Source organism: Caballeronia fortuita (assembly GCF_001544835.2).
In the GTDB taxonomy this organism is placed as follows: Bacteria; Pseudomonadota; Gammaproteobacteria; order Burkholderiales; family Burkholderiaceae; genus Caballeronia; species Caballeronia fortuita.
The window spans coordinates 684,288-910,049 of the sequence record NZ_FCNX02000001.1; the positions used below are offsets into that span (position 1 = coordinate 684,288).

Consider the following 225,762-nt stretch of genomic DNA (forward strand, 5'->3'; position numbering starts at 1 on the left):
ACAACAAGCAGGCGCAGTTCCTCTGGGCCATCTTCCGCGACGTGTTCCATTACATCGCGGTGCATCTCGAATCGATCGCCGATAACGCCCGCGATGTCGATCTGGCGATCCGCTGGGGCTTCGGCTGGAACCAAGGGCCGTTCGAAAGCTGGCAGTCCGCGGGCTGGCAGCAGATCGCGAAGTGGGTGCAGGAAGATATCGACGCAGGCCGCGCGCTTTCGAAGGCGCCGCTGCCCGCGTGGGTGCTCGACGGTCCGGTCGCCGAAAAGAACGGCGTGCACACGGACGAAGGTTCGTGGTCGCCTTCCGCGCGCCGCTTCGAGCCGCGCTCGACGCTGCCCGTGTACCAGAAGCAGGTGTTCCGCGCGCCGCTCGTCGGCGAAACGGGCGCCGATCCGAAGACCTACGGCAAGACGCTCTTCGAAACCGAGAACGTGCGCGCGTGGCTGGACGACGATCAGGGCGATGTGGTCATCGTCTCGTTCAAGACGAAGATGAACACGATCGGCCCGGGCGTCATCGACGGTCTCACGCAAGCGATCGAACTCGCGGAAAAGGAAAGCTACGCGGGCGTCGTGATCTGGCAGCCGACTTCGCTGCAACTCGGCGCACCCGGCGGCCCGTTCTCCGCAGGCGCGAATCTCGAAGAAGCCATGCCCGCGTTCATGATGGGCGGCGCGAAAGGCATCGAGCCGTTCGTGAAGAAGTTCCAGCAAGGCATGCTGCGCGTGAAGTACGCGAACGTGCCGGTCGTGTCCGCGGTGTCGGGCATCGCGCTCGGGGGCGGGTGCGAGCTGCTGTTGCAGTCGGCGAAACGCGTCGCGCATGTCGAGAGTTATATCGGTCTCGTCGAAGTGGGCGTCGGTCTGGTGCCGGCGGGCGGCGGCCTGAAGGAAGCGGCGTTGCGCGCGGCGGAAGCGGCTGCCGCCGTCAACGCGACAAGCGATCTGCTCAAGTTCCTGCAGAAGCCGTTCGAGAACGCGGCGATGGCGAAAGTATCGTCGTCCGCGTTCGATGCCCGCGCGATGGGCTATCTAAAGCCGTCCGACACGATCGTCTTCAACGTGCACGAACTGCTCGACATCGCGAAGAAGGAAGCGCGCGCATTGAGCGCATCGGGATATCGTCCGCCGTTGCGCGTGAAGCAGGTGCCGGTCGCGGGCCGCTCGGCAATCTCGACGATCAAGGCGTCGCTCGTCAACATGCGCGACGGGCGCTTTATCAGCGATCACGATTTCCTGATCGCGAGCCGTATCGCGGAAGCGGTGTGCGGCGGCGATGTCGAAGCGGGCAGTCTCGTCGACGAAGAATGGCTGCTGGCGCTGGAGCGCCGCGCGTTCGTCGACCTGCTCGGCACGCAAAAGACGCAAGAGCGAATCATGGGCATGTTGCAGACCGGCAAGCCGGTGCGTAACTAAGCGGAGCTTCTTCAAAGATGAGCAAACAACTTCAAGACGCATACATCGTCGCCGCGAGCCGCACGCCGATCGGCAAGGCGCCGCGCGGCGTGTTCAAGAACACGCGCCCGGACGAACTGCTGGTCCACGCGATCAGGTCGGCGGTCGCGCAAGTGCCGGGGCTCGATACGAGCGTAATCGAAGACGCCATCGTCGGCTGCGCGATTCCGGAAGCCGAGCAAGGCCTCAACGTCGCGCGCATGGGCGCATTGCTCGCGGGACTGCCGAACACGGTCGGCGGCGTGACGGTCAACCGCTTCTGCGCATCGGGACTGACGGCGCTCGCGATGGCGGCGGACCGCATCCGCGTCGGTGAAGCCGATGCGATGATCGCGGGCGGCTGCGAATCGATGAGCATGGTGCCGATGATGGGCAACAAGCCGTCGCTGTCGCCGCATATTTTCGATCGCAACGAAGACGTCGGCATCGCGTACGGCATGGGTCTGACGGCGGAGCGCGTCGCGGAGCGCTGGAAGGTGAGCCGCGAGGCACAGGACGCGTTCGCGGCGGAGTCGCATCGCAAGGCATTGGCCGCGCAGCAAGCGGGCGAATTCGCCGATGAGATCGCGGCCTACACGCTCAACGAACGCTTCCCCGACCTCGCATCGGGCGAAGTGCGCGTGAACGCGCGCGAGATCGCGCTCGACGAAGGTCCGCGCGAAGGCACATCGGTGGAAGGGCTCGCGAAGCTGCGTCCCGTGTTCGCGAACAAGGGCTCGGTGACGGCGGGCAACAGCTCGCAGACATCGGACGGCGCGGGCGCGCTGATCGTCGTGTCGGAAAAGATGCTCAAGCAGTTCAACCTGACGCCGCTCGCGCGTTTCGTGAGCTTCGCGGTGCGCGGCGTGCCGCCGGAAATCATGGGCATCGGGCCGAAGGAAGCGATTCCCGCCGCGCTGAAGGCGGCGGGTCTCAAGCAGGACGACATCGACTGGATCGAGCTGAACGAAGCGTTCGCGGCGCAGGCGCTCGCGGTGATCGGCGATCTCGGGCTCGATACGTCGAAGGTCAATCCGCTCGGCGGCGCGATCGCGCTTGGCCATCCGCTCGGCGCGACGGGCGCGATCCGCGCGTCGACGGTCGTGCACGGACTGCGCCGCCGCAACCTGAAGTACGGCATGGTGACGATGTGCGTCGGCACCGGCATGGGCGCGGCGGGCATCATCGAGCGGCTTTGACCGTATCGGACCAGGATACCGGCACAAGGAGACAGTGCATGGAGATTCAGATCGAACGCGCGGACGGCGTGCTGAGCATCGTGCTCAATCGTCCGGAGAAGAAGAACGCGATCACCGCGGCGATGTATCAGGAAATCGCCGACGGCCTCTACGAAGCCGAGATGGACCCGACGGTGCGCGCCGTGCTGATCCGCGCCATCGGCACCACGTTCTCGGCAGGCAACGATCTCGACGACTTCCTGAACGATCCGCCGAAGGGACCGGACGCGCCCGTCTTCCAGTTCCTGCGGCGCCTGAGCGGCTTTCCGAAGCCGATCGTCGCGGCGGTCGGCGGTACGGCGGTCGGCATCGGCACGACGATGCTCCTGCATTGCGACATCGTCTACGCGAGCCCGAGCGCCAGGTTCTCGCTGCCGTTCTCGCAACTCGGCTTGTGTCCGGAAGCGGCGTCGAGTCTGCTGTTGCCGCGCACGGCCGGTTATCAACGCGCGGCGGAAAAGCTCTTGCTGGGCGAAGCGTTCGATGTGAACGAAGCGATCGGCATGGGCTTCGTGAACGGCGCGATCGATGCCGCCGAACTCGACGCCTACGCGTTCGACAAGGCGAAGCGCCTCGCGATGCTGCCGGCGTCGTCGCTGCGCGTGACCAAGTCGCTGATGAAGGGTGCGCACGCGCATGAAGTGAGCGCACGCATGGAAGACGAGGCTGCGCATTTCGCGCGGATGCTCGTTGCGCCCGAAGCGCGCGAGGCGTTTCAGGCGTTCTTCGAGAAGCGCAAGCCGGATTTCAGCCAGTTCGAATAAAGCGGCTATTCGACGTCGTATTCGACGAAGCTGTTTTCGCGCGCGAAGCTGACGAGCCGCAGGCCCGCCTGCTTCGCGATCGCGATGGCGAGCGACGTCGGCGCGGAGATCGTCGCGACCATCGGCACGCCGACGCGCGCCGACTTGCGCACGAGTTCATAGCTCGCGCGGCTCGACAGGAACACGAAGCCTTGCGTCGTATCTTCGCGACGCAGAATCAACTGGCCGATGAGCTTGTCGAGGGCGTTATGCCGCCCGACATCCTCGAACGCATAACGCACGGCGCCGGTTTCATCGCACCATGCGGCGGCGTGCAGGCCGCCCGTGCGCTTCGTCAACTGCTGATGCGCGGGCAGTTCGCGCGCGGCGCGCTCGATCGCATCGGGTGCGAGGCGCGCGAGAAAGCCGGTGTCCGGCACGCGCTCCGGCTGAAGATCGAGCAATTCGATGCTTTCGATGCCGCACACGCCGCATCCGGTGCGCCCCGCGAGCGCGCGCCGCTTGTCCTTCAGCGACACGAACGCCTGCTGCACGACTTGCAGATGCACTTCGGCATGCGGCACGACGGCGCCGTCGTCGCGGAAAAACACTTCGATGTCGTGGATGTCGCTGCCGCGCCCGACGATGCCTTCCGTCAGCGAGAAGCCCACCGCGAACGCTTCGAGATCGCGCGGCGTGCACATCATGACCGCGTGCGAGATGCCGTTGTACACGAGCGCGACGGGCCATTCCTGACCCACGTCGTCGGCGGCGATCGAAGTCTCGCCCTTGCGATGCCGGCGCACCTGGCGCTCGACGAAGCCGGGTTGATCGTCGGTTTCGAGTTGTTCCACTTCAATGCTCCCAAGCCCGCACTTCGAGTAAAGTCGGGTATGTGACTTGCTGCCTACCGTTGCTGTTCGCACGCATCGCGCCGCGAACAGCTCTAGATTGCAATGGTTCCAGCCAGTTCTAAGGCCCTACAATAACTTAAGCAGGCGATGCGCGTCGCGCACGTCCGCTCAATCCAACGAGGCTTCGCCATGGGACTTTACGACGCCGCCCGTCTCTTCGGATTCGAAGTCGAATCCTCTGACAATCTGCGCTTCATTCCGCTTGCCGTGCGCTTCAATCTCGACCGTTTCGGCCTGCGCATCACACTCGACCAGTGGCAGCAGCTTCCTTACGAAGACCGCGCGCTGCTCGCCCGTTTTCCGATCGAGGAAGAGGCGGGGCTCGAGAAAAACTTCGACCTCGCGCTCGAAGAGATGATGAAGACGCACGCCAATGCCGCACCCGAACCGATCGAACGCGACCCGGATCCGGTCTGGATGCACGCCGATGCCGTGCCCGAAACCGTGATCCGGCAAAGCAGCCTGTCCGGCGTCAGCGCGCCGAGTCTCGATCGCTGGGGAAAGCTCGATCGCTTCCAGCGCTATGCGCTCGCGAAACTCTCGCGCAACACCGACAAGGTCAATCACGACTTCCTGCCCGCGATGAAAGAGTTCGGTCTCGCGGAGTAGGCCGGAAGCGCGCAAACGTTATGCGCGCGCTTTGATCGGATTATTTGCGTCCAAGCCCTAAATGTAGGGCGAGCGGTGCCGTTATCTGGCGTTATCCATTAATCGGGCGTGGCGCGCTTTGCCGCGCCGCGCATTGCTTTCGATGTGCGCGCATCAAGGGATAAGCCAGCCGCTCATGACTCGACTCCTCTCCAGAGGCCTGCTCGTCAACATCGCCGTCGTACTGGCCGCGCTTGGCGCGAATGCGTTCGTCGCCTGCGAGCGGATCGGCGGGCTGCGCGAGAGCGACGCGCGCACGCTGCGCTCGATGAGCCTGTTGCGCGATCTCGCCGCCTGGCGCGGCACGCTCGGCGAATCGCTCACGCAACTGAGCCGGTTCGAAGCGACCGGCATCGCCGAAACCGACGCAGGCCATCAGGCGCGCGAGGCCCATCTCGACGCGCTCGAAAGCGGCCTGCGCGCGCAGATCGCGATGGAGCCCGGCGCGGCAGGCGCCTTCGATGCGCTCGCGGTCCGCGCCGCCGTCATGCGCCGCGACGCCAATGCCGCGTTCGAGCGCGCAAAGCACGCCGCGCCCGGCGCATCCCGCGCGTGGGCAGACATCGCGTTCGTCACGCTCGGCGAAGATCAGCAAGCCGTCGATGAAGAACTGTCGGTCGTGCGCGCGCGCATCGACGACGCGACGATCATCGCGCTCGATCACTCGGCGCAGGCATCGAGCGGCGCGATGCTGCTGCTCGTCTTCACGATGATCGCGGGCAGCGCCGTGCTGATCTGGCTGTTCGCGAGCCACGAGCGTCAATCGCGCGAAAAGCTCGGCGCCGTGCGCGCGCGACAACGCAGCAACGAGCGCTTTCGCGGCATGTTCGAGGCGCATCCGGTGCCGATGTGGATCGTCGATCGGGAAACGATGCGCTTCGTCGCCGTGAATCAGGCCGCGATCGGGCACTTCGGCTTCAACGAGCCGGAGTTCATGAACATGACGCTGCGCGATCTGCATCACGCCGACGACTTCGACAGCTTCGCCGCGCGGCTCGCGCGCAGCGGCGAAGGCGGCGAGCCGGGCCAGGGTTCGGCGGGCGTGTGGCGCTATCGCTGCAAGGACGGATCGATCGTCGGCGCGGACGTGTCGCATCACTCGCTCAGCTATTCGAACCGGCCGGGCATCTTCATGCTGGCGAACGACGTGACCGACCGCATCCACGCGGAAGCCGAGGCGCGGCGCTCGAACGAGATGCTAGAAGCGGTCATCGACAACATTCCGCAGCGCGTCTTCTGGAAGGATCGCGAACTGCGCTATCTGGGCTGCAACAACGCGTTCGCGCGCGACGCGGGCCTCGCGTACAACGAGCAGGTCATCGGCAAGACGGATTTCGATCTGCCGTGGAGCGCGCTCGCGGAGATCGTGCGCGCCGACGACGAAGATGTCATCGTGACGACCGTGCCGAAGATGCACCACGAGCGCGACATCGTGGTGGGCGACCAGTTGCGCACCATCGTCTCCAGCAAGCTGCCGCTGCTCGACGGCGAAGGGCAGACGATCGGCGTGCTCGGTTCATATCACGACGTCACCAATCAGAAGCGCGCCGAACTCGCGCTGCGCCTGCAAAGCCGCGCGCTCGACGCGAGCGTCAATGCGATTCTGATCACCGGCGTCGCCGATGGTGCGAACGTGATCGAATATGCGAATCCGGCGTTCAAGCGCATCACGGGCTACGACCCGAGCGAAGTCATCGGCCAGGACTGCCGCTTCCTGCACGGACCGGACGGCGAGCAGGAAGGGCTCACGTCGATCCGCCGCGCGCTCGCCGCGAACATGGAGGCGAGCGTCGTGGTGCGCAACTATCGCAAGGACGGCGCGCTTTTCTGGAACCAGCTTTTCGTCGCGCCGGTGCCGAATGCGCAGGGCATGACGACGCATCACATCGGCATCATCAACGACGTGACCGATCTGATGCGCTATCAGGAAGAGCTCGAATATCAGGCGAACTACGACACGCTCACGCGCCTGCCGAACCGCAATCTGTTGAAGGACCGCCTGCAGCACGCGATCGAAACGGCGCGGCGGCGCGAGACGAAGATCGCGGTCGTGTTCATGGATCTCGACGGCTTCAAGAACGTCAACGACAGCCTCGGCCACAGCGTCGGCGATCGTCTGCTCGCGGTGATCGCGGAGCGGCTCGCGCGCTCGGCGCGTTCGAGCGATACGGTCGCGCGTCATGGCGGCGACGAGTTCGTCGTCGTGCTGCCGGATATCCACGACGAAGCAGGATTGATCGTGTGGATGGAGCGCACGCGCGCGGCGATCTCCGAACCGGTGTGGCTCGACGATACCGAGTTGTACGTCGGCTGCAGCATGGGCGCGAGCCTCTATCCGCAAGACGGCGACGACGCTGAAACGGTGATGAAGAAGGCCGATCTCGCGATGTACCGCGCGAAGGACATGGGCCGCAACAACTATCAGTTCTTTCAGCCGGAGATGAACGCGAGCGTCGGCGCGCGCATGAATCTCGAGCGGCGCTTGCGGCGTGCGCTGCGCGACGGCGAGTTCCTGCTGCACTATCAGCCACAAGTGGATATGACGACGCGCCATATCGTCGGCATCGAGGCGCTCGTGCGCTGGCTCGATCCCGAGCAAGGGCTCGTGCCGCCGGCGTCGTTCATTCCGGTGGCCGAAGAGAGCGGGCTGATCGGGCCGTTGTCCGAATGGGTGCTGCGCGAAGCGTGCCGGCAGAACAAGGCGTGGCAGGATGCGGGACTGCCGCCGGCGCGCGTGTCGGTGAATCTGTCGGCGCGGCATTTCCAGCAGCGCGACATCGCCCGGCTCGTGACGTCCGTGCTCGAAGAGACGGGCCTCGCGCCGCGCTATCTCGAACTCGAACTCACCGAAAGCGCGATCATGCGCAACGCCGAGGAAGCGATCACGATGCTCTCGGAGCTATCGGCGCTCGGCATCGGCATCGCGATCGACGACTTCGGCACCGGCTATTCGAGCCTCTCGTATCTGAAGCGCTTCCCGGTGCATCGGCTGAAGATCGATCGATCGTTCGTCGCGGATATCGGCGAGTCGAGCGACGACGAAACCATCACGTCGGCGATCATCGCGCTCGCGCATTCGCTGGAGTTGCAGGTGATCGCGGAGGGCGTCGAAACGCATGCGCAGCATGACTTCCTGCGCGAGCGCGATTGCGACGAAATGCAGGGCTATCTGTTCTCGCGCCCGATGCCGCACGAGGCGATTCCCGGCCTTTTGCAGCGGGGCGTGCTGCCCCACTGATCGCCGTATCGGTCGGTCAGTCGATCACCGGCAGCACGCGCGGGCGGCGGTCGCGGTCGGTCGCGACGTAGGTGAGCGTCGCTTCCGTGACCTTGACGACTTCTTCGGCGAGGCTCATGCGCTGCGCCCAGACTTCGACGGCCACGGTGACGGACGTGTTGCCCGTCTTGACGATGTCCGCATAGAAGCTCAACAGGTCGCCGACGAACACCGGATGCTTGAACAGGAACGAATTCACCGCGACGGTCGCGACGCGGCCGTTCGCGCGGCGGCTTGCCGGAATGGAGCCGGCGATGTCGACCTGCGCCATGATCCATCCGCCGAAAACGTCGCCGTGGACGTTGGCGTCGGCAGGCTGCGGCACGACGCGCAGCGCGACGTGCTTTTCGGGAAGACTGGAATGCTCGGTCATGGAAGGCGGTCCGGTTTGCAAGGCGGAAGGCTGGCGCGCGTGAGCGTCCCCTTGAACCTTCTGCGACAATGCATATTTATGGATGAGCCCGTTAGCGCGCGACGCCGCGCCGGGCCTTGCAGCAAATTGTACGGGAAAGCATTCGCATCGACGTGCGCCCGTGCCGCCGATAAAAACACGCCCCACGCCGCGCGCGAACCCCTGCGCGCGACGCGCTCGAACGATACGAACTCATGCGCCGCTTCCCGAACGCAGAGCCCGGGCCAGCGCAGCAAGGCCCGCGCAACGACTGGCAGACGATCCGCTCGCTGCTGCCTTATCTCACCACGTACAAATGGCGCGTCGCGTTCGCGCTGACGTGTCTCATCGGTGCGAAGGTCGCGAACCTCGGCGTGCCGATCGTGATGAAACGCATCGTCGACGGACTCGCTTCCGTGCAGCATCTCACCGCGCTCGGACGCGCGAACGATGCGCCGGGCGTCGTGCTGATCGGCGGCATCGGGCTGCTCGTGATCGCGTATGCGGCCGTGCGGCTTTCGACATCGCTCTTCACCGAACTGCGCGAACTGCTCTTTGCGAAGGTCACGGAAAGCGCCGTGCGGCAACTCGCGCTGCAAGTGTTCCGGCATCTGCATTCGCTGTCGCTGCGCTTTCATCTGGAGCGGCAGACGGGCGGCATGTCGCGCGATATCGAACGCGGCACGCGCGGCATCCAGCAACTCGTGTCGTATTCTCTCTACAGCATTCTGCCGACGCTCGTCGAAGTCGGTCTCGTGCTGGCGTTCTTCGTGACGAAGTACGAGGCGTATTACGCGATCGTCACGTTCGTCGCGCTCGTCACGTATATCGTGTTCACGGTGAAGGTGACCGAGTGGCGCACGCATTTCCGCCGCACGATGAACGAGCTCGATTCGAAGGCGAACTCGCGCGCGATCGATTCGCTGCTCAACTACGAGACCGTGAAGTACTTCGGCAACGAGGAATGGGAGACGCGCCGTTACGACGAGAATCTGAAGCGTTATCGGGCGGCCGCGATCAAGTCGCAGCGTTCCCTGTCGATGCTGAATTTCGGGCAGCAGACCATCATCGGTCTCGGGCTCGTGTTCATTCTGTGGCGCGCGACGCAGGGCGTGATGGCCGGACATCTCACGCTAGGCGATCTCGTGCTCATCAACACGTTCATGCTGCAGTTGTATATCCCGCTGAATTTTCTGGGCGTCGTGTATCGGGAGCTCAAGCAGGCGCTGACCGACATGGACCGCATGTTCACGCTGCTCGGCGCGGGCCGCGAAGTGCCCGACGCGCCGAATGCGCAGGCGCTCGCCGTGCGCGGCGGCGAAGTGCGCTTCGAGAACGTGCGCTTCGCCTACGAGAAGGCGCGGCCGATCCTGCACGACGTCGATTTCACGATTCCCGCAGGCACGACGACGGCGGTGGTCGGACACAGCGGCTCGGGCAAATCGACGCTCGGCCGTCTGCTCTTTCGCTTTTACGATGTCGATCGTGCGCAGGGCGGCAGCATTCGTATCGACGGACAGGACATCCGCGACGTCACGCAGGATTCGCTGCGCGCGGCGATCGGCATCGTGCCGCAGGACACCGTGCTGTTCAACGATTCGATCTACTACAACATCGCGTATGGGCGTCCTTCGGCGAGCCGCGAGGAAGTGATCGCGGCGGCGCGCGCGGCGCATATCCACGAGTTCATCGAGGCGTTGCCGGCGGGGTATGAGACGGCCGTCGGCGAGCGTGGATTGAAGCTGTCGGGCGGGGAGAAGCAGCGCGTCGCGATCGCGCGCACGCTGCTGAAGAATCCGCCGATCCTGATCTTCGACGAAGCGACGTCCGCGCTCGATTCGAAATCCGAGCGCGCCATTCAGCGCGAACTCGATTCGATCGCGCGCGAGCGGACGACGCTGATCATCGCGCATCGGCTGTCGACGGTCGTCCACGCGCAGCAGATCATCGTGATGGATCACGGGCGCATCGTCGAGCGCGGCACGCACGCGGAACTGGTGCGCGCGGGCGGGCTGTTCGCGCAGATGTGGGCGTTGCAGCAGCAGCGGGCGGAGGAGGCGACGTTGGATCAGCGGGATACGGCGGGGGCCTACGAGAGATAATTCCGAAAGTGTAGTGGCTTGCGAGGTTTCGAGTTTGGTCGCGAGGCCGAACTCGAAATCGACTTGCTATACTCCCGCCTAATTTAATTAGATAACCTATTCAATTGTGATTCGAGGGAGTATCTGCATTGCAGGATTCGGCCTTGGACCACAATAACTTCGTCGAGGAATGCATGGGAAGTTTCAGCATCTTTTATTGGCTGCTTGTCGTCTTGATCGCAATTGTTACGATCTATCCCTACGTACGAATCATTCAACGAACAGGGCACTCGGGATGGTGGATTCTGGCGGGACTTGTGCCTCTGTTGAACCTCGCAATGCTTTGGGCCTTCGCCTTTGTGCGCTGGCCAGCGATCGACGACCGCCGGCCATAACCAAAAGCCTCACTCCATAGCATGCGCGCCGCCGATCGCGACGCCGTCATGCCCTTGCAAAGCCGTCGACGACCACTGCAGCCACTGGCCGCGCAGCACGAACAGCGCGCCGAACGCGCACGTCGCGAGTACGCCGAAGGTCGCGAAGCCCATCTGATAGCTGCCGGTGCTTTCCTTCGCGATGCCCATGATCACCGGCAGATAGAACCCGCCGATACCGCCCGCCGCGCCCACGATCCCCGACAGCAATCCCGTCTTCCCCTTCCAGCGATGCGGCACGAGCTGGAACGTCGAGCCGTTGCCGAGACCGAACGCGATATACAGGCCGATCAGAATCGCGAGGCCGCCCGCGACCGGCGGCATCCAGATCGCGAACGCGAAATCGCCGGCGGCGATCACCGCGAGCAAGACGAGCAGCGCGCGCACGCCGGTCACGCGATCGGCAACATAGCCGCCGAACGGCCGCACGATCGCGCCGAGAAACGCGAGCAGCGACATGAAGAGACCGGCTTCGAGCTTCGGCATCTGATAGAGCGACGTGAGCAACAGCGTCACATACGACGACATGCCGACGAATCCGCCGAACGTGATGCTGTAGATCAGCATGATGACCCACGTATCGCGTTCGCCGAGCACCGAGCGATAGCGCTTCGGCAAAACCGCGATCGCGACGAGCGCGCCGATCACCGGCAGAAGCAGCACGCCCGCCTTGCCGCCGCCGAACACGCCCGCGCTCACCGCGAGGACGAGCACGATCAGGCTCACGAGCGTCACCGCGAAGCTCGACAGTGCGCGCGTCGTGCTGCCGGTTTTCTGGCCGGCATCGGATGCCCACGCGAACAGCGCGACGCCCGTGATCGCGAGCAAGGGCAGCGCGGCGGCGGTCGACATCTGCCAGCCGAACGCATCGGCGAGATGCGGGAACAGGAAGCCGTCGAGCACTGCGCCGATGTTGCCCGCCGCCGCAAGACCGAGCACGAGACCCTGGACCTTCGGCGGATAGTTGCTGCCGGCCATCGGCAGCGCGACGGCGAAGCTCGCCCCGCCCATGCCGAGGAACACGCCGAGCACGAGCAGCGACGCATATGACGGCACGCCGGGCATGAGCGGCAGCACGATCGACGGAATCGACGAGAGCACGACGCCCATCAGCGCGACGCGCCGTCCGTCGGTCGATTGATAGAGGTTGCCGAGCGTCACGCGCAGAATGGCCGCGGCCAGCACCGGCACCGCGACGAGAAAGCCCTGTTGCGCGGCGGACATCGTCACGTCGCGGCCGATGAACGGCGCGAGCGGACCATAGAGCACCCAGACGGTGAAACCCGTATCGAAGTAAAGGAAGCAGGCAACGAGCGAGCGCCAGTTGCCGCTCTTGAGCGATGCGATCAGATTGGACATTGCGGGTTCCGTGTAGACGCGTGCGCCCGGATGAGCCACGCGACGGCCCCGAAATTTGCAAGCACCATGCCAATCGAATGCATCTTTAATCGATGCATCGCGCAACGCGAGCGTGGGCGGGGGGCCCGGGCGTGCTTGCCGTTTCATGTCGTCGAACGTGCGGGCACCGCGCCCGTGCGCAGCCGCATGGGAATGGTGCGGCGCGCCTTCGCGCGGTTCATGCGCCCGCTAGAATGCGTTCTTCGCTCGACAAGCGCCGCGCGCGCCGGACAAACGCATGGAACTGAAATGGCTGGAAGACTTCGTGTCGCTCGCGGAGACGCGCAGCTTCAGTCGCTCCGCTGAACTGCGGCATATCACGCAACCCGCGTTCTCGCGGCGCATCCAGGCGCTCGAAGCGTGGCTCGGGACGGAACTCATCGACCGGTCGGTGTATCCGACGCGCCTCACGCAAGCCGGCAACGTCTTCTACGAACAAGCGCTCGCGATGCTCTCGCAGTTCCACGAAGCGCGCACGCTCTTGCGCGGGCAGGGCGGCGTGCCGTCCGCGACCATCGAATTCGCTGTCCCGCACACGCTCTCGCTCACGTATTTTCCGCGCTGGCTCGAACATATCGAGGCGCGGCTCGGACGCATCCGCACGCGGCTGCGCGCGCTCAATGTGCACGATGCGGTGCTGTCGCTCGTCGAAGGCGGCGTCGATCTCGTGATGGGCTATCACCATCCGAGTCATCCGGTCGCGCTCGATCCCGCGCGATACGACATGCTCACGCTCGGCGCGGAACCGATCAGCCCGTTCTCCGCCGTCACCAAGGGCGGACGCGCCCGCTTCACGCTACCCGCGACGGCCGAAGCGCCCGTGCCCTATCTGTCGTACACGCCGAATGCGTATCTCGGGCGCATGACGGAAGTCATCATCGCGACGGCGCCCGCGCGGCTCTATCTCGACAAGGTCTATGAAACCGACATGGCCGAAGGACTCAAGGCGATGGCGCTCGCGGGTCACGGCGTCGCGTTCCTGCCGCACAGCGCGGTCGAGGATGCCGTCGACGAAGGGCGGCTCTTACGGCTCGATCGCGGCACGCGCGGCACGCCCGCCGGCCAGTTCACGCTGACGATGGAAATCCGCCTCTATCGCGACAAGCTCGCGTCGCAAGGCGAGGATCCGCGACAGGCGCTGATGCGCTCGCTATGGGACGCGGTCGGCGAGGAACTGCTGAAGGCATCGGCGGAGAAGTCCGCCACATAGAGCTCGGCGGCGTTATGCAAGATTTGCATGATGGGATAAGGAAACGGCATTGGATTTGGAAACGGCGTTTTTCGACAATGTCCGCATTCCTTCACCGCTGGAGCATCAATGTCTGCCTCGAAGCAACCTGTGCAAGCGCCGGACGCAAAACACGCCATCCCGTCGTATCTCCACGCCGATGATCTCGGTCCCTGGGGAAACTATCTGCAGCAGGTCGATCGCGTCGCACCGTATCTCGGTTCGCTCTCCCGTTGGCTCGAAACCCTCAAGCGCCCAAAGCGCATTCTTGTCGTCGATTGCCCGATCGAACTCGATAACGGCACCGTCGCGCACTTCGAAGGCTATCGCGTGCAGCACAACACGTCGCGCGGCCCCGGCAAGGGCGGCGTGCGTTATCACCAGGACGTGACGCTTTCCGAGGTCATGGCGCTGTCCGCGTGGATGTCGGTGAAAAACGCGGCCGTGAACGTGCCGTACGGCGGCGCGAAGGGCGGCATCCGCGTCGATCCGCGCACGCTCTCGCGCGGCGAACTCGAGCGCGTGACGCGTCGTTATACGAGCGAAATCGGCATCATCATCGGGCCGAACACGGACATTCCCGCGCCGGACGTGAACACGAACGAGCAGATCATGGCGTGGATGATGGACACCTACTCCATGAACCAGGGCCAGACGGCGACGGGCGTCGTGACCGGCAAGCCGATCTCGCTCGGCGGCTCGCTCGGCCGCAAGGAGGCGACGGGGCGCGGCGTGTTCGTCACCGGCACGGAAGCGGCGCGGCGCATCGGCGTGGAGATCGAAGGCGCGCGCATCGCGGTGCAGGGCTTCGGCAACGTCGGCGGCATCGCGGCCAAGCTGTTCCAGGAAGCAGGCGCGAAGGTCATCGCCGTGCAGGATCACACCGGCACGATCCATAACTCGAAGGGTATCGACACCGTCGCATTGCTCGATCACGTCGCGAAGAACGGCGGCGTGGGCGGCTTCGCGGGCGCGGACCCCGTGCAGGCCGACGAATTCTGGATGATCGAAAGCGACATCCTGATTCCGGCCGCGCTGGAAAACCAGATCACGGAGAAGAACGCGGCGAAGATCCGCACGAAGATCGTCGTCGAAGGCGCGAACGGCCCGACGACGACCGCAGCCGACGACATCCTGAACGACAAGGGCATCCTCGTGATTCCCGACGTGATCGCGAATGCGGGTGGCGTGACCGTGTCGTACTTCGAGTGGGTGCAGGACTTCTCCAGCTTCTTCTGGACCGAGGACGAAATCAACCAGCGTCTCGAGCGCGTGATGCGCGAAGCATTCGCCGGCGTGTGGCAGGTCGCGAGCGAGCACAAGGTATCGGTGCGCACGGCGGCGTTCATCGTCGCGTGTACGCGGATTCTTCAGGCGCGCGAGATGCGCGGACTGTATCCCTGATCGAACGGCGCGGCGGACGAGCGCCCCATGAAAATCGCGGGCGGCATTTCCTCGGAATGCCGCCCGCATTTGCATGAAAACTACAAGTCGGCGGACTCGCTGTATTCGGTCAAGCATCCGCCCGGAAACGCCAGTAATATGCGCGGTCGCACCGGGTTGCACCCATGCGGCGACGGCGTCTCAGAAATAAGACGGTCGTGGGTTAACAATCATTCTTTCAGAATAATTACCCTGCTAAACTTGCCCCGGTTTTTCGCCACAGGAGATCGAACACATGAAGGTTAAAAAGGCTGCGCTGCTCGTCGCCGCGCTCGGGTTTCTCGCCACCGGCGCTTACGCTCAGGACGCCGGCACGCTGAAGAAGATCAAGGACACGGGCGTGATCTCGCTGGGGCATCGCGAATCGTCCATTCCGTTTTCCTACTATGACGACAAGCAGAACGTCGTCGGCTACTCGCATGAGTTCGCGCTGAAGGTCGTCGAGGCGGTGAAGCAGAAGCTGAACGTGCCCGACCTGAAGGTGAAGCTCACGCCGGTCACGTCGCAGAACCGTATTCCGCTCGTGCAGAACGGCACCGTCGACCTCGAATGCGGCTCGACCACGAACAACGCCGAGCGTCAGCAGCAAGTCGCCTTCTCGAACACGATCTTCGTGATCGGCACGCGCCTCATGACCAAGAAGGATTCGGGCGTGAAGGACTGGGCCGACCTGAAGGGCAAGACGGTGGTCACGACCGCCGGCACGACGTCTGAGCGCCTGCTTCGCAAGATGAATCAGGAAAAGAACATGGGCATGAACATCATCAGCGCGAAGGATCACGGCGAGTCGTTCCTGACGCTGTCGACCGGCCGCGCGGTCGCGTTCATGATGGACGACGCACTGCTCGCCGGCGAGCGCGCCAAGTCGAACAACCCGAACGATTTCGTGATCGTCGGCGCGCCGCAGTCGCATGAAGCGTACGGCTGCATGATGCGCAAGAACGACCCCGAGTTCAAGAAGGTGGTGGACGACGCGATCGCCAAGGTCGAGACGTCGGGCGATGCCGACAAGATCTACAAGAAGTGGTTCGAAAGCCCGATCCCGCCGAAGGGTTTGAACCTCAACTTCCCGGAAAGTGATGACATCAAGGCTCTCTACAAGAGCCCGAATGACAAGGCAATCGACTAACCGGTTCGAGTCTCGAACGAACGAAACGGAAGGAGCTTGCTTCTTCCGTTTCTTTTTGGAGTGAGTCCATGTCTTATCACTGGAACTGGGGCATCCTGCTGAGTCCGGTTTCGACCGGCGAGCCCACGACCTATCTCGGCTGGCTGATATCCGGCTTCTGGGTGACGATCACCGTGTCGCTCGCGGCCTGGGTCATCGCGCTCGTGGTCGGCTCGTTGTTCGGCATCTTGCGCACGGTCCCGAATCGCACGCTGGCGGGCATCGGCACCGTCTATGTCGCAATCTTCCGCAATATTCCGCTGATCGTGCAGTTCTTCGTCTGGTATCTCGTGATACCGGAATTGCTGCCGCCGTCCATCGGCAACTGGTTCAAGCAACTGCCGCCCACCGCGCAGTTCTTTTCATCGTCGATCATCTGTCTCGGGCTGTTCACCGGCGCGCGCGTGTGCGAACAGGTGCGCTCGGGCATCAACGCCTTGCCGCGCGGACAGCGCAACGCGGGTCTCGCGATGGGCTTCACGCAATGGCAGACGTATCGTTACGTGCTGATGCCGGTTGCGTACCGCATCATCGTGCCGCCGCTCACGTCCGAGTTCCTCAACGTGTTCAAGAACTCGGCGGTCGCGTCGACCATCGGTCTGCTCGATCTTTCCGCTCAGGCGCGTCAGCTCGTCGATTACACGGCGCAGACGTATGAATCGTTCATCGCGGTGACGATCGCCTACATGCTCATCAACCTCGTCGTGATGTTGTTGATGCGCTGGGTCGAAGCGAAAACCCGGCTGCCCGGCTACATCGGAGGCAAGTAATGCATCAGTTCAACTGGAGTGGCGTGCTCGCGTCGTGGCCCACGCTCATGACGGGCGCGAAGATCACGCTGCAGATCACCTTGCTCGCGATCGTGGTCGGCATCATCTGGGGCACCATTCTCGCGCTGTTCCGCCTGTCGGGCGTGAAGCCGCTGCAATGGTTCGCGAGCGCGTACGTCACGCTGTTCCGCTCGATTCCGCTCGTGATGGTGCTGCTGTGGTTCTTCCTGATCGTGCCGCAATTGCTACAGAACGTGCTCGGTTTGTCCGCCGACATCGACATCCGGCTCGCCTCGGCGATGGTCGCGTTCTCGCTCTTCGAAGCCGCGTACTATTCGGAAATCATCCGCGCCGGCATTCAGGCCGTGCCGCGCGGCCAGGTGAACGCGGCGTTCGCGCTCGGCATGACCTACGGCCAGGCGATGAAGCTCGTCGTGCTCCCGCAGGCGTTTCGCGCGATGGTGCCACTTCTGCTCACGCAGGCGATCGTCCTGTTTCAGGATACGTCGCTCGTCTACGTCATCAGTCTCGCGGACTTCTTCCGCACGGCAACGAATATCGGCGACCGTGACGGCACGACCGTCGAAATGGTCCTGTTCGCGGGCGCGTGCTATTTCGTGATTTGCGTGGTGGCGTCGGCGCTCGTCAAAAGTCTTCAGAAAAAGGTCGCAAGATGATCTCTATCAAGAATGTTTCGAAGTGGTACGGGCAGTTTCAGGTGTTGACGGACTGCACGACCGAAGTGAAGAAGGGCGAGGTCGTCGTGGTGTGCGGCCCGTCGGGTTCGGGCAAATCGACGCTCATCAAGACCGTGAACGGCCTCGAGCCGTTCCAGAAGGGCGAGATCTCGATCAACGGCCAGTCGCTGACGGACAAGAAAACGAATCTGTCGAAGCTGCGCTCGAAGGTCGGCATGGTGTTTCAGCACTTCGAGCTCTTTCCGCATCTGACGATTACGCAGAATCTGACGCTCGCGCAGATCAAGGTGCTCGGCCGTTCGAGCGACGAAGCCACGCAAAAGGGTTTGAAGCTGCTCGATCGCGTCGGCCTGCGCGCGCACGCGGACAAGTTTCCGGGCCAGTTGTCGGGCGGTCAGCAGCAGCGCGTGGCGATTGCCCGCGCGCTGTCCATGGACCCGATCGCGATGCTCTTCGACGAGCCGACGTCCGCGCTCGATCCCGAGATGATCAACGAAGTGCTCGACGTGATGGTCGAACTCGCGCAGGAAGGCATGACCATGATGTGCGTGACGCACGAAATGGGCTTCGCGAAGAAGGTGGCGAACCGCGTGATCTTCATGGACCGCGGGTTGATCGTCGAGGACGATCAGAAGGAAGCGTTCTTCGCGAATCCGAAGTCGGATCGCGCGAAGGATTTTCTGGCGAAGATCCTTCACTGAGTTTCGGCTCGGCAAAGCAAAACGGCGCTTCGAAAGAAGCGCCGTTTTTTATTCGATCCCGAGTTCCGATTCCACCGCCGCCGTCGTGCGAATCTCGTCGACTCTCAGCGCCGACCCGACGCACGCCTTCGCGAGCGGCTCGGCCGCTTTTTTCGCCACTTCCTCCGGCACCGGAATATTCGTCGTGCGGGAAAGATCGCCGCACTGGAACATCGCGAGATCGCCGGGCGCGAAGCGCGTCCAGATTTCGTTGTCCGTGAGCGGCGACGTGGCGATCACGGCGACGCGGTCTTCCGGCGTCGTGTACTTCGCGAAATCGATCGACATGTCCGCGTCGATCAGATGCGCCGTCGAGAACGGCCAGCTGCGCACCAGATAGTACAAATGCGTCGAGCAGTGCGAGAAGAGCGCCTGCCCATTCGACATCAGGAAGTTGAACACGCCGTATTGCGTGATGTCGCGCGTGAGTTCGGCGAGCGCGTCGAAGAGTTCGTCCAGCGGCGGCTGCGCGCACGGAAATGCGCGCCGCAGACCTTGCAGCAGCGCGCAGAACGCGAGCTCGCTGTCCGTCGTGCCGACCGGCTGATACACGCCGGTCAGCTCGGGCGCGTGACCTTTCAGATCGCCGTTGTGCGCGAAGATCCAATGCCGGCCCCACAACTCGCGCATGAACGGATGGCAGTTTTCGAGCAGGATATGCCCCTGCGTGGCCTTGCGGATATGCGCGATCGTGTTCTTCGACTTGATCGGGTAGCGCTTCACCATGTCCGCGAGCGGCGAGCTGGCGGACGACTGATGATCGATGAAAAGCCGGCAGGCCTTGTCCTCGAAGAACGCGATGCCCCAGCCGTCGGCATGATGATCCGTGACACCGCCGCGCGCCGCGAAACCGGTGAACGAGAACGTCACGTCGGTCGGTTCGGCGCAATTCATTCCGAGAAGTTGGCACATGATGCTGAGGCGGTCGGCTTTGGGCCTGTTGTTACAATACGTCCGACAAGCATATCACCGAGGTCGAGCCGAAAAAAACGCGCAAACGCTCGCCGATGCGCGCGTTGTGGAATTTCCACGGCGATTTTTTCCTGTCCTTGCGTGGACTTGCGCCATCCCAACGTTCCCGCCATCACGCCATGTCCGCTACCTCAACTTCGCCCAATTCGCTCACGATCGCGCGTCCCGACGACTGGCATCTGCACGTGCGCGACGGCGCGACGCTCGCGGCCGTGCTGCCGCACACCGCGCGCCAGTTCGGCCGCGCGATCATCATGCCGAACCTGAAGCCGCCGGTGACGACGACGGACATGGCCGCGGCGTACCGCGAGCGCATTCTGGCCGCGCTGCCGAAAGAGGGCGCGGGCGCGCGTTTCGAGCCGCTGATGACGCTCTATCTCACCGACAACACGCCGCCCGACGAAATCCGCCGCGCGAAGGAAAGCGGCTTCGTGCACGGCGTGAAGCTGTATCCGGCGGGCGCGACGACCAATTCCGACGCGGGCGTGACCGATCTGCTCGGCAAATGCGCAAAAACGCTCGAAGCGATGCAGGAAGCCGGCATGCCCTTGCTGACGCACGGCGAAGTGACCGATAGCGACATCGACGTATTCGATCGCGAGAAAGTGTTCATCGACCGCGTGATGACGCCGCTGCGCCGCGATTTTCCCGCGCTGAAGGTCGTGTTCGAGCACATCACGACGAAGGACGCGGCGGAGTACGTGCGCGACGCGGACGGCGCGATCGGCGCGACGATCACCGCGCATCATCTGCTGTACAACCGCAACATCATGCTGGTCGGCGGGATGCGGCCGCATTATTACTGCCTGCCGGTGCTAAAGCGTGAGACGCATCGCGTGGCGCTGGTCGAGGCGGCGACCTCGGGCAATCCGCGCTTTTTCCTCGGCACGGACAGCGCGCCGCATCCGAAAGGGCTGAAGGAACACGCGTGCGGCTGCGCGGGCTGCTACACGGCGCTGCACGCGCTCGAACTCTATGCGGAAAGCTTCGACAAGGCCGGCGCGCTCGACAAGCTCGAAGGCTTCGCGAGCTTCCACGGCGCGGACTTCTACGGCCTGCCGCGCAGCAAGGACGCGGTGACGATCGAGCGCGGCGCGTGGACGCTGCCCGCCGAATTCACCGCCGGCGATTCGACCATCGTCCCGCTGCGCGGCGGCGAGTCGATCGGCTGGCGTTTCGCGGACGCGCAGTAAGCACGCGACGTGAGCGCGGGTTTCGCGGATATCGACTGGGCGCGGCCGTGGCTCGCGTCCATCGAGGCGCGCGGCAGGCGCTGGCAGACGGCGGCGCTCGCAGGCCACGGCGATTATCTTGCAAGTCTGAACGAAGACGCGGCGGCGGCCGGGCATGTCACCGGGCGCGGCAAGCGGCTCGCGTTCATCGCGCAGGACGAACTGCCGGCGGGCGCGTCTTACGAAGGTCACATCGCGCAGACCGGCCGCGTGCCGACGCGCCACAACCTCCACGATTTCTTCAACGCCGCGATGTGGTTCGCGTATCCGCGTATCAAGGCGGCGCTCAACGCGCGTCAGGCCGGGCAGATCGATGCGCTCGGCATCGGGCCGACGCGCGGCGGCGTGCGCGACGCGCTCACGCTTTTCGATGAGAACGCGGTGTTCTTCGCATGCGCCGACGCATCGCTTGGAGACGCGCTGCGCGGCTTCTGCTGGCGCACGCTGTTCATCGACGAACGCGCGGCATGGGGCACGCGCTGCGAGGCGCGCGTCTTCGGGCACGCGCTGCTGGAAAAGCTCGTCGCACCGTACAAGGCGTGCACCGGGCACGCGTGGATCGTCGATGTTCCCGCCCGCTATTTCGCTCTCGACGATGTCGCCCGCCGCGCGGTGCTCGATGAGATCGTCTCGGAGCGAATCCGTGGAGAACCGCTCGAGAGCCGCGCGTTCGCGCCGTTGCCCGTTCTGGGCGTGCCGGGTTGGTGGGACGCGAACGCATCGCCGGATTTCTACGACGATGCTTCTGTGTTTCGACCGGGCCGCCGCGCGCGGGGATGCTAAAATCGTTGCTTACAAAGCAGGCCAGGCAATCGCGGCCTCGACGGCTTCGGCCGGAGAGGGCGAGGAAAGTCCGGACTCCACAGGGCAGGGTGATGGCTAACGGCCATCCGTGGCGACACGCGGAACAGGGCAACAGAAAGCAAACCGCCGATGGCTCCGGGCGAAAGTCCGGAGATCAGGTAAGGGTGAAACGGTGCGGTAAGAGCGCACCGCGGACGTCGCGAGACGTTCCGGCACGGTAACCTCCACCCGGAGCAATTCCAAATAGGCAGGCGCGCATCTTCGAGATGCAGGACGGTGCCCCCGTTCGTCTGCGGGTAGGAAGCTTGAACGCGTCAGCAATGGCGCGTCTAGAGGAATGATTGCCACGCGCGTTTGCCTTCGGGCGGCGCGTGCACAGAATCCGGCTTATCGGCCTGCTTTGTCGTTATTCAAAGGAAAAGAGCCGGCGTCTTGCGACGTCGGCTCTTTTTTTTGCGTCCCATGAAGCTCAGGCTTCGACGATCTCGAACGAATGCGTGAGCTCCGCCGTCTTCGCCAGCATGATCGACGCCGAGCAATATTTGTCGTGCGACAGGTTGATCGCGCGCTCGACCGTCGCCGGATTCAGGTTCCTGCCCGTCACCGTGAAGTGGAAGTGGATCTTCGTGAAGACTTTCGGGTCTTCGCTCGCGCGGTCGGCCTTCAGCGTCACCGAGCAGCCCTCGATTTCCTGACGGCTCTTCTTCAGGATCATCACGACGTCGTACGCGGTGCAGCCGCCCGTGCCGAGCAGCACCATTTCCATCGGGCGCGGTGCGAGATTGCGGCCGCCGCCTTCCGGCGCGCCGTCCATGTTGACGAGATGGCCGCTTCCCGTTTCAGCCGCGAAGGCCATGCCGTCTTGTCCCATCCAGCTAACTTTGCATTCCATGCTCAGGCTCCAGCTGCTCAGCGCGTCGTTATACGGAAGCTATATTGTAGCGGCTCGACGATTTTCCATCGGCGGCTGCTTACGAGCATCCACCAGTTGACGCGATCAGAATCGGCGCGACGCTGCCGGCAATTGCGCGGTGAACTTGAGTCGAGGATGGATTCTAATCCTCTTTCTGCCTTGAAAATGCGCGGCCGAATTGACTAACCTATTGTTTATAAAGAAAAATACGGGCTTGTCCGAACGCAATCAAAATTTCAAATAGTGAAATGCGCTTTCACGATGCAAATCTTCTTGCTTTGCAGCATGCTCATACCTATACTCGTTTCTGTCTCCTCCACCTCCTCCTTTGGTGGATTAAGCCCGAGCCGAGCTGCTCGGGCTTTTTTTCGTCCTGACGTCACCCCGACGCATTTCTTTGACGTCAACGCCAATTTCCCTTTATAATTCAAAGTTCTCTTCGCCACACGCCCGCGGAGAGAGGCTTGTGAGAGCCTGCACGCGCCCGGTTTCGGCCTGAGCGCACTCATATAAGCAGGGCCGAACAAGACACAGTTCAAGGGCAGATCAATTTTTTGGATCGATCATGAAGACGTTTTCCGCAAAAGCCGAAGAGGTGACGCGCGAATGGTACGTGATTGACGCGACGGATAAGGTTCTCGGCCGTGTCGCCAGCGAAGTGGCACGCCGTCTTCGCGGCAAGCACAAGCCTGAATTCACTCCGCACGTCGACACCGGTGATTTCATCATCGTCGTCAATGCCGGCAAGCTGAAGGTCACCGGCAACAAGACCACGGACAAGAAGTACTATCGTCACTCGGGCTATCCGGGCGGCATTTACGAAACGACGTTCGGCAAGATGCAAGAGCGTTTCCCGGGCCGCGCGCTCGAGAAGGCTGTCAAGGGCATGCTTCCGAAGGGTCCGCTCGGCTACGCGATGATCAAGAAGCTGAAGGTCTACGCCGAAGCAACGCATCCGCATACGGCTCAACAGCCTAAAGCGCTCGAGATCTAAGGGGAGCCCACATGATCGGTAACTGGAACTACGGTACGGGCCGCCGCAAGAGCGCCGTCGCTCGTGTCTTCATCAAGTCGGGCAAGGGCGAAATCATCGTCAATGGCAAGCCCATCGCTGACTACTTCTCGCGTGAAACGTCGCTGATGATCGTGCGCCAGCCGCTCGAACTCACGAACCACGCCACCACGTTCGACATCAAGGTCAACGTGAACGGCGGCGGCGAGACGGGTCAAGCGGGCGCGGTTCGCCACGGCATCACCCGCGCGCTGATGGACTACGACGCAACGCTCAAGTCGCAACTGTCCAACGCAGGCTTCGTCACCCGCGACGCGCGTGAAGTGGAACGTAAGAAGGTCGGTTTCCACAAGGCACGCCGCCGCAAGCAGTTCTCGAAGCGTTAAGCGCTTTTCGCCAGCCACGTTCCGGCGAAGCTGCCAAAGCCGCCCGCACTATGGTGCAGGCGGCTTTTTTCGTTTTGGCGCGCCTGGGCTGATGCATGTCGAATTTTCATATAGCCCATTGATTCCATGGACATTCGGCACGATATTGAGATCAGCCCTACAATAGCGGTTAGAAGCTTAATTGGAGAATTCGAATGAGCGCTGTCAGCGACACCCCCACGACCGAAATGCCGATGCCGTTCGTCTTCACCGACGCGGCTGCGGACAAGGTCAAGCAACTGATCGACGAAGAAGGCAATCCGGACCTGAAGCTGCGCGTATTCGTGCAAGGCGGCGGGTGCTCGGGCTTCCAGTACGGCTTCACGTTCGATGAAGAAGTCAACGAAGACGACACCGTAATGGACAAGGCGGGCGTGCAGTTGCTCATCGACTCTATGAGCTATCAGTATCTCGTCGGCGCGGAAATCGACTATAAGGACGATATCAACGGCGCCCAGTTCGTCATCAAGAACCCGAACGCCACCACGACTTGCGGTTGCGGTTCATCGTTCTCGGTCTGAGCGCGCGTTTCTGGCGTTAGAGAACGGAGCCCGAGCGGCTCCGTTTTTCGTTAACGCGGATAAATTGCGCCGAGCACGCGCCCGCCCGCCGCGCCGGTCACGGCGGGAAGATTGCCGGGATCGCGGGCGACACAGCGCATCGCGAGCCATGCGAAGGCGAGTGCCTCCACTTGTTGCGGCGGCACGCCGAGCGCCTCGGTCGTCATCACGGGAACGCTCGCGACGCCGCTGTCTTCGAGTGCCTGCTGGAGCATCTTCATCAGCACGGGATTGCGCGCGCCGCCGCCGCATACGTAGACCGCGCGCGTGTCGGGCGCGTGACGCGCGATCTCGCGCGCGACGGTCGTCGCGGTGAGGGCGGTGAGCGTGGCCTGGACATCCGCGGGAGCGAGATTCGCGAACGCGGCGAGTTTCGCGTCCATCCAGACCGGATTGAAGAGGTCGCGGCCCGTGCTCTTCGGCGGCGCCTGATCGAAGAACGGTTCGTCGAGCAATGCGCTCAAAAGCGGCTGATCGATCCGGCCCCGCGCCGCGAACTGGCCACCATCGTCGTAGGCGCGCTGCGTGTGACGCAAAGCCCATTCGTCGATCAGCGCGTTGGCCGGGCCGCAATCGAAGCCGCGCACGTCGCCGCTCGCCGCGAGAATCGTGATGTTGCTGATGCCGCCCAGATTGCACACGACGCGCGTCTCGTTCCTGTCGCCGAACACCGTCGCGTGAAACGCCGGCACGAGCGGCGCGCCCTGGCCGCCCGCGGCGACATCGCGGCTGCGAAAATCGGCGACGACATCGATATTCGTCATCTCCGCGAGCAGCGCGGGATTGTTGATCTGGCGCGTGTAACCCTTTTCCGGCCGATGCCGCACCGTCTGCCCATGCACGCCGATCGCGCGCACCTTCGCTGCCGAATAGCCGCTCATGCTCTGGAGTTCGTGACAGCAGACCGCGTAGCGCGTTGCGAGCGCGTTCGCCGCGAGCGCCTCGCGCTCGAGTTCGTTGTCGCCGGGCGATTGCAGTTCGAAGAGCGCATCGCGCAAGCCTTTCGAAAAGGAGACGTGCGCCTCGCCGAGCACGACGGGCGGCTTGCCCGCCGCGAACTGCACCGCGACGCCATCGACGCCGTCCATGCTGGTTCCGGACATCAAGCCGAAGTACACGCCGTCCGCCTTGCCGGTTTCGATTGCTTCGGCTTTCTTTCCCACGCTGCTCTCCTCGTCGATGCCGTTTGCCGATTAGCGGCGATTATCCGCGTTACGGGTCGAATCGTTAAGATGAGTTCATCAGTTCGGCGCGCCGAATGCCGCGCAAAACGGCGCAATCGGACACGAAACGGCGCGAACGGCCGCGTCATCGCGTAAAATCCGGAGCCTGAACAATCAATTGCGCGCGATTTCGTCATTTTCCGCGCGCCGCCTTCTTGACACGGCATCCGCGCCAGCCGCGCGACCGCATCGCCCGTCATCGAACCCTTTTGACTCCGAAGCCGCAAGCATGACCACTGATTCCAACGCGTCCAGCTTTCCGATCACCGACGACGTGAAAAGCGCGCTCGCCATCGCCAAACGCGGCTGCGACGAACTGCTGATCGAAGACGAATTTGCGCAAAAGCTCGCGCGCAGCGCCGCAACGGGCAAGCCGTTGCGCATCAAGCTCGGTCTCGATCCGACCGCGCCCGACATCCATATCGGCCATACGGTCGTGCTCAACAAGATGCGCCAGTTGCAGGATCTCGGTCATCAGGTGATTTTTCTGATCGGCGATTTCACGTCGTTGATCGGCGATCCGTCCGGCCGCAACGCGACGCGCCCGCCGCTCACGCGCGAGCAGATCGAGATGAACGCGAAGACGTATTTCGAGCAGGCGGCGCTCGTGCTGGATCGCGAAAAGACCGAGATCCGCTACAACAGCGAATGGTCGATGCCGCTTGGCGCCGACGGCATGATCAAGCTCGCGTCGCGTTACACGGTCGCGCGCATTCTGGAGCGCGAGGACTTCACGAAACGCTTCCAGGGCGGCGTGCCCATTTCGATCCACGAATTCCTCTATCCGCTGATGCAGGGCTATGACTCCGTCGCGCTGAACGCGGACCTCGAACTCGGCGGCACGGATCAGAAGTTCAACCTGCTCGTCGGACGCGAATTGCAGAAGCAGTACGGACAGGAACAGCAGTGCATTCTGACGATGCCGCTGCTCGAAGGGCTGGACGGCGTCGAGAAGATGTCGAAGTCGAAGCATAACTACGTCGGCATCAGCGAGAAGCCGACCGAGATGTTCGGCAAGCTGATGAGCATTTCCGACGTGCTGATGTGGCGTTACTTCGAACTGCTGTCGTTCCGTCCGATGAGCGAGATCGAAGGCTACAAGCGCGAGGCCGAAGGCGGCCGCAATCCGCGCGACTTCAAGGTGATGCTGGCGCAGGAAATCGTCGCGCGCTTTCATTCTCCCGCGGACGCCGAGCGCGCGCTCGACGACTTCAATCATCGCGCGAAGGGCGGCGTGCCGGACGACATTCCGACGGTGACGCTCGCGGGTGCGCCAGTCGCGATCGGTCAGTTGCTGAAGCAGGCGGGCCTCGTGCCGTCGACGAGCGAAGCGCTGCGCAACATCGAGCAGGGCGGTGTGAAGATCGACGGCGCGACGGTCTCCGACAAGGGGCTGAAGGTCGAGGCGGGCGAGTTCGTCGTGCAGGTGGGCAAGCGCCGTTTCGCGCGCGTCACGCTGACCGCATAACCCGATGATCGCGCTCATTCAGCGTGTGAAGCGCGCCGATGTCCGCGTGGGCGAGCGCGTAACCGGCGCGATCGGCGCGGGCCTGCTCGCGCTCGTCTGCGCCGAACGCGGCGACAACGAAGCCGCGGCCGACAAGTTGCTCGCGAAGGTGCTCGGCTATCGCGTCTTCAGCGATGCAGCGGGCAAGATGAATCTGTCGGTGCAGAGCGTCGGCGGCGGGTTGCTGCTCGTCTCGCAATTCACGCTCGCCGCCGACACGAACAGCGGTCTGCGCCCGAGCTTTACGCCCGCCGCGCCGCCGGACGAAGGCAAAAGGCTCTTCGATTACTTCGTGACCCGGGCGCGCGCGCAACATCCCGTCGTCGAAACGGGCGAATTCGGCGCGGAAATGCAGGTCTCGCTCGTGAACGACGGGCCGGTCACCTTCTGGCTTCAGGTACGTCCATGACGACTCAGGTTCTTTTCATCCGGCACGGCGAAACCGACTGGAACCGCATCAAGCGCATTCAGGGGCATATCGACATTCCGTTGTCCGAGCATGGCTTGCTGCAGGCCGAACAGCTCGGGCAGCGTCTTGCGCGCGACGGGCGCATCGATGCCGTCTATTCGAGCGATCTGCAGCGTGCCCGACAGACAGCGCGTCCTTTCGCGGATGCCCTCGGGCTCGACGTGCGCTTGTCGGACCGATTGCGCGAGCGTTTCTACGGCGCGTTCCAAGGCCACGACAGCGACGAAATCAACGACAAGTTTCCCGCCGAATACGTCGAATGGCAGACGCGCGATCCCGGCTTCGCGCCACCCGGCGACGGCGAATCGCAGCGCGTGTTCTATCACCGTGTCCTGCACGCGATGGAGCCGATCGTCGCGGCGCACGCGGGCGGGCGCATCGCGGTCGTCGCGCATGGCGGCGTGCTCGATTGCATTTACCGGTTCGCGATGAAGCTGCCGTTGCAGGAGCCGCGCGCCTGGCCGCTGCTCAATTGCAGCGTCAACACCGTGAATTATGCCGATGGCGGCGCGACGGTCGTCTCGTGGGGAGACGTCACGCATCTGTCGACCGATACCGACGACGACAATCTGCGCAAGCGCGCCTAGCCGTTGTTCGCATCCCAGATATCGCGGATCGGCCCGCCGTCCGGCGCGGCGATGCCGAAGTGCCGGTATGTGAGCATCGTCGCGACGCGTCCGCGCGGCGTGCGCTGCAGGAAGCCCTGCTGAATCAGATAGGGCTCGAGTACGTCTTCGATCGTATCGCGCTCTTCGCCGATGGCCGCCGCGAGGTTGTCCACGCCGACCGGCCCGCCGTCGAACTTGTGCAGAATCGCTTCGAGCAGCTTGCGGTCCATCAGATCGAAGCCGACGGGATCGACGTCGAGCATCTTCAGGGCTTTATCGGCGACGTCAGCCGTGATCATGCCGTCCGCTTTCACTTCAGCGTAGTCGCGCACGCGGCGCAGCAGGCGGTTCGCGATACGCGGCGTGCCGCGCGAGCGCTTCGCGATCTCCAGCGCGCCCTCGTTCACGATGTCCGCCTTCAATAGCGACGCCGATCGCGCCACGATGCGCGCGAGTTCGCTCGCGTTATAAAACTCCAGCCGCGACACGATACCGAAGCGATCGCGCAGCGGATTGGTCAGCATGCCCGCGCGCGTGGTTGCGCCGACGAGCGTGAACGGCTGAAGATCCAGCTTTACGCTGCGCGCGGCCGGCCCTTCGCCGATCATGATGTCGATCTGATAATCCTCGAGCGCCGGATACAGGATTTCCTCGACGACCGGCGAAAGCCGGTGAATCTCGTCGATGAACAGCACGTCGTTCGCTTCGAGATTGGTGAGCAGCGCGGCGAGATCGCCCGCGCGCTCCAGCACCGGCCCCGATGTCTGCCGCAGATTCACGCCCATCTCTCGCGCGATGATATGCGCGAGCGTCGTCTTGCCGAGACCCGGCGGTCCGAAGAGCAGAACGTGATCGAGCGCTTCGGAACGGCGCTTCGCCGCCTCGATGAAAATTTCAAGCTGGCCGCGCGCCTTTTCCTGCCCGATGTATTCGTCGAGCTTGTGCGGACGCAGCGCGCGCTCGAACGCTTCCTCGTTCGGCGAAACGGGCGTAGCCGAAATGACGCGTTCGGCGGCGAGTTTGTCGGTTTCGATCATTTTTCGATTGTACAGCGAGGTTTCTCGCGGCGAACCCGGCCGAACGGCCTAAGCCAAATCACCCCTTCGACAGCGCCTTCAGCGCGAGCTTGATACCCTCGGACACGCCCGTTCCCGCCGGCACGTTCTTGACCGCGGCGAGCGCTTCCTTCTCCGAGTAGCCGAGCGCGAGCAGCGCGTTGAGAATGTCGGACACGTGATCCGACTGCGAAACCGTGCCCGCGATCGCGCCGAGATCCGCGCCGAGTTTGCCTTTCAGTTCGAGCAGCAGGCGCTCCGCCGTCTTCTTGCCGATGCCCGGCACGCGCGTGAGCCGCGCCGCGTCCTGCGTCGTCACGGTCTGCGAGAGTTCGTGCACGCTCATGCCCGACAACACCGCGAGCGCCATGCGCGCGCCGATGCCGCTGATCTTCAGCAACTCGCGGAACGTCGAACGCTCCTGCGCGGTGAGAAAGCCGTAGAGCAGATGCGCGTCCTCGCGCACGATCAACTGCGTGAGCAGCACGACCTTTTCGCCCGCGTTCGGCAGGTTGTAGAACGTGCTCATCGGCACGTCGATTTCGTAGCCGACGCCGTTGCAATCGACGAGCAAATGCGGCGGATTTTTTTCCAGCAGAACGCCGGCGATGCGACCGATCATGTTTGATTATTCGTAGAGAAATTAGCCGATGAGACGGCCACGCCGCACGCGCAAGCCCTTCTTCGCAAGCCCCGGCGCGATGCCGCCCAGCGCCGCGAGACCGGTGCCGCCATGCGCATGACAGATCGCCATGCCGAGCGCGTCGGCGGCGTCGGTGCCCGGCACGCCGGAGAGCGAGAGCAGGCGCACGACCATCTGCTGCATCTGTTCCTTGGTCGCGCGTCCGTAACCGACGACGGCCTGCTTCAATTGGAGCGCGGTGTATTCGGCAACCGGCACGCCGCTCGCGACGAGCCCGCAAATGGCCGCGCCGCGCGCCTGCCCGAGCAAGAGCGTCGATTGCGGATTCACGTTGACGAAGACCTTTTCGATCGCCGCCTGATCCGGATTGTGCTGCGCGATGAGTGTCGAGATGCCGCTAAAAATGGTGTTGAGGCGCGAAGGCAGATCCGCATCGGCCGTCTTGATGACGCCGCTCGTCACGTAGTTGAGCGTGTGCCCCGTCTTGTCGATGATGCCGAAGCCCGTCACGCGCAGGCCGGGGTCGATGCCAAGGATTCTCATTCGTTCGCGTTTCGCGGCTCGTTGAAACCAAAAAGGCCTGTTCGCGCCGTTCGAAAGCGCAAACAGGCCAATCTTAAATGAAGCAGGCGGAATTAATGACGGAAATGACGCGTGCCGGTGACGATCATGGCGACATTGTGCTCGTCGGCGGCGGCGATCACTTCGTCGTCGCGCATGGAGCCGCCAGGCTGAATCACGCAGGTCGCGCCCGCGTTCACGACGACGTCGAGGCCGTCGCGGAACGGGAAGAACGCATCGGACGCCACGGCCGAGCCGTTCAGCGTCAGACCGGCGTTCTGCGCCTTGATGCCCGCGATGCGCGCCGAATCCACGCGGCTCATCTGGCCCGCGCCGACGCCCATCGTCATGCCGTTCGCGCAAAACACGATGGCGTTCGACTTCACGAACTTCGCCACGCGCCACGCGAACATCAGATCGTCCATTTCCTTCGGCGTCGGATGACGCTTCGTCACGACGCGCAGTTCGTGCGGCTGCACGTTCTTCGCATCGAGCGATTGCACCAGCAACCCGCCGCCGACGCGCTTCAGGTCGAACACGTTATGACCGTCGCCGAGGGCGATCTGCAAGAGACGCACGTTCTGCTTCGCCGCGAACACCGCGCGCGCCGCCTCGCTGAACGAAGGCGCAATCAGCACTTCGACGAACTGCTTCGCCACCGCCTGCGCCGCCGCTTCGTCGACTTCACGATTGAACGCGATAATGCCGCCGAACGCGGAAGTCGGGTCCGTCTGGAACGCCTTCGAGTAGGCTTCGAGCGCAGTCGCGCCGAGCGCCACGCCGCACGGATTCGCGTGCTTGATGATGACGCACGCGGGCGCATCGAACGTCTTCACGCATTCCCACGCCGCGTCCGAATCGGCGATGTTGTTGTACGACAGCTCCTTGCCCTGCAACTGCTCGTAGTTCGCGAGCGCGCCGGCCGGCACGCTCAGATCGCGATAGAACGCCGCGCTCTGATGCGGATTCTCGCCGTAGCGCAGATCCTGCACCTTTTCGAACGCGACGTTGAAGGTCGCCGGATAGGCATTGCGGCTTGCGTGCTGCAACTCTTCGGTGAGGCTCGTCAGATAGTTCGTGATCGCGCCGTCGTACTGCGCGGTGTGCGCGAAGACTTTCGTGGCGAGACGGAAGTTCGTCTTGTAGCCGACGTTGTTGCCGTTCGCGCGCATCTCGTCGAGCACGGCGGCGTAATCGGCCGGATCGACGATGACCGTCACGTCGCGATGATTCTTCGCCGCCGAACGCAGCATTGTCGGGCCGCCGATGTCGATGTTCTCGATCGCGTCTTCCAGCGAGCACTCTTCCTTCGCGACCGTCTGCACGAACGGATACAGATTCACGACCAGCAAGTCGATGGTAGGAATGTCGTGTTTCTCGAGCGCGGCCATGTGCTCGGGCAGGTCGCGGCGCGCGAGAATGCCGCCGTGAACTTTTGGGTGCAGCGTCTTCACGCGTCCGTCGAGCATCTCCGGAAAGCCGGTGTAGTCGGCGACCTCGGTCACGGGCAGGCCCGCGTCGGCGAGCAGTTTCGCCGTGCCGCCGGTCGAGAGGAGCTTGACGCCGAGTGCCGACAGGGATTTCGCGAAATCGACGATGCCGGATTTATCGGAAACGGAGAGGAGCGCTTGCTTGATCATGATGAACACTGAAACCGAAAAGGGAAACCAGGCCGGACCAAGGCGCGCGCCTTGAGTCCGATGAATCAAATCAATCCGTGCTGCTGCAGCTTCTTGCGTAAGGTGTTGCGGTTGATGCCGAGATACTCGGCCGCGAGCGATTGGTTTCCGCCCGCCTGCTCGAGCACCACTTCGAGCATCGGTTTTTCCACGCACGAAATCACCATGTCATACACGTCGTGCGGGTTGGAGCCGTCCAGGTCCTGAAAATAGTTGTCGAGGCTCTGGCGGACGCATTGTTCGATGTTATGTCTGCTCATGCGGCAATCAGTCGGTCTGTCGTGTTGTTGTTCCCGCCGCACGATTCTTCCCCGTCCGCGTCTTCGGCGTCACCGGCCTCGTCCACATAGACGAGACGGTCCGACAACGCCTTTTGCGCGTCAAAGAATTCGTTGACAGCGAGCAATTGTTCTTTGGTCGTGTCCAGCGTATTCATCCGGTGCCGGAAGGTGTTGGCGCCGGAAAGGCCGCGAGTGTACCAGCCGATATGCTTGCGCGCAGTCCGAACGCCCGTGAATTCCCCATAAAAGGCGTAGTGATCTTCGAGATGCTCGTTCATCACTTGCTGGATTTCGTCGATGCGCGGCGGCGGCATGCGCTCGCCCGTCTGCAGAAAGTATTCGATCTCGCGAAAGAGCCACGGACGGCCCTGCGCCGCGCGGCCGATCATGATGGCGTCGGCGCCGGTCGCGACGAGCACGTCGCGCGCTTTTTCGGGCGTTGTGATGTCGCCGTTCGCGACAACCGGAATTCTCACCGATGCCTTCACCGCCGCGATGGTTTCGTACTCCGCGTCGCCCTTGTAGAGATCGGCGCGCGTGCGGCCGTGGACGGTGAGCATCGAGATGCCCGCTTCCTGCGCGATCTTCGCGATGGTGAGCGCGTTCTTGTTCTCGCGATTCCACCCCGTGCGAATCTTGAGTGTGACGGGCACCGCGTCCGGCCCCACGCCGACCGCCTGCACGACGGCCTCGACGATGCGCGCGACCAGCGGCTCGTTCTGCAGTAGCGCCGAGCCCGCGGCGACGTTGCAGACCTTCTTCGCCGGGCAGCCCATGTTGATGTCGATGATCTGTGCGCCGTTCGCGACGTTGTGGCGCGCGGCTTCGGCGAGCATCTGCGGATCGGCGCCGGCGATCTGCACCGAGATCGGCTCGACCTCGCCCGCGTGGTTGGCGCGGCGCATGGTCTTCTCGCTCTTCCACAACTGCGCGTTCGACGCGACCATCTCCGACACCGCGTAGCCCGCGCCCATGCGCTTGCAGAGCTGCCGGAACGGGCGATCGGTGACGCCAGCCATCGGAGCGACGAACAGGTTATTGCGCAGGACGTGTGAACCGATTGTGGGCATGAAGGCTAAACGATCCGCGCTGTCGATCTCGGCATGAGCCGTGTCAGGCGGATGCAACGTTGCTGAAGGGGAAACGCGTATTTTAACGCGAACAGCGTGCTGAAATTAAGAGCAATCGCTTGCAAGTCATTAAATCTTCTATGAAAGAGCAGGCGTTCATAGAGGATAAGTTCATGTACTTGGCGCAGACGATTGCCCCGGTTTGCGGTTTTAGCGACGCTGGCCGAACATCATCTGGCGCGCGAGGGCGGTTTTTACCGGCGGAAGGAATTCGAGCGCGGTAAGAGCAAGCCCGCGCATCGCCGCGAACGGCGCGGAATCGACGGTGAAGATGCGCGCGAGCGTGTCGGTGGCGCCGATCGTCAGACGGCGGTCGAGCGCGCGGCGCTGCGCGAAACGGGCGAGTGCCAGCGGGCGCGGGCCGTCGGCAGACAGCGCGTCGGTGAGTGCGAGGGCATCGCGCAGGCCGAGATTCAGGCCCTGACCCGCGACGGGATGCAGCGTCTGCGCCGCATTGCCGATCGCGACGGTGCGCCGGTCGACGAGCACATCGAGCGCGGTCAGCCCGAGCGGGAACGCGGCGCGGGATGCGATTCGCGTGAAACTGCCCATGCGCGTGCCGAACGCGGCGCCGAGTTCGGCGAGGAATGTGGAGTCGTCGAGCTGCATGCGGCGCGCGGCTTCGTCGGGCGAGCAGCACCAGACGAGCGAATAGTCCGCATGGCGCTGACCGCCGCACGGCAAGAGCGCGATCGGCCCTTCTTGTGTGAAGCGCTCCCACGCGACGTTCGCGCGCGGATCGGACACGCTCACCGTGCCGACGATGGCCGTCTGCCCGTAATCGCGCGCGCGGCGGTCGTCGGATGGCGCGCTTTTCTGATACAGGCCGCCTTCCGCGTTGACGAGCACCTTGACGCGGATCGTGCGCTCGCCGCTCGCGGATTGCAGCGGCAGGGTGACGCCGTCGTTGTCCTGCAGGGGCGGGAGCGCGGACGTGTCGGTGAGCCAGTCGACGTTCGTCGCGCGAACGGTATCTGCGAGCGCGCCGACGAGCGATCCGTAGCGCACCACATAGCCCAGTTCCGGTAGCGCGTGCTCGTCGTGCTCGATCAGCGTGCGGCCGAAATGCCCGCGCTGCGACACATGGATGCGGCGGATCGGCGTGGCGTCGCCGGGAAAGCCGAGCGGCTGAAGCATCACGCGGCTGCCGTGCGAGAGCGCGAGCGCGCGCGGATCGTTTGCGGCGGCTTCGGGCGTGCGCGCATCGATCAGCGCGATGGAAAGCCGCGACGTCGCGCTGCGCCGCGCGAGCCAGCCGGCGAGCGCAAGTCCGACCGGCCCCGCGCCCACGATGGCGATGTCGTAATCGAAATGCGGCTCGATGCCGTGAACGTCGCTCATGATCGGTCTGCGTTTGATTCGCGCATCAGCGCTTCGATTTCGTCGGCTGCGACGGGCACTTCGCGCGTAAGCAGCTCGCAGCCGCTTTGCGTGACGATCGCGTCGTCCTCGATGCGGATGCCGATGTTCCAATATTTTTCCGGCACGTCTTCGGCAGCGCGCACGTAAAGCCCCGGTTCGATGGTAAGCGCCATGCCGGGAACGAGCGTGCGCCAGGGCCGCGCGCCTTGCTCGTCGAGCGGACCGTCGGCTTCGCGATACTCGCCCGCGTCGTGCACATCCATGCCGATCCAGTGCCCCGTGCGATGCATGTAGAAACGCGCGTAGGCGCGTTGCGCGAGGACGTCGTCGACGCTGCCGAATTTGGCTTTATCGAGGATGCGGGTATCCAGCAAACCTTGCGACAACACTTTGAGCGCAGCCTGATGCGGCACGTCGAAGGTGACGCCGGCGCGCGTCGCGTCGACGGCAGCGGTTTGCGCGGCGAGCACGATGTCATACAACTCGCGCTGCGATGACGTGAAACGGCCGCTTGCGGGGAAGGTGCGCGTGATGTCGGACGCGTAGCCGTCGAGTTCGCAGGCGGCGTCGATGAGAATCAGGTCGCCGTCGCGCGCGATCGTATTGCCGGCCGGATAGTGCAGCACGCACGCATTCGCGCCCGCCGCGACGATCGATCCATACGCCGGGGCTTGCGCCCCATGCCGGCGGAATGTGTAGAGCAACTCGGCTTCGATCTCATATTCGCGCATGCCGGGGCGGCATGCGCGCATCGCGCGACGGTGCGCCTCGGCTGAAATCGATGCGGCGCGGCGCATGATCGCGATTTCATGCGGGTCTTTGACGAGGCGCATTTCGTCGAGAACCGGCAGCAGATTCTCCGCTTTCGCGGGGGCGCGCACGCCGCTGCGGCTTTGCGCGCGCACGGCGGCGAGCCAGGCGCGCACTTGGGCGTCGAGGTCGGCGGAGGTGCCGAGCGCGTAATGCAGCGCAGGCTTGTCGGCGATCAGGCGCGGCATTTCCTCGTCGAGCGTATCGACGGGAAACGCGTCGTCGAAACCGAAGGCGTCGCGTGCGGCCTCGGGGCCGAAGCGGAAGCCTTCCCACGTTTCACGCTCGACGTTCTTGTCGCGGCAGAAAAGGATCGACGCGGGTTCGCCGGGCGGCGCGCTCGCGTCCAGCACGAGCGTTGCCTCGGGTTCGGTGAAGCCCGTCAGATAGTAGAAGTAGCTGTCGTGACGGAATGGATAGTCCGTGTCGCGGTTGCGCATGACTTCCGGCGCGGTCGGCACGATGGCGACGCCGCCGCCTCGCGCACGCAGCGCGGCGAGCACGCGCTCGCGACGCGCGCGGTAGACATCGACGGCGATGGGGCTGGCGAGTTCGGTTGGTGAGTTCATGCGCCGATTGTAGCGCCGGCTTCACGATGCCGGCACTCGGCCATTCGGCATAGGCCAGAACGACGGCGAGACGCGTGATTTTGCCTATGCCATTCGGCCTAATGGCGCGGTGCGTGACCGCGCCGCATACTCATTCGCCAGAAGGACGGTTGCGCACGCTGCCCGCAATCAGATCAAAGCGGAACAGGCGGCATTCGAGCGCGCCGTTGAAGAGCGGCGTTTTCGTCGATTCGCGCAGGCGCAGCAGGCCCGGCAACTTGCGGTCGGAAGTGAGCACGTAGGCGCGCCATCCGGGAAAGCGTTGTTTGAGCGCGTTGCCGAAGGAGACGAAGAACTCGGTGTCGGCAGGATCGGGCTGCGCGCGCGCGAAGGTGTCGTCGTCTTCGCGGCGGGAGCGCGGCGTGTCGCGAATCTCGCCGCGCGGGCCGCGTCCACGCACTTCGATACGCTCGCCATACGGCGGGTTGGCGATCAGGATGCCGGGAGCGTCGGTGGGCGGGACCATGTTGCGGGCGTCGACCTGTTTCAGCGAAAGGTCGGTGATGCCCGCGCGGCTCAGGTTCGCGCGCGCTTTTTCGAGCATGTCGCCGGAGATGTCGCTGCCAAAGATGCTCAGTTCGGCCTGCGACGCGCGCGCGGCGCGGCGTTGTTCGAGCGCGGCCGTCTTGAGCTTTTGCCACATGCCCGGATGGAAAGGCTTCAGCTTTTCGAAGCCGAAGCGCCGGTCGTTGCCTGGCGCGATGTTGAGCGCGGTTTGCGCCGCTTCGGCGAGGAAGGTGCCGCTGCCGCACATCGGATCGAAGAGCGGCGTGCCGGGTGTCCAGCCGGTGAGTCGCAGAATGCCTGCGGCGAGATTTTCACGCAGCGGCGCGGCGCCCTTGTCGAGACGCCAGCCGCGTTTGAACAGCGGTTCGCCCGATGTATCGAGATAAAGCGTGCACTCGTTCAGCGTAAGGAATGCGAACACGCGGACGTCGGGCTGTGCGGTATCGATGCTCGGGCGCGCGCCGGCCACGTCGCGCAGGCGGTCGCAGACGGCGTCCTTCACGCGCAGCGTCGTGAATTCGAGGCTTTTCACCGGCGATTTGATCGCGGTGAGGTCGACGCGCATCGTCTGGCTGGGCGTGAACCATTGCTCCCATCGCTGGCGATGCGTGAGTTCGTAGATGTCTTGCTCGTTGCGATACGGGCCTTGCGCGACTTTCAGCAGCACGCGGCTCGCGATGCGCGAGTGCAGATTCGCCGCCATGCCCGCGACCCAGCCGCCCCGGAAGTGGACGCCGCCGGGCACTTGTGCGCCGACGACGAGCGATCCGCCGCCGGAAAGGGGAGCGTCGGCCACGTGCCGTTCTCCGATTTCGGCCAACTCGGCGGCAAGCGGTGCTTCGAGACCGCGCGGGCAGGGGACGAACCAGTCGAAGAGGGGGGAGGCCATGTGGTGCTTTTTCGGACGAGTAAAGGCGGTATTGTACGCGGGACACTGACGGAGCCTCACTGTCGTGTGTGACCAGCTTGCATGAGCAACCGACACTTAGTGACACTTTCCGCCAAGCGCACGAGTTACTCTTGACCTTGATCCCACATTAATCAAACATCGAGCAAGCACATGCAGATGCAACGACAGGGGAAGATTGGCGCGGATGTGCAGATCGACTCAATCTATGACGTATTGGCCAAGTGTGACCTACGGCCTCGGGAAAGAGATTCGAAATATTCCGTGGTTCTCGTGCTAATTCCAGCGATGATTATTTTCCTGATCTTGATAACAGCGCTGATATGCAAATCGATCCACAATAGCGTCTGGTTTCGCGCAATTGCGCTAATAGCAATTGCCAGCGCGATGATCGCTTATTGCGCAGGAATGCTACGCCAGTACGCATTGTCAAAACGTCGCAAGAACACTGGCGAGGAACTAAGGATTCACGCAGAGCATGATGTTTCGAACGTCGCAAGGCTCGCATACTTCTCGCGAGGGGAGTTGGAGGATGCGCAGGCAGCGATTCGATTAACAATTGTGAAGTCCAGCGGCATATCGGATTTCTCGATTTTTAGCGGCCTTATTGCGGCGATTTCGGTTTTCTCGACCGCCCTGCTGGACTCGCTCAAACCGGAAGGTCCGTATTTGTCTTATGTCGTGATCGTCATAATTTCGGCGGTACTGAGTTCTCTTGCCATGTGGGTGTCAGCAAGTAGATCTTCTTTGCGAGCACATTACTATCTCTCCCTTCTTGAACTCGCATTGAATCGTTTCCAAAAACGCTAGAAATAGGCGATGTAGGCGGAGCATCTGCTTGCTCCGCCTACGCCCGCTCGTTCTACTCCACCGCCTTCATCATCTCCTCGACCACCTTCTTCGCGTCCCCAAAAACCATCATCGTCTTGTCCATATAGAACAGTTCGTTATCGAGTCCGGCATACCCCGCCGCCATCGACCGTTTGTTCACGATGATCGTCCTTGCCTTATACGCTTCGAGAATCGGCATTCCCGCGATCGGAGATTTCGGATCGGTCTTCGCAGCCGGATTCACCACGTCGTTCGCGCCGAGCACGAGCACCACATCCGTCTGGCCGAACTCGCTGTTGATATCCTCCATCTCCTGAACCATCTCGTAGGGCACTTCCGCTTCCGCCAGCAGCACGTTCATATGCCCCGGCATGCGCCCCGCGACGGGATGAATCGCGTACCGCACGTCGATGCCTTTCTCGACGAGCTTGTCCGTCAGTTCCTTCAACGCATGCTGCGCGCGCGCGACCGCAAGCCCGTAACCCGGCACGATCACCACGCTTTCGGCGTTGCCGAGCATGAACGCGGCGTCATCGGCGGAACCGGATTTGACGGGACGCTGCTCCGCCGATCCACCCGCCGTCGCGCCGCCCGCCTCGCCGCCGAAGCCGCCGAGAATCACGTTGAAGAACGAGCGGTTCATCGCGCGGCACATGATGTACGAGAGAATCGCGCCCGACGATCCCACGAGCGAGCCGGCGATGATCAGCATCGGATTGTTCAGCGAGAAGCCGATGCCCGCCGCCGCCCAGCCCGAGTACGAGTTCAGCATCGACACGACCACCGGCATGTCCGCGCCGCCGATCGGGATGATGATGAGCACGCCCAGCGCGAACGCGATGATCGTCATGATGATGAACGGCAGCCACGATTCGGTGAGCATGAAGATCACGCCGAAGCCGATCATCGCGATGGCGAGCAGCAGGTTGATCAGATGCTGTCCCGAGTACACGACCGGCGCGCCCTGAAAGAGCCGGAACTTGTACTTGCCCGAGAGCTTGCCGAACGCGATGACGGAGCCCGAAAACGTGATCGCCCCGACGAACGTGCCGATGAACAACTCGACACGATTGCCATACGGAATCGGCTCGCCAAGCGGCGCGAGTCCGAACGCCGCCGGCTCCGCAACCACGCCGTACGCAATGCACACAGCCGCGAGACCGATCAGCGAGTGCATCGCCGCGACGAGCTCGGGCATCTTCGTCATCTCGACTTTCGCCGCGATATACGCGCCCGCGCCGCCGCCCACGATCAGCGCGACGAACAGCAGCGACAGCCCGAGCGCGAGATTCGCTTCGAGAAACGCGGCCTGCTTCACGATCAGCGCGAGCGTGGTGAGAATGGCGATCGCCATGCCCGCCATGCCGAACGTATTGCCGATGCGCGCGGTCTTCGGATTCGACAAGCCCTTCAGCGCCTGAATGAAGCACACCGAAGCGACGAGATAAAGGAGAGTAACGACGTTCATGCTCATTTACGCGCCCTCCTTGCTCGTGATCTTCTTGGGCTCTTTCTTCTTGAACATCTCCAGCATTCGCCGCGTGACGAGAAAGCCGCCGAACACGTTCACCGCCGCGAGCAGCACCGCGAGCGTGCCGAAGAACTTGCCCGCCGCGCCGACCGTCAGGCCGACAGCCAGCATCGCGCCGACAATCACGATCGCCGATATCGCGTTGGTCACGGCCATCAGCGGCGTATGCAGCGCGGGCGTGACGTTCCACACGACGTGATAGCCGACGTAAATGGCCAGCACGAAGATGATGAGGTTGATCACCGTGTGATTGATGACATCCATGTGCGTCTCCGTGTTCAGGCCGTGGCGCGGGCGAGTTGTCCATCGCGGCACTGGAGCGTGGCCGCGACGATATCGTCCGCGAGATCGATGTTGAGCGTGCCTTCCTTCGTGATGATGAGCTTCAGGAAGTCGAGCAGATTGCGAGCGTAGAGCGCGGAGGCATCGGCACCGACCATCGACGCGAGATTCGTATGGCCGACGATATGCACGCCGTGCTTCATCACTACCGTGTCGACTTCGGTGAGCGGACAATTGCCGCCTTTCCTGCCCTCGAATTCGGGACCGCGCCCGGCGGCGAGGTCGACGATCACGGAGCCTGGCTTCATGTGCTTCACCGTTTCGACGGAGATCAGCGTCGGCGCGGGACGGCCCGGGATCAGCGCGGTCGAGATGACGATGTCCGCCGCCTTCGCACGTTCGTGCACCTGCGCCGATTGCCGCGCGAGCCAGCTTGCCGGCATCGGGCGCGCGTACCCGCCGACGCCGACCGCGGCCTCGCGCTCCTCGTCGGTTTCGAACGGCACGTCGACGAACTTCGCCCCGAGCGATTCGATCTGCTCCTTCACCGCCGGCCGCACATCCGACGCTTCGACGACCGCGCCGAGACGCTTGGCCGTCGCAATCGCCTGAAGTCCCGCGACGCCCGCGCCGAGCACGAGCACGCGCGCGGCTTTCACGGTGCCGGCGGCGGTCATCAGCATCGGCATGAAGCGCTGGTAATACTGGCAGGCCATCAGAACGGCCTTGTATCCGGCGATGTTCGCCTGCGACGAAAGCACGTCGAGGCTTTGCGCGCGCGTCGTGCGCGGCGCGGCTTCGAGCGCGAACGCCGTGACGCCGGCGGCGGCGAGCCGCGCGGTGTTCTCGGTATTGAACGGATCCAGCATGCCGATGAGTACGGCGCCGGGTTTCATTAGCGCCAGTTCCTCGGCGGAAGGCGACTGGACCTTGAGGACGATCTCGGCGGAAAAGGCCGTCGCGGCATCGACGAGATCGGCGCCCGCTTGCGCGAACGCATCGTCGATATAACTTGCCGGCAAGCCCGCGCCGCTCTGCACCGAAACTCGATGTCCTTGCGTCACGAGCTTTTTGACCGTTTCGGGCGTGGCGGCGACGCGCGCCTCATTCGCCCGCGTTTCAGCAGGCACTCCAATATGCATCTTTTGATCCTCCTGTCTTGATTGCCTCCTTCACCCGGGCAAGGTTTAGGAAGGCTTAAGGCTGAGTTTTTTATTTCAAATGCTGGAATGGACGGCTATCGCAACTGTAACCGAAGAATGCGCGCGCAAGAATCCGATCCGGCACCGGTTATGCATCAAGCGCCGTCAGCGCTTTCCCTTAGGACATCCGCGCGGGATCGTCGCCGGGACGGTAAAATACTCGCCATGAAATCAGATACTTGGGCCCCCCATGTGACGGTGGCGGCGATCGTCGAGCGCGACGGGCGCTTTCTCGTCATCGAAGAGCACACGTCGGCAGGGCTGCGAATCAACCAACCGGCCGGTCATCTCGAAGCGGGCGAAACCCTCGTCGAAGCGGTCATCCGCGAGACGCTCGAGGAAACGGCGCATCGCTTCGAGCCGGCAGCGCTCGTCGGCGCCTATATGACGCACTTCGCGCGGCCGGGGCGCGACGTCACGTATCTGCGCTTCACGTTTTGCGGCAAGTCGACGGGAGAAGAGTCCGGGCGTTCGCTCGACGAAGGCATCGTGCGCGCGATGTGGCTCACCGCCGACGAACTGCGCGCGTGCGCCGACCGTCACCGGACGCCGCTCGTGATGAAGTGTGTCGACGATTACTTAAGCGGGCGGCGCGTGCCGCTCGATTTCATTCATACGCATTCGGTCGCGCCGGTGGTGCGGGCGTGATACTCCTATGAGCAAGCAGAAAGTGGTGGTGGGCATGTCGGGCGGCGTCGATTCGTCGGTGACGGCATGGCTTCTGAAGGAACAGGGCTACGACGTCGTCGGCCTCTTCATGAAGAACTGGGAAGACGACGACGACGGTGAATACTGCTCGACGCGCCAGGACTGGATCGACGTGGTGTCGGTCGCTGATCTGATCGGCATCGACGTGGAAGCCGTGAACTTCGCCGCCGAATACAAGGACCGCGTGTTCGCGGAGTTCCTGCGCGAGTATTCGGCGGGCCGCACGCCCAATCCGGACGTGCTCTGCAACGCCGAAATCAAGTTCAAGGCGTTCCTCGATCACGCGATGTCGCTCGGCGCGGAAACCATCGCGACGGGCCATTACGCGCGCGTGCGCGAACGCAACGGCCTGTTCGAGCTTCTCAAGGCCACCGATTCGACCAAGGATCAGTCGTACTTCCTGCATCGGCTGAATCAGGCGCAATTGTCGAAGACTCTTTTCCCGCTCGGCGAAATCCCGAAAACGAAAGTGCGCGAGATCGCCGCGCAGATCGGCCTGCCGAACGCGAAGAAGAAGGATTCGACCGGCATCTGCTTCATCGGCGAACGGCCGTTCCGCGAATTCCTGAACCGCTATCTGCCGACCAAGCCCGGTCCGATGAAGACGCCGGACGGCAAGACGGTCGGCGAGCATATCGGGCTCGCGTTCTATACGTTCGGGCAGCGCAAGGGCATCGGCATCGGCGGCGCAAAGGATGGCAGCGGCGAGCCGTGGTTCGTCGCGGGCAAGGACATGACGACGAACACGCTCTATGTCGTGCAAGGCCACGATCATCCGTGGCTTCTGTCGCCGACGCTCGTCGCCGGCAACACGAGCTGGGTCGCCGGTTTTGCGCCGGAAGAGGGCGCGGCGTGCGGCGCGAAGACGCGCTATCGGCAGCAGGATGCCGCGTGCCGTTTTGCGCGCGACGACGACGGCCGTTTCGCGCTGCATTTCGACGACGCGCAGTGGGCCGTGACGCCGGGCCAATCCGCCGTGCTATATCAGGGCGATGTGTGTCTCGGCGGCGGCATCATCGAGCATGCGGGCGCTGGACAGGAGTCGCTGCAAACGCTCGCGCTTTCCGCCGCGCGTTAAACATCGCGAGTAACGTCCTTCGACGACGAGCCCCGGTATCAACCGGGGCTTTTTTCTCAATGGGTCCGATAAAAGCTTTTTTGATACAAGCGCTTGACCGTCTATCTAGTGGTAGATAAATTACGCACATCAGACGCAGGGATAATTTCGCCAATGGATAAAAACACCGTACGCGAGGCGCTGCTGAACCATGCGCAGACGCTTCTGATGACGCGCGGCTACAACGGATTCAGCTACCGCGACCTGTCCGATCTGGTCGGCGTGAAGACTTCCAGCATCCATTACTACTTTCCGACGAAGGAAGATCTCGCGCTGGAAGCGGTGAACGCGTACAGCGCGGACGTGATGTCATCGATCTATGCGATCGACAGCTCCGCTCCCGCCGACAAGAAACTCGACCGCTATGCGAAGCTGTTCGGGCGGATCGTCGGTGGCGGCAATCAGATTTGCCTGTGCGGGATGCTCGCGTCGGATCTCGAATCGCTGCCGGAGAAGGTGCGGCACGCGGTGCAGTCGTTCTACAAGGCCAACGAGAACTGGCTCGCGAAAGTGCTTGCCGAGGGCGAAACGCAAGACACGCTCGATGCGGGCGGCAAACCTGAGGCTGCCGCCCGAACTTTGTATGCGGCGTTTCAGGGAAGTTTGCTTGCCTGTCGATTGTTTCAGACGCGGGCCCGGCTGGACGAAGTCGCGGACGCGTTCAGGCGGTAGACAAGGCTGTGGATAACCCTGTGAAAAACGCGTGGATTAGCGTTTAAATGTCTATCGTTGAGTAGATAGATTTTGGCGGCGAAAAGCAGTTTTGGCCCCTGCGCCCCGCGCGTACCTTTTTGAGTCGCCATTCTTCCGAGAAAATCGGGCAAAAGATTCTCGCAATGTAGACGGAACACAGCAGGCGAAGCCGTCTATCTACCTAGTAGTAGATGGAATTTGAAAACGCGCCGCCGCCCTTGAGGACGGCGGTGATATCGATCAGACCGGCGCTGTATCGATGAAAGACTGGCGTTGCGAGATGCGCGCGTAGTACTTGTCGAGATTGGGATGCGCGTCACGCCAGTTCAGTTCGGGCATGCGGAAATCGAGATAGCCGAGCGCGCAGCCGCACGCGATATCGGCCAGCGTGAAGCGGTTCGCCGAACACCATTGCTTCGAGCCGATTCCGCGCGCCATTGCGCGCAGGCCGTCGTCGACCTTATGCCGCTGGCGCGTTACCCACTGTTCGCTCCGATGCGCCTCCTCACGCAGCACGCCTTCGAGACGGATCAGCACGGCGGCGTCGAGCATGCCGTCGGCCAGCGCTTCCCAGCAACGGACTTCGGTGCGCTCGCGGCGTTCCTGCGGCAGCAGCTTGCCGACGGGCGTAAGCGTGTCCACGTACTCGCAGATGACGCGCGAATCGAACACCGCTTCGCCGTCGTCCAGGATGAGGCACGGCACCTTGCCGAGCGGGTTGTAGTCGTGAATCTTCGAATCGGATGCCCAGACGTTCTCGAGCACCAGTTCGCAGTCGATCTTCTTTTCCGCCATGACGATCCGCACCTTGCGGACGAATGGACTGGGGTGCGAACCGATCAGTTTCATCATCTAATTTTCACGGTTGATTCGAAATGCGGGCGTCGACGATCTTAACCGCGCGCGCACGAACCATCGGCAAATTAGAGATAGCAGCATTCGACAATGTCGCCTGCCGACAACATGAGATGCGCCCGTCGCAACACCGGGCGGCTAGCTCACTGCGCGTTGGCAGTGGTTGCGGCGTGCGTCGACGGACACGGCAGAACCGGCGCGGCAGCCGGCTTCGTGCTCGCGCCGCCTTTGCCCTTCGTCGATGTAGACGGCGCGGCGGCGTTCGTTGTCGGCAAGGAACCGAGGCTGCGCACGCCGGTCGAGATGGCGGAGGCGAGTTCGTCGACCGCCTTGCGATGACCATCGACGAGCGCGTCGTAGCCCGCATCGACGCGTTGCTGCGCGATCGTGCGGCACGTGAGTACGGTATCAGATCCGGCGGCGCGCACGCTCCAGACCGCGTCGATCACGGCTTGCGAGCCCGGCCACGATTCGAAGCGCTGCACGTTCACCTTGACGCGATACACCGGCACCGACTCGGGATGCGGCGTGCCGTAGACGTCGATCGCGCCAAGCTGTTGCGTGAGATCGGCGGACAGCGCGCGCCGCACTTCATCGCCGGGCAGAGACGCCCAGCGTTCCTCTTCGAGCACGCGCACCTGCGCCGGACTCGTCTGCACGACCAACTGATTCTTCGCGACCTGCTGCGGCATGTCGATAGGCGCGAGCTCGATATAAAACGATGCGGGCGCCGACGGCACCGCGCGCGCCTCGCCACCGCCGCCGCCGCCGCCGCTGCCGCCGAGCGTGTAAAAGCGGCTCGTCGGCGAAGCGCAGGCGGCGAGCATCGCGGCCGCGCCCAAGGTCAAGATCAACGAGCCGAACTTCATGGTTTGTCTCCCGATTTTCCGCGCAGGAGCGATTCCGGATGGCGTTCCAGATAGTCCGCGAGCGAGTTGAGCGATTGCAGCGTGCGCGTGAGTTCCTGCAGTGCCTGATGCACGTCCGATTGCAGCGGCGAGTCCGACTGCAGCGTCGACTGCGCCTGGCCAAAGGTCTTCTTCGCCTGCGTGAGCGTGTCGCGCATTTCCGGCAGGACTTCCTTGTCCATCTTGTCGAAGAGCGCGTTCGCGTTCTTGAGCGAGCCGTTCAGGTTCGTGCCGATCTCGTCGAACGGAATCTTGTCGACCTTGCGCGCGATGTCGGCGATCTGCAATTGCAGTTCGTCGAGCGTGTTCGGCACGGTCGGCAGTTCGATCGGATCGTTGCTCGCGTTCACCTGCGCGGCCGGCGCCTTCGGGAAGAAGTCGAGCGCGACATACAACTGGCTCGTCAGCAGGTTGCCGGTGCGCAACTGGCCGCGCAGTCCGCGCTTGACGAGCAGTTGCAGCATGTCCTGGCTCGCCGTCGAACCTTGCTCGGGCAGCGCCTGTTTCGCGCGTCTGCCGAGGCGGTCCGGATAGAGATCGATCGTGACCGGCATCATGAACGAATGCGACTTCTGATCGTATTGCACGCCGATGCCCGTCACCTGACCGAGCACGATGCCGCGGAAATCGACCGGCGCGCCGACCGACAAGCCACGCAGCGACTGATTGAAGTTCATCACGACATGCACGGCCTGACCGTCGGGATCGCGCATTGCGTCGGCCTGATCGCCGGCGAGGCGGAAGGTCGCGTTGTTCTGCGCCTGCGGACCGGCTTGCTGATTCTGCGGCGTCTGGAACGCGATGCCGCCGAGCACGACCGTCGCGAGCGATTGTGTGTTGAGCGTGAAGCCGCTCGAATCGAGCCGCAGATCGACGCCGCTCGCATGCCACCAGCGCGAATTGGTGCCGACGTACTGATCGTAAGGCGCGGTCACGAACACCTGGAGCGTGACGCCGGTGCCGTCCTTGTCGAGCGAGAACGCGACGACCTGGCCGACCTGCACGCGCCGGTAATACACCGGGGAGCCGATATCCAGCGAGCCGAGCGATTCGCCGTGCAGCGTGAACGTATGGCCCTTCTGGTCGCCGGTGACGGCGGGCGGCGTTTCCAGGCCGATGAAGTTCGTCTGGTCATCGGTCGACTTGCCGGCATCGACGCCGATATACGCGCCCGAGAGCAATGTCGACAGGCCAGTCACGCCGCTTGCCGCGACGCGCGGGCGCACGACCCAGAAGCGCGTGTCCTTCACGGCGAAATCGGTGGCTTCCTTCGTGAGCTGAACATCGACGAGCACGCGCGCATGATCCTTCGACAACGTGATGGTCTTAACCGTGCCGATATCGACATCCTTGAACTTCACTTTGGTCTTGCCGGGCTCGAGACCTTCCGCCGAGACAAAGCTGATGGTCACGGTCGGGCCGCGGCTCGACACCGTCTTCACGACGAGAATCACGCCGATCAGCGCCGCCACGAGCGGAATGACCCACACGAGCGAGGGCAGCCAGCGGCTGCGCGGTTCGATCACGGGCTCAGGCAGGTTCGGCGGCAGGCCGCCGCCGTTGCCGTTCGGACCTTGGGCACTAGTCATGTTTCTTTCCTGACGGTTCGATGTTGTCCCACATGAGGCGCGGGTCAAATTGCATGGATGCGATCATCGTCAGCACGACGACCGACGCAAACGCGAGCGCGCCCGGCCCCGGCGTGATGACGGCGAGCGACTTGAAGCGCACGAGCGCGATGGTGAGCGTGATGACGAAAACATCGAGCATCGACCAGCGGCCGATGCCCTCGACGATGCGAAAGAGCGTCGTGCGCTGGCGCGGCTGCCAGCTCGAGCGCCGCTGCACGCTGATGGTGAGAAAGCCGAGCGTCACGAGCTTGAGCATCGGCACGAGAATGCTGGCGACGAAAATGACGATCGCAAGCGGATAGTCGCCGTCGTTCCAGAAGAGCGCGACGCCGCTCATGATGGTGTCGTCCTCGGAACCGAGAATCGACGACGTATGCATGATCGGAAACAGGTTCGCCGGAATGTAGAGAATGGCCGCGCTGATGAGCAGCGCCCACGTCCGCGCGATGCTGTCCGGATGACGCCTGTGCACGATCGCATTGCAACGCGTGCAGCGCTGCTTCTCGATGGTGTGCGCGAGCGGCTGCACGAGCCCGCACGCATGACAAGAAACGACATTCGCGCGCGATGCCGTGACGAAGTGCGTTTCGCGCGCTGCTTCGCCGGTATTCGGATCGATGGAGTCACTCACGATTTCTGCCTCGCGCCGGTTGCGATGCGTTTCGATTCGCGCGGACCGAGCCGGCTGGCGATATCCCACAGCGCACGCGGATCGAAGCTCACGACGACCGCGAACATCAGTGTCAGCGCGCCGAACGCGAAGAGCGCGGCTTCGGGAATCACCCGCGCGATGCTCACCATCTTCACGAGCGTAACGAGCACGCCAAGCATGAAGACTTCGATCATGCCCCACGGCCGCACGAACTGAATGCCGCGCAGCAGCGCGTTGAAGCCCGGCGGCACGTAGCCCGAACGCAGCGGCAGCAGTACGTAGAGCAGTGCGAGCAGTTCGCACAACGGAAACAGGATGGTCGAGCAGAAGACGAGCACCGCCATGATTTCCATCCGCTCGCTCCACAGCGCGACGATTGCGCCGATGAGCGTGGTCTCCGACGTGAGCCCATTAGCGTCCAGCTCGACGATCGGAAAGCCCTGCGCGATCACGAACGTGACGAGCGCGGCGAGCGTCATTGCGCAGATCTTGTCGAGATTCGACGAGATGCTTTTGTAAAGCAGCGATCCGCAGCGCGGACATTTCGCCGATGTGTGCTGAGGCAGCGCACGTTTATGGAAGAGCGCGTCGCATTCGTGACACGCGATGAGGTCATCCGGTTCGTTCGCGTTCATGGTCGAGGCCCGAGGCTTGTCGAGCGTATTGGTCGGGCGCCGCGAGGACCGGCTCCGACGGAGCTTAGCAAACAGCGGGCCAGCGAATTTGGTAGCAGCATGGTATCAAATGGCGAGTCTGCGGCGGATCAGGCAGGATGCTTCTTTACGCGCGGAATGAAATCGCGGGCCCGCTCGTTAATACTTCAATGCCGGAATCCGTCGCGGTCCACGCCGCTTCTTCGCGCCTTCATCGACCGTTGCACGCGTGAAATAGTTCGTTGCATTCGCGGCACGCAAGGCATCGGCAACGCAGCCGAAAAGCCCGCAAAGCCTTGCCGGGACTGGGTTTGCCAACTCGGTGCGAGCCATTTTGCGCACGCTGGCAATTCGTTATCGTTGAGGTAGCATGGCGGCCTTGAATCCTCGTCGTCGATGAGCGGCGGGCCGGCACTATCGAACATGGGTGGAAACAGTATGGAAAGCACCGCAAGCATCGCGGCGACGACGCCGGCGCAACGTTACAGCGCCACCGCGATCGGCCTGCACTGGCTGATCGCATTGTTGATCGTGTGCGGCTTCTGGCTCGGCTGGATCATGACCGACATTCCAGGCTTCACGCCGACGAAGCTCAAATACTTCTCGTGGCACAAGTGGATCGGCGTGACGGTGTTCGCGCTCGCGCTCCTGCGCGTTATCTGGCGCGCCACGCATCGGGCGCCGCCGATGCCCGAAGGCATGCCGCGCTGGCAGCAGGGCGCGGCCCATCTCACGCACTTCCTGCTTTATGCGCTGATGCTCGTAATTCCCGTGTCGGGATATCTCTACAGTTCGGCGGCGGGCATTCAGGTGGTGTATCTCGGCGTGCTGCCGCTGCCGACGATCATCGGCCCGGACAAGGCGTTGAAGGCGACGCTGCGTATCGTGCATGTCGCGTTGAACTATACGTTGCTGGTCTTCGTCGCGATGCACGTGCTCGCTGCGCTCAAGCATCATTTCGTCGATCGCGACGGCCTGCTCGGCCGCATGCTGCCGTTTCTCAAGTAAGTGCGCTGTATTGTTTCCTCGCCGTTGGCAGGACGTTTCCCGGCGGCTGATTGTTATCGCGTTCTTATGATTTCCAATACCGGTTTGTTCGATCGAACCGTTTGAATAGGGCACACATGAAAGTGAAACTCAATCGTTGGATGCTGGCCGGGGCGGCTTCGCTCCCGTTCGTCGCGCTCGCGCATGCGCAGGTGGACATGAGCAAGAGCACGGTGACTGCCACCTCGAAGCAAATGAACGTGCCCACCGACGGCAAGTTCAACAAGTTCAGCGCGCAGATCGCATTCGATCCGGCCAAGCCGACGGCGGGCACGGCGAACATCACCATCGACACCGGCAGCTACGATCTCGGCGACGACGACTACAACAAGCAGGTGCGCGGTGCGGAATGGTTCGATGCGGCCAAGTATCCGAACGCGACGTTCGTTTCCAGCGCGATCGCGCCAGCGGGCGGCAACAAGTACAACGTGACCGGCAAGATCACGATCAAGGGCAAATCGCAGACGGTCACGGTTCCGGTTACGGTGACGCAGCAGGGCGCGACGGAAACCTTCGACGGCGCGCTGCCGATCAAGCGCACTCAGTTCGATGTCGGAATGGGAGAATGGAAGGATACGTCCATCGTCGCCGACGACGTCGTCATCAAGTTTCACATCGTCGCCGCGAAGAAGTGAGCGGCGCTTTTGTCACACGACGCATTTTCAGCGTAATGGATTACTTTGGTTAGTCAGGAGAAGAACTTGAAAAAGCTTTCGATCATTGCAGCGGGCACGCTCGCGCTCGGCATGTCCTTCGGCGCATTCGCCGCCGACACGTACACGCTCGACCCGAATCACACCTATCCGAGCTTCGAGGCCGACCACTTCGGCGGCGTGTCGACGTGGCGCGGCAAGTTCAACAAGAGCAGCGGCGACGTTACGCTCGATCGCGCGGCGAAGACGGGCACGGTCAACGTGACGATCGACATCGCTTCGGTCAACACGGGCAATGCAAAGCTGGACGAGCATCTGCAGAAAGCCGAGTTCTTCGACGTCGCGAAGTATCCGACGGCCGAGTACAAGGGCACGTCGATCAAGTTCAACGGCGACACGCCGAGCGAAGTGGTCGGCACGTTGACGATGCACGGCGTCACGAAGCCGCTCAATCTGAAGATCGACAGCTTCAAGTGCTTCGTGAACCCGATGATGAAGAAGGAAGTGTGCGGCGTCGAAGCGACGGCGACCTTCGATCGCGGCGACTTCGGCATGGATTACGGCAAGTCGTATGGTTTCAGCCTGAAGACGGTGCTGCATATTCAGGCTGAGGGCGTGAAGCAGTAAGTCCCGACGCCTCGAAAGCAAAGCGGCCGGTCTGTGAAGACCGGCCGCTTTTTTACGCCCTTACGAAATGCGCGACGCTCAGACCTGCGCGCCCGCATTGGGATCGTTCGGATCGTACTTGTCCTTCTTGTCCTTCACGAGATCTTCACGCTTCACGCCGAACCACATCGCGAGCGCCGCTGCGACGAACACCGACGAATAGATACCGAACAGAATACCGACGGTCAGCGCCAGCGCGAAGTAATGCAGCGTCGGGCCGCCGAAGAAGAACATCGACAGCACCATCATTTCCGTACAACCGTGCGTGATGATGGTTCGCGACATGGTGCTCGTGATTGCGTGATCGATCACTTCCATCACCGTCATCTTGCGCTGCTTGCGGAAGGTTTCGCGGATACGGTCGAAGATGACCACCGACTCGTTCACCGAATAGCCGAGCACCGCGAGAATCGCCGCCAGCACCGACAGCGAGAACTCCCACTGAAAGAACGCGAAGAAGCCGAGAATGATCACCACGTCGTGCAAGTTCGCGATGATGCCCGCCACCGCGTACTTCCATTCGAAGCGGAACGACAGATAAATCACGATGCCAATCACCACGCACGCGAGCGCGAGCAGGCCGTTCGTCACGAGTTCCTTGCCGACCTGCGGACCGACGAACTCGACGCGCTGCAGCTTCACGTCGGCGCTGTCGGCCTTGAGCGCGGTCATCACCTGATCGCTCTGCTGCGCCGACGTCAAACCTTGCTTGAGCGGCAGGCGAATCAGCACGTCCTGCGACGTGCCGAAGTTCTGCACCTGCGCATCAGCATAACCGAGTCTGGCCATCGACGCGCGCACCGGTTCGAGCTGCGCGGCCTGCGGATACTGCACCTCGACGACCGTGCCGCCGGTGAACTCCACCGACAGATGCAGCCCGCGATGCACGAGGAAAAATACGGCCACGAGAAACGTCACGAGCGAAATCACGTTGAAGATCAACGCGCGCTCCATGAACGGCAAATCGCGGCGAATGCGGAAGAATTCCATTGTCTATCTCTCCGGACTCAGCGGATTCAGCGGGACTCGCCCGGTTTCTGTTGATCGATGCCCGGGCCCGAACGACGGCGCACCGTCGGCTTGCCCGTGCGCGCCTGCGCCTGAGGCGCGGTGCGCGGCGCGGCGACAGCGGTCTTCGTCTTGCCCTTCGCCGTCTTCACGATCTCGTCGACGGGCGATTCGTCGCCGCGTTGCGCCGCGAGATAGGCGGCCGCTGCAGCTTCGGCGCTCGCGCCATCCGGACGCCACACCTGGCCGATCGCGAGCGACTTCAGCTTCTTCTTGCCGCCGTACCACAGGTTCACGAGGCCGCGCGAGAAGAACACCGCCGAAAACATCGACGTCAAGATGCCGATACAGTGCACCACCGCGAAGCCGCGCACCGGGCCCGAACCGAACGCGAGCAGCGCGAGGCCGGCAATCAGCGTCGTGACGTTCGAGTCGAGAATCGTCGCCCAGGCGTGCTTGAAGCCTTCCTGAATCGCGGTCTGCGGCGGCGCGCCGTTACGCAGTTCCTCGCGGATACGTTCGTTGATGAGCACGTTCGCGTCGATCGCCATACCGAGCGCGAGCGCGATAGCCGCGATACCCGGCAAGGTCAGCGTCGCCTGAAGCAGCGAAAGCACGGCGACCAGCAGCAGCAGGTTCACCGACAGCGCCAGCATGGAGAACACGCCGAACAGCAGGTAGTACGCGATCATGAAGACGGCGATCGCGGCGAAACCGTAGGTCACCGAATCGAAGCCCTTCTTGATGTTGTCCGCGCCGAGACTCGGGCCGACCGTGCGTTCCTCGATGATGTCCATCGGCGCGGCGAGCGAACCGGCGCGCAAAAGCAGCGCGAGATCGGTTGCGGCTTGCGGCGTCGGCTGGCCGGTGATCGAGAAGCGGTCGCCGAGTTCGGACTGGATGGTCGCGACCGTCAGCACTTCGCCCTTGCCCTTCTCGAACAGCACCATCGCCATCGGCTTGCCGATGTTGTCGCGCGACACGGCCGAAACCGCGCGTCCGCCAGCCGAATCGAGACGGATGTTGACCGACGGGCGCTGATGCTCGTCGAAGCCCGCCGACGCGTCGATGATGCGGTCGCCGGTGAAGATCACCTGCTTGCGCAGCAGCACGAGGCGGTCGCCTTGCTTGAACGCTTCGTCGCCGGGCGGCACTGCGTCGTTCGGGCCGATATACGTGTTGACCGGATCCGCGAGACGCGCTTCGAGCGTCGCCGTGCGGCCGATGATGTCCTTCGCCTTCGCCGTATCCTGCACGCCCGGCAATTCGACGACGATGCGATCCGAGCCCTGTTGCTGGATCACCGGCTCCGCGACGCCGAGTTCGTTCACGCGGTTATGCAGCGTGGTGATGTTCTGCTTGAGCGCGCTGTCCTCGACCGTCTTATGCGCAGCCGCCGAGAACGTGCCGACGACCTGGAAGCCGTCGGCGCCCTGACGCGTCGTCCATTGCAGCTCGGACACGCCGGTTTGCAGCAGCGTGCGCGCGTTGTCGGCGCCGGCCTGATCGGAGAAATTCACGACGACCGACTGCCCGACGCGGTTCACGCCGCCATCGCGGATATTGCGATCGCGCAGATAGGTGCGCGCGTCGGCGGCGTCGGAGTCGAGCTTCTTGTTGAGCGCGCCGGCCATGTCGACCTGCAGCAGGAAGTGCACGCCGCCGCGCAAGTCGAGACCGAGGTACATCGGCAACGCATGCAGGGCCGTCAGCCAGCGCGGCGAGGCGCTCTGCAGGTTCAGCGCGACGATGTAATGCGGATCGCTCGGGTCGGTGTTCAGCGTCTTCGAAAGCAGATCCTTCGCGTGCAACTGCGTGTCGGTGTCTTTCAGGCGCACGCGGATGTTCGCGTTCAGTTGCGAATTGTCGAACGTGACTTCGTCGGCCTTGATGTTGCTCGCGGCGAGCGCGGCTTCGACGTTCGCAAGCGTCGCGGAATCGAGCTTGACGGTCGCCTTGCCGCTCGACACCTGCACTGCGGGCGCTTCGCCGAAGAAGTTGGGGAGCGTGTACACGAGGCCGATGACGAGCGCCACCAGCATCACGACATACTTCCAGAGGGGATAACGATTCATGGGAGTGGCCGACCGGAAAGTTGGCTTCGGAGGAGAGGGCGTCCGGCGTTATGCGCTGCGAGCCGGTCGGGAAGACTCGGACGGCTCGGTGAGCGAGGCCGCGCCGGACGCGGTGGAACGAGTGGCCTTACAGCGACTTGATGGTGCCCTTCGGGAGAATGGTCGTCACGGCCGCCTTCTGGATCGTGATTTCCGTGCCTTCGGCGATTTCCACGCCCACGTAGGCGTCCGTCACCTTCGTGATCTTGCCGACGATGCCGCCGTTCGTCACCACTTCATCGCCCTTGGCCATGGCGGCGAGCATGTTGCGATGCTCCTTCTGACGCTTCATTTGCGGACGGATCATGATGAAGTACAGCACCGCGAACATCAGGATCAGCGGCAGGAAGCTCATCAGGCTCGATTCCGCGCCACCCGCGGTTGCGCCTTGTGCAAAGGCATTGGAAATGAACGACACGTTGGTCTCTCCGTTAAAACGTCACAAATACGTTCGAAAAACTCGAATAGAAATTAGCCCGCTATTCTACCACTCGCCCATGCCGCGAGACTCCGGGAATGCGCTTTGTCATCAAGCCGTTACGGTGCGGATTTGCGGACTCGCACGGCATTTCGCGAAGCGGTAGAAAGGCGATTGTAATGCGGGATCGGCGGTTCCGATTGCGGATTCAATCGACGCCGCGCGCGCGATTCTCCGCAAAGGTCTTGCGGAACGCTTCGAACGTGTGATTTTCGATCGATTCGCGCACTTCGCCGATCAGTTGCAGGTAGTAATGCAGGTTGTGGATCGTGTTCAACTGCGCGCCGAGAATCTCGCCCACGCGATGCAGATGATGCAGATAGCCGCGCGTGAAATTCCGGCAGGTATAGCAGGCGCAGGATTCGTCGAGCGGCTTCATCGAATTCTTGTGCGTCGCGTTCTTGATCTTGAGATCGCCGAAGCGCGTGAAGAGCCAGCCGTTGCGCGCGTTGCGCGTGGGCATCACGCAATCGAACATGTCGACGCCCGCCGCGACGCCCGCGACGAGATCTTCGGGCGTCCCGACGCCCATCAGGTAATGCGGCTTGTCGGCGGGCAGCTTCGGGCCAATGTGATTCAACACACGCATCATGTCTTCCTTCGGCTCGCCGACCGACAATCCGCCGATCGCGAAACCGTGAAAGCCGATGTCCGAAAGGCCCGCGAGCGATTCGTCGCGCAGGTCTTCGAACATGCCGCCCTGCACGATGCCGAACAGCGCGTTCGGATTGCCGAGCTTGTTGAACTCGTCGATGGAGCGCTTCGCCCAGCGCATCGACATGCGCATGGAATCGGCGGCGTCCTTGTGCGAGGTCGGAATGCCGTTGGTCGAATAGGGCGTGCATTCGTCGAACTGCATGACGATGTCGGAGTTCAGCACCTTCTGGATCTGCATCGACACTTCGGGCGACAGGAAGAGCTTGTCGCCATTGATCGGCGACGCGAACGTGACGCCTTCTTCGGTGATCTTGCGCAGTTCTCCGAGTGAAAACACTTGAAAGCCGCCGGAGTCGGTAAGGATCGGCCGGTTCCAGCCCATGAACTTATGCAGGCCGCCGTGAGCACCGATGACTTCGAGACCCGGCCGCAGCCACAAATGAAACGTGTTGCCGAGGATGATCTGCGCGCGAATTTCTTCGAGTTCGCGCGGCTGGATCGCCTTGACGGTGCCGTAGGTGCCGACCGGCATGAAGATCGGCGTTTCGACGACGCCGTGATTGAGCGTGAGGCGGCCGCGGCGCGCCTGGCCGTCGGTCGTCAGCAGTTCGAACTTGAGGCCGTTGTCGGGCGGCGTGTGATTCTCGGTCATGTAGATTCCTGTGCTACCGGAAAACAGTCCGGCGCGTAGGGTTGAAAAATGTCATGCGCGCGTGAGGAGCATCGCGTCGCCATAACTGAAGAAGCGGTATTTCTGCTCGATCGCGTGGCGATATGCGTCGCGGATCGTTTCCATGCCGGCGAATGCGGAGACCAGCATCATCAACGTCGACTTCGGCAAGTGGAAATTCGTCACGAGCCGGTCGACGACGCGGAATTCGTAGCCCGGCGTGATGAAGATATCGGTTTCGGCCTGCGTCGCAGAAAGCGGGCGATTCGCTTGCGCGGCATCGCGCGCGGCGGCTTCGAGCGCGCGCATCGACGTCGTGCCGACCGCGATCACCTTGTTGCCGCGCGCCTTCACCGCCGCAATGCGATCGACGAGCGATTGCGGCAGGTCGTACCACTCGCTGTGCATCTTGTGCTCGGCGATATTCTCGACGCGCACCGGCTGAAACGTGCCCGCGCCGACGTGCAGCGTCAGCGTCGCGCGCTCGATGCCGCGTTTTTCGAGTTCGGCGAAGAGCGCATCGTCGAAATGCAGGCCGGCGGTCGGCGCGGCGACCGCGCCCGGATTTGCCGCATAGACCGTCTGATAGCGCGTTTCGTCGTAAGCGTCGGCGTCATGCTCGATGTACGGCGGCAGCGGCAAGCGCCCGTATTGCTCGATGAGCGTCAGGCACTCCGCCGGAAAGTGCAGCGTGTAGAACGGTTCGACACGTTCGCCCACGGTCACGTCGAACGCGTCCGCGAGACGGATCGTCGTGCCTTCGGCCGGGCTCTTGCTCGCGCGGATCTGAGCGAGCGCCGTGGTCGCGCCGGTCAGTCGCTCGACGAGCACTTCGACGCGTCCGCCGCTGGCCTTCTGGCCTAGGAAGCGCGCCTTCAGGACTTTGGTATCGTTGAAGACCAGGAGATCGCCGGCATCGAGCAGACCCGGCAGCTCGGAGAAACGCCGGTCGACGAGCTTGCCGCCGGACACGTCGAGCAGACGGCTCGCGCTGCGCTCGGCGAGCGCGCTCTGCGCGATCAGCTCGGGCGGCAGATTAAAATCGAAATCGGAAAGCGTGAACATGGCTTGAACGTAGCGCGAACAGGACGCGAAGAAACCGCATTCGCGCCGAACAAACCTCATATTGTACTTGCGAAGAGAGCCGATGCCCTTGTCCGACCGCCGCGTAACCGCCTCGACCGATCCGCTGGCCCTGGAGGAAAGCGACGCGCCGCGCGCCGCCGCGCCGTCGAAGAAGAAGGCGAAGGCGGACGAGAAGCCGAAAACCGTCGTCAAGACGGCGGACAAGCTCGCCAGGCTCGGCCTCAAATCCGACATCGATCTCGTGCTTCATCTGCCGATGCGCTACGAGGACGAAACATCGCTCACGCCCATCGGCGAGATGATTCCGGGCGATGTCGCGCAGACCGAAGGCGTCGTGTTCGACAACGAGATCGCATACCGGCCGCGCCGCCAGTTGCTCGTCAAAATTCACGATGACGCCGGCGACGAACTCACGCTGCGCTTTCTCAACTTCTACGGCTCGCAGGTCAAGCAGATGGCGATCGGCGTGCGGCTGCGCGTGCGCGGCGACGTGCGCGGCGGCTTCTTCGGGCTGGAGATGGTGCATCCGGCGGTGCGCCCCGTCGATGACGGCACGCCGCTGCCGCAGGCGCTGACGCCGGTGTATCCGTCGACGGCGGGAATCTCGCAGGCCTATCTGCGCAAGGCGATCGACAACGCGATCACGCGCGTCGATCTGCCGGAACTGCTGCCGGCGCCTGTCGCCAAGGCGCATTTGCAGCCTCTGAATGTGCCCGGTCTGCTCGATGCCGTGAAGACGCTGCATCATCCGCACGCCGATTCCGACGAAACCGCGCTCATCGACGGCACGCATCCGGCGTGGACGCGCATCAAGTTCGAGGAATTGCTCGCGCAGCAGTTGTCACTCAAGCGTGCGCACGAAGAGCGCCGCACGCGCGCCGCGCCCGCGATGCCGCGCCGCCTGCCCGACGACGACGCGTCGCTCGTCGTGCGTCTCCTGCGCGCGCTGCCGTTCGCGCTGACCGGCGCGCAGCAGCGCGTGGTCGCGGAAATCGCCGGAGAACTGACGCTCGCGCATCCGATGCAGCGTCTTTTGCAAGGCGATGTCGGCAGCGGCAAGACAATCGTCGCTGCGCTCGCGGCGGCGCAGGCCATCGACGCGGGTTATCAGGCCGCGCTCATGGCGCCGACCGAAATTCTCGCGGAACAGCACGCGCGCAAGCTGCGCGGCTGGCTGGAGCCGCTCGGCGTCACCGTCGCGTGGCTCGCGGGCAGTCTCAAGGCAAAGGAAAAACGCGCGGCGCTCGAAGCGGCGGCGCTCGGCACGGCGAAGCTCGTCATCGGCACGCACGCGATCATTCAGGACGCGGTGGAGTTCGCGCGCCTCGGCCTCGTGATCGTCGATGAACAACATCGCTTCGGCGTCGCGCAGCGGCTCGCGTTGCGCGCGAAGGCGCTGAATGCGGCGGACGGACGCGCCGACTTCCAGCCGCATCAATTGATGATGTCCGCGACGCCGATCCCGCGCACGCTCGCGATGACCTATTACGCCGACCTCGATGTCTCGACCATCGACGAACTGCCGCCCGGCCGCACGCCGATTCTCACCAAAGTCGTGTCGGACGGCAGGCGCGACGAGATCATCGGCCGCGTGCGCGAGGCGGCGCTCACCGGAAGGCAGGTGTACTGGGTGTGTCCGCTGATCGAGGAAAGCGAGACGCTGCAGCTACAGACCGCCGTCGAAACATACGAAACGCTCGTCGCCGCGCTGCCGGAACTGCGGGTGGGGCTGGTTCACGGTCGGCTCGCGCCCGCCGAAAAAGCCGCCGTGATGGACGCGTTTTCGCGCAACGAAGTGCAACTGCTCGTCGCGACGACGGTGATCGAAGTCGGCGTGGACGTGCCGAATGCGTCGCTGATGGTGATCGAGCATGCGGAGCGGTTCGGTCTCGCGCAACTGCATCAGTTGCGCGGCCGCGTGGGGCGCGGCAGCGCGGCGTCGGTGTGCGTGCTGATGTACGCGAATCCGCTGTCGCAGACGGCGCGCGCGCGCCTTTCGACGATGCGCGAAACCACCGATGGCTTCGAGATCGCGCGCCGCGACCTCGAAATCCGCGGCCCGGGCGAATTTCTGGGCGCGCGGCAATCCGGCGAAGCGATGCTGCGCTTCGCCAGTCTTGAAAATGACGGCTGGCTGATCGAGCCCGCGCGCGCCGCCGCCGATCAGATGCTCGCGCAATTCCCCGACGCCGTCACACGCCATCTCGCGCGCTGGCTCGGCGCGCGCGAGCACTATTTGAAGGCGTGACTGAACTCGCGCAAGTCATCTCGGTCCCTATTTAGCGGAGTAAACCGGCGAATCGGCAAAAGTTGTCGAACGGCGGTTGCCGGGTGTATAACTCAAACCTATCGAATCAATGTATTTCATTGGCCTCCAATGACCCTCACTGAACTGAAGTACATCGTCGCGGTTGCGCGCGAACGGCATTTCGGCCGCGCCGCCGAGGCGTGCTTCGTCAGCCAGCCGACGCTCTCGGTGGCAATCAAGAAACTCGAAGACGAACTCAACGTGCAGATCTTCGAGCGCGGGACGAGCGAAGTCAGCGTGACGCCGATCGGCGAGCAGATCGTGACGCAGGCGCAGCGCGTGCTCGAACAGACACTCGCCATCAAGGAAATCGCCAAGCAGGGCAAGGATCCGCTCGTCGGCCCGTTGCGGCTGGGCGTGATCTATACGATCGGGCCGTATCTGCTGCCGACTCTCGTCAAGCAGATGATCAAGTCGGTCCCGCAGATGCCGCTGATGCTCCAGGAGAACTACACCCTCAAGCTGATCGAACTGCTCAAGCAGGGCGAAATCGATGTCGCGATCATGGCGCTGCCGTTTCCCGAAACCGGTCTGATGGTGCGCGCGCTGTATGACGAGCCGTTCGTCGTTGCGATGCCGTCGGGTCACGCGTGGGAAAACCGTCCGAAGATCGATCCGGACGATCTCAAGCAGGAAACCATGCTGCTGCTCGGCAGCGGCCATTGCTTCCGCGATCACGTGCTCGGCGTGTGCCCCGAACTCATGCGCTTTTCGCAGAACGCGGACGGCATCCAGAAGACGTTCGAAGGCTCGTCGCTGGAGACGATTCGCCATATGGTCGCAAGCGGTGTCGGCATTACGGTGCTGCCGCGCATGTCGGTGAGCGAAGTGAAGCCGCACGCGGCGGGCATCGATTCGGGCTTGCTGAGCTATGTTCCGTTCGACGAACCCGTGCCCGACCGCCGCGTGGTGCTTGCGTGGCGCAAGAGCTTTACGCGCATGCCGGCGATCGACGCGATCTCGGATGCCATTGCGCAATGCGATCTGCCGGGCGTGAAGAAGCTCGATATGCCCGTCGCCGTCAACTAAGCACACGCAGTCCACGCAAACGCCGCACTCCTCCGATGGAGTGCGGCGTTTTCATTTCGGCGGCGCCGCGCCTATCGTATAGATAAAATTAATCGAATTAGATATATCGATAGTTTGAGTTACGATCTCTCTCACAGTCTTGCCAAGAGAGGAATCCATGACCGCCGCGACCATCTTCGACCGCTACGGAAACATCAGCGACATCGTGCTCGCGTTCCTCGCCGATTCGCCCGCGTCGCTTAAGCGCGCCACCATCATCCAACGCAAACGCACAAACAGGAGCATCACGATGACGACCCAACGACTCACGACCGCCGCGGGCGCACCCGTCGGGGACAACCAGAATTCGCAGACCGCCGGCCCGCGCGGTCCGGTTACCTTGCAGGACTTCTGGCTGGTCGAGAAACTCGCGCACTTCGATCGCGAAGTGATTCCCGAGCGGCGCGTCCACGCAAAAGGCTCCGGCGCGTTCGGCACGTTCCGCGTGACGCACGATATCTCGCGCTACACCAAGGCGAAGCTGTTCGCGGACATCGGCAAGGAAACGCCGATCTTCATGCGCTTTTCGACGGTCGCGGGCGAGCGCGGCGCCGCCGATGCCGAGCGCGACGTACGCGGCTTCTCGATCAAGTTCTACACGGAAGAAGGCAATTGGGACGTGGTCGGCAACAACACGCCGGTGTTCTTCATCCGCGATCCGCTCAAGTTTCCCGACTTCATCCACACGCAGAAGCGCGATCCGTACACGAATCTGCGCAGCAACGTCGCGGCTTGGGATTTCTGGTCGCGTCATCCGGAATCGCTGCATCAGGTGACGATTCTCATGAGCGACCGCGGCATTCCGAAGAATTACCGTCAGATGCACGGCTTCGGTTCGCACACGTTCTCCTTCGTCAACAAGGACGGCGAGCGCTTCTACGTGAAGTTCCACTTCAAGTCACAGCAGCCGCTCGACAACTATACGGACGCGGAAGCCGCCGCCGTGATCGCGGGCGATCGCGAGAGTGCGCAGCGCGATCTCGTCGACAACATCGATAACGGCAACTTTCCGCGCTGGAATTTCCGCATTCAGGTGATGACGGAAGAAGAGGCAGCGAAGTCGAAGATGAATCCGTTCGACATCACGAAGGTGTGGCCGCACAAGGACTATCCGCTGATCGACGTCGGCGTGATCGAGTTGAATCGCAACGCGCAGAACTACTTCGCGGACGTGGAGCAGGCCGCGTTCACGCCGGCGAACGTGGTGCCGGGCATCGGCTTCTCGCCCGATCGGCTGTTGCAGGGGCGTCTGTTCTCTTACGGCGATACGCAGCGTTACCGGCTTGGCATCAACCATCACCAGATTCCAGTGAATGCGCCGCGCGCGGCCGTGGCCAACGTGTTTCATCGCGATGGCGCGATGCGCACCGACGGCAATCTCGGCGGCCGCGTCAACTACGAGCCGAACCGCTGGGGCGAATTCGCGCAGGATGCGAGCGCGAACGAGCCGCCGCTCGCGGGCGGCACGGTGTACCGCTACGACCATCGCGAAGACGACGATTACTACAGCCAGCCCGCGGCGCTCTTCAGGCTGTTCGATGACGCGCAGCGCGAGCGCTTCTTCGGCAACATCGCGCGGCACATTCACGGCGTGCCGAACGATATCGTCGCGCGGCAGATCGAGCATTTCCGTCGCATCGATCCGGCTTACGCGCAAGGCGTGATCGACGCGCTCGCGACGCTCGGCCAGATCGTCGACGAGGAAAACGCCGCTGCCGTCTGACGGCATCGATTCGAAACACAGGAGAAAGCATCATGTCCGAAGCGTTGATTCACATTGCGCAGGCCGTCGACCGGATCGAAGCGACGAGCGTGCAGGCATCGCGCGGCGTGCGCGTCGCGATTGCGTTCGGCATCGTCGCGGCGGGGTATGGACTCGTTGTCGCGGGCGGTGTCGTGGGCGCGTGAAAGCGTCGCTGTGCCACGAATCGTTCCCCGTTTCTACGCTAAACTGTCGAACGCTCGAAACGCCGCGCCGCGCAAGCCGCGCGCGGCGTTCGCACTGCTCGAATCACTCTCACGGAGTCAACATGGCGAAGAAAGGCATTGCACCTGCCGTCAACATCGGCATCAGCGACAAAGACCGCAAGAAGATCGCCGACGGGCTGTCCCGGCTGCTGGCCGACACCTACACGCTGTATCTGAAGACCCACAACTTCCACTGGAACGTGACGGGTCCGATGTTCAACACGCTGCATCTGATGTTCGAGACGCAGTACACCGAACTCGCGCTCGCCGTCGACTCGATCGCCGAACGCATCCGCGCGCTGGGCGTGCACGCGCCGGGCAGCTACAAGGAGTTCGCGAAGCTGTCGTCGATTCCGGAAGCGGACGGGGTGCCGGCCGCGGAAGACATGATCCGCCAGCTGGTGGAAGGTCAGGAAGCCGTGGTGCGTACCGCGCGCGAAATCTTCCCGGCGACGGAGGCCGCCAACGACGAGCCGACCGCCGATCTGCTCACGCAACGCATGCAGACGCACGAGAAGACCGCGTGGATGCTGCGCGCGATGCTCGCGTAAAGCGCGCTGCTTCGAAGCGACGAAACCCCGCTCTCATGCGGGGTTTTTGTTTTTCGGGCTGTTCTAAAATAGCTTGTCGTGAATTTTCGCTGCCAGGTCCGTCATGCTCGCCCGTCTTCCGCTCTACATGCGCCTCGTGCGCCTCGACAAGCCCATCGGCAGCCTTCTGCTCTTGTGGCCGACGCTCAATGCGCTGTGGATCGCGTCCGATGGCCGGCCATCGCCGATGCTGCTCGTCATCTTCACGCTCGGCACCATCCTCATGCGCTCGGCGGGCTGCGCGATCAACGACTACGCCGACCGCGACTTCGATCGTCATGTGAAGCGCACGGCGGAGCGGCCGATCACGTCGGGCAAGATCAAGGCTTGGGAAGCGGTGGCGCTTGCGGCGGCGCTCTCGCTCGTCGCGTTCCTGCTGATTCTTCCGCTCAACACGCTCACAAAGGAGTTGTCGGTGTTCGCGCTCTTCGTGGCGGGCTCGTATCCGTTCACGAAGCGCTTCTTCGCGATTCCGCAGGCATACCTCGGCATCGCGTTCGGCTTCGGCATTCCGATGGCCTTCGCCGCCGTGCAGAACCACGTGCCGATGCTCGCGTGGATCATGCTCGCGGCGAACGTATTCTGGTCGGTCGCGTACGACACCGAATACGCGATGGTCGATCGCGACGACGACATCAAGATAGGCATTCGCACGTCCGCGCTGACCTTCGGCCGATACGACGTGCTCGCGGTGATGCTCTGCTATGCGGCGATCCTCGCGATTTACATCGGCATCGGCATTGCGCTCGGCTTCGGCTGGCTCTACTGGCTCGGGTGGATCGCGGCGGCGGGCTGCGCGGTGTATCACTATGGGCTGATTCGCAATCGTGAACGCATGGCGTGCTTTGCCGCGTTCAAGCACAACAACTGGCTGGGCGGCATGCTATTCGCGGGCATCGCGCTGCATTACGCACTGGCCGGCTGATCCTCGTTGCAAGAACGTGCCCCATGACTCTCGCCGGTCCGCGAAACAGTGTGAGAACGAAAAATTTGTTCACAGCGCGGCATCGGGGCTCTATCTTTGATAAGTTCGTGAGTTAGGCAATCGCTTAATCGTTCGGGAATGCAGACAATATGGCATCCCGAATAGGCGGCGATTCATTTACGGACATCTCGTTTTCTATATCGACGGGCAGGACACCGCCGCGCGCACGCACGGCGGCGTTCGCTCGCCTGTTTCATTTTCTGTGGGTCAGTCATGGGTTTTCTTAAGCGTTTCGATCTGGCCGGACTCGTTGCCGGATATGGCATCACGCATCTCGTCGAAACGGGCTATGGACGAGGCGACGGTTGTCGCGCAGCGTTGGACGCCGGTTTCACGAAAGCGCTGTCGTGCGAGATCTTCGAGCCGCTTTTCGCCGCCGCTGAACAGAGCGAACGCCTTCATGTGACGCATGCGGACAGTCTCGCCTTCCTAGGCTCCCAAGTGGTGACTGACGCACTGGCAGGACGGCGCTGCCTCGTTTTCCTCGACGCGCATTATCCCGGCGCGGATTTCGGCGGACAGAGCTACCGGAGTGAGGAGCACACCGAGACCGTGCGGCTGCCGTTGCTGGCCGAACTCGAGCGTCTGCGCGGGCGTGCGGACGACGCACTCATCGTGCTGGACGATGTTCGCATCTACCGGCGCGATTTTCGGACGAGCGGCGGAGCACTTCCTGAATCCGTCGAAGACGGCTTCGAGCAGGAAGCGGCGTTTCTGGCCTTGCTCGCGTCGTTCGACTCGACACACACGCTGCACTGGCATGGCGAAGACACGGGCTACGCGGTGCTGTGGCCGCGGGCGTGGGGCGAGTACGCACTCAGGAAGTGGTTGCTGCCCGGCGATCAGACGCGGCCGTTGCTGCTCACGCTGGGCGTTCCAGGCACGACGTGCATATCGCTCAATCGCCGTTTGCTCGATGCCCGCTTCAGCAATCGCTGGCTCGTGGGCAACGGGCTCGATGTCGGCGGCGGCAACGACAGCATCGCGCTGTACCGGTCGCTGTTTCCGCGCATCGGCAGCGTGACGGTCTACGAGTGGGAGCAGGGCGACGCGCAGTATCTCGACAACGTGCAGGACGACAGCTTCGACTTCGTCTACTCCGGGCACTGCCTCGAACACATAATGGACCCGCGCGTCGCGCTGCGTCACTGGTTGCGCGTGCTGAAGCCGGGCGGGCATCTCGTCATCACCGTGCCGGACGAGGACATGTACGAGCAGGGTGTGTGGCCGTCGACGTTCAACGACGATCACAAACATACGTTCACGTTGTGCAAGCGCCAGAATTGGTCGCCCGTTTCGATCAACGTGCTGGATCTGCTGCGCGAATTCGACAGCGAAGTCAGCGTGAAGAAGGTCGAACTGCTGGATCACAGCTTCCTGCAGGGCATGGAACGCTACGACCAGACGCGGACCGCATTCGGGGAATGCGGCATCGAGTTCGTCGTGCAGAAACTTTGAGCGAGCGCGGCGCCCTCACGCGCCGCCCAGCTCGTCTCCCATCTCCTTCGCGCGCGCTTGTGCTGCAAGCGCGCCACGCACGATCGCGTCCTTCACGCCGTCTTCATCGAACGATGCGAGCGCCGCCGCCGTCGTGCCGCCCTTCGATGTCACGCGCTCGCGCAGCACGCTCGCAGGTTCCCCCGATTGCGCCGCGAGTTGCGCCGCGCCGGTGAAGGTCGCGACCGCGAGCGCGCGTCCCTGGCTCTCGTCCATGCCGAGGCGGCGCGCCGCTTCCTGCATCGCTTCGATGAAATAGAACACGTATGCCGGACCGCTGCCGGAAATGGCGGTGACGGCGTCGAGCTTCGATTCGTCGTCGAACCAGACGGCCGTGCCGACCGCTTCCAGCACTTGCGATGCGAGCGCCTTCGCCGCATCGGTCACGCCGGGCAGGGCGGCGAGGCCGGTCACGCCCATGCCGATCAGCGCGGGCGTATTCGGCATCGTGCGCACGATCTGCGCGTAGCCACCGAGCCAGCGCGAGAGATCGGCCGCGCGGATGCCAGCCGCGATGCTGATGATCGTCTGCTTCGACAGATGCGGCGCGAGCGCTTCGCCGACGCTCTTCAGCACTTGCGGCTTCACCGCGAGCACGATCGCATCGTAGCCGGCGAGCGTTGCGTCGACCGCCGCGCCCGTCGCGATGCCGAATTGCTTCGCGGTGCGCGCGCGCGCTTCGTCGTTGATATCGACGGCATAGATGTCAGCGGGCGCCGCGCCGCGCTTGATGAGACCGCCGATGAGCGCCGCGGCCATGTTGCCGCCGCCGATGAATGCAATTTTCATGATGGATGGTGAGTTCAGGTGGTGTAAGTACGCGCGCCGAAAATCGCAGTGCCGATTCGCACCATCGTCGCGCCTTCGAGCACGGCGGCTTCGAGATCGGCGGACATGCCCATCGAGAGCGTGTCGAGATCGAGGCCGTCCGCGCGCAGCGTGTTCATCAGTTCGCGCAGACGCGCGTGCGGTTGGCGTTGTTCGTCGAGTGTTCCGGCAGGTTCGGGAATCGCCATCAAACCGCGCAGTCGAAGTCCGGGCAGCGCGGCAATCGCATGCGCGAGCGCGGCGCATTCTTCCGGTTCGACGCCGCTCTTCGATGCCTCGCCGCTCACGTTCACCTGCACGCAGACGTTCAGCGCAGGCGCGCCCGGCGGACGTTGCGCGCTCAGGCGTTCGGCGATTTTCAGGCGGTCGATCGAATGCACCCAGTCGAAGTGTTCCGCGACGACCTTCGTCTTGTTCGATTGCAGCGGCCCGATGAAATGCCATTCGATTTCGCCGCGCAGATCCGCGAGATCGGCGATCTTCGCGACGCCTTCCTGCACGTAGTTCTCACCGAACGCGCGCTGGCCGGCGTCGAAGGCGGCGCGCACGTCGTTCGCGGGAAAGGTCTTCGACACGGCGAGCAGCGTGACGGACGACGCATCGCGCGACGCGTCGTGCGCCGCTTTCGCGATGCGTTGCCGGACTTCTTCGAGATGTTGTGCGATGGACATGCTTGAGGATCGAGGCGGTCGAGCCGCTCATTATACGAAGCGGCCTTATCCGTACAGCAGATGCTCCAGAAGTTGAATCCAGTGCGTGACGGGCGTCGACGTGCCGCTTTGCAGATGCGCGATACAGCCGACATTCGCCGACACGATCATTTGCGGTTCGAGCTTCTCCAGCCGATCGAGCTTCTGGTTACGCAATGTGTACGAGAGCTTCGGTTGCAGCACCGAATACGTGCCGGCCGAGCCGCAGCATAAATGGCTGTCGGCGGGCAGGCGCACTTCGAGTCCGAGCGCGCTCAGCAAATGCTCGACGCGTCCGCGAATCTGCTGTCCGTGCTGCAACGTGCAAGGCGGATGAAACGCCACCGTGTGCACGCTGCGACGGCGCGCGAGCGCGACGAGTTCCTCTTCGTACATCGGCAGGATTTCGGCGAGATCGCGCGTCAGATCGACGATCTTCTGGGCCTTCTCGGAGTACGCCGGATCGTTGCGCAGCAGATGCGCGTATTCCTTCACCGTCGCGCCGCAGCCCGACGCGTTCATCACGATCGCCTCGATGCCGCTTTCGACATACGGCCACCATGCGTCGATGTTGTTGCGCACGTCGTCGAGCGCATCGTCGTTATAACCGAGATGCAGGCGGATCGCGCCGCAGCAGCCCGCGCCCGGCGCCGTGACGATCTCGATGCCGAGCGCGTCGAACACGCGCGCCGTCGCCGTGTTTACGTTGGGCATCATCGCGGGCTGCACGCATCCGGCGAGCATCAGCATCTTGCGTTCGTGCTTGTTGGTCGGTGCGGCGAGCGGGCGCTCGGGCAGCGGAATCTTCGCGCGCAGCTTGCGCGGGAGAATGCCGCGAAACTGCTGGCCGAGCTTCATCGCGGGCGTGAAGAGCGTGCTGTTCGGCAGGAAGCTCGCGAGCAGACGCCGTTGCAGACGCTGGCGCACCGGCCGCTCGACTTTTTCTTCGACGACCTTGCGCCCGATCTCGACGAGCTTGCCGTATTGCACGCCCGACGGACACGTGCTTTCGCAGTTGCGGCACGTGAGGCACCGGTCCAGATGCAGTTGCGTGCTGCGCGTGACCGGCGCGCCTTCGAACATCTGCTTCATCAGATAGATGCGACCGCGCGGCCCGTCGAGCTCGTCGCCGAGCAGTTGATAGGTCGGGCAGGTCGCCGTGCAGAAGCCGCAATGCACGCACTTGCGCAGGATGGAGTCGGCTTCGTCGCCGTCTGCGGTGCCGCGAATGAAATCGGCGAGATTGGTTTGCATCGATGCGCCTAAAAGTCTGGATACAAACGCGCGCGATTGAAGATGCGCGCCGGATCGAACGCAACTTTCAATCCACGATGAATCTTCATGAGCGGCGCGGGCAGCGGCGTGAAGACGCCCGCATTGCGATCGTAGGCGGAGCCGGCGCGGAAGATCGTCGCGTGGCCGCCCGCCTGCTTCGCGCTGATGCGCACGGTTTGCGGATCGGTGTCGGTGATCCACCAGCGCTGCGCGCCGCCCCATTCCATCAATTGCGCGCCCGGCAGATGCAGCGGCTCGGCGATCGACGGCAGCGCGAGCCGCCACAGCGCCGAACGCGGCTCGATCACGGCGAAGAACGGATCGGTCTGCTCGCGCATGCCGATCCAGAAGCGGTCGGCTTCGACGGCATCGACGACTTCGCCGCCGAGCGTGTTGCGCGCGGTCTTCACGGCGGCCTCCGCGCCCGCGAGACGCAGCGCGAGCGTGCCGTCGCGCCATGCGCTGCCGCAGATCGGCAGCGGATGGCCGCCCCATTCGTTGAGCTTGCGCACGCCGTCTGTTGCGTGCATGTCGAACTTCAGCGTGGCTTCGGCGACGGGGCGCGGCAGCACCTTGATCGACAGTTCCAGGATCAGCCCGAGCGTGCCGAGCGATCCGGCGAGCAGGCGCGACACGTCATAGCCCGCGACGTTCTTCACCACTTGCCCGCCGAAGTGCAGCACCTGTCCGTGCCCGTTCATGATGACCGCGCCGAGCACGAAATCGCGCGGCGCGCCGGTCCACGCGCGGCGCGGGCCGGCGAGTCCCGCGGCGATGCAGCCGCCGAGCGTCGCGTTGCGCCCGAAATGCGGCGGCTCGAACGGCAGCATCTGATTGTGCTCGCGCAGCGCGGCTTCGATTTCGGCGAGCGGCGTGCCGCTTTTCGCGGTGATGACGAGCTCCGCCGGATCGTAGGCGATGATGCCGCGCCAGGCGCGCGTGTCGAGAATCTCTCCCTGGAGCGTCTGACCGTACCAGTCCTTGGTGCCGCCGCCGCGAATGCGCAGCAGCGCACCGGTTTCGGTGGCCCGGGCGATCCTCTCCGACCAGCCGGCGACGATGTCGTCCTGTTCCATGGATGTTCCGCTCTCGAATTCTGGTTTTCTATGGCAGTCCGGTCGATTGTACCGGCCGCTTAACCGCGCCACACGCGGGGAAACGTGGATAGCGGAACGCGTTCCCTTGGCTAGAAGCGCGGCAATTCCGGATGCGGCAAGAGCCCGCCGCGCACGTGCATCTTCCCGTACTCGGCGCAGCGCGCGCGTGTCGGAATGCCCTTGTCGGGATTGAGCAGGCCCGGCGGATCGAATGCGTGCTTCACGGCGAAGAACGCGTCGCGCTCTTCCGGCGAGAACTGCACGCACATCGAATTGATTTTTTCGATGCCCACGCCGTGTTCGCCCGTCACCGTGCCGCCCAGTTCGACGCAGCATTCGAGGATGTCGCAGCCGAACGCTTCGGCGCGATGCCATTCGTCGAGATCGTTGCCGTTGAAGAGAATCAGCGGATGCATGTTGCCGTCGCCGGCATGGAACACGTTGATGCAGCGCAGCGCATACTTCTTCTCCATTTCTTCGATGCGCGCGAGCAGCGGCCCGATCGCGCGGCGCGGCACCGTGCCGTCCATGCAGTAGTAGTCCGGCGAGATGCGGCCCGCCGCCGGGAACGCGTTCTTGCGGCCCGACCAGAACTTGAGCCGCTCGGCTTCCGATCGCGAAATCTGGATGCGCGATGCGCCATGCTCCCGCAGCACCGCCGTCATGCGGACGATTTCCTCGGCGACTTCGTCATGCGTGCCGTCGGATTCGCAGAGCAGGATCGCGGCGGCGTCGAGATCGTAGCCCGCGTTGACGAATTCCTCGACGGCGCGCGTCGCGGGCTTGTCCATCATTTCGAGGCCGGCCGGGATGATGCCCGCCGCGACGATCGCCGCCACCGCGTTGCCGCCTTTCACGACATCGTCGAAGCTCGCCATGATGACCTGCGCCGTCTGCGGCTTCGGAATGAGCTTGACGATGATCTCGGTGACGATCGCGAACATGCCTTCGCTGCCGATCAGCACCGCGAGCAGATCGAGGCCGGGCGCGTCGGGGCCGAGCGAGCCGAATTCGACGACATCGCCGTCCATCGTCACCGCGCGCACGCGCAGCACGTTATGAACCGTGAGTCCGTATTTCAGACAATGCACGCCGCCCGAGTTCTCCGAAACGTTGCCGCCGATCGTGCATGCGATCTGCGACGACGGATCCGGCGCGTAGTACAAACCGTAAGGCGCGGCGGCCTCCGATATCGCGAGGTTGCGCACGCCCGGCTGCACGGTCGCGGTGCGCGCGTAAGGATCGACTTCGACGATCTTCCGAAAGCGCGCGAGCGACAGCACGATGCCGTGGCGAATCGGCATGGCGCCGCCGGAGAGGCCGGTGCCCGCGCCGCGCGGCACGATCGGCACGGCGAGGCGCGCGCAGATCTGCACGACGCGCTGCACCTGCGCTTCGGTTTCCGGCAACGCGACCGCGAGCGGCAGACGCCGATACGCGGCGAGACCGTCGCACTCGTAGGCGGCGGTGTCTTCGTCCCGAAAAAGCAGGCAGTGCGTCGGCAGCACGGCCATCAGCGCCTGCACGACATCACGCTGACGCGCGGCGAGTTGGTCCTCGCTCAGTTCGGGCGCGTCTTCGTGCGGCAGATTGGGTGATATCTGCTCGGGTTTGAGCTCGTCGGGTGCGTTCACGTCTCCTCCTTTTTCGATGCCTGCGCTGTCGGCGCGCTTATGTCATGTGTGCATCTTGCGCGACTTCGTCAGCCTTCGAAAGCGAAGATTTTCCCCGGGTTCATCAGATTCTTCGGATCGAGCGCCTGCTTGATCGCGCGCATCGTATCGACGGCGTCCGCGCCGTGTTCATCGACGAGAAAGCCCATCTTGTGCAGCCCAACGCCGTGCTCGCCCGTGCACGTGCCGCCCATCTTGAGCGCGCGTCCGACAATCAGCCGGTTGGTGCGCTCGGCTTCTTCCAGCTCTTCGGGCTTGGCCGGATCGAGCAACATCGCGACGTGGAAGTTGCCGTCGCCCACATGGCCGACGATCGGGCTCGGCAAGTACGAGCCTTGCAAGTCCTTTTCGGTTTCCTCGACGCATTCGGCGAGGCGCGAGATCGGCACGCAGACATCGGTCGTGACGGCGCGGCAGCCGGGCTTCAGTTGCAGCATCGCGAAGTAGGCGGAGTGGCGCGCGTTCCAGAGACGGCTGCGGTCTTCGGGGCGCGTCGCCCATTCGAAGTCTTCGCCCTTGTTCTCCGCAACGATGTCCTGCACGGTCTGCGCCTGTTCCGCGACGCCGGATTCGGTGCCGTGAAACTCGAAGAACAGCATCGGCGATTCGCGCAGCGTCAGGTTCGAATGTTTGTTGATGGCGCGCACGGCGAGTTTGTCGACGAATTCGACGCGCGCGATCGGCACGCCCATCTGGATCGTTTCGATGACGGCGCGCACGGCGTCGCCCATCGACGGAAACGCGCACACGGCCGCCGAAATCGCTTCGGGCTGCGGATAGAGGCGCACGGTAATTTCAGTGATGACGCCGAGCGTGCCTTCGGAGCCGACGAAAAGGCGCGTGAGGTCGTAACCCGCCGACGATTTGCGTGCCCGCGTGCCCGTCTTGATGATGCGGCCATCGGCGAGGACGACGGTGAGCGCGAGGACGTTTTCGCGCATCGAACCGTAGCGCACGGCGTTGGTGCCGGAGGCGCGCGTCGCGGACATGCCGCCGATGCTCGCGTCCGCGCCGGGATCGATCGGGAAGAAGAGGCCGGTGTCCTTGAGCGCTTCGTTCAGTTGCTTGCGCGAGATGCCGGGCTGCACGGTGACTGTGAGGTCTTCGGCGTTGATCGAGACGACCTGATTCATCTCCGACAAGTCGATGGAGACGCCGCCTTGCACCGCGAGCAGATGCCCTTCGAGCGACGAGCCGTTGCCGTAGGGAATGATCGGCACGTCGTGTTCTGCGCAGAGTTTGACGATGGTCTGGACTTCGTCGGTGCTGCGCGCGAAGACGACGGCGTCGGGCAGTTGCGGATCGAACGGTGATTCGTCGCGGCCGTGGTGTTCGCGCACGGCTTGCGCGGTGGAGACGCGGTCGGCGAATTGCTGCTTCAGTGCATCGAGAAGCGCGGCGGGGAAGGGGCGTTTCTGGAGCGCCTGATGTTCGGTGGGGTGATTCACGAATTGTCTCCGGGCGGGGCGGCTTTGGCGTCTGTCTGGGCGCGGGATGTTTATCTCATTTTACGCCGTTGAGGCACTGGCCGGCGCGGCGGGCTTTTGCGCAGAGGCGCGTGCCTATAATGGGCCGGTTTTGTCTGCTGACCAGGGAGTCGATGATGGGCCACCGCTTGAGCAAGATCGCCACACGCACCGGCGATGATGGAACGACGGGTCTGGGCGACGGAAGCCGCGTTTCGAAGGACGATGCGAGGATCGCCGCGATCGGGGATGTGGATGAGTTGAATTCGTGCATCGGCGTTTTGCTTTGTGAGGCGATGCCGAGCGATGTTCGGGATGCGCTTACTCGGATTCAGAACGATTTGTTCGATCTTGGCGGGGAATTGTCGATTCCGGGGCATTCGATGATTCAGGAATCGCATCTTGCGCAACTTGATGCGTGGCTGGAAGAGTACAACGCTACTTTGCCGCCGTTGACGGAGTTTATTTTGCCGGGCGGATCGAGAGCGGCGGCATTGGCGCATGTCGCGCGCACTGTCTGTAGGAGAGCGGAGCGGGCGATTGTGGCGCTCGGGCGTGTCGAGCCTGCCGGAGTTAATGAAGCGCCGCGCAGGTATGTAAATCGGTTGTCGGATTTGATGTTTGTGTGGGCGCGCGTGTTGAATCGGGCGGATGGTGGGGTTGACGTACTATGGGGCGGTCCTTCGCAGCCTGAATAACCCGGACGGGAGCTTCGGTAATAATTGACGAATATTATTGCGCAGACAATTGTTGAAAAAACGCCAAAACAAAATTCGAGATTCGCGAGTTTGCACACTTCAAGAAAAATATGCGACGTTGTAGGCGGCGCGAATGATTGCATCATAATTACTCGTATATTACGAAGATTTTATTGAATGCGGTGTGAAAGGACGGGACGTGCACAATATATTTCTTTAGCGGCGGATAGGGCCGCGCCACATAAGGCGCGGGACGAATTTGATGATGTCGTCAGTCACCGGCAGAAACGCTGCGAAAAGCCGCCTGAGCGGCTTTGTATCGTTAGTTTCCGCTGCGCCGCGTTACGCGTCGTTGTTTTACAGCCTCCGCCAGCCCTTCCAGCAGCCCCACGCTCTCCTCCCACCCGATACAAGCATCGGTGATGCTCTGCCCATACGTCAGTTCACAACCTTCCTTCAAATCCTGCCTCCCAGCAACAAGATGCGACTCCACCATCACGCCCACGATCCGCTCATCCCCCGCAGCAAGCTGCTTGCCGATATCCTCACAAACCGGAATCTGATTCTCATGCTTCTTCGAGCTATTAGCATGACTGGCATCGATCATCAACCGCGCAGCTAAACCCGCCTTGCCGATATCCGAGCAAGCCGCATCGACACTAGCGGCATCATAATTCGGCGCTTTACCTCCGCGCAAAATGATATGGCAATCTTCATTGCCGGCAGTAGAAACAATCGCCGAATGCCCGCCCTTCGTGACAGAAAGAAAATGATGCGGTTGTGAAGCGGCTTTGATGGCATCGACGGCGATCTTCACATTACCATCCGTGCCATTCTTGAACCCCACAGGACACGATAACCCGGAAGCCAATTCTCGATGCACCTGCGATTCGGTCGTACGCGCCCCAATCGCCCCCCAGGAAATCAGATCGGCGATGTACTGCGGACTAATCATATCGAGGTACTCGGTCCCCGCCGGCAGCCCGAGCTCATTGATATGCATGAGCAACTCGCGCGCAGCGCGTAACCCGTCATTGATCTTGAAGCTGTTATCCATATACGGATCGTTGATGAGCCCCTTCCATCCAACCGTCGTGCGCGGCTTCTCGAAGTACACGCGCATTACGATCTCGAGTTCGCCAGCAAAGCGACGACGCTGCTCGATCAACCTTCCCGCATACTCCATCGCCGCGCGAGGATCATGAATAGAGCAGGGCCCGATGATGACGATCAACCGGTCATCCATCCCGTGAAGAATGCGATGCATCGACTGCCGCGCGTTGTAGATCAGCTCCGAAACCGGCTCGGCGCAAGGAAACTCGCGGATCAGATGCGCGGGCGGCGTCAGCTCTTTCAATTCACGGATGCGAACGTCATCGGTATTGTGCGGGGGCATTTCGGTTCTCCTGCTGCGCGTGCTATTCGAACTAAAGAAGGCGAAAAAAAAACCGCCAGACTCGCTGGCGGTTTTCTCGGGAATTCGGTTTGTTCAACCTGTGTACGACTCACCCTCTCGATCCGCCAGCGGTCTGAGATGCCAAAAGAAATAAAAATAAAACTTGGCGGACATGATGGTTCGAAGGCGTGTCAAAAAGTTGTGACTGCTTTTATAACCTCAAACGTACGGCGCTGACAACCCCGCGACTACGAGAACGCGGACAATCCGCATCGGACCTTGCGGCGACACCGCAAAAACACGCATCCGATGCGGAAAATCCGCATAGATCACACCGTCCCGCCGACCGTCATCTTCTCGATGCGCAACGTCGGCTGACCGACGCCCACCGGCACGCTCTGGCCTTCCTTGCCGCACACGCCGACGCCGCTATCGAGCGACATATCGTTGCCGATCATCGTCACGTACTTGAGCGACTCCGGCCCGCTGCCGATCAGCGTCGCGCCTTTCACCGGATACGTGATCTTGCCGTTCTCGATCATGTACGCCTCGGACGCCGAGAACACGAACTTGCCGTTGGTGATATCGACCTGACCGCCGCCGAAATTCACCGCGTACAAGCCGTTTTTCACCGACGCGAGAATCTCCTGCGGATCCTTGTCGCCGTTGAGCATGTACGTGTTCGTCATGCGCGGCATCGGCAGCGCGGCGTACGATTCGCGGCGCGCATTGCCCGTCACGGGCATCTTCATCAGGCGCGCGTTCAACGAATCCTGAATGTAGCCCTTGAGAATGCCGTCTTCGATCAGCGTCGTGCACTGCGTCGGATTGCCTTCGTCGTCGATGTTGAGCGAGCCGCGCCGGTTCGGCAGCGTGCCGTCATCGACGACCGTGACGCCTTTCGCCGCGACCTGCTCGCCGATCATCCCCGCGAACGCCGACGATCCCTTGCGGTTGAAATCGCCTTCCAGCCCGTGCCCGACCGCCTCGTGCAGCAACACGCCCGGCCAGCCCGGCCCGAGCACGACGGTCATCGCGCCGGCCGGAGCGGGGCGCGCTTCGAGATTGACGAGCGCGGCATGCACGGCATCGTCGACGTACTTCTGCAGGATCGCATCCGTGAAATAGCCGTAGTCGTAACGTCCGCCGCCGCCGCCGGTGCCGATCTCGCGCCGGCCGTTCTGCTCGGCGATCACCGTGACCGACACGCGCACGAGCGGGCGCACATCCGCCGCGAGCGCGCCATCGCTGCGCGCGACGAGCACGACGTCGTATTCGCCGGCCATGCCCGCCATCACCTGCGTGATGCGCGGATCCTTGGCGCGCGCCATCTGCTCGACGCGTTCCAGCAGCTTCACCTTCGCCGTCGCATCGAGCGAATGGAGCGGATCGGCGGCGAGGTACAGATCGCGGCCCGACACGCCCGTGAGCGAGCTCGCCGGCTTGACCTTGTGCTTGCCGCCGCCCGCCTTTGCGATCGCGCGCGTCGCGAGTGCGGCTTGGCGGATGGATTCGGGCGAAAGGTCATCGGAATAGGCGAACGCCGTGCGCTCGCCGGACACGGCGCGCACGCCGACGCCCTGATCGATGCTGAAACTGCCCGATTTGACGATGCCTTCTTCGAGGCTCCACGCTTCGCTGCGCGTGGACTGGAAATAGAGATCCGCGTAATCGACGCGATGCGTGAAGATTTCCGCGAGCGTGCGGGTGATCAACCCTTCGTCGAGGCCGTAGGGCGTCAGCAAAACGTCCTTCGCCGTGACCAGGTTGCGAATGCCGGGTTCGATGATGTTCATGCGGTGCCTATTGCGTGTTCTGTGACGTTCGATGATATTTCAGACGATTTGCAGCCCAAATGTGCAGCCTATTCTAAGGGCTCATTGCGTCAGGTCATGTGCGGGGAAAAACCCGCGTCTTCAAGTTGCGTTTCATCCGATCACGCGATGCCGGTACGCCGGCAAGCTCTGCCGCACGGAGGCGATGCGCTGCGCATCGATGCCGCCCGCCACGACGCCCATGCCCTCATCGTTCACCGCGACGATCTCGCCCCACGGATCGATTAGCATGCTGTGGCCCCACGTGCGCCGTCCGTTCTCGTGCTTGCCGCCTTGCGCCGCCGCCAGCACGTAGCACTGATTTTCGACGGCGCGCGCCTTGAGCAAGGTTTTCCAGTGCGCGTTGCCGGTCGTGTACGTGAACGCGGACGGCACGACCATCAGCGCGCAATCGCCGAGCTTTCGATACAACTCGGGAAAGCGCAGGTCATAGCACACCGACAATCCCACGCGCCCGAACGGCGCGTCGAAGGTCCGCACTTCGGCGCCGGGGCAGATGGTGCGCGCTTCGTCGAACGATTCTTCGCCCTTCTCGAAATTGAACAGATGAATCTTGTCGTAACGCGCGACCTGCTTGCCGGCCGGATCGAAGACGAGCGTGGTGTTGAGCACACGGTTCGGTTCCGGCGATTGCAAAGGCAGCGTCCCGCCGATGATCCACACGCGATGTTCGCGCGCCGCATCGGACAAAAATTGCTGGATGGGGCCGTCGCCTAGCGTTTCGCGGATCGAGAGCTTGTCGGTGTCCTTGAAGCCCATGAAGCAGAAATATTCGGGCAGGAGCATCAGTTGCGCGCCGCCGCGCGCGGCCTCGGCGATGAGCCTTCCAGCGTCCGCGAGATTGCGCTCGCGATCCGGCGTGCTGACCATCTGCAGCGCGGCGACCTGAAACGGCGCCGCGCTTTCGCTCGATCTTTCGCTCATGTCTTGAGTGCGCTGTCGAAAAAGGGGAGAAAACAGCGCCGCCGAACGCCCGTTTTCAGCGGGCAGCGGCCGGAGCCACGGCGGCGGCGGGTGTTTCGATCTTACCCTGATCGCCCTTGAGACGCTGGACGACAGGTTTGCTCCACGAACCCGTGATCGAATAGTCGATCGCGAACGCCTTCTGGATCGATGCCGACAGCGCGATATCCGCGGCGAGCACGCCCAGGCCGAGCAGCGGATTGATCACCGCCGCGCCGATCGCCGCCGCGCCCGCGCCGACCGTCGGGATCACTTTGACGCGCAGATCCTGCGTCTGCTTCGGCATATCGACGATGCCGCGCATCTGCACGCGCGCGGGCGACGTGACCATCAGGAAATCGTCCGTGCGGCTGATGCCGTCGACGATCTTCGCATTGCCCGTGATCTTCTCGAACGGCAGCCCCTTGCCGACGACATCCTCGAAATGCAGCGTCAGCAGGTTCGCGAGACTGCGCAGGCTGAAGATGCCAAGCCACTTCGCCGCGCCCGGCGCGCGCAGGATTTGCCCGTGACGCAGATCGACGGCGACGTTGCCATCGAGCGTGTTCACGTCGAGGGTCGCCGGGCTGCCGTTCCAGCCCGCGTGTCCGGCGATCGTGCCGTTGCCCGCGTTGACCACGTGCGGCGCGCCGAAGCGGTCGGTCAACTGGCCGATGTTCTTCACATCGACCTTGAAGTCGACCGACGTGCGGCGGGCAGCGGCGTCGTCCGTAATGCCCGGCGGCGTGCCCGGCAACGTGCGCCACGTCGCGTTCGCGGTGAGTGTCGCGTCGGGGTTTGCGAGTTCGAGCTTGTCGAGCGTCCAGATCGGCTCGTCGGCGACTACTTCGTTGTGCGCGTCGACTTCGAGCCGTCCGAGACCGTGTCCGCGAAACACAAGTTCGTTCACGATGAGATCGATCGTCGGCATGTTGCGCGGCGGTTTGCGGACCATCGGAGCGGTGGATTCGCCGCCCGTCTTCTCCGGAATCACGACCTTCGCGAAGCGCGCCTGCAATGCGCCGGGGCTGTCGCGGGTTGCGCCCGGCGTCCACGCGACATCGCCGGAAAGCTGATCCGACGCGATGTTCGCCTGCCACTTGCGTCCCGACTCGTTCGCGCGAATCTCGACGTTTTCCCAGCGCCGGTCGAGCAGCTTGAGTGTCGTGAAGTGGATGTCGGCGCGCGTCGGGATGAACTGTCGGACGTTCTCGCTCATCGGCGGGCGCGGGGCGTCGGCGGCGACTGCGGCGGCGGCGGACGGCTCGGGCGTGGCGGCGGCGATGTCGGCGAGCGTCTTGCGCCAGGCGTCGGCGTCGAGTTCGTTGAGATTGGCGGCGGCGCTCACGCCGTCGGCCGGCAAATCCGCCGGCTTGTTCACGCCGATCGCACCGCGCACGACTTTGAGGCGCGCGCGCATGTTCATCGGTTCGGCGGCGTTCTGCGGATCGATCTTCACCTGAGCACGGCCGATCTGCTGAAACACGTAATGCGCCGCGACCGGCCCGAAACTCAGCTTCGCGTCGTGCAGATCCGGCGCGCCGGCCGAAGGCGCGAACGTGAACGAGAAGGGCATCGGCGTGCCTTGCGCCTTGCCGAACGGCGCCGGCAGGTCGATCCCGAGTCCCGTCAGGTCCGAGCTTGCCTGCACGTTCGGCAGCGCGTTCTTCACGCCGCGCACGTGCAGCTCGTAAGGCGCCGTGCCGTCGATGCGCTTCATGAACGCCGCGACCTGCGGCGTGATGCGCCGGTTCAGGCGCGTGGCGGCGTCCGCGCCGATGCGCCCGTTCACGTCGACCGCATAGCTGCCGTCGGCTTGCACGCCGCCTTTCGCGCGTACGTCGCCGCCGAGAAGCTGCGCGGAAAGTCCGTCGAGCGTGACGGTTTTCGCGGCGAAGTCGGCGCGGCCGCGCAGATGCGTGAGCGGCGGCAGATTGCTGTACGCGACTTCGTTGTCCGCGAAGGTGATCGAGCCTTTGTACTCGGGCTTGAGCGGCGGCTGCGGCGGGGGCGGGCGGTAACGCGGGATGCCGAGCGTGAGCGCGAGATCGGCGTTGCCCTTCGCATCGATCTTGCGCGTCGCGTGCTTCGCCATCAGGCCGAGCGAGCTGTCGTCGACGTATTGCAGCATGTCGGCGAGGGGGCCGCGCGCCTTTCCGTCGATCCACAGCTTCGTCTCGCGATTGCCCGTATCGTCGATGCGTCCGACGACCTTCGACACCTTCACGCCGCGGTAATGCCCTTTGTCGACATCGAAGCCCAGCTTGTTCTGCGCGAGGGTGAACGTGCCGTCGATGCCCTCGAACGCCGGCCAGAAGTTCGGCAGGCCGTTGGCCATCTTGCGCGGCGGGAAAGGCGTCGGATCGAACTTGCCGCCGGTGAACGGCGCCTCGATGCGGAAGATGCCCGCGTCGGGAAACTTCGCGTAGGGGAAGCGCGTGAGATCCCCGTGCACTTCGATCGTCCCGTTTCTCGCGACGCCCGCCTGCAGCGCGTGGCCGAGATAGACGCGCACGCGCTCGTTGAGACTCGTCGGCAGATAGCGCACGAGGCTCGTCACCTTCAGATGCGCGACCTTCGCCTTCAGATCGAGATTGCCGCGCCCGTGGCCCTGATTCCAGTAATCGGCGGTGACTTCGCCTTCGGCATCGGCGTTCTTCACGCGCAAGGTGTCGAGATGGATCGTGAACGCGCGGCGCAATTCGCCAGGCGCGATCGCATCGGCGACGTTCCAGCGCGCATTGCCCTTGAGCGAATCGAAGGTGAGACGCGGATCGTCGAACGCGCCCGGAATGATGACGGCCACGTTCTTCGTGTCGATGACGATGTTGCCTTCCTTCTCGTTCGCATCGACGCGCCCCCACAGATTCTCGACGCCCGGAATGCCCGCGCGCGGATGATTGTTGATCGTGAGACCGGGCGGCGGCTCCTGCGCCTGCACGCTCAGACCTTCGAGGTCGCCCTTGAACGCGTAACGCACGAGCGGCGCGTCGCCTTTCTTGCGCTGTGCCTGCGCTTCTTCCTCGGTCTTCGGCGCGGCGCGCTCGGTGAAGATCGTGTAGTTCGACACCTGGCCGCGCGGATTGAAGCGCACGAGTTCGTTCAGCACTTTCGCGGGCACCGGCAGCGCGCGCGCGAATTCCGCGAGGATGCCGATATCGACCGTATCGCCGGTAAGCCGCACGAGTTGTCCCTTGCCGACGCCCGGCGGGCGATACGTGGCCGTCAGCGAGCGCGACACGAGCAGGCGCGCGACCGGCGTGCCGTCGTCGAGCGGCGTCTGGCCGAGTTCCGCGTGCAGGTCGCTCAGGTCGAGCGTGTATTCCGTGTCTTGGCGCTCGACGCTCCAGCCGAAACGCGCGATCGGCAGATCGAGACGCGGCTGTGTCGCGCGCACGCGCAGCGCGACGTTCGCGCCGGTCAGCTCGCCGGTCGCGTTCTGCAACTGACCGCCCGCGAAGTTCAACCAGATCTGATTGTTGATGCGGCCGGTGTACAACTGAAACGGCAGCTTGACGTAGCGCGCGAGCATCGGCAGGTCGACGGGGCCGGTCGACAGATAGAGGCGGCCGGTCCAGTTCGCGGGCGCGCCCATCGCGGAGAACGGCTGATGACGGAAGTCCGCGCGGAAGTCGAGCGGGCCGTGCAGCACGTCGCCGTCGGCGGGCGCCTTGAGCGCGAGCCGATGACGCGTGCCGTCGTTGATGATCGCGAGATGCAGGCGCTTGAACGCAATCTCGGGCGCGGCGCGTTGCGCGTCGCGCCAGCGCAGCGTGCCGTCGCGCAGAAGAATGTTGTCCTGACCGAGCAGCCAGGTCGTGAACGCGTTCGAGCCGGTGCGATGCGCGGGAATCGGCACGCCCGCGACCGAGAGCGCGCCGTCGGCATTACGCGCGACGATGACGTCGGGACCGTCGACGGTCAGGTCCGCGAGCTTGGGCCGCAGATGCAGCAGCGACGCCCAAGCGATGCTCGCGCTCGCGTGCGGCACGGCGAGGCCGGGCGAACCGTCGGCGGCATCGATGCGCAGGTTGTCGATATCGAGCGTGGGCGACAGCCCGGACCATCGCGCCGAAATCCTGCCGATGCGCAATTGCGCGTGAATCTGCGATGAGACGAGTTGCTCGATGCGCGGCCGGAACGAATCGACCTGCGGCATGACGATGTAGCGCAGGCCCACGTAAATGCCGGCCACCAGAAAATACGCGATGGCCGCAATGACGAGAACGACTTTGAAGACGCGTGACAGCACGCGCTCGGCGTTGCCGCTGGGCCTGGCTTGTCCAACTTCGGTCGGGTCGACGGATCGTCTGCTGTCGGACATGCTGCTGCTGTTCGGCGATATGGTAGTTTTGCGTGTTTGACGCTGAAATGTAACACGGGCATTGCGGCGGCGGCCGCTGCCTGCGCACTCGTGGAAGCTCGCGAAAGCCGCGCCCGGCAAGACTCGCGGCGCGGCTTTCGGCGCAATGTCTTTCCGGAAGCAATGAGCGAACCCAACCATTCATGACCGACGCCACTCTTCTCAGTTCCGATTATTCCAACTATGCGGCGCGCGCGTACGCGGCGCGTCCCGAACTGGCCTCAGGCGTCGCGCAGTGGGCGCGCTCGCGCATCACGCGCGAGTGGATCGAAGCACGGCTCGATGCGCTTTGCGCGCCGTGCGCCGAAAGCGGCGTGCTCGACGAAGCCGCGCTCAAGACCGCGCTGCGGCGTCTGCGCACCGAGGTGTTCTGCACGGTGATGGAGCGCGATCTCGCGGGCGCGGCCGATGTCGCTGAAGTCACCGGCGCGATGACCGATCTCGCAGAAGTCACCGTGCAGCGCGCGCTCGCGGTCCTGTCGGCGGATCTCGAGGCGCTCTTCGGCGAGCCGCGCGGGCCGGAAGGCGAGCGGCTGACGCTCGGCGTCGTCGGCATGGGCAAGCTCGGCGGGCGTGAGCTGAACGCATCGTCGGATATCGATCTGATCTTCGTGTATGAAGAAGACGGCGAGACGTCGGGCGGCACGCGCTCGGCGCTCACGACGCAGGAATTCTTCACACGGCTCGGCAAGCGGCTGATCGGCGCGCTCGCGGAAATCACGCAGGACGGCTACGTGTTTCGCGTCGACATGCGGCTGCGCCCCAACGGCGATTCCGGCCCGCTCGTGTGCAGTCTCGGCATGCTCGAAGAGTATTTCTACGTGCAGGGCCGCGAGTGGGAGCGCTACGCGTGGATCAAGGGGCGGCTCGTTTCGGAGACGCACAGCGATTCGGCGAAGCGCCTCGCGAAGCAGCTCGAAGCCATCGCGACGCCGTTCATCTACCGGCGCTATCTCGATTACGGCGTGATCGCCGCGATCCGCTCGCTGCATCAGCAGATCCGGCAGGAAGCACGGCGGCGCGCGTCGATGCGTCCCGACAAGGCCGACGACATCAAACTCGGACGCGGCGGCATCCGCGAGATCGAGTTCAGCGCGCAAGTGTTCCAGTTGATCCGAGGCGGTCAGGCGGCGGATTTCCGCATTCGTCCGACGCTCGCCGTGCTCGAACGCGCCGCCGCACACGGCCTGCTCGCGCCCAATGTGTGCGAGGCGCTTTCCGCGGCGTATCTGTTCCTGCGCACGGTCGAGCATCGGCTGCAATATCGCAACGATGCCCAGACGCACGCGATGCCCGTCGCCGACGACGAGCGCGCGCTGCTCGCGAAGTCGCTCGGTTTCGCTGACTACGCCGCGCTGATGGACAAGCTCGACGCGCATCGCGAGTTCGTCGAGCAGCAGTTCGACGCGATTTTCGCCGACAAGGTGAACGGGCAGGGCGGCTGCGGCGTCGCGGACGATTCGGCAGCGTCGTGGATCTGGAGCAGCGCGCTCGCCGACGATTCCGCACGGGAAGAACTCTTCGCGCGTCTCGCGGAACTCGGCTTCGCGGACCCCGCGCCGGTGCTTTCGCGGCTGACGGGCGTATGGAATTCGGCGCGCTATGCGGGCTTGCCGTCGCAGAGCCGCGAGCGTTTCGACATCGTCGCGCAGCGGGCGCTCGACGCGGTCCAGTCCGTCGATGCGCCGCGCCGCGCCGATACCATCGTGCGTCTTTTCGATCTGCTCGAAGCCATTGGCAAGCGCGGCGCCTATCTCGCGCTGCTGACCGAATATCCGGCGGCGTTGGACCGCGTGCTGTCGGTGCTGTCGGGATCGCGCTGGGCGGCGGGCTACCTGATCCGCCATCCGCAATTGCTGGATGAATTGCTCGATGACGAAGCCATCGCCAGTCCGTTCGACTGGGCCGCGTTCAAGCACTCGCTGATCGCGCGGCTCGACGCGGCCGAAGACGCCGAACATCAGATGGACCTGCTGCGTCACGCGCATCAGGCCGAAGTGTTCCGCATTTTGCTGATCGATCTCGCCGGCCATCTGAGCGTCGAGCACGTGAGCGACCGTCTGTCCGAACTCGCCGACGCCGTGCTCGACGTGACCATCCAGACCGTGTGGAAGCAGTTTCCGAAGCGGCATTGCGAGACGCCGCGCTTCGCAGTCATCGCGTACGGGAAGCTCGGCGGCAAGGAGCTGGGTTACGCGTCGGACCTCGATCTCATCTTTCTGTATGACGATCCCGACGACGCCGCCTCCGACATCTACGCGATGTTCACGCGCCGCCTCATCACCTGGCTCACGTCGGCGACAGGCGCGGGCACCTTGTTCGATGTCGACCTGCGCTTGCGTCCGAACGGCGAGTCGGGCCTGCTCGTGACGGACCTCGCGTCGTTTCGCCGTTATCAGATCCGCGAAGGCGATGCCGCGAACACGGCGTGGGTCTGGGAGCATCAGGCGCTTTCGCGTGCGCGTTACAGCGCGGGCGATGCCCACATCGGCGCGCAGTTCGAGCAGATTCGCGCCGACGTGCTCGTCATGGAACGCGACGCCGCCGCGCTCGCGCGCGAAATCGCGTCGATGCGTCAGCGCGTCGCCGACGGGCATCCGAATCGCAGCGATCTCTTCGACCTGAAGCACGATCGCGGCGGCATGGTCGATATCGAGTTCATCGTGCAGTACTGGGTGCTGCTGCACGCGCGCGAGCATCGCGAGTTCTTGCGCAACGCGGGCAATATCACGCTGCTGAAGATCGCGGCGAGAAGCGGGTTGATCGCCGAAGAAGAGGCCGATGCGATCGGCGCGGCGTACCGGCATTACCGCAAGCTGCAGCACACGCTGCGGCTCGACGGCATGGAAAAGGCGCGCGTCGATCCGGCCACGGTGCAAGCCGAACGCGACGCGGTGACAGCGTTGTGGGAGCGGGTGTTCGCAGTGGCGTCCGGCGCTTGAGGATCAGGCCGCCAGCATTTCCTTCGCGTGCTTGCGCGTGGTCGCGGTAATTTCGATGCCGCCGAGCATGCGCGCGACCTCTTCCACACGCTTCGAACGATCGAGCTGCGTGACGGTGCTGACAGTGCCGCCAGCATCGTCGGACGATTTCGCCACCTGGAAGTGTTGATCGCCGCGCGCGGCAACTTGCGGCAAGTGCGTGACGCACAACACCTGACGGTCGCGCCCGAGCTGATGCAACAGCCGCCCGACCACTTCCGCGACGCCGCCGCCGATGCCGGTGTCCACTTCGTCGAAGATCAGCGTGGGCGTCGGGCTCGCTGTGCTCGCGATCACGGCGAGCGCGAGGCTGATGCGCGCCAGTTCGCCGCCCGACGCGACTTTCGCGAGCGGCCGCAGCGCGACGCCCGCGTGACCCGCGACGCGGAATTCGATCTGCTCCAGCCCGTTCGCGCCGCCTTCCGCGAGCGGCACGAGCGCGACTTCGAAGCTGCCGCCCGCCATCGACAATTCCTGCATGCCTTCGGTGACCGCTTTCGACAGATTTTTCGCGGCCTTCGCGCGCGCCTTCGACAACGCTTTGGCCTGCGCGAGATAGTCGCTCTTTGCCTTTTCGGCGGCAGCGTTGAGCGCGTCGAGATCGGCGGCGGCGTCGAGATCGGCGAGCTGACGGCGGCGCGCTTCGTGTTCCTCGGGCAGCGTTTCGGGCTGAAGGCGGAACTTGCGCGCGGTCGAATGCAATTGATCCATGCGCCGTTCGACCTGCGCGAGCCGGTCCGGATCGAGCTCCAGCCGCTGCGCGTAATGCGACAGCGAGTACGACGCTTCCTGCAACTGAATCTCGGCCGGCTCGAGCGACGCGAGCACGTCGTTCAATGCGGGATCGATATCGGCGAGGCTGCGCACCTTCGAGATGATGGCGCCGAGCTGCGAGATCATCGCTTCGTCGGATTCGGAGAGCGCGCCGAGCGCACCCTGCACGCCGTCGATGAGACTCGCGGAATGCGACAGCCGATGGTGCTCCGCGCTCACTTCTTCCCATTCGCCGGGCTGCGGCGCGAGCTTGTCGAATTCGCTCAGTTGCCATGCGAGACGCTCGCGTTCCAGTTGCAGTTCGCGGTCGCGGCTTTGCGCGGTCTCGACGGCCTGCTGCGCGTCGCGCATCGCACGCCACAGGCGATTCACCGTGGCGGCGGTATCGAGCAGTTGAGCGTGCGTGTCGAAGAGTTCGCGTTGTGCGTCCGGGCGCATCAGCAACTGATGCGCGTGCTGGCCGTGAATGTCGACGAGCATTTCGCCCACTTCGCGCAATTGCGCGAGCGTCGCGGGCGTGCCGTTGATGAACGCGCGCGAGCGGCCGTTCGAATCGATGACCCGGCGCAGCATGACCGAGTCGGTGTCCTGCGTGAGCGCGTGTTCCTCGAGCCATTGCACGACGAGCGGATGCGTCGAGAATTCGGCGGTGATGTCCGCGCGTGCCTGCGCCGCACGCACGACGTTCGCGTCGCCGCGCGCGCCGAGCGTGAGCGCAAGGGCGTCGATCAGGATCGACTTGCCCGCTCCGGTTTCACCCGAAAAGACCGTGAAGCCTGGATCGAAATCGATATCCAGCGTGGCGACGATGACGAAATCTCGAATCGAAAGATGACGGAGCATGGACGCTTCGGGAAGGAAGTTCTGGCGGATCAGAGAGCGGACGAATCCTGCGACGGATGTTCGTTCCAGTGCAGCTTCTTGCGCAGCGTGGCATACGTGCTGTAGCCGACCGGATGCAGCACCGGCACCGTGTGCTTCGAACGCCGCACTTCGATTGCGTCGTTCAGTTCGACAGCGGTGAACGACTGCATGTCGAAGTTCACGTTGACGTCGCGCCCGCCGATGATCTGAATGGTCACCTTCGAATCGTCGGGCAGCACGATAGGCCGGTTCGACAGCGAATGCGGCGCGATCGGCACGAGCACGAAGCCCTGAAGCTGCGGATGAAGGATCGGCCCCGCCGACGACAGCGCATACGCGGTCGAGCCGGTCGGCGTTGCGACGATCAGTCCGTCCGAACGTTGGTTGTACATGAAGTGGCCGTCCACCGACACGCGCAGTTCCGCCATGCCGGAGAAGCCGCTGCGATTCACCACGACGTCGTTGAACGCGAGCGCGTGGTAGATCGGCTTGTCGTTACGCACGATGCGCGCTTCGAGCAGGCTGCGCTCCTCGCGCTCGAACTGGCCGGCGAGCATTTGCGGGACGATTTCCTGCATCGCCTTGAGCGGGATGTCGGTGATGAAGCCGAGCCGGCCGTGATTCACGCCGATGAGCGGCGTCTTGTACGGCGCGAGTTGCCGGCCGATGCCGAGCATGGTGCCGTCGCCGCCGAGCACGATCGCGACGTCCGCGCGCGCGCCCATCTCCGCGATGGAAAGCGCGGGAAATTCCGTCACGCCGACGTCTTTCGCGGTGCCCGCCTCGAACACGACCTCGAAGCCCTGTTCTGCGAGCAGACCGGCGAGCGATCTCAGCGGCGCCTCGATGCCCGGCGTGTTGGTGCGCCCGACGAGGGCAACGGTCTTGAATTGGCCAATTTCCATGCCGGCATTACACCATAGTCAGAGAGCGAAAAGAACCGTGGACGAAGGCCGCCGGGCGTGCCCGCCGTTTCTCGCTAGAATGGAGCGAACGTTGAACGAGAGACCGCACGGCGCGGCTCGCCGCCATCCGACACGTTGAGCTAAAATTTCCCCATGCTAGACCCACGTGCACAAACCCTCCTCAAAACGCTGATCGAGCGCTACATCGCCGAAGGTCAGCCGGTCGGTTCGCGCACGTTGTCGCGTCATTCCGGCCTCGAACTGAGCCCCGCGACGATCCGCAACGTGATGTCGGATCTCGAGGAGCTGGGGCTCGTCGCGAGTCCGCATACGTCGGCGGGACGCATTCCCACGCCGCGCGGCTACCGGCTCTTCGTCGACACGATGCTGACTGTAGAAGCGCCGCAAGACGAGGCCATGACCACCGCGGTCAAGACCCGACTGCAGGGCGAGGAGCCGCAGAAGATCGTCGCGGCGGCGGCGAGCGTGCTGTCCAATCTGTCTTCGTTCGCGGGCGTCGTGCTCACTCCGCGGCGAAGCCACATGTTCAAGCAGATCGAGTTCATGCGGCTGTCGGACAAGCGCATTCTGCTCATCATCGTGACGCCCGAAGGCGACGTGCAGAACCGCATGATGGCCACGCAGCGCGACTATTCGCCTTCGCAACTCGTAGAAGCCTCCAATTACATCAACGCGCATTTCGCGGGCCTGTCCTTCGACGAAGTACGCCGCCGGCTGCGCGAGGAAATCGACCAGTTGCGCGGCGACATGACCGCGCTCATGCAGGCGGCCGTGGTCGCGAGCACCGCCGAGACGGACCCCACTGACACCGTGCTGATTTCCGGCGAACGCAACCTGCTCGAAGTGGCGGACCTCTCGTCCGACATGGCGCGGCTGCGCAAGCTTTTCGATTTGTTCGACCAAAAGACGAGCCTCCTGCAATTGCTGGATGTGTCGAGTCACGCGCAAGGCGTGCAGATCTTCATTGGCGGCGAGAGCAATCTCGTGCCGATCGAGGAAATGAGCGTCGTGACGGCGCCGTACGAAGTGAACGGGAAGATCGTCGGCACGCTCGGCGTGATCGGCCCGACGCGCATGGCGTACAACCGTGTCATTCCGATCGTCGATATCACCGCGCGGCTGCTGTCGATGTCGCTCAGTCATCAATGACGCCATCCTGACGCGGCACGCAAGGCGGCGCCACTAGGCCATTCGGCCGATGATGCGCGTTTGCGCCCGCCGCTATAATGGGTTTCAACTTTCACAGCCGCTTCCCTTATGCGTTTCGACCTCGAGTTGCCCTCGCAGCCCAGCGCTTCGCATCGCGTCGCGGTGCTGCTGATCAATCTCGGCACGCCGGACGCACCCACGCCTCGGGCGGTGCGCAAGTATCTGGCGCAGTTTCTGTCCGATCCGCGCGTCGTCGAAATACCTTCGTTTCTGTGGCAGTTCATTCTGCGCGGGCTGATTCTGCCGCTGCGCGGGCGCGCGTCGGCGAAGAAGTACGCGCAGGTGTGGATGCCGGAAGGCTCGCCGCTGCGCGTGCACACGGAAAAGCAGGTGGAAGGCTTGCGGCGGCTGTTTGCGGCGAACGACTATCACGTGATCGTCGACTACGCGATGCGCTACGGCACGCCGGGCATCGGCGCGATGCTCAATCAACTGAAGCTCGAGGGCGCCGACCGCATTCTTTTGCTGCCGATGTATCCGCAGTATTCGTCGTCCACGACGGCGACCGCTTTCGACGACGCCTTCACCGCGCTCAAACGCGTGCGCAACCAGCCGGAAATCCGCACGATCCGCCATTACGCCGATCATCCCGCGTATATCGGCGCGCTTGCGGAGCAGGTGCGCGACTATTGGCGGCATCACGGCCAGCCGGATTTCGCGGCGGGCGACAAGCTCGTGCTGAGTTTCCACGGCGTGCCGAAGCGCACGATGGACCTGGGCGACCCGTATCACGACCAGTGCCAGTTAACCGGTTCACTGCTCATGTCGGCGCTAGGGCTCACGCCGGTCGAGTGCCGCGTGACCTTCCAGTCGCGCTTTGGCCGCGCGGAATGGCTTCAGCCGTACACCGCGCCGACCGTCGCGGAACTGGGCGCGGGCGGCGTATCGCGCGTGGATGTGTTCTGTCCCGGCTTTACGGCGGATTGCCTGGAGACGATCGAGGAGATCGGCATCGAGGTCCGCGACGAATTCCTGAAGGCGGGCGGCAAGCAGTTTCACCGGATCGCGTGTCTGAATTCGTCGCCCGTGTGGATCAAGGCGCTCGGCGAAATCGCCGCGCAGCATCTGCAGGGCTGGCCGGTGCAGACCGTGCAGCCGCTCTCCGCGGTGGCCTGAGCACGGCTTTTTCAGGCATTCATCGATGAACTACAACATTTCGACGGACCCCGACGCGCGTTCGCGCATCGATAAGTGGCTTTGGGCGGCGCGCTTCTTCAAGACGCGTTCGCTCGCGAGCGATGCGGTGGAAAAGGGCCGCGTGAAGATCGGCGGGGCGAACGTGAAGCCGTCGAAAGACGTGCGCGTCGGCGATATCGTGGAGATCGACATCGAGCGGCTCGTCTGGCAGGTCGAAGTGCTAGGGATATGCGACGTGCGCGGCCCGGCGACGGTCGCGCAGACGCTCTATGCCGAAACCGGCGAAGGCCGTGCGAAACGCATGGCCGAATCCGAACGACGCAAGAATTTCCGCGAGCCCGCAGCGGAACTGCAGGGCAGGCCGACGAAGCGCGACCGGCGCACTATCGACAAATTTTCTCGTTCGGATTGAAGTAGCTTTCGATGGTCGCGTGGACGCCGCCGTACTCCGTGGTACGGTCGGTCACGACGCCGGACATGCAGATGGTGGTCGTTCCCGCGACGAGTACCAGGGCGACCACCGCGATAGCAAAGGTCAGTTTCATGGTACCCCCGGAAAACGGGTTGTCCGGTCAGTAGACGGCCGGTTCAGGAAACGGGCAAGGGCTGAAAGCGGTTCGAAGCATTTCGTAGGATTAGGGTAAACGTGCTTCCTGAAGTGCTTTTTCGAAGTGTAGGCGACTCAGGGGTTTCCCTCAATCTTAAAATCGCGCGGCGCGGCCTGTTGTGTACTGTCGGCCATATTCGCGCCATCGGTTGCCGAAATCTGGCCGAAAAAATCGGCTCGGAGGCTTGAAAACGCCTCTGACGCCCCAATTTCCGCCGCTAGTGCGAAAAACGCAGCCGGACTGAAGTGTCTGGCCGCTTTCGCAGCCGATTCAACTTACAGCAATACATTCAGCGACATGGAAAACACGCAAGAGAATCCAGCGAGCCAGAACCCGACGCCCGCCGAAGATAACGCGCGCCAGTCCGCAGACACGGTCAACGCGGCCGCTCAGGCGCCTCAAGGCGCTCCCGCCGATGCGCCCGCCGCACAACAGGCCGCGCCGAACGAGGCAGAAGCCGCGCTTGCCGAAGCGCAGGCCACCATCGCCACTCTGAAAGAAGAATTCCTGCGCGCCAAGGCCGAAACGGAAAACGTGCGCCGCCGCAGTCAGGAAGACGTCGCGAAGGCGCACAAGTTCGCCATCGAGAATTTTGCCGAGAACCTGCTGCCCGTGCTCGATAGCCTCGAAGCCGCGCTCGCCGATCAGTCCTCGGATCTGACCAAAGTGCGCGAGGGCGTCGAACTGACGCTGCGCCAACTGACCGGCGCGCTCGAAAAGGGCCGCGTGATCGCGGTGAATCCGGTCGGAGAAAAATTCGATCCGCATCGCCATCAGGCCATCTCGATGGTCCCGGCCGAGCAGGATCCGAACACCGTCGTCAGCGTGCTGCAAAAAGGTTACGTGATCGCCGACCGCGTGCTGCGCCCGGCGCTCGTGACCGTCGCCGCGCCGAAGTGACGCGTTTCACCGCTCGCGTACGCGGGGCGCAAGAAAAGTTATAGACCGCATCGCTTGCAGGGTCTTGAAATTGAAACTGGCGCTCTCATCTTGCGTACAGGTATGAATTTTGGGCGTTCGGCCCGGCAAATTGGCCACCGCGACGCCACTGCGATCAAAGCTAGGAGAGTATAAAAAATGGGCAAAATCATCGGTATCGACCTCGGCACCACGAACTCGTGCGTGGCGCTGATGGAAGGCAATCAGGTCAAGGTCATCGAGAACTCGGAAGGCGCGCGCACCACGCCGTCGATCATCGCGTACATGGATGACAACGAGATCCTCGTCGGCGCGCCTGCCAAGCGCCAGTCGGTCACCAATCCGAAGAACACGCTGTACGCGGTCAAGCGCCTGATCGGCCGCCGCTTCGACGAAAAGGAAGTGCAGAAGGACATCAACCTGATGCCCTACAAGATCGTCAAGCACGACAACGGCGACGCATGGGTGGAAGCGCACGGCAAGAATCTCGCGCCGTCGCAAGTCTCGGCCGAAGTGCTGCGCAAGATGAAGAAGACCGCTGAAGATTACCTCGGCGAGCCGGTGACGGAAGCCGTCATCACGGTTCCCGCGTACTTCAACGACAGCCAGCGTCAGGCAACGAAAGACGCCGGCCGCATCGCCGGTCTGGAAGTGAAGCGCATCATCAACGAGCCGACGGCGGCCGCGCTCGCGTTCGGTCTCGACAAGGCCGAAAAGGGCGACCGCAAGATCGCCGTGTTCGACCTGGGCGGCGGCACGTTCGACATCTCGATCATCGAAATCGCGGACGTCGACGGCGAAATGCAGTTCGAAGTGCTGTCGACCAACGGCGACACGTTCCTGGGCGGTGAAGACTTCGACCAGCGCATCATCGATTACATCATCGGCGAATTCAAGAAGGAGCAGGGCGTCGACCTCTCGAAGGACGTGCTCGCGCTGCAACGCCTGAAGGAAGCCGCTGAAAAGGCGAAGATCGAACTGTCGTCGACGGCTCAGACCGACATCAACCTGCCGTACATCACGGCTGACGCCTCGGGTCCGAAGCACTTGAACCTCAAGTTCACGCGTGCCAAGCTCGAAGCGCTCGTCGAAGAGCTGATCGAGCGCACGATCGAACCGTGCCGCATCGCGATCAAGGACGCGGGCGTGAAGGTCGGCGAAATCGACGACGTGATTCTCGTCGGCGGCATGACGCGTATGCCGAAGGTGCAGGAGAAGGTGAAGGAGTTCTTCGGCAAGGATCCGCGCCGTGACGTGAACCCGGACGAAGCCGTGGCCGTGGGCGCCGCGATTCAAGGCCAGGTCTTGTCGGGCGACCGCAAGGACGTTCTGCTGCTCGACGTGACGCCTCTGTCGCTCGGCATCGAGACGCTCGGCGGCGTGATGACGAAGATGATCAACAAGAACACGACGATCCCGACGAAGCACTCGCAAGTGTATTCGACGGCCGATGACAACCAGGGCGCCGTGACGATCAAGGTGTTCCAGGGCGAGCGTGAAATGGCCGTGGGCAACAAGTTGCTCGGCGAGTTCAACCTCGAAGGCATTCCGCCCGCACCGCGCGGCACGCCGCAGATCGAAGTGACCTTCGACATCGACGCGAACGGCATTCTGCACGTCGGCGCGAAGGACAAGGCGACTGGCAAGGAAAACAAGATCACCATCAAGGCGAATTCGGGTCTGACGGACGCGGAGATCGACAAGATGGTGAAGGACGCCGAAGCCAACGCCGAGGAAGATCACAAGCTGCGCGAGTTGGCCGACGCACGCAACCAGGGCGACGCGCTGGTGCACAGCACGAAGAAGGCGCTGGGCGAGTACGGCGACAAGGTCGACGCTTCGGAAAAGGAAAAGATCGAAGCGGCGCTGAAGGACCTCGAAGACGCGCTGAAGAGCAGCGCGAGCGACAAGGCGACGATCGAAGCGAAGGTCGAAGCGCTGGCGCAAGCCTCGCAAAAGCTCGGCGAGAAGATGTACGCCGACATGCAGGCGCAGCAAGGCGCGGCTAACGCGGCTGCCGGTGCGGCGGGCGCGGGCGCTTCGGCGGATGCGGGCGCGAGCCAGCAGCACGACGATGTCGTCGACGCCGACTTCAAGGAAGTGAAGAAGGACTGATGCCGGACCGGGCGCGTGAGTGGCGACATTCACGCGCCTTTTCGGTGGTGTCACCGGGACGCGTTGGCGTCTGACGTGGAACGCGCCTGGCGAGCCTTTTCGGCTCTCCGGGCACGTTGTTTTTAGAGGCGCGTTGCATCAGGCGAGGCGCAAAAAGTTTTACGCGCGGGTGACAATCGATACCCGCAGCATCTGACAGGAACCGTCGCGCTCAAGCGCGGCGGCATCGAACCGACATGGCGAAACGGGATTACTACGACGTTCTGGGCGTCGCGAAAAACGCGAGCGACGACGAGATCAAGAAGGCGTATCGCAAGCTCGCGATGAAGTATCACCCTGACCGCAATCCGGACAACAAGAAGGCCGAAGAGAGTTTCAAGGAGGCGAAGGAAGCCTACGAAATGCTCTCCGACCAGCAGAAGCGCGCCGCGTACGACCAGTACGGCCACGCGGGCGTCGATCCGAACATGGCGGGCGCGGGCGCGCAAGGTTTCGGCGGTTTCGCCGATGCCTTCGGCGACATCTTCGGCGACATCTTCGGACAGGCGGCGGGCGCCGGCGGCGCGCGCGGCCGCAGCGGACCGCAGGTGTACCGCGGCGCTGATCTGCGCTACAGCATGGAGATCACGCTGGAGCAGGCGGCGCACGGCTACGACACGCAAATCCGCGTACCGAGCTGGGTGAACTGCAACGTGTGTCACGGCTCGGGCGCGAAGCCCGGCACGAAGCCCGAAACCTGCCCGACCTGTCACGGTCAGGGTCAGGTGCGTATGTCGCAGGGATTTTTCAGCATCCAGCAGACGTGCCCGAAGTGTCACGGGAGCGGCAGCTACATCCCCGATCCGTGCGCGAACTGCCACGGCGCGGGCAAGGTGAAGGAAACGAAGACGCTGGAAGTGAAGATCCCGGCCGGCATCGACGACGGCATGCGTATCCGCTCGGCGGGCAACGGCGAGCCGGGCATCAACGGCGGGCCGGCGGGCGACTTGTACGTGGAAATCCACATCAAGCAGCATTCGGTGTTCGAGCGCGACGGCGACGACCTGCATTGCCAGATGCCGATTCCGTTCACCACGGCGGCATTGGGCGGCGAGATCGAAGTGCCCACGCTCGCGGGCCGCGCGAGCTTCACGGTGCCCGAAGGCACGCAGTCGGGCAAGACGTTCCGGTTGCGCGGCAAGGGCATCAAGGGCTTGCGTTCCAGCATCGCCGGAGATTTGTACGTGCACGTGCAGGTCGAAACGCCGGTCAAGCTCACCGACCAGCAGCGCGATCTGCTCAAGCAGTTCGAAAAGTCGCTCGAGCAGGGCGGCGCGCGGCATAGTCCGCAAAGCAAAAGCTGGTTCGACCGGGTGAAGAGCTTTTTCGACTGATGCGACTGATGCAGTCGAGCGCGTGGTACGTCGTGCGGGCATGACGATGAAAACCGAAGAGCGCGGCGCGGTATTCGCGCTGCTCGACGATTGCGATGCGACCGCCGAAAGGCGGTCGAGTCGTTTGTACGCGGACTTCGCGCACGAACGCGTGTGCGTGGACGCGCGCGAGCTCGATGCCGTCTGCGCCGGCATCGAGCGCGATCTGCATAGCGGTCTGCACGCGCTCGTCGTCGCAGATTACGAGTTCGGGCGCAACCTCCAGTTCGGCCACATCGGACGCGGCGACGATCACGCTTTTCGCGTGCTGATGTTCCGCTCGTGCACGCGGCTGTCGCGCGACGAAGCAAGCGCCTGGCTCGCCGATGACGAAACGGCGGGCGTCGCGGGCATCGAACCGAGCGTCACGCGCGACGAATTCGACCGGGCCATCGCGACGATTCAGGAAGCGTTGAAGGCGGGCGAGTCGTATCAGATCAACTACACGTATCGGCTGAACTTCGATGTATTCGGCGCGCCGCTCGCGCTGTACCGTCGATTGCGGGAACGGCAGGCCGTGCATTACGGCGCGTTCATTGCGATGCCGGATGGCAGGTCGGTCGTGTCGTGCTCTCCGGAATTGTTCGTCGAGAAGCGTGGCGATCTGTTGCGCGCGCGGCCGATGAAAGGCACCGCGCCCCGCGACGCCGATCCCGAGTCGTTGCGCCTCGACCCGAAGAACCGCGCCGAGAACGTGATGATCGTCGACTTGTTGCGCAACGACATGTCGCGCGTGGCGGTCACGGGTTCGGTGAACGTGCCCGCGCTGTTTTCGGTCGAGCCGTATGCGTCGGTTTGGCAGATGACGTCGACCATCGAGGCGCGCGTCGTTCCCGGCACGCCGTTCGCGGACATCGTGCGCGCGCTCTTTCCGTGCGGCTCGATCACCGGCGCGCCGAAGTACCGGACGATGCAGCTCATCGACGAAATCGAGACCACGCCGCGCGGCCTCTATACCGGCGCGATCGGCTGGCTCGATGCGAGCGGCGACTTCTGCATGTCGGTGGCGATTCGCACGCTCGTCATCGATGCGGCCGCGCGGCGCGGCGTGCTCGGCATCGGCGCGGGTATCGTGCTCGATAGCGTCGCCGCCGACGAATACGAGGAATGTCTGTTGAAAGCGCGTTTTCTGACGGGCGCGGACCCGGGCCTGGAACTCTTCGAGACGACGTACGCAACGCGCGATAACGGCATTCGGCATTACGCGCGTCACGTCGCGCGGCTGAAGGGCAGTGCCGCGTATCTCGGTTTCCTGTTCGACGAAGCATCCTTGAGCGAACGAGTCGCGGAACATGTCGCGGGCTTCGAACGCGAGAAGCCGTATCGGATGCGTGTCGCGCTGGACAAGGGTGGGCGCATCGCGATCACGAGCGCGCCGCTTGCGCCGTTGGCATCGGATACGGTGGACGTCATGCTGGCACCGGACCGAGGATTCGCGCCGCAGATTTCCGCCGATCCGCTTCTCAGGCACAAGACGACGCGCCGCGCCGACTACGACCGCGCGTGGAAAACCGCCGAAGCCGAAGGCGCATTCGATATGTTGTTCGTGAACGAACGCGGAGAGTTGACTGAGGGCGGCCGTTCCAGCGTCTTCGTGAAGCTCGATGGCGAATGGTTCACGCCGCCCATCGACGCCGGCGTGCTGCCCGGCGTGATGCGCGCGGTGTTGATCGACGAACTCGGCGCGCGTGAACGCACGCTCACGCCGAATGACCTCGATCACGCGCAGGACTTGCTCATCAGCAACGCGCTGCGCGGCGCGGTCAAGGCGCGCCTCAAGCGTTAAGCCGCAATCACCACTCGGCCACGCTGCCATCCGCGTGACGCCACACCGGATTGCGCCACCGATGGCCGATCTTCGCCATCTCGCGCACCTTCTCCTCGTTCACTTCGATACCCAGGCCCGGTCCTTGAGGGATCGACACCATGCCGTCGTCGTACTTGAAGACTTCCGGGTTCTTGATGTAATCGAGCAGGTCGTTGCCCTTGTTGTAGTGAATGCCCAGGCTCTGTTCCTGGATGAACGCGTTGTAGCTCACGGCATCGATCTGCAGGCAGGTGGCGAGCGCGATCGGACCGAGCGGGCAATGCAGCGCGAGCGCGACATCGTAGGCTTCGGCCATCGTCGCGATCTTGCGGCATTCGGTGAGGCCGCCCGCATGCGATGCGTCCGGCTGAATGATATCGACGTAACCGCCCGCGAGAATGTGCTTGAAGTCCCAGCGCGAGTAGAGCCGTTCTCCGAGTGCGATCGGCGTGCTCGTCTGGTTGACGATATCGCGCAGCGCCTCGACGTTCTCCGACAGCACCGGCTCTTCGATGAACATCAGCTTGAACGGATCGAGTTCCTTCGCGAGCACTTTCGCCATCGGCTTGTGCACGCGTCCGTGAAAGTCGACGCCGATGCCCACGTTCGGCCCGACCGCCTCGCGCACCGCGCGCACGTTGTCGATCACGCCTTGCACCTTGTCGAAGGTATCGATGATCTGCAGCTCTTCCGAGCCGTTCATCTTCACCGCCTTGAACCCGCGTTCGACCACGGCGCGCGCGTTGTTCGCGACATCGCTCGGCCGGTCGCCGCCGATCCACGAATACACCTTGATCTTGTCGCGGACCTGGCCGCCGAGCAGCGCGTGCACCGGCACGCCGTGATGCTTGCCGAGAATGTCCCACAACGCCTGGTCGACGCCCGCGATCGCGCTCATGCCGATAGGACCGCCGCGGTAGAAGCCGGCTCGGTACATGACCTGCCACAAGTCTTCGATATGACGCGGGTCCTTGCCGACGAGATAGTCGGCGAGCTCGTCGACAGCGGCGGCGACGGTATGCGCGCGGCCCTCGACGACCGGCTCGCCCCAACCGGTGATGCCCTCGTCGGTTTCGATTTTGAGGAAGCACCAGCGCGGCGGAACGACGAACGTTTCGAGTTTCGTGATTTTCATTGAGCGTCTCCTGAAGGGTTTTATATAGTAGCAAAAAGCGGCTCTTTAGACATATTAATAGTATTATTCAAGCGCACGCAGCGTTGCGAATTTTCAGACAAATCGCCGATAATCCTGCTCGCAAACTGAAGGAGACCGATCATTCACCGCGATCTGCATGGCCGCGTGACACACGAACTGGGCATGGCGATTCTGCGCGGCGACTTCGCGCCCGGTTCGCCGTTACCGCGCGAGGCGGAACTGATGGAGCGCTTCGGTGTGAGCCGAACGGTGCTGCGCGAGGCGTTGCGCACGCTGACGTCGAAAGGGCTGATCGAGTCGCGTCCGAAAGTCGGCACGCGCGTGCGCGCTCAGGTTGCGTGGAATCTGCTCGACGCGGACATGCTCGACTGGTACTCGCGCGTCGCGCCGCCGCTGCAATTCGCGCTCAAGCTCCAGGAAATGCGCGAAATGATCGAGCCGTACGCCGCCGCGCTCGCCGCCGACAACCATGAGGACAGCACGCGCGAGCGTCTCACGCGCGCGCATCAGGCGATGGCGAACGCGCAAAACGTCGACGAGTGGGTGCGCGCCGATCTCGATTTCCATCTGAGCGTGCTCGCCGCGTGCAGCAACGAATTGCTGATTCCGCTCGGCGCGCTGATCGAACGCACGCTCGAAGGCCAGTTGCGCCTGAACGCGAAACGCGCCGACGTGTACAACGCGTCGCTCGCGGAACATACGGCGGTTTTCGAGGCGATCGTCGCGCGCGATCCGAACGGTGCGCGCCGCGCGATGGCGGGTTTGCTCGGCGTCACGCGCGGGCGGATCGAAGGTTAAAGCGCGTTCAGCGGAATCTTCAGGTACGTCGTGCCATTGCCCGCCGCATCCGGAAACTGCCCCGCGCGGATGTTCACCTGAATCGCAGGCAGGATGAGCGTCGGCATGCCGAGGGTGGCGTCGCGCGCTTCGCGCATCGCAACGAATTCGTCCTCGCTCTTGCCGCCTACGTGAATGTTCTTCTCACGCTGCTCGCGCACGGTGCTCTGCCATTGCGGGCCGCGCGTCTCGGGCGGATAGTCGTGGCACACGAAAAGCCGCGTGCCGGGATCGAGCGCGAGCAGGCGCTGAATCGATCGATACATCGCGCGGGCGTCGCCGCCCGGGAAATCGCAGCGCGCGGTCCCGAGGTCCGGCATGAAGAGCGTGTCGCCGACGAATACCGCATCGCCGATCCGGTACGCCATGTCGGCAGGCGTGTGGCCCGGCACGAAGAGCGCGCCCGCTTCGAGTCCGCCGATCATGAAGCGCTCGCCGTCCGCGAAGAGATGATCGAACTGAGAGCCGTCGAGCCGGAACTCCGGTTCTAGATCGAAGATTTTCTTGAACACGCCCTGCACCGCGCGTATGGATTCGCCGATGCCGATCTTCCCGCCGAGCGTGCGCTTCAGATACGGCGCCGCCGAAAGATGGTCAGCGTGCGCGTGCGTTTCCAGAATCCATTCGATGCGAAGCCGCTGTTCACGCACGAACGCGATGACCGCATCGGCGGATTTCGTCGACGTGCGCGCGGCATTCGGATCGTAGTCGAGCACCGGATCGACGATCGCGGCAGCCGAGCCCGGCGCCTCGTAGATCACATACGTCATCGTGCCGGTGTTGATGTCGAAGAAGGGCTGAACGATCGGTTGCACGTTGATTCCCCCGGTTGACGTTCGATTGTGCTCGCGTCGCCCGTTCGAGTTGGGCGCGTTCGTCGGATTATCGATAAAGTGTAGCTCTTTGCGCCGGCCCCGAAAGCGCCGGCCGTCACCTCAACGAAAGCTCGATCAAGAGGTTCGAATGCCGCACGTCCCGACTTCGCTCGCGTCGTCCTGGGGCGCGTGGGCCGTCTTCGTCAGCGTCCTCGCGACGCAACTCGGCGTGCCGGTCCCCGCCGCGCCGATGCTCATTCTCGCCGGCACGCTCGTCGCCGCGGGCAGCGTGCCGTTCTGGCAGATGCTCGTGGCGGCCGTGCTCGCCGTGCTCATCGCCGATTCCCTGTGGTTCACCGCGGGCCGTCTCTACGGCCGCAGCTTTCTCAATTCGCTCGTGCGCTTCTCGCTGTCGATCGATACGACGTTGCGCACCGCGCGCCGCTGGTTCGAGCGTTTCGGCGTGCCGCTGCTCGCGCTATCGAAGTTCGTGCCGGGGCTCGGGCTCGTCTCCGCGCCGCTGCTCGGCACGACGCAGATCGACGTGCGCGTCTTCGTGTTGTGGGACGTGATTGGCGCGACGGCGTGGGCGAGCTTCTGGATGCTCGGCGGCGCGGCGCTGCAGGATCAGATCGCGCGGCTCATCGTGCTGGTGCGTGCCAACGGCACGACGGTCATCGACGTGCTCGTCATTATCGCGATCGGCTTCGCGCTGTATCGGTGGATCCGGCGCGAGCAGTTCCGGCAATGGCTCGCGAAGTACCACATCACGCCCATGCAACTCGACGCGATGATGCACTCCGACACGCCGCCCGTCATCTACGACGCGCGCCCGGCCGACATTCGCCGTCGCGAGCCGTATCGCATCGCGGGTGCGATCGCGCTCGATCTCGATTCGCCGGATCGCGTCGATCAGTTGTATGCGGAGCACGAAGTCGTCGTGTATTGCGTGTGCCCGAACGAGGCGACGGCGAAGACCATCGCGCGGCAGTTGCGGGCGAAGGGCTTTCGAAACGTGCGGCCGTTGAAGGGCGGTCTCGATGCATGGGAGAAGCACGGCTATCCGACCGAGCCGATTCCGCCGGAGCATCTGCGCGCGCCTGCCGATCGTGACCACATCGATCACGACATGGACGACATGGTCACCATTCGCGCGACCGCGCCGGAATGATCTACCGCCGGCGCGCCGGCCGGTTCACGAGCGCGATGCCGGCGAGCACCATCGCGGCGGCGGCCATGAAGCGCGCAGTGAAGTGCTCGCCGAGCAGCAGCACGCCGAAGGTGACGCCGAAGATCGGCGTGAGGAACGAGAACACCGAAAGCCGCGACGCCATGTAGCGCGTGAGCAGCCAGAACCACGTCAGATAGCTGATGAACGCGACGACGATCGCCTGATACGCGAGACTCGCGATCGCGAGCGGCGATACCGCTTCGACATGCGTCTGCCCGATGCCCGCCGCGAGCGCGAGCAATAGCACCGCCGACACCGCGAGCTGATAGAACAGCGTCTTGCTCGCGCTTGCATGCGCCAGTGACGACGCACGCACGACGACCGTCGTCGCGGCCCAGAAGACGCCCGCCAAGATGCCGAGCGCATCGCCCGCGATGCCTTGCCACGTCGATGCGTTGTGCGGATTGCCGTGCAGGAAGCCATCGGCGAACGCGAGCGCGATGCCGCAGAACGCGAGCACGATGCCGCACCATTGCGTGCGCGAAAGCTTCTCGCCCGCGACGAACCAGTGCAGCCCTAGCGCGGTAAAACACGGCGCGGTGTACAGAAACACCGCCATGCGCGTCGCGGTCGTGAGACTCAGGCCGAAGAAGATGCAGACGAACTCGCCGCCGAACAACACGCCCGCGAGCAATCCGGCGGGCAAGGTTTCGTCGCGCTGAAAAAGCGGCACGCCGCGCGTGCGCGTCCAGATCCATACGAGGAAGGTCGCGATCAGCGAGCGAATGCCGGCTTGAAGCATCGGCGGAATCGACGCGTTCGCTTCCTTGATCGCGACTTGCTGGAATCCCCACGCGCCGCATAGCGCGATCATCACGATGATGGCGGTGGCGTCGGGGGCGCGGCGCAGGGCGAGGGAAGGCGTGCTCATCGGTGGTCGGTTACGCGTGCACTGATCTGGAGCGTCGATTGTGCCAGCGAACGGCTGCGACGAGCGAAAGGCCGGAAAGGCAGGGACGGGCCCGTGGAGATTGCGCGCCGCGACGAGCGTGCGGCGCGCGTGTTGAAGCGAATGTCAGAAACGGATCAGGAATGCTTTTCGATCAGTTCGACCTTGTAGCCGTCCGGATCTTCGACGAACGCGATCACCGTCGTGCCGCCCTTCACGGGACCGGCTTCGCGCGTGACCTTGCCGCCCGCCTGGCGGATGCGTTCGCACGCATCGGCGGCGTCGTCGACTTCGAGTGCGATATGACCATACGCCGTGCCGAGATCGTACTTTTCGGTGCCCCAGTTGTAGGTCAGTTCGAGCACGCTGTTCTCGCTTTCCGGGCCGTAGCCGACGAACGCGAGCGTGTACTTGTACTCGGTGTTTTCGCTTTGACGCAGCACGTGCATGCCGAGAATGCGCGTATAGAAATCGATGGAACGTTGCAGATCGCCGACGCGCAGCATCGTGTGGAGGAGTCGCATGGTGGGGTTCCTGTTTATGTGATTGCGAGGGGACAGGAAAGAAATTGTACCGTCGACGCTTCGTGCGCGCTGACGGCGCTCAGAGCGCCGGCAACAGGTCCGGCGGATGATGCTTGAGCGTGTGCCGCGCTTCGCGGAACTCCGGAAAGATCGATTCGACCGTTTGCCAGAAGCGCGGGCTATGGTTCATCTCACGCAGATGCGCGAGCTCGTGCGCGACGACGTAATCGATGATCGACATCGGAAAATGGATGAGGCGCCAGTTGAGGCGGATCTTGCCGTCGCTCGAACAGCTTCCCCAGCGCGTCGCCGCCGATGACAACGCATACGCGCGATACTCGACGCCGAGCTTCGCCGCGTACACCGCGAGTTGCTCGCCGAAGATGCGCTTTGCTTCGCTTTGCAGCCAGCCTTGCACGCGGTCCTTGATCTGCTGTGCGTCCGCGAGCGCGGGCATGGCGAGCGAGAGCACGCTGGTTGCATCGTCGAAGAACAGCTTGCTCGCGCTCGACGCAAGCGACACGCTGATCGTCTTGCCGAGGTAGGGAAACTGCGCGCCATCTTTCCAGTCGATGCGCGGCAGCGCGCGCTGCTCGACGCGCGTCTGCCATTCGGTGAGCTTCTTGACGATCCAGTTCTGCTTGTCGAGGATCGCGCTTTCGATATCCGCGATCGTCACCCAGCGTGGCGCGGTGATCGCAAGCCCGGTTCCGTCGATGCAAAAGCCGATCGTGCGCCGCGACGAACGCCTCAAGCGATATTCCAGCGCGCCCGCCGTGAGCACGATGCGGCGCAGGCGCACGCCATCGGGCAGCGGCGCGGCGGGAGTGGCGGGTGTGAGGATGGAAGCGGGATCGGCGCCGGGGACGTCGCCCCGCAGCGGAGCCGGTCCGTTCGCGGGCGGCGCGCCGGAGTATGCCGGCGCATGCTCGAACGGCAGATCGAGTTGCAGGGTATCGAGCGCGACGGCGGGGCGCTGTCGCGAAGGGGCTTTCTGCATCGGCTCGGCTTTGCGCTCACGGCGCAGGAATGACGAGAAGAACGAGTAGGGCACGCCGCGGCTCGAATCGAACGCCGCCGCTTCAGCGGCCCGCGCGCGCGGGGCCGGCTTCACCCGGCTGCGCGTGCGGCGCGCCGTAGGCGTGCGGATCGATGCGGCGCATTTCCGTCTCGATCCAGCTTTCGACGCGCGCGTTCACTTCCTCGGGCGTGAGGCCGTCGGTATCGATCGGCTTGCCGACCGACACCGTGACTATACCCGGATATTTGATGAAGGAATTGCGTGGCCAGACGTGACCCGCGTTGTGCGCGATCGGCACGACCGGCGCGCCGGTGGCCACCGCGAAACGCGCGCCGCCCGTCTTGTACTTGCCCTGGCTGCCCACACGCGTGCGCGTGCCTTCGGGAAACATGATGACCCACGCGCCTTCGTCCATGCGCGCGCGGCCTTGCCGCGTGACCGATGCGAACGCGTCGCGCCCTTGCTTGCGGTCGATGTGCACCATCTTCAGGAGTCCGAGCGCCCAGCCGAAGAACGGCACGTAAAGCAGTTCGCGCTTGAACACGTAGCAGAGCGGCCGTGGCATCAGCGCGGGAAACGCGAGCGTCTCCCATGCGGACTGATGCTTCGACAGCAACACGGCGGGACCATTCGGCAGGTTCTCCATGCCTTCGATCTCGTAGCGAATGCCGATCAGATGCCGCAGCACGACGATCGTCGACTTGCACCAGCCGGCGGCCATCCAGTAACGCCTGTCGGCGCGCATGAACGGAAACGCAATGAAGCACGCGATCGCGTACGGCACCGTGTACACGACGAAGTAAAGCATCAACAGCAACGAACGGATGAAGCGCATGGGGTCTCGGTGTTACAGGGCGGAGCGATCCTGATGCCGCGCGAGGAAGTCGATCGCGAACGTGCGCAAGTCCTTGTGCACGATGGTGCCCTCGGGCAGTTGCCCTTCCTTGAGCGTCTTCCCGCCCTTGCCGGTGAGCACGAGATGCACGGGAAAGCCGAGCGCCGCGCCCGCTTGCAGATCGCGCAGCGAATCGCCGACGACGGGCGTATCTTCAGGGTCGATCTCGAAGCGCTCGATGATCTGCTGCAACATGCCGGGCCGCGGCTTTCTGCATTCGCACTGATCTTCGGCCGTGTGCGGGCAGAAGAACACGGCGTCGATACGTCCGCCGACTGCCGCGACCGCGCGATTCATCTTCTGATGCATCGCGTTGAGCGCGGCCATGTCGAAGAGACCGCGCCCGATGCCCGACTGATTCGATGCGATCGCCACGCGATAGCCCGACTGGTTCAGCCGCGCGATGGCTTCGAGGCTGCCGGGAATGGCGACCCATTCATCCGGCGACTTGATGAAGGCATCCGAATCGACGTTGATGACGCCGTCGCGATCGAGGATGACCAGCTTGCGGTTCATGACCATGACAGCGGCTCTTAAGCGGCGAGCTTGGAGATGTCGGCGACGCAGTTCATCTGCTGATGCAATGCGTTGAGCAGCGCCAGACGATTGTTGCGCAGCGCGGGATCGTCCGCGTTCACCATGACGTCGTTGAAGAACGTATCGACGGATTCGCGCAACGCGGCGAGCGCCGAGAGCGCTTCCGTATAGTTGCGCGCGCCAAGCTGGCTTTGCACGCGCGGCGTCACCTGCTCGATCTGCGCGTACAAATTCTTCTCCGCCGCTTCGACGAGCAGTTCCTTGTTCACCGCCGACGGCGCGCCTTGCTCCGACTTCTTCAGGATGTTCGAGATACGCTTGTTGGCCGCCGCGAGCGCCGCGGCTTCCGGCAGCGCGGCGAATTCGCGCACGGCGTCGAGGCGCGCGACGATGTCGTCGAGGCGCGTCGGGTTCAGGCTCAGCACCGCTTCGATATCGTTCGCTTCGAAGCCGCGCTCGCGCAGCAGGCCGCGCAGGCGATCCATGAAGAACGCGTAGACCGCTTCCTGCGAATCCGCGACCTGCGGCACGTTCGCAAACTGGCGCTGCGCCGACGCGACGAGATCGCGCAGATCGACCGGCAGCTTCTTTTCGAGCAGGATGCGCAGCACGCCCAGCGCGTGACGGCGCAGCGCGAACGGGTCTTTCTCGCCGGTCGGCGCGAGCCCGATACCCCAGATGCCGACGATCGTCTCCAGCTTGTCCGCGAGCGCGACTGCGGCACCGACGCCCGTCGACGGCGTGTCATCGCCCGAGAAGCGCGGCTGATAGTGCTCCGAGCACGCGAGCGCGACTTCTTCAGGCTCGCCGTCGTGACGCGCGTAGTACGTGCCCATCGTGCCTTGCAGCTCGGGGAACTCGCCGACCATGTCGGTCAGCAGGTCCGCCTTCGCGAGACGGGCGGCGCGGCGCGTGAGCGCGGCATCGACGCCGACCATCGGCGCGATCTCGCCCGCGAGCGCTTCCAGACGCTCGACGCGTTGCAGCGCCGAGCCGAGCTTGTTGTGATAGACGACGTTCGCGAGCAGCGGCACGCGATCTTCGAGGCGCTTTTTCTTGTCCTGCGTGAAGAAGAACTTTGCGTCGGCGAGGCGCGGGCGCACGACGCGTTCGTTGCCTTCGACGATCTCGCCCGGCGTCTTCGTATCGATATTCGACACGATCAGAAAGCGCGAGCGCAGCTTGCCGTTCTGGTCGGTGAGCGCGAAGTATTTCTGGTTCGTCTGCATCGTGAGGATCAGACATTCCTGCGGCACTTGCAGGAATTCCTCGTCGAAGCGGCATTCGTACACGACCGGCCATTCGACGAGCGCGTTCACTTCGTCCAGCAGCGCTTCGGGCATCACGACGCGGTCGACGCCTGCGAACGCCTGCAACTGCGTGCGGATCGATTCGCGGCGATCGTCGAAGTTCGCGACGACGCGCCCTTTGTCGCGCAGCGTGTTCGCGTAGTCGTCGGCGTGAGCGATGGCGATGAAGCCTTCCGACATGAAACGATGACCAATGGTCGTATCGCCCGCATCGACGCCGAGCGCGCTGACCGGCACGACGTTGCGGCCGTGCATCGCGATGAGACGCTGCACCGGGCGCACGAACTGCACGCTGGTGCCGTCCGGACGCTGATACGTCATGACCTTCGGAATGGGCAGCTTGCCGAGCGTTTCGTCGAGCGCGGCTTGCAGGCCGTCGGCGAGCGTCGCGCCCGGCGCAGCGTAGCGCAGGAAGAAGGCCTCGGCCTTGCCGTCCTGCGCGCGTTCGAGTTCTGAAAGCGGAAAATCGGGAAAGCCGAGCGCGGCGAGCTTCTTCGCAAGCGGTGGCGTCGGGTTGCCTTCCTTATCGAGTGCGACCGTAACCGGCAGCACTTTCTCGCGCACCTGCTTTTCCGGCGCGACATCGCGCACATTGCGGATGAGCACGGCGAGGCGGCGGGGCGTCGCGTACTTTTCGAACGATGGCGCGCCGTCGATCAGATCGCGCGCGGCAAGACGCTCGACGATGCCGTCGGCGAAAGCAGTGCCGAGACGCGCGAGCGCTTTCGGCGGCAGTTCTTCGGTGAGCAGCTCGACGAGCAGAGAAGCGTGGTTGGATTGCGTCATTGTTCTGTCGAGCCTCGTCAAACCTGTTCGTTGTTGCTGGGTTCGCCCGGCGGCGAGCTTTCCATCTTGAGCGGCGGCGCCCATGCGGGACGCTGGGCTTCCTGCTCGTCGCTGACGAGATCCCGGTCGCCCTTCACCGGATTGCCGAGCATCGGGAAGCCGAGCGCTTCACGCGACTCGTAATAAGCCTGCGCTACCAGTCGCGACAACGCGCGAATGCGGCCGATATACGCCGCGCGCTCCGTCACGGAAATGGCGCCGCGCGCATCGAGCAGATTGAACGTGTGGCCGGCCTTCAGCACGAGCTCGTAAGCGGGCAGCGCGAGTTTCGCTTCGATCATCTTCTTCGCTTCTTCTTCGTAGCTCTTGAAGAACGTGAAGAGCAGATCGACGTTCGCGTGCTCGAAGTTGTACGTGGATTGTTCGACTTCGTTCTGGTGATAGACGTCGCCGTAACTCAACTGGCGCAACACCTTGCCGTTCGGGCCGTCTTCTTCCCACTCGGTCCAGACGAGGTCGTACACGTTCTCGACCTTCTGCAGATACATTGCGAGGCGTTCGAGTCCGTAGGTGATTTCGCCGAGCACCGGCTTGCAGTCGATGCCGCCCGCTTGCTGAAAGTAGGTGAACTGCGTGACTTCCATGCCGTTCAGCCACACTTCCCAGCCGAGGCCCCACGCGCCGAGCGTCGGGTTTTCCCAGTCGTCTTCGACGAAGCGCACGTCGTTCTGCTTCAGGTCGAAGCCGAGCGCTTCGAGCGAGCCGAGATACAGATCGAGGATGTTCTCCGGCGCGGGCTTCAGCACGACCTGATATTGGTAGTAGTGCTGCAGGCGGTTCGGGTTCTCGCCGTAGCGGCCGTCCTTCGGGCGGCGCGACGGTTGAACGTAGGCCGCGCGCCACGGCTCCGGGCCGATCGCGCGCAGGAACGTGTGGACGTGCGAGGTGCCTGCGCCGACTTCCATGTCGATCGGCTGGAGAAGCGCGCAGCCCTTCTCGTTCCAGTAGGACTGCAGCGTCAGAATGATTTGCTGGAAAGTGAGCATGATTGCCTTTTGCGGGCGAACGCGGCGCGGCCATCGTCGTGACGACGCGACTCGGAGGCTCGGCCAAAGTACTTAAACGGAGAATTTTAGCCGAACGGAAGGGCGGGTGCGGCTTTTTGGGAGAAGGTCCGCCGCGTTGCAGGGCGCGGCGGGCCTTTGTTTCAGCCGATGTTCAGCGCGTGCTAGAACGTTTCCGGTTTGGCGCGAACGCAAACCCGAACGCCAGCAAGATCAGCGACACCGCGATCATCGTCATGTTGCCGCTCGTCACATACGGCGTGTTGCCCGACGTCCCTTGCACGCGCGCTTCGAGCACGCCGGTGGTGAACGTCGGCAGCTTCGAGATGACATCGCCATTGGCCGCGATGGCCGCCGTCATCCCGGTATTGGTGGCGCGCAGCATCGGCCGGCCGGTTTCGATCGAGCGCATCCGTGCGATCTGCAAGTGCTGATCGAGCGCGATGGTGTTGCCGAACCACGCGAGATTCGTCGAGTTGACGAGAATGCCCGCGGGCGTTTCCTGCTCGCGGATCGTGCGCGCGATCTCCTCGCCGAAGATGTCCTCGTAGCAGATGTCGACGGCGACCGGCTGGTTGTGCACGATGAACGCCTTCTGCGCGATGGGCCCGCGCGCGAGATCGCCGAGCGGAATGCCCATCATGCGTACGAACCAGTGAAAGCCGAGCGGCACGAATTCGCCGAAGGGCACGAGATGATGCTTGTCGTAGCGATACACGCCGTTCACGTGCGGCGTGACGCCGAAGAGGCTGTTGGTGAAATCGGTCGCGCGGCCGTCGGGAAGAATCGAGACGCCGATTGCGCCGAAGAGAATCGACGAGTTCGTGTCGTCGGAGAAATTGCGGATCGCGACGGCGAAGTCTTGCGGAATCTGCACCGACAACACCGGCAGCGCGGTCTCCGGCGTGACGATGAGATCGGCCGGCTTGCCGGTGATGAGCCGCTTGTAGAGCGCGAGCGATTCGTCGACGCCCGACTGCTCGAACTTCATCTCCTGCTTCACGTTGCCTTGCAGCAGGCGCACGTCGAGCGGGGCATTCGCGGGCGTCGTCCATTGCACGAGCGACAGCAGCATCCCCGCGACGACGAGCGCAATGGCGGCGATGCCCGGCGCGAACGCGAGCCGCCGCGTCGTGCGAAAGTGATGAACGGCCTGCACGATCAGCGCGGCGACGAGCGCGAGCACCCAGCCGACACCGTACACGCCGACGAGCGCGCCGAAGCCCTTGAGCGGCCCGTCGACTTGCGCGTAGCCGCTCGCGAGCCACGGGAAGCCCGTGAAGACGAGGCCGCGCAGCCATTCGCCGAGCGCCCACGCGCTTGCGAATGCGAACGTGCCGTGCCACGTCGGCGTAAAGCGCGGCGACGTATCGATGTCGCGTGCGGTGGCGGCGTCTTCATCGCCGAACCGCGCGCGCCCCGCGACGAACGACCATACGACGCTCGACAACGCCGGATAAATTGCCAGATACAGCGAGAACAGCGCGACGGCGGCGGCGGCGAGCGGCGCGGCCATGCCGCCGTAGACATGCATGCTGATGTAGAGCCACCACACGCCCGTCACGAAGTTGCCGAAGCCGAATGCCCAGCCGGTCGCGGCGGCGCTTTTCCAGCCGTTCGTGCGCGAGAGCCACGCGAAGAACGACGCGAAGATGACGAGCTCGATCCAGCCGCCGTGCGGCGTCGGCGCGAACGAAAGCGTGTTGAGCGCGCCGAGCACGGCGGCGGCGAGGTAATGCCAGAAGGGCAAGGCGCGCGGCGAGTCCGATACCGCGGACGCGTCACGTTGACGAAAGAGCGAGCGAAACGATGAATCGGCCATTGATGACGGTCGGGATGAAACGGGGAGGCGTGCGCAACGAATGAGGGCGGGCGCCGTTCAGTCGCGGCGCCCGCGATGCGCTTAGTCGCGCAATTCGTCTTCGTCGTCGCCGGCGTGATGATGTTGCTGCGCGAGATTCGGCACGCGCCGCACGAGCAGCACGTGAATCTGGCGGGCGTCGCCGCGCAGGATCTCGAACGCGAAATCGTCGATCCGCACCTTTTCGCCGCGATGCGGCACGCGCCCGAAGCGATGCGTGACGAGGCCGCCGATGGTATCGACTTCGTCGTCGGAGAAATCGGTGCCGAATTCCTCGTTGAACTGTTCGATGCCGGTCAGCGCGCGCACGCGGTACTTGCCGTCGGGCGTCGCGATGATGTTGCCGGCTTCTTCGTCGAAATCGTATTCGTCCTCGATGTCGCCGACGATCTGTTCCAGCACGTCTTCGATGGTGATGAGGCCCGCGACGCCGCCGTATTCGTCGACGACGATCGCGATGTGATTGCGGTTCACGCGAAAGTCGTGCAGCAGCACGTTCAGGCGCTTCGATTCGGGGATGAACACGGCGGGGCGCAGCATGCCGCGCACGTCGAATTCTTCCTCGGCGTAATAGCGCAGCAGGTCCTTCGCGAGCAGCACGCCGATGATGTTATCGCGATTGCCTTCGTACACCGGATAGCGCGAGTGTGCTTTTTCGAGTACGAAGGGGATGAATTCGGCGGGCGTTTCCGCGATGTTGATGGCGTCCATCTGGGCGCGCGGCACCATGATGTCGCGCGCGCAGAGATCGGACACCTGGAAGACGCCTTCGATCATCGAGAGCGAATCGGCGTCGAGCAGGTTGCGCTCGTGCGCGTCCTGGAGCACTTCGAGAAGTTCGTCGCGCGATTCGGGCTCGTGCGAGATGAAATCGGTCAAGCGTTCGAGAAGCGAGCGCTTTTCCTGCGGTTTGTCGGTATGGCGTCGACTGGGATAAGGTTCGTTCATAGCGGAGCGCCCGGGAGTTCCCGGGCGCGGGTTAGCGGAAAGTTAAGCATACACCAAGGAAAAAGGCGGGCTGCGTGGTGGCGCGCATGTCAAATCCCATGCTAGCCGATAAATGTGCGAGAAGTATGTCCGGCCTCAGGCATTAGCCAACCGGACGACGCCAAAGCGGGATCGCCCGCCCTACCGATCGCTCTGCGCCTGACAACGCTTCAACAGCGCTTCCAATGCACGATCCGGCATCCCGCTTTCGCGCAACGCCTCGACCGTGCGGCTGACGTAATCCAGCGTCGTCCCGTATCGGCCGCTCGCGCAGCCGAGCACCGTGCGCACGACGGGATCGGCGAGCTTGCCGGTGTAGGACGTCGCATCGCGCCGCATGACGAACGCGAGCGCATCGACGCGCCGTCCGTCCGCGAGCGTGCAGGGCAGCCACGCGGGGCGGTATGAGCCCATCGCCATTTCGCGGCGCCACAGCACATCCAGATGCTCGACGGCGCCCGCGCCATCGAGACGAAACGCCATGCCGGTGCACGAGCCGCCGCGATCGAGCGCCAGGACGAGGCCCGGCTGCTCCGGTGTGCCGCGATTCACACGCGACCACAGATAGAGCCCGCGATGATAGCCATGCACCTTGCCGCGCACCGCTTCGACCGTCGGCAGGCCGGGGTTCCAGATCAGCGAGCCGTAGCCGAAGAGCCACACGTCCGAGCGGCCGTCCCAATGCGCGAACGCCGCCTCGCGCGATGCGGCGAGCTCCGCGTCCGTCCACAACGCGGATTCGCCGAGCGCGGGCGGATAGCCGGCGCAGGGCGCTGCGGCATCGTCGGAAAGTGGAGCGGGTTGCGTGGGATCGGGCAGCTTGTCGTTCACGGCGCGTTCAGGACAACGTGGACATCGAAGACATCGGACTGGCGTCAGGTCGAAGGCACGTAAGGATCGGGGAATCCCAGAGACTGCATGATATCCGTCTCGATCGATTCCATCTCTTGCGCTTCGCTTTCGACTTCGTGATCGTAGCCCTGCGCATGGAGCGTGCCGTGAACGATCAGATGCGCGTAGTGCGCGGCGAGCGGCTTGCCCTGTTCCGCCGCCTCGCGCTCGACGACCGGGCAGCACAGAATGAGATCGCCCGCGACCGGATCGTCCTCCGATTCGGCGTACGCGAACGTGAGCACGTTCGTCGCGTAATCCTTCTGCCGATACGTCCGGTTGAGCATCCGGCCTTCGTCCTCGTCGACGAAGCGCACGGTCAGCTCGGCATCCGCGAACAGCGACGCCTTGATCCAGCGCGCGACCGTCGCGCGCGGCAGGATCGCCTTGTGCGACGGATACGCCTTGGCCGCCGGAAACTGCAAGGTGAGCGTGAGGCGCGGCATTATTCGGGCTTCTGCGCTTGCTGCTGGGCGGCGCGCGCGGCCTCGGCGAGCGCCGCATCTTTTTGCGACTGCGCGTCGTACGCCTCGACGATGCGCGCGACGAGCGGATGCCGCACCACGTCCGCCGACGTGAAATGCGTGATCGCGATGCCGCGCACTTCCGACAGCACATGCTGCGCCTCGATCAGCCCGCTCTTGTGGCCGCGCGGCAAGTCGACCTGCGTCGTATCGCCGGTGACGACCGCCTTCGAACCGAAGCCGATACGCGTCAGGAACATCTTCATCTGCTCGGGCGTGGTGTTCTGCGCCTCGTCGAGAATGATGAACGCGTGATTCAGCGTGCGCCCGCGCATGTACGCGAGCGGCGCGATCTCGATCATCTGGCGCTCGAACATCTTCGCGGTCTTGTCGAAGCCGAGCAGATCGTAGAGCGCGTCGTAAAGCGGCCGCAGATACGGATCGACCTTTTGCGCGAGATCGCCCGGCAGAAAGCCGAGCCGCTCGCCCGCTTCCACAGCGGGGCGCGTCAGCACGATGCGCTTGACCTGATCGCGTTCGAGCGCATCGACCGCGCACGCGACCGCAAGATAGGTCTTGCCCGTGCCCGCCGGCCCGATGCCGAAGGTCACGTCGTGCGCGATGATCTGCTTCAGATACTCGCGCTGCGCCGGCGTGCGGCCGCGCAAGTCCGCGCGGCGCGTGTAGAGCTTCGGGCCGTGGTCTTCGTCGTCGCCGAGATCGATCGTCGCGCTCGGTTCGTCGAACGGATGGTCCGGATCGCCGCGAAAGCGCGGATCGACTTCGGCTTCTTCGCCGTTGGCCTCGCGCGCTTCCTTCGCACGGCGCGTCGCGTGACGCGCCTCGACGAGCGCGAGTTGAATGTCGTCGACGGAAATCGGATCGCGCGCGCGGTTGTAGAAGTTTTCGAGCGCCGCGAGCGCGACCTTGGCGCCGCGTCCGCGAATCGCGATTTTGTGACCGCGCCGCGACAGCGTCACATCGAGCGCCTGCTCGATCTGCCGCAGATTTTCGTCGAGCGGGCCGCAGAGGTTGGCGAGCCGCGCGTTGTCGTCGCGCGGTGCGGTGAATTCCAGATGCTGCGTAGGAGCGTTCTTCAAAGTGAACTTGAGTTCCTGTCTTTAGTGCGCAAGCTCTGGCGCCATGACCAGTTCGCCGCGCAACGAGTGCGGATACGCGTGCACGATCTTCACGTCGATCATCTGGCCGATGAGCCGCGCGTGCGATTCAGCCGGCGCCGGGAAGTTGACGACGCGGTTGTTCTGCGTGCGTCCCGCCAGTTCGTTCGGGTCCTTGCGCGCCGGGCGTTCGACCAGAATACGCTCGGTCTTGCCGACCATCGACGCGCTGATGCGCTGCACGTTTTCCTCGATCGTCGCCTGGAGATGTTGCAGACGCTTCAGCTTCACTTCGCGCGGCGTGTCGTCGTGCAGGTTCGCGGCGGGCGTGCCGGGACGCGGGCTGTAGATGAACGAGAAGCTCGTGTCGTAGCTCATCTCGTCGACGAGCGCCATCATCTTGCTGAAATCGTCCTCCGTCTCGCCGGGAAAGCCGACGATGAAGTCCGTCGACAGCGACAGGTCCGGGCGGATCGCGCGCAGCTTGCGGATCACCGACTTGTATTCGAGCACGGTGTAGCCGCGCTTCATCGCCATCAAAATGCGGTCCGAGCCGTGCTGCACCGGCAAATGCAGATGCGAGACGAGCTTCGGCACCTTTGCGTAGGTGTCGATGAGACGCTGCGTGAACTCCTTCGGATGCGAAGTCGTATAGCGAATGCGTTCGATGCCCGGCACGTCCGCGACATACTCGATGAGCGTCGCGAAGTCCGCGATCTCGCTCGAACCCGAAGTCAGCGCGCCGCGATAGGCGTTAACGTTCTGCCCGAGCAGCGTGACTTCGCGCACGCCCTGATCGGCGAGGCCGGCGATTTCGGTGAGCACGTCGTCGAGCGGGCGCGAGACTTCCTCGCCGCGCGTGTACGGCACGACGCAATAGCTGCAATATTTCGAGCAGCCTTCCATGATCGACACGAACGCGCTCGGGCCATCGACGCGCGCGGGCGGCAGATGATCGAACTTCTCGATTTCCGGGAACGTGATGTCCACCTGCGCGCGGCCGGTGGCGCGGCGCTGATCGATCATGGCGGGCAGGCGATGCAGCGTCTGCGGGCCGAACACGAGATCGACATACGGCGCGCGCGCGACGATCGACGCGCCTTCCTGACTCGCGACGCAACCGCCTACGCCGATCAGCAGATCAGGATTCGCTTCCTTCAGCTCGCGCACGCGGCCGAGATCGGAGAAGACTTTCTCCTGAGCCTTCTCGCGCACCGAACACGTATTGAACAGGATGACGTCCGCGTCTTCGGGCGTGTCCGTCTTGACGAGTCCTTCCGCCGCGCCGAGCACGTCGACCATCTTGTCGGAGTCGTACTCGTTCATCTGGCAGCCGAAGGTCTTTACGTAAACTTTCTTGGTCATGAATCGTCGCCGGTCTCAGTGGTTAACCTGGGGGCGCTATAGAGAGATTGATAGGGGTTTCGCGGACTTCTACACTGATCTGCCCGCTTCTTGCTGCAATTTAGCCCGATATTATAGCTCCGGCGGCCATTTCTGACGCCGCCGCGCGCCGGTCCGGCGGATACGCCAGATCGCCGAGCAACTCCGCCGTCGTTTGCTCGAAACGCTCGACCAGGAAATCCAGCAGCGCCCGCACGCGCGGCGCCATGTAGCGGTTCGCGTGGAAAAGCGCGTGCACGGCAGCCTCGTGCGTGCACCAGTCGGGCAGGACCATGCGCAGCGTGCCGGCGTGGATATCGGCGGCGATATCCCAGATCGATTTATGCGCGATGCCGTGGCCCGCGAGCGCCCATTCGCGCAGCAGCGCGCCGTCGTTGGTTTCCCAGGCGTCGGCCAGCGGGATCGTGTACGCGTGGCGCTCGTCGCCGCGCACGAATTCGAGCTCGTTGAGCGGCCCGTTCGCCGTGACCACGACGACGAAATCGTGCCCGGCCAGTTCGGCGGGCGATTGGGGCACGCCTTTGCGCGCCAGATAGCCGGGCGACGCGCACAGCACGCGCCGGTTCGGCGCGAGCGCGCGGGCGGCGAGCCCGCTGTCGGGCGGCGCGCCAAAGCGGATCGCGAGATCGATGTCCTCCAGCAGGAGATTCGACACCGAATCCGATAACGACAGCGCGAACCGCACGTCGGGATGCAGCGCGCTGAACTCGTCGAGCCAGCCGCGCAGCATCGCGCGCCCGAAATTCGATGTCGCAGAGATACGCACCTTGCCGCGCACGACGTTCTGGCCTGCCTGCAGCGCGGCCTCGGCGTCGTCGATGGCCTGGAGCGCGATCCGGCAATGCTGCAAATACATGCGGCCTTCGTCGGTGACGCGCAACTGGCGCGTCGTGCGCTCGAAAAGCCGCGTGTGCAGCACCTTTTCCAGCTTGATGAGCCGCGCGCTCGCCGCCGCCGGCGATAGACCGAGCTTGCGCCCTGCCGCCGACAGGCTTCCCGCCGCCGCTGCTTCCACGAAAAGCCGCATGTCGCCGAGCCGGTCCATCGTCATTTTCAAACTCGATTTGATAATGATTCAAAGCTTAGCCCAATTCTCAAAACGCTGCCTCGCCTGCAGAATGCGCTACGTGTTAACCCTTGCGTCATCTCATCATGCCCCTTCCACTTCTTGCGCTCGCGATCAGCGCCTTCGCCATCGGCACGACGGAATTCGTCATCATGGGCTTGCTGCCCAACGTCGCCCGCGATCTTTCCGTGTCGATTCCATCAGCGGGCCTGCTCGTCACGGGCTACGCGCTCGGCGTCGCGGTCGGCGCGCCGCTGCTCGCCGTGCTGACGAGCAAGCTACCGCGCAAGTTCGCGCTGCAATTGCTGATGCTCGTGTTTATCGTCGGTAACGTGCTGTGTGCGGTTGCGCCGGGCTACGGTTTGCTGATGGTCGCGCGTGTCGTGACGTCGTTCGCGCACGGCTCGTTCTTCGGCATCGGCGCGGTCGTGGCTGCGTCGCTCGTGCCGGCGGACAAGCGCGCGAGCGCCATCGCGCTGATGTTCACCGGGCTCACGCTCGCGAACGTGCTGGGCGTGCCGTTCGGGACGTTCATCGGGCAGGAACTCGGCTGGCGCGCGACGTTCTGGATCGTCGCCGGTCTGGGCGTGCTCTCCGCGCTCGGCGTGACGGCGCTCGTGCCGAATCGTCACGATATTGCGCCGACGCGCCTCGGTCAGGAAGTGCGCGTGCTGCGCGACGGCCAGGTCTGGCTCGCGCTCATGATGACGGTGCTCGGGTTCGGCGGCGTGTTCGTGGTGTTCACGTACATCGCGCCGATACTCGAACAGGTCGGCGGATTCTCGCCGCGCGCCGTCACGCTGATTCTGGTGCTGTTCGGTATCGGGCTGACGATCGGCAATACGATCGGCGGCAAGCTCGCGGATCGCGCGCTGATGCCTTCGCTGATGGGCATTCTGTTCGCGCTCGCCATCGTGATGGCGGTGTTCGCGAAGACGAGTCACAGCCAGATCGGCGCGATCCTGACGATTTTCGTGTGGGGCATCGCGGCGTTCGCGACCGTGCCGCCGTTGCAGACGCGCGTCGTCGAGAAGGCGAAGGACGCGCCGAATCTCGCCTCGACGCTCAATATCGGCGCGTTCAACGTAGGCAATGCGGGCGGCGCGTGGCTCGGCGGCGCGGTGCTGACGCATGGCCACGGTCTCGACGCGCTGCCATGGGCCGCCGCGGCCGTCGCGCTCGCGGCACTCGCGGTGACGTGGTTCGCCGCGCGCCTGGACGCGCCGCGCGTTACATCCGAAGTAAAAGCAGCCGACGCTTGCTGAAAGCTTATGATGTTGGCTCAACGTAATTCGAGCCAACATGATCGATCATCTCATCTGCGATTGCGACGGCGTGCTCGTCGATAGCGAAGTCATCGCGGATCGCGTGATGCTGGACGTGCTCACAGAGACGTTTCCCGGCATTGACTTCAAACTGGCAGTCAAGACGGCTTTCGGGCAGCAGACCTCGCGCTTCCTGACCCATCTGGAAACGAAGTTCGGCATCAAGATGCCGCCGGATTTCGTCGATACGATCGAAGCGCGCGTGTCGGTGGAGCTCGCGCGCTCGGTTGGTCCGATCGCCGGCGTGCGCGGCGCGCTCGAGGGCTGCGGCCTGCCGGTCGCGGTGGTGTCGAACAGCCGCATGGAGCGCGTGCGCGCGTCGGTGCGGCGCGCGGGGCTGTCCGAGATAGTCGGCGCGCGCGTGTTCAGCGCGCAGCAGGTCGAGCGGCCGAAGCCTTATCCCGATGTCTACCTGCTCGCGGCGCGCACGCTCGATGTCGCGCCGGAGCGCTGTCTCGTCGTCGAGGACAGCGTCGCCGGACTGACGGCGGCGCGCGCGGCGGGCATGAAGACCATCGCGTTCGTCGGCGCGAGCCATATTCCTTCCGGCTACGCGCAGGTGCTGCGCGAAACCGGCATCACGCGAATCATGGAGCACATGGACGAACTGCCCGCGCTCGTCGCGGCGGGCGTGCGCGGGGATTTCGGCGACGTGCTGTCCTGATTCCCGCGCTGATCCTCACGCCGCTTCTTCGACCGATTCACGCGCGGCCGCCAGCGCCGCGCGGAATTCGACGAGCTCCGCGATCGTCAGCATCGGCAAACCGTGTTCCTTCGCGAATTGCTCGACCTGTGCGCCGCGCGTCATCGTGCCGTCGGCGTTCATCAGCTCGCACAGCACGCCGGCGGCCTTGAGGCCGGCGAGAATCGCCAGATCCACCGTGCCTTCGGTATGGCCGCGCCGCGCGAGCACGCCGCCAGGCATCGCGCGCAGCGGGAAAACGTGGCCGGGGCGCACGATATCGGCCGGCCTTGCATCGTCGGCGATGGCCGCGCGGATCGTCGTCACGCGATCGGCCGCCGACACGCCGGTCGTCACTCCTTCGCGCGCTTCGATCGACACCGTGAACGCCGTGCCGTAGCGGCTGCCATTGGCCGCGGCCATCGGCGGAAGTTCGAGCGCGCGCACCTTGTCGTCGGGCAGGCACAGGCACACGATGCCGCTGCATTCGCGGATCAGAAGCGCCATCGTGGCGTCGGTGAGTTTTTCGGCAGCGACGATCAGATCGGCTTCGTTCTCGCGATCGTCGTCGTCCTGAAGCACCACCGGACGGCCTGCGCGCATGGCGTCGAGCGCGGCGGCGATGCGCGGCGGAACGTCGAACGAAGCGAGTTGGGGAAGATCGGAAAAGGCGTCATCGGCGATGACGGCGGGTGCGGCGAACGACAGGCTGGCAGCTTGGATATGGGACATGTGAAACGCTCTCGCGGGAAATGTAGGCGAAAAACGTTTCAGGGCATTGCAAACAGACAGAACGGCACCCCGCGGCGACGCACCAGAAGGCGCGGCGTCGTCCGGTTCGGCGCGATGCGCAACTCGCCAAGGGGAACGGACATGACCATCTGCACATCTTCTCTCATCCGGACTATGACCGTCGGCTCTGGCGTCTCACCAGATCTGCTGACCCCGCGCGGGATTCTCGCGCGGGCGCTCGCGGGCTCGTGGTCCGGCCGCGAAGCCTCGCCACATACCGCCGGTGGGGAATTACACCCCGCCCTGAAGACGTACTGAATGCTTCGGGTCGCATGACCCGACAGCTTTTTCAGGATACCGTACGCCACGGTTTTTTGCATCGCCGCATGGTGATGCGTACTCGAAAGCGACAAACGCGCCTAGCTATTCGCCCATGCCTTCGCCGCATGGACCGCGCGTTGCCATCCGGAGAGACACGCGTCGATGGTCTGCTTCGGCATCGACGGCGTGAATCGCCGCTCCAGCTGCCATTGCGCCTTGAGTTCGTCGATGTCCTTCCAGTAGCCGACCGCGAGCCCCGCCAGATAAGCCGCGCCGAGCGCCGTGGTTTCCGCGATGCGCGGGCGCGCGACATCGACGCCAAGGATGTCGGCCTGAAACTGCATCAGCAGATCGTTCGCGCAGGCGCCGCCATCGACGCGCAATTCGCCGATACGCATGCCCGAGTCCGCTTCCATCGCCTTGAGGACGTCGAGCGATTGATAGGCGATCGAATCGAGCGCCGCCCGCGCGATATGCCCCGACGTGGTCCCGCGCGTGACGCCGAACAGCGTGCCGCGCGCGCGGGCGTTCCAGTGCGGCGCGCCAAGACCGGCGAATGCCGGCACGAAATAGACGCCGTCGCTGTGCGGCACGCCGCGCGCGAGCGTTTCGACCTCGCTCGCGCGCCGGATGATGCCGAGGCCGTCGCGCAGCCATTGCACGACCGCGCCCGCGATGAAGATGCTGCCTTCGAGCGCGTAGTCGACCCGGTCGCCGATCTGCCACGCGATCGTCGTGACGAGGTTGTTGCGCGATTCGATCGGCTTGCTGCCCGTATTCATGACGAGAAAACAGCCGGTGCCGTAGGTGTTCTTCACCATGCCCGACTCGGTGCACATCTGCCCGAAAAGCGCCGCGTGCTGATCGCCGGCAAGCGAGGCGAGGGGTACGCCGGCGGCGAACACGGCGCCTTGCGTGGTGCCGTACACCTCCGACGACGAGCGCACTTCGGGCAGCATGTTGCGGGGAACGTCGAGCGCGTCGAGCAGCTCGTCGTCCCAGCGCCGTTCATGAACGTTGAAGAGCATCGTGCGCGACGCGTTCGTGATGTCCGTGACGTGCATGCCGTGCCGCGTGAAATTCCACATGAGCCAGCTATCCACCGTGCCGAACGCGAGCCGCCCTTGCTTCGCCTTGTCGCGCGCGCCTTCGACGTTGTCGAGAATCCAGCGGATCTTCGTCGCGGAGAAGTAGGCGTCGATGGGAAGACCGGTCTTTGAGCGGACCATCGATTCCAGGCCGCGCGACTTGAGTTCATCGCAGAAGGGGGCGGTGCGGCGATCCTGCCAGACGATCGCGTTATAGACGGGCCGGCCGGTCTCGCGGTCCCAGACGATCGTGGTTTCGCGCTGATTCGTGACGCCGATCGCCGCGATGGATGCCGCGCTCGCGCCGGCGCGCGTGACGGCTTCCGCTGCAACGCCGGCCTGCGTCGACCAGATTTCCTGCGGATCGTGCTCGACCCAGCCCGCTTCGGGATAGATCTGCTGGAACTCCTTCTGCGCCATCGACACGATATTGCCGCTCCTGTCGAACAGCATGGCGCGCGAGCTGGTCGTGCCCTGGTCGAGCGCGAGAACGTACTGATCCTGCATGGTCTTCTCCGGTTCGGGCGGACGCCGGCGCTTCGGTGCGCGACAAGCGTGATCCGTTTGCGCAATCTAGCGGAGGCAGGCGGCGCGGACAACCTGGCCGAATGGCATAAGCCGCGCGCCATAATTCGCTCGACCGTCTATTTGGCTTATGCCAATCGGCCGAGTGGCGCGGCCCTTGCGTTCGTTCGATACTGGCGGCACGAAATCGATCGAAGGGTGAGTGCGATGCGAATGCTGTTGGTTTATGGTGCGCTGGGCGCGGCGTTGCTGGCGGGGTGCGTAGGCACGCCAAGTCTGGACGGAACGCTAGGTGCGCCGTCGTTCGATGCGCTGCAAGGTATGTGCGGAGCATCGCCAGTCGATTACGGCGCGGACGCGCAATCGGTCTACTCGGCTTTCTACGACGCTTACGTCGCCGAGCGGCGAGGCGGGCTGTCGCGGGAACGTTTCTGCGCGTTCCAGACATCGATTGCGGAGCAGTATCGCGCGTATCGGGCCAATCCCGGCCCCGAGGCGCGAAGCGCGTGGGCGAACTTCTTCCTGGATCAGCGCGCGCGGGCGCTGAGCTGGCGCGCGGCAGTCGACCCGACACTGCGTGCGGGCTGACGCTTCTTGACGGTAAACAAAGGAGAGGCGAATCGGACGCGGCTGCAGGCCGCGCCCCTGAGTCCTGCTGCGCGCGCTACGAGTAACGCTTGATAGCCTTGACGGTGGAATCGCCGGTGGCGGTGAGGCGCCATTGCTGGCGTCCGGACGCCAGATTTTCGAGTTGGACGAGTTGACGTTCGAGCAGAGCGTCGAGCTCTTCGCGTTCCATGTCGACCTGATTGGGCGCTTCCTGAACCAGTAGCAGCGTGGCAAATTCGTGCGGACTCAGCATTGTGTTCTCCATGACGACCGAACGGCATAAGCAGCCGGCTTTGTAAGCCGGATCTTTTTGCTTCGAAACGTTGTACGGGGAAACTCAAAAACCGCCGGGCAATCGCTTTGATTGTGTGCTGCGGATGCCGGGAATTGGGATTGTAGGCAAGCGTCTGACAAGTGCCAAATGCGCAACGAAAATTTTGGCTTTGACTTTTAGGCGGTGTGGAGGCGGTCCTTTGCGCGCGCAGATTCGTAGAAAATACCTGAGGTTCGTGCGGCGTCGCACACAAATATGGGACTACCTCGCAGACGCCTATTTATGTGTCGTGCTCATCAATTCATACAATAAATGAATTTGTTTTCGATTAAGCGGACAATGCAATATCGCTCTTTTGCCCGTTCAGCCCACAAAATCGTTCGGGACGCTCTGCCCGCCGGTACTTCGGACTTCATTCAATGACTCGCTTCAACTGGCAAAACCCCTATCCCACGCCGCGCCTGCCGGTGTTCGCCCGCAACATCGTTTCGACGTCTCATCCGCTCGCCGCCCAAGCCGGCTTGCGCATGCTGTGGAAGGGCGGCAATGCCGTCGATGCGGCCATTGCGGCGGCGGCGGCCATTACCGTCGTCGAGCCGGTGTCGTGCGGACTCGGCGGCGACGCCTTCGCGCTCGTGTGGGACGGCAAGAAGCTGCACGGTCTGAATGCATCGGGCGTGTCGCCGGCGGCGTGGAACGTCGACTATTTCCGGCGCAAATACGGCGAGGAGAACGGTCTCGCGCGTCAACCCAAGCGCGGTTGGGACGCGGTGACGGTGCCGGGCGTCATTGCCGGCTGGGAGGCGCTGCACGCGAAGTTCGGTTCGCTGCCGTTCGCCGATCTGATGGAACCCGCCATTGAGATCGCCGAGCGCGGTCACGCGGTGGCGAGCATCGTCGCGTACAAATGGGCGGCTGCGGTGCCGGAACTCAAGGACATGCCAGGTTTTGCGGATGTATTCATGCCGCGCGGACGCGCCCCGGAAGTGAGCGAGCTCGTGCGCTTTCCTGGCCACGCCAAGACGCTGCGCATGCTCGCGCAGCACGGCCCGCGCGCGTTCTACGAAGGCGAAACCGCAGAGCGTATCGCCGCGTTCGCGCGCGAGGGCGGTGCGGCACTGACCATGAACGATCTGCGCAACTACCGGGCGGACTGGGTCGAGCCAATCAGCAAGGACTATCGCGGCTACACGATGCACGAGATTCCGCCGAACGGACAGGGCATTGCCGCGCTGATCGCGCTCGGCATTCTCGACAAGTTCGATGTCAGCGCGCTGACCGTCGATCGCATCGAGTCGCAGCATCTGCAGATCGAGGCGATGAAGCTCGCTTTCGCCGATGTCTATCGCTATGTCGCCGATCCGCGCTCGATGGAAGTGACGCCCGAGCAGATGCTCGACGACGCTTATCTGACCGAGCGCGCGAAGCTCATCGATCCGAAGAAGGCGACGCAGTTCGACTTTGGCATGCCGAAGGCGGGCGGCACGATCTACATGTCGGTGGCGGACGAGCGCGGCATGATGGTGAGCTTCATCCAGTCGAACTACATGGGCTTTGGCTCGGGCGTGGTCGTGCCGGACACGGGCATTTCGCTGCAAAACCGTGGCTGCGGCTTCTCGATGGATCCGAAGTCCGCGAACGTGGTGGAAGGCGGCAAGCGTCCATTCCATACGATCATTCCGGCGTTCCTCACGCAGGAAGTCGACGGCACGCGCCAAGCCGTGATGAGCTTCGGCGTAATGGGCGGCGACATGCAGCCGCAAGGTCATCTGCAATCCATCGTGCGCATGCTCGACTACGGCCAGCAACCGCAGGCCGCGTGCGACGCGCCGCGCTGGAAGGTCAACCGTGACTTCACGATCGACATCGAAGCCACGCTCGATCCCGACACCGCGCGCGCGCTCGAGGGCCTCGGCCACACGATCAAGTCCGTGGACGATCCCTACATGGACTTCGGCTCGGGCCAGTACATCTGGAAGCTCGATCGCAACGATCCCGAACGCGGTTATGTTGCGGCGAGCGACAGCCGGCGCGACGGGCTCGCCGCCGGGTTCTAAGCCGCGCATAGGAGGCCGCCCGCCGGCAGCATCGGCAGGTCTCCGTTTCTGAACATCACACGCTTCCCATCGCCGCGATTTCGCAGGCGAGCGGGGTGCGTTCGCCCGCGCGCCGTCGCATCGGGCGGACATCACGACATGCAGGCGAAGGAGAAGCCATGAACGAACCGGTGTATCAAGACGCTGCGCCGACCCATGTGAAAGCGCCCGCGCCAGCGGCGGCGCCGTCGAAGGCGATGATCCGCCGCATCGTTTTCTCGTCATCGATCGGCAACGCGCTCGAGTGGTTCGATTTTCTCGTCTACGGTTATTTCGCGACGGTCATCGCGAAGGCGTTCTTCCCGTCGAACGACGAATGGCTCTCGACGATGCTCGCCATCGGCACGTTCGGCATCTCGTTTCTGATGCGCCCGCTCGGCGCGATCGTGCTCGGCATGTACGGCGACCGCAAAGGGCGCAAGGCCGCACTCACGCTCGCCATTTTGCTGATGATGGTCGGCACGCTCACGATGGCGGTGATGCCTTCGTATCAGCACATCGGCATCGCGGCGCCGCTGCTGATTCTCCTTGCGCGCCTCGTTCAGGGTTTCGCGGTCGGCGGCGAGTTCGGCAGCGCGACTGCGTTCATGGTCGAGCACAGTGCAGCGCGTCGCGGCTATTACGCAAGTTGGCAGTTCGCAAGCCAGGGGCTTGCCGCGATCATGGCCGCCGCGTTCGGTTCGGTTCTGAGCGCGTGGCTGCCGCAGCCGCAACTCGAAAGCTGGGCTGGCGCATACCGTTCGTCTTCGGTCTGCTCGTTGGGCCGGTTGGCTACTACATCCGCTCGCATCTGGGCGAAACGCCGGAATTCCTCGCGACACGTGCCGTCGCGAAGGCGAGCGCGTCCGCCGTCTCCTTCTCGAATCAATGGCTGAATCTCCTGCTTGCGGTGGGGATCGTCGCGCAGTCGACTGTCGGCGTGTACGTCTTGCAGCTCTACATGCCGCTGTACGCCGTGAAGCAACTGCATCTGCCGGCGACGGCATCGTTCGCCGTGGTGGTGCTCAACGGCGGACTTCAGTTCATCTTTTCGCCGTTGATGGGCGCGCTCTCGGACCGAGTCGGGCGCATTCGCATCATGCTCGGCACGTCGATCTTCATGGGAGTCACGATTTATCCGATGTTTGCGTGGTTGCAGGCGCATCCGACCGTCGCGTCGCTCGTCGTCCTTCAGTCAGTCGCGGGCATTCTCAAGGCAGCGTACTCTGGCCCGATGCCCGCGCTGATGTCCGAGATCTTCCCGACGCGCGTGCGCTCGACCGGCCTTTCGATCGGCTATGCGCTCGGCGTCACACTGTTCGGCGGGTTCGCCCCGACGATCGTCGAGGGCTTCATCCACGTCACCGGCGACAAGCTCGCGCCGAGCTATTACGTGTTGCTGGCCGCGGTGCTGTCCGGCATCTCTCTCGCGATCGTCGCGTGGCGTATGAGGGCTGCGCGGCACATGGCGTAACGTTGCGCCGGCAACGAAATTCGCGCGCAATAAGCGAGGCGGCTTCGACCGCCTTCTTGCATTTCTATCTTCCAAAAAGGCGTTCCGGCACATTCCATGCTGCATTGCACCGCCGCCTGCTTGCATCGACTCGTAAGAATTTGACGCGCACGGAACCGCCGCCTCGCGCGCGAGTCTGTCCCTAAGTCTGCAAACTCGTTGCAGGGCGGCTAAGATGGAAAAATCAAGCCGCTGATAATTGAAAGTCGAGGACGCCGGATTGAACCTCACGGCGTCGCCTGAACCTCGGCCATTTCTCGTTGGCCGTTGGCGCGTTCAGTCCAGCCCGGGAGCGCGATATATGCATACAGACAATACACATGTGATGCCTTGGCGCATCGAAGACATCGACCTTTCGCGGATCGATGTCCAGAAGGCCGCATCCAACGAGCATCTTCTCTTGTTGTTGTGCGCCTGCTCGTTCATCGAGAGCGGCACGGATCTCTATACGAGCAATCTCAGCAAGTATTTTCACGACGATCCCGAGATCTCCGCGTGGCTCAACAACGAATGGGAGCCCGAAGAGATGCAGCACGGCAGGGCGCTCAAAACCTATATCAATCACGTGTGGCCGGAGTTCGATTGGGACACCGCGTTCAGGAATTTCTTCGACGAATACTCGCTGACCTGTTCCTACGAGGAGTTCGAGAAGAAGCGCGCGCTCGAGATGGTGGCGCGCTGCGTCGTCGAGACGGGGACGGCCACGCTTTATCGCGCGATCAACGATTGCTCGGACGAGCCGGTGCTCAAAGAAATCACCGACAACATTCGTACGGACGAAGTGCGGCATTACAAGCACTTTTTCCACTTCTTCAAGAAGTGGAACAAGATCGAAGGCAATGGCCGTCTGGCCGTGCTCGGTGCGCTCGTGCGGCGCGTGGCGGAGTTGAAGAGCGAAGATTCGGAGATCGCGCTGCGGCACGTTTTCGCCATTCGTTATCCTGAGCGTGCGCAGGATGCCGGATACAACCGTGAACTTTCCGCGCGAGTGAACGCGCTCGTGCGACGCAATCTGTCGGCGGATCAGGCGATCAAGATGCTGCTCAAGCCGCTCGATCTGCCCGCGCGCATCCAGCCTGGCGTGCACTATCCGCTATCGAAGATGACGCAGTTGTTCTTCCGCTAACCTTGCTCGACGATGCCGGCGCAAAGCCGGCATTTTTCTATGACTCAGCCCAACGCGCCGCAGTCGTCGTTCGCTTCGCAATCTGTCTTCGACGAATGGCCGTCCGGACTGCGCGTCCGCTTCGACGGAACGCTCGCCGGCGACGATGACGGATTCACCGCGTCGCTATGCGCGGCGGACGATGCTCATCGCGTGCGAACCGCGCTGTTGAGCGCGGGCGAACTGTTCGCGCCGGATGCGCGCACGCTCGCCTTCGCGTTGTGGCCGTCGTCGCGGACGGCGCGTGCCGTCGTCGCATCCGGACGCGCTACCCTCGCCTTTGTGTTCGACGCCGCGTTCTATCAAGTGCATCTGAACGTGCGCCGCGTGCCGCTCGACGGCGTGCCGCTCGCGTGCTTCGTCGGCGCGATCGAGAGCGGGGAAGTGCAGCGGGTGGAATATGCGCGACTCACGAGCGGAATCGCCTTCGAACTGACCGATGCGCAGCCGGCGCTCGCGCGATGGCGTGAGCAGATCGGCTGGCTGAAGCGGGCGGCGAGCGCCGCCGCCTGAATTACAAGCAACGCAACATCGAACGCAACGACGCGGGCATCAACGGCTGCGATCGCCCGAACGCAGCGCGTCGCGCCGTCCGCCGAGCAGTGCGCCGGGATTGCCGCCCGGCTTGCGCGAATTTGCGACATGACCCGCCTGGGCCGGCTCCTGCCGACGCGGCGCCGAACCCGCGTTCGCGTTCGGCTTGTTGTGATTACGCGCTTCGCGTGAAGGCTGGGCACCGCCGTTGTTCGCAGCGTTACCCGACTTGACCGGTTTGGCCGGCCGCGCGCCGCGCGCCTCGCCGGCCGGACGGCCGCCTTCGCGACGCGCTTCCCCGCTGGAGCGTCCTTCGCCGTTCCGCGGATTCTGGCGGCCCTGGCTCTGGCCTTGTCCCTGACCACGTCCCTGGCTGCGGCGCTGGATCGGCTCCGGCTTCGCGTTCGGATCGGGCTCGAAGCCGACGATCACTTCGCGCGGAATCGGCCGCTTGATCAGGCGTTCGATGTCCTTCAGCAATTGATGCTCGTCCACGCAGACGAGCGACACCGCTTCGCCTTCCGCGCCCGCGCGCCCCGTGCGGCCGATCCGATGCACGTAATCTTCCGGCACGTTCGGCAGATCGAAGTTGACGACGTGCGGCAGTTGATCGATGTCGATGCCGCGCGCCGCGATATCGGTCGCGACCAGCACCTGCAGCGTTTCCGCCTTGAATTCGCTCAGCGCGCGTGTGCGGGCCGACTGGCTCTTGTTGCCGTGAATCGCGAGTGCGCTGATGCCGTCCTTCGTCAACTGCTCGGCGAGACGGTTTGCGCCGTGCTTTGTGCGCGTGAACACGAGCACCTGGAACCAGTTGTTGCCGCGAATCAGATGCGTGAGCAGTTCGCGCTTGCGATCGCGATCGACCGGATGAATCTTCTGGTCGACCGTTTCGGCCGTCGTATTGCGGCGCGCGACTTCGATCAGCGCGGGCGAATCGAGCAGGCTGTCGGCGAGCGCCTTGATTTCGTCGGAGAACGTGGCCGAGAAGAGCAGGTTCTGGCGCTTGGCGGGCAGACGCGCGAGCACGCGCTTGATGTCATGGATGAAGCCCATGTCGAGCATGCGGTCGGCTTCGTCGAGCACGAGAATTTCGAGCTGCGAAACGTCGATCGTCTTTTGCTGCATGTGATCGAGCAGGCGGCCCGGGGTCGCGACGACGATATCGACGCCGCGCTTCAACGCGTCGATCTGCGGATTGATGCCGACGCCGCCGAACATCACCGTCGACTTGAGCTTCAGATACTTGCCGTATGCACGCACGCTTTCTTCGACTTGCGCGGCGAGTTCGCGCGTCGGCGTGAGGATCAGCGCGCGCACCGGACGCTTCGCGCCGCCCGTGGCGGGCGCGAGTTGCGACAGGCGCTGCAGGATCGGCAGCGTGAAGCCGGCGGTTTTGCCCGTGCCGGTCTGCGCGCCCGCGAGCAGGTCGCCGCCCTTGAGAACGGCGGGAATCGCCTGGAGCTGGATCGGGGTAGGGCTGGAATAGCCGAGTTCGTTGACGGCGCGAAGCAGAGGTTCGGACAGGCCGAGTGAATCGAAAGACATAGATTGGCTACTTATTCGTTGTGTCGAACGGCGCGCATGCGAATCAGGGCTGCGGCGAATCCAGGTTCGTCCGGCAGAGCGCATGTGCATCGCTCGAAGAAAAATCGGGCGGCGGGCCTGGCGCGATCAGTGGAATCAACGATCGCGCGGCGTTGCCGCGAGGTTCGACGTGCTATCAAGACACGTCATCTGGCGCTAAGTTGCATCGATGGACACTTCGACGCGGGCGGCGCCCGTTTCAGTCCGCGCTCACGCGACATAGCGCGCAACGCTCACGAACTGGCACAGGCTGCCTGCGAGCACGAACAGATGCCAGATGCCATGTCCGTGCCGGATGCGCTCGTCGTTGATGAAAAACCAGATGCCGGCGGTGTACACGACACCGCCCGCCACCAGCCACGCGGTGCCCGCGGGCGGCAGCGCCGTCACGAGTGGATGAATGGCTACGAGCGCGAGCCAGCCCATCAACACGTACAGCACCATCGAAACGCTGCGGGTTCGGCGCCCGAGCGTCAGCTCCTGCGTGATGCCGAGCACCGCGAGTCCCCAGCTCACGCCGAAGAGCGACCAGCCCCAGGGACCACGCAAGGTCACCAGTGTATACGGCGTGTAGCTGCCGGCGATCAACAAGTAGATAGCCGAGTGATCGCACTTCTGCAGTATCGCTTTCAGGCGCGGCGTGCGCGCCCAGTGATACAGCGTCGAGATGATGTAGAGCGCGCAGAGCATCGCGCCGTACACCGCGAAACTGACGACCTTGTACGCGTCGCCGTCCAGCGCGCCCATCGTGACGAGCGCCGCGAGCCCCGCCACCGACAGCAGCGCGCCGATCAGATGGCTGATGCTGTTGAAACGCTCACCTACGTGCATGACTCAGTTCGACTCACCAAAAGACAAGGGGCGCGGCCACGAAGGCTGCGCCCCATACGCGTATTGTACGCTGTCTCGGTGAATGACCTATGAAGCCATTAATCGAGCGGCGCCGAACGCAGGTTGCTCACCTGTTGCGGCGACACCGGCGTGCCGTGGTTGCCCCACGACATACGGATGTACGTCACGACTGCCGCGACTTCCGTATCCGACAGCGACTGCGCGAAAGGCGGCATGCCGTGAGGCATCGGGTTGCCTTCCGTACTCGGCGGATAGCCGCCGTTGAGCGTCATGCGGATCGGGTTGACGGCCGACGGCATCTGGATCGACTGGTTGTTGGCGAGCGGCGGATACGCCGGCGGCTTGCCGAGACCGTTTTCCTGATGGCACTTCGCGCAGTTTTCGGTGTAGACCTTCTTGCCGAGCGTGAGCAGTTCGCCGCCGAATTTCTCCGACGTCTCCAGCTGCATGACTTCCGGCGCTTCCTTCTTCTGCGGGATCGACTTGAGATACGTGGACATCGCGTTGATGTCCGCGTCGGTCATGTATTGCAGGCTGTTGTGGACGACTTCGGCCATCGGACCGAACACCGCGCCGCGCTGCGATACGCCGGTCTTCAGCAGATCGTTGATGTCCTTGATGTCCCAGTCGCCGAGACCGGCTTCCTTGTTCGACGTCAGCGACGGCGCGTACCAGTTCTGCAGCGGGATCAGGCCGCCGGCGAAGGCCGCCGAGCTGACCGGGCCGCCCATCGCATTGATCGACGTATGGCACATCGCGCAGTGGCCGAGGCCTTCGACGAGATACGCGCCGCGGTTCCATTCGACCGACTTGGTCGGATCCGGCTTGTACTCGCCTTCCGAGAAGAACAGCGTGCGCCAGCCGATCAGCAGGTTGCGGTTGTTGAACGGGAAGCGCAGTTCATGCGGACGGCTCGGTTCGGAGACCGGCGGGACCGAGCGCAGATACGCGTAGATCGCGTCCGAGTCGGCGCGCGTGACCTTCGTATAGCTCGTGAACGGGAAGCCCGGATAGAGCAGCGAACCGTCCTTCGAGCGGCCCGTGTGCATCGCGCGATAGAAGTCGTCGGAAGTCCACTTGCCGATGCCGTATTGGTCGTCCGGCGTAATGTTCGGCGTGAACATCGTGCCGAACGGCGTGGCCATCGGCAGGCCGCCCGCGAATTGCTTGCCGCCGCGCACCGTGTGGCACGCGATACAGTCGCCGGCGCGCGCGAGATATTCGCCTTGTTTGACGAGCGCGGCTTTGTCGGCGGGCGTCGCCGCGATGGCGCCGCCCGAATGCAGGTTGTCGCCGCCCGACCAGAGGACAGCGCCGGCTGCGACGGCTGCCACCACGACAGCCGAGGAAAGTGCGAACAGGGACTTGCGTTTCATTGTGTTGTCGCTCCAGACGCCTTATTGCGGTTCGCTGCCGCACTTGAGCGGCATCTTCAACGAGCCAGCGGGCGCGGGCACCGGGTTGGCGGGTGCTTGTTGCGTGGACAGCCAGGCGGCGACGGCGGTCACGTCGTCATCCGTCAGGCGCGAGGCGATCTGCTGCATGCAATCGGGCGCTTTCGCGTGACGCGTGCCCGACTTCCATGCGCCGACTTGCGCGCTGATGTAGTCCGAATGCAGGCCGACGAGACCCGGAATGGCCGGCTGCATGCCGGTCAGACCCTTGCCGTGACAGGCCGCGCACGCGGGAATGTTCTTCGATGCATCGCCGTTCAGCACGATCTGCTGGCCGCGCGCGAGCGTCGTTGCCGACACGTTCGACTTCACGGGCGTCGGATACGGCGGACGCTGATTCGAGAAGTACGTCGCGATCTGATGAAGGTAGTCGTCCGAGAGATACGTGACGAGGTAGTTCATCGGCGGGTACTTGCGCCGGCCTTCGCGAAAATTCTGGAGCTGGTTGTACAGATAGTCGGCAGGCTTGCCGGCAAGACGCGGGAAGTAATCGTTGTCCGTGCCTTCACCGTGAACGCCGTGGCACGCCGTGCAGCCTTGCACGCGCGCGGCCATCGTGTCCGGTGCGATCGGCTGGTTCTGCGCCTGCGCGGCGGAGCTGAAAACGCCAGCGCTGCCTACCAGAGCCGAGGCAAAAGCCATAGCGAGCAGCGGGCGAAAAATGCGTCTTGAAAACACGCGACACTCCATGAAATTCGGGGACCTGCCGAGCTTCGTGCGGCTCGGTGCGAAGGTGGCGAACCACGGCCACGCAGGGGGCGGTGGGTGGCGGACCACGGCCACAGCGGCTCGACGAGCCTCTGATGCGACGCGGCATTCTATCATCGATGCATGATGATGACTATTTGACACAATCTCGCTCTAAGTCCCGCTGCAGCGCATTCGCGACAATTTGCCGCGCGGCTCTTGACCGCTCGAGGTGAACTTCTCAAGCGCGCATGGCGCATTGCGTTTCGACAAATCGTCGAATTGTTGAAGACGCCTCGAAATGTGCTTCATGCAGTTTCGGAAGCGGCCGGCAAAAATTCAAGGCGTTTCGATGACGTTCGATGCTGTGCTGCACCGTCGACGTCGTTTAGACTCCGCACACTCTCTTCCCTTAGCAATGCGCTTGCCGCGCTGCGGCCGGTTCCGCAAGATGAACGACGATTCTTTCTGGCTGGCTCAAACCGTCTTTGCGGCGCTCGCCGATCTCGCTTTCGCCTGCGCGCTCGGCGCTTCTTTGCTCGACGGCTGGCTGTCGCGCGAACAGGCGTTCGCGGCCCCATCGCCCGCGCGGCGTGGCTGGAGGCGCGCCGCACGTGTTTCGTTGGGCGCGGCGGTGGCGCTCGTCGTGTGCAACTTCGTATCGCTGTGGCTGCTTTCCGCGTCGATGAGCGGTGCGCCGTTCATGCAGGCGGGCCAATCGTTGCGGCTCGTCGCCACGGGCACGCACGCGGGCATCGGCTGGTCGGTGGCGTGTGCGGGGAGCGTGTTGTTGCTGCTCGCGTCGCTGGGGGGCGGCGCGCTATCGACGTGGCGAATCGGGATCGCGATCCTCGCCGCACTGATGGTCGCGGCGGGCAAATCCGCCGTCGGACATGCGGCCGATGCGGGCGCGTTCTCGCTCGCCGAAGTGGTTCAGACGCTGCACCTGCTCGCGACGGCGGCGTGGGGCGGCATGGTCATCGCGGGTGCGATCGTCTTGCCGGCGCTCGATACGTCGACGGCGCGGTCGCCTTTGATCCGCACGGTGGCGCGCATGTCGCGCGCGTCATCGGCAGCGGTCGCGTTCGTCGTGCTGACGGGCGTGTTCAACGCGTGGCGCGGCATCGGCGGATCGCCCGCTGTGTTGAGCGCGAGCACGTGGGGCCATGCGCTGATCGTGAAACTCGTGCTGGTCGCGGCCGCGCTCGCGCTCGGCGCGCTCAATCGCTGGTCGGCGTTGCCGCGCTTGCGCCGCTCGACATCGACGATGGACGCCCACAGGGTCATCAACGTGATGCGTGTCGAAGCACTGGCGATGGCGGGCGTGTTCGCAGCGGCGGCCGTGCTGTCGCACAGCGTGCCGGGGTCGTCGCTCGGCGGATGAAAACGCGGCGCGGCCTACTCGTAGCCGAGCCGGTGACTGACGATCGGCGCGCAGAAAAGCGCCACCGCGCAGCCGACGATCTTTCCCTGGAGTTCGACGAACGCCGTGTGCGAATCGCCGCTCAAGATCACTTCGAGCAATTGCGGCAGGCAAAACACAAGCGCCGCGCCGATGAACCAGCGCGTCACCGCCGCGATGCGCCAGCCGTGCTGCGCGCCGATGCCGGCGGCCACGACGCGCGCCACGCCCAGCGCGACGAGCGATCCCACGGCGAGTTGCGCGCGGACGTATTCATCGGGAAGGGCGTGCCACATGATCGTTCTCGCTTTTCTTTTGGTGATTTTCGCCAAGCGTAGGCGCAAGAAACTCGCCAGTATGTACGAGAAAACGCAGATCGTGCGCGCCGGAAAACAAAAACCCGGCCGAGGCCGGGCTGCAATCAGAACGTGTGCTCCGGTCCCGGAAAACTGCCGTCCTTCACCGCGCGCACATAGGCTTCGACCGCCGCGAAGATGCTCGGCTGCCCTTGCATGAAATCCTTGACGAAGCGCGGACGCTTGCCGTGGAAGACGCCGAGCATGTCGTGCAGCACGAGCACTTGCCCCGAACAGTCGATGCCCGCGCCGATGCCGATGGTCGGGATCGCGAGCGCCTCGGTGACTTCGCGTGCGAGCAAGGTCGGCACGGCTTCGATCACGAGGAGTTGCGCGCCCGCGTCCTGCAACGCGATGGCGTCGCGCTTCATTTGCCCGGCCGCCGCTTCTGACTTGCCCTGCACCTTGAACCCGCCGAACGCATGCACCGATTGCGGCGTGAGCCCGACGTGTCCGCACACCGGAATCGAACGCTCGACGAGAAAGCGCACCGTTTCCGCGAGCCATTCGCCGCCTTCGATCTTCACCATCTGCGCGCCGGCGCGCATCAGTTGCACGGCGTTCGCGTAGGCGTCTTCCTTCGAGCCGATCGTGCCGAACGGCATGTCCGCGACGATCAGCGCGCTGCGATTGCCGCGCGCGACCGATGCCGTGTGATACGCGATGTCGGCGAGCGTCACGGGCAGTGTCGTGTTGTGTCCTTGAAGCACGTTGCCGAGGGAATCGCCGATCAGCAACACGTCGACGCCCGCGCGTTCGAGCAGCGCGCCGAAGCTCGCGTCGTAGCACGTGAGCATCGCGATGCGCTCGCCGGCTTCGCGCATGGCCTGGAGCTTCGGGACGGTGATCGTCGCGCGATTCGTTTCCTGCAGATACGTCATGATCGTTTCACGAAAAGAGAGCGTGGTCGGCCCGCGAGCTCAGGCCGATACGCCTTTGACAAAGAATTCCTTGCGCCCGCGCATGGCCCCGATGCGCTCGATCAGAAGCGCGAGGTCGTCGTCGGAGGCAAGCGGGTTCAGGTGCTCCGCGTTCACCGTGAGCAGCGGCGTCGCGTCGTAGTGATAGAAGAACTCGTTATAAGCATCGCAGAGCGCGCGCAGATACGAATCGGAGATTTGCAGCTCCATCGGCAACGCGCGTTTCTGGATGCGCGAGAAGAGCACTTCGGGGCTCGCCTGCAGATAGATGACGAGATCGGGCGCGGGACCGCTCGCATGAATGCGCGAGGCGATGTCCCTGTAGAGCTGGAACTCGTCGTCGGGCAGCGTGAGGCGCGCGAAGAGCTCGCTCTTTTGCGTGACGAAGTCGGTCATGAGCGTGGCGCCGCCCGTTGCCATGTCGGCGGCCTGCTGTGCCTGCGCGGCGCGTTGCAGCGCAAAGCTCAGTTGCGTGGCGAGCGCGTGACGCGTGGTGTCACGATAGAAGCGTTCGAGAAACGGGTTGTCCTGCGGGCGCTCGAAAAGCGTCTGCATCGACCAGCGTTCGGCGAGCAAGGTCGCGAGCGTGGTCTTGCCGACGCCGATCGGTCCTTCGATTGCGATGTAACGATGCGGCGGCCGCAGTTGCGGCGCGGTGACGGTGAGTGGCGGAACGCTCATCGGCAGTCTGTCTTGGTGGAAGGGCCGGCGGTCGCGTCCGTGCCGCGCTGCGCCGCGACCATGCACTGGCAGCTCGCAACCTGCTCGATGCGCTGATCGGCGACTTGCGCGATGAACGCATCCGCGCGTCCGCGTTGCGGAAGAATGAGATCCGGCTCGAGTTCGAGGAGCGGCACGAGGACGAACGCGCGCTCGGTCATGCGCGGATGCGGCACGACGAGATCCGCTTCGTCGATGCTCGATGCACCATAGAGCAGGATGTCGAGATCGAGCGTGCGCGGCGCATTGCGATACGGCCGCTCGCGCCCGAACTGCAACTCGATGTGATGACACAGACGCAACAGCGCGCGCGCGGGCAGGCTCGTCTCGAGCTTGACGACGCAGTTGAAATAATCGTCGCCCGACGAGTCGATCGGGGCGGTGCGATACACGCTCGATTTCGCGAGCACGGTGATCGTGTGCTGCTGGGCGAGACACACGACGGCGTCTTTCAGGGTCTGGCGCGCATCGCCGAGATTCGCCCCCAGGCCCAGATAAGCAATCGTCATGGCAGAAGTCCTACGCGTGGGTCACAGCGAAAAGCGGGCAAAGCGGGATTGATCTTCGCCGCTTTTCGCTACTGTAACCAAATCCGGCGTTACTCGTCGGCGGCTTCGCGCTCGTTCGCGTCGCCTTCGCTGCTGCGTGCGGCGTCGTTCTCTTGCGCGCCCGGCTCGCCCGAACGGCGCTTCGCGTTGCTGCGGCGGCGCCGCTTCTTCGGCGCATTGCGTTCCTTGCCGCCTTGCGAGAGAAGCGATTCGCGTTCGGCATGATCGCCGTCGATGAAGTCGCTCCACCATTGACCGATGGCCGCATCGAGCTCGCCCGATTCGCAACGCAGCAGCAGGAAATCATACCCCGCTCTGAACCTTTGGTGTTCCAGCAGCTTGAGCGCGCTGCGGCCGCGCTTTTCCAGCCGGTGCTGAAGACCCCAGATCTCACGCATGTCCGACGAGTAGCGCTTGTGGATCGCAAGCTTTTCCGTCTGCATGTCGAGGACGTCGTCCATCGCGCGATGCAACGCGGGCACCGGATATTCGCCGTTCGCCGTGTATTGCTGCCAGCGCGTCTGCACGTCGTGCCATAGCAGCGTGGCGAAGAGAAAGCCTGGCGACACGCCCTTGCCGGCGCGTACGCGCTCGTCGGTGCTCGTAAGCGCGAGCGTGACGAACTTCTCTCCGTGCGGCTGTTCGAGCACGACATCGAGCAAAGGCAGCACACCGTGATGCAAGCCTTCCTGACGCAGCCGCGTGAGACACGCGAGCGCGTGGCCGGAGAGCAGCAGCTTCAACATTTCGTCGAAGAGACGCGCGGCCGGCACGTTGTTCATCAGGTCGGCGAGATCCTTGATCGGCGCGCGCGTGGCTTCATCGATCTCGAAGCCGAGCTTCGCCGCGAAGCGCACGACGCGCAGCATGCGCACCGGATCTTCGCGATAACGCGTGGCCGGATCGCCGATCATGCGCAGCAGGCGCGCGCGGATGTCGGCCATGCCGTCGTGATAATCCAGCACGGTTTGCGTGGCCGGATCGTAGTACATCGCGTTGATGGTGAAGTCGCGGCGCGTGGCGTCTTCGTGCTGCTCGCCCCATACGTTGTCGCGCAGCACGCGGCCGCTCGCATCGACGGCGTGCGTGCGCGCATCGAGCTCGCCGCGCTTCAGACGCCGCGGCGGCTCGGCGGACGGTTCCGGCGGCGCATCCATGAGCGCGCGGAACGTCGATGTCTCGATGATCTCCTGCCCGAACTGCACGTGCACGATCTGAAAGCGCCGCCCGATGATGCGCGCGCGGCGAAAGAGCTTTTGCACCTGGTCCGGCGTGGCGTCGGTGGCGACGTCGAAATCCTTGGGCGCGACGCCGAGCAGCAGATCGCGCACCGCGCCGCCGACGATGAACGCGCGATGCCCCGCCTGTTGCAGGCCGTCGGTCACGCGGATCGCGTTCTTCGAGATCAGCGACGGATCGATGCCGTGGATCTCCGAGGACAGGATGACGGGCACGTTCGGGTCGCGCTTCACGGGCGCGGCGGCTTTCTTGCGGGTGCTCTTGCGCGCCGGTTTCGGCGCGGTGTCGGACGCAGCGGCGGGGACGTCGTTGCCTTCGTCGGCAGAGGCGCTTTCCTGCCCGAACAGCTTGCGGATGAGTTTTTTAATCACGTGTGTCGAACAGGTTCAGGATGCGCCAGCCTTTGGCTTGCGCATGCGCGCGCAGGGTGTCGTCGGGATTGGTCGCGATGGGATCCGTGACGCGCTCGAGCAGCGGGATGTCGTTGTGCGAATCGCTATAGAAATAGCTGTGCTTGAAGTCGTCGAGCTTCTTGCCGATCGACGCGAGCCATTGCTCGACGCGCACGATCTTGCCTTCGCGATAGCTCGGCGTGCCGGTCGGCCGGCCGGTGAGCGCGCCGTGCGGATGATCGCCGACGGTTTCGACTTCGCAGGCGATCAGCGTTTCGATGCCGAAGGCTTCCGCGATCGGCGCGGTGATGAACGCGTTGGTCGCGGTGACGAGGCAGCAGAGATCGCCGTTGTCCTGATGCTCGCGCACGAGCGTGACGGCGGCCGGCACGATGCGCGGGTTGATCACCTCGCGCATGAATTGCGCGTGCCAGTCGGTGAGCTGCTCGCGTGAGTACTTCGCGAGCGGCGCGAGCATGGCGTGCAGATACGCGTTGATATCGAGCACGCCCGCCTTGTAATCGGCATAGAAGGCGTCGTTCTGACGCGCGAAGCTATCCGCGTCGACGATGCCGAGCTTCACCATGAAGCGGCCCCATTCGTGGTCGCTGTCGGTGGGAATGAGCGTGTGGTCGAGATCGAAGAGGGCGAGGTTCATGGGTGCGCATTCTACTTGAAGCGGGTCGGATCGTTGTCCGGCGCGGACGGCGCGGACGGCGCGGACGGCGCGGACGGGGCGGACGGGGCGGACGGGGCGGACGGGGCGGATCCCAGGCGCGACGGTTGGCCGGGCGTTTCTTCCTGCGCCGATACCGGAACGAGCGTCGCGGCGCGGCCGGTCTGCTGCAGCATCGTGCGCAGCAGCGCGCGTGTCACCGCGCGCTTTTGTTCGAGCGAGAAGCGGTCGAGTTCGTCGAGCAGCGCCATGAGGCTCGGCATGTCGCGGCGAAAGTGCGTGAGCAGATAGCCGGGCACGTCTTCGGCGAGCACGATGCCGCGTTCGCGCGCCGCGTGTTTCAGCACCGATGCCTTCGCTTCGTCCGACAGCGGCTGAAGATGGAACACGAGGCCCCAGCCGAGGCGCGTGCGCAGGTCTTCGCGCACCGTGAGCGCGAGCGGCGCGTCGTTGCCGGTCGCGACGAGCGCACTCGACGGATACGCGCGCACTTCGTTGAAGAGATTGAACAGGCCGATCTGCTGCGCGGGCGAAAGACGGTCGCAATCGTCGACGGCATAGAGCGTCACGCGCGGATCGAAGCCGAACGCGTTGAGCGCGCTTTGCGGGCTCAGATAGCGCGCATGGCCGCTCGCCTCGTGCGTGAGCGCCTGCAGCAGGTGGCTGCGGCCGCTACCCGGCTCGCCCCAGACGTAGAACGTGCGGTCGGCGACGGGCCCGGCCGCGAGCGCGCCTTCGAGCTCACGCAGCCGCGCGATCAGTTCGTGATTGCCGGCGGCGAAAAAGTTGTCGAAGGTGGCGGGCGGCGGCGTGCCCAGATCGAGCGTCAGTTGGCGTTGCACGGGAGATCGGTGTCGTCGGGCGTTGCGTCGGGCGTATCTTGAAAACGGTCGGATGAGCGGCGGGGAATCGCGCAAAGCCGCGGCGGAGCGCCTTGTGCACCAATGGCTCGGGCGGTTTTCGGATCGCCTTCGATCTCGAAAAGGGCACCTTCGCGGATTCTGGCATGCGCGGGAAAATCCGCCTGGCCGACCGTCGCGGGGTCATCATCGGGTAAAATCGCATTTTACCGACCTTCGAGCGCTTCCCTCCATGAATCAACCGAAATCCGCCCCGAATTCCACTGATTCGGCCCAAGGTTTGTCGTATCGCGACGCGGGCGTGGACATCGACGCGGGCGACGCGCTCGTCGACCGGATCAAGCCGTTTGCCAAGAAAACGTTGCGCGACGGCGTGCTGGGCGGGATCGGCGGATTCGGCGCGCTCTTCGAGGTGCCGAAGAAGTACAAGGAGCCGGTGCTCGTGTCGGGCACGGACGGCGTCGGCACGAAGCTGCGCCTCGCGTTCACGCTGAACCGGCATGACACGGTCGGCCAGGATCTGGTCGCGATGAGCGTCAACGACATTCTCGTGCAAGGCGCCGAGCCGCTCTTTTTCCTGGATTACTTCGCGTGCGGCAAGCTGGATGTCGACACGGCGGCGGACGTCGTGAAGGGCATCGCGACGGGCTGCGAACTCGCGGGCTGCGCGCTGATCGGCGGCGAGACGGCTGAAATGCCGGGCATGTATCCGGACGGCGAGTACGATCTCGCGGGCTTCGCGGTCGGCGCGGTGGAAAAGAGCGAAATCATCGACGGCAGCACGATCAAGCCGGGCGATGTCGTGCTGGGGCTGGCTTCGAGCGGCATTCATTCGAACGGCTATTCGCTGGTGCGCAAGATCATCGAGCGCGCGAATCCGGACCTGGACGCCGATTTCGACGGCCGCTCGCTCGCCGACGCATTGATGGCGCCCACGCGCATCTATGTAAAGCCGCTGCTTTCCGCGATGCAGAGCATCACGGTGAAGGGCATGGCGCACATCACGGGCGGCGGGCTCGTCGAAAATATTCCGCGCGTGCTGCGCGAAGGGCTGACGGCGGAGCTGGATCATCGCGCGTGGCCGCTGCCGCCGCTGTTCGCGTGGCTGCAGAAGCACGGCGGCGTCGCGGATGCGGAGATGCATCGCGTGTTCAATTGCGGTATCGGCATGGCGGTGATCGTCGCGGCGGAAGACGCCGATGCGGCGACCGGCCTGCTGTCGGGCGCGGGCGAGCAGGTGTGGAAGATCGGTGTCGTGCGCGACAGTAAGGAAGGCGAGGCGCAGACGGTAGTGGTTTGAGCGTTCCCGGTTGCTTCGTGCAGAAAGGGGAAAACCCTCGCGGTGGCGCGAGGGTTTTTTGTTTTTGGGGCGTCAGATCGACTGGTTTGCGTTGCCGCCGCAATGCGGTGATAACTGGCGTACGAGTTCTGGAAGCGCGGTTTTGACCGTCTCCCAGACGATGTCGAGATTGGTTTCGAAGTAACCGTGCGTCATGCGGTTGCGCATGCCGCGCAGCTTTCTCCACGGCACATCCGGGTTGGCTGCGGCGAACGCGGGAAACTCGTTCTCGATTTGAACCGCTGCTTCCCCGATGATGATCAGATTCAGAATGACGGCCTGTTGAATCATGCGGGAATTCGTGAAATCGGATTTATCGACATTCTCGACGTATCCGAACGCAGTTTCCGACGCATCCAGCATGTGTTCGATATAGTCGCCGAGGCGTAGCTGTCGCTGTTTCGCGTTCATAGCGCGCGTGCCTCGCCGAGCACTTCGTATCGGAATTTCGACGGCAAGTCCTGCGGCGTCACGACATCGACCGATATGCCAAGCAGACCTTCGAGCTCGACCTGAATCGCGCCGAGATCGAGCAACGTCGCGCCTGGTAGTGCGTCAACGAGGAGATCGAGATCGCTGGTGTCGTCGTCATCTCCATGCAGCACTGAGCCGAAGACGCGTGCGTTCGCCGCGCGATTGGCCTCGACGATACGGCGAATGTCCTCGCGGTGAGCGAGCAGGACAGCGGATGGTTTGGTCATGTCTTGAACAGGTCGTCGTGAATCGCGGCAACACGCATCAATCATAGCGCGATAATCCGCTCGACCGCCGCCACCGCCCGCTCCGTCGCATCCCGCGCGCAGCAATCCACCACGATTCGCTCCGGCATCGCCCGCAGCCACGTCAACTGGCGCTTGCACAACTGCCGCGTCGCGAAGATGCCTTTGTCGCGCATCTCGTCGTAGCGCGTCGCGCCGTCGAGATACTCCCACGCTTGCCGATAGCCGACGCAACGCATCGACGGCATCGACAGATCCAGATCGCCGCGCGCACGCAGCGCCCTTACTTCGTCGATAAAACCGTGTGCGAGCATCGCATCGAAACGCGCGGCGATGCGCGCGTGCAGCACCGCGCGATCCGACGGCTCCAGCGCGATCGGCACGAAGCGATACGGCGTATCCGCTTCCTGAGCGCGGGGCGCGGCAAGCAGCGCGGACATGGGCTGGCCGGACAGCATGAATATTTCGAGCGCGCGCTGAATGCGCTGCGAATCGTTCGGCGCGAGGCGCGCGGCGGTTTGCGGATCGATCGCCGCGAGGCGCGCATGCAGCGCGGGCCAGCCGTCGCGGGCGGCGTCGGCATCGAGCGTGGCGCGCACGTCGGCATCGGCGGTCGGCAGATCGTTCAGCCCTTGCGTCAGCGCCTTGTAGTACAGCATCGTGCCGCCGACCAGCAACGGCACGTTCCCGCGCGCGACGATCTCACCGACGAGCCGCAGCGCATCGGCTCGAAACTGCGCGGCGGAATAGGTGTCGGCGGGATCGATGATGTCGATCAGATGATGCGGCGCCGCCGCGCGTTCTTCCGCGTTCGGCTTGGCCGTGCCGATATCCATCTCGCGATACACCAGCGCCGAATCCACGCTGACGATCTCGACCGGATGCCGCGCCGCGAACGCCAGCGCCGCCGCCGTTTTTCCCGATGCGGTCGGCCCGAGCAGGCACGCCACGGGCAAGGCTGAAGCGCTCATTGGCCGCGCATGAAAAGGCGGTCGAGATCGGCGAGCGTGAGCTGATACCACGTCGGCCGGCCGTGATTGCACTGATCGGCGCGCTCGGTCGCTTCCATCTGGCGCAGAAGCGCGTTCATTTCGTCGAGCGTGAGGCGCCGATTCGCGCGCACCGCGTTGTGACACGCGAGCGTGCCGAGCAGTTCGTGCTGACGCTCGGTGAGCACGCGCGAGCCGCCGTAGGCGTGCAGATCGGCGAGCACGGCGCGCGCGAGCGATTGCAGATCCGCGTCTTTCAGCAAGGCGGGCACGGCGCGGATCGCGATCGATGTCGGCGACAGCACCGCGAGATCGAAGCCGAGCGCATCGAGCGTCTCGCGCTCTTCCTCGACGATGCCGATCTCGACAGGCTCCGCCGTCATCGATACGGGAATCAGGAGCGGCTGCACCGCGATCGCGCGATCGGCGAGCGCGTGCTTGAACTGCTCGTAGAGAATGCGCTCGTGCGCGGCGTGCATGTCGACGATCACGAGACCATGCGCGTTCTGCGCGAGCACATAGATGCCGTGGATCTGCCCGACGGCGAAGCCCAGCGGCTGTTCGTCGGCGTAATCGAGCGCGCTGTCGTTCGCCATCAGCGGCGCGGAAGGCGTCTGCGTCGGCGTGGGATAAGCCGCCCCGGAGGAAGCGGACGCGCCGGCATCCTTGCGGCCGAACAGCGCGTCATAGAGCGCGAGCGGCTGCGCGACGGGCAGCGTGCCCTGCGTCATGCGCGACTGGCGCATCCAGTTGGTGCCGTTTTCGCTCTTCAACGTGAGCGAATCCGGCGTGCCCGAAAACGGCTTCGCGCTGAACGATGCCGGCCCGGTCGGCTGCAATTGCGCCGCGTGCCCGCCCGCCGTGGTCTCCGGTGACGCGCCGGCATGCCGCGCCAGCGCACGCTGCACGGCGTGAAACACGTATTGATGAATCGAGCGCGAATCGCGAAAGCGCACTTCTATCTTCGACGGATGCACGTTCACATCGACGGATTCGGGCGGCAGATCGAGAAACAGCACGTACGCCGGATAGCGATTGCCATGCAGCACGTCTTCATACGCGGCGCGCACGGCGTGCGTGAGCAGCTTGTCGCGCACGAAACGGCCGTTCACGAAGAAATACTGCTGATCGGCGCGGCCGCGGCTCGCCGTCGGCAAGCCGGCGCAACCGTAGACGGCAAGCGGCCCGGCGCGCTCGTCGAGCGGCAGATGCGCGGTTTCGAAGACCTCGCCGAGAATCTTCGCGACGCGCGTCTGCGGGTCGCTCGCGTTCCAGTGCTCGACGGCTTTGCCGTTGTGCATCACCGAAATCGCGACGTCGGGCCGTGCGAGCGCCGTGCGCCGGATGACGTCGAGGCAATGACCGAGTTCAGTCTGCTCGCTCTTCAGGAACTTGCGGCGCGCGGGCGTGTTGAAGTACAGCTCGCGCACTTCCATCGTCGTGCCGACGGTGCCCGCGGCCGGCGAGATCGCGCCGGTCTGCGCGTCGATGCGCGTCGCGTGCGCGCAGCTCTCGGTGCGGCTCGTGATGAACAATTCGGCGACCGACGCGATCGACGCGATCGCCTCGCCGCGAAATCCGAGCGTCGCGACGGCTTCGAGTTCCGCGAGCGAGCGGATCTTGCTCGTCGCATGGCGCAGGAGCGCGAGCGGCAATTCGCCGGGCGGGATGCCGCAGCCGTCGTCGGCGACCACGATGCGTTTCACGCCGCCTTCGTCGAGCGTGATGCGCAGCGTCGTCGCGCCGGCGTCGAGTGCGTTTTCCAGCAGTTCCTTGACGACCGACGCGGGCCGCTCCACCACTTCGCCAGCGGCGATCTGGCTGATGAGCTGGTCGGGCAGCTGCGCGATGGCGCGCGAACGGCGCACGGCATCGGCTGTCAAAGCGCCAGCGGAGGTTTCGTTGAGGTCGGACATGGCGAAATTATAACGATTCGCAACGTGGCGTCTTTTTTGCCGCCCGGGGATCGCCCGCATCCGTCCATGCCCGCCAACACGTCGCGCGATGGCGTTTCGAGACCGCTTTTTTACCCGATGCGACGCGTCACTTCGGTATCATGGCGCGACTCCCGCATTCGTTGCCGATGCGCCGCTTTTCCGGCGCCGGCTTACTTTTTGAGGAAAGATTTTTGGACACGTTGCTGCAATTCCTGGGACTCATCCTTCACATCGACAAGTCGCTCGGTGTCTTCATCCAGAATTACGGCGCCTGGGTCTACGCGGTGTTGTTCCTGATCGTGTTCTGCGAAACCGGGCTCGTCGTGTTTCCGTTCCTGCCGGGCGATTCGCTGCTGTTCATCGGCGGCGCGTTCGCGGCATCGCACGAGATGGACCTGTTCGCGCTGATCGTGCTCCTGCTCATCGCGGCGGTGACCGGCAACACGGTGAATTACTGGATCGGCCGCGCCATCGGACCAAAAGTCTTCGACACGAACATTCCCGTGCTCGAACGCTTTCTCGACCGCGCCGCGCTGCAAAAGACCCACAACTTCTATGACAAGCACGGCGGCAAGACCATCGTGATCGCGCGTTTCGTGCCGGTGGTGCGGACGTTCGCGCCGTTCGTCGCGGGCGTCTCGTCGATGAGTCACGCGCGCTTTCAGCTCTTCAATATCGTGGGCGCGCTGATCTGGGTGCTGCTGCTCGTGTTGCTCGGCTATTTCTTCGGCAACATTCCGTTCATCAAGCAGTATCTGAACGTGATCGTGCTGGTGGGAATCGGCGCCGCGATCGTGCCGGTCGCGCTTGGTGCGCTGTGGAAGATGAGCCGTCGGAATTCGAAGGCTTGAGGAAGGTCGTGCGCGAGGCCGTCGAATGCCGGCCTCGTCAACGCCGCCAGGGCGTTTATCCGCGCCGGAACAGGCGGATGATGAAAAGCAGCACGACCGCGCCGATCACTGCGGTAATCAGCGTGCCGAGGATGCCGCCCCCAAACGAGATGCCGAGCGTGCCGAAGATCCATCCGCCGATCACGCCGCCGACGATGCCGACCAAGATGTCGACGATCACGCCGAAGCCGCTGCCGTTCATGATGAGACCGGCGAGCCAGCCGGCCACGCCGCCGATAATCAGGCTGAGGATGATTCCATGTTGCATGATGTGCATGGACTGAGACTCCTGTGGAATTGAAGAAACGCGGGACGCAGGCGGAACCTGCATCCGGGCGCGGGCAATGTAGCGGAATTGAACGTGGCGGGGGGGCTGTGAACTGTCAAGGATTGTCGATGCCACCCGCTACCTATCGCCCACGCGACAGGCAACGCATGGCGAGAGCGGTTTCCGTCAAAAATTTAGAATGCCAAAGGGTTTGGCCGGGCTTTGACGGAGTGTGTCGTTTAGGTCACTGAGGCGAATTTGTTTCTGTAATGTTTTATGCTGGCGGAATTGTGGTTGTTCAGAATTTGAGAGTCGTGTGGGGCGGGCGGATGCGCGCCGTGGGAAAAGCCTCGGTTGCGCTGGCATTCGCGGGGCTGCTCTCCGGGTGTGGCATCCTCCGATGCGGCGGCACGGCGTTGTACGGCGTGGCGATCAGCGTCTGCGCGTAATAATCGAGCCGCGCGAGCGCGTGGCCGGCAAGTTGAAAAAGTTGAAGACGACAAGCATGGGAAAGCGGGTTGTGATGCACAAGGAAGTTTTCGGATCGAACGCGCGCGGGGCGATCGCGGGCTTGATGCTCGGCGCGGTAGCGGCGGCGGGGCTGACGGGATGTTCATCGACGCCGCGCACGCCCGCGCCGATCGTCGAAAGCTCGGCGATGAGCGCGCCGCCGGTCGTGCAAAGCAGCGCGCCTGCCGTGACGCCCGCGCCGGTCGTGCCGCTCGCGTCCGCGACGCCCGCGCCCGTCGAGGCGGGCTTCTATCGCGTTAAACCGGGCGACACGCTCTACGCCATCTCGCGCACCTTCAAACAGAAGCCGGCCGATCTGGCCAGGTGGAACACGCTGCCCGAGAGCAGGCAGGTGAACGTCGGACAGGTATTGCGCGTGGCGCCGCCGGGTGTGGCGACGACGGCGAGTTCCACGAGTTCCGCGAGTTCCACGAACGCCGGATCGAAGATGGCGCAGCCGCCGCTTTTGCCGACGCCGGAAAGCTCGGTCGCGCAGAAGCCTGTGGCCGAAAAGCCCGCCGCTCAAAGCGAAGAACATCAGCCGGCAGTCACCGCGAGCGCGGCCAAAGGCACGTTCGTGTGGCCCGTGCACGGCGATGTCGTGCGCAAGTTCGGCGCGAGCGGCAACAAGGGCATCGACATCGAAGGAAAGGTCGGGCAGCCGGTCAAGGCGGCGGCGTCGGGCAAGGTGGTGTACGCGGGCAGCGGCTTGCGTTCCTACGGGCGCATGATCATCGTCAAGCACAGCAACGACTATCTGACCGCCTATGCGTACAACGACAAACTGCTCGTGAAGGAGGGCGACACTGTGAAGCAGGGCGCCACGATCGCGGACATGGGCACGGGGCCGGGCGGCACACCGTCGCTGCATTTCGAAGTGAGAAAGTCGGGCGCGGCGGTCGATCCGGTGCCGCTGCTCGGCGCGGCGGGCGGCTGACGTCGCGCGCGGCAAGGGGATCGAAGGTGAAGAAGATCATGATCGCCGCGTTGATCGCGGCATCGTCGGCATCGATGCTTTCCGGCTGCGATCAGCAGCAGAGCGAGGATGCGATGAACAAGTTCAAGGCGTTTTTCAACGCGGTGAAGCCGGACAATCTGCTGCTCAAGAATCTGCAGCCCGGCGTGACGACCGAGGCGCAAATCCGCGACCAGATGGGCGAGCCCGAAACGGAGCGCACGTACACCGACGGCAGCAAGCGCCTCGAATATCCACGCGGGCCGGCGGGAACGACCACCTACATGGTCGATCTCGATGCGAGCGGCCGCTTCGTCTCCGTGACGCAGGCGCTCACCGCCGAGAACATCGCGAAGGTCCGTCCCGGCATGACGATGGACGAAGTCCGCCGCCTGCTCGGCAAGCCGACCGAGATCGCGGAGTATCGGCTGAAGAAGGAGCGCGTCTGGAGCTGGCACTGGCTGGAAGACGGCGTGAATCAGGACGCGATGTTCAACGCGCACTTCGGACCGGACGGCGTCGTCGTGACGACTTCGCGCTCCGAAGCGATTCGCGGCGGCCAGCGCTAATTTTCCGCGCACGAAGAAGATGAGCGATCTGGCTGTCTCCAACACGCGCGTTCGTCTGATGGACGAAGCGTCGAATTTTCGCGAACTGGCAAGGCGCAATCCCGCCGAAGCGACGATATCCCGTTGGGATTGCGACCGCGGTCATCGCTGGGACAAGACGCTCGACCTCGCGCGGAACGTTCGCTGCATGAACTGCGCGGCCGAGCGCCGCGAGCTGGAAACGAATCGTCTGCGTGAAATCGCGAGCGTGCGCGGCGGCGCGCTGCTTTCGCGCCACTATGTCGATGCCACGACGCCCTTGCAGTGGCAATGCGCCTACGGCCACGAGTGGGAAGCGCGGCCTGATGTAGTGGCGCGTCACTGGTGCGCCGATTGCGCGCGCACGGTGTTCGCAGGCATCCGCTAACTCGCGGTTTGCGCGCGCAAAAGAAAAAAGCCGGCGAATGCCGGCTTTTGAGCTTCTTTGTCGGGGCGCTGGCCTCTTTCGCCTGCGACTCGCCGCACCGTTGGCAAAAACTCGCGCTTTGCTTTTTTATTCTTGCGCTTTGCTTTTACCCACGGCCGGATCGAGTGCCGCCCATCCTGTTCGTCGGTCTCTCAGCGCGTTATGTTGCTTCCCCCCGTGCGCTGGAATAAGTGTTGCAAAACGCGATTCCTAAGAATGTACGCTCGCAAACACACTCATTCATTGATAAGCGCATTACGGGAAAGCCCGATTCCCCCGCGATTTCTTACTCCGCCGACGCCACCGCCTGAGCGCGCCCGACGCCCGAGCGCATGTTCGCCGCGACGAGCGATTGCGTGACCATGCGCGCTTCGGCTTGCGCGATGTGTTCGAGCGTCGCGTCTTCGAGCTGCATCGCGAAGACGTCGAGGCCGGCGCACAGTCGCGCGTGTTCGTCGGCGCCGAGCGACCAGACTGCTTCAGCCGAATGCCGCGCGTCCAGTTCGACGAGCGCCTCGTGCGCGGACGTGATGTCGTCCTCGCACTCCGGCGCGTGGCCGAGCTGGCACAACTCTTCGGCGACCAGCATGTGACGGCACAGCGTCATGAATAGCGGCTGCGAGCCGTGTCCGCGATAGAACGCGTCGAGCGCGACGTAGCAGCGCAGCAGCATCGCGTCGATCATCGGTTCGCGCGCGGCGCGGCTGTAGGTCAGCGCCCGCAGCAGCGGAGACATCGCAGGACGGGTGGATTTCATGTTCGTCGATTTCTTCTTCACGGCAGCTCCCGAAAGAGTGAATTGCGCGGGCCGCGCGGATCGCCGCGCCGGGTCCTCGATGCGCTGGATGCGTCTGGCGTTGAAAGCATCATCGCACCGCAAAATTAGCTGTTTCTTAAGGCGCGCGCCGCTCGCTCACGCGGGCGTCAACGTTTCCCCGGACACGTGCACCCTCTGTCCGACCGCGACGCCCGGCGCGGCTTCGTAGTTGAAACTGCGCACGCTGCCGTCGTTCATGCGGACCTGCACCTGATATGTCGTCGACTTGTGAACGACGTGCTCGATCTGATTGCCTGCCAGCCCGCCGCCGATTGCGCCGATGATCGTCGCCGCCGTCCGTCCGCGGCCATTGCCGATCTGCGTGCCCGCGAGCCCGCCGACCACCGCGCCGCCGATCGCGCCGAGGCCCGTCGTCGGCTGCGCGGTCTGCACCGCGTTGACGGCGGTGACTTCGCCGGCGTACGGATCGTAGGCGGGCGCGGGAGGCTGCGCGTACGACGTGCTCTCCTGCGACGGCGCGGGCTTGCGCACCGGCGTCGGATGATGCCCGCGCACCGCGCGCGGCACCGATGCGGCGGGCTGCGTTGCGGGCTGCGTTGCGGGCTGTGACGCCGACTGTGAAGCCTGAGCGACGTGCGCGGGCGCGACGGTCCCAGCGGTTTGCGCATCGACGAGCGGCGCCGCGGTGACGTTCGCGGCGCTCGCTTTCGACGACGGCAGCAAGCCCGTCATCGCGGCGATGCCTGTTCCGCACGCAAGGATGACCGACACGGCGGCTGCCGCGACGAGCGGATGGATGCGCGACGGCTTCGGTTGAATCTCGTGAATCTCGGATGCGGCGTTCATGGCAGCGACTCCTGTGGGTGCCTGCCAGCTATAACGCCGTGCAGCGGCGGCGGTGGACGCGATTGCTGTGACATTTGTAAGCAAAAGTCGCGGCGCGCGGTGGAGCAGGATCGGCTAGGGTGAATACATATGTTGCGTTAATTTTGTCGATGGCAACATATGTATCATCACACACGAAAAATGAGGTCTACATGAAATCCACGTCGCTGCTTGCGCCGGCGGTCGCTTTCGCCGCCTTTGCCACGCTATCGCTCGTGACGGGCGCAAGCCACGCCCAGGACGGCCAGCCGACGCTCGCCAAGGTGCAGAGAGTCAACCTCATCGCGATCGGGCATCGCGAGACGTCCGTGCCGTTCTCGTACGTCGATGCGAACAACGACGTCATCGGCTTTTCGCAGGACTTGTGCAACAAGGTGATCGACGCGGTCAAGACGAAGACGAAGCATCCGGATTTACGCGTGCGCTTCATTCCGGTGACGTCGCAGAACCGCATTTCGCTCGTGCAGAACGGCACGGTCGATCTCGAATGCGGCGTGACGACGAACCTGGCGTCGCGACAGAATCAGGTTGCGTTTTCGGACACATTCTTTGTTGCAACGACGCGTCTGCTCACGAAGAAGGATTCCGGCATCAAGGACTTTCCCGATCTCGCGGGCAAGACCGTCGTGACGAATCAGGGCACGACGTCCGAGCGCATTCTTCGCAAGATGAACGAAGAGAAGAAGATGAACATGAGCATCATCAGCGCGAAGGACTACGGCGAAGGGCGCGCCACGCTCGAAACCGGGCGCGCGGTCGCCTACATGATGGACGACGTGCTGCTCGCGGGCACGCGCTCGCTGACCGCGAAACCGTCGGACTGGGTGCTGGTCGGCACGCCGCAGTCGTCGGAGGCATACGGATTCATGATGCGCAAGAACGACCCCGAGTTCAAAAAGCTCGTCGACGACGCGATGAGCCAGGTCTTGAAGGGCCCCGAGATCAAGACGATGTACGACAAGTGGTTCATGAAGCCGGTGCCGCCGAAGAACATCAACTTCGACTTCCCGATGAGCGAAACGATGCAGAAGCTCTATGCCGAGCCGAACGACAAGGCGTTCGAGTAAGGTTCACTCCGCGAAGGGCAGTGAACGCTGCCCTTCTGCGCGCATGTCGAAGGTGTTGAGCGTCATTGCGACGAGCGCGTAATAACCCAGCAAGCCGACGAGATTCACCACGACCGTATGACCGAAGCGCGCGACGGCGGCATCGTACGTCGCATCGCTGACGCGCTTCGTGTCGTAAAGCTCGGTGGCGAAATCGAAGATGAGCTTGTCGTCGGCATCGGCGAAAGCGGGCGTCGTTCCACTGCGCAGCGCTTCGGCGAGATCGGCTGGCAGGCCGGCTTCGAGCGCGATCGGATGATGGATGTGCCATTCCGCCTGCGAGCGCCAGCGCGCCGCCGTCACCAGAATCGCAAGTTCGGAGAGGCGCAGCGGCAGGCCGGTGTTGTAGCGGCAGAACGCGCCGAGTCTCTGCGCATGTTGCGCGAGTTCCGGGCTGAAGATCCAGCCGAGAAACGGCCCGTTGAGATTGCCGCGCGGGCCGCTCAGGATGTCCTGCAAGACGGCTTTCTGTTCGTCGGATGCGGTGGCGATCTGGAAGTCGGGAAGTCGTTTGTTCATGATTCGATCGATGTTCGTGGGGAGTTCGTGAGGCCGCGTTCGATGCGTCGCGCGGCCGCGAAACACGCGGCTTCATCGAACGATGCGCCGATGATCTGCACGCCGAGCGGCATATGACCTTCGCGCAGCACGGGCGCGGTGACGACAGGCAGCCCTGCAAAGGATACCGGCTGAGTCAGCATGCCGAGATGCTTCGCGGGTTCGAATTCGCGATCGCCGATCATGATCGTCGAGTCGGTGAATCGCGGCGCGGCGAAGGGCGTGCACGGCGCGAGCAGCACGTCGAAGTCGGCGAAAAGCCGCGACATGCGCGCGTGGAAGCGCCGCTGATAATGCAACGCGCGGGCGTACCACGCAGCGGGACCCAATGCGCCCGCGAGCAGGCGCGTGCGCAGGCGGGCTGAAACGTCTTCGTCCGGCGCGCCGAGCAGGTTCGCGTGCGCAGCCGCGACTTCGACGTTCGATATGATCGTCGCCGCGCCGCGCACGAGCTGCATTTCGTCGTCGGGCATGTCGATCGATGCATGCGGCCCGATCAGCGCGGCGACTCGAAGCACCGCCTCCCACGCCTGCCGCGACGCGTTCGCTTCGAAATAGCCGCTCAATACGCCGACGCGCAAGCTGCGTTCGCGCACGGCAGACGCATCGCCACTGAGCGCATCGTGAAACGCCGCGAGATCGCCGGCGTCGTTTGCAAAGCCGCCGATGCAATCCAGCGAATTCGCATAGGGAAGCACGCCTTGCCGCGACAGCCTGCCGAACGTTGGCTTGATGCTCCACACGCCGCACAGCGCGGCGGGCGCGCGAATGGAGCCGTTGGTGTCGCTGCCGAGTGCGAGCGGCACGCATCGCGCGGCGACGGCGGCGGCTGACCCGCCGGATGATCCGCCCGTCATGCAATCGGTGTCGTGCGGATTGCGCACCGCGCCGAAATGCGGATTCTCGCCGGTCGCGCCGCACGCGAGTTCATCCATGTGCGTCGTGCCGACGAGCACCGCGCCCGCGCGCTTCAGTCGCGCGATGGCGTCGGCGTCGCGGGCGGCGGCGGGTGCGTTGAGCCGCGCGCGCGAACCGGCGATCGTCGCGTGGGCTTCGATATCGAAGAGACTTTTGGCGGCGAACGGCACGCCGGCGAGCGGCCCCGGATCGGTGCCTTGCGCCACGAGCGCGTCGATACGCGCGGCCTGAGCGAGCGCATCGTCGATGAAAACGTGATGGAACGCGTTGAGCACGGCGTTCTCGCGCGCGATGTCGGCGAGCGCTTCACGCGTCGCGTCGGTGGCCGAACGCTTTCGCGCGCGCACGTCCGCCGCGATATCAAGCGCGCGCTTCATCGTCGCCGGGTTCCGCTTCGTCGAGCGCGGCGGCGAGTTGCCGCGCGCTTGCATGCATCGAATCGAGCAAGGCGGCGACGCCGGGCAGCAACGCGTCGGGCACCGCGATGCCGAGCGATGCCGACCACGCCTCGATCGCGGCGTCGTTCATGCCGCTTTCACGCCGACGATGCCGAGCGCGCCGTCGATCGCATCGGACAGGCGTTCGACGATCGTCTCGATCTGCGCGCTCGTCGTGATGAACGGCGGCGCGATGAGCACGTGATCGCCGACGCGGCCATCGACGGTGCCGCCCATCGGATACACCATGAGCCCGCGCTTCATCGCCTCGCTCTTGATGAGCGCGTGCAGCTTGTGGTTCGGATCGAACGGCGTCTTGCTCGCGCGATCCTGCACCAGTTCGACGCCGGTGAAGAGGCCGCGCCCGCGCACGTCGCCGATATACGGATGATTCGCGTGCCGCTCGCGCAGAAGCGCGCGCAACTGCTCGCCGCGCGCCTTCACGTTGTCGAGCAGACTTTCTTCGGCGATGACCTTCTGCACTTCGAGCGCCGCCGCGCACGCCGTCGCATGACCGATGTACGTGTGGCCGTGCTGAAAGAACCCCGAGCCGCCGACAATCGTGTCGAAGATCGCGTTGCTGACGAGCGTCGCGCCGATCGGCTGGTAGCCCGCGCCGAGACCTTTCGCGATGGCGAGAATATCGGGCGACACGCCGTCTTCCTCGCACGCGAACAGGTGCCCCGTGCGGCCCATGCCCGACATCACTTCGTCGAGAATCAGCAGCACGCCGTACTTGTCGCAGACCGCGCGGATCTTGCGGAAATAGTCGCGCACCGGCGGCACCGCGCCCGCCGTCGCGCCGACGACCGTCTCCGCGACGAACGCCGCCACCGATTCCGCGCCGAGTTCCAGAATCTTCGCCTCGAGTTCGTCGGCGAGACGCTGCGCGAAGGCTTCGTCGGTTTCGCCCGCCTGCTGCTCGCGATACGCGAAGCAGGGCGAGACATGATGCGCTTCGATCAGGATCGGCAGAAACGGCTCGCGGCGCCATGCGTTGCCGCCGATCGCGAGCGCGCCGAGCGTGTTGCCGTGATAGCTCTGGCGGCGCGCGATGAAATGCCGGCGTTCGGGCTGACCTTTCTCGACGAAATACTGGCGCGCGAGCTTGAGCGCCGCTTCCATCGCTTCCGAGCCGCCCGAGACGAAATAGACGTGACCGAGATTCTTCGGCGCGGCATCGATCAGCAGATCGGCGAGCGCTTCGGCGGGCTCGGTCGTGAAGAACGACGTGTGCGCGTAGGGCAGTTGCTGCACTTGCCGCTGAATCGCTTCGATCACGCGCGGATGACTGTGCCCGAGGCACGAGACGGCCGCGCCGCCGCATGCGTCGATGTAGCGCTTGCCGGTCGAATCGACGATCTCGATGCCGTCGCCGCGCACGGCGGTGGGCAACTTGGCGCGCGGCGCGCGATGAAATACCGTGGTCATGGTTCCTGCCTTTGCGAAGTGCGTGCGCAACACGCGATGCGTGATTCTAACTCGACAACAACATATGTTGTCAACGAGGCGCTGCTTTGATGTAACGCGCCGGAATCGCGAGGATCAGGAGGGCGGCAAGAAAGAGCGTGCCCGCGAGCAGCGCGACGCCGGCGGTCGTGCTGCCTGTCAGTTGCTTGAGCACGCCCATGATCGACGGCCCGACGAAGCCCGCGACCGCAGCGCCGATATTCACGAGGCCCGCGCCGCCCGCCGCCGCCGTGCCCGCGAGAATCCGCGAGGGCAAGCTCCAGAACATCGCGAGTGTGCTCATGATGCCCGCGACGGCAACCGTTAAACACGCGACGGCGGCCACCGGCGCGCCCGACGCCGCCACGCTGCCGATCAGCGCGGCGCCGCCGATGAACACCGGCAGTGCCGTGTGCCAGCGCCGCTCGCGCGTCTTCACGGAATGCTGCGCGTTGAGCACCATCGCGGCGGCGGCGACGAGATACGGAATCGCGCTCACCACGCCGATTTCGAAGTTGCTGAGATGGCCGAGCGCCTTGACCATCGTCGGCATCCAGAAGACGAGGCCGTAGTTGCCGACGTTATAGAGGAACGAGATCGCGCAGAGCAGCCAGAGCGTCGGCTCCTTCAGCGCGGGCAGAAGCGCCTGCTTCTTGTCGGACGATTCGCGTGCGAGCTCGCTTTTCACGATCGCAAGTTCGTCGCGCGAGAGCCACATCGCATCGTCGATGCGGTCGACGACCATCGCGAAGAGCACGAAGCCGAGCACGACGGCGGGCAGGCCTTCGATCAGGAACATCCACTGCCAGCCGTTCATGCCCCATCCGCCGTGCGTCGCGTCCATGATCCAGCCCGACAGCGGCCCGCCGATGATGACGCCGAGCGGCATCGCGAGAAACAGCAGCGACATCACCTTGCTCAGCCGGTACGACGGAAACCACAGACTGAAGTACGCGATGACCGCCGGGAAGAAGCTCGCTTCGGTCAGGCCGAGCAGAAAGCGCAACGCATAGAACGTGGTCTGGTTGCGCGTCGCGAGTGTCGCGATGGAGACGATGCCCCACGCGATCAGCGAGCCGCCGAGACACGCGCGCACGCCGACGCGCTTCACGAGATAACCGGCGGGCACCTGCAGCAGCAGATAGCCGATGAAGAACAGCCCCGCGCCGACGCCGTATGCCGCTTCGGTGAGGCTCAGGTCGCTCATCATCTGCAGCTTGGCGAAGCCGACGTTCACGCGATCCAGATAGCCGAAGAAGTAGCACAGGAGGATGATCGGAATGACGCGCTGCGTCACCTTGCGATAGACGGCGTCGGCCGACGGCGCGGCTTGCGCGGCGGATTGCGGCGTTGCTTGATGAGGAGTGGCCATGTCGGTCCCTGATCGGCTGAGGTCGTTAGCGGGGAATGCGGCGCAGCGCGCGTCCCGGCCGCGCGCCGGTCGGCTCGCCCCGCGCGAGCACGGGCACGCCGTTGACGATCACGTGTTCGATGCCCAGCGGCGCGAGCTTCGGCTGATCGAACGTCGCGCGGTCGATGACTTCGTCGGCGTCGAACACGACGAGGTCGGCGTAGTGGCCTTCGACGACGTGTCCGCGCCCGTCGATGCCGAATTGCTCGGCCGTGAGTCCGGTCATCTTGCGCACGGCGGTTTCGAGCGGAAAGAGCTTCAGTTCGCGCGAGTAATGGCCGAGCACGCGCGGAAAGGTGCCCCACAGACGCGGGTGCGGCGCGGTGTCGTTGGGCAGGCCGTCGGAGCCGACCATCGTTTTCTCGTGACGGAAGATGCGGCGCACGTCGTTCTCGTCCATCACGAAGTAGATCGCGCCGGCGGGTTTCAAGTCGTCGATGGCAGCTTCGATCGAACCGTCGTAGAGCGGCAGGATGTCCGCGAAGTCCTTGCCCGCGAGCTCGGGACGCTTCGTCGACCACGCGAGCATCACGCGCGACGACTGGCGGATGCGGTCCGCGCGCAGCATCGTCGAGGTCGCGGGATATGGATGGCAGTCGAGGCAAAGCGGCTGCTGCGCGCTCTGGGCGTCGATGAGCGCGAGCGTTTCGGCGGAGCGCCCGTGATTCTCCTTGCCCGCGACCTTGTGATGCGAGAGCACGAGATTCGCGCCGACCGCGCGCCCGATGGCGAACGCTTCTTCCATCGACGCAACGATGTCCTTCGTTTCATCGCGCAAATGTGTGGCGAAGACGCCAGGATGACGTTTGAGCGGCGCGCATACGTCGATCAGTTCCTGCGTGCTCGCCGCCGCCGCCGGCGGATAGAACGTGCCGGACGACACGCCGAACGCGCCGGCTTGCAGCGCTTCTTCGACATCGGCGGCCATGCGCGCGCGTTCGTGCGCGGTCGCCTCGCGCGCGAGGTCGTTCATGTGCCGCACGCGCAGCGTCGAATGACCGACGAGCGCCGCGACGTTCACGGCGGCGGGTGCGCGGTCGAGCGCGTCGAGGTAGGCGGCGAAAGTGTCGTAGGCGAAGCGCTCGGGCGGGCCGAGCAGATCGAGCGGCTGCGGAACCGCGTCGGCGGAAAGCGGCGCGAGGCTGATCCCGCAGTTGCCCGCGATCACTGTCGTCACGCCTTGCACGACTTTCGGCGTGACGTCGGGATGCGTGAGCACGAAGGCGTCGTCGTGCGTGTGGCTGTCGATGAAACCGGGCGCGACGATCTTGCCCGCCGCGTCGATCGTGCTGTCCGCGCTCGCCGCCGACAGATCGCCGATCGCGGCGATGCGCTCGCCGTTCACGCCGACATCGGCGGCGAAGCGCGCGCAACCGGTGCCGTCTATGATTTCGCCGTTGCGAATGATCAATTGGAAGTGCATGAGCTTTGCCCCGCTGGGTGATGACTTTTTGTTTCAGTCACAATGCTCATCGCACAAAATACGCGCGTCCAATGCCGGTATTTCAGGGATTCATGCGGAACGGTTATGAAAGTCGAGAACTCGGAACTCGAGGCGTTCGTCGCGGTGGCGGAGCTTGGCAGCTTCCAGAAGGCCGCCGACAAGCTGCATCTCACGCAGCCGGGGCTGTCGCGGCGCATTCAGAAGCTCGAGCAGGCGCTCGGCGTCGAACTGTTTCACCGGACGACGCGCAGCGTCGCGCTGACGGGCGTCGGCCGCCAGTTTCTGCCGATGGCGCGCCAGCAGATTTCGCAGCTCGGCACGATGTTGTCGTCGATTCGGGAGATCGCCGAGAAGCGCTTCGGCAAGGTGCGGCTCGCGAGCATTCCGACCGTGGTCAATCGCGTGCTGCCCGACGTGCTGCGGCGCTACGCGGAGAAATATCCGCAAGTGGGCGTGCAGATTTTCGACGGCAATCACGACTTCGTGCTCGGGCAGGTGCGCGCGGGACTCGCCGAGTTCGGCATCAGTCTCGATCCGGGCGACGACGAAGACCTCGTGTTCGAGCCCTTGCTGGCCGATCGATACGTGCTCGCGGTGCATCGGGAACATGAGTGGGCGGCGCGCGAGAGCGTGTCGCTGCGTGATCTGCGGGACGCGCGGCTCGTCATCGGCGGGCGCGACAGCGGCAACCGGCTGCTGCTCGAACTGCTGCTCGGGCACGAGTCGATCAGCCTGCGATGGTTCTACGAAGTCGAGCACATCTCGTGCGTAGTGGCGCTCGTCGATGCGGGGCTTGGCTGCGCAATCGTGCCGTCGCTCGCGGTGTCGGCGCACTTCGCGCCGAACATCCGGACGGTGCCGATAGGCAGCCCGGAGGTGCGGCGCTCGATCGGCATCGTGAAGCATCGGCATGTGTCGATGTCGTCCATCGCCGCCGAGCTTTGCGAACTGCTGAAGGCGTCGATCGGCTAGTTCGCCGCGTAGGCGCCGTGCGAGTGCAGCGCGGCTTCGGCTTGTTCGAGATTTGCGATCGCGTCCTTGCCTTCGAGCGCGAGCAGATGCGCGACGAGCATTTCCGCGAGCGCCGATGCCGCGACGAGCGACGGAAAGAACGACGGCGATTCGTGCGAGAAGATGAGCGTGTGATCGGCGTTGAGCGCGATGGGCGACACGGCGCTATCGGTGAGCGCGATGAGTTTCGCGCCGCGCTCGATCGCCGCCTGAGCGACGCGCACGGCTTCGACGGAATACGGCGCGAAACTGACGACGGCGACGGCGTGCTTTTTTTCGATGCCGCGCAACTGCATTTCGAGCGTGCCGGCTTCGCCGCTGACGAGACTCACCGACGAACGGAAAAGCCGATACCCGTAAAGCAGGCTGAACGCGACCGGATAGCACGACCGGAAGCCCGCGACATGCACATGCGGCGCTTTCTTCAAGGTCTTCGCCGTTTCGACGACGCTCGCCGCGTTCTGAGCAAGCGTGAGTTCGAGATTGTGCGATTGCGCTTGCGCGAGATCGCGGCTCAGGTGATTGTCGGCGCCGCCTTTGACGAGTGAGCGGGCGCGGGTCGTCAGCGGTTCGGGGCGCGTGCGCACGCGGCTCACGAAGATTTCGCGCAACTCGCTCCAGCCGGGAAAGCCGAGTTGCTGTGAGAGACGGACCATCGCGGCGGGCTGGACCTGGGCGCGTTCGGCGACCTTGCGCATCGAGAGGACGGCGACTTCGTCGGGATAATCGAGAAGGAAGGCGGCGCCGGCCTGGAATTGCGGGCTGAGATCGGGGAAGCGCTCGCGGATGGTCGCGGCGAGTTGGTCGAAGGTGGGCACGTTCTGGATGCTGGAGGAAGCGACGCGCTATTTAAGCATGAGCGCGGCGAGGAGGGCGGCCGCGCGCGGAAAACAAAAAAGCCGCTGTTCGTGAGAACAGCGGCTTTTTCTTGCAACTGGTGGCGAATCAGGGACTCGAACCCCGGACCTGCGGATTATGATTCCGTCGCTCTAACCAACTGAGCTAATTCGCCGAAAGAAACGAGATTATGGCGAGCGTCTTGCAGGCTGTCAACCCCTTCCGCGCGTTTTGTTGAAAGAACCGCGCGGAAGGCCGGCCGCCTCGATCAATCCTCGTGATAGACGTTCGACTTGCGCGTGTCTTTCACGAACAGCATGCCGATCACGAAGGTAATCAGCGCGATCACGATCGGATACCACAGTCCCGAGTAGATATCGCCCTTGGCCGCGACGATCGCGAACGCCGTGGCCGGCAGGAAGCCGCCGAACCAGCCATTGCCGATGTGATACGGCAGCGACATCGACGTATAGCGGATGCGCGCCGGGAACATCTCGACGAGCATCGCCGCGATCGGGCCGTAGACCATCGTCACGAAGATCACGAGAATCGTCAGCACTACGATCGCCATCGGCCAGTTGATCAGCGCCGGATCGGCCTTCGCCGGATAGCCCGCGCTCTTCAGCGTGCCGGCGAGCGTCTTGTCGAACGCCGCGCCTTGCGCCTTCGCGTCGGCCGCCTTGCCGTCGTACGTGTTCACCACCGTTTCGCCGACCTTGATCTGCGCGAGCGTGCCCGCCGGCGCCGCCACGTTCTCGTAGTTGAGACCTGCCTTCGACAGCGCGCTCTTCGCGATATCGCACGAACTCGTGAACTTCGACGTGCCCACCGGGTTGAACTGGAACGAGCACTCGTCCGGATTCGCGATCACGACGATCGGCGACTTCTGCGTCGCGGCTTCGAGCGTCGGGTTCGTGTAGTGCGCGAGCGCCTTGAAGAGCGGGAAGAACGAGAGCGCGGCGATCAGGCAGCCCGCCATGATGATCGGCTTGCGGCCGATGCGATCCGACAGCGACCCGAAGAACACGAAGAACGGCGTGCCGATCAGAAGCGCCACCGCGACCATGATGTTCGCGCTGGTGCCGTCCACCTTGAGCGTCTGCGTGAGGAAGAAGAGCGAGTAGAACTGGCCCGTGTACCACACGACCGCCTGGCCCGCCGTCAGACCGAAGAGCGCGAGCAGCACGATCTTCAGGTTCTTCCACTCGCCGAACGCTTCCGTGAGCGGCGCCTTCGAAGTCTTGCCTTCGGCCTTGATGCGCTCGAACACCGGCGATTCGTGCAGCTTCATGCGAATCCACACGGACACGGCAAGCAGCAGGATCGACACGAGGAACGGAATGCGCCAGCCCCACGCGCCGAACTGCTCCTCGCCCATGATCGTGCGCACCGCGAGAATCACGATCAGCGAGATGAAGAGGCCGAGCGTCGCCGTGGTCTGGATCCACGCCGTCCACGCGCCGCGCTTGTTCGACGGCGCATGCTCCGCAACATACGTCGCCGCGCCGCCGTACTCGCCGCCGAGCGCGAGACCTTGCAGCAGACGCATCGCGATGAAGATGATCGGCGCCGCGATGCCTATCGTCGCGTAACCGGGCAGGAAGCCGATCAGAAACGTCGACAGACCCATGATGACGATGGTCACGAGGAACGTGTACTTGCGCCCGACCATGTCGCCGAGACGCCCGAACACGATCGCGCCGAACGGACGCACAGCGAAGCCCGCCGCGAAACCGAGCAAGGTGAAGATGAAACCGGCTGTCGGGTTGACGCCCGAGAAGAACGTCTTGCTGATATAGACGGCGAGCGAGCCCGCCAGATAGAAGTCATACCACTCGAACACCGTGCCGAGCGACGAGGCGAAGATGACTTTCTTCTCCTCCGCCGTCATCGGTGCGTGCGACACGCGCCCCTCAACCGTAGCCATGTATCGTCTCCTGATTTGATTTTCGAATACATCGGTCCGCGATTAGGCGGCTCCCGGTGCAAGCATTATTGGAACGAAAACTTACGGCGTTCTGACGCGGCCTGGCCCGGCGCGCGGAACCTGCAAAAAACCGATCTGCGCGAAATTCATAGACATTTGATGCGAACGGTCGTTTAAGTTCTTTCAATGCCGCGCTATTTCCGCGCGAGTTGCGAATTTGCGGCGCGTGCGCTCAGGGTTTGTCCCGGGCAGGAAAAACCCGCTGAAGACTGACCCTGACGAGTGTTCCCGCAAGACGCGGGCTTTCCTGATACACATGATCCTCGATGGCGAGCGCGCCGCCGTGCATCGCCGCGATCTCCTTGACGATGGCAAGCCCGAGGCCGCTGCCGTCGCCCTCGCGCCCGAGAATGCGATAGAAGCGCTCGACCACGCGCTCGCGCTCCGCCGCGGGAATGCCGAGGCCGGTGTCTTCCACTTCGAGATGCACGAGATCGAGATCGTCGTCGTCGGTCCGCACGCGCACGGTGATGCGCCCGCCGGCGGGCGTGTAGCGGATCGCGTTGTCGATCAGGTTCGAGAGCATCTCGCGCAGCATCACGACATTGCCTTCCACTTCGACCGGAAACGGCGGCTCCTCGTAACCGAGGTCCATGCCTTTGGCGAGCGCGGCCTGCACCCAGTCGCGCACAGCGAGCCGCGCGAGATCGGTGAGCACGATGCGCGTGAAAATCTGCCCCGTCGCGCGGTTCTCGGCGCGCGCGAGCGCGAGCAGTTGCGTGACGAGGCGCGCCGCGTGTTCCGAACTCATCGCGATCTGTTCGAGCGAGCGCTGCACTTCCGTCGATACATCCTGCCGCATCGCCAGTTCCGCCTGCATGCGCAAGCCGGCAAGCGGCGTCTTCATCTGATGCGCGGCATCGGCGATGAAGCGTTTCTGGAACTCCATGTTCTGTTCGAGACGCGTGAGCAGATCGTTGAACGACGCGACGAGCGGCGCGATCTCCGGCGGCGCGCTGCCCGCCTGCAGCGGCGAGAGATCGTCGGGGCGGCGCGCGCGGATGTTCGACTGCAGCGCGTGCAGCGGCGCGAGCCCGCGCGAAAGCCCGAACCACACGAGGATGATCGCGAGCGGCAGGATCACGAACTGCGGCAGGATCACGCCCTTGATGATGTCGTTGGCGAGCTGGCTGCGCTTGTCGAGCGTCTCGGCGACCTGCACGAGCACCGGCTGCGCGCTTTCGGAATCGCGGCCGGGCGCGAGGCCGGGCAGATCGACCGTTGTGTACGCGACGCGAATGTCGTTGCCGCGCAGCACGTCGTCGCGAAATTCGACGATGCCCGGCTGCGGGCGGTCGTCGTCGTGCGGCAACGGCATGTCGCGGTCGCCACCGACGAGTTCGCCGCGCGTGCCGAGCACCTGAAAGAAGACGCTGTCGACGTTGTCGGCGCGCAGGAAATCGCGCGTCGCGTCGGGCAGGCGCAGCTCCGCGATGCCGTTCACCGGCTGGATCTGGCGCGCGAGCACGTAGGCGTCGGCCTCGAGCGCGCGGTCGAACGGACCGTTCGCGATCGACTTCGCGACGAGATACGTGACCGCGATGCTCATCGGCCAGAGCAAGAGCAGCGGCGCGAGCATCCAGTCGAGAATCTCGCCGAAAAGCGAGCGCGGATGCGTCTCGGTGTCCGGTTCGAGTTGATCGGGCGGCGCGAACGGATTGGCGTAGCTCGCGTCGCGCCGCGCGTCGGAATCGTCGCTCGCAAAGGCGTTGCGCCGGGTTTCGTCGGAAACGTGCGACGCCATGCGGCCTACTTATAGTGATGGCTGGCGGATTCGCCGGCGTGCTGGGCAGCGGCGCCGTTCGTCGCGGCGACCGCTTTCTCCAGCGTGTAGCCGAGGCCGCGCACCGTGATGATCTTCGCGCCGCTCGGCTCGATCTTTTTGCGGAGCCGATGCACGTAGACCTCGATCGCGTTATTGCTGACTTCCTCGCCCCATTCACACAGATGGTTGACGAGCTGCTCCTTCGACACGAGCCGGCCGGTGCGCTGGAGCAGCACCTCGAGCACGCCGAGCTCGCGCGCGGAAAGATCGATGACCTGATCGCCGATCGTCGCGATTCGCCCGACCTGATCGAACGAAAGCGAGCCGTGCTTCACGACGGTCGGGCCGCCGCCCGCACCGCGCCGCGTGAGCGCCCGCACGCGCGCCTCGAGCTCGTTGAGCGCGAAGGGCTTGGCCATATAGTCATCGGCGCCGAGATCGAGGCCTTTCACGCGTTCGTCGACGGAATCGGCGGCGGTAAGGATGAGCACGGGCATCTGCGAATTGCGCGCGCGCAGGCGGCGCAGCACTTCGAGACCGGGCATCAGCGGCAGGCCGAGATCGAGGATCAGGAGGTCAAAGGTCTGCAGGGAAAGAGCGGTGTCCGCCTCGACGCCATGCTTCACATGGTCGACGGCGTATCCCGATTGGCGGAGTGATCGGACGAGGCCGTCCGCGAGTATGCTGTCGTCTTCGGCAATGAGGATTCGCATCGTCGTGTGCGCCTTTGTACGCCATGCATGCGCGATGAAGCGCATCGGCATTGCCGGCACCGTGTGTCGCCCGGCGCGGCGGTCTCCAGGTGTTCGTGGTTTTTGCGTGCGAGCGCGACGTGGAAAAAAAGCTGCGCCACGGCGCGACATGCTTGCAAAAACTACTGTTTTTTTATACAGTGTCTGCGTGAGTGGGAAAGGCGGTTTCGTATGCTCGATCGAGCAGCGGAAAACCCCGTGAACACTGCCTCAGACGCCGTTCATCATAGCAAAGGACGATTCATGGAAGAAAGCAAGAAAGGCCCGGCTGGCATGACTGCGGAGAAGAGCAAGGCCCTGGCTGCCGCGCTCTCGCAGATCGAAAAGCAATTCGGCAAAGGGTCGATCATGCGGCTCGGCGCAGGTGAGGCGGTCGAAGACATTCAAGTGGTCTCCACCGGTTCGCTCGGACTGGACATCGCGCTCGGCGTCGGCGGCTTGCCGCGCGGCCGTGTCGTGGAAATCTACGGTCCGGAATCGTCGGGCAAGACCACGCTCACGCTGCAGGTGATCGCGGAGATGCAGAAGCTCGGCGGCACGGCGGCGTTCATCGACGCGGAACACGCGCTCGACGTGCAGTACGCGGGCAAGCTCGGCGTGAACGTGCCCGAACTGCTGATCTCGCAGCCGGACACGGGCGAGCAGGCGCTCGAAATCGCGGACGCGCTGGTGCGTTCGGGTTCCATCGACATGATCGTGATCGACTCCGTGGCGGCGCTCGTGCCGAAGGCGGAAATCGAAGGCGAAATGGGCGACTCGCTGCCGGGTCTGCAAGCGCGTCTAATGTCGCAGGCGCTGCGCAAGCTCACCGGCACGATCAAGCGCACGAACTGCCTCGTCATCTTCATCAACCAGATCCGCATGAAGATCGGCGTGATGTTCGGCAATCCGGAAACCACCACGGGCGGTAACGCGCTGAAGTTCTATTCGTCGGTGCGTCTGGACATTCGCCGTATCGGTTCGATCAAGAAGAACGACGAAGTCATCGGCAACGAGACGCGCGTGAAGGTCGTGAAGAACAAGGTGTCGCCGCCGTTCCGCGAAGCCATCTTCGACATCCTGTATGGCGAAGGCATCTCGCGTCAGGGCGAAATCATCGACCTGGGCGTGCAGGCCAAGCTGATCGACAAAGCGGGCGCCTGGTACAGCTACAACGGCGATCGCATCGGTCAAGGCAAGGACAACGCGCGCGAATTCCTGCGCGAGAATCCTGACATTGCGCGTGAGATCGAAAACAAGATCCGCGAATCGCTGGGTGTGGCCGCAATGGGTGAAGTCGTAGCCGCAGGCGCCGCAACGGCCGACGGCGAGTAAGCATCGGGTCTGACGGACGATGCAGAAGCGCCGGTTCGGATCGAAGGCAGGTACGGCGGATGAAGGAACCGGCAACGATTCCGAATCCGTCGATCGCTACGAACGAAGCAGCGAGCGGCGCGGTGCATCGTCGAAGTCGGGTGGCCTGAAGCGCAGCAACAAGCAACGCGCCGACGCGAAATCCTTCGCGCCGGCGCGTCGTGTTTTTGAGCCGTCCGCAGATGGTGAAAGTAACGCCGACGCGAACGATCGCGCCGCGCGTCTCGAACAAGCGCGCGCCTTGTTGAAGCAAACGACGGAACCGCCGAAGGCGCCTCCCGTCGAGCGCACGCTACCGACGGCTAAGCCGCCGGGCCCGTTCGAGGACGCCGATCCCTTCGAGCCGTTCGAACAATGCGCGCCCGCGGAGCCAACGCCAGTCGATTCCGGCGATACGGTCTATAGCCGCTCCAGCCAGCGCAAGCGCAAGACATCGGCAAGCGAAGCCAACAATCCCAGACGTCCGCAACGCTCGTTAAAGGGACGTGCGCTCGGGTATCTGTCGCGTCGTGAGTACAGCCGCGCGGAGCTATCGCGCAAGCTGCGTCCGTACGTCGAAGAAGCGGATTCACTCGAGTCACTGCTCGACGGTCTCGAGCGCGATGGCTGGCTGTCGAATGAGCGCTTCGTCGAGAGCGTCGTGCATCGGCGAGCCTCGCGCATGGGCGGCAGCCGGATCATCAGCGAACTGAAGCGCCACGCCGTCGGCGATGCGCTTATCAGCGAAACCGCCGACAAGCTCGCGCAGTCCGAAATTGCCCGCGCGCAAGCCGTGTGGGAAAAGAAGTACGGCGTGCTGCCCGAGACGCCGGCCGAGCGCGCCAAGCAGGCGCGCTTCCTCGCCGCGCGTGGATTTTCAGGCGGCACCATCGGCAAAATTCTGAAGGGTGGCGACGAAGACTGGTGCGAAGAGATCGTCGACGATTGAGCGCGAACACGCGCGATTCGCACGTCCGTTTCTTTCCTCGGCCGTATGCCCGGCTCGAAATACCCAATATGCTAAAATTCCACGGTTTTCCCCGTACCGGCTCACTCCAGCATGTCTCTCTCACCTCCCGCTCCCCGACAGTTGCGCCATAGTCGCGCGATTCGGCTGGAAGCGTTCGAGCGTGACGACGGCCTGTGGGATATCGAAGCCTGTCTAACCGATGAGAAGCCGCGCGACTTCCAACTCGCGACGGGCGTCCGGCCGCACGGCCTGCCGATCCATGAACTCTGGCTGCGCATCACCATCGACCGCAAGCTCACCATCGTCGACGTCGAAGCGTCGTCCGAATGGTCGCCCTATGGCGGTCTGTGCGCCGAGTCCAATCCGGTCTATCGAAAGCTCATCGGGCTCAATCTGCTTCAGAATTTTCGCCGCGAAGCCAACAAGCTGCTGCGCGGCGCGGCGGGCTGCACGCATCTCACAGAGTTGTGCGGCGTCTTGCCGACCGCAGCCATTCAGGCATTCGCGGGCGACGTCTGGAAAATCGAGGACGGCAATCCGTTCAGACAGACCGACGCCGGCGCGCCGCACGACGAGCCGCCTTTTCAACTCGGCCGTTGCCATGCATTGCGGTTCGACGGGCCCGCGGTCAAGGAGTACTACCCGCGCTGGTTCGGTTACGCACCCGGCCAATCATCCGAATCCGGAACAGCGGTACAGGACAGGGCGGAGACAAAGTCCGCCTCGTAGCGCGCAGGCAGCGCTCGCGCGCGCGCACGGCATTCAAACAAGAATCGAAGAATCAGCGGTTCAAGCAAACAGAAGTTCACTCCAACTCTCAGACTGAAGGAATCACGCATGAAGATTCACGAGTACCAGGGTAAGGAAATCCTGCGGAAATTCGGCGTCGCGGTCCCGCGCGGCAAACCCGTGTTCTCGGTGGATGATGCGGTCAAGGCCGCGGAAGAGCTGGGCGGCCCGGTTTGGGTCGTCAAGGCGCAGATTCACGCCGGCGGCCGCGGTAAGGGCGGCGGCGTGAAGGTCGCGAAGTCGATCGAGCAGGTCCGCGAATACGCGAACCAGATCCTCGGCATGCAGCTCGTCACGCACCAGACCGGCCCGGAAGGCCAGAAGGTCAATCGCCTGCTGATCGAAGAAGGCGCGGACATCAAGAAGGAACTGTATGTCGGCCTCGTGCTCGATCGCGTTTCGCAGAAGATCGTCGTGATGGCGTCGAGCGAAGGCGGCATGGACATCGAAGAAGTCGCGGAAAAGACGCCGGACCTGCTGCACAAGTTCGCCGTCGAGCCGTCGACGGGTCTGCAGGACGCGGACGCCGATGACCTCGCACGCAAGATCGGCATCCCCGATGCATCGATCCCGCAAGCGCGCGCGATCCTTCAAGGTCTGTACAAGGCGTTCTTCGAAACCGACGCATCGCTCGCGGAAATCAACCCGCTGATCGTGACCGGCGACGGCAAGGTGATCGCGCTCGACGCCAAGTTCAACTTCGATTCGAACGCGCTGTTCCGTCACCCGGAGATCGTCGCGTACCGCGATCTGGACGAAGAAGATCCGGCTGAAGTCGAAGCGTCGAAGTTCGACCTCGCTTATATCTCGCTCGACGGCAACATCGGCTGTCTCGTGAACGGCGCGGGCCTCGCAATGGCGACGATGGACACCATCAAGCTGTTCGGCGGCGAGCCGGCCAACTTCCTCGACGTCGGCGGCGGTGCGACGACCGAGAAGGTGACCGAAGCGTTCAAGCTGATGCTGAAGAACCCGAACCTGAAGGCGATCCTCGTGAACATCTTCGGCGGCATCATGCGCTGCGACGTGATCGCGGAAGGCGTGATCGCGGCGTCGAAGGCCGTCGACCTGAAGGTGCCGCTCGTCGTGCGCATGAAGGGCACGAACGAAGACCTCGGCAAGAAGATGCTGGCCGACTCGGGTCTGCCGATCATCTCGGCGGACAGCATGGAAGAAGCCGCGCAGAAGGTCGTCTCGGCAGCCGAAGGCAAGTAAGCGCTTTCCGCTTGCCCGATAAGAGCGTTCCACCAGATACGAATGGCGGCGCTTGCTGAACGCATCACAGCGACGCCAAACGAACAGAGGTCACTACATGTCGATTCTGATCAACAAAGACACGAAGGTCATCACGCAGGGCATCACCGGCAAGACCGGCCAGTTCCACACGCGCGCCTGCCGCGAATACGCGAACGGCCGTGAAGCGTACGTCGCGGGCGTGAACCCGAAGAAGGCCGGCGAAGACTTCGAAGGCATTCCCATCTACGCGTCCGTCAAGGAAGCGAAGGCCGAAACCGGCGCGACCGTTTCGGTGATCTACGTGCCGCCCGCGGGCGCTGCCGCCGCGATCTGGGAAGCCGTCGAAGCCGATCTCGATCTCGCGATCTGCATCACGGAAGGCATTCCGGTTCGCGACATGCTCGAAATCAAGGACCGCATGCGCCGCGAAAACCGCAAGACGCTGCTGCTCGGACCGAACTGCCCCGGCACGATCACGCCGGACGAGCTGAAGATCGGCATCATGCCGGGTCACATCCACAAGAAAGGCCGCATCGGCGTCGTGTCGCGTTCGGGCACGCTGACCTATGAAGCAGTCGGCCAGTTGACGGCGCTTGGCCTCGGCCAGTCGTCGGCGGTCGGTATCGGCGGCGATCCGATCAACGGTCTCAAGCACATCGACGTGATGAAGATGTTCAACGACGATCCGGAAACGGACGCCGTCATCATGATCGGCGAGATCGGCGGTCCGGACGAAGCGAACGCCGCTTACTGGATCAAGGACAACATGAAGAAGCCGGTCGTCGGCTTCATCGCGGGTGTGACGGCGCCTCCGGGCAAGCGCATGGGCCACGCCGGCGCGCTAATCTCGGGCGGTGCGGACACGGCTGACGCGAAGCTGGAAATAATGGACGCGTGCGGCATCAAGGTCACGAAGAATCCGTCGGAAATGGCGCGTCTGCTGAAGTCGGTCCTGTAAGCATGCGGGCAAATTACGCGGGGGTTTGGTACTCTTACTGATTCCTTTCGTGTAATCCGATGAAAAGCGAGGGAGCATTGCTTCCTCGCTTTTTTCATTTCTGCCTCATGCTCGAATTCTTCTCGACCCTTCACTGGGGCGCGGTCGTTCAGATCATCGTGATCGACATTCTGCTCGGCGGCGACAACGCCGTCGTGATCGCGCTCGCGTGCCGCAATCTGCCCGACCGGCAGCGCACGCGCGGCATCGTGTTCGGCACGCTCGGCGCGATCATCCTGCGCGTCGTGTTGATCGCGTTCGCGGTGCTTCTGCTCGATATCCCGTTCCTCAAGTTCCTGGGCGGCATGCTGCTGCTGTGGATCGGCGTGAAGCTGATGCAGCCGGACCACGACGATCATCAGATCGACGCGTCGGACCGGTTGTGGGCGGCGGTGAAGACGATCATCGTCGCGGATGCCGTGATGAGCCTCGACAACGTGATCGCGATCGCGGGCGCGGCCGAAGCCGCCGATCCGCGTCATCGGCTGACGCTGGTGATCTTCGGGCTGATCGTGAGCATTCCGTTGATCGTCTGGGGCAGCACGCTGGTGCTGAAGCTGCTCGACCGGTTTCCCGTCGTCGTGCTGCTCGGCGCGGGGTTGCTGGGATGGATCTCGGGCGGTCTCATCATCGACGATCCCTTCATCGACCGATGGCCCGCGCTCAACACCGAGATCGCCGGATACGCGGCGCATGCAGCCGGGACAATTTTCGTTATCGCGGTCGGCTGGCTGCTCAAGCGGCGCGCAATCGCCAATGACAATCGCGCGGCCGGTTGAATCGTCCTAGGCCGTCCGGCTGACTGCCGCGCGCGCACGTCTCTCAATACGATGGAAGCGTCCTTGCCGCATTGCGCGGAAGGGCGCTTTTTTTGTCTTTTGGGAGCAGCAATGACGACGATGGTTCGTGGTTTCAACGCGCCGCGCGAACGGCGCGCATGGTGGTTCGGGCGCGCGCAAGACGCGCTCGCGCGTGGCTTCACGCTGATCGAACTGATGATCGTGCTTGCGATCGTCGGCGTGGTCGCGGCATATGCGATACCCGCGTATCAGGATTATCTGGCGCGTAGCCGCGTGGGCGAGGGCATCGCGCTTGCAGCGGGCGCGCGGCTCGCGGTGGCCGAGAACGCGGCGAGCGGTGCGGATCTCGCGGGCGGGTTCGCGTCGCCGCCGGGCACGCGCAATGTCGAATCCGTTCACGTCGACAGCGACAACGGACAAATCACGATCGCTTACTCGACGCGCGTCGCGCCGGCGGGATCGAACACGCTCGTGCTCGTGCCTTCGACGCCCGATAACGCCGATACGCCCACGTCGCGCGTCGCGCTCAGCCGTGGCGCGGTCCAGGCGGGCTCGCTGACATGGGAATGCTTCGCGGGCGCGAAGGCGGAGTCGTCGCTGCCGGCGCCGGGTGCGGGTCCGTCGCCCGCGCAGGCGGCGACCTTGCCGGCGAATCTCGCGCCGCCCGAGTGCCGCGCGTAAGTGCCGGAGGAACGAGAGCGCGGCGGCACGATTTACGGCGCCGCCGCGCTTTTGCGCCGTCGTTTTTGCGCGAAAGACCGAGATTTCGTAGCAATTCCGGCGGTTCAACGGACAGCGGGGGCAAAGTTTTGTATAGTGCGCCGGTTCCCGACGTTCCCAGCCGCTCATGCCTTCTCAATCATCCCGATCCGCCGAATACGCGCGCTTTCTCTGTTTCGCCGTTCTTTGCCTTGCGTTGACGATGCCTTTCGGCGTCGTCAACCACACGTACCCGATTCCGACCTTCTACGCCGAATACAGCGCGCTCGCGCTCTATCTCGCGCTGGCCGCGACGCTCGCGCTGCTCGTGCGCGTGACGGAGCCGAAGGTGCCGTTCGCGTCGCCCGTCGTCGCGTTGATGCCGCTCGCGTTCGGCGCGCTGCTCGTCGCGCAGACGGTGTTGCTGCCGGTCGCGCAGCCATCGATGAACTGGCTCGGCGGCGCGTATCTGCTCGCGTCCTTCGTCGCGGTGCACACGGGGTTCGGATTCGTGCGGGCAGGGCTCGCGGAGAAGGCGCTGCGTATCGGTGCGGCTGCGCTGATGGTCGGCGGACTCTTCGCGGTCTTCTGCCAGATCGTGCAGTTGCTACATATGGAAGTGAGATTCACGCCGTTCGTGGTCGCGTACAACGTGATGATCGAGCGGCGTCCGTTCGGCAACATGGCGCAGGCGAATCACCTCGCGACCGTGATCGCGTTCGCCCTCGCGGGCGCGCTGTACTTCGTCCAAGCGCGGCGTCTGCCGATCGTGCTGTGGCTGATTCTGTCCGCGATCTATTCGCTCGGGCTCGCGCTGACCGTCTCGCGCGGACCGTGGCTGCAGACGGCGGTGATCGTCGTCGCCGGGTTCTGGATGGCCTTTGTGATCGGGCGGCCGGTCGCGTCCGAAGGTTTCGATGGCCCGGGCAAGCGCGATGTGCGCGCGTGGATCGTCCCGATCCTGCTCGCCATCGTGTTCTTCGCGGTGAACGCGGCGGTGCGCTGGGCGAACGTGCGCTATGGCTTCGGGCTCGCGCAATCGGCGGCGGAGCGCATGCAGGAAGCCAGTCAGATCGCGCCGCGGCTCGCGCTCTGGAAATACGGCTGGACGATGTTCAGGACGCACCCTCTGCTGGGCGTGGGCTGGGGCGAGTTTCCGCGCTATCAGTTCGATCTCGTGCGCGATCTGGGCGGCGTCGAGATCGCAAATAACGCGCACGACATCTTCATCGATCTGCTCGCGAAAACCGGCGCGCTCGGCGTGGCGATTCTCGTCGCGGGCATCGTGCTCTGGCTGATTCGCGTGCTGCGCGCGCCGCAAACGCCGGCGCGCATTTTCGGGCTGTCGCTGCTCGGCGTGCTGATGATGCATGCGCTTGTCGAATATCCGCAGCAGTACATGTTTTTTCTGATGCCGGCGATGCTAGTCATCGGTCTGCTGGAGACGCGGCCCCTGCGGCTGGTTGCGCGGCCGCTGTCGTATGGCGTGTATGTCGTGCTCGTGCTCGGCGGACTCGCGGCGCTGTTTCCGACGCTGCGCGATTACAACCGCGCCGAGGTGCTCTATTACGGCGCGCGGCCGGCCGAGCAATACCGCGACAATCCGTCGTTCCTGTTCACGGCGTGGGGCGAATACGGCGCGGCGACGCTGTTGCCGATCAACGCGCAGAACGTCGAGGAGAAGCTCGCGGCGCATCGCAAGGCCATTGCGTTGTTGCCGGGCGAGACCGTGTTGCGCCGATATGCGGTGCTCCAGGCGCTTGCCGGACAGAAGGCGGAAGCGCTCGACACGATGGCGCGTCTCAAGATTTTCGCGACGCAGTTGCACGACTGGCCGAAGCAGCTTCTGGCCGTCTACGATCTGACCGATGAAGCGGGCAAGCCGCTGGCGTCGTTCAAGGCGGATCTGGTGAAGCTGTACGGGGTGCCGTTGCCGGATCAGCAGCCTTCGGAGGACGATGAGGAGGAGTGAGTTGTGCGGCCGGGCACTACGCCTCCGCCACCCAATCCCCCGACTTCCCCCCGTGCTTCTCCATCACCCGCACATTCGTGATCGTCATACCCCGATCCACCGCCTTGCACATATCGTAGACCGTCAGCAATCCGACCTGCACGGCGGTCAGCGCCTCCATCTCCACTCCGGTTCGCCCGACCGTCTCCACGCGCACTTCGCAATGCACGCCGGGCAGCGTTTCGTCGATGGTGAAATCCACCGCGACGCGCGTCAGCGCCAGCGGATGACATAGCGGGATCAGATCCGCCGTGCGCTTTGCGCCCTGAATCGCCGCGATGCGCGCGACGCCGAGCACGTCGCCCTTCTTGGCACGTCCCTCGCGGATCAGCGCGAGCGTGGGTTCGAGCATCGCGATCGAGCCGCGTGCCACGGCGACGCGGCGCGTTTCGTTCTTCGCGCCGACATCGACCATGTGCGCTTCGCCAGCGGCATCGAAATGAGTGAGTCCGGACATAGCGTCTCCTTCGAATGGGCGCCTATCATACCAGCGTGAAATCGCGCGTTTTCACCGCGAAACGTCGAGATCCAATACCAGTTCCGAACGATGCGCGACACTTGATACGATAAGCTCGATTCGATTTTCAGGCACCACACGCAACGTCCGCTTCGCGCCATGCCTTCGACACGTCCGAGCCGCGTGCTCGTCTCCCTGTTGTGTATTGCCCTCGCCATGCCGCCTGCCGCTCTGGCGCAGACGAGTTCGCCCGCCGCGAACCCGGCCGGCACGCTCGCGGCGTCGCAACTGCGTTCGTCGCAGGAAAAGAGTGCGGGCGACGTGCCGGCCAACTTCGCGGACGGCGTGTTCGGCGTCTATGGCGGCGCCGAAAGCCGGTTCGCGAACCGTCCCGGCACGATGTCCGGCCTGCGCGCGCCGCTCGCGTCGGTGCAGCTTCCCGATCTCGGCGACGGCTCTGGCGGCTCGCTCACGCCGCAGGCCGAGCGCAAGGTCGGCGAGAAGATGATGCGCGAAGTGCGCGCCGATCCCGACTATCTCGACGACTGGCTGCTGCGCGACTATCTCGATTCGATATCGTCGAAGCTGTCCTCTGCCGCGGCCACGCAGTATCTGGGCGGTTATCGGCCGGATTTCGATCTCTTCGCCGTGCGCGATCCGCAGATCAACGCGTTCTCGATGCCGGGCGGCTTCATCGGCGTGAACACGGGGCTGATCGCCGCGACGCAGACCGAATCGGAACTGGCGTCGGTCATCGGTCACGAAATGGGGCACGTGCTGCAACGGCACATCGCGCGCATGCTCGGCACGCAGGAAAAGAGCACCTACGCGGCGCTCGCCGCGATGGCCGCCGGCATGCTCGCAGGTCTGCTCGCGCATAGCGGCGATCTCGGCATGGGCATCGCAATGGGCGGTCAGGCGTTCGCCATCGACAATCAGCTGCGCTTTTCGCGCGCGGCCGAGCACGAAGCCGATCGCGTCGGTTTTCAGATGCTGACCGCCGCCGGTTACGATCCCTACGCGATGGTTGCGTTCTTCGAACGTCTCGATCGCGGCGCCATGGCCGATAACGGCGTGCCGCCCTACGTGCGCACGCATCCGCTCACGACCGACCGCATCGCCGACATGGAAGGCCGCGCGCGGCGCGTGCCGTATCGGCAGCCGCGTCAGTCGGCAGAATACGCGTTCGTGCGTGCCCGCGCGCGTGTGCTGCAAGTGAATTACGCGAGCGATTATCGTGAGGTTGCGAGCAGGCTCAAATCCGAAATCGAGGATCAGACGGCGCTCAATCCGGCGTCGAACTGGTATGGCATCGCGCTCGCGCAATCGCTGATGGGCAATTACGACGCCGCCGACGGTGCGCTTGCCCGTGCGCGCAAGTCGTTCGAAGGCGACGAGGCGAGCGCGGCGGCGGCATCGGCGCAAGTGCGGCAGGAGGATCGCGCGCCGCAGCCGAAGCAGGCGGGCGCGCCGGCCATCTCGCCGCCCGTAGCGTCCGTGGCGTCCGTAGCGTCCGTGGCGCCGCGTGACAAGAGCGGCGAGGCATCGCTGCGTAACGCGGATGCGTCGATGACCGCGACGCCGCTCGACCGCGCGCGCACGGCGCTGAATCTGGGCAACGCGCCGCTGCCCGAAACGCCGACGGCCGAGCCCGCGCGCGCAAGCAGCGAGATCGCGCTTGCGCCCGTCCATGTCGATGCGCGCCCGATTCCGGCAGCCAAACCGCAGCCCGCGCCGCCCGCGCCGCCGGCGTCGCGCAGCACGCCGAGCCTCGACGTGCTCGCCGCCGACATCGCGCGCCGCGCAGGCCGCAACGACGAAGCGATCCGCCTCGCGGACATCGCACAAAAGCGCTGGCCAGAGTCGCACGCGGCCATCGACGTCCATTTGCAGGCGCTGCTTTCCGCGCGCCGCTTCGCCGAAGCGCAGACGCTCGCGCGCCGCGAAACACGCGCCGAGCCGACGCGCCCCGACTGGTGGTTTTATCTTGCGCAGGCGAGCGCGGGCCTCAACGATCCGTTGCAACAGCATCAGGCGATGGCCGAAAAATTCGCGCTCGACGGCGCGTGGCCGTCCGCCATCCGGCAACTGAAGGAAGCGCGCGACGTGAAGACCGCGAGTTTCTACGATCTCTCGACGATCTCCGCACGGCTGCACGACTTCGAAACGCGCTACAAGGAAGAGCGCGAGATGGAAAAAAACGGCTGAATCACGCCTGGCGGGCGGCGCGGGCGGCCGGACTCGCGACGAAGCCGAAGTGCGCGGCGACATCCGCGCGGGCGATCGGCTGCACGGTCAGATCGACGCCGCCGCGCCAATGGAAGACGCCGCGCGTGCCAGCATCGTCGAGCGATGCGTGATTCGCGAACAGTTCGAGATCGTGGTCGTGCAGCGCGGCGACGCGCGCGGGCGACGCGTTATCGGCGAAGAGGATCGCGCCTTCGTCGTCGGTCCATGCATGCGCGGGCTCGAAGTCCGCGCCGGATTGATCGGTCAGGCGCAATTCGCCGTGCTCCTCATGGAGGCGCACGATCCACGGCGTATAGCCGAGCTCCACGTACACGCGCTGCGGGCCGTTCTGAAAGAACCACTGGCCGTCGGCATCGCTTTCGTAATTGCGGTTGATGAAGCCGAGCAGCGCCTCGTGCCGGATCGGCGCGCCGAGTTCGCCGGCGGCTTGCGCGGCGTCGTCACGCATGCGCCACTGACCGCGCCGGTCGAGCAGCAGCCAGCCCGTGCAATGCGGAACGTTGGGCCATTTGGCGAGCGCCTGCCTGACGATGTCATCCATGATCGATCACGAAACGAAGTTCTCCAGATAGCCGAACACGCGCAGCGACAGCCAGTCGATCCGGCCCGGAAACGGTCCCGTCATGAAGCCGACGTGTCCGCCGTGGTTCGGCTGATCGAGCGTCACGCGCGCCGATACTTCCGCCGCCGACGGCAGCGCGAACTCCGGCAGGAACGGATCGTTGCGCGCGTTCAGGAGCAGCGCGGGCACTTCGATGTGCTTCAGATGCGCGCGGATCGTCGCCGTCGACCAATAGTGATTGGTGTCGCGAAAGCCGTGCAGCGGCGCGGTGACGACGTTATCGAACTCGTACAGCGTGCGCGCGGCGAGCACGGCGTGGCGGTCGTAGAGCCCGGGATACTGGCCGAGCTTGGCGAGCGCCTTCTTCTTGAGCGATTTCAGGAAGCTGCGCGTGTAGACCATGCCGAAGCCCTGCGAGATCGCGAGGCCGCCCGCGTGGACGTCGAGCGGCGCGGAGATGGCCGCCGCCGCGCTGATGATCGATGCATCCGTGCCGCGCTGACACAGCCAGTGCAGCAGTACGTTGCCGCCGAGCGAGACGCCCGCCGCGACGATCGGCCCGCGATGCGCCTGCGCGAGCCGCCGCAGTATCCAGTCGACTTCGGCGCTGTCCGCGAGATGGTAGAAGCGCGGCAGCAGATTGAGCGGGCCGCTGCAGCTGCGAAAATGCGGCACGACGCCGTGCCAGCCGCGCGCGCGGGCGGCGGCCATCATCGTGCGGGCGTAGTGCGAGTCGGAACTGCCTTCGAGGCCGTGAAAGAGCACGAAGAGCGGGGCGTTGGCGGGTGGATGATCCTGCGGATCGGCTGGATCGTGCGCGAGAAAGTCGAGATCGATGAAATCGCCGTCGGGCGTGTCCCAGCGCTCGCGCCGATACTGCACGGCAGGCTTGCGGCCGAACAAGGCTGGAACGATGGTCTGGGCGTGGCTCGTCGGCAGCCAGCGCGGCGCGTTGTAGAGCCAATCGGCGGCCCTCGGCGCGCTCAGATGCGCCGCTTCTTTCAGTGCGACGGCGAGCGACTTGTCCACGAACGACGAATCGTGCTTCAACAACGGATCGCGCTTCATGGTCCCTCCCCGGCAGACGTCTTCTTCGAATCTCTTAGTGCAGCGGTCCCTGACCGTGACGCAGCTTCGCGGCGAACTGGCCCGCCGTTTCGAGCGGCATCTCGCTTGCGTGAATGTGCGCGATGCGCCATTCGCCGCGCTCGTGAACCATCACGTATGTCGTGTAGATCATGCGCGGCGCGCTCGCGGGCTCAGCCGGCTGATGCGCCTCGGCGATCGCATACACGACCGTGCCCAGGCTGTCGTACACGCGGATATCGAGCGGCTCGACGGTCACGGGCTGCGTTTCGAACTGCTTGCCGAGACCGGCGCGGATGCTTTCCAGCCCGTGCAGATGCGTGCCGTCCGCGCACACGCAGGTGGCGAACTCCTCGTCGATCCACAACGACATCACACTGTCGATGCTGTTATCCGCGACTGCCTGATAGTAAGCGTTGAGAGTATCGGCGGCGGCTTCGAAGAGGCGGGCGAAACGTGGCATGGCTCGTGGGTCTCTGGCATTCGGTGCTTTGCGCCGCGCGCTGCCGCTCGAAGGCGGAGCAACGACGACGGCGCGCTGCATCGGTCATTGGTCAAAGCATGCCCCCGTTCGGAGACATTCGCGTGTCCGCACCCGCACACACGGCCGGAAACCGCCGAATGAACACGCGATTCCGACGCGTGAGCGCAACATCAGCGATGCGCGAGCAGCATTCCGCGCAAATCGCCGAAGACCTGTTCGGCCGAGAGTTCGCGAAGGCAGTTCAGATGGCCGAGCGGACACTCGCGGGCAAAGCACGGACTGCATTCAAGATGCAGCCATTGTACCTTTGCGAGATCGGACAAGGGCGGCGTATGGCGCGGATCGGTCGAGCCATAGACCGCGACGAGCGGACGGCGCGACGCCGCCGCGACGTGCATCAGCCCGGAGTCGTTGGTCACGACCGCGCTCGCCCGCGAGATCAGCGCGCATGCTTCGCCGAGCGAGGTCTGGCCGCACAGGTTGCGCACCATCGGCGCGCGCTCCGCGATGGCCTGCGCGATCGGCGCATCCTTCTTCGAACCGAGCGCGATGATGCGTGCATACGGAAACGACTGCGCGACGAACTGCGCGAGCGACGCAAAGTGCTCCGGCGGCCAGCGTTTGGCCGGGCCATATTCCGCGCCGGGGCAGAACACGACGAGCGGCGTGCGCGTGTCGAGATTGAAGCGCGCCGACACCCGTGCGGCTTCGTTCGGATCGGCCTCGAGGCGCGGCACCGGCAGCGTCTGCGCGTCGGGCGCGGCGGCGGCTTCGGGCTGCGCGAAGCGGTCGACGAACGGCAGCTTCGCCCCCGGCGCGTAAGCGAGGGCCGCGTAATGCGCGGTCATCGGCGGACGCTCGGTCTTCGGCGGATTCGCATGGCGCACGTTCAAAAGCCCGTAGCGGCTCTCGCCCTTATAACCGATGCGCAGGTTGATGCCCGCCATCCACGGAATCAGCGCCGATTTGACCGAGTTGGGCAGCACGTAGGCGGCGTCGTAGCCGACATCGCGCAAATCGCTCGCGAGCTGCCAGCGGCGCAGCAGTTGCAGCTTGCCATGCGCGAGGTCGGTCGCGTAGACATCGCGGATTTCGGGCATGCGTTCGAGCACGGGCGCGACCCAGGTCGGCGCGACGGCGTCGATCGCGATGCGTGGATGGAGCTTGCGCAAAAGCGTGAAGAGCGGCTGCGCCATCAATGCGTCACCGATCCAGTTCGGTGCTATAACCAGCGCACGGCGCATCTTTCGTTATCCGATCTCAAAATGAACGCGGCCCGCCGCCTTGGGGCGAGCCGTCGATTGTCGTGGGAGTGTTAGCGCGCCGGCGTGCGGCGCGCATGAATCAAGGCAAGGCGCGGCCAGCGCCCCGCGCTTTAGTGACCGCCCTTGAGCACTTCGCCGTCTTTCAGCTTGTAGCGCGTGCCGCAATACGGGCAGCGCGCTTCACCGTGCGTCACGTCGATGAACACGCGCGGATGCGTGCTCCAGCGCTGCATCTTCGGATTCGGGCAGAAGGCCGGCAGGTCCTTCGCCGACAATTCCACCAGCGGCATTTCCTTCAGGTCGCTCATTGCTATCTCTTGTCTCAAGTCTTGCGTTGCTAACGGGAGGAGGCCGGTCAGACCTTCGCGAGCCAGCTCGCGTACTTCTCGTTCTTGCCGCCGACGACGTCGAAGAACGCGCTTTGCAGCTTTTCCGTGATCGGGCCGCGCTTGCCGGCGCCGATGGTGCGGTTGTCCAGCTCGCGGATCGGCGTGACTTCGGCGGCGGTGCCGGTGAAGAACGCTTCGTCGCAGGTGTAGACCTCGTCGCGCGTGATGCGCTTTTCGATCACCGGAATGCCGAAATCGCGCGCGAGCGTGATGACCGTGTCGCGCGTGATGCCGTCGAGGCACGAAGCCAGGTCGGGCGTATAGATCTTGCCGTTGTTCACGAGAAAGAAGTTCTCGCCGGAGCCTTCGGATACGTAGCCGTCCACGTCGAGCAGCAGCGCTTCGTCGTAGCCGTCGGCGACCGCTTCCTGATTGGCAAGGATCGAGTTCACGTACCAGCCGGACGCCTTCGCGCGCACCATCGACACGTTCACGTGATGGCGCGTGAACGACGACGTCTTCACGCGGATGCCCTTCGCGAGCCCGTCTTCGCCGAGATACGCGCCCCACGGCCATGCGGCGATGGCCACATGAATGGTGTTGCCCTTCGCCGACACGCCGAGCTTCTCCGAGCCGACCCAGATGATCGGGCGCAGATAGCACGACTCCAGGTTGTTCGCCTTCACGACTTCGAGTTGCGCGGCTTCGAGCGTCGCGGCATCGAACGGAACGTCCATCTGGAAGATCTTCGCCGAGTTGAGCAGGCGCTTCGTATGCTCCTTCAGACGGAAAATGGCCGTGCCCTGCGCGGTCTTGTATGCGCGCACGCCTTCGAAGACGCCCATGCCGTAGTGCAACGTGTGGGTCAGAACATGGATCTTGGCATCACGCCAGTCGATCAGCTTGCCATCCATCCAGATCTTGCCGTCGCGGTCGGCCATTGACATACGGTTCTCCTAGCTGTCTCGTTCAAGTGAGTTCGGGGCAAGCCGCCCGCGGCTCCGGGGCGGCGGCGCCCGTGCGCAATGGCGCGCGTTCGTGGATCTGCGACTGCGGGGAACGCGCGCTGCAAAGGCGCGAAGGCGGCGAAAGACGTCCATTTTAGCGTCTTTTCGCGACGAAACCGATCTTGGAGCGCCTTTCACGACGCTATAATTTGCCTTTCGCCGTCCGCTGAAAACCGCGGAAAGAAACGGCGCGGTTCGCCATTCCCGATTTTCCCGGTTTTTCCCGATCCATCGCGCAATCGATCGAGGCCGCGCGGTGGCATCACGGGTCGTTCTGATCGCCTCGCATTCGCCCATGCTTCAACGGTTGTCCGACACGAATCGCCGCGCTTTCTTCGAAGGCGTGCGCACCTTCTCTCCCGCCGTTCTGGCGACATTCTCCTGGGGCCTCGTCACCGGCATCGCGATGACGAAGTCCGTGCTCACCGTGCCGCAGGCGCTCGGCATGTCGTTCGCGGTGTACGCGGGCTCGTCGCAACTCGCGGTGTTGCCGCTCTTTGCCGCGAAACTGCCGCTGTGGACGATTCTCCTGACCGCCGCGATGGTCAACCTGCGCTTCGTGATCTTCAGTGCGGGGCTCGCGCCGCACTTTTCCTATCTGCCGCTCAAGCGCCGTCTGCTGCTCGGCTACTTCAACGGCGACATCATCTATCTGATGTTCTCGAAGCGGAATTTCCCGGTCGGCTGGCAGCCCGGCAAGGAAGCGTTCTTCTGGGGACTGGCGATATCGAGCTGGCTGTCGTGGCAAAGCTCGTCCGTGTTGGGCATTCTGCTCGCGAGCCTCATTCCCGATAACTGGGGCCTCGAGCTTGCCGGCACGCTCGCGCTGATTCCGCTCATCGTCTCGGCGATCGCCACCCGCTCCACACTAGCGGCCGTCGCTGTGGCGAGCGTCGTCGCGCTGCTGGCGTTCGATCTGCCGTATCGCTTCGGCCTGCCGCTCGCGGTGTTCGCGGCGCTCGTCGCGGGCACGCTCGCGGATGTCGTCGCCGAACGCGCCGCGCCTAAATCCGCGTCCGATGTCACGAGGTCCACCCGATGAGCGCGCTGCACGTCTGGCTCGCGATTCTCGGCATGGGCGCGGTGACGGCGGTGACGCGCGCGCTCTTTCTGATCGGCGGCGAGCGCATGGTGCTGCCGCCGCGCGTGCAGCGCGTGCTGCGCTATGCGCCGGCCGCGGCACTCGCGGCCGTCGTCGTGCCCGATCTGCTCGTGACGCACGCGGGCATTTCGCTCGGGTTGTCGAATCATGCGCTGTGGGCATCGGCGGCGGGGCTCGCGTACTACCTGTGGCGGCGCGGCATGATGGGCACCATCGCCGTCGGCATGGCCGTGTTCACGCTTCTGCGGCTCGTGGTGTGAAGGGCGCGGGGGCATCGCGCATCGTGCCTCGCCAAATACGCGTCATCAACGATTGCCCGCTAAAAGCGGCCGGGTTCATCGGTTAAAATGAGGGTCTTTCCCGAGTGAGCGAGGTCGAAAGTGTGTCCGGCAGTCACCGCGCTACGGTTTTGCAACTCGTTTTGCAATACGCCGCTCCCGGCCGCCGCGCCGCGCCCGGGCAGGGTTTGCGCACATCTCCGGATACATCTGTCCGATCCCTTTCTCCCGCATCCCGCACGCGCGTTCGGCTTTGCCGCGCGTCCTTCGCCGCCAGCTTGATCCGCGCGCGAGCCGTCCTGCCCGGCGGCCCGCGCGCGGCGACTCCACGAACCGGCCGGCCCCGACGGCCGTTCCCGCCCGAACCGCTTCCTCACCTACGTTGACTCCCATGACGAAAGTACTGCGTTTCACCGATCTGATCGCCGAAGGCAAAGTCTCCGGCAAGCGTGTGTTCATCCGCGCGGATCTCAACGTGCCGCAAGACGATAACGGCAATATCACCGAAGATACGCGCGTGCGCGCCTCGGTCCCGGCGATCAGGGCCGCGCTCGACGCCGGCGCCGCCGTGATGGTCACGTCCCATCTGGGCCGCCCGACCGAAGGCCAGTTCAAGCCGGAAGATTCACTGGCGCCAGTCGCGAAGCGTCTGTCCGAACTGCTCGGCCGCGACGTTCCGCTCGTCGCCGACTGGGTCGCCGGCGTGGAGGTTCAGCCGGGCAACGTCGTGCTGCTGGAAAACTGCCGCTGCAACAAGGGCGAAAAGAAGAACGACGACGGCCTCGCGCAAAAAATGGCAAAGCTCTGCGACGTCTACGTGAACGACGCGTTCGGCACCGCGCACCGCGCCGAAGCCACGACGCACGGCATCGCGAAGTACGCGCCGGTCGCTTGCGCGGGCCCGCTGCTCGCCGCCGAACTCGACGCGCTCGGAAAGGCGCTCGGCAACCCGAAGCGTCCGCTCGTCGCGATCGTCGCGGGCTCGAAGGTGTCGACCAAGCTGACTATTCTCAAGTCGCTCGCCGAGAAGGTCGATCAGCTGATCGTCGGCGGCGGTATCGCCAATACGTTCATGCTCGCGTCGGGGCTCAAGATCGGCAAGTCGCTGGCCGAAGCCGATCTCGTCGGCGAGGCGAAGGAAATCATCGATCAGGCGCGCACGCGCGGCGCATCGGTGCCGATTCCGAGCGATGTCGTCACCGCGAAGGAATTCGCCGCGACCGCGAAGGCGGAAACGAAGCCCGTCGCCGATGTGGCCGACGACGACCTGATCCTCGACATCGGCCCGGACACCGCCAAGGCGCTCGCCGCGCAACTGGAGACGGCCGGCACGATCGTCTGGAACGGCCCGGTCGGCGTATTCGAATTCGACCAGTTCGGCAACGGCACGAAGACGCTCGCGCAAGCCATCGCGAATTCGTCGGCGTTCTCGATTGCGGGCGGCGGCGACACGCTCGCGGCCATCGCGAAATACGACATCGCGGACAAGGTGAGTTACATCTCGACGGGCGGCGGCGCGTTCCTGGAATTCCTCGAAGGCAAGACGCTGCCCGCGGTCGAAGTGCTCGAATCCCGCGCCGGGGCCTGACGCGTTGGCGGCCCGAGGCAATCCGGCGAAAGCAGGGAAGAAGGGCGCGCCAGCCGGCGGCGCGCAAGAAGACGTGCTCGACAACGGCGATCGACTCGAAGCAGCCGCGCAAGCGGCGCTCGTGATCGCCGAAGCAGCGGAACGCGAAGGCGAAGCAGCATTTTCGGAGATTGAAACGCCTCCGGTCATCATCGGCGGCGTGCCCGCCCATGCCTTCATGGAAATCGACAAAGCGACGCCGGCACGAACCGGCGCGCGCGCGCAACCGGTGAGCAATACCTCACTGCAAGCGCAACGTGCTCGCAGCCTCAACACGGGCGTTCCTACAGAGACGAGGAAAGACATGCATCGCGCTACCAAGATTGTTGCCACCATCGGCCCGGCTTCGACGAGTCCGGACATCCTGCTGCAAATGCTGCAGGCGGGCCTCGACGTCGTTCGCTTCAACTTCTCGCACGGCACCGCCGACGACCACCGCCAGCGCGCCGAAATCGTCCGCGAGGCGGCGCGCCAGGTCGGTCGCGAAGTCGCGATCATGGCGGACCTGCAAGGTCCGAAGATCCGCGTCGGCAAGTTCGAGAACAACAAGACCATGCTGGTGGCGGGCAATCCGTTCATCCTCGACGCGAATTGCGCGCTCGGCAACAACGAGCGCGTCGGGCTCGACTACAAGGATCTGCCGCGCGATCTGCGCGCGGGCGACGTGCTGCTCCTCAACGACGGCCTCATCGTGCTCGACGTGACGCGCGTGATCGGCGAAGAGATTCACACGACGGTGAAGGTCGGCGGCGAGTTGTCGAACAACAAGGGCATCAACCGTCAGGGCGGCGGGCTGACCGCGCCCGCGCTGACCGAGAAGGACATGGAGGACATCAAGACGGCGATGTCGCTCGGCGCGGATTTCGTCGCGGTGTCGTTCCCGAAGAACGCGACCGACATGGAAATGGCGCGGCAACTCGCGAACATCGCGGGCGCGCCGTACGGCATCAAGCCGAAGATGATCGCGAAGATCGAGCGCGCCGAAGCCATTCCGGCGCTGCAAGGCATTCTCGACGCGTCCGACGGCATCATGGTCGCACGCGGCGATCTCGCGGTGGAAGTCGGCAACGCGGCGGTTCCGGCGCTGCAAAAGCGCATGATCCGCATGGCGCGCGAGTCGAACAAGCTCGTGATCACCGCCACGCAGATGATGGAATCGATGATCCACGCGCCCGTGCCGACCCGCGCCGAAGTGTCCGACGTGGCGAACGCCGTGCTCGACGGCACCGACGCCGTGATGCTTTCCGCCGAAACCGCCGCCGGCAAATATCCGGTCACGACCATCGAAACGATGGCCGCCATCTGCATCGAGGCGGAGAAGTCGGAAGAGTCGCAGCTCGACCGCGATTTCCTCGACCGCACGTTCACGCGCATCGACCAGAGTATCGCGATGGGCGCGCTCTTCACGGCGTTCCATCTCGGCGCGAAGGCCGTCGTCGCATTGACGGAATCCGGCTCGACGGCGTTGTGGATGTCGCGTCACTGGACGCACGTGCCGATCTTCGCGCTGACGCCGCGCGTGTCGAGCGAGCGCACGATGTCGCTGTATCGCAACGTGACGCCGCTGCACGTCGACACCAACATGGACCGCGACACCGCGTTGAATCAGGCGCTCGAAGTGGTCGTGTCGAAGGGCTATGCGGCGCGCGGCGACATGGTCGTCCTGACGGTCGGCGAGCCGATGGGTCAGGCGGGCGGCACCAACACGCTGAAGATCGTGCGCGTGGGCGATCACTTCTGAGCTTTTTTGAGAACGCTGCGCGGTCAAACGCCGCGCGATGTGTCGCAAGTCCGGAACGAGCGCGGTCCCAGCAGCCGCGCTCGTTCCATCAAGCGCGCAAGATGACGAAGACAAAACCGCCCGAGAGCGGAACCGGGCGCGCTGAAGAATTCGTTTTACATCATGGAGTTTCACCACAATGCCTCTCGTATCAATGCGTCAGTTGCTGGATCATGCCGCGGAGCACGGTTATGGTCTCCCGGCTTTCAACGTCAACAATCTGGAGCAGGTGCAGGCGATCATGTCGGCCGCGAACGAAGTCAACGCGCCCGTCATCATGCAGGCGTCCGCCGGCGCGCGTAAGTACGCGGGCGAAGCGTTCCTGCGTCATCTGATCGAAGCGGCGGTCGAGTCGTATCCGCATATTCCGGTCGTGATGCATCAGGATCACGGCCAGTCGCCCGCCGTGTGCATGGCCGCGATCCGCTCCGGCTTCACCAGCGTCATGATGGACGGCTCGCTCGAAGCCGACGGCAAGACGGTCGCCTCCTACGAGTACAACGTCGCGGTGTCGAAGCAGGTCGTCGAGTTTTCGCATTCGATCGGCGTCACGGTCGAAGCCGAACTCGGCGTGCTCGGCTCGCTCGAAACCATGAAGGGCGACAAGGAAGACGGTCACGGCGCCGAGGGCACGATGACGCGCGAGCAGCTTCTGACCGATGTCGAGCAGGCCGCCGATTTCGTGCGCGAAACGCAGTGCGATGCACTCGCCATCGGCATCGGCACGTCGCACGGCGCGTACAAGTTCTCGAAGAAGCCGACGGGCGATATCCTCGCCATCGACCGCATCCGCGACATTCATCAGCGCATTCCGAACACGCACCTCGTGATGCACGGTTCGTCGTCGGTGCCGCAGGAACTGCTCGCCGAAATCCGCGAATTCGGCGGCGACATGAAGGAAACCTACGGCGTGCCCGTCGAAGAGATTCAGGAAGGCATCAAGCATGGCGTGCGCAAGGTGAACATCGACACCGACTTGCGCCTCGCGATCACCGGCGCAATCCGCCGCTATCTGTTCGAAAATCCGTCGAAATTCGATCCGCGCGACTACCTGAAGCCCGCGCGCGAAGCGGCAAAGGAAATCTGCCGCCAGCGCTACATGCAGTTCGGCTGCGAGGGCATGGCGGGCAAGATCAAGCCGGTTTCGCTCGACAAGATCGCCGAAAAGTACAAGTCCGGCGCGCTTGCGCAGATCGTGAAATGAGACTGATCTGAGCCAGGCGGTATTTGTAAAGTAAAATCAACGGGTTCCCGGTTCGGAGCCCGTTCGTCTTTCTCCTCGCCGCTTCGCGACGCCGAAGCGGCGAATCACTTTTTTCCGGTACATGACGATGTCCACGCTATACGAATCCACGATCAAATCGCTGCCGCTGCTCGGCCGCGGCAAGGTCCGCGACAACTACGCCGTCGGTAATGACAAGCTCCTCATCGTGACGACCGACCGGCTTTCCGCATTCGATGTCGTCATGGGCGAGCCGATTCCGAACAAGGGCCGCGTGCTGAACACGATGGCCGATTTCTGGTTCGAGAAGCTCGGCCACATCGTGCCGAATCACAACACGGGCATCGATCCGGCGACGGTTGTTTCCGCCGACGAAGCCGGGCAGGTGAAAGGCCGCGCGGTCGTCGTGAAGCGTCTGGAACCGATTCTCGTCGAAGCGGTGGTGCGCGGTTATCTCGCCGGCAGCGGCTGGAAGGACTATCAGGCGACCGGTTCCGTGTGCGGCGTCGAGCTGCCGCCGGGCTTGCAGAATGCGCAGAAGCTGCCGGAGCCGATCTTCACGCCCGCCGCGAAGGCCGAAATGGGTCATCACGATGAAAACATCACCTACGATGACATGGAGCGGCGCATCGGCACCGAGCTTTCCGCGACGATCAAGCGCATTTCCATCCAGTTGTACAAGGAAGCGGCGGAGTACGCGGCGACGCGCGGCATCATCATCGCGGATACGAAGTTCGAGTTCGGTCTGGACAACAAGGGCGATCTCTATCTGATGGACGAAGTGCTGACCGCGGATTCCTCGCGCTTCTGGCCCGCCGATGGCTATCAGGTCGGCACGAACCCGCCGTCCTTCGACAAGCAGTTCGTGCGCGACTGGCTCGAAACGCAGCCGTGGAAGAAGGAACCGCCCGCGCCGAAGCTGCCCGACGACGTGATCGCGAAGACGTCGGAAAAGTATCAGGAAGCGCTCCAGCGTTTGACCGGCAAGACGCTCGACTGAGTAGAGAACGATGACCAAGGAAGTTCACACGCATGAAGCGCCGCTCGTCGGCGTGTTGATGGGCTCCAGTTCCGACTGGGACGTGATGAAGCACGCGGTCGCGATGCTTCAGGAATTCGGCGTGCCCTACGAGGCGAAGGTGGTGTCGGCGCATCGGATGCCGGACGAGATGTTCGCCTACGCCGAAAGCGCGCGTGAGCGCGGCGTGCGCGCGATCATCGCGGGCGCGGGCGGCGCGGCGCATCTGCCGGGCATGCTCGCCGCGAAGACGACGCTGCCGGTGCTCGGCGTGCCGGTCGCGAGCAAGTATCTGAAGGGCGTCGATTCGCTGCATTCGATCGTGCAGATGCCGAAGGGCGTGCCGGTCGCGACTTTCGCCATCGGCGAGGCGGGCGCGGCGAACGCAGCGCTCTTCGCGGTATCGATGCTGAGCGCCACCGATGCGAAATTCGCCGATGCGCTCGCCGCTTTTCGCGTGAAGCAGAATCAGGCGGCGCGGGACATGGCGCTGCCGCCGCTTTGACTTCATTGACAACGCTCGCCATGAACGCTCACAACACTCCCGTTTCGCCGATTCTTCCCGGCGCATGGCTCGGCATGGTCGGCGGCGGCCAGCTCGGCCGCATGTTCTGCTTCGCCGCGCAATCGATGGGCTATCGCGTCGCCGTCCTCGATCCGGACGAAACAAGCCCGGCCGGCGCCGTCGCGGATCGCCACATCCGCGCCGCCTACGACGACCGCGCCGCGCTGACCGAGCTTGGGCGGCTGTGCGCGGCGGTATCGACGGAATTCGAGAACGTGCCGTCCGCGAGCCTCGAATTCCTCGCGTCGTGCACGTTCGTCAGTCCGGCGGCGAGCTGCGTGGCGATCGCGCAGGATCGCGTCGCGGAGAAGCGCTTCATCGCGGAATCGGGCGTGCCGGTCGCGCCGCATGTCGTGATCGAATCGACGCAGGCGCTCGCCGCTTTGCCCGACGAGAAGATCGCGGCCGTGCTGCCGGGCATTCTCAAGACCGCGCGCCTCGGGTATGACGGCAAGGGGCAGATCAGCGTGCGCAATGTCGCGGAAGTGCGCAACGCGCATGCGTCGCTGTCGGGCGTGCCGTGCGTGCTGGAAAAGCGCATGCCGCTCAAGTACGAAGTGTCCGTGCTGATCGCGCGCGGCGGCGACGGCAAATCGGCCGTGTTTCCGCTCGCGCAGAACGTGCACGTCAACGGCATTCTCGCGAAAACCGTCGTGCCCGCGCCGGCTGCGCCCGATGCGCTCGTCGCGCAGGCGCAGGACGCCGCGCTGACCATCGCCGCGAAGCTTGGTTATGTCGGCGTGTTGTGCGTCGAATTCTTCGTGCTGGAAGACGGTTCGCTGATCGCGAATGAAATGGCGCCGCGTCCGCACAATTCCGGCCACTATACGGTCGATGCCTGCGCGACCAGCCAGTTCGAGCAGCAGGTGCGCGCGATGACCGGCATGCCGCTCGGCGATACGCGCCAGCATTCGCCGGCCGCGATGCTGAATCTGCTCGGCGATATCTGGTTCGATGGCGACAAGGCGCGTTCGCCCGCGTGGACCGAAGTCGCGGCGATGCCGGCCGCGCGGCTGCATCTGTACGGCAAGGAAGAGGCGCGCCGCGGCCGCAAGATGGGCCACATCAATTTCACGGCGGCGACGCTCGAGGAAGCGCGCACGGCGGCGCGTGACTGCGCGCGGATGCTGCACATTCCGCTCGATTGAGTTTTCCGACGTTATTTCGCTGTAGAAGCAATGACCATCATCTATCCGAGCGCCGCGCAGATCGACGAAGCCGCGGCTTTGCTCGAGGCGGGCGAACTCGTCGCGTTTCCGACCGAGACGGTCTACGGTCTCGGGGGCGACGCCGAGAATCCCGACGCCATCGCGCGAATCTATGCGGCGAAAGGGCGGCCGGCGAATCATCCGGTGATCGTGCATCTCGCGCCCGAAGCCGATCCGGGCTATTGGGTGCGCGAGTTGCCCGCCGATGCGCAAAAGCTCATCGATGCGTTCTGGCCCGGCCCTTTGACGCTGATTCTCAAGCGTGCGGCGCATATTCCGGCGGCGGTCAGCGGCGGACAGGATTCGGTGGGCGTGCGCTGCCCGTCGCATCCGGTGGCGCAGCAATTGTTGTCGGCGTTTCATCGGCGGCGGCTCGGGACGGGCAGGCAGGGCGGCGCCGCGGGGCCGTCGGCGAACCGTTTCGGCCATGTCAGCCCGACGACCGCGCAGCATGTTCGCGACGAGTTCGGCAATGTGGTGCATGTGCTCGATGGCGGCGCGGCAGATGTCGGCATCGAATCGACGATCCTGGATTTGTCGCGCGGATTTCCGGCGTTGCTGCGGCCGGGGCATGTGAGTCCGCGCGAGATCGCGGATGTGATCGGGATGGCGCCGAAGCTGCCGGATGGATCGGATGCGACCGCGCCGCGTGCTTCCGGTACGCTGAAGGCGCATTACGCGCCGCGCACGCCGCTCGCGCTGCTGCCGTTTTCATCGATCGAGCCGATGCTGGGCGATCGCGAGAGGAAAATTGCGCTGGTGGCGCGGGCATCGAGCGCGGGTGAGTGGGCGCATGCCGCGCATGTTCACTTCGTGGCGGCGCCCGAGGATCCGCTTTCTTACGCGCGGGCGTTGTATGGGTTGTTGCGGGCGCTGGATCGGGCGAACGTGGAGCGGATTCTGATCGAGAAGCTGCCGGAGACGGCGGAGTGGGTTGCGGTGAATGATCGGCTCGGGCGGGCGGCGGCGGCGTTCGAGGGCGGGTTTTTGCGCTGATTTGTGAAAGATGGGTTTCGGGGATTCTGCTTTCCCGTCAAGACGTTATGATGCAGGGGTTCCTCCGCGTGCGCGGAGATAGACCCTGCATCTCGATGACGTCGCTCTTGCGTTGTCCGGTTCCTCCGCGTGCGCGGAGATAGACCTCGTCTAGAATCCGTCTAAAATTTTTTCATCCAGGTTCCTCCGCGTGCGCGGAGATAGACCGCCGACGTCGCGCGGCCGCTATCGCGAGCGGTGGGTTCCTCCGCGTGCGCGGAGATAGACCCGTCAGCCAGCGCGCCGCGCCGGCGAATCAGATGGTTCCTCCGCGTGCGCGGAGATAGACCCCTGTGCCAGCGCCGCGCCGGTCGCGCCCGCGAGGTTCCTCCGCGTGCGCGGAGATAGACCGTTATATGAAAGTCAATAACCCTGGTTCTTTGAGGTTCCTCCGCGTGCGCGGAGATAGACCCGATCGAGAGTTCGTTGTCGGCCGCGTGCGGCCGGTTCCTCCGCGTGCGCGGAGATAGACCCCGTGCGATCACGCGCGGGCAGTCGGCGTGATGGGTTCCTCCGCGTGCGCGGAGATAGACCCCCAGAGGCGGGCATTGGAAGCGTTCCTCGTTTGGTTCCTCCGCGTGCGCGGAGATAGACCCTACGGCTTCGCAAACGTCACCGCCACCGGTGGGGTTCCTCCGCGTGCGCGGAGATAGACCCTTGTCGCCAAGGATTTTGCCGATGGCCTGCGCGGTTCCTCCGCGTGCGCGGAGATAGACTCCAGTCAATGCGCGATTCGATGGCGGTCATACAGGTTCCTCCGCGTGCGCGGAGATAGACCCGCGCAGAAGGTGCTGCTCGACGCGCTGAAGGGGGTTCCTCCGCGTGCGCGGAGATAGACCTGTATTACGGAAATAGAGCGCGATCTACACGATGGTTCCTCCGCGTGCGCGGAGATAGCCCTCCGGTTTGGCAGAATCAGCGGGCGAACGCGAAAAGGTCCCTCCACCTACGCGGAGATAGACCTCACCCGTCGCTGTAGCGCGGCTCACAACTCGCTTTCTCTCCGCCCTCGCGGAGTCAAAAAAAAAACCGCCCGGCGATCCCTCCCCGAGCGGTTTCCCCATCCTGACTCAGCCCAAAACCTACTTCCCCAACCCCGACTTCGCGATCGTCTGCTCGGCCGTCTGCGCATAAAGCGCATGCAGATGCGTCGTCGGATGCACGGTATCCGCGTACATATACGTCTGGTCAGCGCCTGCCACCGTCAACGTCTCCGGCGAGCAGAACAGCGACGTCGCGAACGCCTGAGGGTTCGGCTCGCCGAACTTCTGCGCCGCCGCAGCCATCGCCTGCAGATTGCAACCCGTGCCCGTGTTCGACACCGTGAACCCGAACTGCGCGAAATTCGCCGTGATATTGGCAAGCGGCGGAACGATATCCAGGTAAATCACCTTCGACATCAAGCCGCTTTTCGTCAGCGCCGCAGCCAGCGCCTGATTGAAGCCGAGCGATGCCTGCGTCAGCAAGGCGCGCGTCGTCGCGTTGCTCATCATGCCTTGCGGCGTCGTGCCGATATCCGGCACATTCGACACCAGCACATGCGTCGCGCCGCTCTGCACGATCTTGCCGATCACGCCCGCGAGATCGATCGCCGCCTGACCGATGGCCGCCGTCGCCGCTGCCGGCGTCAGTTGCCCGGCCTGCACGGCCTGAAGGTTGAACAGGATGTCGTTCGCGCCGCCATTGACGATCACGAGCTGATTCGAATTGAAGCTGCCGTGCGCAGACAGATAGTTCGACAACTGCGTGACGACCGGAACCGTCAGCGCCTGCGCGTAGTTGTTCGGATCGGTCGTCGCATGCCCGACGCCGATCGGATTCGTCACACGCGAGCCGCCTTGCGCATAGCCCAAACCCGTTTGCGTCGCGGGCGGCGTGCCGAACCCGCCCGTCGTCGCGGGCGTGAGCGTATCGCCGTAATACTGGGCGACGTTCTGCACCCAGACTTGTCCCGGATTCGTCGTGAATCGGCCGCCGCCGAAGTTCGCGGCGGCGACGGGCGCATACGTGCCGACATCGGAAAGGCTGTCGCCGAACGACACCACTTGCAGTTTCACGCCGCCCGGGGGCGTGGAATCGTTGTCATCGCCACCGCCGCCGCACGCGGCGATGAAGGCGAAGGCCGCGCTGGCCGTCGCGAGCTGGGCAAAGCGCACCAGTGCGGCGCGCGTCGAGCGTTGCTTCTTCATGGACCTCGTCTCCCTTCTTACGTGTTTTCTAGTTTGATTACGGCGTCCGACCGTCTCGCGGTCTTCGTGCCGCCAGCTTGCAAGTTTAAGCGATGCCGCGCGCCGTGCCCGACAGCGTACACGCGACGCGGGTATTGCCGGGCGTCACTTCGTAGAAGAAATCTTCGGTCGCGGCGCGCTTCGCCGCCGTCAGTCTGCCGCGCCGGGCCGGCGCGCGCCTTCGTAGACCCACTCGAGCAGCGCATCGTGCGCGGCCCGTGCGGCTTCGGCGCGCGGATCGTTGATGAAGCTCACGACGACGTAACTCTCGCCATTGGCCGCGCCGACATAGCCCGCAATCGCGCGCACATCGCGCAGCGTGCCGGTCTTGATGTGCGCGTTGCCGAGCGCGCCCGCGTTGGTGAGACGGTTGCGCATCGTGCCGTCGACACCCGCGATCGGCAGCGATTCGACGAACACCTGCGCGACCGGACTCGCGTTCGCGGCCATCAGGAGATCGGCGAGCGAGGTCGCGGAAATATGCTCGTCGCGCGAGAGGCCGGAGCCGTTGTCGAGCACGAGGCCGTTCATCGGCAAGGCGCTGCGCTTGAGGAACGTCTGGATGGCCGCCGATGATTTTGCCGTCGTCGCGGGCGGCTTCGATTGCGCCGCGCCGATCGTGAGGAACAGGTTGCGCGCCATCACGTTGTTGCTGAACTTGTTGATGTCGCGAACGATATCCGACAGCACCGGGCTGCGATGCGTGCCGACGAGCCGCGCACCCGACGGCGTCGGGCCTTCGCGCGTCGCGCCCTGGAACGTCCCGCCGGCCTGTTTCCAGAGGGCGAGGAAGCCGCCCGCGAAGAAAGTCGAATGATCGAGCGCCGCGACGTTGACCGTGCGCGAGCCGCAACGCAGCGGATAGTCGCCGACGAACGATGCCTGCACGAAGCCGCCCTGCGTCTGCGCGACGCTCGGCGACGCCGCCGAGAGCGAGCCCACGCACGCGCCGCGCGTGACGCGCAGTTCGTTGTCGATCTGCAATTGCGCGAGTTGCGGCAACACGTCGATGGACACTTGCCCGTCCGGGTTCGGCGTCAGCGTGAAGGACAGCGACTTGAACGCATACAGCAGCGGATCGGGACCGACGTTGTACGGCGCGCTGTCATCGTTGTCGAATGCGGGCAAATCGCGCGTCGACGCATCGAAATAACGTTTGTCGAGCACGAGCGCGCCGTCGATGCCCGTGATGCCGTTCTTGCGAATCTGTTCGACGAGATCGATCAGTTCCTCCGGCACGAGCTTCGGATCGCCCGTGCCCTGGATGTAAAGGTTTCCGTGCAGGACGCCTTGGGAATCGATGTCGCCGTCCGCGTAAGCGGTCGTCTTCCAGCGATAGTCCGGGCCGAGAATCGACAGGCCCGAATACGTGGTGACGAGCTTCATCGTGGATGCGGGAAGCATCGGCTCGTTCGCGTTGACCGAGACGAGCGGCAACGGCGCGCCGACACGTTGCACGACGACGCTCATCGACGAGAGCGGCACGCGAGCGCGCGCGAGCGCCGCCATCACCGATGCGGGCAGCGGGCCGGCCGGCACGCTTGCCTTTGCCGCGCGCTCCGTTTTCGCGCGCTTCGATTTCGCTCCGCCGATGGCTGCGCGCTGCGGCGCGTGACCTTGCGAATCGGCTTTGGAGCCGCCGCCGCGCGCGTTGGCATCGGGCATATGGCCGAGCGCGGCGCAGAAGGTCGCCGCGACGGCGTACGAAGTTATTCGGCGAACAAAGGAAGGGAAAGCGAGCGGCATGGACGAGCGTCGTTCGTGACTGAATGGCGCGGCGGCGCGCAACCGGCGAGGTCGCGCCGCGCGGGAAGCGGCTATTGTAGACAAGCTGGCTTGCGGAAATCGTACGGGCAAAAAATCATCGCGCCGCGCCGTGTCCCTCCGAAAGTGGACGATCCGCGCCGTTAAGTCCCGTTTAAGCCCCGCGCGGATACAATGACTCGCGATCTGGAGCCTATCCCTCGTAACCACGAAAAGACATGTGCCATGCGAATCCTGCTTGTCGAAGATGACCGGATGATCGCCGAAGGCGTGCGAAAGGCGCTGCGCGCGGACGGCTTCGCAGTCGACTGGGTGCAGGACGGCGAGGCTGCGCTCACGGCGGTCGCGGGCGAGCCCTACGACCTGATGCTGCTCGATCTCGGCCTTCCGAAGCGCGACGGCCTCGACGTGCTGAAGACCTTGCGCGCGCGCGCCAACTCGCTGCCGGTGCTGGTCGTGACGGCGCGCGACGCCATCGCGGATCGCGTGAAGGGACTCGACGCCGGTGCGGACGATTACCTCGTCAAACCCTTCGATCTCGATGAACTCGGCGCACGCATGCGCGCGCTGATCCGCCGTCACGCGGGGCGCGGAGAATCGCTCGTGCGGCACGGCGAACTGACGCTCGATCCGGTCGGGCATCAGGTGACGCTCGCGGGCGCGCCCGTGTCGTTGTCGGCGCGCGAGTTCGCGTTGCTCGAAGCGCTGATGGCGCGGCCGGGCGCGGTGTTGTCGAAGAGTCAGCTCGAAGAAAAGATCTACGGCTGGGGCGAGGAAATCGGCAGCAATACCGTCGAGGTGTATATCCATTCGCTGCGCAAGAAGCTCGGCGCCGATCTCATCCGCAACGTGCGCGGCCTCGGCTACATGGTCGCGAAGGACGCCTGATGCGGTCGATCCGCCGGCAATTGCTGATCTGGCTGCTTGCGCTCGTGATCGTCGGCGTGGGTTTCGCGGGATGGCTCATCTATCGCCAGGCGCTCGCCGAAGCGAACGAACTCTTCGATTACCAGCTTCAGCAGATCGCGGCCGCGTTGCCGTCGGAGCCGTTCTCGTCGGTGCTCAGCTCGCGCAGCGAAAGCGACGAAGGCGTCGTCATCCAGATCTGGAACCGCAACGGCGTGCTGATGTACTACTCGCATCCGCGCGTGCCGCTCGCGCCGCATGCGGAACTCGGCTTTTCGACTGAGATGACGCCGCGCGGGGAGTGGCGCGTGTATAGCGCGATCGTCGGCGATAACGTCGTGCAGCTCGCGCAACCGCTGTCCATCCGCAATCGCGTCGCGGCGGGCGTCGCGTGGCGCACGCTGTGGCCGCTCGTGCTGCTCTTGCCGCTGCTCGGGCTCGCGATCTGGGTGATCGTCGGGCGCGGGCTCGCGCCTTTGCAGCGCGTGACGCGCGCGCTCGACACGCGTCATCCCGAAGCGCTCGATCCGCTCTCCGACCAACGTCTGCCGCAGGAAGTGCGGCCGGTCGTGCGCGCGTTGAACGCGCTGCTTGCGCGGCTGTCGACCGCGCTCGATACGCAAAAGGCCTTCGTCGCCGATGCCGCTCACGAATTGCGCACGCCGCTCGCTGCCGTGCAGATTCAGGCGCAGCTCGTCGCGCGCGCGCAGGACGACGACACGCGCCGCGATGCGCTCAGGGATCTTCACGAAGGCATCGCGCGCGCGACGCGGCTCGCGGAACAGTTGCTCGCGCTCGCCCGATCGGAGCCGGACGGCAAGGCGGCGCTTGCATCGGTCGATCTGCGCGCGCTGCTCGAATCGTGCGTGCGCGGCTACGTGCTCGTCGCGCAGGAGCGGGGTGTCGATCTGGGTATCGAATCGAGCGAGTCCGCGACGGTCGAAGGCGATCCGGAAGCGCTGCGCGTGATGTTCAACAATCTCATCGATAACGCGACGAAGTACACGCCGAAGGGCGGGCGGGTGGATGTATGCCTGAGGGTGAGCGAGGGCCGCCCTGTCGTCGAAATCAGCGATACGGGGCCGGGCATTCCACCAGAAGAACGAGAAAGAGTGTTCGACCGGTTCTATCGCGTGGGAGAGAGCGCGGATCGCGCGCGCACCGATGTCGCGGGCAGCGGGCTGGGACTCGCGATCGTGAAGCGGATCGCGAGTCAGCATGGGGCGACGGTCGTGCTCGGAGAGTCGCAGGCGGGCGGGCTGTCGGTGTCGATCCGTTTCTGACGGCGGCTATGAAAGAGGCGGGATCGACGGGTCGACCGCGCAGCAATTTGAGCGCACAGCCTCCACAACCGGTTGCAGTGAGCAGGGCGATAAGCGCGTATCGCGCGACGGTTCGATCGATCCGGCCTGCAACGAGCGCCGTCTGATGAACGTCGCCAACGGCGTCGAGGGCACGGACGCTGTCAACATGAACCAGTTCAACGCAGTCCAGAGCAGCGTCGACACGGTGGCACGCGAAGCGTTTGCTGGCGTCGCCGCGGATGGCCATGCCAAACCTTACGCCAGGCCAACCGCTGCCTCGTGAACGCGGCTGCGTCGATCACTCCGCACGGTGACACCAGCGTGGCGTGCTCAAGTCGCCTACGCGTTCTAAGCGCGACAAGAAGCATCCGAAGCGTCGAGCAGTAGAGAAGGGCGGCTGTCATGCAGATGACAGCCGTCCTTCGTGTTTTTAAGAAAGATTTAAGCGAGCTCCCGTAATCTTCCTCCATCGACAAAGCGCGCTCCCGAAGAGCGCATCCCCTCGTCAGGAGCACAGATGAAAGCGAAGATCCTCACCCGCAGCGCCGTCGCGGCGGCTGTTGCCGTTGCCTTGTCGGCGGGTTACGTCGCAGGCCATAACAACGTCCCCGCGCCGCAGGTCATCGCGCCCGCGCAAGCCGCAATGATGCCCGCCGAAGCCGCGGCAAAAACCGGCATTCCCGATTTCTCCGGCCTCGTCGAGACCTACGGCCCGGCTGTCGTGAACATCAGCGCGAAGCACGTCGTGAAGCAGACGTCGAACCGTCGCAACATGAATCAGGTGCCGATGGACCCGGACGATCCCTTCTATCAGTTCTTCAAGCGCTTCGGCGGCATGCCCGGCTTTGGCGGTGGCGGCGATGGCGGCTCCGGCGCAGACCGTCCGAGCGAAGGGCTCGGCTCAGGCTTCATCGTGAGCAGCGACGGCTACATCCTCACGAACGCGCACGTCGTCGATAACGCGAACGTCGTCACCGTGAAGCTCACCGACAAGCGCGAGTACCGCGCGAAGGTCATCGGCGCGGACAAGCAATCGGACGTCGCCGTGCTCAAGATCGACGCGAAGGATCTGCCGGTCGTCAAGATCGGCGATCCCAACGGCAGCAAGGTCGGCCAATGGGTCGTCGCGATCGGCTCGCCGTACGGTTTCGACAACACGGTCACCTCGGGCATCATCAGCGCGAAATCGCGCTCGCTGCCCAACGAGAACTACACGCCGTTCATCCAGACCGACGTGCCGGTGAATCCCGGCAACTCGGGCGGCCCGCTCTTCAATCTGCAAGGCGAAGTGATCGGCATCAACTCGATGATCTATTCGCAGACGGGCGGCTTCCAGGGACTTTCGTTCGCTATCCCGATCAACGAGGCGATCAAGGTCAAGGATGCGCTCATCAAGACGGGCCACGTGGATCGCGGACGTCTCGGCGTGACGGTGCAGGGCATGAATCAGACGCTGGCGAATTCGTTCGGGATGAAGTCGCCGCAAGGCGCGCTCGTCAGCTCGGTCGAGCCGGGCGGACCGGCGGCGAAAGGCGGCTTGCAGCCGGGAGATGTCATCACCGCGCTGAACGGCGTGCCGGTCACCGATTCGACCTCGCTGCCGTCGCAGGTCGCCGGTCTCTCGCCGGGCACGGCCGCGAAGGTCACGGTGTGGCGCGACAAGGGATCGAAGGATCTGTCGGTGACCATCGGTGCGCTGAAAGACGCGAAAACCGCCAGCGCGAAGGCGGGCAGCGACGACGGCGCATCGGCGCAGGACGCGCGTCTCGGCGTCGCGGTGCGCCCGCTCACGCCGGAGGAGAAGCAGAACGATTCTCTTTCGCGCGGATTGCTCGTGCAGCAGGCGGGCGGCGCGGCGGCGAACGCGGGCATTCAGCCCGGCGACGTCATCCTTGCCGTGAACGGCCAGCCGGTCACGTCGGTGCAACAGTTGAAGACGATGGTTCAGCACGCCGGCGACAGCATCGCGCTCCTGATCCAGCGCGACGATGCGCAGATTTTCGTGCCCGTCGATCTCGGCTGACGCATGAATCGCAGCGCGATGCGGGCACGAAGCATGCTCCGGGAGTTGCCGGTGCCCCATCGCGTCACGCCGACGCATCGGGCGTGACGCCGGCTGCGCTTTCGGGCGCGGCGGCATCGGAAAAAAGGAGCCAAAAACATGACGAGCAAGACCACGGGTAAGCTGGCGGCCACGCTTATCGTAGCCGCGATGACCACGGCGACGGCGGGCGGCGCCTGGGCGCAGCAGGCGAGCGGGACCACGGGCGGCACGTCGACCGATTCGTCGAGTGCCGGCAACACCAACGGCGGCGGTCTGCCGCAGATCGAGCAACAAGGCGACGTCTCGTACACGTCGGGCGGCGTGGGCCTCGACGAATCGCGCGCATTGTTGCGCGAACAGGCGCATTGGCCGCTATCGCTGCGCTTCACGGGACCGACGGCCGATTATCTGTCGGGCGTGCACGTGCGTATCGTCGGCGGCAAGGGCGGCGAAGTGCTGTCGACCGAATCGATGGGACCGTACATGCTCGTCAAGCTGCCGCCGGGCAGCTACACGGTCTACGCGAAGTACAAGGACCAGGAGAAGAAACAGGCCGTGACGGTCGCGGGGCCGGGCAAGGCGAAGGCGGCCTTCCACTGGAACATTCAGTAAGCGCGGGCGTCCAAAGAGCAGACGTTCAGGCATCGAAAGCGCTCACGCAGCATCGGCAGTTTGTCTCATAATCAAGCCACGGGTGTCTCGACGACTCGTGGCTTTTTCTTGGGATGCCGGTTCTCACGCGGGAGGGGCAGCACGATGGGCACGGAACTGAACGACGGGCACGAAACGGCGCATCACATCGAGATCACGCCGAACGGCCGGCGCTGCCGCGTGATCCATCAGGGCGTGACTTATGCCGACACGCACGCGTCCTTCACGCTCATCGAGCAGGGCGCGGAAAAGGTGCATTACTTTCCGCGCGCCGATGTCAACATGGCACGCCTCGAGCGCTCCATTCACACGACGCATTGCCCGACCAAGGGCGAGGCCACGCACTATCATCTGCTGACCGAAGACGGTCCGGTCGAAAACGCCGCATGGAGTTACGAATCACCGCTCGATGCCGCCGTGAAGATCAAGGGCTATCTCGCGTTCTACGTGTCGCGCGTCGATCGCATCGACGAAACGTCTTAGGCGCGCGGGCGAACAGACACCGCACATCCGCTCATTCATAACGAACGCATGCGATTCCCGGTCCGGAGGCTCGAATGGAAGTCACCGATGCGTTGTGCGTTCCGCTCGATCCGGCGCACGTCCGGGAAGCGCTTTCCGATCTCACGCTGCTGCGCGCGAGCCTCGACAATTGCGAATCGTTCACGTGCACGCCCGCCGGCGAATATGTTCTCACGCTGATCGTGCCGCTCGGCGCGCTGCGGGCGCGCTATGAAATCCGCGCGCATGCCGCCGGGCGCACGCGTCAGGCAGCGCATGTCCCGCCTGACGACACCGAATCCGCCGACACCGTCTACGCGCGCACGCTGAGCTTCAAGGCGCGCGGCGAAGGCGTCGGCTCGTTGCGCGGGCAGATCGCCGTCGCGCTGAATCCGGACGACGACGGCGCCGCAACCTGGATCGAATACACCGTCTGGGCGACCGTCTCCGGACCACTCGCCGGCTTGCCAGCGCGCCAGATCGAGAACGCGCTGCGCGAGGGCGCCGACGATTTCTTCGCCGAATTCTGCGAAGTGGTGCGCGCGAAGCACGGCTTGCCGTCGATGCGCGCGGCGGGCGAGGGCGCCGCGCGCCGTCATGTGTTCCTGCGGCCCGGCGCGATGTCGGCGGCGATGTCGGTGGCGTTTTCGCGTCGGCCGGGCGCGCGTTCCGCCGATGCCCACGCGAGCGGCGTGCTGCGGCATCGGCTGCACGGACACGGCTTCGTGCATCGCGAGCGCGATCATTCCCACGATCCGCATCCGCTTGGCCTGCCGGTTTGGGCGTGGGCGGCGATGCTCGTGTGCATCGCGCTCTTCGCCTATTTCGCGCAGCACGTCGGGACGTGACGTCGTTACTGCATCAGCAATGACGGACTGCAGCGCAAGGCGTCGAAGCAGGCGTCGATGAGCGCTTCGGCGTCGCGCTCCGGATGGACGAGATCCGGCAGCATCAGCGAATCGCGCAGGATGCCGGTGAAGAGGCAGTGGAGCATCGTCGTTGCGCGATTCGTATCGAGCGTCGCGGGAAGCTGCTTTTTCTCGACCGCATTGCGCAGCGCGCGCTCGATGCGTTCCATGCCGTCGCGCATGTTGTTCTGATGCCGCTCGCGCACCGGTCCCATTTCCTCGACGAACTCGCATTTCATGAACAGGATGTCGAAGACGCGGCGGCGCTGCTCGTCGGTCGTGATATTGCGCATGCACCAGACGAACAGTTCCCGAAGACGCGCGAGCGGGTCTTCTTCCTTGCCGTCGAGTGTGGTTTCGATGAGCTCGTCGAGCGGCAGAAGACTGCGGTCGAACATCGCGTTGAAGAGATCGCCCTTGTTGGCGAAGTGCCAGTAAATCGCGCCGCGCGTGACGCCCGCCGCCTGCGCGATGTCCGCGAGCGTCGTGCGCGACACGCCTTTCTCATAGAAGACGCGCTCTGCCGCGTCGAGGACGCGATTGCGCGTCGCCTGCGCTTCTTCCTTGGTTCGTCTGACCATATCGTCCGGCCGGTGGCCGTGTGCTCCTGCTTGCTGCCGTTTAAGAGCCGCTTACAAGCGGCTTTGTCGAAGATTCGTCGACCGTAATCGATTCCCCGAGCGATTTTTCCTCGCCTCCAATGGGGATAAACACGTACGGTTTTTTACATTCATTCGTGAATGTATATACAATACCACCCGTTTACGAATATTCACAAATTCATCCGACGGGCGGTTTTCGAATAAGCTTTCGTCTCCATTGCCCGTTCCGGCCGTCCTGCTGGCCACGGGCGACGCCTCCGAGCGTCGCGCACGGGCATGAAGGCGCCGGCCGCTCCTGGCGGCGCCGCTCACTCGTCGGACAAGTTGGTGTATTCGCAGCGTCCTTACGGATGCTCGTGCGCGGCGTTGCCCGGGGAAGGCCCGCCGCGCACCCAATTTCACTCTCAGTCTCAGACAGAGGTCGCTCCATGCGCGTCGAACGGGTTCCATTCCGCTTAATCACCGCCGCGACGGCTGCCGTGTTCCTGGCAGCGTGCGGGCAAAAACAGTCAGCACCTCCGCCGCAAACGCCCGAAGTGGGCATCGTGACCGTGCAGCCGACGAGCGTGCCGGTCGTAGTCGACCTGCCGGGCCGCACCAACGCCTATCTCGTGGCGCAAGTGCGCGCGCGCGTCGACGGCATCGTGCTGCGCCGCGAATTCACGGAAGGCTCCGAGGTCAAGGCCGGCCAGCGGCTCTACAAGATCGATCCGGCGCCGTACATCGCGGCGCTGAACAACGCGAAGGCCACGCTCGCGAAGGCGCAGGCGAACGTCGCGTCGCAGAATGCGCTCGTCGCGCGTTACAAGATTCTCGTCGCGGCCAACGCCGTGTCGAAGCAGGACTACGATAACGCCGTCGCCGCGCAAGGCCAGGCCGTCGCGGATGTCGCGGCGGGCAAGGCATCGGTCGATACGGCGCAGATCAATCTCGGCTACACCGACGTCGTCTCGCCGATCACCGGCCGCACGGGTCTGTCGCAGGTCACGCCCGGCGCGTATGTCCAGGCGAGCGCCGCGACGCTGCTCACGACCGTGCAGCAGCTCGATCCGATCTACGTCGATCTGACGCAATCGAGCGTCGAAGGTCTTCAGTTGCGCCGGCAGATTCAGGAAGGCCGCCTGCAGACCGAAGGCATTCACGCCGCGAAGGTCACGCTCGTGCTCGAAGACGGCCGCACTTATACCGAGCAGGGCAAGCTGCAATTCTCCGACGTGAGCGTCGATCAGAGCACCGGTTCGGTCACCGTGCGCGCCATTTTCCAGAACAAGGATCGCGTGCTTCTGCCGGGCATGTTCGTGCGCGCGCGCATCCAGGAAGGCATGAACGACCACGCGCTCGTCGTGCCGCAGATCGGCATCACGCATGACCAGAAGGGCACGCCGACCGCGCTCGTCGTCAACAAGGACGACAAGGTCGAACTGCGCCAGCTCGTCACCGGCGGCACCTTCGGCAACAACTGGGTCGTCGACAGCGGGCTGAATCCGGGCGATCGCGTGATCGTGAACGGCGTCGAGAAGGCGAAGCCCGGCATGCAGGTGAAGCCGGTCGACGCGAAATTCCCGTATCCGGCTTCGGACGCGCAGGCGGCATCCGCGCCGGGCACCGCGAGCGGCGTCAGTGGTGGCAGTGGCGCGAGCGGCGCGCAAGCCGCGTCGGCCGCATCCGCTGCGTCGGGCGCGTAATAAAAGGGAGCCTGTTACATGGCAAAGTTTTTTATCGATCGACCGATCTTCGCGTGGGTGATCGCGATCATCCTGATGCTGGCGGGGATGGCGTCGATCTTCACGCTGCCGATCGCGCAGTATCCGACCATCGCGCCGCCCGCGATCCAGATCAGCGCGTCGTATCCGGGCGCATCGGCGAGCACCGTCGAAAACACGGTGACGCAGGTGATCGAGCAGCAGATGACCGGCCTCGACCACTTGCTGTATCTGTCGTCGACATCCGATGACTCGGGCACGGCCACCGTCACGCTGACGTTCGCCGCGGGCACGAATCCGGACATCGCGCAGGTGCAGGTGCAGAACAAGCTGCAGCTCGCGACGCCGCTGCTTCCCCAAGTTGTGCAGCAGCTGGGCACGAAGGTGACGAAGTCGAGTTCGAGCTTCCTGCTCGTGCTCGCGTTCGTGTCCGAAGACGGCAGCATGAGCAAGTACGACCTCGCGAACTACGTGGCGTCGAACGTGGCCGATCCGCTTTCGCGTATCGACGGCGTCGGCACGACGACGCTCTTCGGCTCGCAGTACGCGATGCGCGTCTGGCTCGATGCGACCAAGCTCACGAACTTTTCGCTCACGCCCGTCGACGTGAAAAACGCCATCAGCAATCAGAACGTGCAGGTGGCGGCGGGCTCGCTCGGCGGCACGCCGGCGGTGCCGGGACAGATGCTGCAGGCGACCATCACGGAAGCGACGCTGCTGCGCACGCCCGAGCAGTTCGGCAACATCCTGCTGAAGGTGAATCAGGACGGCTCGCGCGTGCTGCTGAAGGATGTCTCGAGGATCGAGCTCGGCGGCGAGAACTACAACTTCGACACCAAGTACAACGGGCAGCCGACGGCCGGCTTCGGCATTCAGCTCGCGACGGGCGCGAACGCGCTGCAGACCGCGAAGCTCGTGCGCCAGAAAATCGACGACCTGTCGCGCTACTTCCCGCATGGCCTCGTCGTGAAGTATCCGTACGACACGACGCCGTTCGTGCGCCTGTCGATCGAGGAAGTGGTCAAGACGCTGATCGAAGGTATCGTGCTCGTGTTCCTCGTGATGTATCTGTTCCTGCAGAACCTGCGGGCGACGATCATCCCGACGATCGCGGTGCCGGTCGTTCTGCTCGGCACGTTCGCGATCATGTCGGCGGTGGGCTTTTCGATCAACACGCTATCGATGTTCGGTCTCGTGCTCGCGATCGGCCTGCTCGTCGACGATGCGATCGTGGTCGTGGAGAACGTCGAGCGGGTGATGTCGGAGGAGCACTTATCGCCGCGCGAAGCCACGCGCAAAGCGATGGGCCAGATCACCGGCGCGCTGGTCGGCGTGGCGCTCGTGCTGTCGGCGGTGTTCGTGCCGGTGGCGTTCTCGGGCGGCTCGGTCGGCGCGATCTATCGACAGTTCTCGCTCACGATCGTCGCTGCGATGGTGCTGTCGGTGATGGTCGCGCTGATTCTCACGCCGGCGCTGTGCGCGACGATCCTGAAGCCGCATCCGGAAGGTCATCAGCCGGAGAAGAAGGGCTTTTTCGGGTGGTTCAACCGCAACTTCAACAAGAGTCAGGAGAAGTATCACAGCGGCGTGCGGCATGTCATCCGGCGCTCGGGCCGCTGGCTCATCATCTATATCGTCGTGATCGTCGCGGTGGGCATGCTGTTTCTGCGTCTGCCGAAGTCGTTCCTGCCCGATGAAGACCAGGGCACGATGTTCGTGCTCGTGCAGGCGCCGGCCGGCTCCACGCAGGAATACACCGCGCACGTGCTGAAGGACGTGCAGGACTACCTGCTGAAGGACGAAAAGTCGATCGTCGAATCGGTGTTCACGGTGAACGGCTTCTCATTTGCAGGACGCGGCCAGAACTCCGGTCTCGTGTTCGTGCGGATGAAGGACTACGCGGATCGCCAGCACACCGACCAGAAGGTGCAGGCGCTCGTCGGGCGCATGTTCATGCACTTCGCGCCGTACAAGGATGCGACGATCTTCCCGGTCAATCCGCCATCGATTCCCGAACTCGGCACGGCGGCGGGCTTCGACTTCGAACTTCAGGATCGCGGCGGCCTCGGCCACGCGAAACTGATGGAAGCACGGAACATGCTGCTCGGCATGGCCGCGAAGGATCCGACGCTCGCGCAGGTGCGTCCGAACGGTCTGAACGACACGCCGCAGTTCAAGGTGAATGTCGATCGCGAGAAAGCGAGCGCGCTCGGCGTCGCGATCTCCGACATCGATCAGACATTCTCGATCGCGTGGGCGTCGCAGTACGTGAACAACTTCCTCGACGTCGACAACCGGATCAAGAAAGTCTACGTGCAGGGCGACGCACCGTTCCGCATGAGTCCGGAAGACCTGAACAAGTGGTACGTGCGCAATGGCGCCGGAACGATCGTGCCGTTCGGCGCGTTCGCGACGGGCAACTGGATCTACGGCTCGCCGAAGCTCGAACGCTACAACGGCATCTCGGCGATGGAAATCCAGGGCGCGGCCGCACCGGGCAAGTCGACCGGTCAGGCGATGACGGCGATGGAAGCGATCGCGGCGAAACTGCCGGCGGGCATCGGCTACGAGTGGACGGGGCTGTCGTATCAGGAGCGCCAGTCGGGCTCGCAGGCGCCGATTCTCTACGGCATCTCGATCCTCGTCGTGTTCCTGTGTCTTGCGGCGCTTTACGAGAGCTGGTCGATTCCGTTCTCGGTCATCATGGTGGTGCCGCTCGGCGTGCTCGGCGCGCTCCTCGCCGCGACGCTGCGCGGTCTGGAGAACGACGTGTTCTTCCAGGTCGGCCTATTGACGACCGTGGGCCTGTCGGCGAAGAACGCGATTCTGATCGTCGAATTCGCGCGCGAACTGAGGATGCAGGGCATGTCGACGGTGGAAGCGGCGATGGAGGCCGCGCGCCTGCGGCTGCGCCCGATCCTGATGACGTCGCTCGCGTTCATTCTCGGCGTGCTGCCGCTCGCGATCAGTAACGGCGCGGGCTCGGCGAGCCAGCACGCGATCGGCACCGGCGTGATCGGCGGGATGCTGACCGCGACCTTCCTCGCCATCTTCATGATCCCGATGTTCTTCGTCGTGATCTCGAAGTTCAGTAAGAGCAAGGACGTGCCGGCGCCGGGCTCGTCGGGCGAAATCGAAGGTCCGCATGGCTCCGATAAGGAAGGACATTGAAATGCTTAAACATTCCTTGATCGCGGCCGCCGTGGCGGTTTTCGCCGCAGGCTGCACGCTCCAGCCGAAGTACGAGCGCCCGCCCGAGTCCGTCGCGCAGACGTTTCCGGAAGGCGGCGTGTACGCGCACCAGCCGGACGCGAGTTCGAGCGCGAGCAACGGCCGCAGCGCGAACGGACAGAGCGCGCCGGACATCGGCTGGCGCGACTTTTTCGCCGATGCGCGTCTGCAGAAGATCGTCGAGCTCGCGCTGAAGAACAACCGCGACCTGCGCGTCTCGGTGCTCAACGTCGATGCCGCGCGTGCGCAATATCAGATCACGCGCGCCGGCCTGTTCCCGACGCTCGATGCCGCCGCGTCGCAAAGCAAGCAGCGCACGCCGAAGAATCTGTCGTTCTTCGGCAATACGATCTCGAACGAGTACTCGGTCGGATTGAACGCGTCTTGGGAAATCGACTTCTTCGGGCGCATCCGCAGCCTGAAGGATCAGGCGCTCGCGCAGTATCTGTCGACGGCGGAATCGCGCAAGGCGGCGGAGATCTCCCTGGTGTCGTCGGTGGCGGACCAGTATCTGACGATGCTCGCCTACGACGACCAGCTCGCCGTGACGCAAAACACGCTGAAGACGGCGCAGGAGTCGTTCCGCATCACGAAGCTGCAATACGACAACGGCACGGGCACCGAGCTCGACCTGCGTCAGTCCGAAGGCGTGGTCGAAGAGGCGCAGGCGAACCTGCAGACGCAGTCGCGTCTGCGCGCGCAGGCGGAGAACGCGCTCGTGCTGCTGGTGGGCGAGCCGTTGCCCGCCGATCTGCCGGCCGGCATGCCGCTCGACACGCAGAACCTGCTCTCCGATATCCCGGCGGGCCTGCCGTCCGATCTGCTGACGCGCCGCCCCGACATCGCGGCCGCGGAGCAATCGCTGCTCGCGGCCAACGCGAACATCGGCGCGGCGCGCGCGGCGTTCTTCCCGCGCGTCTCGCTGACGGGCAGCTTCGGCACGTTGTCGCCGACGCTCGGCGGACTCTTCAAGCCGGGGTCGGCTGCGTGGTCGTTCGCGCCGCAGATCACGGTGCCGATTTTCGAGGGCGGTCAGAACAAGGCCAATCTCGATCTCGCGAACGTGCAGAAGCGCATCGAGATCGCCAACTACGAGAAGGCGATCCAGACGGCGTTCCGCGAAGTCGCGGACGGTCTCGCCGCGCGCGGCACGTACGACGAACAGATCAAGTCGCTCGAACGTTTCGTGAATTCGCAGAGCCGGCGCCTGGAGTTGTCCGATCTGCGTTATCGCAACGGCGTCGACAGCTATCTCGCGGTGCTGACCGCGCAGACCGCGCTGTACGAGGCGCAGCAGTTGCTCATCACGGCGCGGCTGAACCGGCTGACCAATCTCGTCGATCTGTATCAGTTCATGGGCGGCGGATGGATCGAGCGTTCCGGCGACGCCGTGCGTCCCGCCGATGCGCCGGTCGATTACGGTTCGCAAGGCGCGCCGCAGCCGGCTTCGGCTCCGGCGGCGAGCTGACCCGTTCCCATGTGATGCAAACGAAGCCCGGCCCTCGTGCCGGGCTTTTTCTTTTCGGCGCGCTCCGTGCGAAAGTACGGCGCCTTCAACACTGCGTCAGCGGCTGGGCGATTCCGCAATACTTGTTTTCTAATCCCGTTGAATTGTCACCAATCTGCCCGTCGATTAGGCTTCCTCACCGCGCGCGATATCTATAATCGGCTGCTTGTCGAAGTCGTGCCGACGCGATCCGCTCCATCGATCGCTGCCAGAACTTAGTTATCCCAAAAAAGCGCGTTCTTGCGAGAGCGCGCCACCTATCCGAAGCGCGAACGGGCCGCACGATACGCCCGGGCGCCGCGATTCGCGACTTTCGCATCGCACGACAGCACGCCGCGCGCGGCTCGCCTGAACGCGAGGCCGCCCGCCTATCCATCTTCAGTTATCACAGAGGTCTGCGCTCCATGCGTCTCAAACGGATTCCATACCGCCTCATCGGTGTCACGACGGCTGTGCTGCTGGCCGCCGGTTGCAAAGAAAAGCCACCGGCGATGATGCAGCACACGCCCGAGGTCGGCGTCGTCACGATTGAACCGGCGGCTGTGCCGGTCACGGCGGAACTCACGGGCCGCACGAGCGCCTTCCTCGATGCGCAGGTGCGCGCGCGCGTCGACGGCATCGTGCTGCGCCGCGAGTTCACCGAAGGCAGCCTCGTCAAGGCGGGGCAGCGGCTCTACAAGATCGATCCGGCGCCGTTCATCGCGCAACTGAACAACGCGAAGGCATCGTTCGCGAAGGCGCAGGCGAACCTCGTGTCGACGACCGCGCAGGCCGAGCGCTACAAGGTGCTGGTCGCATCGAACGCGGTCAGCAAGCAGGACTACGACAACGCCGTGGCCGCGCTCGGTCAGGCCGAAGCGGATGTCGCGTCGGCGAAGGCCGCGATCGATACCGCGCAGATCAACCTCGGCTATACCGACGTCACCTCGCCCGTCACCGGCCAGGCCGGCATCTCGCAAGTCACGCCGGGCGCCTACGTGCAGGCCGCGCAGGCGACGCTGATGGTCAGCGTGCAGCAGCTCGACCCGATGTACGTCGATCTCACGCAATCGAGCCTCGACGGTCTCAAGCTGCGCCGTCAGATTCAGGAAGGACGTCTTTCGACCAACGGCCCGAATGCCGCCAAGGTCACGCTGATTCTCGAAGACGGCCGCGTCTATCCCGAGCAGGGCAAGCTGCAATTCAGCGACGTGACGGTCGATCAATCCACGGGATCGGTGACCGTGCGGGCGGTCTTCATGAACCGTGACCGCGTGCTGCTGCCGGGCATGTTCGTGCGCGCGCGCATCGAGGAAGGCGTGAATCCGAAGGCGCTCGTCGTGCCCGTGCAGGGCGTGACGCACGATCAGAAGGGCACCGCGCTCGCGATGGTCGTCGACAAGGACGGCAAGGTCGCCATGCGTCCGCTCGTGACATCGGGCATGCACGGCCAGAACTGGGTCGTGGATGGCGGTCTGGAGTCCGGCGACCGCGTGATCGTCGAGGGCATCGACAAGATCCGTCCGGGCATGGCAGTGAAGGCCGTGCCCGCGCATCTGCCCGCAACGCCCGCCGCCGCTTCCGGCGGCGCGAGCGCGTAAGGACGGGAGACGCGCTTCATGGCCAAGTTCTTTATCGATCGCCCGATCTTCGCGTGGGTGATCGCCATCATTCTGATGCTGGCGGGTCTCGCGTCGGTGACGACGCTGCCGGTCGCGCAGTATCCGACCATCGCACCGCCCGCGATCCAGGTTTCCGCGACCTATCCGGGCGCTTCGGCGCAGACCGTCGAAAACACCGTCACGCAGGTGATCGAGCAGCAGATGAGCGGTCTGGACCATCTGCTCTATCTCTCTTCGAGCTCCGACGACAGCGGCACCGCCACGGTCACGCTGACCTTCGCGGCGGGCACCAACGCGGACATCGCGCAGGTCCAGGTGCAGAACAAGCTGCAGCTCGCCACGCCGATCCTGCCGCAAGTCGTGCAGCAGCTCGGGATCAGCGTGACGAAGTCGAGCAGCAGCTTCCTGCTCGTGCTCGCGTTCGTGTCCGAAGACGGCAGCATGAGCCGCGACGACCTCGCGAACTACGTGGCGTCGAACGTTCAGGATCCGATCAGCCGTCTGAACGGCGTCGGCACCGTGACGCTCTTCGGCTCGCAATACGCGATGCGTATCTGGCTCGATCCGAACAAGCTCACCAAGTTCAACCTGACGCCGCTCGACGTGCAGAACGCGCTGCAATCGCAGAACGTGCAGGTCGCGGGCGGGCAGCTTGGCGGCACGCCCGCCGTGCCCGGCCAGTCGATGCAGGCGACCATCACCGAGGCGACGCTCCTGCGCACGCCCGAGCAGTTCGGCAACGTGCTGCTGAAGGTGAACCAGGACGGCTCGCGCGTGCGCCTGAAGGATGTCGCGCGCGTCGCGCTGGGCGGCGAGAACTACATCTTCGAGACGCAGTACAACGGCAAACCGGCCGCCGGCTTCGGCATTCAGCTCGCGACCGGCGCGAACGCGCTGGCGACGGCGAACGCGGTGCGCGCGGAGATCGACGCGTTGTCGAAGTTCTTCCCGCCGGGCCTCGTCGTGAAGTATCCGTACGACACGACGCCGTTCGTCAAGCAGTCGATCGCCGACGTGGTGAAGACGCTGATCGAGGCCATCGTGCTCGTGTTCCTCGTGATGTATCTGTTCCTGCAGAACCTGCGCGCCACGCTCATTCCGACGCTCGCCGTGCCGGTCGTGCTGCTCGGCACGTTCGCGATCATGGGAGCGGCCGGCTTTTCGATCAACACGCTGTCGATGTTCGGCCTCGTGCTCGCGATCGGCCTGCTCGTGGACGATGCGATCGTCGTGGTCGAGAACGTCGAGCGCGTGATGTCGGAAGAAGGTCTGCCGCCGAAGGAAGCCACGAAGAAGGCGATGAGCCAGATCACGGGCGCGCTCGTCGGCGTGGCGCTGGTGCTGGCGGCGGTGTTCGTGCCGGTGGCGTTCACGGGCGGCTCGGTCGGCGCGATCTATCGGCAGTTCTCGCTGACGATCGTCTCGGCGATGGGTCTCTCCGTCCTTACCGCGATGATCCTCACGCCCGCGCTGTGCGCGACCATTCTGAAGCCCTTGCCGATGGGTCACGAAGAAAAGCGCACGGGCTTCTTCGGCTGGTTCAACCGCACGTTCGAGAGGAGCCAGGCGAAGTATCACAGCGGCGTCGCGCACGTCATCAGGCGCTCGGGGCGTTTTCTGATCCTGTATATCGTCATCATCGCGGCGGTCGCGCTGTTGTTCACGCGGCTGCCGAAGGCGTTCCTGCCCGACGAGGATCAGGGCACGATGTTCATACTCGTCGCGACGCCCGCCGGCTCGACGCAGGAGATGACGCAACGCGCGCTCGACGATGTCTCTGGCTATCTGCTCAAGGACGAAAGCGCGGTCGTCGAATCGGTGTTCACGGTGAACGGCTTCAGCTTCGCGGGGCGCGGCCAGAACTCGGGTCTCGTCTTCGTGCGCCTGAAGGACTTCGCCAAACGCACGAGCGCGAACGAAAAGGTGCAGGCGCTCGTCGGCCGCACTTATGGGCGCTTCGCGGGTTACAGGAACGCGCTCGTCTTCCCGGTGAATCCGCCGTCGATTCCGGAACTCGGCACGGCGTCGGGCTTCGACTTCGAGTTGCAGGATCGCGCGGGCCTCGGCCATGACAAGCTGATGCAGGCGCGCGCGCAACTGCTGGGAATGGCCGCGAAGGACCCGATGCTCGCGCAGGTGCGTGCGAACGGCCTGAACGACACCGCGCAGTTCAAGGTGAACATCGATCGCGAGAAGGCGCTCGCGCAGGGCGTGGATCCGGCGCTGATCGATCAGACGTTCTCGATCGCTTGGGCGTCGAAGTACGTGAACAACTTCCTCGACACGGACAGCCGCATCAAGAAGGTCTACATGCAGGGCGACGCGCCGTTCCGCATGTCGCCCGAGAACATCGGCAACTGGTACGTGCGCAATGCGTCGGGCGCGATGGTGCCGTTCTCGTCGTTCGCGTCGGGCGAATGGAGCTACGGGTCGCCGAAGCTCGAACGCTACAACGGCCATTCGTCGATCGAGATTCAGGGCGTAGCGTCGCCCGGCAAGTCGACCGGCCAGGCGATGGCCGCGATGGAAGCGCTCGCGGCGAAGCTGCCCGCGGGCATCGGCTACGAATGGACGGGGCTGTCGTATCAGCAGATCCAGTCCGGCTCGCAGGCGCCGATTCTCTACGGCATCTCGATTCTCGTCGTGTTCCTGTGTCTCGCGGCGCTGTACGAGAGCTGGTCGATTCCGTTCTCCGTGATCATGGTCGTGCCGCTCGGCGTGATCGGCGCGCTGCTCGCGGTGTCCTTGCGCGGGCTGGAAAACGACGTGTTCTTCCAGGTCGGCTTGCTGACGACGGTGGGTCTGTCGGCGAAGAACGCGATTCTGATCGTCGAGTTCGCGCGCGATCTGCAGCTCTCGCAAAAGATGGGACCGATCGAGGCCGCGATGGAAGCGGCGCGTCTGCGTCTGCGGCCGATTCTGATGACCTCGCTCGCGTTCATTCTCGGCACGTTGCCGCTCGCAATCAGCAACGGCGCGGGCTCGGGCAGCCAGCACGCGATCGGCACGGGCGTCATCGGCGGGATGCTCACCGCGACTTTCCTCGCGATCTTCATGGTGCCGATGTTCTTCGTTGTCGTGCGCGCGCGCTTCGGCGGCGACAGGGAAGACGCGGACGCCGCGCTCGCGCATTACGACGCGCGGCATCGCGCGCAACAGGGCAACGAAGGACACTGACATGCGTAGACTTTCCTCGATCGCGATGGCCGCAATGGCCACGATGGCCATCGCCGCGCTGACGGCCGGCTGCACGATGGCGCCGAACTACGAGCGCCCGGCGGCGCCGGTGCCGGCGAATTTCCCCGCCGGCGGCGTCTATGCGACGCAGCCGGACGCGTCGCGCGCCGGCGCGCGCAGCGCGAACGGCGTGGCCGCGGCGGATATCGGCTGGCGCGATTTCTTCGTCGATGCGCGTCTGCAGCGGCTCATCGACATCGCGCTGAAGAACAACCGCGATCTGCGCGTCGCGATGCTCAACGTGCAGGCGGCGCAGGCCCAATACCGCATCACGCGATCGGCGCTGTTCCCGGCGCTCGCCGCGCAGGGCAGCCAGTCGAAGTCGCGCACGCCGTCGAACCTGTCGCTCTTCGACCAGACCATTTCGAACACCTATTCCGTGGGTTTGAACGCGTCGTGGGAGATCGATCTGTTCGGCCGTGTGCAGAGCCTGAAGGATCAGGCGCTCGCGAAATATTTCGCGACGGCGTATGCGCGCAAGGCGGTGGAGATATCGCTCGTGTCGCAAGTGGCGGCGCAATATCTGCAAGTGCTGCAAGCCGACGACCTGCTCGCCGTCACGCATCAGACGTTGCAGAGCGCGAGCGATTCGTTCGGCATCGTGAAGCTCCAATTCGACAACGGCGTCGCGTCCGAACTCGATCTCGCGCAGGCGCGCACCGTGATGGAAAGCGCGGCGGCGAACCTGCAGGCGCAGGAGCGTGCGCGCGCGCAGGCGGTCAACGCGCTCGTGCTGTTGCTCGGCGAACCGATGCCTGGCGATTTGCCGGGCGGCATGCCGCTCGACGGTCAGAACCTGCTCACCGATATTCCCGCCGGATTGCCGTCGGATCTGCTGCTGCGCCGGCCGGACATCATGGAAGCGGAGCAGAATCTGCTCGCGGCCAACGCGAATATCGGCGCGGCGCGGGCGGCGTTCTTTCCTAGCATTTCGCTGACCGGCAGCTTTGGCACGCTGAGCCCGACGCTCGGCGGACTGTTCAAGGCGGGTTCGGCTGCGTGGAGCTTCGCGCCGGCGATCACGCTGCCGATCTTCGAGGGCGGGCAGAACCTGGCGAATCTGGATCTCGCGAACATCGGCAAGAAGATCGAGGTCGCGCAATACGAGAAGGCGATCCAGTCGGCATTTCGCGATGTCGCCGACGGACTCGCCGCGCGCGGCACCTATGATCAGCAGATCGCGGCGCTCGAACGCGATACGGCCGCGCAGCAGCGCAGGCTGGACTTGTCGACGCTGCGGTATCGGCAAGGTGTCGACAGCTATCTCGGCGTACTGACCGCGCAGCAGGATCTCTATACGGCACAGCAGACGCTCATCACGGCGAGAACGCAGCGGCTGGCGAATCTCGTGAGCTTGTATCAGGCGCTGGGCGGCGGGTGGATCGAGCGGACGGGCGATGTGGCGCGGGCGGTGGATGGGGCTTGACGCTTAGTCCTTCTCTTCGGTGAAGCATTGCGCCCCGGCTTCGCAGCCTTCTGCGGCCGGGGCGTTTCTCATCGGGCGTCGAAAAATAAAAAAAACGCCGCGGCTCTCACCGCGGCGCTCAATGCAAGTCAGCCAGCAAACACTTCCAGGGTTACGACTTCATTAGTGCGCGTCGCCCGCATGCGCCGCGCCTTCGAACTCATGCGCGGCTTCCCGCGCATCGCGCTCGGCATCGCGTTCCTTGCGCACGCCGTTGAACACGATGTTCAACACCACCGCCGACACCGACGCCAGCAGGATCCCGCTATGCAGAATCGGCTCGAGCGCATGCGGCAGTTGCGTGAAGAACTTCGGCGCGACGACCGGCACCATGCCCATCCCGACACTCACCGCGACGATGAACAGATTGTGCTGATTCTTCGAGAAATCCACGCGTGACAGCGTCTTGATGCCGTTCGCCGCGACCATGCCGAACATCACGATGCCCGCGCCGCCGAGCACGAACGGCGGCACCGACGCCACCACCTGCGCCATCTTCGGAAAGAGCCCGAGCACGACGAGAATCACGCCGCCCGTTGCGCAGACGAAGCGGCTCTTCACGCCCGTCACGCCGATCAGCCCGACATTCTGCGAAAACGACGTATGCGGAAACGAGTTGAAGATGCCGCCGATCAGCGTGCCGAGACCATCGACACGCAGGCCGCGCACGAGCGCCTTCTGATCCACCGGACGCTCGACGAGATCGCCGACCGCGAGGAACATGCCCGTCGATTCGATGAACGTGACGAACATGACGATGACCATCGTCGCAACGGAGAGCGCATCGAAATGCGGCATGCCGAAGTGGAACGGCAGCACGATGCCAACCCACGGCGCATGGGCGACGCCATCCATGTTGACGCGGCCGAGCATCGCGGCGATCACGAAGCCCGCGACGATGCCGAGCAGCACCGAAATATTCGCGATGAAACCGCGCGCGAACTTGTTGATGAGCAGAATCAGCGAAAGCACGACGAGCGACAGCAGCAGGAACACCGGATTGCCATACTCGCGATTGCCGATGCCGCCCGCCGCCCAGTTGATGCCCACGCCCATCAGCGACAGACCGATCACCGCGATCACCGTGCCCACCACGACCGGCGGGAAGAAGCGCAGCAGCTTGCCGATCATCGGCGCGAGAAAGATGCCGATGACGCCCGCCGCGATCGTCGCGCCGAAGACGTCGAGAATGCCGAGCGAAGGATTGGTGCCGATCGCGACCATCGGGCCGACGGCCGCGAACGTGCAGCCCATGATGACGGGCAGGCGAATGCCGAAGATCCACAGTCCTAGCGTCTGGATCAGCGTCGCCACGCCGCACGAGAACAAATCCGCGCTGATGAGAAACGCGACCTGGTCTTTCGGCAGGCCCATCGCGGCGCCTAGAATCAGCGGCACCGCTACCGCGCCCGCGTACATCACCAGAACGTGCTGGATGCCAAGCGTGAGCAGTTGACCGGCGGGCAGCCGTTCGTCGCACGGATGCACGGACGGGTTCACCGAACTTGAAGCCATGTCTCTCTCCTATATCAACTTCCATTTGAATGGCCTCCAAGGTAAGTGCATCGGAACGCATGAACAAGACCACGTGGCGCTATACGTCGCGTTCGCGGGGCGATATGGGTTTCGCGCGCCAGCAACGGCGCAAACGTGGAAAAGCCCTTGCCACAAGGGGTTTGACGCATAACGAGGGAAATTCGTCGCGTGACGCGGGGTCGCATTTCCGGGGCGATCGTTATGATGTGCATCACGCCGCGCGTATAGTCCATTTTTCGTATTCATCGCGCGATGGCGGGGTTAACCCCGGTTTTACGCGTTTTCCCTAACGCCTTTTCAGACTCGGAATCCCATGCGTTTTCTAGGCATCGATCTCGGCACCGGCTCCCTGAAACTCGCCATCGTCGATGAAGGCGGGCGCGAGATTGCATCGTCGAGCGCGGCTTATGCCGTGACGAGCGCGCAGCCCGGCTGGGCCGAAACATCGGTCGACGCGTGGTATGCCGTGCTCGTCGATGCAGCTTCGCGGCTGCCCGCGAACGAGCGCGAAGCCGTGCGCGGCATCGGCTTTTCCGGGCAGATGCACGGCGTCGTGCCCGCCGACGCCAACGGCCGCGCGCTGCGTCCCGCGATGCTCTGGCCCGACACGCGCGCCCGCGCTCTGCTCGACGCGTGGCCCGAGCCGCAAGCGAATCCCGTCGCGCCCGGAATGGCGGGGCCGCTATTGCGCTGGCTCGCTTCGAACGAACCGCATATCGCGGCGCAAACGCGCTGGGCCTTGCAGCCGAAGGACTGGCTGCGCGTGAAGCTGGGCGGCACGTTCGCAACCGATGCATCCGATGCCTGCGCGACCGCGCTCGCGCACCCGTCGGGCGAATGGGACGAGGCGCTCATCGACAGACTCGGCTTGCCGCGCGAATGGTTCGCGCCGCTCGCGGCATCGCATGGAAATGGCGGGGCGTTGTCGGCGGCGGCGGCATCCGCGCTCGGATTGAAGGCCGGCATTCCGATGGCCACCGGCGCGGGCGATACGCCGTGCGCCGCGCTCGGCAGCGGTCTGTCCGCCAGCGGCGACGCGCTTCTCACGACCGGCACGGGCGGACAGATCGTCGTCATGTGCGCCGATGCGCTCGCGCCCGCGCATGGCCTGCATACTTATCGCGCGGCGACCGGCGCGTGGTATCGCATGGCGGCGATGCAGAACGTCGGCGTCGCGCTGGAAATGGTGCGCGGCTGGCTTGGCTATGCGTCGTGGCGCGAAGCCTACGACGATGCCTTCGCCGCGCCCGCGAGCGCATCCGTGGGCTTCTTGCCGTATCTGAGCGGCGAGCGCTCGCCGTGGATGAACCCGAACGCGCGCGGCGGCTGGCTCGGACTCGGCCTCGACGACACGCGCGGCACGCTCATGCGCGCGGCATTCGAGGGCGTGGCATTCGCATTGCGTGCGGGCGTGGACGCGATCCGCGCGAACGGCACGCCGCTCGATGCAATGCTGCTCGCGGGCGGCGGCTCGGTCGATCCGCGCTGGCGTCAGCTGCTCGCCGATGCATTGCGCGTCGAACTGCGCGCCGTCGATTGCCCGAACGCCGCGACGCGCGGCGCGGCGCTGCTCGGCGGCATCGCGGCGGGGCGTTTGCGCATCGACGATATTGCATCGCTCGCGCCCACGGCGAAGCTCGCCGCGACGCCGAAGCCGGATGCATCGCTCGATGAACGGCTCGCGCGTTTCATCGATCTGTACCGCCGTAACGAAGCGTGGTTCACGAACGCGCGCGAGTCCGCTTAAACTTTCGTACCTTTAATCCCGATGCAATCCGCATCGGGGAAGATGAAGCGGCGCTTCATATGAGCGGTAACGAAGCATGCTTCGTCGAGACAACATCGAGTCCAGCCATGCCCGCACCTTCACCGTCACATCCCGACTTCCGCTCGCGCGCGTTTCTGCTCGATCACGCATTGCGCACGATGACGTTCTATCATCCGCACTGCATGGACCCGGCGGGCGGCTTCTATCACTTCTACAAGAACGACGGCACGATCTACGACCGCACGTCGCGTCATCTCGTGTCGAGCACGCGTTTCGTCTTCAACTACGCGATGGCGTACAAGCACTACGGCCTCGATGAATATCGCGGCGGCGTGGCGCACGGCATCGACTTCCTGCGCACGGTTCATCGCAATGCGCACACGGGCGGTTATGCGTGGACGTTGAACGGCCGCGACGTGACCGATGCGACCAATCATTGCTATGGCCTCGCGTTCGTCGTGCTCGCGTATGCGAAGGCGGTCGAGGCCGGTTTCGACGAAGCGCGCGCGTATCTCGACGAAACCTGGAACCTGATGGAGACGCACTTCTGGGACGCGCAACACGGCCTCTACAAGGACGAAGCGAGCGCCGACTGGCAGGTGTCCGGCTATCGCGGGCAGAACGCGAACATGCACACGTGCGAGGCGCTGCTCGCCGCGTTCGAAGCGACGAACGAGACGCGTTATCTCGATCGCGCCGCCTTGCTCGCGGACAACATGGTGAACCGTCAGGCCGCGCTCGCGGGCGGGCTCGTGTGGGAGCACTACAAGCCGGACTGGTCGGTCGACTGGGATTACAACAAGGGCGATCGCAGCAATATCTTCAGGCCGTGGGGATTTCAGCCGGGGCATCAGACGGAATGGGCGAAGCTGCTGCTGATCCTCGATCGTCATCGGCCGCAGGCGTGGCACGTCACGCGCGCGCGCGAACTGTTCGACCGCGCGCTTTCGTCGTCGTGGGATCACGAGCACGGCGGCATGGTCTACGGCTTCGACACGGAAGGCAAGTTCTACGACGAGGACAAGTATTTCTGGGTTCAGGCGGAATCGTTCGCGGCGGCGGCGCTGCTTGCGGATCGCGCACAACGCGACGGCGACGCGGCGCTCGCCGCGCGTTACTGGAACGATTACGACCGCCTTTGGACCTATAGCTGGGAACATTTCGTCGATCACAAGTGGGGCGCGTGGTATCGCATACTCACGCGTGACAATCGCCAGTACAGCGACGAGAAAAGCCCGGCGGGAAAGACCGACTATCACACAATGGGCGCATGCTACGAAGTCCTGAACGTCGTGCGCTGAAGACAATCACAACCTTGGGAGTTCGAAGATGAAGACCAAAGCAGCTATCGCATGGGAAGCCGGCAAGCCGTTGACGATCGAGGAAGTCGATCTCGAAGGGCCGCGCGCGGGTGAAGTGCTGATCGAAGTGAAAGCGACGGGCATCTGCCACACCGATTACTACACGCTCTCCGGCGCCGATCCCGAAGGCATCTTCCCGGCGATTCTCGGGCACGAAGGCGCGGGCGTCGTGGTCGATGTCGGGCCGGGCGTCGGCACGTTGAGAAAGGGCGATCACGTCATTCCGCTCTACACGCCGGAATGCCGCGAATGCAAGTTCTGCCTGTCGCGCAAGACCAATCTCTGCCAGAAGATCCGCGCGACGCAAGGCAAAGGCCTCATGCCCGATGCGACTTCACGTTTCTCGCTGGGTGGCAAGCCGCTCTTCCATTACATGGGAACGTCGACGTTTTCGAACTACATCGTCGTGCCCGAGATCGCGGTCGCGAAGGTGCGTGAGGACGCGCCGTTCGACAAGATCTGCTACATCGGCTGCGGCGTGACGACGGGCGTCGGCGCGGTCGTGTATTCGGCGAAGGTGGAAGCGGGCGCGAATGTCGTCGTGTTCGGGCTGGGCGGCATCGGCCTGAACGTGATTCAGGGCGCGAAGATGGTGGGCGCGGACAAGATCATCGGCGTCGATATCAATCCGGGCCGCGTGGAGCTTGCGAAGAAGTTCGGCATGACGCACTTCATCAACCCGAAGGAAGTGAAGAACGTCGTCGATCACATCGTGCAATTGACCGATGGCGGCGCGGACTATTCGTTCGAATGCGTCGGCAATGTGAAGCTCATGCGTCAGGCGCTCGAATGCACGCACAAGGGCTGGGGTCAGTCGTTCATCATCGGCGTGGCGGCGGCGGGCGAGGAGATCAGCACGCGTCCGTTCCAGCTCGTCACCGGCCGCGAATGGAAAGGCTCGGCATTCGGCGGCGCGCGCGGACGCACGGATGTGCCGAAGATCGTCGACTGGTATATGGAAGGCAAGATCAATATCGACGACCTCATCACGCATCATCTGAAGCTGGAACAGATCAACGATGGCTTCGACCTGATGAAGAAGGGCGAGTCGATCCGCTCCGTCGTGGTCTATTGAGGGAGGACGACGCCATGCTGGAACTCGTGGAAGAACATCGTTGTTTCGACGGCGTGCAGCGCATCTATCGGCACGATTCGCAGACGATCGGCTTGCCGATGCGCTTCTCGGTTTTCCTGCCGGCTGCTGCGTCTTCGTCGAAGGTGCCGGCGCTGTTTTATCTCGCCGGTCTGACCTGCACGGAAGAGACGTTTCCGATCAAGGCGGGTGCGCAGCGGTACGCGGCCCAGCATGGCATCGCGCTGATCGCGCCGGATACATCGCCGCGCGGCGCGGACATTCCCGGCGAGAAGGATGCGTGGGACTTCGGCGTCGGCGCGGGCTTTTATGTGGATGCGACGCGCGAGCCTTGGGCGCGGCGTTATCGCATGTACTCGTATGTGACGCAGGAGTTGCGTGAGACGGTGCTTGCGGAGTTGCCGGTGCGCGAGGATCGAATCGGCATCTTCGGGCATTCGATGGGCGGTCATGGCGCGCTCGTGCTTGCGTTGCGCAATCCGGATATCTATCGGAGCGTGTCGGCGTTTGCGCCGATTGCGGCGCCGTCGCAATGTCCTTGGGGCGTGAAGGCTTTCACGGGCTATCTCGGGGATGATCGGTCCGCGTGGGCGCAGTACGATGCGAGCGAACTGATTCTCGGCGATGCGGCTTCACGGTTCGAAGGCGGCATCCTTGTCGATCAAGGGCTCGCGGATCAGTTTCTTGCCGAGCAGTTGCATCCTGAGGTGCTGGAGCGGAATGCGCTCTCGGCGGGGCATCAGGTGGTCGTGCGGCGGCACGAAGGCTACGATCATGGGTATTTCTTTATCTCGACCTTCGTCGGGGAGCATGTTGCGCATCATGCTCGGGTTTTGTGTGGATGATTTTTTTTCGGGTGATCCCGTTTTGTTGTCGGTCTATTGGCACTGCCCCTGTGCGGGGCGGCAGTCACTTTCTTTGCTGCTGCAAAGAAAGTAACCAAAGAAAGCAGCTTTTCTAAGCCCGCGGTCACACGCAGTTTGGGTAGTTCTCTCGTCCGGGGTGGCACTCGCCTAAGTGTCGCCCTCATAGGTTCAATCGGGCTTGGATCGCGCACGGTCTGACTAGCCGTAACGCGACGGGCGCTGGTTCAGCACGAAAGAGCATCGGCACCGCGCTACGCGCTGCCGTCGGGTCTGCGAGGGAAACCGAGGGAGCGCATGCGAATGCACCTTCGTGCGCGCACCCGCTTGACCCATCGGCTGCGAAGCGGGCCGGCGCTATTTCGTGCTGAACCAACGCGCGAGGGAAACTAGCTAGTCAGACCGTGCGCGAGCCAAGCCCGGCGAGTCTTACGGGGGCACTCTTTAGGCGAGTGCCACGGAGGACGAGAGAACTGCCCAACGTGCGTATGACCGCGGGCGTGACAGAAGCTGCTTTCTTTGGTTACTTTCTTTGCAGCAGCAAAGAAAGTGACTGCCGCCCCGCACAGGGGCAGTGCTAATAGACCGACAATAAACCGGGATCCGGCGAAGCAATCAATGCCCCGGCCGCGCAAGCAAGCTAAACCCATAAACAACAGCCGCCAACATGGTGATCCAGAAACTAGTAGGCCAATCGGTATAAAACGCGAGTGCGAGCCCGACCCAGGCCTGCAGCAAGGCAAACACCGCAGCCAGCACCAACCCCGACGATAACCGCGTCGTAACATTCTGCGCTGCCGCCGCAGGCCCAACCATCAACGCGAACACGAGCAGCACCCCGACGATCTGCGTGCAAGCCGCAACCGCCAGCGCGGTGATCGCGAGAAACAGCACGGAAACGAGCCGCAACGACACGCCCTTAGCCTCAGCAAGCTCCGGCTGCAAAGACGCAAAAAGCAATGGCCGCATGATGACCGCAAGCGCGCCCAGACTGACGATAGCCAGCCCCGCAAGCACGACGAGCGTGTCATGACTCACGCCAAGCACGTTGCCGAAGAGCAGCGCCGTAGCCTGCGTCGCATATGCGGTGAAGAAGTGCAGAAACAGCAACCCAAAGCCGAGCGATAGCGAAAGAATCACGCCGATCGCCACATCGCGGCCCGAAAGCCGCTCACCGAGCGCGCCCATTCCGACGCCCGCCGCGAGCGTGAATCCGACCATTCCCCAGAGCGGCGGCATGCCGAGCAACACCGCGCCCGTCGCGCCGGTAAAGCCGACATGCGACAACGCATGACCCGCGAACGTCTGCCCGCGCAGCACGAGAAAGTATCCGACGACGCCCGCCAGCACCGCGACGATGCCCGACGCCGCGAACGCATTCACCATGAAATCGTATTCAAACATCGTTACTTCTCGTGACTGTGGTGATGATCGTGCTCATGGCCATGATCGTGTTCGTGTGCGTGCTCTTCGCCTTCTTCGTGCGCATGATCGAGCTTGTCGATCTCGACATCGCCCGACATCACGAAGATGCGCCCGTTCACGCGCATCACGTCGATCGGCGAGCCATACAGACGCGACAGCACAGGCTTCGAGATCACTTCATCGACGGTGCCGAGCGCCGCGCGCCCGCTGCCGAGATACAGCACGCGATCGAGCGAGTTCAGCAGCGGATTGAGTTCATGCGCCGAAAACAGCACAGTGATGTTCAGTTCGCGCTGCACGCGCCGCACGAGTTCGACGACGCCCGTCTGATGCCGCGGGTCGAGGCTGATGAGCGGTTCGTCGAGCAGCAGAAGGCGCGGATTGCCGAGCAGACATTGCGCAAGCAGAAGACGCTGACGCTCGCCGCCCGACAACTCCGACAGCGGACGCGATGCCAGTTGCCGCGCGCCGACGAGCTCGAGCACGCGCTCCACGTCCGCGCGGATACCTGCATTGCGATGCGGCAGTCCCCAGCGATGACCGTCGGCGGCCATCGCGACGAAATCGCGTCCGAGCACGCGCCGGTTCGCGAGCCCCGTGCGAATCTGCGGCATATAACCGATCGACGGATTGCCGCGCACGACCGCTTCGCCGTTCACGCGAATCGTTCCGCTCACGACGGGCACGAGTCCGAGCAGCGCGCGCATCAACGTGGTCTTGCCCGCGCCGTTCGGCCCGAGCACGCCGATGAACTCGCCGTTCTTCACCGTGAAGCTCGCATCGTTCAGAATCTCGCGGCCGCCGAGCGCGAGCGTCACGCGGTCGACTTCGAGCGCGGGCTGCATCGTCGCGTTCATCGTTGCCATCCTTGCAAGGCGGCCGCGAGCGAGTCGAGCTGCGACTGCATCCATTGCTGATACGTCTTCTTCGCCGGCAAGGTCTCGGTCACGCTGATGCTCGGCACATGCGCGTCCTTCGCGGCATCGAGCAGACGCTTCGTCAGCGCGCCCGTCGCCTGGCTGTTGTAGATGAGCACGTGCACGCGGCGCTCGCGCAAGTCCTTCTCGAACGCGGCGATGTCGGCGGGGCTCGGCTCGGTCTCGTTCATCGACGCGAGCTGAAAGCGCTGATTGCGCATCTCGAAGCCGATTGCATCGGCCATGTAGCCGAACACCGGCTCGGTCGCGGTGACGGGCACGCCCTTGTAATGCGACTTCAATTGCGCGACCGTCGTGTCGATGGGCTTCAACGAAGCGAGAAAGGCCGCGAGGCGCGCATCGTAATCGCTCTTGTGCGACGGGTCCGCGCTCACGAGATACGCGCTCACCGCTTTCGCGACGGCGGGCATCGTCGCCGGGTCGTACCAGAGGTGCGGATTGTCGCCGGCCTTCTTGCCGACGAGCTTCGCGGCGACGATGATCGTGCGCTTGTCATTGCTCTTCGATGCCGCGAGCAGCTTGTCCATCCACGGATCGTAGTCCGCGCCGTTATAGACGACGAGCGCCGCGTGCTGCAGCGCGCGCGCGGTCTTCGGACTGGCTTCGAAGAGATGCGGGTCTTCGTCGGGATTGTTCAGGATGCTCGATACCTGCACGTGATCGCCGCCGAGCTGACGGATGACGTCGCCATAGAAATTCTCGGCGGCGACGACCGGCACGCGCGCAGTTTGCGCCGATGCCGCGTTGCAAAAGCCGAGCGCAATGGCGAAACAGGTCAGGACGTGCGCGAATTTCATCGATTTCCTTTCTGGATGAGTTGTTCTCGACGCGTAGCGATTCACGCGCCGCGATGCTTCCGCTGGCAGTCGGCGCACAGTCCGCTCAGCTCGACGACCTGATGATGCACTTTGAAGCCATGCGCGGGCGGACTCGCCGACAGCGACGACGCAAGCTCGCGCCCCTGGATCTCGAGCGTGTCGCCGCATTCGTCGCAGATGAGGAACTGGCTTTCGTGCGGCTTGCCCGCGTCGCAGCACGCGATAAACGCGTTCTTCGATTCGATGCGATGCACGAAGCCGTTCTCGACGAGAAATTCGAGCGCGCGATACACGGTCGTCGGCGGCACGCGCGCGCCGCGCTGCGGCTCCATTTCGTCGATGAGGTCGTAGGCGCCGATCGGCTTGTGCGCCTTCAGCACGAGTTCGTACACCTGGCGGCGCAGCGGCGTCAGCGCGACGCCGCGCTCGATGGCGAGCGCTTCGGCGCGCGCCAGCATGGTTTCGACGGATGCGGTCATGTCATCTGGGCCGCGTCGGACGCGGCGCTTGCGAAAAGGGTTGATGCATGGGCGGGCGAGCCGCCCGTCAGGGGATTGTGGCGATGATATAACGTATCATAGCCCGGCGTCATTTGTTTCTTTGCCGTTTCGCTCGAAAAGTGGCGCTCAGCGTCCCTCGGGCTCGGTGCGGACGAGAAGTACGGACAGTGAGAAGCCGGCGCTGTGAAAGTCCACGGAGCCGTCGGTCAGGTTGACGTAGTAGAACGTGCCGGGCATCGCGGTAGTCGAAGTCCAGAATTTCGCACCTTCGCCGAAGTCGGAAAGCGCAATATCTGGGAATGCCTTGATATCGATCTTCGGCCCGTTGCACGAGTTGACTCGAAGGGCGGCCAGTTCGGCTCCCGTTGGCAGGCGCCATCCAGGGCCTGTGCGTCGAGCCGCAAGCCGAGCGTCATCCTGGCTCAGACTTGTTGGCTGACCGGTGCATCGCAGCCGACGCGTGTCCCACATCCGTCCGACGGCGCATCGTTTCCAGATCAGACCCGCCTTTCGATCAACTGCGAATTCGCCTTGTAATACGAGGCGGGTCTTGACATTCGATACACACGCAGCCTTACTTGGCTGGCCAGAGAGCAAAGCCATGAGCAGTGCGAGAGCGCACGAGATTGATTGAGCGAGTTTCATTGAGGTGGCAAGCCGCGCTTGCCCGTTGATTGTGAGACGAGCCGTCCCATGCGTGCGTCGTGCATGATCGCGTTGATGAGCGGATCGTTCGTGATGCGGATACGACCGGTTTGAACGAGTCTCCCGCCTACGCGCGTCGCGCCGCGCACGAACTGGCATTTGTCGAAACAGGTCAGCGTTCCGCTGCTCGTGCCATCCTGATATCGCACGACCGGTTCATTGTGTTGATTCCTGCCCATATACTCGACGAGTACCAGATGCTCTGCGTCGACGTCGTCGCCGGGAATCTTCGCGTATTCGTAGGTATTGCCTTTCTTGCCGACGTAGTAGTGATCCGGCATCGACGATGACAACGCGCCCTCGCCAAGGTACGCAAAAGCCACGTGCGGCGGCAGCAGCAAAGCGATCCCGAATGCGGCGGCGCAAAGAAGCGCGTACATGACTCGACGTATCGCGTCAAAGGTGAGCTTGTCGCCGACGTAGATCGCCCGAGAGACTCCTGGCCTCCAGATCGATACCTTCGGCGTGGGCAAACTCTTCCATGTTTCGCCACTTCACGACGCCGTTCGGCAATCCGTACGCGAGTTCGTCGTCTTTCGGCGCGTCATAGGTATCGGGCGCGCTCGCGAAGCGTTTCTTACGCCATGCGAGCGCGACGAGCAGCGGCTTTGCATGCGGCAACACTTTGAAGACGCGGATCCAAGCAGGTCTTTCGTCGAGCGGAGAGATGCCGAGGCTCTCGTCGCTATCGTCGGCCGATGCGCGCGCCCATCCGACTACGACGACTTTCACGGCTTTTCCGGCGTGATCGAGTTGTTCCTGCCGTTGAACCTGTTTCCCCAGCAACTAAAAACGGGAGACCGGAACATGCGATCCGGCCCGGAAGTATTCCGCGATGACCCAGTCTCCGCCCGTCGAGACGATGGGAACATCGCGCCGGCGTTCATAGCCGTAGATTCCTGTGAGATGGGTGAGCAGCGTCTGCGGAACGCGAGCAGCCGGAAAAGAATAGCGCGCGGGCTTGAATTCGCCGGTTTCGGACTTGATCGAGTTGGCGACGCTCATATCGAGCTTAAGGACTCGGGGCGGCAAATTGATCGAGACGAGCTGTCCATTCGCGATCTTCGCGATGTACGGCGGATGCGATGATTCGATCGTTCTCGTCGCCGTGTTCGCAGAGGTGGCCGCTACCGACGTCAGGAAGAGTGCGGCCTTGAGCATCAGCACAACACGATGGCGTTTGATTCTTGTCATTCTTAGGTGTTAGGGAAAGCGAGATAGCCAGCGTTCGGAGACGCGTCGGTATGGTAGGGCCTTAGTAGTAATCGGGAATGCAAAATAGTGCCAAACGTTTATCGCCGATCGCGCATTGACATCGCGCTTTCCCCAGGTTTATCTCGAGCGAGCGGCTGTTATCACCTTCGCGGTACGCCACTTGCTCCTTCCACGCGCACCAACCGGGTTTTCCCGAGGTTTGCGCGTCGCAACATCGAAACCTTCATCGACGCCTTGACACGATCACACACAAAGCCGATCATTCGATCAAACAGCGAGCAATTGTTCATTCGCGGAGCGTTCACTCACCGCGATGAAACGAGGCAAAAGAATCGGAGACATCGGTGAGACTGAAAGACAAGGTCGCGATCATCACGGGCGCCGCGAGCGGCATCGGCGAGGCGGTCGCCCGGCGCTATCTGGAAGAAGGGGCGCAAGTCGTGGTCGTCGATGTGAAGAGCGAAGACGACATCGCCCAGCGCTTCGCGGACGTATCCGCGCACGCGCTCGCGCTCAAGGCCGACGTCACGCAGCGCGCAGACATCGAACGCATCGTGACGCGCACCGTCGAGCGTTTCGGCGGTATCGACATTCTCTTCAATAACGCGGCGCTCTTCGACATGCGCCCGATCCTCGACGAATCCTGGGACGTCTACGACCGTCTCTTCGCGATCAACGTCAAAGGCATGTTCTTCCTGATGCAGGCGGTCGCGCAGCGCATGGTCGAACAGGGGCGCGGCGGCAAGATCATCAACATGTCATCGCAGGCCGGGCGGCGCGGCGAAGCGCTCGTGTCGCATTACTGCGCGACCAAGGCGGCGGTGATCAGCTATACGCAATCGGCGGCGCTCGCGCTCGCCAAAGAGCGCATCAACGTGAACGGCATCGCGCCAGGCGTCGTCGATACCCCGATGTGGAAGGAAGTCGATGCGCTCTTCGCGCGCTATGAAAACCGTCCGCTCGGCGAGAAGAAGCGGCTCGTCGGCGAAGAAGTGCCGCTCGGGCGCATGGGCGTGCCCGCCGATCTGACGGGCGCGGCGCTCTTTCTGGCGTCATCGGATTCGGACTACATCACCGCGCAGACGATCAACGTCGACGGCGGCAATTGGATGAGCTGACGCAACGCGCGCGTGCCCGGCATCCCGACATGCGCGGCTTGAAGCGCGGGAAGCACCGTCTATAGTGAAACGGCGTCGCGGCGAATGCGCTCGACGTGCGAAGTGCGAAGTGCGGCAAGGCAAGACCCCGGCAACCACGCGATTCCACGATCGCGCACCTTCAAAAGCAGGCAGGCATACACGGCGTTTCGAGGTCATGCAGCGCGATCATCGGCGGCGCCCGTGCCAACAAAAAGGAGACGAACTCTTATGAAACGCACTCAACGCATCGTTCGAGCACAACCGCGCGCACGCCGCGCTCCGTTCGTCGCGGGCGCGCTGTCTGCCGCGCTGGCCGCGGCGGCGCTCGTGCCGTTGTCGGCGCATGCGGCGACCATCACCATCGCGACGCTCAACAATCCGGACATCATCGAGCTGAAGAAGCTCTCGCCCGCGTTCGAAAAAGCCAATCCCGACATCAAGCTGAACTGGGTGATTCTCGAAGAGAACGTGCTGCGCCAGCGCGCCACGACCGACATCACGACCAATAGCGGCCAGTTCGACGTGGTGACCATCGGCACCTAC

Annotated in this window: 205 protein-coding genes, 1 tRNA gene, 1 other RNA gene, 1 pseudogene, 1 CRISPR repeat array and 1 riboswitch (2 of these 210 running past the window's edge); of the genes and pseudogenes, 99 read left to right on the forward strand and 109 right to left on the reverse strand. The window is 64.0% G+C overall.

What is annotated here, in order from left to right; genetic code table 11:
• The 3 genes in view from AWB77_RS03220 to AWB77_RS03230 are tightly spaced (at most 38 nt apart) and all read left to right on the forward strand, a layout consistent with a single transcriptional unit that may run on beyond the window.
• Nucleotides 1–1,418, forward strand: partial view of a 3-hydroxyacyl-CoA dehydrogenase/enoyl-CoA hydratase family protein gene (locus AWB77_RS03220; RefSeq protein WP_074168833.1) — the 3' portion only. 1,006 nt of this gene lie to the left of the window's left edge; 1,418 of the gene's 2,424 nt are visible here — the last part of the coding sequence; the start codon falls outside the window, past its left edge; the stop codon is at nt 1,416–1,418.
• Between the two features lie 17 nt (nt 1,419–1,435).
• Nucleotides 1,436–2,635, forward strand: a complete 1,200-nt coding sequence (locus tag AWB77_RS03225) for an acetyl-CoA C-acyltransferase (RefSeq protein ID WP_061132906.1) — start codon at nt 1,436–1,438, stop codon at nt 2,633–2,635.
• 38 nt (nt 2,636–2,673) lie between these two features.
• Nucleotides 2,674–3,438 carry an enoyl-CoA hydratase gene (locus tag AWB77_RS03230; RefSeq protein WP_061132907.1) on the forward strand — a complete coding sequence of 255 codons (765 nt, stop codon included), beginning with the start codon at nt 2,674–2,676 and terminating at the stop codon, nt 3,436–3,438.
• A gap of 5 nt (nt 3,439–3,443) precedes the next feature.
• Here AWB77_RS03230 and fdhD read toward each other — a convergent pair whose 3' ends face one another.
• A complete protein-coding gene (gene fdhD, locus AWB77_RS03235; protein ID WP_061132908.1) occupies nt 3,444–4,271 on the reverse strand; it encodes a formate dehydrogenase accessory sulfurtransferase FdhD in 828 nt (275 codons plus the stop codon).
• Between the two features lie 189 nt (nt 4,272–4,460).
• Between fdhD and AWB77_RS03240 the strand changes: the two genes are divergently transcribed.
• On the forward strand, nt 4,461–4,940 hold the full coding sequence (locus tag AWB77_RS03240; RefSeq protein WP_061132909.1) for a nitrate reductase associated protein: 480 nt from the start codon (nt 4,461–4,463) through the stop codon (nt 4,938–4,940).
• Between the two features lie 175 nt (nt 4,941–5,115).
• Nucleotides 5,116–8,217 (forward strand): sensor domain-containing protein, encoded by a 3,102-nt coding sequence (locus AWB77_RS03245; protein WP_061132910.1) that lies wholly within the window; start codon nt 5,116–5,118, stop codon nt 8,215–8,217.
• 16 nt (nt 8,218–8,233) lie between these two features.
• Here the strand turns inward: AWB77_RS03245 and AWB77_RS03250 are convergent, their stop codons facing one another.
• Nucleotides 8,234–8,629, reverse strand: coding sequence for an acyl-CoA thioesterase (locus AWB77_RS03250; protein WP_061132911.1), 396 nt, complete (start codon nt 8,627–8,629; stop codon nt 8,234–8,236).
• A 233-nt stretch (nt 8,630–8,862) separates the two neighbouring features.
• Between AWB77_RS03250 and AWB77_RS03255 the strand changes: the two genes are divergently transcribed.
• On the forward strand, nt 8,863–10,749 hold the full coding sequence (locus tag AWB77_RS03255; protein WP_061132912.1) for an ABCB family ABC transporter ATP-binding protein/permease: 1,887 nt from the start codon (nt 8,863–8,865) through the stop codon (nt 10,747–10,749).
• A 173-nt stretch (nt 10,750–10,922) separates the two neighbouring features.
• A complete protein-coding gene (locus AWB77_RS03260) occupies nt 10,923–11,123 on the forward strand; it encodes a Sec-independent protein translocase family protein (RefSeq protein ID WP_061133150.1) in 201 nt (66 codons plus the stop codon).
• Nucleotides 11,124–11,132: 9 nt separating this feature from the next.
• Here AWB77_RS03260 and AWB77_RS03265 read toward each other — a convergent pair whose 3' ends face one another.
• Nucleotides 11,133–12,521, reverse strand: a complete 1,389-nt coding sequence (locus AWB77_RS03265) for an MFS transporter (RefSeq protein WP_061133151.1) — start codon at nt 12,519–12,521, stop codon at nt 11,133–11,135.
• Between the two features lie 277 nt (nt 12,522–12,798).
• On the opposite strand from AWB77_RS03265, the gene AWB77_RS03270 reads away from it, so the two are divergent.
• From AWB77_RS03270 to AWB77_RS03295, 6 genes are all read left to right on the forward strand, one after another.
• Nucleotides 12,799–13,770: a LysR family transcriptional regulator gene (locus tag AWB77_RS03270; RefSeq protein WP_061132913.1), complete on the forward strand. Its 972-nt coding sequence runs from the start codon at nt 12,799–12,801 to the stop codon at nt 13,768–13,770.
• Nucleotides 13,771–13,878: 108 nt separating this feature from the next.
• Nucleotides 13,879–15,192: a Glu/Leu/Phe/Val family dehydrogenase gene (locus AWB77_RS03275; RefSeq protein ID WP_061132914.1), complete on the forward strand. Its 1,314-nt coding sequence runs from the start codon at nt 13,879–13,881 to the stop codon at nt 15,190–15,192.
• Nucleotides 15,193–15,466: 274 nt separating this feature from the next.
• The gene (locus AWB77_RS03280) at nt 15,467–16,360 is read left to right on the forward strand and encodes a glutamate/aspartate ABC transporter substrate-binding protein (RefSeq protein WP_061132915.1); all 894 of its coding nucleotides are present in this window, start codon (nt 15,467–15,469) and stop codon (nt 16,358–16,360) included.
• A 68-nt stretch (nt 16,361–16,428) separates the two neighbouring features.
• The gene (locus AWB77_RS03285; RefSeq protein WP_061132916.1) at nt 16,429–17,169 is read left to right on the forward strand and encodes an amino acid ABC transporter permease; all 741 of its coding nucleotides are present in this window, start codon (nt 16,429–16,431) and stop codon (nt 17,167–17,169) included.
• Complete coding sequence (gltK, locus tag AWB77_RS03290; protein WP_061132917.1) at nt 17,169–17,846, forward strand: glutamate/aspartate ABC transporter permease GltK; 678 nt, start codon at nt 17,169–17,171, stop codon at nt 17,844–17,846. The genes AWB77_RS03285 and gltK overlap by 1 nt, the downstream gene beginning before the upstream one ends.
• Nucleotides 17,843–18,568 carry an amino acid ABC transporter ATP-binding protein gene (locus AWB77_RS03295; protein WP_061132918.1) on the forward strand — a complete coding sequence of 242 codons (726 nt, stop codon included), beginning with the start codon at nt 17,843–17,845 and terminating at the stop codon, nt 18,566–18,568. Before gltK ends, AWB77_RS03295 begins: the two co-directional genes overlap by 4 nt.
• A gap of 48 nt (nt 18,569–18,616) precedes the next feature.
• Here the strand turns inward: AWB77_RS03295 and AWB77_RS03300 are convergent, their stop codons facing one another.
• Nucleotides 18,617–19,519 (reverse strand): class II glutamine amidotransferase, encoded by a 903-nt coding sequence (locus AWB77_RS03300; protein WP_074168834.1) that lies wholly within the window; start codon nt 19,517–19,519, stop codon nt 18,617–18,619.
• Nucleotides 19,520–19,698: 179 nt separating this feature from the next.
• On the opposite strand from AWB77_RS03300, the gene pyrC reads away from it, so the two are divergent.
• The 3 genes from pyrC to rnpB all read left to right on the forward strand — a co-directional run bounded on the left by pyrC (nt 19,699) and on the right by rnpB (nt 22,021).
• Nucleotides 19,699–20,772, forward strand: coding sequence for a dihydroorotase (pyrC, locus tag AWB77_RS03305; RefSeq protein WP_061132920.1), 1,074 nt, complete (start codon nt 19,699–19,701; stop codon nt 20,770–20,772).
• Between the two features lie 9 nt (nt 20,773–20,781).
• Entirely contained in the window at nt 20,782–21,594 is an 813-nt protein-coding gene (locus AWB77_RS03310) for a DUF3025 domain-containing protein (protein WP_061132921.1), read from the forward strand.
• Nucleotides 21,595–21,607: 13 nt separating this feature from the next.
• Nucleotides 21,608–22,021, forward strand: an RNA gene (gene rnpB, locus AWB77_RS03315) — RNase P RNA component class A.
• A gap of 63 nt (nt 22,022–22,084) precedes the next feature.
• Here the strand turns inward: rnpB and AWB77_RS03320 are convergent.
• On the reverse strand, nt 22,085–22,507 hold the full coding sequence (locus AWB77_RS03320; RefSeq protein WP_061132922.1) for an OsmC family protein: 423 nt from the start codon (nt 22,505–22,507) through the stop codon (nt 22,085–22,087).
• A gap of 586 nt (nt 22,508–23,093) precedes the next feature.
• Here AWB77_RS03320 and rplM point away from each other — a divergent pair.
• The 3 genes from rplM to erpA all read left to right on the forward strand — a co-directional run bounded on the left by rplM (nt 23,094) and on the right by erpA (nt 24,486).
• Nucleotides 23,094–23,522 (forward strand): 50S ribosomal protein L13, encoded by a 429-nt coding sequence (rplM, locus tag AWB77_RS03325; RefSeq protein WP_008351572.1) that lies wholly within the window; start codon nt 23,094–23,096, stop codon nt 23,520–23,522.
• A gap of 11 nt (nt 23,523–23,533) precedes the next feature.
• Nucleotides 23,534–23,926: a 30S ribosomal protein S9 gene (gene rpsI / locus AWB77_RS03330; RefSeq protein WP_008351569.1), complete on the forward strand. Its 393-nt coding sequence runs from the start codon at nt 23,534–23,536 to the stop codon at nt 23,924–23,926.
• A 194-nt stretch (nt 23,927–24,120) separates the two neighbouring features.
• Nucleotides 24,121–24,486, forward strand: a complete 366-nt coding sequence (erpA, locus tag AWB77_RS03335; RefSeq protein ID WP_061132923.1) for an iron-sulfur cluster insertion protein ErpA — start codon at nt 24,121–24,123, stop codon at nt 24,484–24,486.
• Nucleotides 24,487–24,536: 50 nt separating this feature from the next.
• On the opposite strand, the gene AWB77_RS03340 is transcribed toward erpA, so the two are convergent.
• On the reverse strand, nt 24,537–25,667 hold the full coding sequence (locus tag AWB77_RS03340; protein ID WP_082852574.1) for an anhydro-N-acetylmuramic acid kinase: 1,131 nt from the start codon (nt 25,665–25,667) through the stop codon (nt 24,537–24,539).
• Between the two features lie 310 nt (nt 25,668–25,977).
• Here AWB77_RS03340 and tyrS point away from each other — a divergent pair, with 310 nt between their 5' ends.
• Genes tyrS through AWB77_RS03355 form a run of 3 tightly spaced genes read left to right on the forward strand, consistent with a single transcriptional unit; the run spans nt 25,978 to nt 28,311 of the window.
• Nucleotides 25,978–27,216, forward strand: coding sequence for a tyrosine--tRNA ligase (tyrS, locus tag AWB77_RS03345; RefSeq protein WP_061132924.1), 1,239 nt, complete (start codon nt 25,978–25,980; stop codon nt 27,214–27,216).
• A gap of 4 nt (nt 27,217–27,220) precedes the next feature.
• Entirely contained in the window at nt 27,221–27,664 is a 444-nt protein-coding gene (dtd, locus tag AWB77_RS03350; RefSeq protein WP_061132925.1) for a D-aminoacyl-tRNA deacylase, read from the forward strand.
• Nucleotides 27,661–28,311, forward strand: a complete 651-nt coding sequence (locus AWB77_RS03355; protein ID WP_061132926.1) for a histidine phosphatase family protein — start codon at nt 27,661–27,663, stop codon at nt 28,309–28,311. Before dtd ends, AWB77_RS03355 begins: the two co-directional genes overlap by 4 nt.
• Here the strand turns inward: AWB77_RS03355 and ruvB are convergent.
• The 9 genes from ruvB to AWB77_RS03400 form a co-directional block, all read right to left on the reverse strand.
• Nucleotides 28,308–29,369, reverse strand: coding sequence for a Holliday junction branch migration DNA helicase RuvB (gene ruvB / locus AWB77_RS03360; protein WP_061132927.1), 1,062 nt, complete (start codon nt 29,367–29,369; stop codon nt 28,308–28,310). The two genes, AWB77_RS03355 and ruvB, sit on opposite strands and share 4 nt — an antisense overlap.
• A gap of 58 nt (nt 29,370–29,427) precedes the next feature.
• Nucleotides 29,428–30,009, reverse strand: coding sequence for a Holliday junction branch migration protein RuvA (gene ruvA, locus AWB77_RS03365; RefSeq protein WP_061132928.1), 582 nt, complete (start codon nt 30,007–30,009; stop codon nt 29,428–29,430).
• Nucleotides 30,010–30,030: 21 nt separating this feature from the next.
• Complete coding sequence (ruvC, locus tag AWB77_RS03370; RefSeq protein ID WP_061132929.1) at nt 30,031–30,573, reverse strand: crossover junction endodeoxyribonuclease RuvC; 543 nt, start codon at nt 30,571–30,573, stop codon at nt 30,031–30,033.
• A 92-nt stretch (nt 30,574–30,665) separates the two neighbouring features.
• Nucleotides 30,666–32,231 (reverse strand): bifunctional phosphoribosylaminoimidazolecarboxamide formyltransferase/IMP cyclohydrolase, encoded by a 1,566-nt coding sequence (purH, locus tag AWB77_RS03375; RefSeq protein ID WP_061133153.1) that lies wholly within the window; start codon nt 32,229–32,231, stop codon nt 30,666–30,668.
• A gap of 65 nt (nt 32,232–32,296) precedes the next feature.
• Entirely contained in the window at nt 32,297–32,530 is a 234-nt protein-coding gene (locus AWB77_RS03380) for a Fis family transcriptional regulator (protein ID WP_008351548.1), read from the reverse strand.
• A complete protein-coding gene (dusB, locus tag AWB77_RS03385) occupies nt 32,527–33,621 on the reverse strand; it encodes a tRNA dihydrouridine synthase DusB (RefSeq protein WP_061132930.1) in 1,095 nt (364 codons plus the stop codon). The genes AWB77_RS03380 and dusB overlap by 4 nt, the downstream gene beginning before the upstream one ends.
• Nucleotides 33,622–33,831: 210 nt before the next feature.
• Nucleotides 33,832–35,022 (reverse strand): UbiH/UbiF/VisC/COQ6 family ubiquinone biosynthesis hydroxylase, encoded by a 1,191-nt coding sequence (locus tag AWB77_RS03390; protein ID WP_061132931.1) that lies wholly within the window; start codon nt 35,020–35,022, stop codon nt 33,832–33,834.
• Nucleotides 35,019–36,422, reverse strand: a complete 1,404-nt coding sequence (locus AWB77_RS03395) for an aminopeptidase P N-terminal domain-containing protein (RefSeq protein WP_061132932.1) — start codon at nt 36,420–36,422, stop codon at nt 35,019–35,021. Before AWB77_RS03395 ends, AWB77_RS03390 begins: the two co-directional genes overlap by 4 nt.
• 130 nt (nt 36,423–36,552) lie before the next feature.
• Nucleotides 36,553–37,857: a THUMP domain-containing class I SAM-dependent RNA methyltransferase gene (locus AWB77_RS03400; RefSeq protein ID WP_061132933.1), complete on the reverse strand. Its 1,305-nt coding sequence runs from the start codon at nt 37,855–37,857 to the stop codon at nt 36,553–36,555.
• Nucleotides 37,858–38,028: 171 nt separating this feature from the next.
• Here AWB77_RS03400 and AWB77_RS03405 point away from each other — a divergent pair, with 171 nt between their 5' ends.
• Nucleotides 38,029–38,685, forward strand: a complete 657-nt coding sequence (locus AWB77_RS03405) for a hypothetical protein (protein WP_061132934.1) — start codon at nt 38,029–38,031, stop codon at nt 38,683–38,685.
• Between the two features lie 52 nt (nt 38,686–38,737).
• On the opposite strand, the gene AWB77_RS03410 is transcribed toward AWB77_RS03405, so the two are convergent.
• Genes AWB77_RS03410 through AWB77_RS03420 form a run of 3 tightly spaced genes read right to left on the reverse strand, consistent with a single transcriptional unit; the run spans nt 38,738 to nt 41,661 of the window.
• On the reverse strand, nt 38,738–40,180 hold the full coding sequence (locus AWB77_RS03410) for an NAD(P)(+) transhydrogenase (Re/Si-specific) subunit beta (RefSeq protein ID WP_061132935.1): 1,443 nt from the start codon (nt 40,178–40,180) through the stop codon (nt 38,738–38,740).
• Complete coding sequence (locus AWB77_RS03415) at nt 40,181–40,501, reverse strand: NAD(P) transhydrogenase subunit alpha part 2 (protein WP_008351539.1); 321 nt, start codon at nt 40,499–40,501, stop codon at nt 40,181–40,183.
• A 14-nt stretch (nt 40,502–40,515) separates the two neighbouring features.
• Complete coding sequence (locus tag AWB77_RS03420) at nt 40,516–41,661, reverse strand: Re/Si-specific NAD(P)(+) transhydrogenase subunit alpha (protein ID WP_061132936.1); 1,146 nt, start codon at nt 41,659–41,661, stop codon at nt 40,516–40,518.
• 225 nt (nt 41,662–41,886) lie between these two features.
• On the opposite strand from AWB77_RS03420, the gene AWB77_RS03425 reads away from it, so the two are divergent.
• The 3 genes from AWB77_RS03425 (at nt 41,887) to AWB77_RS03435 (ending at nt 44,218) form a co-directional block, all read left to right on the forward strand.
• Nucleotides 41,887–42,369 carry an NUDIX hydrolase gene (locus AWB77_RS03425; protein ID WP_061132937.1) on the forward strand — a complete coding sequence of 161 codons (483 nt, stop codon included), beginning with the start codon at nt 41,887–41,889 and terminating at the stop codon, nt 42,367–42,369.
• A 7-nt stretch (nt 42,370–42,376) separates the two neighbouring features.
• On the forward strand, nt 42,377–43,507 hold the full coding sequence (mnmA, locus tag AWB77_RS03430; RefSeq protein WP_061132938.1) for a tRNA 2-thiouridine(34) synthase MnmA: 1,131 nt from the start codon (nt 42,377–42,379) through the stop codon (nt 43,505–43,507).
• A 153-nt stretch (nt 43,508–43,660) separates the two neighbouring features.
• Nucleotides 43,661–44,218, forward strand: coding sequence for a TetR/AcrR family transcriptional regulator (locus AWB77_RS03435; protein ID WP_061132939.1), 558 nt, complete (start codon nt 43,661–43,663; stop codon nt 44,216–44,218).
• Nucleotides 44,219–44,479: 261 nt separating this feature from the next.
• On the opposite strand, the gene AWB77_RS03440 is transcribed toward AWB77_RS03435, so the two are convergent.
• From AWB77_RS03440 to AWB77_RS03460, 5 genes are all read right to left on the reverse strand, one after another.
• Nucleotides 44,480–45,091 carry a glutathione S-transferase N-terminal domain-containing protein gene (locus AWB77_RS03440; RefSeq protein ID WP_208601486.1) on the reverse strand — a complete coding sequence of 204 codons (612 nt, stop codon included), beginning with the start codon at nt 45,089–45,091 and terminating at the stop codon, nt 44,480–44,482.
• 146 nt (nt 45,092–45,237) lie between these two features.
• Nucleotides 45,238–45,963 (reverse strand): PqiC family protein, encoded by a 726-nt coding sequence (locus AWB77_RS03445; RefSeq protein WP_061132940.1) that lies wholly within the window; start codon nt 45,961–45,963, stop codon nt 45,238–45,240.
• Entirely contained in the window at nt 45,960–47,591 is a 1,632-nt protein-coding gene (locus tag AWB77_RS03450; RefSeq protein ID WP_061132941.1) for a PqiB family protein, read from the reverse strand. Before AWB77_RS03450 ends, AWB77_RS03445 begins: the two co-directional genes overlap by 4 nt.
• A complete protein-coding gene (locus AWB77_RS03455) occupies nt 47,584–48,264 on the reverse strand; it encodes a paraquat-inducible protein A (protein ID WP_061132942.1) in 681 nt (226 codons plus the stop codon). Before AWB77_RS03455 ends, AWB77_RS03450 begins: the two co-directional genes overlap by 8 nt.
• Nucleotides 48,261–48,920 carry a paraquat-inducible protein A gene (locus tag AWB77_RS03460; protein WP_061132943.1) on the reverse strand — a complete coding sequence of 220 codons (660 nt, stop codon included), beginning with the start codon at nt 48,918–48,920 and terminating at the stop codon, nt 48,261–48,263. Before AWB77_RS03460 ends, AWB77_RS03455 begins: the two co-directional genes overlap by 4 nt.
• 456 nt (nt 48,921–49,376) lie before the next feature.
• Between AWB77_RS03460 and AWB77_RS03465 the strand changes: the two genes are divergently transcribed.
• From AWB77_RS03465 to AWB77_RS03475, 3 genes are all read left to right on the forward strand, one after another.
• Nucleotides 49,377–49,946 carry a cytochrome b gene (locus tag AWB77_RS03465; protein ID WP_061132944.1) on the forward strand — a complete coding sequence of 190 codons (570 nt, stop codon included), beginning with the start codon at nt 49,377–49,379 and terminating at the stop codon, nt 49,944–49,946.
• A gap of 116 nt (nt 49,947–50,062) precedes the next feature.
• Nucleotides 50,063–50,620, forward strand: a complete 558-nt coding sequence (locus AWB77_RS03470) for a YceI family protein (RefSeq protein WP_061132945.1) — start codon at nt 50,063–50,065, stop codon at nt 50,618–50,620.
• 66 nt (nt 50,621–50,686) lie between these two features.
• Nucleotides 50,687–51,265, forward strand: coding sequence for a YceI family protein (locus AWB77_RS03475; RefSeq protein ID WP_061133155.1), 579 nt, complete (start codon nt 50,687–50,689; stop codon nt 51,263–51,265).
• A 78-nt stretch (nt 51,266–51,343) separates the two neighbouring features.
• Here AWB77_RS03475 and secF read toward each other — a convergent pair whose 3' ends face one another.
• From secF to queA, 5 genes are all read right to left on the reverse strand, one after another.
• Entirely contained in the window at nt 51,344–52,294 is a 951-nt protein-coding gene (secF, locus tag AWB77_RS03480; RefSeq protein ID WP_061132946.1) for a protein translocase subunit SecF, read from the reverse strand.
• Nucleotides 52,295–52,320: 26 nt separating this feature from the next.
• On the reverse strand, nt 52,321–54,387 hold the full coding sequence (secD, locus tag AWB77_RS03485; RefSeq protein WP_061132947.1) for a protein translocase subunit SecD: 2,067 nt from the start codon (nt 54,385–54,387) through the stop codon (nt 52,321–52,323).
• Nucleotides 54,388–54,514: 127 nt separating this feature from the next.
• Nucleotides 54,515–54,844, reverse strand: a complete 330-nt coding sequence (yajC, locus tag AWB77_RS03490; RefSeq protein WP_061132948.1) for a preprotein translocase subunit YajC — start codon at nt 54,842–54,844, stop codon at nt 54,515–54,517.
• A gap of 208 nt (nt 54,845–55,052) precedes the next feature.
• Nucleotides 55,053–56,213: a tRNA guanosine(34) transglycosylase Tgt gene (gene tgt / locus AWB77_RS03495; protein ID WP_061132949.1), complete on the reverse strand. Its 1,161-nt coding sequence runs from the start codon at nt 56,211–56,213 to the stop codon at nt 55,053–55,055.
• A gap of 51 nt (nt 56,214–56,264) precedes the next feature.
• A complete protein-coding gene (queA, locus tag AWB77_RS03500) occupies nt 56,265–57,296 on the reverse strand; it encodes a tRNA preQ1(34) S-adenosylmethionine ribosyltransferase-isomerase QueA (RefSeq protein ID WP_061132950.1) in 1,032 nt (343 codons plus the stop codon).
• An 82-nt stretch (nt 57,297–57,378) separates the two neighbouring features.
• Here queA and recG point away from each other — a divergent pair, with 82 nt between their 5' ends.
• The 6 genes from recG (at nt 57,379) to ubiA (ending at nt 64,176) form a co-directional block, all read left to right on the forward strand.
• Nucleotides 57,379–59,565 carry an ATP-dependent DNA helicase RecG gene (gene recG / locus AWB77_RS03505; protein WP_061132951.1) on the forward strand — a complete coding sequence of 729 codons (2,187 nt, stop codon included), beginning with the start codon at nt 57,379–57,381 and terminating at the stop codon, nt 59,563–59,565.
• Between the two features lie 129 nt (nt 59,566–59,694).
• Nucleotides 59,695–60,654 (forward strand): hydrogen peroxide-inducible genes activator, encoded by a 960-nt coding sequence (locus tag AWB77_RS03510; RefSeq protein WP_061132952.1) that lies wholly within the window; start codon nt 59,695–59,697, stop codon nt 60,652–60,654.
• 289 nt (nt 60,655–60,943) lie between these two features.
• On the forward strand, nt 60,944–62,416 hold the full coding sequence (locus tag AWB77_RS03515; RefSeq protein WP_061133156.1) for a catalase: 1,473 nt from the start codon (nt 60,944–60,946) through the stop codon (nt 62,414–62,416).
• 32 nt (nt 62,417–62,448) lie between these two features.
• The gene (locus tag AWB77_RS35570; RefSeq protein ID WP_157694739.1) at nt 62,449–62,601 is read left to right on the forward strand and encodes a hypothetical protein; all 153 of its coding nucleotides are present in this window, start codon (nt 62,449–62,451) and stop codon (nt 62,599–62,601) included.
• 122 nt (nt 62,602–62,723) lie between these two features.
• Nucleotides 62,724–63,212, forward strand: coding sequence for a Dps family protein (locus AWB77_RS03520; protein WP_061132953.1), 489 nt, complete (start codon nt 62,724–62,726; stop codon nt 63,210–63,212).
• Between the two features lie 103 nt (nt 63,213–63,315).
• Entirely contained in the window at nt 63,316–64,176 is an 861-nt protein-coding gene (gene ubiA / locus AWB77_RS03525) for a 4-hydroxybenzoate octaprenyltransferase (protein WP_061132954.1), read from the forward strand.
• Between the two features lie 267 nt (nt 64,177–64,443).
• Here ubiA and AWB77_RS36690 read toward each other — a convergent pair whose 3' ends face one another.
• On the reverse strand, nt 64,444–64,647 hold the full coding sequence (locus AWB77_RS36690) for a hypothetical protein (RefSeq protein ID WP_157694740.1): 204 nt from the start codon (nt 64,645–64,647) through the stop codon (nt 64,444–64,446).
• A gap of 33 nt (nt 64,648–64,680) precedes the next feature.
• On the opposite strand from AWB77_RS36690, the gene AWB77_RS36580 reads away from it, so the two are divergent.
• Nucleotides 64,681–65,694 (forward strand): class I SAM-dependent methyltransferase, encoded by a 1,014-nt coding sequence (locus tag AWB77_RS36580; RefSeq protein WP_244158396.1) that lies wholly within the window; start codon nt 64,681–64,683, stop codon nt 65,692–65,694.
• Nucleotides 65,695–65,709: 15 nt separating this feature from the next.
• Here AWB77_RS36580 and proC read toward each other — a convergent pair whose 3' ends face one another.
• The 6 genes from proC to AWB77_RS03560 form a co-directional block, all read right to left on the reverse strand.
• Entirely contained in the window at nt 65,710–66,522 is an 813-nt protein-coding gene (proC, locus tag AWB77_RS03535; RefSeq protein WP_061132955.1) for a pyrroline-5-carboxylate reductase, read from the reverse strand.
• Nucleotides 66,523–66,536: 14 nt separating this feature from the next.
• Nucleotides 66,537–67,232, reverse strand: coding sequence for a YggS family pyridoxal phosphate-dependent enzyme (locus AWB77_RS03540; RefSeq protein ID WP_061132956.1), 696 nt, complete (start codon nt 67,230–67,232; stop codon nt 66,537–66,539).
• 45 nt (nt 67,233–67,277) lie between these two features.
• Nucleotides 67,278–68,504, reverse strand: a complete 1,227-nt coding sequence (gene glcF, locus AWB77_RS03545) for a glycolate oxidase subunit GlcF (RefSeq protein ID WP_061132957.1) — start codon at nt 68,502–68,504, stop codon at nt 67,278–67,280.
• Nucleotides 68,505–68,512: 8 nt separating this feature from the next.
• Nucleotides 68,513–69,601 (reverse strand): glycolate oxidase subunit GlcE, encoded by a 1,089-nt coding sequence (gene glcE / locus AWB77_RS03550; protein ID WP_061132958.1) that lies wholly within the window; start codon nt 69,599–69,601, stop codon nt 68,513–68,515.
• Nucleotides 69,602–69,711: 110 nt separating this feature from the next.
• Nucleotides 69,712–71,211, reverse strand: a complete 1,500-nt coding sequence (locus tag AWB77_RS03555) for an FAD-linked oxidase C-terminal domain-containing protein (RefSeq protein WP_208601491.1) — start codon at nt 71,209–71,211, stop codon at nt 69,712–69,714.
• Nucleotides 71,212–71,324: 113 nt separating this feature from the next.
• Complete coding sequence (locus AWB77_RS03560; protein ID WP_061132960.1) at nt 71,325–72,743, reverse strand: FAD-binding oxidoreductase; 1,419 nt, start codon at nt 72,741–72,743, stop codon at nt 71,325–71,327.
• A 155-nt stretch (nt 72,744–72,898) separates the two neighbouring features.
• Here AWB77_RS03560 and AWB77_RS03565 point away from each other — a divergent pair, with 155 nt between their 5' ends.
• On the forward strand, nt 72,899–73,459 hold the full coding sequence (locus AWB77_RS03565) for a cob(I)yrinic acid a,c-diamide adenosyltransferase (protein ID WP_061133158.1): 561 nt from the start codon (nt 72,899–72,901) through the stop codon (nt 73,457–73,459).
• Between the two features lie 322 nt (nt 73,460–73,781).
• Here AWB77_RS03565 and aroG read toward each other — a convergent pair whose 3' ends face one another.
• The 4 genes from aroG to AWB77_RS03585 form a co-directional block, all read right to left on the reverse strand.
• On the reverse strand, nt 73,782–74,855 hold the full coding sequence (gene aroG / locus AWB77_RS03570) for a 3-deoxy-7-phosphoheptulonate synthase AroG (protein WP_061132961.1): 1,074 nt from the start codon (nt 74,853–74,855) through the stop codon (nt 73,782–73,784).
• A 329-nt stretch (nt 74,856–75,184) separates the two neighbouring features.
• Nucleotides 75,185–76,651: a metalloprotease TldD gene (tldD, locus tag AWB77_RS03575; protein ID WP_061132962.1), complete on the reverse strand. Its 1,467-nt coding sequence runs from the start codon at nt 76,649–76,651 to the stop codon at nt 75,185–75,187.
• A 132-nt stretch (nt 76,652–76,783) separates the two neighbouring features.
• Nucleotides 76,784–77,614 (reverse strand): carbon-nitrogen hydrolase family protein, encoded by an 831-nt coding sequence (locus tag AWB77_RS03580; RefSeq protein WP_061132963.1) that lies wholly within the window; start codon nt 77,612–77,614, stop codon nt 76,784–76,786.
• A 55-nt stretch (nt 77,615–77,669) separates the two neighbouring features.
• Nucleotides 77,670–81,956, reverse strand: coding sequence for a YhdP family protein (locus AWB77_RS03585; protein ID WP_061132964.1), 4,287 nt, complete (start codon nt 81,954–81,956; stop codon nt 77,670–77,672).
• 182 nt (nt 81,957–82,138) lie between these two features.
• Between AWB77_RS03585 and glnE the strand changes: the two genes are divergently transcribed.
• Nucleotides 82,139–84,937, forward strand: coding sequence for a bifunctional [glutamate--ammonia ligase]-adenylyl-L-tyrosine phosphorylase/[glutamate--ammonia-ligase] adenylyltransferase (gene glnE, locus AWB77_RS03590; protein ID WP_061132965.1), 2,799 nt, complete (start codon nt 82,139–82,141; stop codon nt 84,935–84,937).
• Nucleotides 84,938–84,940: 3 nt separating this feature from the next.
• On the opposite strand, the gene recN is transcribed toward glnE, so the two are convergent.
• Both recN and AWB77_RS03600 read right to left on the reverse strand, forming a co-directional pair.
• Nucleotides 84,941–86,593: a DNA repair protein RecN gene (gene recN / locus AWB77_RS03595; protein WP_061132966.1), complete on the reverse strand. Its 1,653-nt coding sequence runs from the start codon at nt 86,591–86,593 to the stop codon at nt 84,941–84,943.
• A 29-nt stretch (nt 86,594–86,622) separates the two neighbouring features.
• Nucleotides 86,623–87,519 (reverse strand): NAD kinase, encoded by an 897-nt coding sequence (locus tag AWB77_RS03600; protein WP_061132967.1) that lies wholly within the window; start codon nt 87,517–87,519, stop codon nt 86,623–86,625.
• Nucleotides 87,520–87,672: 153 nt separating this feature from the next.
• On the opposite strand from AWB77_RS03600, the gene hrcA reads away from it, so the two are divergent.
• The 3 genes from hrcA (at nt 87,673) to AWB77_RS03615 (ending at nt 90,298) form a co-directional block, all read left to right on the forward strand.
• Nucleotides 87,673–88,689: a heat-inducible transcriptional repressor HrcA gene (hrcA, locus tag AWB77_RS03605; RefSeq protein ID WP_061117771.1), complete on the forward strand. Its 1,017-nt coding sequence runs from the start codon at nt 87,673–87,675 to the stop codon at nt 88,687–88,689.
• Nucleotides 88,690–88,797: 108 nt separating this feature from the next.
• On the forward strand, nt 88,798–89,865 hold the full coding sequence (gene hemH, locus AWB77_RS03610; RefSeq protein WP_061132968.1) for a ferrochelatase: 1,068 nt from the start codon (nt 88,798–88,800) through the stop codon (nt 89,863–89,865).
• Nucleotides 89,866–89,890: 25 nt separating this feature from the next.
• Nucleotides 89,891–90,298 carry an Hsp15 family ribosome-associated heat shock protein gene (locus tag AWB77_RS03615; protein ID WP_061132969.1) on the forward strand — a complete coding sequence of 136 codons (408 nt, stop codon included), beginning with the start codon at nt 89,891–89,893 and terminating at the stop codon, nt 90,296–90,298.
• On the opposite strand, the gene AWB77_RS36275 is transcribed toward AWB77_RS03615, so the two are convergent.
• Nucleotides 90,270–90,431: a hypothetical protein gene (locus AWB77_RS36275; RefSeq protein ID WP_167354124.1), complete on the reverse strand. Its 162-nt coding sequence runs from the start codon at nt 90,429–90,431 to the stop codon at nt 90,270–90,272. The two genes, AWB77_RS03615 and AWB77_RS36275, sit on opposite strands and share 29 nt — an antisense overlap.
• A gap of 360 nt (nt 90,432–90,791) precedes the next feature.
• On the opposite strand from AWB77_RS36275, the gene grpE reads away from it, so the two are divergent.
• The 4 genes from grpE (at nt 90,792) to pabB (ending at nt 96,725) form a co-directional block, all read left to right on the forward strand.
• Nucleotides 90,792–91,394: a nucleotide exchange factor GrpE gene (gene grpE / locus AWB77_RS03620; protein WP_061132970.1), complete on the forward strand. Its 603-nt coding sequence runs from the start codon at nt 90,792–90,794 to the stop codon at nt 91,392–91,394.
• 177 nt (nt 91,395–91,571) lie between these two features.
• Nucleotides 91,572–93,527 carry a molecular chaperone DnaK gene (dnaK, locus tag AWB77_RS03625; protein WP_061132971.1) on the forward strand — a complete coding sequence of 652 codons (1,956 nt, stop codon included), beginning with the start codon at nt 91,572–91,574 and terminating at the stop codon, nt 93,525–93,527.
• 236 nt (nt 93,528–93,763) lie between these two features.
• Complete coding sequence (gene dnaJ / locus AWB77_RS03630; RefSeq protein WP_061132972.1) at nt 93,764–94,900, forward strand: molecular chaperone DnaJ; 1,137 nt, start codon at nt 93,764–93,766, stop codon at nt 94,898–94,900.
• A 46-nt stretch (nt 94,901–94,946) separates the two neighbouring features.
• Nucleotides 94,947–96,725, forward strand: coding sequence for an aminodeoxychorismate synthase component I (pabB, locus tag AWB77_RS03635; RefSeq protein ID WP_061133159.1), 1,779 nt, complete (start codon nt 94,947–94,949; stop codon nt 96,723–96,725).
• 7 nt (nt 96,726–96,732) lie between these two features.
• Here pabB and dgoD read toward each other — a convergent pair whose 3' ends face one another.
• Nucleotides 96,733–97,881, reverse strand: a complete 1,149-nt coding sequence (dgoD, locus tag AWB77_RS03640; protein ID WP_061132973.1) for a galactonate dehydratase — start codon at nt 97,879–97,881, stop codon at nt 96,733–96,735.
• Between the two features lie 183 nt (nt 97,882–98,064).
• Between dgoD and AWB77_RS03645 the strand changes: the two genes are divergently transcribed.
• Nucleotides 98,065–98,700, forward strand: a complete 636-nt coding sequence (locus AWB77_RS03645; protein ID WP_244158410.1) for a FadR/GntR family transcriptional regulator — start codon at nt 98,065–98,067, stop codon at nt 98,698–98,700.
• On the opposite strand, the gene AWB77_RS03650 is transcribed toward AWB77_RS03645, so the two are convergent.
• A complete protein-coding gene (locus AWB77_RS03650) occupies nt 98,697–99,554 on the reverse strand; it encodes an MBL fold metallo-hydrolase (RefSeq protein ID WP_061132975.1) in 858 nt (285 codons plus the stop codon). The two genes, AWB77_RS03645 and AWB77_RS03650, sit on opposite strands and share 4 nt — an antisense overlap.
• 148 nt (nt 99,555–99,702) lie before the next feature.
• Between AWB77_RS03650 and AWB77_RS03655 the strand changes: the two genes are divergently transcribed.
• Nucleotides 99,703–100,725 carry a DedA family protein/thiosulfate sulfurtransferase GlpE gene (locus AWB77_RS03655; RefSeq protein WP_061132976.1) on the forward strand — a complete coding sequence of 341 codons (1,023 nt, stop codon included), beginning with the start codon at nt 99,703–99,705 and terminating at the stop codon, nt 100,723–100,725.
• A 1-nt stretch (nt 100,726) separates the two neighbouring features.
• Here the strand turns inward: AWB77_RS03655 and AWB77_RS03660 are convergent, their stop codons facing one another.
• From AWB77_RS03660 to AWB77_RS03725, 14 genes are all read right to left on the reverse strand, one after another.
• Entirely contained in the window at nt 100,727–101,656 is a 930-nt protein-coding gene (locus AWB77_RS03660; RefSeq protein WP_061132977.1) for a DMT family transporter, read from the reverse strand.
• 155 nt (nt 101,657–101,811) lie between these two features.
• Nucleotides 101,812–102,198 carry a lactoylglutathione lyase gene (gloA, locus tag AWB77_RS03665; protein WP_061132978.1) on the reverse strand — a complete coding sequence of 129 codons (387 nt, stop codon included), beginning with the start codon at nt 102,196–102,198 and terminating at the stop codon, nt 101,812–101,814.
• 79 nt (nt 102,199–102,277) lie between these two features.
• Complete coding sequence (locus AWB77_RS03670; protein WP_061133160.1) at nt 102,278–103,198, reverse strand: M48 family metallopeptidase; 921 nt, start codon at nt 103,196–103,198, stop codon at nt 102,278–102,280.
• Nucleotides 103,199–103,280: 82 nt separating this feature from the next.
• Nucleotides 103,281–104,054 (reverse strand): lysophospholipid acyltransferase family protein, encoded by a 774-nt coding sequence (locus tag AWB77_RS03675; RefSeq protein WP_061132979.1) that lies wholly within the window; start codon nt 104,052–104,054, stop codon nt 103,281–103,283.
• 12 nt (nt 104,055–104,066) lie between these two features.
• Nucleotides 104,067–104,636 (reverse strand): D-glycero-beta-D-manno-heptose 1,7-bisphosphate 7-phosphatase, encoded by a 570-nt coding sequence (gene gmhB, locus AWB77_RS03680; RefSeq protein ID WP_061132980.1) that lies wholly within the window; start codon nt 104,634–104,636, stop codon nt 104,067–104,069.
• 11 nt (nt 104,637–104,647) lie between these two features.
• The gene (gene glyS / locus AWB77_RS03685; protein ID WP_061132981.1) at nt 104,648–106,747 is read right to left on the reverse strand and encodes a glycine--tRNA ligase subunit beta; all 2,100 of its coding nucleotides are present in this window, start codon (nt 106,745–106,747) and stop codon (nt 104,648–104,650) included.
• Between the two features lie 17 nt (nt 106,748–106,764).
• Complete coding sequence (gene glyQ / locus AWB77_RS03690) at nt 106,765–107,793, reverse strand: glycine--tRNA ligase subunit alpha (protein WP_074168836.1); 1,029 nt, start codon at nt 107,791–107,793, stop codon at nt 106,765–106,767.
• A 172-nt stretch (nt 107,794–107,965) separates the two neighbouring features.
• Nucleotides 107,966–109,633 (reverse strand): apolipoprotein N-acyltransferase, encoded by a 1,668-nt coding sequence (gene lnt / locus AWB77_RS03695; protein WP_061132982.1) that lies wholly within the window; start codon nt 109,631–109,633, stop codon nt 107,966–107,968.
• A gap of 81 nt (nt 109,634–109,714) precedes the next feature.
• Entirely contained in the window at nt 109,715–110,620 is a 906-nt protein-coding gene (locus tag AWB77_RS03700; protein ID WP_061132983.1) for a CorC family transporter, read from the reverse strand.
• Nucleotides 110,621–110,800: 180 nt separating this feature from the next.
• On the reverse strand, nt 110,801–111,490 hold the full coding sequence (locus AWB77_RS03705; RefSeq protein ID WP_061132984.1) for a gamma-glutamylcyclotransferase: 690 nt from the start codon (nt 111,488–111,490) through the stop codon (nt 110,801–110,803).
• A gap of 44 nt (nt 111,491–111,534) precedes the next feature.
• Entirely contained in the window at nt 111,535–111,996 is a 462-nt protein-coding gene (ybeY, locus tag AWB77_RS03710; RefSeq protein ID WP_061132985.1) for an rRNA maturation RNase YbeY, read from the reverse strand.
• Nucleotides 111,996–113,114, reverse strand: a complete 1,119-nt coding sequence (locus AWB77_RS03715) for a PhoH family protein (protein WP_061132986.1) — start codon at nt 113,112–113,114, stop codon at nt 111,996–111,998. The genes ybeY and AWB77_RS03715 overlap by 1 nt, the downstream gene beginning before the upstream one ends.
• Nucleotides 113,115–113,135: 21 nt before the next feature.
• Nucleotides 113,136–114,497, reverse strand: coding sequence for a tRNA (N6-isopentenyl adenosine(37)-C2)-methylthiotransferase MiaB (miaB, locus tag AWB77_RS03720; protein WP_061132987.1), 1,362 nt, complete (start codon nt 114,495–114,497; stop codon nt 113,136–113,138).
• 100 nt (nt 114,498–114,597) lie between these two features.
• Nucleotides 114,598–115,581 (reverse strand): LysR family transcriptional regulator, encoded by a 984-nt coding sequence (locus AWB77_RS03725; RefSeq protein ID WP_061133161.1) that lies wholly within the window; start codon nt 115,579–115,581, stop codon nt 114,598–114,600.
• A gap of 107 nt (nt 115,582–115,688) precedes the next feature.
• On the opposite strand from AWB77_RS03725, the gene AWB77_RS03730 reads away from it, so the two are divergent.
• Nucleotides 115,689–116,867 (forward strand): MFS transporter, encoded by a 1,179-nt coding sequence (locus AWB77_RS03730; RefSeq protein ID WP_061133162.1) that lies wholly within the window; start codon nt 115,689–115,691, stop codon nt 116,865–116,867.
• 37 nt (nt 116,868–116,904) lie between these two features.
• The gene (locus tag AWB77_RS03735; protein WP_061132988.1) at nt 116,905–117,591 is read left to right on the forward strand and encodes an HAD family hydrolase; all 687 of its coding nucleotides are present in this window, start codon (nt 116,905–116,907) and stop codon (nt 117,589–117,591) included.
• A 15-nt stretch (nt 117,592–117,606) separates the two neighbouring features.
• On the opposite strand, the gene ribB is transcribed toward AWB77_RS03735, so the two are convergent.
• Together ribB and glpK are read right to left on the reverse strand one after the other, a co-directional pair.
• Nucleotides 117,607–118,341, reverse strand: coding sequence for a 3,4-dihydroxy-2-butanone-4-phosphate synthase (ribB, locus tag AWB77_RS03740; protein WP_061132989.1), 735 nt, complete (start codon nt 118,339–118,341; stop codon nt 117,607–117,609).
• A 151-nt stretch (nt 118,342–118,492) separates the two neighbouring features.
• Nucleotides 118,493–118,656: riboswitch (FMN riboswitch) on the reverse strand.
• 104 nt (nt 118,657–118,760) lie between these two features.
• Nucleotides 118,761–120,257 carry a glycerol kinase GlpK gene (gene glpK, locus AWB77_RS03745; RefSeq protein WP_061132990.1) on the reverse strand — a complete coding sequence of 499 codons (1,497 nt, stop codon included), beginning with the start codon at nt 120,255–120,257 and terminating at the stop codon, nt 118,761–118,763.
• Nucleotides 120,258–120,482: 225 nt separating this feature from the next.
• Here glpK and AWB77_RS03750 point away from each other — a divergent pair, with 225 nt between their 5' ends.
• The gene (locus AWB77_RS03750) at nt 120,483–120,863 is read left to right on the forward strand and encodes a hypothetical protein (protein ID WP_061132991.1); all 381 of its coding nucleotides are present in this window, start codon (nt 120,483–120,485) and stop codon (nt 120,861–120,863) included.
• Nucleotides 120,864–120,939: 76 nt separating this feature from the next.
• Here AWB77_RS03750 and AWB77_RS03755 read toward each other — a convergent pair whose 3' ends face one another.
• A complete protein-coding gene (locus tag AWB77_RS03755) occupies nt 120,940–121,137 on the reverse strand; it encodes a hypothetical protein (RefSeq protein ID WP_061133163.1) in 198 nt (65 codons plus the stop codon).
• Nucleotides 121,138–121,577: 440 nt separating this feature from the next.
• On the opposite strand from AWB77_RS03755, the gene ggt reads away from it, so the two are divergent.
• From ggt to AWB77_RS03775, 4 genes and pseudogenes are all read left to right on the forward strand, one after another.
• Nucleotides 121,578–123,215, forward strand: a complete 1,638-nt coding sequence (gene ggt, locus AWB77_RS03760) for a gamma-glutamyltransferase (protein ID WP_061132992.1) — start codon at nt 121,578–121,580, stop codon at nt 123,213–123,215.
• 158 nt (nt 123,216–123,373) lie between these two features.
• Nucleotides 123,374–124,707 (forward strand): annotated as a pseudogene (locus tag AWB77_RS03765) (MFS transporter).
• 340 nt (nt 124,708–125,047) lie between these two features.
• Complete coding sequence (locus AWB77_RS03770; protein WP_061132993.1) at nt 125,048–125,872, forward strand: ferritin-like domain-containing protein; 825 nt, start codon at nt 125,048–125,050, stop codon at nt 125,870–125,872.
• 39 nt (nt 125,873–125,911) lie between these two features.
• On the forward strand, nt 125,912–126,424 hold the full coding sequence (locus AWB77_RS03775; RefSeq protein ID WP_061132994.1) for a hypothetical protein: 513 nt from the start codon (nt 125,912–125,914) through the stop codon (nt 126,422–126,424).
• A gap of 39 nt (nt 126,425–126,463) precedes the next feature.
• On the opposite strand, the gene AWB77_RS03780 is transcribed toward AWB77_RS03775, so the two are convergent.
• The 4 genes from AWB77_RS03780 to AWB77_RS03795 form a co-directional block, all read right to left on the reverse strand.
• On the reverse strand, nt 126,464–127,993 hold the full coding sequence (locus AWB77_RS03780; protein ID WP_061132995.1) for a DEAD/DEAH box helicase: 1,530 nt from the start codon (nt 127,991–127,993) through the stop codon (nt 126,464–126,466).
• A gap of 249 nt (nt 127,994–128,242) precedes the next feature.
• Complete coding sequence (trhA, locus tag AWB77_RS03785; protein WP_061132996.1) at nt 128,243–128,863, reverse strand: PAQR family membrane homeostasis protein TrhA; 621 nt, start codon at nt 128,861–128,863, stop codon at nt 128,243–128,245.
• Between the two features lie 98 nt (nt 128,864–128,961).
• Nucleotides 128,962–130,260, reverse strand: coding sequence for a c-type cytochrome (locus AWB77_RS03790; RefSeq protein ID WP_061132997.1), 1,299 nt, complete (start codon nt 130,258–130,260; stop codon nt 128,962–128,964).
• Nucleotides 130,261–130,281: 21 nt separating this feature from the next.
• Complete coding sequence (locus AWB77_RS03795) at nt 130,282–131,028, reverse strand: c-type cytochrome (RefSeq protein ID WP_061132998.1); 747 nt, start codon at nt 131,026–131,028, stop codon at nt 130,282–130,284.
• 448 nt (nt 131,029–131,476) lie between these two features.
• Here AWB77_RS03795 and AWB77_RS03800 point away from each other — a divergent pair, with 448 nt between their 5' ends.
• Nucleotides 131,477–132,409 carry a CopD family protein gene (locus AWB77_RS03800; RefSeq protein ID WP_061133164.1) on the forward strand — a complete coding sequence of 311 codons (933 nt, stop codon included), beginning with the start codon at nt 131,477–131,479 and terminating at the stop codon, nt 132,407–132,409.
• A gap of 14 nt (nt 132,410–132,423) precedes the next feature.
• On the opposite strand, the gene AWB77_RS03805 is transcribed toward AWB77_RS03800, so the two are convergent.
• The 7 genes from AWB77_RS03805 to hda all read right to left on the reverse strand — a co-directional run bounded on the left by AWB77_RS03805 (nt 132,424) and on the right by hda (nt 138,120).
• The gene (locus AWB77_RS03805; RefSeq protein ID WP_061132999.1) at nt 132,424–132,723 is read right to left on the reverse strand and encodes a hypothetical protein; all 300 of its coding nucleotides are present in this window, start codon (nt 132,721–132,723) and stop codon (nt 132,424–132,426) included.
• Between the two features lie 125 nt (nt 132,724–132,848).
• Nucleotides 132,849–133,664: a 3-methyl-2-oxobutanoate hydroxymethyltransferase gene (gene panB / locus AWB77_RS03810; protein ID WP_061133000.1), complete on the reverse strand. Its 816-nt coding sequence runs from the start codon at nt 133,662–133,664 to the stop codon at nt 132,849–132,851.
• Nucleotides 133,665–133,703: 39 nt separating this feature from the next.
• Nucleotides 133,704–134,384: a deoxynucleoside kinase gene (locus AWB77_RS03815; RefSeq protein ID WP_061133001.1), complete on the reverse strand. Its 681-nt coding sequence runs from the start codon at nt 134,382–134,384 to the stop codon at nt 133,704–133,706.
• Nucleotides 134,381–134,932 (reverse strand): 2-amino-4-hydroxy-6-hydroxymethyldihydropteridine diphosphokinase, encoded by a 552-nt coding sequence (gene folK, locus AWB77_RS03820; protein WP_061133002.1) that lies wholly within the window; start codon nt 134,930–134,932, stop codon nt 134,381–134,383. Before folK ends, AWB77_RS03815 begins: the two co-directional genes overlap by 4 nt.
• 89 nt (nt 134,933–135,021) lie before the next feature.
• Nucleotides 135,022–136,581: a polynucleotide adenylyltransferase PcnB gene (gene pcnB, locus AWB77_RS03825; protein ID WP_061133003.1), complete on the reverse strand. Its 1,560-nt coding sequence runs from the start codon at nt 136,579–136,581 to the stop codon at nt 135,022–135,024.
• Nucleotides 136,574–137,260 (reverse strand): histidinol-phosphatase, encoded by a 687-nt coding sequence (locus AWB77_RS03830; RefSeq protein WP_061133004.1) that lies wholly within the window; start codon nt 137,258–137,260, stop codon nt 136,574–136,576. Before AWB77_RS03830 ends, pcnB begins: the two co-directional genes overlap by 8 nt.
• A gap of 11 nt (nt 137,261–137,271) precedes the next feature.
• Nucleotides 137,272–138,120, reverse strand: a complete 849-nt coding sequence (gene hda, locus AWB77_RS03835) for a DnaA regulatory inactivator Hda (RefSeq protein WP_061133005.1) — start codon at nt 138,118–138,120, stop codon at nt 137,272–137,274.
• 250 nt (nt 138,121–138,370) lie between these two features.
• Between hda and purM the strand changes: the two genes are divergently transcribed.
• Nucleotides 138,371–139,438, forward strand: a complete 1,068-nt coding sequence (purM, locus tag AWB77_RS03840; RefSeq protein WP_061133006.1) for a phosphoribosylformylglycinamidine cyclo-ligase — start codon at nt 138,371–138,373, stop codon at nt 139,436–139,438.
• Between the two features lie 72 nt (nt 139,439–139,510).
• Here the strand turns inward: purM and AWB77_RS03845 are convergent, their stop codons facing one another.
• From AWB77_RS03845 to mutL, 4 genes are read right to left on the reverse strand one after another with little or no spacing between them, the layout of a single operon-like run.
• The gene (locus AWB77_RS03845; protein ID WP_061133007.1) at nt 139,511–139,888 is read right to left on the reverse strand and encodes a HepT-like ribonuclease domain-containing protein; all 378 of its coding nucleotides are present in this window, start codon (nt 139,886–139,888) and stop codon (nt 139,511–139,513) included.
• Nucleotides 139,885–140,178, reverse strand: coding sequence for a nucleotidyltransferase family protein (locus tag AWB77_RS03850; RefSeq protein ID WP_061133008.1), 294 nt, complete (start codon nt 140,176–140,178; stop codon nt 139,885–139,887). The genes AWB77_RS03845 and AWB77_RS03850 overlap by 4 nt, the downstream gene beginning before the upstream one ends.
• Nucleotides 140,179–140,219: 41 nt before the next feature.
• On the reverse strand, nt 140,220–141,167 hold the full coding sequence (gene miaA / locus AWB77_RS03855) for a tRNA (adenosine(37)-N6)-dimethylallyltransferase MiaA (RefSeq protein ID WP_061133009.1): 948 nt from the start codon (nt 141,165–141,167) through the stop codon (nt 140,220–140,222).
• Nucleotides 141,164–143,101 (reverse strand): DNA mismatch repair endonuclease MutL, encoded by a 1,938-nt coding sequence (mutL, locus tag AWB77_RS03860; RefSeq protein WP_061133010.1) that lies wholly within the window; start codon nt 143,099–143,101, stop codon nt 141,164–141,166. The genes miaA and mutL overlap by 4 nt, the downstream gene beginning before the upstream one ends.
• A 212-nt stretch (nt 143,102–143,313) precedes the next feature.
• Between mutL and AWB77_RS03865 the strand changes: the two genes are divergently transcribed.
• Nucleotides 143,314–143,973, forward strand: coding sequence for a DedA family protein (locus tag AWB77_RS03865; protein ID WP_061133165.1), 660 nt, complete (start codon nt 143,314–143,316; stop codon nt 143,971–143,973).
• 55 nt (nt 143,974–144,028) lie between these two features.
• Here AWB77_RS03865 and AWB77_RS03870 read toward each other — a convergent pair whose 3' ends face one another.
• Nucleotides 144,029–144,280, reverse strand: a complete 252-nt coding sequence (locus AWB77_RS03870) for a GlsB/YeaQ/YmgE family stress response membrane protein (protein ID WP_061133166.1) — start codon at nt 144,278–144,280, stop codon at nt 144,029–144,031.
• A 505-nt stretch (nt 144,281–144,785) separates the two neighbouring features.
• Between AWB77_RS03870 and AWB77_RS03875 the strand changes: the two genes are divergently transcribed.
• From AWB77_RS03875 to AWB77_RS03885, 3 genes are read left to right on the forward strand one after another with little or no spacing between them, the layout of a single operon-like run.
• Entirely contained in the window at nt 144,786–145,727 is a 942-nt protein-coding gene (locus AWB77_RS03875; RefSeq protein ID WP_063936476.1) for a peptidoglycan DD-metalloendopeptidase family protein, read from the forward strand.
• A gap of 38 nt (nt 145,728–145,765) precedes the next feature.
• The gene (bamE, locus tag AWB77_RS03880) at nt 145,766–146,314 is read left to right on the forward strand and encodes an outer membrane protein assembly factor BamE domain-containing protein (RefSeq protein WP_061133168.1); all 549 of its coding nucleotides are present in this window, start codon (nt 145,766–145,768) and stop codon (nt 146,312–146,314) included.
• Between the two features lie 19 nt (nt 146,315–146,333).
• Nucleotides 146,334–146,720 carry a hypothetical protein gene (locus AWB77_RS03885; RefSeq protein WP_061133011.1) on the forward strand — a complete coding sequence of 129 codons (387 nt, stop codon included), beginning with the start codon at nt 146,334–146,336 and terminating at the stop codon, nt 146,718–146,720.
• Between the two features lie 325 nt (nt 146,721–147,045).
• On the opposite strand, the gene AWB77_RS03890 is transcribed toward AWB77_RS03885, so the two are convergent.
• Together AWB77_RS03890 and AWB77_RS03895 are read right to left on the reverse strand one after the other, a co-directional pair.
• A complete protein-coding gene (locus AWB77_RS03890) occupies nt 147,046–147,537 on the reverse strand; it encodes a hypothetical protein (RefSeq protein WP_082852565.1) in 492 nt (163 codons plus the stop codon).
• A gap of 135 nt (nt 147,538–147,672) precedes the next feature.
• Nucleotides 147,673–148,383, reverse strand: coding sequence for a glycine zipper 2TM domain-containing protein (locus AWB77_RS03895; protein WP_061133012.1), 711 nt, complete (start codon nt 148,381–148,383; stop codon nt 147,673–147,675).
• A gap of 191 nt (nt 148,384–148,574) precedes the next feature.
• Between AWB77_RS03895 and AWB77_RS03900 the strand changes: the two genes are divergently transcribed.
• Nucleotides 148,575–149,489 carry a glutamate/aspartate ABC transporter substrate-binding protein gene (locus AWB77_RS03900; protein WP_061133013.1) on the forward strand — a complete coding sequence of 305 codons (915 nt, stop codon included), beginning with the start codon at nt 148,575–148,577 and terminating at the stop codon, nt 149,487–149,489.
• Between the two features lie 3 nt (nt 149,490–149,492).
• Here AWB77_RS03900 and AWB77_RS03905 read toward each other — a convergent pair whose 3' ends face one another.
• The 6 genes from AWB77_RS03905 to AWB77_RS03925 all read right to left on the reverse strand — a co-directional run bounded on the left by AWB77_RS03905 (nt 149,493) and on the right by AWB77_RS03925 (nt 155,724).
• Nucleotides 149,493–150,047, reverse strand: coding sequence for a carboxymuconolactone decarboxylase family protein (locus AWB77_RS03905; protein WP_061133014.1), 555 nt, complete (start codon nt 150,045–150,047; stop codon nt 149,493–149,495).
• A complete protein-coding gene (locus tag AWB77_RS03910; protein WP_061133015.1) occupies nt 150,044–151,381 on the reverse strand; it encodes an AtzE family amidohydrolase in 1,338 nt (445 codons plus the stop codon). Before AWB77_RS03910 ends, AWB77_RS03905 begins: the two co-directional genes overlap by 4 nt.
• Nucleotides 151,365–151,532 (reverse strand): hypothetical protein, encoded by a 168-nt coding sequence (locus AWB77_RS35580; protein WP_157694741.1) that lies wholly within the window; start codon nt 151,530–151,532, stop codon nt 151,365–151,367. The genes AWB77_RS03910 and AWB77_RS35580 overlap by 17 nt, the downstream gene beginning before the upstream one ends.
• Nucleotides 151,529–152,872 carry an aspartate aminotransferase family protein gene (locus AWB77_RS03915; RefSeq protein WP_061133016.1) on the reverse strand — a complete coding sequence of 448 codons (1,344 nt, stop codon included), beginning with the start codon at nt 152,870–152,872 and terminating at the stop codon, nt 151,529–151,531. The genes AWB77_RS35580 and AWB77_RS03915 overlap by 4 nt, the downstream gene beginning before the upstream one ends.
• 70 nt (nt 152,873–152,942) lie before the next feature.
• Entirely contained in the window at nt 152,943–154,262 is a 1,320-nt protein-coding gene (locus AWB77_RS03920) for an MFS transporter (RefSeq protein ID WP_061133017.1), read from the reverse strand.
• Between the two features lie 25 nt (nt 154,263–154,287).
• Entirely contained in the window at nt 154,288–155,724 is a 1,437-nt protein-coding gene (locus AWB77_RS03925; RefSeq protein ID WP_061133018.1) for an N-acyl-D-amino-acid deacylase family protein, read from the reverse strand.
• A 105-nt stretch (nt 155,725–155,829) separates the two neighbouring features.
• Here AWB77_RS03925 and AWB77_RS03930 point away from each other — a divergent pair, with 105 nt between their 5' ends.
• Complete coding sequence (locus AWB77_RS03930; protein ID WP_061133019.1) at nt 155,830–156,717, forward strand: LysR family transcriptional regulator; 888 nt, start codon at nt 155,830–155,832, stop codon at nt 156,715–156,717.
• On the opposite strand, the gene AWB77_RS03935 is transcribed toward AWB77_RS03930, so the two are convergent.
• From AWB77_RS03935 to AWB77_RS03955, 5 genes are all read right to left on the reverse strand, one after another.
• The gene (locus tag AWB77_RS03935; RefSeq protein WP_061133020.1) at nt 156,714–157,574 is read right to left on the reverse strand and encodes a MurR/RpiR family transcriptional regulator; all 861 of its coding nucleotides are present in this window, start codon (nt 157,572–157,574) and stop codon (nt 156,714–156,716) included. The genes AWB77_RS03930 and AWB77_RS03935 overlap by 4 nt on opposite strands.
• A 117-nt stretch (nt 157,575–157,691) precedes the next feature.
• Nucleotides 157,692–157,768 (reverse strand) — tRNA-Met (locus AWB77_RS03940).
• A gap of 93 nt (nt 157,769–157,861) precedes the next feature.
• Nucleotides 157,862–159,520 carry an MFS transporter gene (locus AWB77_RS03945; protein WP_061133021.1) on the reverse strand — a complete coding sequence of 553 codons (1,659 nt, stop codon included), beginning with the start codon at nt 159,518–159,520 and terminating at the stop codon, nt 157,862–157,864.
• A 232-nt stretch (nt 159,521–159,752) separates the two neighbouring features.
• Nucleotides 159,753–161,324 (reverse strand): sensor histidine kinase, encoded by a 1,572-nt coding sequence (locus tag AWB77_RS03950; protein ID WP_061133022.1) that lies wholly within the window; start codon nt 161,322–161,324, stop codon nt 159,753–159,755.
• 5 nt (nt 161,325–161,329) lie between these two features.
• A complete protein-coding gene (locus AWB77_RS03955) occupies nt 161,330–162,058 on the reverse strand; it encodes a response regulator transcription factor (protein ID WP_061133170.1) in 729 nt (242 codons plus the stop codon).
• A 282-nt stretch (nt 162,059–162,340) separates the two neighbouring features.
• Here AWB77_RS03955 and recA point away from each other — a divergent pair, with 282 nt between their 5' ends.
• The 8 genes from recA to AWB77_RS03995 all read left to right on the forward strand — a co-directional run bounded on the left by recA (nt 162,341) and on the right by AWB77_RS03995 (nt 170,892).
• Nucleotides 162,341–163,411, forward strand: a complete 1,071-nt coding sequence (gene recA, locus AWB77_RS03960; protein WP_061133023.1) for a recombinase RecA — start codon at nt 162,341–162,343, stop codon at nt 163,409–163,411.
• A gap of 19 nt (nt 163,412–163,430) precedes the next feature.
• Nucleotides 163,431–164,378 (forward strand): recombination regulator RecX, encoded by a 948-nt coding sequence (gene recX / locus AWB77_RS03965; protein WP_061133024.1) that lies wholly within the window; start codon nt 163,431–163,433, stop codon nt 164,376–164,378.
• Between the two features lie 111 nt (nt 164,379–164,489).
• On the forward strand, nt 164,490–165,128 hold the full coding sequence (locus tag AWB77_RS03970; protein ID WP_061133025.1) for a DUF2889 domain-containing protein: 639 nt from the start codon (nt 164,490–164,492) through the stop codon (nt 165,126–165,128).
• A gap of 93 nt (nt 165,129–165,221) precedes the next feature.
• The gene (gene sucC, locus AWB77_RS03975) at nt 165,222–166,403 is read left to right on the forward strand and encodes an ADP-forming succinate--CoA ligase subunit beta (protein WP_341844946.1); all 1,182 of its coding nucleotides are present in this window, start codon (nt 165,222–165,224) and stop codon (nt 166,401–166,403) included.
• A gap of 97 nt (nt 166,404–166,500) precedes the next feature.
• A complete protein-coding gene (gene sucD / locus AWB77_RS03980; protein WP_008351350.1) occupies nt 166,501–167,382 on the forward strand; it encodes a succinate--CoA ligase subunit alpha in 882 nt (293 codons plus the stop codon).
• A gap of 107 nt (nt 167,383–167,489) precedes the next feature.
• The gene (locus tag AWB77_RS03985) at nt 167,490–168,200 is read left to right on the forward strand and encodes a TerC family protein (RefSeq protein WP_061133027.1); all 711 of its coding nucleotides are present in this window, start codon (nt 167,490–167,492) and stop codon (nt 168,198–168,200) included.
• A gap of 111 nt (nt 168,201–168,311) precedes the next feature.
• Entirely contained in the window at nt 168,312–168,902 is a 591-nt protein-coding gene (locus AWB77_RS03990) for a pilin (protein ID WP_061133028.1), read from the forward strand.
• Between the two features lie 166 nt (nt 168,903–169,068).
• Nucleotides 169,069–170,892, forward strand: coding sequence for a PglL family O-oligosaccharyltransferase (locus AWB77_RS03995; RefSeq protein ID WP_061133029.1), 1,824 nt, complete (start codon nt 169,069–169,071; stop codon nt 170,890–170,892).
• A gap of 16 nt (nt 170,893–170,908) precedes the next feature.
• Here AWB77_RS03995 and moaC read toward each other — a convergent pair whose 3' ends face one another.
• Nucleotides 170,909–171,388, reverse strand: coding sequence for a cyclic pyranopterin monophosphate synthase MoaC (gene moaC, locus AWB77_RS04000; RefSeq protein WP_061133030.1), 480 nt, complete (start codon nt 171,386–171,388; stop codon nt 170,909–170,911).
• Between the two features lie 159 nt (nt 171,389–171,547).
• Between moaC and AWB77_RS04005 the strand changes: the two genes are divergently transcribed.
• On the forward strand, nt 171,548–173,596 hold the full coding sequence (locus AWB77_RS04005) for a M48 family metalloprotease (RefSeq protein ID WP_061133031.1): 2,049 nt from the start codon (nt 171,548–171,550) through the stop codon (nt 173,594–173,596).
• Nucleotide 173,597: 1 nt separating this feature from the next.
• Here the strand turns inward: AWB77_RS04005 and AWB77_RS04010 are convergent, their stop codons facing one another.
• From AWB77_RS04010 to AWB77_RS04035, 6 genes are all read right to left on the reverse strand, one after another.
• Nucleotides 173,598–174,179 carry a DUF2946 family protein gene (locus AWB77_RS04010; protein WP_061133032.1) on the reverse strand — a complete coding sequence of 194 codons (582 nt, stop codon included), beginning with the start codon at nt 174,177–174,179 and terminating at the stop codon, nt 173,598–173,600.
• 6 nt (nt 174,180–174,185) lie between these two features.
• Complete coding sequence (locus AWB77_RS04015) at nt 174,186–175,268, reverse strand: YheT family hydrolase (protein ID WP_061133033.1); 1,083 nt, start codon at nt 175,266–175,268, stop codon at nt 174,186–174,188.
• A gap of 34 nt (nt 175,269–175,302) precedes the next feature.
• Entirely contained in the window at nt 175,303–175,749 is a 447-nt protein-coding gene (locus AWB77_RS04020) for a nuclear transport factor 2 family protein (protein ID WP_061133034.1), read from the reverse strand.
• Nucleotides 175,750–175,940: 191 nt separating this feature from the next.
• Nucleotides 175,941–177,014, reverse strand: coding sequence for a lipopolysaccharide heptosyltransferase II (gene waaF, locus AWB77_RS04025; protein ID WP_061133035.1), 1,074 nt, complete (start codon nt 177,012–177,014; stop codon nt 175,941–175,943).
• 131 nt (nt 177,015–177,145) lie between these two features.
• Nucleotides 177,146–177,343 (reverse strand): zinc-finger domain-containing protein, encoded by a 198-nt coding sequence (locus tag AWB77_RS04030; RefSeq protein WP_008351333.1) that lies wholly within the window; start codon nt 177,341–177,343, stop codon nt 177,146–177,148.
• Between the two features lie 47 nt (nt 177,344–177,390).
• A complete protein-coding gene (locus AWB77_RS04035) occupies nt 177,391–178,311 on the reverse strand; it encodes a branched-chain amino acid transaminase (RefSeq protein ID WP_061133036.1) in 921 nt (306 codons plus the stop codon).
• Between the two features lie 355 nt (nt 178,312–178,666).
• Here AWB77_RS04035 and AWB77_RS04040 point away from each other — a divergent pair, with 355 nt between their 5' ends.
• The 9 genes from AWB77_RS04040 to AWB77_RS04080 all read left to right on the forward strand — a co-directional run bounded on the left by AWB77_RS04040 (nt 178,667) and on the right by AWB77_RS04080 (nt 188,167).
• Entirely contained in the window at nt 178,667–179,413 is a 747-nt protein-coding gene (locus AWB77_RS04040) for an AzlC family ABC transporter permease (RefSeq protein ID WP_061133171.1), read from the forward strand.
• On the forward strand, nt 179,410–179,733 hold the full coding sequence (locus AWB77_RS04045) for a branched-chain amino acid transport AzlD family protein (RefSeq protein ID WP_061133037.1): 324 nt from the start codon (nt 179,410–179,412) through the stop codon (nt 179,731–179,733). The genes AWB77_RS04040 and AWB77_RS04045 overlap by 4 nt, the downstream gene beginning before the upstream one ends.
• 409 nt (nt 179,734–180,142) lie before the next feature.
• Nucleotides 180,143–181,339: a phosphoglycerate kinase gene (locus AWB77_RS04050; protein WP_061133038.1), complete on the forward strand. Its 1,197-nt coding sequence runs from the start codon at nt 180,143–180,145 to the stop codon at nt 181,337–181,339.
• A 343-nt stretch (nt 181,340–181,682) separates the two neighbouring features.
• The gene (gene pyk, locus AWB77_RS04055; RefSeq protein ID WP_061133172.1) at nt 181,683–183,119 is read left to right on the forward strand and encodes a pyruvate kinase; all 1,437 of its coding nucleotides are present in this window, start codon (nt 181,683–181,685) and stop codon (nt 183,117–183,119) included.
• 178 nt (nt 183,120–183,297) lie between these two features.
• Entirely contained in the window at nt 183,298–184,362 is a 1,065-nt protein-coding gene (gene fba, locus AWB77_RS04060) for a class II fructose-bisphosphate aldolase (RefSeq protein WP_061133039.1), read from the forward strand.
• A gap of 127 nt (nt 184,363–184,489) precedes the next feature.
• Nucleotides 184,490–185,380 (forward strand): phosphoribosylaminoimidazolesuccinocarboxamide synthase, encoded by an 891-nt coding sequence (locus tag AWB77_RS04065; RefSeq protein WP_061133173.1) that lies wholly within the window; start codon nt 184,490–184,492, stop codon nt 185,378–185,380.
• Nucleotides 185,381–185,390: 10 nt separating this feature from the next.
• Nucleotides 185,391–185,903 carry a 5-(carboxyamino)imidazole ribonucleotide mutase gene (purE, locus tag AWB77_RS04070; RefSeq protein ID WP_061133040.1) on the forward strand — a complete coding sequence of 171 codons (513 nt, stop codon included), beginning with the start codon at nt 185,391–185,393 and terminating at the stop codon, nt 185,901–185,903.
• Nucleotides 185,904–185,923: 20 nt separating this feature from the next.
• Entirely contained in the window at nt 185,924–187,111 is a 1,188-nt protein-coding gene (locus AWB77_RS04075) for a 5-(carboxyamino)imidazole ribonucleotide synthase (RefSeq protein WP_061133041.1), read from the forward strand.
• A 30-nt stretch (nt 187,112–187,141) separates the two neighbouring features.
• Nucleotides 187,142–188,167, forward strand: a complete 1,026-nt coding sequence (locus AWB77_RS04080) for an L-threonylcarbamoyladenylate synthase (RefSeq protein WP_061133042.1) — start codon at nt 187,142–187,144, stop codon at nt 188,165–188,167.
• Between the two features lie 57 nt (nt 188,168–188,224).
• A CRISPR array of direct repeats spans nt 188,225–189,169; the repeat unit is 28 nt; unit sequence GGTTCCTCCGCGTGCGCGGAGATAGACC.
• A gap of 119 nt (nt 189,170–189,288) precedes the next feature.
• Here AWB77_RS04080 and AWB77_RS04085 read toward each other — a convergent pair.
• Both AWB77_RS04085 and dacB read right to left on the reverse strand, forming a co-directional pair.
• The gene (locus AWB77_RS04085; protein WP_061133043.1) at nt 189,289–190,395 is read right to left on the reverse strand and encodes an SGNH/GDSL hydrolase family protein; all 1,107 of its coding nucleotides are present in this window, start codon (nt 190,393–190,395) and stop codon (nt 189,289–189,291) included.
• Between the two features lie 189 nt (nt 190,396–190,584).
• Entirely contained in the window at nt 190,585–192,180 is a 1,596-nt protein-coding gene (gene dacB, locus AWB77_RS04090) for a D-alanyl-D-alanine carboxypeptidase/D-alanyl-D-alanine endopeptidase (RefSeq protein ID WP_061133044.1), read from the reverse strand.
• A gap of 243 nt (nt 192,181–192,423) precedes the next feature.
• Between dacB and AWB77_RS04095 the strand changes: the two genes are divergently transcribed.
• From AWB77_RS04095 to AWB77_RS04120, 7 genes are all read left to right on the forward strand, one after another.
• Nucleotides 192,424–193,086: a response regulator gene (locus tag AWB77_RS04095; RefSeq protein WP_061133045.1), complete on the forward strand. Its 663-nt coding sequence runs from the start codon at nt 192,424–192,426 to the stop codon at nt 193,084–193,086.
• On the forward strand, nt 193,086–194,387 hold the full coding sequence (locus AWB77_RS04100) for an ATP-binding protein (protein WP_061133046.1): 1,302 nt from the start codon (nt 193,086–193,088) through the stop codon (nt 194,385–194,387). The genes AWB77_RS04095 and AWB77_RS04100 overlap by 1 nt, the downstream gene beginning before the upstream one ends.
• Before the next feature lie 145 nt (nt 194,388–194,532).
• Nucleotides 194,533–194,691 carry a hypothetical protein gene (locus AWB77_RS36695; protein ID WP_244158397.1) on the forward strand — a complete coding sequence of 53 codons (159 nt, stop codon included), beginning with the start codon at nt 194,533–194,535 and terminating at the stop codon, nt 194,689–194,691.
• Nucleotides 194,692–194,925: 234 nt separating this feature from the next.
• Nucleotides 194,926–196,431, forward strand: coding sequence for a DegQ family serine endoprotease (locus AWB77_RS04105; protein WP_061133047.1), 1,506 nt, complete (start codon nt 194,926–194,928; stop codon nt 196,429–196,431).
• Nucleotides 196,432–196,569: 138 nt separating this feature from the next.
• Nucleotides 196,570–197,064 carry a hypothetical protein gene (locus AWB77_RS04110; RefSeq protein WP_061133048.1) on the forward strand — a complete coding sequence of 165 codons (495 nt, stop codon included), beginning with the start codon at nt 196,570–196,572 and terminating at the stop codon, nt 197,062–197,064.
• Between the two features lie 144 nt (nt 197,065–197,208).
• Nucleotides 197,209–197,586 carry a DUF427 domain-containing protein gene (locus tag AWB77_RS04115; RefSeq protein WP_061133049.1) on the forward strand — a complete coding sequence of 126 codons (378 nt, stop codon included), beginning with the start codon at nt 197,209–197,211 and terminating at the stop codon, nt 197,584–197,586.
• Between the two features lie 74 nt (nt 197,587–197,660).
• Nucleotides 197,661–198,452, forward strand: coding sequence for an SRPBCC family protein (locus tag AWB77_RS04120; protein WP_061133050.1), 792 nt, complete (start codon nt 197,661–197,663; stop codon nt 198,450–198,452).
• A gap of 5 nt (nt 198,453–198,457) precedes the next feature.
• Here AWB77_RS04120 and AWB77_RS04125 read toward each other — a convergent pair whose 3' ends face one another.
• Complete coding sequence (locus AWB77_RS04125; protein ID WP_061133051.1) at nt 198,458–199,093, reverse strand: TetR family transcriptional regulator; 636 nt, start codon at nt 199,091–199,093, stop codon at nt 198,458–198,460.
• A gap of 449 nt (nt 199,094–199,542) precedes the next feature.
• On the opposite strand from AWB77_RS04125, the gene AWB77_RS04130 reads away from it, so the two are divergent.
• From AWB77_RS04130 to AWB77_RS04155, 6 genes are all read left to right on the forward strand, one after another.
• Nucleotides 199,543–200,799, forward strand: a complete 1,257-nt coding sequence (locus AWB77_RS04130) for an efflux RND transporter periplasmic adaptor subunit (RefSeq protein WP_061133052.1) — start codon at nt 199,543–199,545, stop codon at nt 200,797–200,799.
• 18 nt (nt 200,800–200,817) lie between these two features.
• The gene (locus tag AWB77_RS04135) at nt 200,818–203,988 is read left to right on the forward strand and encodes an efflux RND transporter permease subunit (protein ID WP_061133053.1); all 3,171 of its coding nucleotides are present in this window, start codon (nt 200,818–200,820) and stop codon (nt 203,986–203,988) included.
• Nucleotide 203,989: 1 nt separating this feature from the next.
• Entirely contained in the window at nt 203,990–205,516 is a 1,527-nt protein-coding gene (locus tag AWB77_RS04140; protein ID WP_061133054.1) for an efflux transporter outer membrane subunit, read from the forward strand.
• A 443-nt stretch (nt 205,517–205,959) separates the two neighbouring features.
• Nucleotides 205,960–207,135, forward strand: coding sequence for an efflux RND transporter periplasmic adaptor subunit (locus tag AWB77_RS04145; RefSeq protein ID WP_061133055.1), 1,176 nt, complete (start codon nt 205,960–205,962; stop codon nt 207,133–207,135).
• Nucleotides 207,136–207,153: 18 nt separating this feature from the next.
• A complete protein-coding gene (locus AWB77_RS04150) occupies nt 207,154–210,333 on the forward strand; it encodes an efflux RND transporter permease subunit (RefSeq protein WP_061133056.1) in 3,180 nt (1,059 codons plus the stop codon).
• A gap of 1 nt (nt 210,334) precedes the next feature.
• Nucleotides 210,335–211,819 (forward strand): efflux transporter outer membrane subunit, encoded by a 1,485-nt coding sequence (locus tag AWB77_RS04155; RefSeq protein WP_061133174.1) that lies wholly within the window; start codon nt 210,335–210,337, stop codon nt 211,817–211,819.
• A gap of 162 nt (nt 211,820–211,981) precedes the next feature.
• On the opposite strand, the gene AWB77_RS04160 is transcribed toward AWB77_RS04155, so the two are convergent.
• Nucleotides 211,982–213,373, reverse strand: a complete 1,392-nt coding sequence (locus AWB77_RS04160; RefSeq protein ID WP_061133057.1) for a nucleobase:cation symporter-2 family protein — start codon at nt 213,371–213,373, stop codon at nt 211,982–211,984.
• 334 nt (nt 213,374–213,707) lie between these two features.
• On the opposite strand from AWB77_RS04160, the gene AWB77_RS04165 reads away from it, so the two are divergent.
• The 4 genes from AWB77_RS04165 (at nt 213,708) to fghA (ending at nt 218,461) form a co-directional block, all read left to right on the forward strand.
• A complete protein-coding gene (locus AWB77_RS04165) occupies nt 213,708–215,141 on the forward strand; it encodes a xylulokinase (protein ID WP_061133058.1) in 1,434 nt (477 codons plus the stop codon).
• Nucleotides 215,142–215,248: 107 nt separating this feature from the next.
• On the forward strand, nt 215,249–216,463 hold the full coding sequence (locus AWB77_RS04170; RefSeq protein ID WP_061133059.1) for an AGE family epimerase/isomerase: 1,215 nt from the start codon (nt 215,249–215,251) through the stop codon (nt 216,461–216,463).
• Between the two features lie 28 nt (nt 216,464–216,491).
• Nucleotides 216,492–217,598, forward strand: a complete 1,107-nt coding sequence (locus AWB77_RS04175) for an S-(hydroxymethyl)glutathione dehydrogenase/class III alcohol dehydrogenase (protein WP_061133060.1) — start codon at nt 216,492–216,494, stop codon at nt 217,596–217,598.
• 14 nt (nt 217,599–217,612) lie between these two features.
• A complete protein-coding gene (fghA, locus tag AWB77_RS04180; RefSeq protein ID WP_061133061.1) occupies nt 217,613–218,461 on the forward strand; it encodes an S-formylglutathione hydrolase in 849 nt (282 codons plus the stop codon).
• Between the two features lie 633 nt (nt 218,462–219,094).
• Here the strand turns inward: fghA and AWB77_RS04185 are convergent.
• The 8 genes from AWB77_RS04185 to AWB77_RS35595 all read right to left on the reverse strand — a co-directional run bounded on the left by AWB77_RS04185 (nt 219,095) and on the right by AWB77_RS35595 (nt 223,870).
• Nucleotides 219,095–219,883 carry a metal ABC transporter permease gene (locus tag AWB77_RS04185; protein ID WP_061133062.1) on the reverse strand — a complete coding sequence of 263 codons (789 nt, stop codon included), beginning with the start codon at nt 219,881–219,883 and terminating at the stop codon, nt 219,095–219,097.
• 2 nt (nt 219,884–219,885) lie between these two features.
• On the reverse strand, nt 219,886–220,761 hold the full coding sequence (locus AWB77_RS04190) for a metal ABC transporter ATP-binding protein (protein ID WP_061133175.1): 876 nt from the start codon (nt 220,759–220,761) through the stop codon (nt 219,886–219,888).
• Complete coding sequence (locus tag AWB77_RS04195) at nt 220,758–221,639, reverse strand: metal ABC transporter solute-binding protein (protein WP_061133063.1); 882 nt, start codon at nt 221,637–221,639, stop codon at nt 220,758–220,760. The genes AWB77_RS04190 and AWB77_RS04195 overlap by 4 nt, the downstream gene beginning before the upstream one ends.
• Nucleotides 221,640–221,680: 41 nt before the next feature.
• Entirely contained in the window at nt 221,681–222,139 is a 459-nt protein-coding gene (locus AWB77_RS04200) for a Fur family transcriptional regulator (protein ID WP_061133064.1), read from the reverse strand.
• A 147-nt stretch (nt 222,140–222,286) separates the two neighbouring features.
• Complete coding sequence (locus tag AWB77_RS04205; protein ID WP_157694743.1) at nt 222,287–222,763, reverse strand: Lcl C-terminal domain-containing protein; 477 nt, start codon at nt 222,761–222,763, stop codon at nt 222,287–222,289.
• Nucleotides 222,764–222,801: 38 nt separating this feature from the next.
• The gene (locus AWB77_RS35590) at nt 222,802–223,245 is read right to left on the reverse strand and encodes a hypothetical protein (RefSeq protein WP_061133066.1); all 444 of its coding nucleotides are present in this window, start codon (nt 223,243–223,245) and stop codon (nt 222,802–222,804) included.
• A gap of 16 nt (nt 223,246–223,261) precedes the next feature.
• Nucleotides 223,262–223,597 (reverse strand): hypothetical protein, encoded by a 336-nt coding sequence (locus AWB77_RS04215; RefSeq protein ID WP_157694744.1) that lies wholly within the window; start codon nt 223,595–223,597, stop codon nt 223,262–223,264.
• A gap of 54 nt (nt 223,598–223,651) precedes the next feature.
• Nucleotides 223,652–223,870 carry a hypothetical protein gene (locus AWB77_RS35595; RefSeq protein ID WP_157694745.1) on the reverse strand — a complete coding sequence of 73 codons (219 nt, stop codon included), beginning with the start codon at nt 223,868–223,870 and terminating at the stop codon, nt 223,652–223,654.
• Nucleotides 223,871–224,424: 554 nt separating this feature from the next.
• On the opposite strand from AWB77_RS35595, the gene AWB77_RS04225 reads away from it, so the two are divergent.
• Together AWB77_RS04225 and AWB77_RS04230 are read left to right on the forward strand one after the other, a co-directional pair.
• Complete coding sequence (locus tag AWB77_RS04225) at nt 224,425–225,198, forward strand: L-iditol 2-dehydrogenase (RefSeq protein WP_061133069.1); 774 nt, start codon at nt 224,425–224,427, stop codon at nt 225,196–225,198.
• A gap of 249 nt (nt 225,199–225,447) precedes the next feature.
• Nucleotides 225,448–225,762: the 5' portion of an ABC transporter substrate-binding protein gene (locus AWB77_RS04230; protein WP_096031079.1), read on the forward strand. The gene runs 1,050 nt beyond the window's last position; 315 of the gene's 1,365 nt are visible here — the first part of the coding sequence; the start codon lies at nt 225,448–225,450; its stop codon lies beyond the right edge, outside the window.

What these genes read in the sequence shown, in the direction of transcription:
- AWB77_RS04190 (WP_061133175.1), bottom strand. Translation starts at nt 220,761, where the DNA reads ATGAACGCGACGATGCAGCCCGCGCTCGAAGTCGACCGCGTGACGCTC.
- AWB77_RS04075 (WP_061133041.1), top strand. Translation starts at nt 185,924, where the DNA reads ATGAACGCTCACAACACTCCCGTTTCGCCGATTCTTCCCGGCGCATGG.
- AWB77_RS04110 (WP_061133048.1), top strand. Translation starts at nt 196,570, where the DNA reads ATGACGAGCAAGACCACGGGTAAGCTGGCGGCCACGCTTATCGTAGCC.
- AWB77_RS03540 (WP_061132956.1), bottom strand. Translation starts at nt 67,232, where the DNA reads ATGTCCATCGCACAACATCTCGAAGAAGTCCGGCAACGCATCGCGAAA.
- moaC (WP_061133030.1), bottom strand. Translation starts at nt 171,388, where the DNA reads ATGTCCGGACTCACTCATTTCGATGCCGCTGGCGAAGCGCACATGGTC.
- AWB77_RS35590 (WP_061133066.1), bottom strand. Translation starts at nt 223,245, where the DNA reads ATGTACGCGCTTCTTTGCGCCGCCGCATTCGGGATCGCTTTGCTGCTG.
- rpsI (WP_008351569.1), top strand. Translation starts at nt 23,534, where the DNA reads ATGATCGGTAACTGGAACTACGGTACGGGCCGCCGCAAGAGCGCCGTC.
- AWB77_RS04050 (WP_061133038.1), top strand. Translation starts at nt 180,143, where the DNA reads ATGACGAAAGTACTGCGTTTCACCGATCTGATCGCCGAAGGCAAAGTC.
- AWB77_RS03915 (WP_061133016.1), bottom strand. Translation starts at nt 152,872, where the DNA reads ATGACCACGGTATTTCATCGCGCGCCGCGCGCCAAGTTGCCCACCGCC.
- waaF (WP_061133035.1), bottom strand. Translation starts at nt 177,014, where the DNA reads ATGCGCCGTGCGCTGGTTATAGCACCGAACTGGATCGGTGACGCATTG.
- AWB77_RS03440 (WP_208601486.1), bottom strand. Translation starts at nt 45,091, where the DNA reads ATGATGAAACTGATCGGTTCGCACCCCAGTCCATTCGTCCGCAAGGTG.
- panB (WP_061133000.1), bottom strand. Translation starts at nt 133,664, where the DNA reads ATGACGTATCTGCAGGAAACGAATCGCGCGACGATCACCGTCCCGAAG.
- AWB77_RS04015 (WP_061133033.1), bottom strand. Translation starts at nt 175,268, where the DNA reads ATGAAGCGCGATCCGTTGTTGAAGCACGATTCGTCGTTCGTGGACAAG.
- AWB77_RS04205 (WP_157694743.1), bottom strand. Translation starts at nt 222,763, where the DNA reads ATGGCTTTGCTCTCTGGCCAGCCAAGTAAGGCTGCGTGTGTATCGAAT.
- AWB77_RS03415 (WP_008351539.1), bottom strand. Translation starts at nt 40,501, where the DNA reads ATGGATGTCATCAATCACACGGTGATCAACCTCATCATCTTCGTGCTG.
- AWB77_RS03805 (WP_061132999.1), bottom strand. Translation starts at nt 132,723, where the DNA reads ATGTGGCACGCCCTTCCCGATGAATACGTCCGCGCGCAACTCGCCGTG.
- AWB77_RS03390 (WP_061132931.1), bottom strand. Translation starts at nt 35,022, where the DNA reads ATGAGCGACGTTCACGGCATCGAGCCGCATTTCGATTACGACATCGCC.
- ruvA (WP_061132928.1), bottom strand. Translation starts at nt 30,009, where the DNA reads ATGATCGGTCGCATCGCCGGCGTTCTGCTGGAAAAAAATCCGCCGCAT.
- mutL (WP_061133010.1), bottom strand. Translation starts at nt 143,101, where the DNA reads ATGTCCGACCTCAACGAAACCTCCGCTGGCGCTTTGACAGCCGATGCC.
- AWB77_RS04140 (WP_061133054.1), top strand. Translation starts at nt 203,990, where the DNA reads ATGCTTAAACATTCCTTGATCGCGGCCGCCGTGGCGGTTTTCGCCGCA.
- AWB77_RS04170 (WP_061133059.1), top strand. Translation starts at nt 215,249, where the DNA reads ATGCCCGCACCTTCACCGTCACATCCCGACTTCCGCTCGCGCGCGTTT.
- AWB77_RS04095 (WP_061133045.1), top strand. Translation starts at nt 192,424, where the DNA reads ATGCGAATCCTGCTTGTCGAAGATGACCGGATGATCGCCGAAGGCGTG.
- AWB77_RS03845 (WP_061133007.1), bottom strand. Translation starts at nt 139,888, where the DNA reads ATGAACGCGAAACAGCGACAGCTACGCCTCGGCGACTATATCGAACAC.
- secD (WP_061132947.1), bottom strand. Translation starts at nt 54,387, where the DNA reads ATGAATCGTTATCCCCTCTGGAAGTATGTCGTGATGCTGGTGGCGCTC.
- AWB77_RS04010 (WP_061133032.1), bottom strand. Translation starts at nt 174,179, where the DNA reads ATGGATGACATCGTCAGGCAGGCGCTCGCCAAATGGCCCAACGTTCCG.
- AWB77_RS03955 (WP_061133170.1), bottom strand. Translation starts at nt 162,058, where the DNA reads ATGCGAATCCTCATTGCCGAAGACGACAGCATACTCGCGGACGGCCTC.
- glpK (WP_061132990.1), bottom strand. Translation starts at nt 120,257, where the DNA reads ATGCAGGATCAGTACGTTCTCGCGCTCGACCAGGGCACGACCAGCTCG.
- AWB77_RS36275 (WP_167354124.1), bottom strand. Translation starts at nt 90,431, where the DNA reads ATGAAACTGACCTTTGCTATCGCGGTGGTCGCCCTGGTACTCGTCGCG.
- AWB77_RS36695 (WP_244158397.1), top strand. Translation starts at nt 194,533, where the DNA reads ATGAACGTCGCCAACGGCGTCGAGGGCACGGACGCTGTCAACATGAAC.
- gloA (WP_061132978.1), bottom strand. Translation starts at nt 102,198, where the DNA reads ATGCGACTCCTCCACACGATGCTGCGCGTCGGCGATCTGCAACGTTCC.
- AWB77_RS35595 (WP_157694745.1), bottom strand. Translation starts at nt 223,870, where the DNA reads ATGAGCGTCGCCAACTCGATCAAGTCCGAAACCGGCGAATTCAAGCCC.
- AWB77_RS04100 (WP_061133046.1), top strand. Translation starts at nt 193,086, where the DNA reads ATGCGGTCGATCCGCCGGCAATTGCTGATCTGGCTGCTTGCGCTCGTG.
- AWB77_RS03405 (WP_061132934.1), top strand. Translation starts at nt 38,029, where the DNA reads ATGCAGATGCAACGACAGGGGAAGATTGGCGCGGATGTGCAGATCGAC.
- aroG (WP_061132961.1), bottom strand. Translation starts at nt 74,855, where the DNA reads ATGCCCCCGCACAATACCGATGACGTTCGCATCCGTGAATTGAAAGAG.
- AWB77_RS03675 (WP_061132979.1), bottom strand. Translation starts at nt 104,054, where the DNA reads ATGCGCTTCATCCGTTCGTTGCTGTTGATGCTTTACTTCGTCGTGTAC.
- AWB77_RS03645 (WP_244158410.1), top strand. Translation starts at nt 98,065, where the DNA reads ATGGCGATTCTGCGCGGCGACTTCGCGCCCGGTTCGCCGTTACCGCGC.
- AWB77_RS03775 (WP_061132994.1), top strand. Translation starts at nt 125,912, where the DNA reads ATGACTCAGCCCAACGCGCCGCAGTCGTCGTTCGCTTCGCAATCTGTC.
- AWB77_RS03930 (WP_061133019.1), top strand. Translation starts at nt 155,830, where the DNA reads ATGAAAGTCGAGAACTCGGAACTCGAGGCGTTCGTCGCGGTGGCGGAG.
- AWB77_RS03815 (WP_061133001.1), bottom strand. Translation starts at nt 134,384, where the DNA reads ATGAGCGTTCCGCCACTCACCGTCACCGCGCCGCAACTGCGGCCGCCG.
- AWB77_RS03240 (WP_061132909.1), top strand. Translation starts at nt 4,461, where the DNA reads ATGGGACTTTACGACGCCGCCCGTCTCTTCGGATTCGAAGTCGAATCC.
- AWB77_RS03300 (WP_074168834.1), bottom strand. Translation starts at nt 19,519, where the DNA reads ATGTGCCAACTTCTCGGAATGAATTGCGCCGAACCGACCGACGTGACG.
- AWB77_RS03285 (WP_061132916.1), top strand. Translation starts at nt 16,429, where the DNA reads ATGTCTTATCACTGGAACTGGGGCATCCTGCTGAGTCCGGTTTCGACC.
- AWB77_RS03230 (WP_061132907.1), top strand. Translation starts at nt 2,674, where the DNA reads ATGGAGATTCAGATCGAACGCGCGGACGGCGTGCTGAGCATCGTGCTC.
- AWB77_RS03800 (WP_061133164.1), top strand. Translation starts at nt 131,477, where the DNA reads ATGAACGACGATTCTTTCTGGCTGGCTCAAACCGTCTTTGCGGCGCTC.
- AWB77_RS03885 (WP_061133011.1), top strand. Translation starts at nt 146,334, where the DNA reads ATGAGCGATCTGGCTGTCTCCAACACGCGCGTTCGTCTGATGGACGAA.
- purH (WP_061133153.1), bottom strand. Translation starts at nt 32,231, where the DNA reads ATGATCAAGCAAGCGCTCCTCTCCGTTTCCGATAAATCCGGCATCGTC.
- AWB77_RS04155 (WP_061133174.1), top strand. Translation starts at nt 210,335, where the DNA reads ATGCGTAGACTTTCCTCGATCGCGATGGCCGCAATGGCCACGATGGCC.
- dusB (WP_061132930.1), bottom strand. Translation starts at nt 33,621, where the DNA reads ATGCCCACAATCGGTTCACACGTCCTGCGCAATAACCTGTTCGTCGCT.
- dacB (WP_061133044.1), bottom strand. Translation starts at nt 192,180, where the DNA reads ATGCCGCTCGCTTTCCCTTCCTTTGTTCGCCGAATAACTTCGTACGCC.
- AWB77_RS03985 (WP_061133027.1), top strand. Translation starts at nt 167,490, where the DNA reads ATGCTCGAATTCTTCTCGACCCTTCACTGGGGCGCGGTCGTTCAGATC.
- AWB77_RS03420 (WP_061132936.1), bottom strand. Translation starts at nt 41,661, where the DNA reads ATGCATATTGGAGTGCCTGCTGAAACGCGGGCGAATGAGGCGCGCGTC.
- AWB77_RS03565 (WP_061133158.1), top strand. Translation starts at nt 72,899, where the DNA reads ATGGGCCACCGCTTGAGCAAGATCGCCACACGCACCGGCGATGATGGA.
- AWB77_RS04150 (WP_061133056.1), top strand. Translation starts at nt 207,154, where the DNA reads ATGGCCAAGTTCTTTATCGATCGCCCGATCTTCGCGTGGGTGATCGCC.
- AWB77_RS04185 (WP_061133062.1), bottom strand. Translation starts at nt 219,883, where the DNA reads ATGTTTGAATACGATTTCATGGTGAATGCGTTCGCGGCGTCGGGCATC.
- AWB77_RS03260 (WP_061133150.1), top strand. Translation starts at nt 10,923, where the DNA reads ATGGGAAGTTTCAGCATCTTTTATTGGCTGCTTGTCGTCTTGATCGCA.
- AWB77_RS04125 (WP_061133051.1), bottom strand. Translation starts at nt 199,093, where the DNA reads ATGGTCAGACGAACCAAGGAAGAAGCGCAGGCGACGCGCAATCGCGTC.
- AWB77_RS04165 (WP_061133058.1), top strand. Translation starts at nt 213,708, where the DNA reads ATGCGTTTTCTAGGCATCGATCTCGGCACCGGCTCCCTGAAACTCGCC.
- fghA (WP_061133061.1), top strand. Translation starts at nt 217,613, where the DNA reads ATGCTGGAACTCGTGGAAGAACATCGTTGTTTCGACGGCGTGCAGCGC.
- AWB77_RS03725 (WP_061133161.1), bottom strand. Translation starts at nt 115,581, where the DNA reads ATGGACCGGCTCGGCGACATGCGGCTTTTCGTGGAAGCAGCGGCGGCG.
- AWB77_RS03470 (WP_061132945.1), top strand. Translation starts at nt 50,063, where the DNA reads ATGAAAGTGAAACTCAATCGTTGGATGCTGGCCGGGGCGGCTTCGCTC.
- glcF (WP_061132957.1), bottom strand. Translation starts at nt 68,504, where the DNA reads ATGCAAACCAATCTCGCCGATTTCATTCGCGGCACCGCAGACGGCGAC.
- ruvC (WP_061132929.1), bottom strand. Translation starts at nt 30,573, where the DNA reads ATGAGAATCCTTGGCATCGACCCCGGCCTGCGCGTGACGGGCTTCGGC.
- AWB77_RS36690 (WP_157694740.1), bottom strand. Translation starts at nt 64,647, where the DNA reads ATGCGTCACATGAAGGCGTTCGCTCTGTTCAGCGGCGGCGAAAAGCGG.
- AWB77_RS04065 (WP_061133173.1), top strand. Translation starts at nt 184,490, where the DNA reads ATGTCCACGCTATACGAATCCACGATCAAATCGCTGCCGCTGCTCGGC.
- dtd (WP_061132925.1), top strand. Translation starts at nt 27,221, where the DNA reads ATGATCGCGCTCATTCAGCGTGTGAAGCGCGCCGATGTCCGCGTGGGC.
- dnaK (WP_061132971.1), top strand. Translation starts at nt 91,572, where the DNA reads ATGGGCAAAATCATCGGTATCGACCTCGGCACCACGAACTCGTGCGTG.
- AWB77_RS03990 (WP_061133028.1), top strand. Translation starts at nt 168,312, where the DNA reads ATGACGACGATGGTTCGTGGTTTCAACGCGCCGCGCGAACGGCGCGCA.
- AWB77_RS04160 (WP_061133057.1), bottom strand. Translation starts at nt 213,373, where the DNA reads ATGGCTTCAAGTTCGGTGAACCCGTCCGTGCATCCGTGCGACGAACGG.
- AWB77_RS03700 (WP_061132983.1), bottom strand. Translation starts at nt 110,620, where the DNA reads ATGAACGAACCTTATCCCAGTCGACGCCATACCGACAAACCGCAGGAA.
- glyQ (WP_074168836.1), bottom strand. Translation starts at nt 107,793, where the DNA reads ATGCTCACTTTCCAGCAAATCATTCTGACGCTGCAGTCCTACTGGAAC.
- AWB77_RS03400 (WP_061132933.1), bottom strand. Translation starts at nt 37,857, where the DNA reads ATGGCCTCCCCCCTCTTCGACTGGTTCGTCCCCTGCCCGCGCGGTCTC.
- ubiA (WP_061132954.1), top strand. Translation starts at nt 63,316, where the DNA reads ATGCTCGCCCGTCTTCCGCTCTACATGCGCCTCGTGCGCCTCGACAAG.
- AWB77_RS04145 (WP_061133055.1), top strand. Translation starts at nt 205,960, where the DNA reads ATGCGTCTCAAACGGATTCCATACCGCCTCATCGGTGTCACGACGGCT.
- AWB77_RS03275 (WP_061132914.1), top strand. Translation starts at nt 13,879, where the DNA reads ATGTCTGCCTCGAAGCAACCTGTGCAAGCGCCGGACGCAAAACACGCC.
- AWB77_RS03925 (WP_061133018.1), bottom strand. Translation starts at nt 155,724, where the DNA reads ATGCACTTCCAATTGATCATTCGCAACGGCGAAATCATAGACGGCACC.
- AWB77_RS04175 (WP_061133060.1), top strand. Translation starts at nt 216,492, where the DNA reads ATGAAGACCAAAGCAGCTATCGCATGGGAAGCCGGCAAGCCGTTGACG.
- AWB77_RS03280 (WP_061132915.1), top strand. Translation starts at nt 15,467, where the DNA reads ATGAAGGTTAAAAAGGCTGCGCTGCTCGTCGCCGCGCTCGGGTTTCTC.
- sucD (WP_008351350.1), top strand. Translation starts at nt 166,501, where the DNA reads ATGTCGATTCTGATCAACAAAGACACGAAGGTCATCACGCAGGGCATC.
- AWB77_RS03265 (WP_061133151.1), bottom strand. Translation starts at nt 12,521, where the DNA reads ATGTCCAATCTGATCGCATCGCTCAAGAGCGGCAACTGGCGCTCGCTC.
- AWB77_RS04080 (WP_061133042.1), top strand. Translation starts at nt 187,142, where the DNA reads ATGACCATCATCTATCCGAGCGCCGCGCAGATCGACGAAGCCGCGGCT.
- lnt (WP_061132982.1), bottom strand. Translation starts at nt 109,633, where the DNA reads ATGGCCGATTCATCGTTTCGCTCGCTCTTTCGTCAACGTGACGCGTCC.
- AWB77_RS03510 (WP_061132952.1), top strand. Translation starts at nt 59,695, where the DNA reads ATGACCCTCACTGAACTGAAGTACATCGTCGCGGTTGCGCGCGAACGG.
- AWB77_RS03600 (WP_061132967.1), bottom strand. Translation starts at nt 87,519, where the DNA reads ATGGAAATTGGCCAATTCAAGACCGTTGCCCTCGTCGGGCGCACCAAC.
- AWB77_RS03395 (WP_061132932.1), bottom strand. Translation starts at nt 36,422, where the DNA reads ATGAACTCACCAACCGAACTCGCCAGCCCCATCGCCGTCGATGTCTAC.
- AWB77_RS03655 (WP_061132976.1), top strand. Translation starts at nt 99,703, where the DNA reads ATGCCGCACGTCCCGACTTCGCTCGCGTCGTCCTGGGGCGCGTGGGCC.
- AWB77_RS03250 (WP_061132911.1), bottom strand. Translation starts at nt 8,629, where the DNA reads ATGACCGAGCATTCCAGTCTTCCCGAAAAGCACGTCGCGCTGCGCGTC.
- AWB77_RS03445 (WP_061132940.1), bottom strand. Translation starts at nt 45,963, where the DNA reads ATGAAGTTCGGCTCGTTGATCTTGACCTTGGGCGCGGCCGCGATGCTC.
- AWB77_RS03380 (WP_008351548.1), bottom strand. Translation starts at nt 32,530, where the DNA reads ATGAGCAGACATAACATCGAACAATGCGTCCGCCAGAGCCTCGACAAC.
- AWB77_RS03515 (WP_061133156.1), top strand. Translation starts at nt 60,944, where the DNA reads ATGACGACCCAACGACTCACGACCGCCGCGGGCGCACCCGTCGGGGAC.
- recX (WP_061133024.1), top strand. Translation starts at nt 163,431, where the DNA reads ATGCAGAAGCGCCGGTTCGGATCGAAGGCAGGTACGGCGGATGAAGGA.
- secF (WP_061132946.1), bottom strand. Translation starts at nt 52,294, where the DNA reads ATGGAATTCTTCCGCATTCGCCGCGATTTGCCGTTCATGGAGCGCGCG.
- glcE (WP_061132958.1), bottom strand. Translation starts at nt 69,601, where the DNA reads ATGGAACAGGACGACATCGTCGCCGGCTGGTCGGAGAGGATCGCCCGG.
- AWB77_RS04200 (WP_061133064.1), bottom strand. Translation starts at nt 222,139, where the DNA reads ATGACCGCATCCGTCGAAACCATGCTGGCGCGCGCCGAAGCGCTCGCC.
- glnE (WP_061132965.1), top strand. Translation starts at nt 82,139, where the DNA reads ATGACCGACGCCACTCTTCTCAGTTCCGATTATTCCAACTATGCGGCG.
- AWB77_RS03870 (WP_061133166.1), bottom strand. Translation starts at nt 144,280, where the DNA reads ATGCAACATGGAATCATCCTCAGCCTGATTATCGGCGGCGTGGCCGGC.
- AWB77_RS03660 (WP_061132977.1), bottom strand. Translation starts at nt 101,656, where the DNA reads ATGAGCACGCCTTCCCTCGCCCTGCGCCGCGCCCCCGACGCCACCGCC.
- AWB77_RS03410 (WP_061132935.1), bottom strand. Translation starts at nt 40,180, where the DNA reads ATGAGCATGAACGTCGTTACTCTCCTTTATCTCGTCGCTTCGGTGTGC.
- AWB77_RS04130 (WP_061133052.1), top strand. Translation starts at nt 199,543, where the DNA reads ATGCGCGTCGAACGGGTTCCATTCCGCTTAATCACCGCCGCGACGGCT.
- AWB77_RS03735 (WP_061132988.1), top strand. Translation starts at nt 116,905, where the DNA reads ATGATCGATCATCTCATCTGCGATTGCGACGGCGTGCTCGTCGATAGC.
- AWB77_RS04105 (WP_061133047.1), top strand. Translation starts at nt 194,926, where the DNA reads ATGAAAGCGAAGATCCTCACCCGCAGCGCCGTCGCGGCGGCTGTTGCC.
- AWB77_RS35580 (WP_157694741.1), bottom strand. Translation starts at nt 151,532, where the DNA reads ATGAACGACGCCGCGATCGAGGCGTGGTCGGCATCGCTCGGCATCGCG.
- ggt (WP_061132992.1), top strand. Translation starts at nt 121,578, where the DNA reads ATGACTCGCTTCAACTGGCAAAACCCCTATCCCACGCCGCGCCTGCCG.
- erpA (WP_061132923.1), top strand. Translation starts at nt 24,121, where the DNA reads ATGAGCGCTGTCAGCGACACCCCCACGACCGAAATGCCGATGCCGTTC.
- AWB77_RS03945 (WP_061133021.1), bottom strand. Translation starts at nt 159,520, where the DNA reads ATGGCTACGGTTGAGGGGCGCGTGTCGCACGCACCGATGACGGCGGAG.
- AWB77_RS04040 (WP_061133171.1), top strand. Translation starts at nt 178,667, where the DNA reads ATGCTTCAACGGTTGTCCGACACGAATCGCCGCGCTTTCTTCGAAGGC.
- trhA (WP_061132996.1), bottom strand. Translation starts at nt 128,863, where the DNA reads ATGCACGTAGGTGAGCGTTTCAACAGCATCAGCCATCTGATCGGCGCG.
- gltK (WP_061132917.1), top strand. Translation starts at nt 17,169, where the DNA reads ATGCATCAGTTCAACTGGAGTGGCGTGCTCGCGTCGTGGCCCACGCTC.
- hemH (WP_061132968.1), top strand. Translation starts at nt 88,798, where the DNA reads ATGCGTTTCGACCTCGAGTTGCCCTCGCAGCCCAGCGCTTCGCATCGC.
- AWB77_RS03850 (WP_061133008.1), bottom strand. Translation starts at nt 140,178, where the DNA reads ATGACCAAACCATCCGCTGTCCTGCTCGCTCACCGCGAGGACATTCGC.
- gmhB (WP_061132980.1), bottom strand. Translation starts at nt 104,636, where the DNA reads ATGGTCATGAACCGCAAGCTGGTCATCCTCGATCGCGACGGCGTCATC.
- AWB77_RS03435 (WP_061132939.1), top strand. Translation starts at nt 43,661, where the DNA reads ATGGATAAAAACACCGTACGCGAGGCGCTGCTGAACCATGCGCAGACG.
- AWB77_RS03790 (WP_061132997.1), bottom strand. Translation starts at nt 130,260, where the DNA reads ATGAAACGCAAGTCCCTGTTCGCACTTTCCTCGGCTGTCGTGGTGGCA.
- folK (WP_061133002.1), bottom strand. Translation starts at nt 134,932, where the DNA reads ATGACGATTGCTTATCTGGGCCTGGGGGCGAATCTCGGCGATGCGCGC.
- AWB77_RS04005 (WP_061133031.1), top strand. Translation starts at nt 171,548, where the DNA reads ATGCCTTCGACACGTCCGAGCCGCGTGCTCGTCTCCCTGTTGTGTATT.
- tldD (WP_061132962.1), bottom strand. Translation starts at nt 76,651, where the DNA reads ATGAACATCATCGAACCCGGCATTCGCAACCTGGTCACGGCGAAGGAC.
- AWB77_RS03225 (WP_061132906.1), top strand. Translation starts at nt 1,436, where the DNA reads ATGAGCAAACAACTTCAAGACGCATACATCGTCGCCGCGAGCCGCACG.
- AWB77_RS03895 (WP_061133012.1), bottom strand. Translation starts at nt 148,383, where the DNA reads ATGAACGCCGCATCCGAGATTCACGAGATTCAACCGAAGCCGTCGCGC.
- mnmA (WP_061132938.1), top strand. Translation starts at nt 42,377, where the DNA reads ATGAGCAAGCAGAAAGTGGTGGTGGGCATGTCGGGCGGCGTCGATTCG.
- AWB77_RS03730 (WP_061133162.1), top strand. Translation starts at nt 115,689, where the DNA reads ATGCCCCTTCCACTTCTTGCGCTCGCGATCAGCGCCTTCGCCATCGGC.
- AWB77_RS03910 (WP_061133015.1), bottom strand. Translation starts at nt 151,381, where the DNA reads ATGAAGCGCGCGCTTGATATCGCGGCGGACGTGCGCGCGCGAAAGCGT.
- AWB77_RS03585 (WP_061132964.1), bottom strand. Translation starts at nt 81,956, where the DNA reads ATGTCCGACAGCAGACGATCCGTCGACCCGACCGAAGTTGGACAAGCC.
- recN (WP_061132966.1), bottom strand. Translation starts at nt 86,593, where the DNA reads ATGCTCCGTCATCTTTCGATTCGAGATTTCGTCATCGTCGCCACGCTG.
- AWB77_RS04030 (WP_008351333.1), bottom strand. Translation starts at nt 177,343, where the DNA reads ATGAGCGACCTGAAGGAAATGCCGCTGGTGGAATTGTCGGCGAAGGAC.
- AWB77_RS03255 (WP_061132912.1), top strand. Translation starts at nt 8,863, where the DNA reads ATGCGCCGCTTCCCGAACGCAGAGCCCGGGCCAGCGCAGCAAGGCCCG.
- AWB77_RS03615 (WP_061132969.1), top strand. Translation starts at nt 89,891, where the DNA reads ATGAACTACAACATTTCGACGGACCCCGACGCGCGTTCGCGCATCGAT.
- AWB77_RS03900 (WP_061133013.1), top strand. Translation starts at nt 148,575, where the DNA reads ATGAAATCCACGTCGCTGCTTGCGCCGGCGGTCGCTTTCGCCGCCTTT.
- tyrS (WP_061132924.1), top strand. Translation starts at nt 25,978, where the DNA reads ATGACCACTGATTCCAACGCGTCCAGCTTTCCGATCACCGACGACGTG.
- AWB77_RS03970 (WP_061133025.1), top strand. Translation starts at nt 164,490, where the DNA reads ATGTCTCTCTCACCTCCCGCTCCCCGACAGTTGCGCCATAGTCGCGCG.
- dnaJ (WP_061132972.1), top strand. Translation starts at nt 93,764, where the DNA reads ATGGCGAAACGGGATTACTACGACGTTCTGGGCGTCGCGAAAAACGCG.
- pyk (WP_061133172.1), top strand. Translation starts at nt 181,683, where the DNA reads ATGCATCGCGCTACCAAGATTGTTGCCACCATCGGCCCGGCTTCGACG.
- AWB77_RS03950 (WP_061133022.1), bottom strand. Translation starts at nt 161,324, where the DNA reads ATGGCGTCGCACGTTTCCGACGAAACCCGGCGCAACGCCTTTGCGAGC.
- AWB77_RS03425 (WP_061132937.1), top strand. Translation starts at nt 41,887, where the DNA reads ATGAAATCAGATACTTGGGCCCCCCATGTGACGGTGGCGGCGATCGTC.
- AWB77_RS03295 (WP_061132918.1), top strand. Translation starts at nt 17,843, where the DNA reads ATGATCTCTATCAAGAATGTTTCGAAGTGGTACGGGCAGTTTCAGGTG.
- miaA (WP_061133009.1), bottom strand. Translation starts at nt 141,167, where the DNA reads ATGAGCGCTTCAGCCTTGCCCGTGGCGTGCCTGCTCGGGCCGACCGCA.
- AWB77_RS03320 (WP_061132922.1), bottom strand. Translation starts at nt 22,507, where the DNA reads ATGGAATGCAAAGTTAGCTGGATGGGACAAGACGGCATGGCCTTCGCG.
- AWB77_RS03920 (WP_061133017.1), bottom strand. Translation starts at nt 154,262, where the DNA reads ATGGCCACTCCTCATCAAGCAACGCCGCAATCCGCCGCGCAAGCCGCG.
- tgt (WP_061132949.1), bottom strand. Translation starts at nt 56,213, where the DNA reads ATGACCGAGAATCACACGCCGCCCGACAACGGCCTCAAGTTCGAACTG.
- AWB77_RS04085 (WP_061133043.1), bottom strand. Translation starts at nt 190,395, where the DNA reads ATGAAGAAGCAACGCTCGACGCGCGCCGCACTGGTGCGCTTTGCCCAG.
- dgoD (WP_061132973.1), bottom strand. Translation starts at nt 97,881, where the DNA reads ATGAAAATCACGAAACTCGAAACGTTCGTCGTTCCGCCGCGCTGGTGC.
- AWB77_RS03770 (WP_061132993.1), top strand. Translation starts at nt 125,048, where the DNA reads ATGCATACAGACAATACACATGTGATGCCTTGGCGCATCGAAGACATC.
- AWB77_RS04045 (WP_061133037.1), top strand. Translation starts at nt 179,410, where the DNA reads ATGAGCGCGCTGCACGTCTGGCTCGCGATTCTCGGCATGGGCGCGGTG.
- AWB77_RS03830 (WP_061133004.1), bottom strand. Translation starts at nt 137,260, where the DNA reads ATGAACCTCGCCCTCTTCGATCTCGACCACACGCTCATTCCCACCGAC.
- pyrC (WP_061132920.1), top strand. Translation starts at nt 19,699, where the DNA reads ATGTCCGCTACCTCAACTTCGCCCAATTCGCTCACGATCGCGCGTCCC.
- fba (WP_061133039.1), top strand. Translation starts at nt 183,298, where the DNA reads ATGCCTCTCGTATCAATGCGTCAGTTGCTGGATCATGCCGCGGAGCAC.
- ybeY (WP_061132985.1), bottom strand. Translation starts at nt 111,996, where the DNA reads ATGCCGCGCCTCACGCTCACCTTGCAGTTTCCGGCGGCCAAGGCGTAT.
- purE (WP_061133040.1), top strand. Translation starts at nt 185,391, where the DNA reads ATGACCAAGGAAGTTCACACGCATGAAGCGCCGCTCGTCGGCGTGTTG.
- AWB77_RS03520 (WP_061132953.1), top strand. Translation starts at nt 62,724, where the DNA reads ATGGCGAAGAAAGGCATTGCACCTGCCGTCAACATCGGCATCAGCGAC.
- bamE (WP_061133168.1), top strand. Translation starts at nt 145,766, where the DNA reads ATGATCGCCGCGTTGATCGCGGCATCGTCGGCATCGATGCTTTCCGGC.
- AWB77_RS03270 (WP_061132913.1), top strand. Translation starts at nt 12,799, where the DNA reads ATGGAACTGAAATGGCTGGAAGACTTCGTGTCGCTCGCGGAGACGCGC.
- AWB77_RS35570 (WP_157694739.1), top strand. Translation starts at nt 62,449, where the DNA reads ATGTCCGAAGCGTTGATTCACATTGCGCAGGCCGTCGACCGGATCGAA.
- AWB77_RS03670 (WP_061133160.1), bottom strand. Translation starts at nt 103,198, where the DNA reads ATGCAGAAAGCCCCTTCGCGACAGCGCCCCGCCGTCGCGCTCGATACC.
- AWB77_RS04135 (WP_061133053.1), top strand. Translation starts at nt 200,818, where the DNA reads ATGGCAAAGTTTTTTATCGATCGACCGATCTTCGCGTGGGTGATCGCG.
- glyS (WP_061132981.1), bottom strand. Translation starts at nt 106,747, where the DNA reads ATGACGCAATCCAACCACGCTTCTCTGCTCGTCGAGCTGCTCACCGAA.
- ruvB (WP_061132927.1), bottom strand. Translation starts at nt 29,369, where the DNA reads ATGATCGAAACCGACAAACTCGCCGCCGAACGCGTCATTTCGGCTACG.
- AWB77_RS03460 (WP_061132943.1), bottom strand. Translation starts at nt 48,920, where the DNA reads ATGAACGCGAACGAACCGGATGACCTCATCGCGTGTCACGAATGCGAC.
- recA (WP_061133023.1), top strand. Translation starts at nt 162,341, where the DNA reads ATGGAAGAAAGCAAGAAAGGCCCGGCTGGCATGACTGCGGAGAAGAGC.
- AWB77_RS04020 (WP_061133034.1), bottom strand. Translation starts at nt 175,749, where the DNA reads ATGCCACGTTTCGCCCGCCTCTTCGAAGCCGCCGCCGATACTCTCAAC.
- AWB77_RS03450 (WP_061132941.1), bottom strand. Translation starts at nt 47,591, where the DNA reads ATGACTAGTGCCCAAGGTCCGAACGGCAACGGCGGCGGCCTGCCGCCG.
- AWB77_RS04195 (WP_061133063.1), bottom strand. Translation starts at nt 221,639, where the DNA reads ATGAAATTCGCGCACGTCCTGACCTGTTTCGCCATTGCGCTCGGCTTT.
- proC (WP_061132955.1), bottom strand. Translation starts at nt 66,522, where the DNA reads ATGAAAATTGCATTCATCGGCGGCGGCAACATGGCCGCGGCGCTCATC.
- AWB77_RS03355 (WP_061132926.1), top strand. Translation starts at nt 27,661, where the DNA reads ATGACGACTCAGGTTCTTTTCATCCGGCACGGCGAAACCGACTGGAAC.
- AWB77_RS03465 (WP_061132944.1), top strand. Translation starts at nt 49,377, where the DNA reads ATGGAAAGCACCGCAAGCATCGCGGCGACGACGCCGGCGCAACGTTAC.
- rplM (WP_008351572.1), top strand. Translation starts at nt 23,094, where the DNA reads ATGAAGACGTTTTCCGCAAAAGCCGAAGAGGTGACGCGCGAATGGTAC.
- AWB77_RS03580 (WP_061132963.1), bottom strand. Translation starts at nt 77,614, where the DNA reads ATGAGCGAAAGATCGAGCGAAAGCGCGGCGCCGTTTCAGGTCGCCGCG.
- pabB (WP_061133159.1), top strand. Translation starts at nt 94,947, where the DNA reads ATGAAAACCGAAGAGCGCGGCGCGGTATTCGCGCTGCTCGACGATTGC.
- recG (WP_061132951.1), top strand. Translation starts at nt 57,379, where the DNA reads ATGCCCTTGTCCGACCGCCGCGTAACCGCCTCGACCGATCCGCTGGCC.
- AWB77_RS03245 (WP_061132910.1), top strand. Translation starts at nt 5,116, where the DNA reads ATGACTCGACTCCTCTCCAGAGGCCTGCTCGTCAACATCGCCGTCGTA.
- queA (WP_061132950.1), bottom strand. Translation starts at nt 57,296, where the DNA reads ATGTTCACGCTTTCCGATTTCGATTTTAATCTGCCGCCCGAGCTGATC.
- hrcA (WP_061117771.1), top strand. Translation starts at nt 87,673, where the DNA reads ATGCTAGACCCACGTGCACAAACCCTCCTCAAAACGCTGATCGAGCGC.
- AWB77_RS03780 (WP_061132995.1), bottom strand. Translation starts at nt 127,993, where the DNA reads ATGTCTTTCGATTCACTCGGCCTGTCCGAACCTCTGCTTCGCGCCGTC.
- ribB (WP_061132989.1), bottom strand. Translation starts at nt 118,341, where the DNA reads ATGTCCCATATCCAAGCTGCCAGCCTGTCGTTCGCCGCACCCGCCGTC.
- AWB77_RS03795 (WP_061132998.1), bottom strand. Translation starts at nt 131,028, where the DNA reads ATGGAGTGTCGCGTGTTTTCAAGACGCATTTTTCGCCCGCTGCTCGCT.
- purM (WP_061133006.1), top strand. Translation starts at nt 138,371, where the DNA reads ATGAATCAACCGAAATCCGCCCCGAATTCCACTGATTCGGCCCAAGGT.
- grpE (WP_061132970.1), top strand. Translation starts at nt 90,792, where the DNA reads ATGGAAAACACGCAAGAGAATCCAGCGAGCCAGAACCCGACGCCCGCC.
- AWB77_RS03905 (WP_061133014.1), bottom strand. Translation starts at nt 150,047, where the DNA reads ATGAACAAACGACTTCCCGACTTCCAGATCGCCACCGCATCCGACGAA.
- AWB77_RS03750 (WP_061132991.1), top strand. Translation starts at nt 120,483, where the DNA reads ATGCGAATGCTGTTGGTTTATGGTGCGCTGGGCGCGGCGTTGCTGGCG.
- AWB77_RS04035 (WP_061133036.1), bottom strand. Translation starts at nt 178,311, where the DNA reads ATGTCAATGGCCGACCGCGACGGCAAGATCTGGATGGATGGCAAGCTG.
- miaB (WP_061132987.1), bottom strand. Translation starts at nt 114,497, where the DNA reads ATGACCAAGAAAGTTTACGTAAAGACCTTCGGCTGCCAGATGAACGAG.
- AWB77_RS03995 (WP_061133029.1), top strand. Translation starts at nt 169,069, where the DNA reads ATGCCTTCTCAATCATCCCGATCCGCCGAATACGCGCGCTTTCTCTGT.
- AWB77_RS04120 (WP_061133050.1), top strand. Translation starts at nt 197,661, where the DNA reads ATGGAAGTCACCGATGCGTTGTGCGTTCCGCTCGATCCGGCGCACGTC.
- AWB77_RS03755 (WP_061133163.1), bottom strand. Translation starts at nt 121,137, where the DNA reads ATGCTGAGTCCGCACGAATTTGCCACGCTGCTACTGGTTCAGGAAGCG.
- AWB77_RS03875 (WP_063936476.1), top strand. Translation starts at nt 144,786, where the DNA reads ATGGGAAAGCGGGTTGTGATGCACAAGGAAGTTTTCGGATCGAACGCG.
- AWB77_RS04115 (WP_061133049.1), top strand. Translation starts at nt 197,209, where the DNA reads ATGGGCACGGAACTGAACGACGGGCACGAAACGGCGCATCACATCGAG.